This window comes from Halobacillus hunanensis (assembly GCF_900166655.1).
Lineage (GTDB): Bacteria > Bacillota > Bacilli > Bacillales > Halobacillaceae > Halobacillus_A > Halobacillus_A hunanensis.
The window spans coordinates 228770-459455 of record NZ_FVZB01000006.1 but is presented as its reverse complement, the minus strand read 5'-3'; the positions used below and the strand labels follow the sequence as shown (position 1 = coordinate 459455).

The following is a 230686-nucleotide window of genomic DNA, read 5'->3' as shown; positions in this document are numbered from 1 at the left end:
TGTTCACTTGCCGACATTGATTTTATTGTAAGTTCGATTCCTATTCCAGATCTGCTGCCTATTCCAGCCATTGAGGTGAACACCATCTTAGCGGAAAAAGACCTTGAGAAGATTGAAACGATGGTGTTTAAAAACTCCACAAGATTGTTTGATTACGTGAAAGAAAATCTTATATTTCTTGAGCAGTCTTTTTCAACTAAAGAAGAAGTTCTAACCTTTACATGTAAGGAGTTGGAGCATAAGGGTCTGGTGGGTCACCGCTTTCTGGAATCAGTAGAGGAAAGAGAGGCTGTTGCACCTACATCATTTGGAAATTTAGTTGCGATTCCACATCCGATCACACCTCAATCGAATCAAACTTTTCTAAGCTTTTGTACACTTAAGAAACCTATTCAATGGGGAGATAAGCGTGTACAATTCATTTGCTTGCTGTCTGTAAAAAAAGGGAGTACAGAAGATCTTCAATCCATGTACGAAATGCTGGGGGAAATTATTGATGATGTATCGTTAGTACAAGAGTTAATCAAAAGCAAATCTCGATATGATTTTGCCCAATTACTCGTTTCAAAATCATGATGAGTGTGACCTATTCGCTTTTAGTGTTACTGCCAGACTTGGTTAGACATCCCATTCCTTTTCCCATAAAATAGTTGTAGAGATGAAAATGATGGAGGATCAAGTATGACTACAATAAATGACATCGCAAAAATGGCTAACGTATCACGCACGACAGTTTCCCGAGTGCTGAATAATAGCGGATACGCAAGTGAAGACGTGAGAAAGAGAATACTTAGAATTGTGGAAGAAACAGGATATGTGCCAAGTGTTTCAGCGAAGTCGTTGCGGACGAAAAAGTCCGGGGTCATCGGAGTGATTCTTCCTAAAATCAGTACAGAAACGGCAAGTCGTGTTGTAGGTGGAATAAATGAAGTATTATCCAGGGAAAACTTTCAAATTCTACTGACGGATACAGAGCTCGATAAGGAAAAAGAAATTGAATACGTACGCTTGTTAAAGAGCAGGCAGGTAGACGGGATAATATTGCTTTCGACGAATGTGAATGATCGCTTAATTCAAGCTATCAGTGAAACCAATTTGCCGTTTATTTCGCTTGGACAGGAACTGCCCGGTTTTCCTTCCGTCGTCTATGATGACTACAATGCTGCCGTAGATATGACTAATATGATAATTCAAAAGGGCTACCAGCGTATTGCCTTCATCGGGGTCGGTGAAGATGATCCGGCTGTCGGCGGATTGAGGAAACAAGCTTATGTCGATGCACTTGAGGAGAACGGGTTTTCTGTGGAGGAGCGTTTGATGGCGGTTGGTGACTTTAGTATTGAATCAGGTTATGAAGGCATGAAAGCCATCCTTAAGGAGTGCGGGAGGGATGTGCCTGATGCTGTATTTGTCGTAACGGACAGGATGGCAATTGGGGCGATGGAATATTTAAAAGAACAGGGGTACAGCATTCCAGGAGACGTTGCTGTTGCTGGGATTGGAGCTTCTGCTTTATCAAAGTATGTGACGCCATCGTTAACTACGGTCGAATATCATAACAAAGAGGCGGGAAGAAAAGCTGCGGGGAGTCTGCTGGCGCAAATGAAAAACCAACAAATAGAAGATAAAATTGTGCAAAACTATAGACTGATTCGCAGAGATAGTGTATAGTACTAGATAAAGTTCATGTGTAATCGATTACACATGAATTATTTTAAATCAGATGTAAACGCTTCAGTTTATTTTTTGCCTAATGTGTAATCGATTCCCTATTTTATCAACTTCATACAAGAATTTTTTATTTTATTCAATATGTAATCGATTACACATATAATAAAAAAGGAGGATCTATCATGGCTAGTAATTCAGAAATTGCTAAGCAGGTTATTGAGTCAGTCGGTGGAGAGGACAACATTCAATCGATTGCCCACTGTGCTACACGGCTGCGGATCATGGTGCATGACCGCGAACAAGTTAACGTGGAAGCTGTTGAGGAGATCGATAAAGTGAAGGGCGCCTTTTACAACTCTGGACAGTATCAAATTATTTTTGGCACAGGGACAGTAAATCGGATTTATGAAGAAGTCACAAACCAAGGAGTCACTGGGACATCAAAATCGGAGATGAAAGAGGAAACGGCGAAGCAGGGAAACGCTTTTCAACGAGCCATTCGTACGTTTGGGGATGTGTTTGTCCCGATTATTCCAGTACTCGTAGCCACGGGTTTATTCATGGGGCTTCGCGGTCTGCTCACGCAAGAAGCGGTATTATCTTTGTTTGGTTTGGCGCCTGAAGACATTTCGGAAAACTTCCTTCTGTTTACACAGGTATTAACAGATACAGCCTTTGTTTTCTTGCCAGCTCTCGTGGCTTGGTCCACATTCAGAGTGTTCGGTGGGACACCAATTATAGGACTGGTTCTTGGGCTTATGCTTGTATCCCCGTCATTACCGAATGCCTGGGCAGTAGCAGGCGGAACAGCTGAACCGATTTATTTTCTAGGATTTATTCCTGTCATTGGTTATCAAGGATCAGTTTTACCAGCGTTTTTTGCCGGAATTGTAGGGTCTAAATTTGAAAGATGGTGTCGGAAGCGGGTGCCAGAAGCTCTTGATCTGATCGTAACGCCATTTCTCGTGCTGCTTGTGATGATTGTGCTGTCCCTTATGGTTCTTGGCCCAATCTTACACTTAGTAGAGAATTGGATTTTCTCAGGAACACTTGCCCTGTTAGGTCTTCCATTTGGATTAAGCGGCCTCATTATTGGGTTCTTTAACCAAGTGATTGTAATTACGGGTGTTCATCATATTTTCAACTTTCTGGAAATACAACTGCTTGAGAATTTAGGATACAACCCGTTTAATCCTATTGTTACAGGGGCTATTGCAGCCCAAGGTGGAGCAGCCTTAGCTGTCGGTGTGAAAACGCAGTCTAACAAGCTAAAGGCTTTAGCTTTCCCTTCATCCATCTCTGCCTTTCTTGGTATTACAGAGCCAGCGATCTTTGGTGTTAACTTACGTTATGGAAAGCCATTTATAATGGGGCTGATCGGTGGAGGTATCAGCGGGTTCTTAGCTGCTATTCTAGAATTGAAGGCAACAGGGATGGCGATTACCGTTATTCCGGGAACACTGCTTTACTTGAACGAGCAAATATTCTACTACGTGCTTGTTAATATTGTAGCAATTGCCGTTTCCTTTGTCTTAACGTACCTGTTCGGGTTTAGTGATAAAGAACATAAGATCAGCGAGAAGTAGTGTGATTATAGTGAAAAAGGACCTGGTAGCGTCTACTGGGTCTTCTTTTTCCATGAAGGTGGAGGAATTGTATGAGCAATGATCGAAGGTTAAGAGAACAAGCAGATACAGCTATCGAAACATATCAGGAAATTGTAAGGCAAGATCCTTACAGGCAGGCGTTTCACATGTCTCCTCCAGTCGGACTGCTCAACGATCCGAACGGCTGGATCCAGTGGCAGGGCACTTACCATCTATACTTTCAATGGATGCCATTTCACACGGGGCACGGTGCAAAGTTCTGGGGCCATTTCAGCTCTGTTAATCTCATCGATTGGAAATTAGAACCAACCGCCCTGACGCCAAGTGATTGGTTTGATAGAAGCGGCTGCTATTCAGGCAGTGCAATTGATTATGACGGAAAAATGAAAATCTATTATACTGGGAATGTGAAAGATGATAATGGTCAGCGGCAAACCTATCAATGCTCGGCTGAATCGATTGATGGCATTCATTTTGTTAAAAATGGTGTCGAAATTGAACTGCCGCAAGGATACACGCCGCATTTCCGTGATCCAAAAGTGTGGAAGCATGACGGGCAGTGGTACATGGTAGTTGGAGCCCAAACGGAGGATCACTATGGATGTGTTGTTCTGTTTGAATCAAAAGATGCGAAAGAATGGGAGTTTAGAGGTGAATTATCGCATTCGACCAGGGAAGAATGCGGTTATTTGGGCTACATGTGGGAGTGTCCTGATCTGTTTACTTTAAACGGAAAAGAGGTGCTTCTCTTTTCCCCGCAAGGCGTCGAAGCTGATGGGATTGATTATAACAATCTTTATCAAACAGGCTATGTGGTAGGAAAATTAGATTACCAGCAAGCGCAATTTCAGCATAACCGTTTTGAAGAACTTGACCGCGGCTTTGATTTTTATGCTCCGCAGACGACGTGTGATGAAAAAGGCAGACGCCTGTTAGTTGGCTGGATGGGGTGTCCTGATCCGGAGGAAAAAACCCAGCCGACGCATCAGTACCATTGGGTTCACTGTATGACGGTTCCGAGGGAGTTGAGTCTTGAACAAGGCAAGTTAATCCAGCGTCCTGTTGAAGAATTAACGGATCTGCGCAAGGTGCAACGCTATGATGAACAAATAACGGAACAAGCTGATTTTACTATTGACAGGGTGTCCGAAGTACAAATAGATGGACCGATTGAAAAGGTCAATCTGTTCAACTGCACACATTTGGTTTACGAACGAGATAATGGTCTGCTGATCCTCTCACGCCCTGGTCAAGATGGGACGGTTGAATCACGCAGCTGCCGACTGCCACAAGGAGTGCAACAGCTGCAGTTTTACATCGATCGTTCTTCAGTAGAAATTTTCGTAAATGACGGAGAGGAAGTGTTCACCTCACGACTGTTTGCTGATCCGGACGTGAGGACGTTTGAAGTAAAGCCGAGGGAGTCTGCTGCTGCGAATGTGAAGGTTTGGAGTTTGAGAGACGATGTGATTCATTTTTAAGGGAAAGGAACTGACGTAATGAGAATAGGAGCGATTGAAGCGGGCGGCACCAAATTTGTGTGTGCCATTGGTAATGAAGCAGGGGATGTTTTTGAGAAAACAGTCATCCCTACTCAACATCCGGACATTACGATGCCGGCAGTCTACGAATTTTTTAAAGGTCAAGAGATTGAACAATTAGGGATCGGAAGTTTCGGACCGATTGATGTGAATGAACAGAGCGACAGTTACGGAACCATCCAGCAAACACCTAAAATCGACTGGGTAGACTTCCCGCTCGTTCAGAGTCTGGCTGATGAATTGGCTGTACCTGTGAAGGTCGATACCGACGTGAATGTGGCCGCTTTATCAGAGGCGGCGTGGGGAAATGCAAAGGATGTAGAATCCTGTCTCTATATTACGGTCGGTACAGGCATCGGCGCCGGGGCGATCGTGAATGGGGCTACATTAAAGGGATTGTCCCATCCAGAAATGGGTCATATTGCAATCAAACGCCATGAGGATGATTCATTTGGCGGTGCCTGCCCTTACCACCAGGACTGTTTAGAAGGGATGGCAGCTGGGCCTGCGATTGAGAAACGCTGGGGAAAAGCAGGTAAGGAATTGGCTGATGATGAAAAAGTGTGGGAAATCGAAGCGTATTATTTAGCTCAGGCTCTCGTGAATTACATTTACATTCTATCCCCAGCGCGGATTATTATGGGTGGAGGTGTCATGCAGCAAGCGCATCTCTTTGGCCTGATTCGTAACCAAGTAGTGGACATGCTTGCGGGCTATGTCAGCTCACCGCTATTGTCCCCGGAGCATATTGATGATTATATTGTTCCGCCGGGATTGACGGACGAAGCCGGGATTAAGGGAGCGCTTTTGCTAGCGGCAAACTCATAAAGGTAGAAAAGAAGCCAGCTTCCAGGAGCGCCTTGGAAGCTGGCTTCTAGTTTATTTATTTGAAACAGATGTAATGAAGGAGGCTGTGCCTTCAAGCGTATAAGATTCAACGGTTGCAGGGATGATGAAATGATCTCCTTTTGCAAAAGAAAAAATCCCTATTTCGGTCGTTAGCGTTCCTTCACCGTCTATTACGCTGAACAGTTGATAGGTCTCAGGCGTAATACCGTGGCTCTTTTCTTCTAAACTCCAGTGATGAACTGTGAAATAAGCTTCCTCGACTAGTTTCTCCTTCTTTATCCCGTCCTCAGTCCATTGTGAGCGTTCGAGGGTTGGATTCTCGTGTGGCACATTCGTGACGTCAAGCGAGCGGTCTAAATGCAGTACACGTTTTTTACCATTATTATCTGTACGATCGTAGTCATATACACGATACGTAATATCCGAACTTTGCTGCGTTTCTAATATTTGAATGCCTTCCCCAATCGCATGAATGGTTCCGCTTGGTACATAATAGAAGTCCCCCGGTTTGACGGGGATACGGTGAAGCAACTCATCCCATTCACCTTGTTCCACCATGGATGCCAATTGTTCTTGGCTTTTCGCATGATGACCGAAAATAATTTCGGCACCTTCTTCACAATCTATCACATACCAGCACTCTGTTTTACCGTAGTTCTCCTTTTCGATTTCACGAGCATAGGTGTCATCCGGATGCACTTGAACAGATAAGTCTCTTTTCGAATCGAGAATTTTCACGAGCAATGGAAATTCCGCTCCCTCTTCATTGCCGAAAAGCTCGCGATGCTGGCTCCAGGCTTCGGCTAACGTGCTACCTTGCAGCGGGCCATTTTTTATTCGATTGGCTCCGTTGGCATGGCCGGAAATCCCCCAGCACTCTCCTGTATTTTCAAAGGGGATATCATAATTGAAGATCTCGTTCAATTTCGTGCCACCCCAGATTCGTTCTTTAAATTCTGGTTGTAGAAAAATTGGTTCGTTATACATTGCAGCTTACACCTCTTTTGCATAGTTCATTTCATTAAAGGTCATTGTACCATAATCATAAAGAGTCTCGTGTCATGATTGTAGTACTATTAATAAGATGGGCAAGAGGGGAGGAAAAATTGAACTGCACCCCCGATAGTGAGACTCAACTAACAAATTGGAGCAAAAGTTCATGCCATAGCGGGTGCCTGAGAAGTTTGCTAATCTAAACGTTCCCTAACTTAAATTTTCTTGATTGGACATCTCTGCTGTTGGGACCGACAAATACCTCAAACTCACCACTGTCACTCTTATAATCAAGATCCGTGTGATAGTAACGTAACTGACTTTCATCTATCGTAAACTCTACGGTTGTTGTTTCACCAGGCTGGAGGGTGACTTTTGTAAAATCCTTTAATTCTTTAAGCGGTCTGACCACTTCTCCTACTAAATCACGAATATAAAGCTGAACGATTTCTTCTCCAGCCATTGAGCCGGTATTCTTGATATCCACATGAACCGTTAACTTCTCGGTTGGTGTGATTTGTTCAGTTGAAAGAGACATTTCACTATAGTGATAGGTACTGTAACTTAAACCGTAACCAAATGGAAACAATGCTTCATTTGGGATATCTAAATATTGAGAAACGAAACGGATTTGAGCGTCTGGGGCATCTTTAGGGCGCCCGGTATTAAATTGGTTGTAATAGACTGGCACTTGTCCTACGGAGTAGGGGAAAGACATGGAGAGCTTCCCTGATGGGTTCACGTCACCAAATAAAATATCAGCAACAGCATTCCCGCCTTCTGTGCCGGGATACCAGGCTTCCAACACAGCATCTGCATGCTCAATTATCTCTCTTACATCTAATGGGCGCCCGTTGAATAACACGGCTATAACTGGTTTTCCGAGTGACTTTAGTTGTTTCAGCAATTCTAATTGAATTTCAGGAATTCGGATATCTGCACGCGAACCAGCTTCCCCGCTCATATCAGAGTGCTCTCCAAGCGCTGCTACGATGACTTCACCTTTTGAAGCTATTTGCATTGCTTCCTGCAGCTGCTGCTCAGTGCCGGTCTCAATACCGGAACCTTCAGAAACTAGTAAATAGTCTGCGTTCAAATACTGCTTCATACCGGCATCTAGTGTGATCGTATCTTCTGCGGAGCCTCCCCAGGACCACGGCCCGAGGATATCTGTATTGTGGGCAAAGGGACCAATCAGTGCGACCTTCTTCTTATTACTTAATGGCAGTGCTTGTTCATTCTTAAGCAATACAACAGACTTGCCTGCAAGTTCACGTGCCGCTTGTCGATGCTCAGGAGTAAGGATAAAGTTTTTTTCATCTGCTTCGTCTGCTTCACGATATGGATTTTCAAAGAGGCCTAGCTTGTTTTTTAAGCGGAGGATTCTCAGAACAGCTTCATCAATCGTACTTTCCTCTAATAGTCCTTCCTCAACAAGCTGGCTGGCATGTTTAAAGTAGCAGGACATCATCATTTCAATATCGACTCCAGCACGGAGGGTCTGAAGGGCTGCTTCCTTTTCATCCTGCGCTACTCCGTGGGGGATTAATTCCTTAACGGCACCCCAGTCAGAGATTAATGCCCCGTCAAAATTCCACTCATCCCTTAACAGCTCCCTCATTAACCATTTATTCCCTGTGGAAGGGACTCCATTTAAGATGTTGAAGGCCGTCATAACCATCTCACAACCTTCATCGAGGGCGGCTTTGTAAGCGGGTAAATAGGATTCGCGCAGCATCCATTCAGACATATCGACCGTATTGTAATCACGCCCTCCCTCGGGAGCGCCATAAGCAGCAAAGTGCTTTACACAGGAAGCAACTTTGTAAGCATCCTGTTGTAAATCACCTTGGAAACCTCTGACGAAAGATCGGGCAAATTCACTGTTCAAGTATGTATCTTCACCCGTGCTTTCCATCACACGGCCCCATCGTGGTTCTCTTGATAAATCGACCATCGGAGCAAAGGTAACATGAACACCAGAAACCGCCGCTTCTTTTGCTGCCAAAGCTGCACTTTTTTCTGCTAAATCTAAATCCCATGAACACCCGATCGCGAGTGGTACAGGAAAGATCGTTCTAAAGCCGTGCACAATATCAGACATAAATAGCAAAGGAATCCCTAATCGGTTGTCTTCCAAATGCTTTCTTTGAATAGCTATGGTTTCTTTGGCGCCGGAAGCTCCTAACACGGAACCCGTATTTTCAATGTCTTCGTGACTGAGTCCCATTTCTTGCATAGGGCCAGTAATTTGTCCTTGGTCAGATGCTCCTTTGAAGAAAGGAGTGGCTAGTTGGACGAGCTGTCCTACTTTTTCGTGTAATGTCATTTCTTTCAATAATGATGTAAGCTGGCTATCGTTCATCATAGATTCCCTCCTGATCGAGTTATATTGAAACGTTTCGAAATATTTTATAGTAAGAAGTATAAGCCGGTGTTTCGGTAAAGTCAATGGATCAGTTGCTATATTAAGTGAATTTTATACTAAAAAACAAAAATTTCAAAAAAGTTATTGAAAGCGGATTCAATATTGAGTAGAATAAATTTATCGAAACGTTTCAACAATTTAACAAAGGGGTGGATGTTGTCGTGAAAAAGAAGCTGTTCGGTTTAGTAGCTATTATTGTTTTATCCTTTGCATTAGCTGCTTGTTCTGAAGAGAGTAATTCTTCTGGTGGCGGTGAAAACACAATCTCAGTTTGGGCTATGGGGGAGGAAGGCAAGAAGCTTAAAGAGTTTAGTAAGAAGTTTGAAAAAGAAAATCCAGATCTGAAAGTTGATGTTCAAGCTATTCCGTGGGACAGAGCCCACGATAAGCTGCTTACTGCAGTCGCTTCAGGTAACGGACCCGATGTTGTGCAGTTAGGTACAACCTGGGTGGCTGAATTTGCGGAAGCAGGTGCATTAATGGACTTGTCGGAATATGTGGAGGATTACCCTTCATTTGCAAAAGAAAACTACTTTAATGGATCTGTTTCCACGATGAAATACGATGATCAAATTGTTGGGATCCCATGGTACGTAGATACTCGTGTTCTATACTATCGCACGGATCTGCTGAAAGAAGCAGGCTATGAAGAACCTCCTAAGACGTGGGAAGAATTAAAAGCGGCAGCAAGTAAGCTGGCAGATCGCGGAGAAGAGTATTATGGACTGGATATTGACCGCAACGATCAGATAACGCCATTCATTTTTGCCTGGCAAAATGGGTATGAAGCAAACTTAGAAGAAAATGATTTGAACTTCGACTCGCCAGAATTTAAAGAAGCGATTAAATATTATACCAGTTACTTTGAAGAAGGAATTGCTCAAGCTCAACAAGGACTAGACATTGTCCAGGCGTTTAAAAAAGGGACAAAGCCAATGTTTTTCAGTGGTCCATGGATGATTAATATCATTAATGATCAAGCGCCAGATCTTGAAGGAAAATGGGCAACAGCCGTTATGCCAAAGAAAGAGACGAACACGTCGAGTATGGGTGGAGCAAATCTATCAGTCTTTCATAATTCCGATAATGTAGACGGAGCGCTGAAATTCATCTCCTATATGACAGAAGTAGATACTCAAATTGAATGGTTGAAAGCATCGAATACGTTACCTTCTAGAACAGAAGCTTGGGACAAACCTATCATGAAGGAAGATCCAATGTATGCAACTTTCGGAAAACAACTAGAACATACGAAACCAGGGTTGCCAACACCACAATTTGAACGTATCGCTCAAGAGCTGTTAAGCACAATCGAACGAATCGTAGTTGGCGGTGCGGATTTAGAGGAGGAACTGAAGAAATTCAACCAGACCGCACAAAACTTACTCAAAGAATAGCGCACGTTCTTTATGGATGATGGGGTGAAAAGGAAGTCTGCTTTCATTCCATCATCATTTTTTATCAAAAACTGAAGGATTTTAGTAAGGTGGGTTTCCATGAACAAGAATCAGTTTAAGAGCAAACACCCCTATATGTTCATAGCTCCGGCAGTTATATTGTTGACAGTATTCAGCCTTATTCCAATCTTTATCGCCTTTGTGATCAGTTTTACTGATTTGAATTTGAAGGGGCTTGCTGATTGGTCAACGATCACATTTATTGGGTTGGAGAATTATAAAGAACTTCTCTCAGATGAGACGTTTCTAAAATCGGTTTATAATACGGTGTTTTATGTAGTTATCGGGGTACCATTGGTGATTATATCTTCTTTATCAATTGCCTTAATGCTGAATTATGGAAGTAACTGGCTGTTTAGTACCTTTCGAGCCGTTTTCTATATGCCTTCGATCACCAATATCATCGCTGTTGCTGTGATCTGGGGATATCTTTATAACACCGAATATGGTTTATTTAATTACTTATTATCATTACTGAGTGTGGAGAATATTCCATGGCTTCAAGAGCCGACCATCGCCAAACTATCCTTGATTATTTTGGCTGTATGGAAAGGGATTGGCATTAATATGATCATTTTCTTAGCTGCTCTGCAAGGGATTCCCAAATCCTATTATGAAGCTGCGAGAATGGATGGGGCCAATAGACTGCAAGTACTGTTTCATGTGACGCTGCCTCTGCTGAGATATGCTACATTCTTTGTCACGATCACTACATTAATTGGCTGGATGCAATTTTTCGAAGAGCCATTTGTTATGACCGATGGCGGTCCGTTGAACGGCACACTTTCGATTGCGCTGTTTATATATAAGGAAGGTTTCCAATTTAGCGAGTTCGGCTATGCGGCGGCAGGATCATTTGTGCTGTTCATCTTAATCATTATCGTCACATTAATTCAATTCAAGTTTAGAAAATCAGAAACAGAGTATTAGAAGAGAGGAGTTAACGCTTATGGCTACAGCTACTAAAAAGGGTAAAGTTGAAAGGTCTCTCATCATCACTCTTATGGTGATAGGCGGGGTCGTGGTATCCATTCCTTTCATTTGGATGATCTCAAGTTCCTTCAAACCAGAAAGTGAGGTACTAGCCATTCCACCTACGTTATTTCCTGAGAATCCGACCCTCGAAAACTATATAAAACTATTTACAACGATGAATTTTGCAGTTTATTTAAAGAATACGATCATTGTTGTCCTTTGCTCGTTTATCGGGTTATTGTTTAATGCTATGGCGGGTTATGGTTTTGCTAAATATCAATTCAAAGGGCGCGAGAAGATCTTTTATTTAGTGTTAGCAACAATGATGATTCCAGGTCAAGTGACGATGATTCCCGTCTACTTGCTGTTAAATGAGATGGGGCTGACGAATACGATGACAGGAATTGTACTGCCAGGTTTGGCGGTCGCCTTCAGCATCTTTTTATTCCGGCAGTTTATGACCACTATCCCTAATGATTTGCTAGAGGCGGCTAGATTAGATGGCGCGGGAGAGTTTTATATTTTTTTCAGATTGGTTATACCAATAGCCAAACCTATTTTTGCAGTGCAAGGGATATTAACCTTCATAGCTGGCTGGAACAGCTTCCTATGGCCGTTGATCATTGCAAACGATGAGAGTCTTTACACGTTATCTGTGGGCCTTTCTTTATTACAGGGCCAGTATGCCAACAATTTCGCTCTGCAAATGGCCGGAGCAGCGTTCATGGTTGTGCCGATTATCATTATTTTTTCTTTTTTTCAAAAGTATATTGTGGAAGGCTTTACGATGTCAGGAATCAAATAACTCTATAATCTATTTGTCTATAAGTTACAATAGATGTAATGAATTGGTTAATATGGGGGAGTACGATGGCGACGATTAAGGATGTTGCGAAAAGAGCAGGAGTAGCTGTATCCACTGCCTCCTACGCTCTTAACGGAATTGAAAAAGTAAGTGCCGCGACGATTGACAAAGTACTGCGAGCGGCAGAGGAGTTAAATTATCAAAAGAACGGGTTTGCTTCGGATTTAAAACGAACGAAAACGAATACGATTGCCTTACTATTAAGTGATCTATCAGGCCCTTACTTTTCCGAGTTAATAAAAGGGGTGCAAGAAGTAACAGCCTCAAATGGGTTCGACCTCATTGCCTGCAGCTCAGTGGGCGGGGAAAAATCAACAGCCTCTAAATTTTTAAAGGAAAAAAGAGTAGATGGGGCGATCGTGCTTGCTCAGAACATAAGCACCGAAGTGATCAGATCTTCCGCGCGGAAAGACTTTCCTATTGTAGTGCTGGACAGGAAAGTCGACAATCCGTTCGTTATTCACGTAGAAGTGAACAATCGCCAGGGCGGATATGAAGCAACAGAATATTTAATCAAAAAAGCTCACCGTTCCATCGCATATGTCAGCGGACCGTTAAATTCCCATGATAATGAGGAAAGATTTCAAGGGTATCAGCAGGCTCTCGAGGACCATAAGATCCCCTTTCAATCACGTTTGAAAATTAATGGCGATTTCACACGTGAAGGAGGTTATCGTTCAACGAAAATGTTAATTGCTCAGCAAAAATTGCCTGACGCTATATTTTTCGCGAATGATGAAATGGCCATAGGCGGATTACAAGCCTTTTCGGAAAAGAACATAAAAGTTCCTGATGACATTTCCATTATTGGATTTGATGATATTCAGCTGTCAGAGTACGTGACACCGCCGTTATCTACGGTAAGGCAGCCTAAATATGAAGCGGGGGCCTTGTCTGTTCACATGATTTTTCAAATGCTGGCAGGGGAGGAAGTTGAAAAATCATTTACCCTGCCAACTGATTTGGTTGAGCGGAGTTCGGTTGAAAAACATGGGAATTTGGAAAAGGATTAAATAGCTTGTGTTGTTAGAAGGCGCCCTATCTTGAATGGGCGCCTTTTGCATGAGGTGTTAAGTGGAATATTCAATTGCCTATGGTTACTCTATTGAAAACTCTTCCTTAATCAAGAGGTCTTCAGGGCTTTTGCCGATTTTGCCCTGGTGAAAATAGTCTCTTATTACACCGTCTTGTAAATAGTTTACGATTGATACCATTGTCATGCCCTGATCTAAGGCCAAGTAAGCATTGGTGACTTCACCTGTTTCTACATTAACTGAATCAAGAAATCCATATTTTCCGTAGGCGTCAAAACTTCTCAATGTTTGAATGTTTTCAAACGCTTCCATCGGTGCGTACTCTAATGCTAAGAACGTAGCGTGAGGGGTGACGGTTCCATCGGACTTGTATCCTTCCATTCCCAATGGAGTTGCACCAAATTCAGAGTACCCTTCTGGAGTGGCAGATGGTGACATGCCCCAGGCCGCATAGCCTTGATCTTCAGCATATTCGATTTGAATGTCAGTATGACGCTGATTGTTTAGACCAAGGGCATCTTTTCCTAATTCCTTTTCTTTAAGAACTAGTGATGGCATCAAGGCTTCGAACATGCTTCCTCCCCAACTCGGCACAAATTCTGTACCTTTATAGGTGTAATGTCCTTCGAAAACTTCTACACCATCATAGATTTCGGTATAGCCTTCTGGTGTTTGTGACTGCCAGTCCCAGCTCTCAGGCATGGTTCGGTACATTTTCCACCAATGTTCTTTGGGGACATCACCTTTGCCGATAGCGATATAGCTTGCCAATCTAGGTTCCGTATAGAAAGCGCCGTAATGGTGAGCTGTGTGACTCCCGGTTTCAACATCGAATCCGCCCCGCATTTGACCTACTTCTGGGTCATACAGAGTGGAATAATCCATTGCCTTTACGATCTTATTTACCCGGGGATATAGCTCAGGGTATGCTTGTCCAGTAACGATAAGCCCCGCAGAAAGCCATCCATTGTCTACAGTTGAAATAAACTGTCCCCAATCTGTCATCAATGATCCATCATCTGTGTAGTACCAGTTATAGTACAGTCCATTCCAAGTTTTCATTTCCTCCAAGGTATGAACGGTGGTAGTTATTTTATTAATAGCTTCTTCTTTGGTAATAAGACCCATTTCTTCCGCTGAAATCGTACTCATCAAATACATTCCAATGTTAGTAGGAGAGGTGTGTTTTTGAGCGGCAACTTCACCATTGTTAAGTCTTACTGCATCATAAGTCAGCCCAGTATCTTCATCTGTAAAGTCTTCAAAGTAACGGTAGGTTTGTTTCGATATGGCTTCTAGTTGTTTAGATAAAGCTATTTTCTTTCCAGGAGGAGAAGACGCCGCAGTAATCGAAGAAGGAAGAGTTACATGTGCCATTAAAACGAATCCGAACAACAATATACATAGTTTCTTCAAAGTATTAACCATCCTTTCATACATTTAGTGAAACGTTTCGATTTCAGTATACAAAGGAAAAGGAACAGAGTAAACAATATAATCAAGATAATTTATCTGAATATTAAAAACGTTTAGGAAGTAGTATGGAATTTGACTCATAAATTGTATTTTTTACAGTTTCAAAAGGATGTGAATTATGTAATTGTTTTATTATAATGAGGTAAAGTCCAAGTTCAACATTTTTTAATAATGGTGAGAGGAGAAGTTTCTAATGAACCCAAAACAGCAGCGCGAAACATTCCGCATCAATAAGTACACGGGTACTACTTCCGGCATGTGTGATAACTATTTACAAGCAAACATGATCATTTTGCCGAAAGAATATGCATTCGAATTTCTACTGTTTTGTCAGCGTAATCCACGGTCTTGTCCGATTGTCGATGTCCTTGAAGAAGGTGTCACACAGCCGCGAATCGCTGATGCAGACATTCGAACGGATCTGCCTAAATATCGAATCTACCGTAACGGTCAACTTGATAGAGAAGTTGCGGATATTAAAGAGGAATGGAGAGAGGATTTTGTAACATTTCTTATTGGGTGCAGTTTTACGTTTGAAAAAGCGCTGCGAGAAGAAGGCATCGGACTACTTCATCAGGAGCAGCAACGGGTAGTGCCAATGTACAAGACAAACATTCCATGTGAAAGAGCTGGACGCTTTGAGGGAAATATGGTTGTGAGCATGCGGGCTTTGAAATCAGAGGAGATTGATAAGGCTGTAAGGGTTACGGAAAGGTTTGAGACTTCTCATGGTGGTCCTGTTCATATCGGAAACCCAGCGGAAATTGGCATCTCTGATATTAATCATCCCGATTATGGAGAAAGTGTTTCTTTTGACGAAAACGAAAGGACCCCTGTGTTTTGGGCGTGTGGCGTGACCCCGCAGAATGTTGGGTTGAATGTTAAGCCATCGATCATGATTGCCCATGCTCCGGGACATATGCTTATTACCGATCAACTAGAAGAACAATAAATCAAAAAGGAAGTCTGCAATGAAGATCATCACTGCAGACTTCCTTTTTGTAAGTTAACTAAATAATTGTGGAATCCCGGTCAATAGCGTTCGGATGCCCATATACGTCATAGCGATGACGATGATGATTCCAAACACTGTCATCCAGACAGGGTGTTTGTAGTCACCGACAATCTTTTTCTTATGTGCCGCAAGCAGCATGACTCCTAAAGCAATAGGTAAGATTAACCCGTTGACGGAACCAACTAAGACTAATATGCTTACAGGCTGCCCGACAAATACGAACACAAGCGTGGAAATCGCAATGAAACTGATCGTCAGCCATCTGTGGTTTTTCTCTAATGCCGGACTGAATGAGCGTAAAAATGAGACCGAAGTATAAGCAGCTCCTACAACCGAGGTAACGGCAGCTGACCACATGACGACACCGAAAATCTTATATCCTATTGTTCCGGCAGCATGCTGAAACACAGAAGCAGGCGGATTGCTTTCATCTAAAACTAAGCCCTGAGATACGACGCCGAGTACTGCCAGGAAGAGGAAAATCCTCATAATTGATGCAACACCAATCGCGTACACGGAACTTCGGGTAACCTCTGGAATAGCTTCTCTTCCCTTAAGGCCGGCATCAATCAGTCGATGCCCCCCGGCGAAGGTTATGTAACCGCCCACTGTTCCGCCTACCAACGTGACAATGGCTAGAAAGTCTATAGTATCGGGAACGAATGTTTTTACGACAGCTTCTCCAACAGGCGGCTGAGCCGTGAACATCACATAAACCGTAAGCCCGATCATGACAAAACCGAGTATCTGGGTGAAGCGGTCCATGACTCGTCCGGCTTCTTTTACTGTAAAAATACCAATCGCAAGCACCCCGCTGAGGATGGCCCCCAGTTTAGGGGAAATGCCAAACAGCACATTCGTTCCTAAACCAGCACCTGCGATATTTCCAATGTTAAAAGCAAGCCCGCCAGCTACGACTAGGGCTGCTAAGAAATAGCCAAGCCCTGGGAGCACATCATTGGCGATATCCTGGGCACGTTTTTCACTAACAGCGATGATCCGCCAAATGTTCATCTGTGCGCCAATATCGATAATAATAGAAATAAGAATAACAAAGCCAAAGCTTGCCGCAAGAGCTTCCGTAAAGACCGTCGTTTGGGTTAGGAAGCCTGGGCCAATGGCGGAAGTAGCCATCAGGAAGGCGGCACCAATCAATATACTGCGGTTGGTGTTTTTCATAAAATACGACTCCTATCTATAAGGTTATAGTGTGGATTTAATAGGTTTAATTTGAATATCGGATTCTTTCAGCGTGGCCGAAATGTTTTGAGCAAATTCCAGCGCTGTAACTCCATCCCCATGAATACAGATCGTATCGGCTTCAATAGCAATATCCGATCCTTGCACGCAACATACTTGCTGTTCCTTGACCATGCGGATCACCTGTTTGATAGCCTCGTCAGCGTCTGTAATGAGAGCATTTGGCTCGGTTCTTGAAGTGAGTGATCCATCTTCTTGATAGGTTCGGTCAGAGAATACTTCACTCGCTGTTTTCAATCCTGCGTTTCTTCCTGCTTTGACGAGTTCGCTTCCCGATAATCCGAATAGTATCAATTCAGGGTCGACGTCATAAACACCTTCGGCAATCGCTTTAGCGAGCACTGCGTCTTTGGCCGCCATATTAAATAAAGCGCCGTGTGGCTTCACGTGCTGCATCGTACCTCCTTCAGCTTTGATAAAACCTGAGAGGGCGCCAATTTGGTAAACGACCAGATCATAAGCCTCTTTTGCGGAAATATTCATGTTCCTTCGGCCAAAGCCAGCTAAATCCTGAAGACCAGGGTGCGCTCCGAGTCCGACATTTTTATCAAGGGCAAGCTTCACGGTCTTTCTCATCGTGGAAGGATCCCCCGCATGAAACCCACAGGCTATATTGGCTGAGGTTACATAATCTAGAATCTCCTCATCACGGCCCACCGTATAGGCGCCAAAACTTTCACCCATATCACAGTTGATATCTACTACATAACTCATTTATAATTCCTCCTTGCTTTTTAACGTAATGGAGCGCTTCAAAATTTGGATAGACTTCTCTTGATCGATGAGAGCCCGCTGTGCTTCTTCGAGTGTAACTTCCCGGAAGGATATCTGGTCACCTGGTTTCAACTGACTGACGAGCGGCAAGTCAACCGAAGCAATTTGTCCGATCTTCGGGTAGCCGCCTGTCGTCTGGCGATCCGCCATAAGTATAATCGGGTTTCCATCGGATGGAACCTGGATTGACCCGAAGGCTACTGCTTCAGAAATAAGCTCCTTTGACTCCGTTAGGGAGAGAGGGGAACCTTCCAAGCGATAACCCATTCGATCGGATTGTGACGATACAGAGTAAGGTTCTTCATAAATGATCCGCTGGCTCTGCTCATTGAATAACGCATATTGTGGTCCTCTCAACATTTGGATGACTGGTTGAGAGGAGTATTCAGGGATCATATCAGCAGCTGGCATCCAATCTGTTTCATAGACATAATTACTGCCCATTCTCTGGCGTATAGAATCCATTAACTTTCTCTGCATGTCATTTGGATGGACCATGGGAAGTTGATCTCCGGATTTAAGGGCCCGCCCCTGATAGCCGCCTAACTTCGCTCGAAGGTATGTCGATTGGCTGTCCATAACTTCTTGGATATCTAACCCACCAGTTACAGCGATATAAGCTCTGCACCCCGTGCGGCTTTTTCCAAACTTAAGCACTGACCCTTCCTTAACAAAAATCGACCGCCAAGTATTTACTTTCTGACCATTAATGGTTGGGGAGAGGTCTCCTCCGCAAATTGCTATCATGGAATCTTGTTTGAATTCGATCTCAGGACCTAAAAGAGTAGCTTCCAAAGCAGCTGCATTTTCCTCGTTTCCGACTAGAAGATTAGCGATTCGATGAGCATAAGAGTCCATGCTTCCGCTTACAATCACGCCATACTTCTGATAGCCTGTCCGACCTAGATCTTGCACACTTGTCAGCATTCCTTCTTTAATAATCTTCAGCATGGCTAGCGTCCTCCCAGCTGTGATACTCATCCTCACTGATTTCTTTAAAATGAATCTTATCCCCCGCGCGCAGCAGACTCGGAATGTCTTGCTCAGGAGTAAATAGTTTCATAGGTGTTCGCCCGATTAATTGCCAGCCACCGGGCGTTTCAATGGGATATACTCCCGTTTGCATCCCGGCAATTCCCACCGTGCGTTCAGGAATCTTTAAACGGGGAGATTCCCTTCTTGGCGCGGCAATTTTTTCTGACATTCCCCCTATAAAAGGAAATCCAGGGGCAAATCCAATCATGTAAACGGTGTACTCTCCGCCACTATGGATTTGAATTACTTCTTCGCGGGTGAGATTATTGTGCTCAGCCACGAAGTCTAAGTCAGGCCCGTACTCTCCGCCATAACAAACAGGGATTTCAATTGTTCTAGCTTCTTCTGTTTCACCGGTTCTTACGGTTGACATCAGAGCATCAACTTTCCTGCTGACTATTTCGTAAGGCAATTCATCAGCATGGCTAAACTGAGTAGCGCTATAAAACAAGGTAATAGTGGTGAAAGCAGGTATGTATTCAATCATCCATTCAGGGTTTTCCTGATCTAATAAGTGAGAGAGGATGCGCACTTTATGTTGGGTATCTTCATTAATCTCCTCACCTAAAGAGATAACAATAGCCTGATCGCCCAGGGGAGATAAAGAATAATTCATTGTTTCACCTCCATATGTGTAATTATTCAGAAATATATTTCAATTATAGATTATCGGACAAAATGTGACAAACTGGTAGTTTCAAAGTGAGTCAAAATGAGTGTTTTTATTAGAAAAGCCCACGAGTGCATTTCTTTATTCACCAATTTTTTATATACTAAATGTTAATAATATGGAAAAAAGTTGATACTTAAGAAAGCATTTAAAGGATAATGGTGTCAATTTGCTTACGATCGGAATATGAAGGATGAGATAAAAGTATATTCTCAATATGTAGAAAATAGTGTGCATCGAAGTCATGGCCATCAATACCATAGTAAAATTCTTTAAAGTCATGAGGCGTTAAGAAGAAGAGGTGAACGATTGAATGGATAATGAAATAATGATAACTAACTTGTATAATGATATTTCCATGCTTCGTAATCAATGGAATAATAATCAAGAAAAAATACAACGTTTGCGTTTGGCAAAAATAGAAATAGCAAATGAACAGGGGACACTTTCAGCCCAAAAAAGGTTTTTATCTGAACCTGATTTATCACCATCCCATTGGGCGGGGAAACATGCGAGTGAATTTTTAAATATACGTGAGAATATAGAACAATCCTACATAAACATGACTACACAACAGGTCGAGGCGATCCTAGAAGAGATTGAAGGGGAAATCGCACGGTTAGAGTCTGCCAACCATGGGATTTCAAGTAGCATAAACTCCAAAAACGACCGTATTAATCAATTAAAAACTACATAGCGGAGGGGATAATATGGCAGAGATAAAGGTTGATCAAAGCATAGCCGAACCGGCCTTCAACGATTTGAAATCAAAAATCAATAATGTGGATACAACAAAACCAAGCTTGGAACTCAACCAATCTACATTAGATTTTATTCAAAAAATAGAAGAAATCGAAAATACATACTATCAAACGATTCAACATTATAAAGACACGCTGGTAAAAGCAGAAAATGATTCATGGTCGAGTATTGAATCATTCATTCAAGTAGAAGAATCCATAGGCAGCAACATTAGTAAGGGGTCAGGACGATGAAAGTTTTAAAAGTGTCGGAAACTCTAACAGGTATTGAACAATCGATTAAGAAGAAGGAAAAAGAACAAGAACAACTCCTTTCTCTTCGCGAGGCGATGCATAAGGTGATAGACTTAGAAGATGCATTAAAAGGAGAAGGCGGGACCGCAATCAAAGAGTATTTCAAAGTTTTACATATCCCAGTCCTGCTGCTTCTCAACCAATTCTTAGATCAATATATTCAAAGTTTAAAAGACATACAAATGAATGTTAGAAATTACGAGACAGAAGATGGAATGGTACGAGAGGATTTTATTACGACAGAAATAAAAAATGGCCTCAACAAAGCTGTTCAAATGACTCAAGAATCAATCGGTACTATCAATAATCGGTTTATGGAAGTCAGTGACTTTATTGGTGGTTCATTAGTATCTACATCTCTATTTGATTCACAGATTGATAGTGCGAGAAACCACAATCAACAGACCATGGAAGACCTGAGAACTGTAGATGCACAAAGCACTTCTAAACTCCGTGAAGCTTCAAGTAGTTTACAAGGTGTTCAGCAGCTGATCAGTAAGATTCAAGGGTGGTCCAAAAGCGGTGTTTTCTTAAATAGCAAAGAAATTAATGAAGTGACAGACTATTACCTGAGAACGGGTACCATAAGGGATATGATTGAACAAGGGGTACTATTATCAACACCCTTTAATTCGACAATAGGTGGTAATCATCGTAGCATAGATATTTCAGGAGTAGATTCAGCTAAATTCGAAACTCTTGCTACTATGCAAAGAGTAACAAACAATTTATCGGTAGCTAATCCTCAAGCATGCGTACCAGAAGAATATAGAAGTAGTACTGAACAGACGTTTGGTAATGGATTAGAAACTTTAGGGCTAGTTGCCGGGAGGCCGATCAAATCTGGTAGTACTTTAATGCAAAATATTTACGGTGCTTCTCAAGCAGCTAAACATGCGAAATTAAAGGCTATGGGTGCTAGTGTTAGAGAAGAGGGATACTTTACCGCGCAAGGTAAGCCACGGTCTAAAATGATATTTACAAAACCTGAATTATTTGGAGTTAAAAAGAAATCCTACACAGATTATAATTCGAATCATGGTAAAGTAGCTGAAGTCCGTGGTTTAGTTGACGGAAAAGTTAGTTTGAAGAATAGCTTTAAGGGGACTGCTGGAAAAGTTGGTTTTCTAGGGATAGGGCTTTCCGCAATTTCTGATGTTACCTATGGTTTAGATCATAATCAATCGGGGAGTAAAATAGCTGGTAATGTGGTTAGTAGTACAACAGTCGGTGTTGCTTCAATATTATCATCAGCATACATAGGTGGGCAGGTAGGGGCTTACGTTGGAGCGTGGGCAGGTCCTGTTGGAATGGCTGCAGGCTTTGCCGCAGGTTTGTTTGTTTCTTACTTCTTGAGTGAAGTGAATTTGTTTGATGTGGATGGAGATGGAACATCAGACTCTGTAGGTGATGTTATTCAAAAAGGAACCACTGGGATTATTGTTGGAGTACAGAATTTTTTTGGTGAATTATTTTAATTAACAAAGGTGAGAATACTTTTATATGGATAAAAAAAAGTTTGAAGAATACACAGCTATAAAGACATCCCCTGGAGACATACGATTTCATGCACTTATACACGTACTTCTATTTACTGATTTGCTAGGGTTTGGGTCATTATTAGGTGATCCAAAAATTCCCTTTTTTATTTATCTTGCTATTATACCTGTAATAATTTTGAACTTATGGTTAATTCTTTATTTGGTGGCCCCCTATAAATTTGAATTATCTTTTGTTTTATTTTACGGAGTATGGGGAGTTTTAACGTCATTTTTATATTTTTTAGTAACCCAGAAGTTTCTATATACCATTGTCCAATTTGAATCGCTTCTATTTTTTTATTTAGGATTAGCTTTTTATCTTATAACTATTGTTAGTGTATTAGTGACTCATTACTTGTCTTTATATGACAAAGTTAAAATCCCTGATGGTCCTGGAGCCTGGCCAAGGTGGTTAGCCATTGTTCCGGGGGTTGGTTATTTATTTGCTCAGTTAATTTTATCAGCAATAAATAGTGACGACATAAAAGCTTTACTATTTGTCGGATGTGTTATTTTAACCATGCTTTATCCAATTCTTATGACAAGACTTACCCATCAGTATTTTTTCCTTAGAAAGCATAAAAAAGAAGTTATGAAAATATATTCAGGTTTAGGAAAGCCAAAAAAGGATAGAAAATTCGATAAGAAAAATTCAAATAAACATAAGCGAAAAACAAAGAGGAAAAAGAATGCAGTAAATTAAATATAAGACAGGGGTAGTGACTATGAGCGTTCATCCAAAATTTCAACATAGAATTATGATTTTAGATCTAAATGATGACCTTTCAGATGAAGAAATTGAAGATGTAGTAGACGAAATCGGAGAGGGAGCCGAGCCGGACGATCTTAATATCTCTGTTATGAAAAGCGAATATATTACCAAAGAGCAAGACCGAGTGTTAAAAGAAAAAATAATGCCTAATCAGTATCCATATTTTTTAATTATTAGAGGTGAGATTGAGGAAATAGATAGAATAAAAAGTGAATACAAAAAAAAACATAGGATCCGTAATTTTTTCAAGATGATACATCCAGACGAACTATTCTATTCTACCCAAGATTATATGCTGGATTTTGATCGTACTGTTTTCCATGCGGATAACACAAACGATATTATAGAATACCTGATAGAATATAGCGATGATTAGGCATCGTACGGTGTCAGAGTGAACTATAAGCTAAAGAATACATAAGGTTACCAGTGAGATATCATATATGAGTTATTTAAAAAAAGGCATTTATGTACCTTCGGTACATAAATGCCTGATAAACCTTTCATTTTAAAATAAGAAAATCTTTATCCTTAAGTGTACGTTCCAACACTGCACCATACTCCTTTGTGAGACCAAGTAAATCAACTTGTTTAGCTTGAAGATACTCCTTACCGTCTTTTTCAATCATTCTAAGTGTCCAATTGTTTGAAGGGGAAAACACCGCAAAAACGCCTTCAACTTTCCAATTATTATCGGTAAAATAATACATCACCATGCGGCTAATTCGCTCACTTCGGTTTAAGGATTTTTTTAGATCTTTCCATAAACTTAGACTCTGAGTACTATCATTGAGGTTTCTAACATCTTCATCCTCTACATTGAGATAGCTTTTGTTGTCGATGAATTCGTTTATAAATGTTCCAGGTAACGTGAGAATTCCTGATTTAGATGGATTCTTATGATCAAGGCCTACTCTTGGAAGGATCACGTTTTTTATAGAAACATTTGGTTCATCCAGTTGTTGCAATCTAAATATTTTGTTATTCAGTTTCTCACATTCTATCACAAACTCTTCCGCGACATAGAAGGTAGAGTGAGATGTCATTTTATAAAGAGAGTCAACCTGTATAACCACATTTGAATAGGCCATTACGGACAAAGAGGTGATCATATCTTCATCGATCCAGAATTCGCCGTCTTCGTCCTTCCCTAAGAGGTTTCTATCCCTTAGGCTTATTATGACTCCCTCCCATTCTTTCTTCACCTCTTCACTTGATAAAGCAAGGAAAGGGTCATCTATCCCAAAAGCAATTGGTGCTTTTATTAAACCTAGTAATACATATATTTCCTTGTGCGTTAAATATAAAGATTCTTTGTTTTCCATATAAGCATGTCTCCTTTGACTTCTAAACTATTATATTTAATGATTCAACTGTCAATCTTTATATGTTTCAACTGATTACTATAGTAGCATAACTGGAAATGGGAAAATGAGTTCGATAAAATGTTGTTTTAGCTATGCTTTATCCAATTCTTATGGCGAGACTTACCCACTTATTAGGAACCCTTGGTAGAACATGTACTTTAGGTATCTCAAGAAATAGTAGAAGGGGAAAAGATTGTAAAACATGAACAAAAAAATGTTTGAAAAATATCTAAAACTAGAAGATCATGGAGAAATTCGGTCGAAGGGTATTTTACATGTTTTAATTTTAACTGATTTGATGGGACTTTATGCTTTATTAGGTCCTTCTGAGTTGCCTTTTGCTTTACCGATCGCAACCGTTCTGGGAATGATTTTAAACGTGTAGGCTTTGTTATATTTGATTGCTCCTTACAGATTTGAAAGTTCTTTTCATTTATTCTTTGGGATCTGGGGATTGTTCACCTCATTCATAATGTTTTTAGTTATTCAGAAGTTTCTTTATAACCTTTTTCCGTTTCAATCACTCCAATTTTTTTTCATTTCGTTGAGGCTTTATATTCTGAGTATTATTGCTGTACAAGTGCTTCATCTATTATTTCTATATGGAAAGCTGAGTCCACTAAAAGGTCCAAGGCGAAATTGGGCTCCCCTTGTGGCAATAACACCTGCCTTAAGTTACGTAATAGGGCAATTTATTTTTTCTATTATATTAAGTGATGATTTAAAAGCATTAATCTTTGTAGCATGTGAATCTATGATTATTCTTTATCCTGTTTTTTGTATTAAATTTATTCACCAATATTATTTTTCAAGAAAAAACAAACATGCTTTGAATGAGAAATACCCCAAATTGAATGCACCTAAGAAACAGAGGAAATTAAGCTAACAGATAAAAATGGAAAGCATCTTTTAAAATCATAATCACTAGATTAATTGGGAGTAGAAATAACTATGAATCAAAACAAGTTTACGGAATACTTAACAATTAGATATTTAGCAGCGGAAATTAGATCCATGACTATTATTCATGTTCTGCTCTTTACTGATTTTATGGGGTTATATATGCTATTCGGACATTCTGAATTAGGCTTTATATTCAACCTAGGGTTAGTTCCGGTTATAATTTTAAATGTGTGGTCTGTTTTATACATAATTGCTCCATATCGATATGAATTATCCTTTGTATTATTTTATGGAGTATGGGGCTTATTAACATCATTTGTACATTTTCTAGTTATACAAAAGTTTCTATACAATATTGTTCAATTTGAATCTCTTGGATTTTTCTATGTTGGGTTAATATTTTATCTTTTAAGTGTTTCTAGTGTTTTAGTCATGCAACATCTAACATTACTCGACAACTTTAAAATACAAGAGGGTCCGGGTACATGGCCAAAATGGGTAGCTGTTATACCAGGTTTCAGTTATTTGTTTGCACAATTTGTCTTTACAGCAATTCAAAGTGGGGACATTAAGTCACTTATTTTTGTTGGCGCGCTAACTTTGGTAACTATTTATCCAATATTAGCTGTAAAATTAATTCACCAGTACTTTTTCCTAATAAAATATAAAGAAGAGCTAATGGTTAAATACCCAGTCCTTGGAAGACCAAAAAAATCTAGGAACTTAGAAAATAGTTGGTAATAGGGTGAGAAAACAGAGGTGCTTCGATGGATTACGTTATATTTGCAATTATTTTTTTCCTGGTGACAAACTTATTGTATGGTGCCTTCTTCCTTATAGCTTATAGAGGAATCAGTAATCTATATGAATGGATCTCTGAAGAACAAATTGGTATAATTTTCAATATTGGAATGGTAGTCTTTTTTCCATTATTGGGGTTAAGTTACCATACAGCGACTTTTCTGTATGAAAAGTTCAACTGGTTTTTTGCAAGATTATTGGTACTGTTTTATCTTATTATTCATATTGCCCTAATACTAGTTATGATTAATGTTTTTGGATCTTTATAAAAAAGAAACAGTAACATGGTTAAGTCCGTGGGGGGAGTACATGCACTATATTACATACAACCGAAAAACAGTTGCCATAAAAGCATCTGTAGCATTTATATTCATAGCTGTGATATCGCTTGTCCTTTTCAGTGATTTTATAGTCAATGAAAGTTCATTGTCAAAGGTTTTCATTTACTTATCGGTTTCGATTATTCTACTATTTTTCCTAACGGCATTTCTATCCTGTACCTATTTTCTTTTTAAGCCTCAAAAATTATCTTATTAATGTTCGATGAATCCGGTTTTTACTATAAAGATGAGAAAATACCTTTTGAAACAGTATCTTCGTTTGCCTATGGTTTAAATAGAAAAAAGTTTTGGACGGTGATTTTTGAAGGGTTTATCATTGAAACCTCTACAAAGGAGATTGTGATACCAACTTATCAATTGCTGTTTAATAAGGAATTGGCTAAATGGGTGTTTGAGCCTTTGGAACAATATGCACCTGAGTTATTTGAAGAAGGAGAGGGATGGGAGGAAGAAGAATAATTTTATTGAAAGGAGGAGCAAGTAAATAAAGGTAAAATATCGGATTAAGTAGCGTGCTCATCTCTAAAAGCTCAATTGATACGAATGTTGACCATAGTCAAAATAAAGAAGTACATAAAAGATTGATATCTCTGGGTGAAAACGTTTCTCATACGGAGTTAAAGGATGTTTGCAACCATGAATCTTATGTTTGAGCCATTTAAGAATTCATTCCAAGAAATTAAAACTAATTGGCAATTGTGCAAGAACGAAGCTTTGAAAAGAGGGGATAAAGCGAAGGTGTTAAGTTTAGTTTACTTCAATGTATTATTCCTCTTTATATATAGCATTCTTATTTTGTTTACAATTTATATTATTTTGGTTGGTGCAATTATTCAACCTCTTGGTTTTTTAGCTTTAATTTCAACCATTCCAGGTATTGCCTTTGCAATCTTTATCTCTAAGAGAGCGTACCCAAAGTTAAAGATGAATTATTTGAAAGGTATTAAACAAATAAAATGACATTTTTGCGATATTCTTGTCCATACGGATGTCCTGTATTTTGGGCAGGCCCTAAGTTTAGACATTCAGATATTCATGCAACACTCGTGACATTTGATTCGGCACTAGAGGTGGTTAAGTGGATTTAGGAGTTCTTATTGTTGCTTTACAGGGTCTTTTAGTTTTAAACCTATTATATGGATTATTATTTTTAATTGCCTATAAAGGGATTAGTAACTTTTATCCTTGCCTTACTAGGGAATTTGATGGAGTGTTTCTTTTTATCTCTTCGATCATTTCATTTTATTTTTGTGGTCTCAGCTACTATGCAGCAACGTTCTTTTACAATAAAACAAATTGGTTTTTTGCACGAATTTTAGTTTTATTATATTCTGGTGTACTCATTGTATTAATCTCCGTATTCGGCGATTTATTGATGGAGGTAATCTAAAGATGTTATTACATATGAAGACTTATATGTTTAGGAATTCGTTAAATTAATTATTTTAGTAAAGAATAGAATGGCTTCACTACTCTTTTCAAGTTATCAAGACTACATAGTAGATGTTTTTTGTGGTAAACAAAATAAAATCTCAATTGTAATTAAATGGTAATAAAATAGCTGTAATTATGTGTCATTGTATAAAACTACTAGGTAATTATTACTGATTGTATATATTCAATTGACTGGTAAAATTATCAAGGGTAACATAAAATCAAACTGGAAAAGGAGTGACTTTTATGTCGAATAATATTCGTTTAACACCAGATGAACTTAGAGAGTTTGCTAGACAGTATAATACCGAGAGTTCTAATGTACAAGAATTGATCTCACGTTTGGATGGCATGAGCGGCCAGTTGCAAGAAATCTGGGAAGGTGCTTCCAGTGAAGCGTTTGCTTCTCAGTATCAGGAGCTGCGTCCTTCATTTGAAAGAATGAGCACATTGCTAGCTGAGGTTTCTCAACAGCTGAACAGCACAGCTACTACATTAGAAGATACAGATCAGCAAATCGCTGGACAAATTCGCGGCTAATGACTTTACAGGAGAAAGCACCCTTTTTGCGGTGCTTTTTCCTTGTACTTTCTTTTTGTATTAATTCAGTATGTAAAGAAAGTATAAGGAACTGTATTAGACTTTAGGAGGCGTTACTTAAATGCTAATTGATCTATTAAGCTATTACAATCGTTTGCAGGCTCAAAAACAAGAAGAATTGCAAAGACTAAGAGAAGCTGAGAGAACATTAGATGGTTATAGGGAAGAGTTCGCCAGTCAACAAAAGAATTGCCTTCGTCCGGAATTAGCTCCTGGAACATGGGCTGGCCAACTTACCGACGAGTTTGAAAATATAAGAATAAACGGCATATTAACCCAGTATAGGTCTATAGATTATAAACAGTTTTCAAATGTATTGAATATCATTAACAACAAAATAAATACTCTACAACTAGACCTATCTTTTTATGAGCAAAGGATTAATTCCGTAAGGTATGAAATAGCGAATCCTGATCGACAGTAATAATAAAAGTGAAGGGTAGTGAATTCGTTGAGTAATGAAATAAAACTAAGAGTTAGCGATGTGGAACAAGCCTTGTCCAATCTTCAAACTGCAACTCAATCTCTTACGCCACCATCTATAAAGGATGTCTCAGGGCAGAACAGGCTAGATGTTGTTGATCAACTTAATGAGTTAAATTCTAGCCTTGCACAATTAATCAATAGTTATAAAACTCTTCTATTAAATAATGAGAGTGCTACTAAACAATCTATTGAAACACTGTTAGCTACCGATGAAACCGTTGCTGGTTCTATGATGAAATGAGGTCTGAAAATTGAAAACGTTGCATGTAAGCTCTTTTCATAATGGCATAAATGATTTGTTGGGAATTTTAGCAGATTTGAAAGCTTCTTTTTCTAAAATTGAGAGTGCTGTACAACAGTTAGTGCATTTGGAGTCATTTGGTGGTAGAGGTGGTTCATCTATTCGTTCTTTTTATGAAGAGTGTCATCAGCCATTCCTACAGTTTATGAATAATTTTCTATCTAAATATGAAATAGTGTTAAATCAAATGAACTCTTCATTAAATAGCTTAGAACCTCATGAACAAGGTTATATTGATCAGTCATTTATAGAAGGATCACTGCAACAGGGATTAAGCCAGCTTATAATTATGAGCTCAGGTATAATACAAGATGCGAACCGTACGATAGATGGTATTCAAGACATAGTAGCAGTTCCCGCAGTTGATGAAAACGTGATGGTTGAGCAAGTTAGGAAAGCAGAACAGTCAATCAATGTAACGGTTCAAAAGTTATATGAGTTTGACCAGCAGCAATCTGCTGCTCTCCGACCTATACAAACAGATATAGAATGGATGATTAACTTTGTAGAAATCATAAATTCTAAGTTTCAATTTGGTCAGTTATCAATCCCAAATTATGACTCTAACCAGTTGTCTGCCTTGCATCATTTTCACCCAGTTTTTTCAAAGGTTAATAGTGAAATACCAATAATGACAACATCTTTGCTTTTTTTAAAAAATTATGGATATACCGGCTTTAACAACTGGATTAGTCCGAACTCAAATTATAAATTTGATAGTTTCAATTACTTAAATACAGTAGTTTCTAAACATGTAGCTATAAGTAAAGAATCGGAAACCGACCTGTCTTCAAAGGATGACTTTCTTTTAGGGCAAAGCGAAGACGTCGGAGAAGGTTTTTTGGTCGGAACTGGATTCGGAAAAAGCAGCCATGATTGGGAGGGGTTAAATGGTCTTCAAACCGATGATCAAATTGGAGGATCCAGTACCTTTACCGGTCTTTATGCTGGAAGTGAGTGGAATACTAACATTATGGATGGGACCCTAAGACAGGATATTCTTAAATTAGATGGCCAAGCCAGCATAGGTGGGAAGTCAGTATTACCACTAGTTAAAGCCCAAGCTTCAGGCATTACTTGGCATGGGAGAACACAGCTAGTCAGTAATCTGGATTACGTCGGCAATCTTGTAGGGGGGTCAGGAATCGAAGTTAGAGGAACCATCGGAAATGCTAAAGCATATGCAGGAGTAGATAATTCCTCAATTGGGGTAGCTGCTAAAGTAGCAGTAGTAGAGGGAGAAGTGTCCCCAATAATTGGTATCCCTTTTACTGATATTAATACCAAATTCACTTTAGGAGCCTCTGCAGGAAGTATTGGGGGAGAAGCTAAAATCGGTAAAGAAACAGTTTTGGATTTGCGTTTTGTATTTGGTGTCAGGCTTGGCATAAGCTTCGAGAAAGAACCAGAGAATTAAGTAGAGTTTAAAATAGGGAGATTGTTATCTTATGGCTGAGAATTTTAATTCGCTAAACATTCCAAAAGGTGAAGAGTTATTGCCTATTGGAACCGTAGTAACCTTAGAATTTGTAGAACAGGCAGTTATGATTTATGGAAGAAAGCAAGAGCAAGCAAATAACGATAAAATATGGGATTATGTAGCGTGTCCATATCCACAAGGTCATATTTCAAATGATACGAATGTTTTTTTCGATCATAGTCAAATTAGTGAAGTAGTCCATCAAGGGCTTATAACGGATGGTGAAATCGCTTTTCGTAGAGAGTTAAAGAAACTTATTTAAAGGATGTTCACGACATGAATTTTATAATTGAACCTTTTAAGAATTCATTCCAAGAAGTTAAGAATAATTGGCAGTTGAGCAAGAACGAAACTTTAAAGGGGAATAAAGCGAAGATATTAAGTTTAGTTTACTTCAACATATTATTTCTCTTTATATATAGTTTTCTTTTTTTGTTTACAATTTATTTTATTCTGGTTGGCGTTATTGTTCATCCTAATGGTTTCTTAGCTTTAATTTCAACCGTCCCTGGTATTGCGGTTGCTATTCTTATCTACAAGAAAATATACCCAAGATTTAAGAAAAATTACTTGAAAGGTGTTCACCAAATAAAGTAATAAATTTTATAGATTAATAAAATTCAGAATTGAGAATATCTGAAAGGGTAATGAAAATGTGGAACCGAATTGTTTATGGATTATGCCTTATATTTTTTATCGCGGGTTGCTCTGAATCCGCGACACCTGTTCAAAATGATTTTCTCAACTATGTTAATGAAGAGCTTGAACCAATTGGAGAGTTAGAAGAGCAAACACTAACGAGCTTACATAGTGTTACAGGAAGTAATTACACGAATGACGAAACTTTAAAACAAGCATTGGAAGAAGAGATACTTCCTACATATAGGAAAGCAGTAGATAAACTTCAAACTATTCAACCTGAAACAAAGGAATTACAAGATTTACATCAACAGTATTTAGAGGGAGCGGAAAAACAACTTAATGGATTTGAGGACGCTGTCGAAGCACTTAAAAAAAAAGATCAAGCTCTTATGAATAGCTCGAATCGACAAATAGCCGACGCCCAAGCGACGATTAATGAGTATAAAAAGGGCATGGAAAAGCTGGCAGAAGAACATAACATTGATTATACCGTAGAAGGCCTTGAATAGAAGGGAGAGAGGCTTGTGTACATCCAAGTATCTATCAATTTACAAAACTATCATAAGAAAGAACTGGACTTACGATTATCCAGCCGTTCCACGGTAAAGAGATTAATCGATATCGTTTGGCAAGTTTCCCAATTAGACACACCTCCTCGCGACGGAGATTGGGTACGTGTGGTGAATAAGCAGATGGTTTGTGCTGGAAATGCCACTTTGGAAGAGAGTGGCATCACTTCTGGAGATAAATTAGAAATTTTGTAAGATTCAAAAGGAGCAGCGTGCAATGTCAGATGTAAAACAATCCTATTTTCATGAAAAAACGGAAGCCGTTCTGGAAAAGCAGGATGATTCTTACCTTATTACATTTCAAAAAGCTCGGCTTAGACTGCAGGATCAGCTTGAAATTGAATTAATTCGTGATGCTGATCATGAATTAACTAAGGAAGTTCAAATGGATGAAGATGAGTTAAACATAACAGTACATATTCCTTCTTCGTTTATCGATTTTAAGCACATACATAAAAAGCAGGAATATGCTAAATGGCTATTTGCTGATCAATTGGTCAAAAAAGTAGAGGATCACCAGTTGAATAGATTAAACTTACTGATTTGCCCAGAGAATATTGTCATTGATTCAAGCATGACACCCTATTTTCTACATTACGGTGTGACGGAGAGCCTTCCTCCTTATGAGAAGGAGGAAGAGCGGGTATTTGAAGAACTCAAAGCGGCAGTGGCAGCGGCTGTTGATGGGTCGCAAAGTTTTGAAAGGTATTTGAAATACAGGGATACATTGAAGTTGTCCGATGCGGTAAAAGAAATGTTGTATGCTGAGGATACCCATACTTTACGTGAATTGATTGGACGTCATATTCGCAGTCTTGAAAACAAAGAAAAAGAGCTGGTTAAGGAACCAAAGAAAAAGTGGAAGATTCGTAAGTATATGTTAATTGGAAGCATCGTTCTGCTCGTTCCTATTCTCGTATTTACGATTTATTCGATCTTTTTTATTCAGCCTAAACAAGAAGCGTACATAGAGACCAGTGAATTCTTTTTAAATAGTAATTATAGCGAAGTGGTGGAGACATTGGATGGTTATGATGCTGAAGATATGCCGTATGTTACGCAGTTTCAACTGGCTACTTCCTATATCGTAAATGAGTCGCTTACCGCTGAGCAGAAGAAGAACATTCAGAACACGATCACACTTCAATCAGATAATCGATATTTCCTATATTGGATTCATGTTGGACGCGGTATGAACGAAAAAGCGGTTGATTTGGCCAGATCGCTTGAGGATCGTGATCTCATTATGTTTGCGCTGTTGAACTTGCGAGAGGACGTCAAAGATAATGACAGCCTTTCAGGAGAAGAAAAACAACAGAAACTGGACAGTATCCAGACTGAGCTGGATGAGTATGTAAAGGAACAAGAACAACAGCAACAGGAGGAACAAAACCAACAATCTGACCAGAATTCTTCTAAAAGTGAAGAGCAGCAGAATAATGAGGAATAACTCGTTCAGGGAGAGAATGTAATGAGTCAACTATATATTTTTTATCAAAATCAATATCAATGTCATCCCCTCCATGACGACCAAGAAATTCAGATGAGCATAGGGAAAAGTGACCAGTGTGATATCTCTTTACGGGACTTGGAGTTAAATGAAGGTTCGATTACTGTACAAAAAGGCATGCAGGATGGTCATTTAAACGTTATCCAGGGCGAGAATCTGCATGGAAAGCTGGCAGTTGGGGAACAATTGACGATTTCAGCAGACTCTGATCCATTAACGATTGTTTTTACATCAAGCAGTACATCTGCTGATACTTATTATGTTGGCCAGCATAATGAGGTGACGGTAGGGTCTCTTGCTACCTCCATGATCAAAAAGGATCCTGTTCAAGATGAAGAAAGCCCTGTTGAATTCAGCTTTCTTCGGAGAAAACGTGGTTGGATATTAGAGGCAGCGTCAACTGAACATGTATATGTGAACGGCCATCAGGTAAAAGGGAAAACGAACATTACAGTAGGGGATGTTATATTCTTTCCTTACTTAACACTTACGTTTACGGATGACGATATGCTGCAGGTTGTTAGTGAAGAGAGGCATCAAAGCAGCTTGCCTTCTTCACAATTGCCTATATCGGAAATGAAAAAACAATATCCACAATACCGTAGAACCCCTCGGATGATTTTCGATCTTCCTGATGATAGAGTAACGTTTTCATTTCCAGGACAAGAAGGAGATGACAATCAACGCTCGTTATGGCTGATTATTTTACCGCCGCTCGTCATGTTGATTGTCATGGGGATTGTGGCATTGGTCATTCCTCGAGGGATTTTTATTATCATTTCAATCATGATGTTTACGACGACGTTAATCACATCGACGGTTCAATATTTTAAAGAACGTCGCAGAACAAAGGAACGAGAAGAAAAACGTCACCGTGTTTATAACAATTACTTGGAGCAAAAAAGGGAAGAACTGCAATCGCTGCGAGAAAAGCAGACAGAGGTGCTGTTCTATCACTTTCCTTCATTTGAGCGAATGAAGTATTTGACCTCTTATGTTAGTGATCGAATTTGGGAGCGGACCCTGGAAAGTGAAGACTTTTTAGAATTAAGAATTGGTAAAGCTACCGTACCTTCCAGTTATGAAGTATCGGTAGGATCAGGGGACTTTGCGAATCGTGAAATCGATGATCTTCTTGAGAAGTCTCAGCAAATGGTTCAAGCGTATAGTTATTTATCTAATGTTCCGCTATCCATCAGGCTTGCTGAAGGTCCTTTAGGAATGGTGGGTAAGAAAAGTATTGTTCGAAAAGAAATCCATCAGCTCATTGGCCAGCTGGCTTTTTTCCATAGTTATCATGATGTCCGGTTCATTACCATTTTTGACGAAGACGAGTATGAAGAATGGGAATGGGTGAAGTGGCTTCCTCATATTCAACTTCCTCAATCTTTCGCTAAAGGTATGATTTATAACGAAAAAACGAGAGATCAGCTGCTTTCGTCGATTTATGCCATGGTTAGAGATCGCGATCTGGATGAAGACAAAAGTAAGAAGATTTTTACACCACATTTAATTTTCATTGTGACAAACCAGCAGTTGATCTCAGAACATGTGATTATGGAGTACTTAGAGAGTGAAGCTGAAAACCTTGGGATTTCGATCATTTTCGCGACCGAAACAAAGGAAAGCTTATCCAATCATATTCACACCTTGGTCCGCTATGTAAATGATCGAGAAGGAGAAATATTAATTGAGGAAGGCAAGGCGGCTCACAAGCCTTTCGCTTTAGACGCGCACCATCATGAAGGAAATGATTCTTATGCAAGAATGCTGCACTCGCTCGACCATCAGACCGGAATTAATAATTCCATTCCAGAAGTCGTTTCCTTTTTAGATCTGCTGCGAGCAAAGGAAGCGAATCAATTGCCTATTCAGCAAAATTGGATAACTAACCAGTCTTCTAAATCTCTAGCCGTCCCAATTGGTTTAAAGGGTAAGGAAGATATAGTCGAATTGAATCTGCATGAGAAAGCCCATGGACCACATGGTCTACTTGCAGGTACAACGGGCTCTGGTAAAAGTGAATTGTTGCAAACGTACATCTTGTCGCTTGCCGTTCACTATCACCCGCATGAAGTAGCTTTTCTATTGATTGACTATAAAGGCGGCGGCATGGCTCAGCCTTTTGAAAATATTCCACACCTGCTAGGTACAATTACAAATATTAACGAAAGCAAAAACTTTAGTACACGTGCCTTAGCATCAATCAACAGTGAGCTTAAACGGCGACAGACTTTGTTTGATAAATATAAAGTCAATCACATAAATGACTATACGAACCTTTATAAAGAAGGCAAAGCTGCCGACCCATTGCCTCATTTGTTCTTAATCTCAGATGAATTTGCTGAATTGAAAAATGAAGAGCCCGAGTTTATCCGCGAGCTCGTGAGTACAGCAAGAATCGGGCGTAGTTTAGGAGTTCATTTAATTCTAGCTACCCAAAAACCTGGAGGAATTATCGATGATCAAATTTGGAGTAACTCCAGGTTTAGAATCGCCTTGCAGGTTCAGGACGCTAATGATAGTAAGGAAATCTTAAAAAATACTGATGCAGCTGACTTAAAAGTTACGGGACGCGGCTATCTCCAAGTAGGTAACAATGAAATCTATGAGCTATTTCAATCAGCATGGAGTGGCGCTCCTTATCAACTAGATACATATGAAGGAGAAGATGAAGTCTCAATTGTAACCGATTTAGGTCTCATTCGTGTGTCAGATGTTGAAGCACCAACTGATCAGAAACCAGCACACAAGCTTACTGAGATCGAAGCAACGGTCGAACAAATTTCAAACACCCAAGAAGTAATGGGCATTAGAAAATTAGCAAGTCCTTGGCTGCCTCCGCTCCCTGCAAGATTATTCAGGGAAAAAGAGACCAAACTTGCTGAGGGGCAATTTGCCATCGCCTATAAAGATGAGCCGGAGAAACAAAGTCAGAATCCTTATATCTATGAATTTATGGATGATGGAAACATCGGGATTTTTGGGTCTCCAGGCTTCGGAAAATCTACGACAGCGATGACTTTGTTACTTGATTTTGCAAAAACGTACAGTCCGGAACAACTTCATTACTACATTTTTGACTTTGGAAATGGTGCACTGTTACCACTGCGGCAACTGCCGCACACCGCTGATTATTTCCGCTATGACAGTCATAGAAAAATTGAAAAGTTCATGAACTTAATGAAGTCGGAAATCGAACGGCGTAAGCAACTATTTCTCGAAGCAGAAGTCAGTTCCATTCGATTGTATAACCAGCTGTCTGAAGAAAAACTGCCAACCATTTTTATTACGATTGATAATTTTGACTTGGTGAAGGAAGAATTGCAGGAATTGGAAAATCAGTTTATTCAGTTTGCCAGAGATGGGCAGACACTTGGCATCTTTATGCTGTTTACTGCTACCCGAATCAATTCGGTTCGTCAGCCGCTGATGAATAATTTGAAAACAAAAGTGATCCATTATTTGATGGATGCTTCAGAGAAGTATTCATTAGTAGGCCGTACGCCATATGAAGTGGAAGCTGTGCCTGGGAGGGCGATTATCAATAAAGAGAAATCGTATTTAACCCAAATATTCCTGCCCGCTCATGGTGAAGATGACCTTGCCGTTCTTAATCATGTGAAAGAGCAAGTTCAGGACATCAAACAAAGCTATCCTGCCAACAAGGGGCCGGAGCCTATTCCAATGCTTCCGACTCGTCTGGAATACGATACCTTTATTGAGTCCTATGTGACGGCACCTACGCGAGATCAAGTAGCGGTTGGACTGGATGAAGAATCTGTTAAACCGGTTGCGATTGACCTGACCTCACATTGTATTGTGACGGGACAGTCACGTAATGGGAAGACGAATGTTCTCCGCATCATCATCAGGCAGCTTCTAGATCAGTCAATAGATTCGATGGCCATTTTTGACGGAACAGACCGCGGTTTATCTACCTTTAATAAAGAAGAGAACGTGTCTTATCTTGAAACGAAAGAACACATCCAGGACTGGCTGGCGCAGGTGGAACAGCTTTTGTTACAAAAAGAACAAGAATTCCTCGATAAGATTGATGGTAAATTTAATAACGAGGAAAGTCGTGGACCGATTTATTTGCTGGTGGATAGCATGTCAAGATTCCATCAAACGATCGACAGCACGATTCAAAGTAAAATGGCTTCCTTGATGAAGCAGTACAGTCACTTAGGATTCAGGGTAATTGTCGCTGGTAATATCAATGAGTTTACGAAAGGATTTGATCCTTTATCCAATGAACTGAAACAGATTCGTCAGGCCGTTCTGCTTATGAAGAAATCAGAGCAAAGCTTGTTTACATTACCATTTTCACGAAAAGAAGCAGAAATCCAGCCAGGATATGGCTACTATATTTCAAATGGAAAAGAACGAAAAATCCAAATTCCTTCATGTGAGTCAGTAGGAGTGAACGTATGAAAAATAAAGCGAGCACAATAAAGTTAGTCATCGTCATGGTGTCGATCCTCATTTTACCCACTTTATACTTTAATTACATTGGTGAAAACCCACTGCAAGAAAGTGAGAAAGCAACAGGTAAAATTGCCTTCGTCAATGAGGATAATGGGACTGAGGTTGCAGGCGAGTCTGTAACTTTTGGGCAGGATCTAACAGCATTAGTCGCGGGAAAGTCTGATTATGAATGGGAAACAGTAAGTCGGAACACAGCTCAGGAAGGACTTGCTGATGGAGAATACGACGCTATTTTCCATGTGAAATCTAATTTCTCTGAGCATGTAATGTCCTACAAACAACAGCAGCCGACACACGCTTCAATCGATTACCGGATTCAACCGAATTTAGAAGTGAAGAACCAAGAAGAGGTAAAGAGTGCATTAGAATCAGCCGGTAAAATGATAAACTCGGAGATTTCCTCATTGTATTGGAGTAGTGTTTCACAGGAGATAGCAGATCTTCGTGAGAAGTTCGATACTATTGTGGAGCGAGAAATAGCTTTCCAGGAAACCATGTACAATTTTTACTCACCTAATTCTCAGGATATCGCCCAAGAAATTAACAAACAGCGAAGCATGCTTAAAGATTTATTTTCTACTGTAGAAACGGCAGAAAATACCTCTTCTAGTTCATTGGAGTCATTGCAAGCGACTGAGGATCAGGTGACGTCTTTCTTAAACAACGTGGAACGTTATCAAGAATATCAAGAACAGCAAAAACAACTATTCTTAGAAACAAACAATAAAAACATTCAACTAGTTCAGAACAAAGGAGATACTCTCAACGCAAGTTTGCAGGAAGGTGTTCAATCTGTAGGGCAGGAGATTCTTAGTGAACGGTTGACCACGAAGGAGACGGGATTGCAGGCGAATGTTTCTTCTGTTTCTTCTAATCTAGGTTCTCTTTTACAGAGGAACCAGGCCTTGCAGAGTAGTTTTGGCACTGTTCAAAGTAATGTGGACCAAATGCAGGAGTATATCGAGAAACAGGAGTCGTTGTTGAAAGAAAAAAAAGAATTAATCAAGGAACGGCAAAAATCTTTAAATGTTATTAGTGCTAATATTAAAGAACTCATTAAAAAGCCGACAACTTTAGAAGCTAATGTTATTGATTATAATGAAGAAGTTACAGGTGGAACAGGAGAAGTTCCTGGTACTTTCCCAGAAATTCCTGAGGATTCCACTCCTACCCCATCTCCTGGGAGTTTTGAGACAGAGGAGGGAGAATCTACAGATCCTTCCAATGCTCTCAAAAAAATGAAGATAAGTTTAACAAATCTTGAAAAGAACTTGGAAAGTTTGGTTCCTGAAGGAGAACAGCCAAAGGAAAATCAAGATACTTGGAGTACTGTACAAGCGAATATAGCGGCATTGCGTGATTTACAAAAAAAAGTGGATTCGTCTATTATTGATTCAAGTAAACAAGGAAACCTACAACTTAAGGAAGCATATAACAAACTTTATTACGAGTATAAGGAACTCGTGGAAAGTTTACAGGATGCTTCAAAGGATACAGTTAATCTGGATGACATCAAGTCAATGATTAACAGCAAAGAAGCAGAAATTCTTAAAGAGGATAAAACCCTTGAAAATTATTTTGTTCAAGAGATAATGAGTAGCAATATAACAGATCTTGGTGCTTATTACGGTGCTCTAACTAGATATAATGAAAGTCTTGTACAAGCGTCTGCACTAAAAGAAATTAATGGCGAAATTCAGTCATTGCTTGGTGATGAAGGTTCGAATGAAAATGATGTTAAGAATCCAAATGAAGAAGCTATAGACGAAAATTTAAACAGTGTAGAGCAAGGCTTAACAACAGTCCAAGACGGTTTAACAAGCTCAGAAGAAAATGCGGATAAAATTTTATCGCAAATGAAAGAGTACGATGCAGCTATAAAAGAACAGCAACAACAGATGAGCGCAGCCCTTTCGAATATTCAGGAAACGGGTCAGGAAATCACCGCTTCGATTCAAGAGGACATTGTCCAGGTCGAACAAGATCCTCCGCCAATTGAGCAATTGAGAGGGGAGATCGTTCTTGAGACACGGCAGTCAACAGTAGGTTCTGTTGATCAAATTGTTGAACTGGTAAATTCTTTGTCAGAAAGACAATCTACTGTCATTGAATATACAGGGAACCTGCAAGAACAGATTGGCTCGGTGCAAGAGCGTGCAGATACGTTGAACTCGAAGTGGGCCACAAACGTGAATGCTACGCAAATGGTCGAAGAAGATGTGAATGACATTTTGGATAATACGATGGTGGATGGCCAAGTTAATAGTTATGTGTACAATTACTTGTCTAGTCCTGTTAATGTAGTCGGATCTGCAACAGATGAAGCGGAGGAAACACCTGTTTCTCCAGTAGTGATGTTGATCATTGTATTGATCAGTGGGTTAATCATTGGTTTCTTCGTCAATTATTATTCCAATGTGCCTGCGCTGGTTAACTTGTCTTTGTTCCTGCTGCTTAACATAGCTGTAGGGTTAATTATCAGCATCTACGGTTTAAACATTTATTCCTTAGGAGAGACCCAATCGATCAAGTGGACAGTTTTCACAGTATTAGTACTATTCATGTGTTCCAGCTTAGTAAGGTTAGCTTTTTCGGTGGGACCATTCTTAGGTTGGTTTACCGGTATATTGTTAGTGGTCTTTTTCGTCACACCGCTGTTGAATGTGATCCTGCCTAACTTTAGTATTAATCATCCTGTTTCTGAAGTTTATATGTCCATTCAATATGGGGATCAATCAAGTTTTTACCCGGCTGTTATTGTGCTGGCTTTGATTACTGTATTGGCTGGAGCTATTCCTTATATCGTGAAATACCTCCAACGTAAAAAGGAAGAGACCGATGACATTCAAGAAGCTTAATCTTTATTTCCTAATGGCGGTCGCAGTGTTTTTTCTGCCTAGCGTTGTTAATGCTGACGAAGGGGAATTAAATATAGAGCCTCATTATTATGAAGAAAAAAGAATCATTTTAGAGATTGATCGTCATTCGGACGATCAATCTCAACGAATTGAATCATTGCCGGACGAGATCATGAATCTTACCTTTGAAAGTGGAGCCAAAGCTACTTATCAAGAAATAAAAAATATTCTTTTCTCCAGCAGTAATACGGAGGATGATTCGATAAAAGGGAAAGCTAGGAGACTGGATTTATTTGCAGTGTCTGAAGAAAATGAGAGCAGCAGTTTAACAGGAAAAGACGAGACTGATACAGCACAAGGGAATCAACTTGGTCTTTCCATTTTACTAGGTTTGATTGTTCTACTGCTTGTTCTTACCCTATTTGTTCTGTTGCTTCCGCGCATGAAAGAGCAAACGGAGTGAAAAGAAAACAGGGACTGTTCCATAAGTTTGGAACAGTCCCTGTTTTTTTACTGTCTATGAAATGGTGTACATTATGAGGTAGTCGCTTCCTGTGGTCCTGGTCCGTCCTTCTTATTGCGAGCGAATTGAATAACGGCCACTACACCGAAAATCGCCAGACCTATTACTGAGATTAAATAGGCAGGATAAACGAGCAGCAATCCGCCTGCAAATAAGAGGAGCCTCTCTAGCCAGTTGACTTTACTGACAAAGTGGCCAATCATCGCTGCACTGATACTGGCCATGCCGAGTAATGCAGTGACGACGGCAATCGACACGTTTAAGACGTTTGCATCTCCTTGTAAGAGTAAAATTGGCTGGGAAACAAACACGTATGGAATGATAAAGGCGGCAATAGCCAGTTTGACAGCTGTGACTCCGGCCTTCATTGGGTTCGCCCCTGCGATACCTGCTCCTGCGTACGCGGCTAGACAAACAGGTGGAGTGATATCCGCCACAATCCCAAAGTAGAATACAAACATATGAACAGCAATAACTGGGACGTCAAAGGCTAATAAAGCAGGTGCTGCCATAGTTGCTGTAACAACATAGTTTGCTGTTGTAGGAAGGCCCATGCCTAAAATAATACAGGCAATCATCGTAAAGAACATAACTAAGAAGAATTGTCCCTGAGCCAGGTCGATAATTCCACCTGCAATTTTAGGTCCAAGACCAGTTGTCGTTACAGTTCCTGCAATGATCCCCGCTGTCGCACAGGCTGCGATTACAGGTAATGCGGTTCGGGCGCCCTCTTCTAGCAACTTAATGATCCCTTTTAAGGACATACGAGTTTCTTTACGGAAAAAGCTAATGACAAACGCTGTACCTATCGCAAATAACGCTGCATAGGTTGGTGTGTACCCTACAAGTAAGAATCCGATAATAATGACAAGCGGTAAGAATAGATCGATTCGCTTGGCTAAATTTTTGGTTTTTGGAAGTTCTTCCTTTTTAAGTCCCATAATTCCTTGTTTACGAGCTTCGAAATGTGTACCTAAGAAAACACCGGCAAAGTAGAGCACGGCTGGAATAATGGCAATCACAATGATTTCATTATATGGAATACCTGTATAAGAGGCCATGATAAAGGCAGCAGCACCCATGATCGGAGGCATAATTTGTCCCCCAGTCGAGGCAGATGCCTCCGTTGCCGCTGCAAAATGTGGCTTGAATCCGGCATTTTTCATCATGGGAATGGTAAAGGAACCTGAGCCTACTGTATTGGCTACTGAACTACCGCTAACCATACCTTGCAAGCCACTGGCTGCTACAGCTGCTTTCGCTGTACCGCCTGTATAGCGTCCTGTTAATCGTAAAGCAATATCATTAAAGAACTGGCCTATATTTGTTTTGACTAAAATGACACCAAAGAAGAGGAATAAATAAATATAGGTCGATGAAATTTGAATCGGAATCCCAAATATGGAACTAGAGCTGTAAAACATTTCAGTTGCCAGCGTTGGCCAGTCATAGCCGGCATGTCCGATAACGGGAATATATTGACCTAACAAGCCGTAAAGCAGAGCAGCGATCGCAATGATAACGATTGGGAGTCCGACAACACGGCGGGTTGCTTCAAGTAATAGAATGATACCTGCTGTTGCAACAATTTGATCAAGATAAGTAAAACCAAAAATGATTGCTTCATTAATCAAACGTTCATAATTATAAATAATATAATAGTTAGTAAATAACGCAGCAATTGCTAAGAGTGCATCATACCAGGGAACACCGCGATTTTTGGTCATAGAGGACTTGATCGGGTATAAGAGATACACCAGACATAGGGCAGCCCCTAAGTGAATCGCACCCTGAATCATAGATACATAGGCGCCTCTAAATGCTGTGTAAAGCTGGAAAATTGTAAGAGCTCCACCGAGGATTAGCGTGATCCATCCCCATGCTCCTAAATTCGTACGAAATGCACTTTCTTTATCATATTTGGCCATCAATTCATGTTTGTCGATTTCTTTATTATCGTGTGCAGCCACTGTTCAACCTCCATTCACTGTAAAAAATAGCAGTGAGGTGAAAGAACCGGACATCTGTCCGGTTCTTACGCCAACTACTATTATTCGATAATTCCTGCCTCTTTAAAGTACTTCTCAGCACCTGGGTGAAGCGGAAGATCTTTAGCACCTGTTAACGCGCTGTCTTTAGTAATTAATTTAGCCTGAGCGATCGTCATGTCACCAGCTTTTTCATAAAGTGTCTTCGTTAACTTATAAGCTAAATCCTCACTGACCTGATCTTTAGAAGCTAATAGTAAAGCCATAGCTGTAACAGTTTGAACAGGTTCATCCTGCCACTCATAAGTTCCCGGTTCCACTGTATAAGCCTCGTATTGGCTGTTCTCTGTTACTGTTTTAAGAGCTTCTCCTTCAATATTCAGGAATTTAACTTCTCCAGTTGCCGCAGCCAGCTCGTCAGTAGTGGAGGAAGGAACCCCGACTACCGCGAAGGAAGCATCAATTGTACCATTTTGCAGTTTACTTTTTGCATCGCCAAATCCTTCTTCATAAGCTGTATAGTCGCCTTCTTCAATTCCATATGCGGAAAGAACGAGTTCAGCTGCTTCTCGAGTTGCTCCGCCTGGAGGGCCGATGGCAACACGCTTGCCTTTTAAGTCTTCAATGGACTCGATTCCAGTTGAATCTAGTGTAACAACTTGCAATGCTTCAGGATAAAGGGAACCAATAACTCCTACATTATCCATCTTCTTACCTTCAAATTCTCCCTTACCTTCTGTTGCATTGATCATAGTTGTATTTTGGGCAATTCCAAGCTGGAAATCACCTGATTGAATCTTGGCAATGTTTTCTACAGATGCACCGGATTCTACGGAACTAACGTCAAAACCTTCCACATCAATATTATCTGCCCAAAGGTTCGCCATTTCTCCACCTAATGGGTAATAGACGCCACCTACACTGCCTGTCCCCATGGTCAGGTTTGTCATGGCCTCCCCGCCATCGCCACTATCAGCGCTTTCAGAGCCGCCGCCATTTCCACTTTCGCCACAGGCACTTAAAATCATGCCGATAGCTAAGACTAGTACTAATGAAAATAAAGTTCTTTTCTTCAAAAGAATACCCCCTTAATTTATTTTTTTCATATTTAAATCATATTAGCTGCTCATCAGCCAATATGTTTAAAACAAAAGTACCACTTTTTTCGTTAAAAGAAAGCGTTTTATTTGTATTCTACCTTTAAACTAGAAAAACTACAAGATTATTAGCGGATTAGAGTTAGGGCTAGAAAAGTTTCTGTTATCTACAAGGAGAGTTTTATGAGGCTGGTAAAGCACAATTTGTCCCCTATTCATGCTTTACTATATTACGAATCTTTACGTTAAATTATAACGTGATTAGGAAAAAAGTCCACCCTAAACTGAGGGCAACGTAGGTAATGATAGGAATAACTAAAATACTCAGGATAGATACAGATTGCTAAATCAACAAAGACATATAAAAAAAATAAACCCAGGATTGATGAAAGCGTTTTATTGTGCTAATATAAACAAAGATTCACATATAGAAATTAAATTCACATATATGAATTATGGAAGGTGTAGAGAAATGACGGTTAAATCAGCTGATCGGGTTATTCATATTCTTGATTTATTGAAGGATTTCCCAGCAGGGTTAACTCTTAAGGAAATCGCTGACAGGCTGTCTTTGCCTCAAAGCAGTACATTTAACTTGCTTCAGACGATGGAATCAAGGCGTTTTTTGACTGTGACAGAACGAAAAACGTACAAGCTTGGTCCGAAATTAATTCAAATCGGCACGAGGGCGCTTGAAACGCTGGATGTAAATGCTGAAGCACAGCCTTATCTTCATGAATTAATGGAAAACGTGGAAGAGACTGTTTTTATGGCGGTTATGTTGGAGAAGGAGCTTGTTTATGTAGCCAAGGTCGATAATTATCGATCTGTCAGAACGAGTGCTCAAATAGGAATGAGGAAACCGATGTATTGTACGGGGCTCGGTAAGGCCATTCTTGCTTTTCTGCCGTATCAAGTTACGACTAACATCCTTTCAGAAATTGATATGCCTGCAATCACGAAAAATACGATTACTGATCGGGCGGAGTTGGAAAAACAGCTATCAGAATTTCGCAAACAGGGCTATGCCATTGATGACGAAGAAAATGAAGGCGGACTGTATTGTTTGGCAGCTCCCGTATTCAATGCGGCGGGAGAGATGGTGGCAGCTATTAGTGTTGCAGGCCCTAAAAATCGAGTATATTCACGTCAATCAGAAATTGCAGAAAAGTTGTTAGCGACAGCCGGGGCAATTTCTGAGCAGACGGGTTATTAGGAAGAAGGGATTAAATGGACGTTATTACGCTTGGGGAAACGATGGTATTATTCACCGCTAAAACTTCAGGATTGATGCGTTATGCTGGTGATTTTTCTTCAAAGATAGCCGGCGCTGAATCAAATGTTGCCATCGGACTAGCAAGGCTTGGTCATCAGGCTGGCTGGATCAGCCGACTTGGAAATGATGAGTTCGGAGAAAGAATTCAGTCGTTTATTCGAGGAGAAGGTGTCGACGTCAGTCAAGTAACGTTTGACGAAACAGCCGCGACAGGGTTGTATTTCAAGGAAAAATTAACGCCCAGTGAATTTAGATTGAAATATTATCGGCGTGATTCAGCAGCGAGCCGGATGTCGGCATCTGATCTGGATGAATCTTATATTTCAGGGGCTCAGTTCCTCCATGTAACGGGCATTACTCCAGCCCTAAGTGAACACTGTTATGAAACCGTTTTAGCAGCCATTGACTATGCAAAAAGAAATAACGTAAAGGTTGTTTTTGACCCAAATTTAAGACGTAAACTCTGGAGCGAGGACCGAGCAAGGTCGGTTTTGCGTGAATTGTCGGCGCAGGCAGACATTGTGCTGCCAGGAATAGATGAGGCCGAATTTATTTTCGGAAAGTCAACACCAGAGACCTTAGCTAAGTCATTTTACGATCTTGGACCAGCTACCGTAATTCTCAAGCTCGGTAAGGCAGGGGCCTATGTCTATTCCAACGATGGAAAAGGCTTTGTAGAAGGCTTCCCTGTGGAGCAAGTTGTTGATCCAGTTGGAGCGGGGGATGGCTTTGCGGCTGGCTGCTTGTCTGGACTGATTGATGGAATCGATGTCAGGGAAGCAGTCAGACGCGGTAATGCTGTCGGTGCTATGGTTACGATGGCTGATGGAGATGTCGAAGGGTTACCTGAGAGAGATAGACTAATAGGATTTATCAACCAAACGGATAAAGATGATGTAGAAAGGTAAGGAGGTTGGCCAATATGGCTGAAACATTACAGCGGATGATGGAACACAAGCTGGTAGCTGTGATACGCGGGGCTAAAGGCGAAGAGGTTCTGCCCATTGCAAAAGCTCTTAACGAGGGTGGCATTCACATTTTAGAAATTACAGCGGATACACCTCAGGTTGGCGAGTTGATTAGGCATGTGAAAGATGAATTAGGTGATGCAGTCATCGTAGGTGCTGGTACTGTGCTGGACCCTGAGACAGCAAGAGCCGCAATCATGGCAGGGGCTCGATTTATTTTCTCCCCAACTGTAAATCTTGACACCATTCAGATGACAAAACGTTATGGGGTTGTGAGTATCCCTGGGGCTATGACGCCGACCGAAATTTTGACAGCGTATGAACATGGAGCTGACCTGATTAAAGTATTTCCGGCTGGAACGATGGGACCTGGCTATATAAAAGATGTTCATGGACCACTCTCTCATATTCCATTGATGCCAACAGGCGGTGTTGATCTGTCAAACGTCCGTGAGTATTTTGAAAAGGGGGCTGTAGCAGCAGGACTTGGAAGTGCTCTCGTAAACCTCAAGCAGCCACTTAATGAGGAGACCCTGAAGGAGATTACAGCTAAGGCTCAACAATTCGTAAAAGCAATAAAGGATGTGTAATGGTCATGAAAATTACTGATTTTAAACTCTACCAAGTGCCGCCGCGCTGGTTGTTTTTGAAAATCGAGACAGATGAAGGAATTAGCGGCTGGGGAGAACCCGTAGTTGAGGGCCGTGCCCATACAGTAGCAGCTTGTGTAGAAGAGTTGATGGAGTACTTAGTGGGCCAGGACCCGCGTACCATAGAAGACCATTTCCAGGTACTATATCGTGGTGGCTTTTACCGTGGCGGCCCGATTCTGATGAGTGCGATTTCAGGTATTGAGCAAGCACTGTGGGATATAAAAGGGAAATTTTACAATATGCCTGTCCATGAAATGCTAGGAGGGGCTGTCAGGAATGAGATTCAAGTTTACTCCTGGATCGGTGGAGATCGCCCGCAAGATGTAGGTGCTGCAGCGAAAGAAAAAGCTGAAGCTGGATTTACGGCGATCAAGATGAATGGAACCGAAGAAATGAACTATATAGATAGTTACTCGAAGGTTGATGCAGCTGTGAACAGAGTTGCTGCAATTCGAGAGGCCGTTGGGAATGACTTTGGAATTGGGATCGATTTTCATGGCCGTGTTCACAAGGCAATGGCTAAGATTTTAGTGAAGGAACTTGAACCGTACCGCCCTATGTTTATTGAAGAGCCGGTACTCGTTGAAAACCTCGAGGCTTTTAAAGAAATTGCCAGTCATACAACCACTCCAATCGCAACGGGTGAGCGAAATTATACGCGCTGGGGATTTAAACAAATGCTGATGGATGGGGTCGTAGATATTATCCAGCCGGACTTGTCCCACGCCGGAGGAATTCTTGAATCGAAGAAAATTGCAGCCATGGCTGAGACGTTTGATGTGGCTGTTGCTCCACACGCGCCGCTTGGCCCGATTAATTTGGCGGCTTCACTTCAAGTTGATGCTTGCACACCGAACTGCATTATCCAGGAGCAGAGTCTCGGTATTCATTACAATAAAGGAAGCGATCTGCTGGATTACCTAGTTGATCCGACGGTATTTGAATATCAGGACGGAGCAGTGAAAATGCCAAAGGGAGCCGGTCTTGGCATCGAAATCAACGAGGAACGTGTGAAAGAAGCATCCGAAGAGGGACATCAATGGAAGAATCCAATTTGGCGTCATAAAGACGGTACTTTTGCAGAGTGGTAAATGGGAGGAATCCGGATTTCAATAACCGGATTCCTATAGAGAAAAAATAAGGTTACAAACCAACGGAGGAGGAGAAATCATATGTCTACAACTGGGTTGATTTTACTGGCAGCTTTTGGTGTCGCATTGTTATTATTCCTAGTTATCCGCGTGAAGTTACAGGCATTTATTGCTTTAATTGTTGTTAGTTATATTATTGGTCTTTTAGCTGGGATGAGCCCCACTGAAATATTTGAAGCTGTAGCAGCAGGTATGGGGGGAACCGTGGGTGAGATTGCGGTCATCATCGGTATCGGTGCCATGTTTGGTGAAATATTGAAAGTTTCTGGCGGTGCTGAACGATTAGCGTTGACGCTGATGAACAAATTCGGAGAAAAACGTGTGAACTGGGCACTTGTATTAACTGGTTTTATTATTTCTATTCCTGTGTTTCTAGATGTAGCATTTGTAATTTTAGTACCGATCTTATACAGTTTAGCCCAAAAAACTGGTAAATCATTGCTGTATTATGGTATTCCTTTGCTCGCTGGTTTAGCGGTTACACACAGCTTCGTGCCGCCTACTCCTGGACCAATCGCGGTAGCTTCTTTATTAGGAGCGAATATTGGCTGGGTTATTCTGTTTGGCCTGATTGCTGGTATTCCGGCTGCGATTATTGCCGGACCTATCTTCGGAACTTATATTTCTAAAAAGATCCATGTAGAAGTACCGAAAGTAATGCTTGAGAATATGGTAGAAGAAGCGAAGGGAAAGGAATACGATAAAGAGCTTCCTAGTTTCAGTATGATTGCTGTTCTAATTCTATTACCTTTAATTCTTATTCTATTAAACACTTTTGGAGGAGTAATGCTGGCAGAGGATAGTACATTACTGACCGTGCTTACGTTCATTGGTAACCCTGGTGTTGCATTGACAATCACTGCTTTACTGACTTTCTATCTGCTAGGAACGCGCCGTGGATATTCTAAAGAGGAAATTCAAGAAATAGCAACGAAATCATTGGAGCCTGCAGGTATTATTATTTTAATTACCGGGGCAGGTGGCGTATTCGGGCAAGTGCTCGTTGAAACGGGAATTGGTGATGTTTTGGCAAATTCGATGAATAACTTGAACATGCCGATTATTGTATTTGCCTTCCTAGTTGCCTCTGCTGTGCGGATTGCGCAAGGTTCAGCAACTGTGGCGATGGTTACAGCAGCGAGTTTAATCACTCCAGTGATCGATTCGCTTGGAATTGGCGGTCCGATGCTTGCCCTTCTAGTTATTACGATTGCCTCTGGAGCAACAATTGCTTCTCACGTGAACGACTCAGGCTTCTGGATGGTGAACCGCTTCTTCGGGATGTCTGAGAAAGATACGTTGAAATCCTGGACGGTTATGGAGACGATCATTGCCTTTGTTGGTTTTGGAGTGTCATTGATCATTAGCATGTTTATCTAAGCAAAGCTGATAAAGGCCTGGACACACACCGTGTTCAGGCTTTTTTCTGGGTTGTACCATTTTCTGGATGACCTAAGGTGGAACTATTTGGCACTTGTACCATGCAAATGTGTTAAATCGGTTTCGTGAGGGAAAAATAGTAGTAGAATAGAGGTTTAATTAGGAGGCGTTGTGATTGGATCAAAGTACAGTACTAGGAAAGTCGCTAAAAGAATGGAAAGACGAATTACCTTTATTAGAAAGCATTATGGAATTAGAACCGGTGATATGGAGTAATACAAGCTATAAAAAGATGGATCAGATTCCTCCATTTTCAATCACCAAGGCTGATATCTACGAAGCGGAGCAGCTTTGGAAACGCTTTGCTCCCTTTCTTAGGAAAGCCTTTCCTGAAACAGATTCTACTAAAGGTATCATCGAATCCCCTATTCGCAATATCGACAGCACGGGAAAAACAATGGAAGAAGTGTATGAGAAAAACTTTGAAGGGAAATTATACTTAAAATGTGACCATGAGCTGCCGATCTCAGGCTCCATTAAGGCTCGGGGAGGGGTTTTCGAGGTGCTGAGTTACGCAGAAGAGCTTGCCTTAGAGAACAGCTTCATTTCAAAAGATGATAACTACGAGGCGTTTCTCGAACCCGAAATGAAGCAATTCTTTAGCCAGTACACGATCGGAGTGGGTTCAACAGGTAACCTAGCCTTGAGCATTGGGACGATCAGTGCGAAACTTGGATTCACCGTCCACGTGCACATGTCTGCAGATGCGAAACAATGGAAGAAGGATCTTTTGCGTGAAAAAGGAGCACAGGTTTTTGAATACGAAGGAGACTTTAGTGAAGCAATCACGAATGGGCGTGATCGAACGATCGAGGATCCTAAAGGTTATTTCGTTGATGATGAAGATTCAAAAGCCCTGTTCTTAGGATATAGTGTCGCAGCATTAAGGCTAAATCAACAACTCGCTGAAAAAGGGGTGACCGTTGATGAAGACCATCCATTGTTTGTTTATTTGCCATGTGGTGTCGGCGGTTCACCTGGTGGAATTACATTTGGATTAAAGCATGTATTCGGGGATGCAGTTCACTGCTTCTTCGTGGAGCCTACCCATTCCCCATCCGTTTTACTTGGATTGATGACCGGCAAAAATGAACAAGTCAGTGTTCAGGATTTTGGCTTGGATAACCGAACGGAAGCAGATGGTTTAGCAGTTGGACGTCCTTCCCGTTTTGCTACGGAAATAAGTAGTTACCTTGTTAGCGGCTTGTACACTCTTGAAGATGACGAACTGTATAAATTATTGGCCTTACTGGCAGACAATGAAGGTATAAACGTTGAGCCCTCTGCCGCGGCAGGACTTCTCGGGCCATTGTTGCTAAAAAACTTAACCTATATTAAAGAGCACAATCTTCAGGACAAAGTGTCTCAAGCTACTCATATCTGCTGGTCTACGGGAGGATCTCTCGTCCCTGAGGCAGACAGAAAAAGATTTTATCAAAAAGGCAAATCTCTGTTGAAAGAAAATAATTGAGGATATCCAAATAGTCCCACCTCAGGTCATCCAAAATCTGGATGACCTGAGGTGGGATTCTAAGTGTTCCTCGATTATCCCATCAAGCCTGTTATTTCCAGAGTTTTTTCTATTGACGTATGGAATAATCGCTAATAAAATGTGGTCACGAATTTTAGAGAAACCCTCTTTAGTTCACACATTTTATGAGAGGGGAGGGTATCGTTTTGCTTTATCGGACAACGATTTACCTTCTTGGGATGGTTCTCAATTTCTTGGGAGTTACACTTATTATTAAAGCTGCATTAGGTGCAGGATTCTGGACGTCATTCTTTATCGGTGTTTCAGATCACCTCGGGTTTACCGTCGGGTTCTGGTATGGAGTGTTTCAGCTGATTATCATATTTATAAATGCAAAATTAATGAATCAGCTGCCGGAATTTCGGGCGATTATCCCAGTATTATTGGAAAGTGTTATCTTGGACTTTTGGCTGGAAATTGTTTTTGCAAACGTCGATTTAACGACAGCTCCATTTATACTACAAGTTGCTACGTTACTTGGAGGAGTTGCTGTTGTGGGAATGGGGGTTGCGATCTATATCCTTCCGCAATTCCCGCGTGCACCGGTGGATCAACTATTTCTGGCAGTCAGTCATCGTTTTAACCTGAGTCTGCAAGCAGGTCAGACGATTGTTGCAGCGGTAATGACGACATTAGCCTTCATAATTGGCGGACCGGTAGGAATTGGGACACTGACACCGATGATCTTCCTCGGCGCAGTGATTCAACTTTGCTATACACGCTTCTATCCACTGTATTACAAGTTACACCCTAACAGCGAACAAGAACTGCAGAAACAATTTATGTAACATATTTTGTAAATCATTACCACCTCAGGTCATCCAGTATTTGGATGGCCTTATTTATGTATGTTTAAATATGGTTGAAATCATATTGTGTTCTTCTTTTCCTAATAATATGGGTAGCGAATATTTGTTATGATTAAGTCCTTAAAGCAGTTGTCTCTAATCCTATTCCTGAAAGAAGATAAAGGAGGTGGCCTGATGGAAAGTGAAAAAAGGTTGATGAGCTTAATTCATTCCGTTCGTGTCTTGAATTCGACACGAGATCTTTCAGAAGTGCTTCATCAATTAATTAGAGAAGTACATAATGTCATAGGCGGCGCTAATGCCAGTGTCTTATTTCTATATGATAAGCAGTCAGAATTCCTCTACGCAAAAAGCGCGATTGGATTCGATATGGAATTTATGAAGCATGCCCGTTTACGTCCTGGAGAAGGAATGAGTGGTCGAACATTCTTGTTAAAAAAGGGAAATATATTTTATTCAGAAGAAGACACAGCATATGGGATGTCTAATATTCCAAAAGAAACAGAGAACTATTATGCACAAGCATTAGGCAAAATGGAGTACCCTGAAAGTGCAATTTGCGTCCCATTGCTTTCAAATAATGAGTGCATAGGTGTGCTGACCGTTGATATTTATGAAAAGGATATTCAATTTGACGAAGCAGATCTACAATTGCTAGAGACGTTTGCTGGACAAGCGGCTATAGCGATTGAGAATGCCACACTGTTCTCTCAAAATGAACGGACTAAACGAATACATGAGGAATTATCGAAAGTGTCGCTTTCGAAAGGGGGACTAAGTGATATTACTAGATCACTGGCAGGATTGATTGATCATCATGTATTGGTGTTCAATCAGTTCATGGAGTCATTGGCGATATCAAGTCAAGAAGCTGAACCTCTAGCCCGTGACTTGAAGGATAAATTTGGTTCATTATTGGAAGCAAGCCTTTCTAAATCGGGGTTCTCTTCACATCGCATTCGCCTTTTCAAACAGGGGCATTTCATCTATTTTTTCCCTATAAAAACGGAAAAGATGACACTTGGCTTGCTGACAATTATCATAGAGGATTATTCCAAATTGGACCCACTGGACAAGATTGCCATTGAACAAGCCATCCCGATTTTCGCGATGGAAATTGACCGCCAGGAACGCCTGCTGGCAGAGGATTTTAATAATTCTGGAACGATCTTAGAACAGTTGATTCATGCCCCATATGATGAGCTTTCTTCTAATCATTTGGCAAAACTCAATTTTCCTGAACATGACTCTCATCATTATGTTATTGTACAGTTCCTTATCAAAAACCCACTGCTAGCTTTTGAAAAAATAAGCAGTAAAAAGCAGCAGCTCATGAGGCTCATTTATCGCGAAGTTTCAAACCTTTCATATAAAACACTCGTTTATGATAAAAACATGGAAATTACGTTGATGTTCACCGTTTCTTCCTCATTGGATGAAGAACAAATATTCCAGCACCTGAAAAAACTTTTCAGCCAAATCATTAAGACTTCTTCGGAAAAATTAGCTTTAGCCAACTTAGCGGGTTTTGGTCAAGTCGTTAAAAAATTAAAGGATGTTCATCTTTCATACAGAGATGCAAAACGGTGTGTTCAATATTTACAAACGGCTTATAAGGGAGAATCTTTGCTGACGTATAAACAACTCGGACCCTATCGGCTCTTTCTAAAATTTGACCGAAAAGAACTAAAGGAGTATGCCGAAGCTATTCTTGGTGAAATTATTAACTATGATCACAACAACGGTACGGAACTGTTAAAGACGTTACAGGTTTACTTAGAATCCAATCAGAATATGGAGAAGAGTTCTAAACAGTTGTTTGTTCATGTAAATACAGTGAAGTACCGGTTAAAAACCATCTATACAATCTTACGAGTCGAGGAGTTATCAGGCAGGGAAGCGTTTGAATTGCAGCTTGGACTCCGAATTTTAGAATATTTGGATATGAAAGCTTAACAATTATGGATAACCGACAAAACACTTTTTTATTTTTTGTCGGTTATCCATATATTTTATTCGATTTAATTATCATATAATTTTGACTATTAACCTTTTTAAACAAACAAGAAAGGATGTGTAGGAATGGCGCCAATATTTATTGTTTTAATTCTCGTTTCTATTATTGCATTAGGGGAAGTGCTTTCCCTGTCATCCAGGGCGAAGATTCCTACATTACTAGTCGTTGTAGCGGTAACTTTTATGCTGCTTCAAACCGGGATACTGCCACAGTCCTATATTGAGGCCTCAACCTTCGTGGCTGCCGGTGGAGTGCTAGTCCCCGTATTAATTGTGCATCTTGGGACAATGATTCCTTTATCTGTTATCAAAAAGCAATACAAAGCCGTAGTGATCACCCTAATAGGACTGATTGCTTCAGTCACATCTATGCTCATCATCATATCGCTTGTTTTCGATTATCAGACGGCAGTAGCTGGTGCGGGGCCGCTTACTGGAGGCATTATCGCCTATATCGTGACACAAGAAGGCCTGACGGAAGCTGGTTTTGTCTCACTTGCGGCTATTCCCGTTGTTGTGTTTGCCCTTCAAAATCTGGTTGGCATGCCCCTTACCTCTACGCTGTTAAGTAAGTACGCTGTAACCATAAGGGATGATTTTTCAAATGACGAATTCACCAGTCAAAAAGGTGACGAATTAAAAGGGGACTTAGGAAGTAAGGAAAAGGGATTGCTGCTTCCAGAACGTTTTATGCAAAGTAACTTCTTTCTTTTGTTTTTATTATTCATTGGTGGTGCTCTTGCTACATGGTTGGGGGAAATAACCGGTATCAACTATAGTCTCTGGTCGCTCGCTATCGGGATAACAGGATTTGCTCTCCGAATTTACCCTGACAAGGCGCTGGATCGCTCGAATAGTACAGGACTCGCCATGGTGGCTTTGATCATAGTCGTAATCAATTCACTTGTTGGGATCACATGGGATCAAGTCGTATCTTCCCTTATACCTGTGCTATGCGTCATCGTAATAGGGACAAGCGGCCTGGTCATCGGTGGAATGATTGGAGCTAAACTCTTTAAGTGGAAACCAACAAAGGCTGTACCTGTTGTGTTGACTGCGCTTTATGGATTTCCAGGGGATTACTTGATTGTAGAAGAAGTGAGTCGAAGTATTGGACGTAATGAATCTGAACAGAACAGGATTATGAATGAATTGCTTGCTCCGATGCTGATCGGAGGTTTCACTTCTGTTACGGTAGGATCTATCGTCATTGCAAGTATTCTAATCGGTACACTTTAACTAAAAGGAGAGATTCTATATGTCATATACTTTAATTACAAATGGAACTTTAATCGATGGACGAGGGAATGAGCCGGTCACCGATGCATCCGTATTAATCAATGATAACTATATTGAAGAAGTCGGAAAATCAGGTGATATCCAGGCTCCAGAGGGCGCAGCTGTTATTGATGCAGAAGGCCAGTACATGTTGCCAGGATTGATTGATACCCATGTGCACATGGCGATGGAATTGAGAAACGTTCAAGATGCTATTCTTACGCCTTTTTCTTATCGATTTTATGAAAGTGTTCAATTCTTAAAGCGAACATTGGATGTTGGAATCACATCTGTTCGCGATGCAGGATTTTCAGATTTGGGCATGAAAAAGGCTGTAGAAGACGGGCTGATAGAAGGTCCGCGTATGCAAGTCAGTATCAACCCGTTAACGATTACCGGAGGGCACGGAGATAGTTGGAACCGTTCCGGAGTGGATACAACACTACAGACGTATCCCGGCATGCCTAACGCCATCTGTGACGGGAAAGAAGCTGTACGTAAAACTGTACGGGAAATGCTGCGGGCTGGAGCGGAAGTAATTAAGGTCCATGCAACCGGCGGAGTATCAAGCCCTACTGACCACCCGGAGTTTACCCAATTTTCTCAGGAAGAGCTTGAGGTCATGGTGGAGGAAGCTCACTTTCGTAAAGGGATAAAAGTGATGGCACATGCTCAAGGAGCGGAAGGCATAAAGAATGCGATTCGAGCGGGCATTTATTCGATTGAACACGGAATCTATATTGATGACGAGGCGATTGAATTAATGCTGAAGAACGGTACCTTTCTAGTTCCAACATTGCTCGCTCCCATTTCCGTTCTGGAGTCTAGTGAAAAAGACAATAAGATGGCTCCTTATGCTGTTGAAAAGTCAAAAGAAGTAGTAGAGGCCCATAAGGAAAGTATTGCAAAGGCATATCAGGCTGGAGTCAAAATTGCAATGGGCACCGATGCAGGAGTGATGGCGCACGGTACCAATCTGCGTGAACTTGGTCTAATGTGTGACATTGGCATGTCGCCAATGGAGTCCCTTGTAGCTACTACAAAAACAGCAGCAGAATGTCTGGGCTGGGAGGATCAAGTCGGAATAATTGAAGCCGGAAAGCTTGCTGATATTATTTTGACGGATGTGAACCCTCTCAGTAATATTAGGGGCCTGGAGGACAGCAAACATATCGTGATGGTTATGAAAGATGGAGCTATCTATAAAAATTTGATGCAAAGGAAGGGTACTCATGTCTAAAGAATGGGATTTATATGCGAGATTAATAGAAGGCTATGATTCTTCTCTATCCTTTAGTGGCATTAATGGAGATAGGATAGCGAAAAGGCTGCATGAAATCTCAAAGATCGGACTTACAGAAGACGGGGGGAGTCACAGGGTCGGCTTCTCCCAAGAAGAGAAACAGGCGAAATCATTGATTAAAAAATGGATGGAAGAATTAGACCTTTCCATCACAGAGGATGGTGCTGGAAATGTGTTCGGCCGAATGGAAGGCGAGAATCCTTCCTTACCGGCGATTGTCAGTGGATCCCATTTGGATAGTGTTCCAAATGGCGGTCATTTTGACGGACCTTTAGGCGTACTTTCTTCGTTAGAGCTGATTGAGGCTTGGAAGGAAACGGGTTATCAGCCAACCAGACCGTACGAAGTGGTGATTTTTTCTGATGAAGAAGGTTCGCGTTTTAACAGCGGCTTGACAGGAAGCAGGGCAATGACTGGTGACGTCGACATGGAACTGCAGCGTAGTTTAGTCGACTCAAATGGAAATTCATTTGAACAAGTAATGAATAAAATTGGATTATCAGAGAAGAGTTTCACCGATGCTGCACGAAATTTAGAAGAAATTGCTTCGTTTGTCGAAATTCACATTGAACAGGGCAAAAAGTTAGAGCAGCAGAATCTACCTGTAGGGATCGTGTCTGGTATTGCAGGTCCTAGCTGGCTCGAAGTTGAATTCCACGGTAACGCAGGACATGCAGGAAACACACCAATGACAGAACGAGAAGATGCCTTAGTTGCTGCGGGGGAATTTATTAGCAACATCCACGACCTGCCCGGCCAGGTAAGTGATTCTGCAGTCGCTACGGTAGGGAAGCTCCATGTTTACCCAAACGGCATCAATGTCATTCCGGGGAAAGTTGCTTTACATGTTGATATTCGCGATATTCATGAAGAAACGCGCACAGAACTAATTCAACTTATCATTTCAGAAGCTGAGAAAGCCTCTGATAAATTCGGTGTTCGTTGTACTCATCAACAAACACTACAAGTCACCCCAGTACCGATTCAATCTGAGATTAAACAACATTTGCGCCAGGCTATGGAACAGCATAGCATTCGAGCTACAGAACTTCCAAGCGGGGCGGGACATGATGCCCTGATCATCGGTCGCCACCTTCCGACCGCAATGTTATTTGTGAAAAGTAAAGAAGGGATAAGTCATAACCCGAAAGAATGGTCTTCTTTAAACGATTGCGTACAAGGTGTTCACGTTCTGAAATCATACGTAGAGTCGATTGACAAAGAATAAGATTTTTATCTTCGCAGTCAGCTAGCTCTAATTGTTTTATTAAGATGAATGACTAACTAGAAGGAGGTCCATGTATGTCTGAGGTTCCAAAAAATTTATGGAAAGACTGGCGTCTGCATGCCCTTGTACTTGGTATTGTGTTGTTGACAGAGTGGATTGGAACACATGAATTTTTGGTGGGCCCTGGTGTTATTTTGCTGCTGCCTATGCTTTATGCCATCATTATCGGTCTTGCTCTTTTTTTTACGCCAGCTGTAAAAGAGAAACAATCTAAGAATGCTGAACCATTAATCGTTCTTGGTGTAACACTGCTCATAGCAAAAATTGGTGTCATCATAGGTCCCTCGCTTCCGCAAATAATTGAAGCGGGACCTGCTTTACTACTACAGGAGTTTGGAAACCTCGGGACGATTTTTCTGGCCTTGCCCATTGCTGTTTTTCTAGGATTGAAAAGAGAAAGCATTGGTATGACTCACTCTGTAGCGCGGGAACCGAATGTTGGTCTCATCATGAATAACTATGGCTTTAATTCTCCAGAAGGCCGCGGGGTAATGGCGATCTATATATTCGGCACAGTATTCGGTGCCGTATTTATGGGACTTATATCAGGTTTCTTGGCGACGATCACTCCTCTTCACCCCTTATCTTTTGCTATGGCTTCAGGGATTGGCAGCGGAAGTATGATGGCTGCGGCCAGTGGCTCATTAGTAGCGGCTTTCCCAAGTATGGAGACGGAGATTCTTGCTTTTGCAGGAGCTAGTAACCTCTTATCCTTATCTACCGGTTTATATATGAGTATCTTTATTGGACTTCCGTTAACTGAAAAGTTATATAATGTGTTAACCGCACGTAGAGATAAAAAATCGCACATTAAGAAGGGGCGAGGTGCGTAGCGATGATGAAAAATTTGCAGGAATGGATATTACTATTATTAATCTTTGGTATTGTTTCACTGCTTGGAAACTGGATTGGATATGATACATTCCCGGTGGGGGCCATTCCAGGAATGGTCATTCTTATTCTAGTCAGCTTAGTCGGTATGATTCTGCAAAAGCTTATTCCAATTGATATCCCAAGCATAGCTTACGTTGCTATTGTAGGTGTGCTGATTTCAATGCCGTGGATGCCCGGATCTGAACAGATCGTAGCCATGACCAACAGCATAAATCTATTGGCATTAACTACACCGATTCTCGCGTATGCAGGTATTGCCATCGGCCGTTCATGGACTGATTTTGTTAAGCTCGGATGGAGAACGATTGTGGTCGCATCGTTCGTTATGCTAGGCACTTTCCTGGGTTCGGCTTTAATTGCGGAAGTAGTACTGAGGATGCAAGGGATTATTTAACTATAGGGAAAACAGCGCTGTTACTTTTGTTTTTTACATGAGTAACAGCGCTTTTATAATCATTAGAACATCCTATCTCATAAAATAATGAGCAATTGAATAGCTTATAGAAATAAAATAGATAACTCATTACGAATAAACAGAAGGGAGGCTAATTATTGAAGGATATCACAGCCATCCTTGTTAATTATTCCAATCAAGCCGCGCTGCAAAAGGGCGTAAACTCTCTAGAAGTGATCAGATCCCGGCTGAACTCCACGATTGTTTTGCAGGAACCAAACATGGCTTTTCATAAAGGAATGAACCAGGTTAAAGTTGTCGAGAGTGATGACCCGGGACAAACTCTAAATCAAATTCTTCCTACGATATCCAGCTCATACGTACTGTTTCTTCAAGACACAGATTATCTTTCCCCTGCAATCAGTGCGAGCACCCTCCATTTTCATCATTCGAAAACCGTACTAGGGACCTTTTACTATAATCGAAACCTTAAGATCCAGCGTCCATTGTTAGTTAGCACCGCATTTCTTAACCAGCACCGCTTTTTATTAACTCACCAGCTGCCCTTCAAGGAGGCGCTTTTTCCTGCCTGGCTTTCAACGATCGACCCAGCGCTTATATCTTTTAAAGATGACCTCGTGAGGCAATCCAGGAAGAATAGCTCCGCCCATATTATCGAAAAACAAAAGATTCTCCAGAAGTATCAACTGAATAAGGTCAAAACGGAACACCCGACTCTTTCCGTTATCCTTACTAATTACAACATGGAGAAGTATGTAGAAGCAGCCGTTGTTTCCTGTCTGCTGCAAAGTGAAGAAATCGAGCAGCTGCTGATCATGGATGATGGATCTACGGATAGCTCTTATACAAAACTTCAACAGTGGGAAGATGGAATTCGGGTAAGAGTTTTTCACAAAAAGAATGAGGGGAAAGCGAAAGCCATAAATGATTTATTACAGTATGTAACATCTGATTTTATATTGGAGCTTGATGCTGATGACTGGCTCGACCCTGACGCTGTTTCTGTTATTAAAAAACAATTAGCAGTTCTCCCTAAAGATGTCTCAGTGCTGTACGGTAATTTTAGAAAATGGAAGCAGTTAAAGGATGATGTACTTTATAAAAGGTTAGTGAAAGGTGTGGCTATTAAAGGAAGAAGTGATCTTCTGTCCTACCGTTTTCCTTTGGGTCCGAGAATTTACCGCACATCCACCTTACAGCAACAAGGTGGATTTCCAGTGGTGGAGTTTGAAAAGGGAAGGCTTTACGAGGATGTAAGTGTACTAAACCGATTAATTAAAACCTCACGATTTCGTTACCAGGATTTTACTGTGTATAATGTGCGGGAACATCCGGAGAGTATTACAAAGAGTCATTCTTCCAAGTGGAATGATTTCCTAAAAACGCTAGATTAAAAGAACAATGGACATTTTCCTATCCATTGTTCTTCATCAAGCTTTTTACTGTTGAAATAATATAATCTTGTTTTTGGAAAGAAAGCATAGGATATATAGGAAGCGCTAATATTTTTTTAGCTGACTTCTCTGCAATCGGAAAGTCCCCCTCCTTATAGGGGAGGTGCTGAAAAGCTTCCTGTAGATGCAATGGAATTGGATAATAAATAGCAGAAGCAATACCATTTGTGTTTAGAGCTTTAGCAAGCTCATCTCGATCGTCCAGTTCAATACAATATTGGTGAAAAGTATGTTCGCGGTTTTCCTGAACGGGTGGAGTTTTGAAGAGATGGTGAAGGTGCTCCGTGTACCTTCTGGCAATCTCTTTGCGCTTGTGCAAGAAGATATCTAAATAATATAGCTTAACTAGCAAAATAGCTGCCTGCACTTCATCGAGCCTGCTGTTCATCCCTATTGAGGAGTGGTGATATCTTTGTTCACTCCCGTGATTACGAAGTTTACTGACTTTTTCATATAAGTCTTTCTTGTTAGTTACGACGATACCAGCATCTCCAAAGGCTCCAAGATTTTTTGAAGGGAAAAATGAAAAACAGCCGATATCACCTAGTGCACCAACTCGTTCGCCTTCATATTCGGATCCAATAGCCTGGCAGGCATCTTCTATCACTTTCAGCTTGTTTGCTTTGGCAATCTTCATAATTTCTTTCATGTCAGCCACTTGCCCATACAGGTGCACAACAAGTATGGCTTTTGTAACAGGGGTGATGGCTGCTTCTATTTTAGCTGGGTCAATATTGTACGTCTCTTCTTCAATATCTACAAAAACAGGCTTTGCCCCTACTTGTTCAATGGCTTCTGCACTTGCAAAGAACGTGAATGGAGTGGTGATGACTTCATCACCAGGGCCAATGTCTAACGCCATAAGAGATAATTGTAAGGCGTCTGTTCCATTCGCTACCCCAATTCCGTAATCTGCCCCGACATATTGGGCTACTAACCTTTCTAGTTCCTCGCTCTTTTTCCCTAATATATATTCGCCACTATCTATGACTTCTGTTAATTCCGCTAAGATTGGCTCTCTTATCAATCGTAATTCTTCCTTCAAATCCACCATAGGGATGTGATCAAATTGGTTACTTGGCATTTGATACAACCTCCTTTCTATCTTTTTTAGCCGCCAATTCCTTCATATTTAATCCCGGACTCAATGATCTCTTCTTTATTCAACTGATTGCGGCCATCTAACACGAGCTTGCAATTTTTGAATTTCTTGAAGTCTAAATTAGTGTATTCCTGATGAAAGGCTTGCAAAATAACTCCATCCATTTCCGATACAAGTGGATCCTGTAACGATAATGGTGTTGCGCCATACTTCTCAATTTCCTTATTTGTAAACATGGGGTCATTAACGAATAGATTAGCATTTTTGCTCCGCAGTTGTTCCAACAGTAGTAAAGTTGTCGATTTCGTAGGCTCCTTGACATTTTCTCGATAGGACAATCCTAGAATAAAAATATTCTTGCCCTTTAAAGGGGTGATTTCTTTTTCCAATTTGGAAATGGCATACTCGGCCATACTGTCATTGATTTTCCTGGACAGCGGCGTCAGCCCCTCGTCTAATCCTTTATTGATAAAAAAATATGGATAGATTGGGATACAATGTCCGCCGACACCAATGCCTGGAGAATGCAGATGAGAATAGGGCTGACTATTACTTGCCCTGATCACCTCAGACATCTGGACCCCTTTTTCTTCAGCAAATTGTGCAAGTTCATTAGCCAGAGCAATATTTACATCGCGATACACACATTCCGCAACCTTAGAGAATTCTGCCGTTTCCAGAGAACTGACTTCAATCAATTCGCAATTCAATGCCTTTTTATAAAAGTCGGATGCCAATTCTAGACTTTTATGATTGATTCCCCCGACGACTTTTGGATAACGCTGAAGATCCTGAATGATTCGATTAGAGTAGACTCTCTCAGGACTATACGCAAGGTAGAAGTCTTCCCCTAAACGTAATCCGGACACTTCTGCTATTTTTTTTCCGAATCTATCTCTTGTATCTCCTGGGGGGAGCGTTGTTTCGAAAATGATTAAAGAGCCCTTCTTAACTCCTTTGGCAATATCCTCTACAGCCGCATCGATAAATTGATAGTCCACATTATTACTTTCGTCAACCAGTACGGGTACAATCACAACGGTGATATCTGATTGAGCCACTGCTTTGCTCGTAGACGCAGCAGCTGATAAAGTTTTATTTTCATGGGCATCTTGGACTAACTGGTCTAATCCTGGTTCATTTTTGATGTGGGAAATTCCTTTGTTTATGGAGGAAACGACATCATGGTTAATGTCAGCGCCGAAAACGTTATACCCATTATTGGCGAATACAGCTGCTAAAGTAAGACCTATTTTTCCAAGGCCAACTACGGCTACATTCGGCAATGACTGGTTCTGGTCCATCATCATGTTTCAACCTCATTTCTGTATTTCAATTAGAAGTTCTTTCATAATTTATGAGGTTGAAAAACAAAATGTTTGGACTTTTTCTAAGACTATTCTATTTTTCCATGCAGGAATGAAAGGTTTATAGGTGACAAAATGTGAGGGAAATTCCAGTCCCATCCCCCTTTGTGGGAGGGGCTATAGGTCATGAACAAGCCGATCATAAACCTTAGATAGTCTATGTTCCATATGACTCCAACTGAACTGGGATTCCATGATCGTTCTGGCCTGCTGACTCATTTCAAGAAGCTTATCTCGATTAGAATGGAGGTATAAAAGGGCTTGGGCATAGTCTTCAGCCGTTGCCTGCCGCTTCTTAACGGCATATCCACATTCATACGTTTGAATAAATTTTTCCATATCCGTGCATTGATTGGTTAAAACAGGAACGCCGTTGTTTAAGTAGCTAAAGAATTTATTTGGCATAGCGAAGCGGTTGTTAAGTGAATGTTCAGCGTCTAAATCTACCCAGCCAATATCAACTTTTTTCATTAACGAAGGGATCGAATCGTAGTTTACCCAGCCAGTAAACTCCACTTTGTCTTTCAAGGAGAGAGGAAGGGAGGGCTCCTGACTTGTGTCTTTCCAGCCGCCAATGATTTTCGCTCGGCACTCAAACCATTGATTGCACAATTCTAGAATTTCTAAGAACTTATGGAAATTACCTCTCTGGTTACTGATGACGCCTTCATAGGCAACAAGCAGTTGTGATTTTGCCTCTTGGCTGGATTGAAAAGAAGGTGCCAGCGGGGGTGAATTATAAATTACCTCGACAGGAAGGGAGGGAGTGAGGTCAAGGTACCATGACTGAATAGATTCCGATACGGTTAGAACGAAGTCTACGTCCATCAACATCAACTCAAGCATTTGGTGTTTATTATTTAATAGATTTCTCGGCTGAGCCACTAAGGGATCAGGTTCTAATTCGTGGCTGTCATAAATCAATTTGCAACGCTGACCATTTGCAGTTAGAGCTCGTTTAATTCCAACGCCTGAGTAGAGGGAGTAAAATTCATGTGCATGATAGATATCTGCTTGCTGGACGATACCCAGCTGTGTCAGGGGATCGTTAAATCGCTTAGAGTTTCCTGTGCGAAGGTTATAAAGAAGACTCTTAATCTTTTTCTCCGGCTGGATTTGCTCATACGTAATGATGTGAATCCCTTCATAATTAAAGGATTGTGTTTGAAATGTATCACGAAAAACACGGCCATCAATGTCAAACAGATAGCCGTTTTTCCTGGGGACGATCATGGTTACCTCATAACCTTGCTTCGTTAGACTTCTAGCTTCCTTTTTGAAAATACGGGCATCTAAAAAGGGATGTTCCGTTACTAAAAAACAAACTTTTTTTTTCATGATTAGCCTCCACTTTAGTACAAACCACATGGGATTCCTTTTAATAACGTATTAACACCCCACATGGATTATTCATACAATTAAAAGATCTGTTGTTTTCAATAAGAATTGCGGATGTCGTTAACCATGACAGGTTGGGAGAGACCAAAAATGGAGTTGAATTTAAAAGGGAAAAAAGTGCTGGTAACTGGTGGCTCAAGAGGAATCGGCAAAGCGATTGCTGCTGCCTTTATCGAGGAAGGGGCGCAGGTTGGAGTAACAGCTAGAAGTCACAATGAACTCCTTCAAGCCAAACAGGAACTAGGCGTCGAAACGTACCAGAAGGATTTGCAAAGTTATCAACAACGGGAGCAGCTTATTCATGAATTTATTGACGATTTTAATACCATCGATATTCTTGTTAATAACGCAGGGGCGAGTCATGGAGATAGCATAGTCAACACGCCGCCAGATGTATTTGGAAAAGCCATGGAATTGAATTTCATTTGTGCTGTCCATTTAAGTCAGTTAGCAAGTAAGCAAATGTTCGACAATGGGCAAGGAACGATCATTAATGTAGCTTCGATTTATGGAAAAGAAGCAGGGGGAGTTCCTTCCTATAATGCTTCTAAAGCAGCGCTTATTAGTTTTACAAAATCCTTCAGTTCTGAAGCTATAAAAAATAACGTTCGGGTTGTAGGAATTGCTCCAGGAGCGGTTTATCATCCCAATAAAGAGTGGCAGCGCAGATTAGAACATGATCCAGATTTCCTTAATAAATACGGCAGGGATAAGATCCCGGCAGGAAGACTGGGTAAGCCGGAGGAAATTGGTGATGTTGCAGCTTTTTTGTCCTCCGATAAGGCTTCATGGATTGTAGGAACTACTATTTCAGTGGATGGCGGGCAGTCCCGCTTAAATTATTGATGATAAAGAAGAGGAGTGACAGATCGTGAAGCGACCGTCATTGATAAATAGCAATATTTTAATTGTTGGAGGAGCTGGATTTATTGGGAGTCATTTGGTCGACAAGATGCAGGAAGAAGGAGCGGCGCAGGTGATTATCGTTGACAGCCTTTTCGTTGGAAGAAAGGAGAATATAGAAGAGGCCCTGAGTAAGGGCGCAGTGCTTCATATAGATGACGCTGAGAATCAAGACGCTCTCAGCTATATCATAGATGTTTATGATATTAATATTGTTTTTAACTGTGCTACCAAGGCTTTGAATTACTCGTTCATGAATCCAGCTAATGCTTATATGACCAATGTGCTCGTATTAAAAAACTTATTAGAACTTCAACGCAAGAAAGCCTTCCAAACGTTATGTCATTTTTCTTCTTCAGAAGCGTATGGTTCAGCGCAATATCAGCCTATGGATGAGAAACATCCACTCGTCCCTACAACGACTTATGCAGCAGGAAAAGCTTCAGCAGATTTAATGCTGCAATCCTATGTGAAAATGTTCGATTTAGATGCTTTTATTGTAAGACCTTTTAATAATTATGGACCAAGGCAAAATTTTGAAGGAGCACTTGCTGGCGTCATTCCACTTACGATTAAGAAAATCTTTGAAGGAGAATCCCCTGAAATACATGGCTCAGGAAAGCAAACAAGAGATTTTATCTATGTAGAAGACACGGTCGATATTGTGTCTGAGGTGTTTATGAAGCTTGCGCCTGGTGATCTTGTAAATATTTCAACTGATCAACAATTATCGATTGAGCAAGTGGTAGAAACAATAAGTGATGTTATGAAATATAAAGGGAAAATCTTGAGAAAGTCGAATCGAAAGGCTGACGTTAATAGTCATAGAGGGGATGTAAGCAAATTACAGTCTATTGTAGGACAGTATCCGAAAACACCTTTTAAAGATGGAATTGCCAGGACTGTGAAGTGGGTGGAAATAAGCCGTTGACCAGAAATCCTCAAAAATTAAGCTTGACGAGAAAAAGGTTTGAGAGGAGTATATTATGAAAATCTTAACCGTAGTGGGAGCAAGGCCGCAATTTATCAAGGCATGCATGTTGTCTAAAACGTTACAATCTCATTCGAAAATAGAAGAAATCATTGTACACACAGGCCAACATTATGATGATAACATGTCGACCATATTTTTTGAGCAGCTGAATCTTCCGAAACCGGATTACAATTTACAGGTCGGTTCTAGTTCTCATGGGAAACAAACAGCCGCCATGTTGTCTGATCTCGAAAAGATAATGACGACTGTTCAGCCGGATGTGGTACTCGTCTACGGAGATACCAATTCTACTCTTGCTGGCAGCTTAACTGCGGCAAAACTCCATATTCCAGTAGCTCATGTCGAGGCAGGCCTTCGCAGTTTTAACAAAAAGATGCCCGAAGAGATTAATAGATTGATTACAGATCATCTCTCGGACTACTTGTTCTGTCCCTCTGATATCGCCGTTGACAATTTAAGATGTGAGGGGATTACAAAAGGAGTCTATCAGGTAGGAGATATTATGTATGAATCTGTTTCACACTTTAAACCACATGCACTACAGCAGTCTTCTCTCCTGGAGGATTTATCGCTTTCAGAACACAACTATCATTTAGCCACGATTCATCGAGCCGAAAATACGGATGACCCTGTTCGTTTAACCTCCATCCTTGAAGCTTTACAACAACTGGAAATGGAGGTGGTTCTCCCTCTGCACCCTAGAACAAGAAATAAAATAAATCAATTCAATTTAACCAGATTGATTTCGGCTCCATCTATTAAATTGATCGAACCGTTAAATTATCTTGATATGTTAGCGATTGCTTCCAAGGCGAGGATGATTTTAACAGATTCAGGTGGTTTGCAGAAAGAGGCCTACATGCTTCGAGTTCCTTGTATTACGCTTAGAGATGAAACAGAGTGGGGAGAAACGGTGAAGCATGGCTGGAATCACTTAGTTGGTTCATCCAAACAGCAAATTTTAAAGACTGCAGACACGATCCGAACCCCGAAGGAACAGCCAGCCCTTTTTGGAGATGGGAAAACTTCACACGCCATTATCGAAATTTTAACTAAGGTGATGGACGGGAAGTAGGCTGTGTACCAACAACTCATTCTACCCAAAGAGAAAGACCCTGGGCACTTTATAACTTATTATAAATGTCTATATACTTTTCCACGACTTTTTCAGCCATATGGTTCTTGATAACGTACATTCTCCCCTCGTAACCTGTATTCCTTCTTAGCCTTGGATTTCTAATTAGATCTCCTAAAACGGAACGAATTGTATCAGGGTTTGCATTGACAATGGGCAAACCAGCAGGATATTTATCGACGAGGTCTTCTCTTATATAGCAAATAACCGGTTTTCCTAAAGCCATCGCCTCAGAACTAACATAGCCATAAGCGCCAATCAGCAGCTGGTCGATCACAATATCTGCTTGCGCAAATAAATCTTTAGCCTCGTCATTGGATAAACCCTCCACTAATTTAAAGCGAAACGATAACCCGGAATGCTGTAACTCTTCGATGGCTTTAAGTAGGAAGTCTGTTCCTTTAATGTGTCGTGAAGTAGGGGCATGAACGATAAGGGGAGAAGGTTGGTTGACTTCTGGATATTTTGGTTTGAATTGGTGTACATCAATGGTATGAGGGATCACATGGGTATGTTTATATAAATTTGAAATATATCCTTCCAATTCAGGGTCCTGGACAATTGCATGATCGATATAGTTGGATAATGCGGCTATATTTTGATAGATTTTTTCTTCTGTCCATTCGGGCTTTACTTGAACATAAGGGTTATTTTTTCGGGCAGCTGAAAGAAGGCGAACGTCTGAACCGTGATGGTGGACGACCATCTTCTTTCCAGCACGCCGTAAGATTTCCAAGTCTCTTTTATCAGGGAAAAATGTTTCACCAAAATGAAAATGGAAGATGTCATACTTTGGGAGTGACTCCCGTAAGAACTTCTCGATTTTAGTTTCTCTTTCCTGTTTAGGATGTTGATTAAGCTGTAAACTTAGATCAGGTTGAAATTTAAAAGGGTGTTCATCAAAGTGGCAAGAGGTGGCCTGAACTCCTTTTGACCGTAATGCTTTACACAATTCGATCATGGGGGAGCCATAAGAAATATGCAGTACTCTCATAGTGATCTTTCCTTTCTTTTTGCCGAGGAGGGATGTTCGGCAATTTATCTTGCAAGAAGCTGCTGATAAACGTTTCGTAACCGATCTTCCATCCTCTCCCATGAGTACAGGCTTTCCATTACCTTGCGTCCATTGCGGCTCATCTGTTTCAAGGTGGTTTTGTTTTTACTAAGCTCCAGTAAAACATCTGCATAATCTTGAGCAGTTACGTTCGTTTTATCTATCACATACCCACACTGATGTTTGTTTATAAAAGCCTCCATATCATGGCATTTATTGACTAGAACAGGAATGCCATTGTTCAAATAACTAAAGAATTTATTCGGCATGGCATAATTGAAATTAAGCGAGTTTTCTACATTTTCCAAATCAACCCAGCCAATATCAATATCTTTCATATGCTTTGGAATATCAAGGTAATCAACCCAGCCGGTTAACGATAGGTTTCTCTGAAGGTGTTTCGGGATATCAAAGGGATTATCGTGCCGGCTCCCTCCCATAATCTTAAATTGGAAGTTTATCTTTTTTGAACATATCTCTGTGATAGCAGTCATCTTTTCCTTCATCCCTTTTTTATCATCGATGTTTCCTTCATAGCCAACCGTTAATCTATTAGAATTATATTCTTTAGGCTGATAGTTTTTCGCGAGCGGGGGTGAGTTATAGATCACTTCCACAGGCAGACTAGGTTTGTGAGACAGATACCATGATTTAATGGAATCTGAAACGGTAATCAAATAATCCACCTCATCAAGCATAATAAGAAGCTTCTCTTTCAACTTGTTTCTATGTTGCTCTGTGTACTTGGGGCTCAGAGGATCGGGGGTTAATTCATGGCTGTCATAAATTAACTTCACCTCTCTGCCTTTTCTTTTCTTCATCAATCGTTTTATACCTACTCCAGCAAAAAGAGAAAGGTACTCATGTGTATGGTAAATGTCTGCATTTTGCTGAATAGCAAGCTGTGTTAATTGATTGGTAAACCCCTGTCTTTCCCAAGCATTTTCATCACTCAACACTTTACTTAATTGATTTCTGCAAGTCTCCCAATTGTAAGTGACGATTCTTATTCCCTCATGGGTAAATACTTTGTTTCTAAAGCGGTTTGTAAATGGGGTCCCATCAATATCGAATAGATATCCATTCTTTTTCGGAACAATCATCGTTACATGGTATCCCTTTTTCTGTAGACTCTTAGCTTCCTTCCTGAAAATTCTCGCATCTAGAAACGGATGATAGGCCACAACCATGCAGATCCTTTTTGACACCATTACCCACCCCTTCTTGAGCAGCTTGCACCCACATTAGGCAATCCCTTACTTTTCTTTGCTACTTGGTTATCCCATTTAAATAACCCTTCCATCTTGTTAATGCTTCATTCATTTTTGGATCTTTTTCGATCGAATTCAGAGCATCCAGTAAATGAATGTGGCCGACATGATATCCCCATGATTCTGCGCTTCAACCCATACTTTTTCTAAGTTGAATCCTTTTTCAAGAAATGACATAGGGACATATCATTCATTACCTATTTTCTTACCAATGGCCTCTAACTGATCCTGTTTTATCACTTTAATATTATCAATCGATTCAGATGACATCCACTTCACCTCATTTTGAGACTAAGATTTTATTTTTTTAGCTGGAACACCTGCTGCCACAATATTATCTTCCGCATCTTTCGTGACTACAGCTCCCGCACCGATAATAGTATTGCTGCCTACTGTCACTCCTGGTAAAAGGGAAGCGTTGTTTCCGATTTTAGCTCCTTTTTTAATATGCGGACCTTTCAGGGAATAATCTTGAGCCCCCATGTACTTATCATTGGACATGGATACGCAAGGGCCAAGAAACACATTATCTTCAAGCGTCGTATCACCTGTAACATAAGCCAGTGTTTGAATGGTACAGGACTTTCCGATAGTCGTATTTAGTTCAACAATCGCAGCTCTCCCCACCACCGATTCCTCACCAACTCTGACATTCTCCCTAATACTTGCATGATCTCCAATAAATACATTTTTTCCAATGTGAGTACCTGAGTAGATGGAAGCGACGTGACCGATTCGGGTCCCGGACTCGATGATAAGCTGTGTGTACATCTTTGCAATTTTACGCATTCGCTGGTTGATGCTAGGTTGAATGCCAAGCACACAGTTGCCGCCGATGGTGACATGATCACCAACTCGGGTTCCTTTTAACAGAATGGTATTATGACCAATCACCACATGTTCTCCTATGATTACGTCTTCCTCAATGACTACGTTGTTGCCAAGCTGTACACTGTTAGGAATGTTAGACATCGTAAAAAACCTCCTTCTTATTTACAAAGTATTTCTTCTAACCGGTCCACGAGCTGTTTAGTACGTACTGTAAGCGAATGCTTTTGACGGATGAAATCGTATCCCTGATCAGCAATGGTCTCCCGTTCTGTTTCATTCGCTAGATAATAGGCTGCTTGTTCCTCAAAGTTGGTTTCATCGATAGGTACAAAATGGACCCATGGAATAAAGCCGAGGTCCTCTAATTCCTTAAAGGTAGGCGCAAGGAGCAGGGTCCTGCAGGCTAGCACTTCGAAATATTTTATGACTGGGTAATTTAAAATAGAGGGAGTTGTTAAAAAAATTTTTGCTCGGTTGATTTCCCGGGCATACGAATCTCCAATTAAATGCTGGCGTTCATCTTGTTTGTTGAAATGTCGATAGCCCGGATGGTCATGATACACGAACTCCTCATTTCCTTTATACGCCTCCACAATATCTCTCCTTAAAGGATAAAAGTTGTCGTTGACTGCTCCCATCATTAACAAGTTGATCTCTTTCTCTAATCCATAGTCCTTACATATTTCTGTATTAACAAAATGAGGGAACCATTCCATTTTATTTTTGAATTCTGGATAGGTCTCTGTAAATTTGTCTCGCACGATCGTAAACAGATAATCAATCTTATTTTTTGTTATAAAGTTTCGTCTAAGATTAGTCAGACGGTGAACGTCATTTACAAATAGCCCTGTTGGAATGTTGGTGGTAGAAAGCCCTTTAATCGTTGGAGCCATTTTTCTGTCCACATCATGCAGCAGTAGAATAAAGTCCGGACGTTTAGTTATTTGTTTCAAAATGTAGTCGATATGACCAGGCTTTCTCCATACGGTTAAGTTGACTGATTTAGCAAGTTCCTGTTCTAAATAGTAAAAGTTCTTGTGTAACATGGCTGATGTATCTTCTGCGATAAACAAGACATGTATCACGTACGTTATCTCCTCTCTTGTAAATAATCTAGCAGTTGATCAGGAGGACAAACGCCAAATTTATGTGTAACCGTTATGTCAGTCTATTTCGCTCGATAGCTGGCACATAGAATACATTAGTATTTATAAGAGTGAGGAGATTTTTTATGAAGGTCGGTGTAATTGGAACAGGGAATATGGGAGAAAATCATGTGCGAACTTATCTGTCGATGCATGATCATTGCCAGCTTGTCGGGATATACGACAACGATCATGAACGATGTCATCAAATGGCTGAAAAATACCAGGTTAAACCATTTCAATCTATGAATGACCTATTAAACTCAGTGGATGCCGTCAGCATTGCTGTGCCGACTGAATTTCATTATGGTATTGGGTTAACTTGTATTCAACACAATGTGCACATGCTAATGGAAAAACCGATTACAAGTACGATTAATCAGGCGGAAGATTTAGTTAACAAAGCCAGAAAAACAGGGGTTAAACTTCAGGTAGGGCACATAGAGCTGTTTAACCCACTCATTCAAGTTCTTAAAAAAGAAGTAGAAAGTCAGAACATCATAGCGATCGATTTTCACAGAATGAGTCCATACAATCAAAGGGTCAAAGATGTGGATGTGGTAAAAGACTTAATGATTCACGATCTGTATATTCTAAAGGAGCTTCTAGACGATAAAATAGTAGAATTCCATGCGTTGGGCAAAGTCATGGAAGACACCCCAAAGCATGCTGTAGTGATCACCGAATTTTCACGAGGGGTGACAGCACAGCTTACGGCAAGTTTCAAATCCAAACGTAAAGCAAGAACGATTCAAATTCTTACCGAGGATGCACTAATTGAAGCAGATCTTCTGAATAGGGAAATCAAAATCACTCGAATGATGAAAGAGAATACGAGTGAATGTTCTGTAACGATTACTGAACTTATACAAGTTGACGATACGATTCAGCCGCTAAGTGTTGAATTAATGGATTTTATAACCTGTATCCAGTCTGATAAAGAGCCGACGGTATCAGGGGAGGATGGGATGAAAACCCTGAGAATCACCAATAAAATTAGTGATGCTGTCAGCAGGAAGAAACCTTAATGCTGTAGCAAGTTGGTTGATTTGCTGTGAATAAACACGAACAATTTCATGATCACAGGAGTGTCCCTCAAGTGATTTACATTTTTGGGACACTCCTTTTTTGTTCATTCATTTTACATCTATATGTTGGGAACTGGGGTATTATTTAAAAAATTGTTGCTTGAGAATATGGCTGTTGATATTTTGCAACCAGCACGAAAACACCCTGGTTTTTGAAACCAGGGTGTTTCTAACTTCATATATTCCTGTTGGACTGTGTTCTTTTATACTGTTGCAAGTAAACGAACGAAATTGATCGCATCAACAGAAATATATAGCTTATTATTATCACCGTATCCACTATCTACCTCAATAACTAAAATTAAATCTTCAGTAACTGTTGAGAGAAGACCTTCAATTAAATTGTTATCGGTAGCTACTTCAACCCTTGTGCCAACATGAGTGGCGAGTTCAGCAGTAAAGGTTGCTTCAAACATTTATATCCCTCCCTTATAATTCACTGACTAGTTCAATTTTATCTATACGGACAAGTACTTGAGCGCCAGAAGCTTCCACTACTACGACATAGTCGCTTTCCACGACCAGTAGTGTGCCGGTAACAGTACCAAATGGAGTGGTAATTTCCACTTGTTCGTTTCGTAATCTTAGCAATACTTCTGTTAGTGTGTCAGGCGTTGTTGCAGGAGGTGTTGGAGTATCTGGTGATGCGTCTTCTCCTATATCCAAATTAAAATCAAAATCTAATCCCGGTAGGTCAAGTGAAAAATCAGGATCTCTGTCACCAGTCATGAGGCTTTGGGACAATTGATTCGCTAATCTTAATAGGTTAGCCTGACTTTCTGTTAGATTTGCCATTGTATTCATCCTTTCTATGATAGTTTCTATTTACCATATGTCTTCTTATATTCAATCGTACGGGCGTACACATAACTTACTAGATAATTCCGCACATCACCTATAAGATTATTAGTTTTTTCAATTTTGATAAAAGAAACGGTGTAAATATCTATTCTCCTGCCACAGGTGTCTATTCATTTCTTCACAGTGTGAATAGACATAATGTAGTCATTTTATTTTATAGGAGTGAGCGTTATGCCGTTTCCAGATGATAATCAGTTTTCGGCTGTTTCTCTTAACGGACAGCCGTATTTTGATAATAGCGGGGATGAATCCCCTACAGGGACAGATCTGGTAGGAAATTCATCGTTTCCTTCCTTTTATTATGCGTACGATGGAGTCAATGTGTATTTTCGGTTAAGGGTGAACGGTGAACCGAGAAATGCGGCCAGAACGGCTTTTGCTAATTTTGTGTGGGGAATATTATTTAATACGGATGGCGTATCCGGAACCTATGAATGGGTATTAGCTGTTAATGGGAAAACAGGACGATTGGAATTAATTCAAAACACTAGTAAACAGTTTAATACTTGGAATGATCAAGCTGAAGGAACAAATGGTCGAGGGTCGCCTAATTTTAGTCAGCCAATTATAAACTTCGATATTGCCAGAGTGAGTCCAGCAGGATCCAATATTAGTGGGAATGCGGATTTTTTTATAGATTTCTTCATTCCAGCCAGCACGTTATTTTCCTTTCTAAACATTACAGAAAATACACCGCTTCAGTTGATCTCCTTCACCTCTACGAATGCTAATAATTTCAACAAGGATTCGCTTCAAACAAATGAAGGATTTCAATTTATCAATGCTTTTTCCGAACCTGAGCCTGTAGTCGAAGCAAACGTAAGAGCTGAATTGGAAATAACTAAAACGTTAGTTTCAGGTTCTGGCACGGTTACAGCGGGAGAATCAGCCTCCTACACAGCCAGAATTACAGTCGCCAATCCTGGAAGAAGTCAAGCAACCACTGTTTTTGTCAGGGACCTCATAGGATTGGATATCCTATCTGACTTTACCCTTCAAAATGTTAGTTCGGGAAGTGCTTCGTTTGACTCATCCTCAAATACATTAAGCTGGAACGTTGGGAATGTGGCTCCTGGTAATTCCGTAACGTTGACATTTAGTGTGACGGGGTACTTCACTAGGGAAGGTTCAAGAACGCTGGAAACAGCTACGGTAAATGGCATCGACAGTTTTACAGGGAAACAGATCCAGCCTGCCTCCGCAAGTACTGACATTGTAGTTCGGGCGACTGGAGGAATTGTAGGATCGGTACTGGATGGTTCGAACGGACTTCCTTTGGGCGGGGTATCAGTGCAGCTGAAACAGGACGGTGAGGTAGTAGCTGTCGGGACTACAAGTGAGAATGGAGATTACAGTTTTACAGAGGTCCCCCCGGGTGATTATACAGTTGCGTTTATGGAAGAAGACTATATGACCACCAATCAACTAGTAAGCGTCATTCCAGGAGATATTACGCGATTGATTACCATATTAACCCCGTTACCAGGAGAGATTTCCGGTGTTGTCACAGATGAAATAGGGACTCCTGTTTCAAATGCTGCGCTTTTTTTAAGTAATACAGCTGGAACTCTGGTTGAGCAAACCATAACGAATGGAAATGGGCAGTACACTTTTTCAGATTTAGTCCCCGGTTCTTATAATCTGACTGCATCTGCCGAAGGGTTACAATCCGTAACGACCGGTGTGAATATCGCCCCCAATGAAACAGAAACTACGAACTTTTCCCTTCCATTAAACCCAGCATCAGTACAGGGGATCGTAACAGATGAAAACGGAAATCCTCTATCTGGTGTTATGGTTGAAGTATTAAATGAAATTGGTAATGTTATCGTCAGTACGACAACGGCCGGTACAGGGTTGTACTTTATTACCCAATTGGCACCCGGAACCTATCGAATCAGATTCAGTACGCCGGGGTTTGCAATTCAAATTATAGGAAGTACACTAGCGGCAGGTGAATCTGTAACCATTGATGCCGCACTTGCCGAAAGCCCAGGTGTATTGACCGGAAACGTAACAGCCGCTGGTACAGATGCTATTAATGGAGCGGGAGTAAGTGTTTTAAACAGTGAAGGCATAACTGTAGCAGCCACCATCACTGATGAGGCTGGAACATACTTTGTTGATTCTCTTCCCCCAGGAAATTATTCCGTAAGATTTACCGCAGATGGATTTGGAACAAAAATCATCGGCGCCATGATTCAATCTGACTCAACGACTATAGTTGATGCAGAATTAGCAAGAATATCAGGGACAATTACGGGGACTGTGTCAGACACAAATGGCACAGTACTTGCCGGTGCATTTGTTAAGGTGTTTTCAAACAATACGCTCGTTAGCTCAACAGTAACTGATGAGAATGGAATTTATACCATTGCAAACCTTCTTCCAGGCTCTTATACGTTAGTAGTCAGTGCCGATACTTTTGCGACAAATTCGGTAGGAGCTCTAATCGTGGCTGATGAAGTAACGGTAGTGGATGCTCAATTACAGCTCAACCCTGGAGGGATCGCAGGCACCGTTACAAGTGAGGAAGGAGCGGCAATCTCCAGTGCTACGGTAGTGGTTCGGGATCAGGGATCTACTGTCGTTTCAAGAACAGTAACCGATAATGGTGGCATGTATAACGTGACAGGATTATCGCCAGATAACTATACCATTACTGTAACAGCTGATAATTTCCAAACTGAAGTAACGGGAGTTAATGTGGGGGCAGATCAAACGGCTGTCATCGATTTTTCTCTTTTGTTAAATCCTGCTGCCATTATGGGTGTCATCTTTAATAGTGTCACGGGCCAACCGATCGTCGGTGCTGGGATAGAGATAAGAATAACAGATATAAATGGTTCAATTATAGCCGTGACCTTTACTGATCCAGACGGGAACTATGTTGTAAATAATTTAGCACCAGGAACTTATATTGTAGTTGTCATGGCATCTGACTTCCAAACTAATTCAGCGACAGTCAGCTTAAATCCGGGAGAGGTGGAGAATGTTCGCCTCGATTTAAGCCCATCCCCGGGATCGATTTCCGGGTCTATTTTTAATGATGTAACAGGCGAAGGGGTACCAGGGGCGATTGTCCGAGTGACCAATGCTAGTGGCCTAGTAGTGGATACTGTTATCACTGGCTCACAGGGTAATTATAATGTTACGGGGCTGGCGCCTGGAAATTATACAGTTACAGCCAGTGCTCAAGGATTGCAACAGGGCGTTATTGGGGCAGTTGTACAGCCCAATCTCACCACTCCTATTATCCTTCGTTTAAGTGAAAATCCGGGAGCCATTAGTGGAATCGTTAATCCGGCGATATTCGGAGCAAGTGTTCAATTATATACTTCCAATAATATTTTTATTGCTTCTACAACAGCTGACCCAACTGGTCAATTTCGTTTTAATTCACTGGCACCTGGTCAGTATATATTGACGGCAGCTGCGCTGAACTATCAGACTTCAACAATTGGAGCCACCGTTTTAGCCGACCAGATAACTGATGTTGCTATTCAATTAAACCCGAACCCGTCAATAATTAATGGAACCGTAACAAATGAGGCTGGAAACCCGTTGTCTAATGCCACAATAAAAATTTTTGATGCCAATGAAACTATTATTGGTATAGGAACAACGGATAACAATGGGGATTATTCAATTGGAAACCTGCCACCGGGTACGTACAGTGTAATTGTCACGGCCCCTAATTTTTCCTCGGTAACAAGCGGTGTTTCCCTGGAGGCAGGCCAAACGGTGAATGATCTAAACTTTCAACTTCTGCCCAACCCTGGTGGAATTAGCGGTCAGGTGTCGGATACAAATGGTCGCCCTATCTCAGGAAGCGTTGTGTTAATAAGAACTAGTGACGGGGCCTTTATTACATCTGTCGTGACGAGTCCGTTCGGAAATTACCTCGTTCGTGACTTAGCTCCAGGAAGTTACACAGTCGTTGCCAGTGCTGATAACTTCTCGACTGCGTCAGTTGGTGTTATTGTGGCCAGCGATGAAACCTCTGCAGCGGATCTTACCCTTTCCAGAACGGTAGGGGATATCGCGGGCAGCATAGTGGATGAAGACGGCAATTCGGTGACAGGAAATCATATTGAAGTTAAATTATTTAACGGTACAGGTATATTGCTTCAAACTTTTCTAGCGGAATCGGGCGGGACATTTTCGGTGTCAGATTTGGCACCGGGAAGGTATTTACTAAACGTGACTGCCCCAGGATTTACAGCGAATACAGTCCCGGTAGATGTTGTGGCTGCTGAGACGGTGAGCGTAACTATAAGATTAAGCCCAGCCCAAGCAACTCTTACAGGAAGTGTGCTTAGCGAAACAAACGGAGAAGGAATTAAAGGGGCATTTGTAACAGTCACGACCCCGGAAGGCATTTTCATTTCAAGGGAAGTGACTGGGGAGAATGGGCAATTTACAGTCGAGGGACTACCACCTAGGGTGTTGGTTGTCAGTACGTCTGCGGAGAATTTTGGATCTGATACAGCAACGGTTATGCTGGACCCTGAAGAAACCTCGATTGTAACATTGCGTCTATCTCCGAATCCAGGCTCTTTGACTGGGCTGGTTACAGACCTGCAGACAGGAAATGCAGTTTCTGGAAGTGTTGTGCTTATTTCGACTGAAACAGGGTCACAAGTCACGAATACGGTCTCAGACGGGTTCGGTCAATTTTTAGTGGAAGGTCTTAACCCTGGGAGTTATCGCGCGATAGTAAGTGCTGATGGATTTTCCACTCAAACAGCAAGTTTTACAATTAGGTCAGGAATCCAAACGGTATTAAGTTTTGCTCTCACCCCACAGCCTGGAACGATCCAGGGCACGATTATAAATCAACAAACTGGCCAACCAATTGGCGGCGCCACGATAGTGGCTCGTTTCTTATCTCCTTCTGGTCCGATCATTGCTACGACGTTATCAGATGCGCAAGGGATTTATGTCATCCCTAATTTGGCACCTAATGTCTACACCGTAATTGCGACCGCTGACTCTTTTGGGGCCGGTGAAGCTTCGGTAAATGTACCTGCTAATCAGACGGTTTCTACAGACCTGTTACTTTCAGAAAATCCTGCTGAGGTCGAAGGAACAGTGAGGTCAGCCTCCACGGGCTCCCCATTGCCTGATACCTTAGTTCGTCTATACAACGATGCTGGTGTTTTGCTTCAATCCGTTGAGACGGATGCAAATGGTTTCTATAGGATAACAGGAATTCGTTCAGGGCAATATCGTTTAGTCGCCGTTAACCCTGTGTTCCAACGGGGAGAATTATCGTTTACAGCTACACCAGATGAAGTAGTAGTCATGGATTTTACTTTGAACTCAGAACCTGGAAGGATAACTGGGAAAGTTACCGATGTTACTACAAATTCACCGTTAGTCGGAGCGCTCGTTCTTGTATTTGGAGCTTCTGAAATTGATCCGATTGCTCGAGCGGTTACAGATCACCTTGGCAACTTCCTAATAAGTGGATTGGCGCCGGGGACGTACACAGTGGCTGCATCGGCAACAGATTATGCACGCAATTCCCAGGGAAGCACAGTAGAATCCAACCAGGTTTCAACGACAAATATAGCTTTAGTTCCGAACCCGGCATTGATCAGTGGAAGAGTAACAGACTTTGATGGAAACCCTGTTACAACTGCTAATGTAAAAGTCATAAACACGAATAATGTAGTACTTGGAAGCGCGGCAACAGATGTGAATGGAATCTACCAAATTTCAAACTTGACGGCGGGAACTTTTTCTATACTCGTCACAGCCACTGGGTACGCTAATGTGATAGGCGGGATTACACTTACACGCGGGGAAGCAGTGAATGATGTGAACTTCATGCTAACACCAAATCCAGGGAGCATTAGCGGTCTGATTACTAGCCTGCAAGATAACGACCCGTTAGAAGGTGTCACCGTGAATGTGCTTAATGCAATTGGTACTACATTAAGGACTGTAGTGACTGATTCGGATGGTCAGTATGTGGTGACGGGGTTGTCAGAGGGTTCCTATACTGTAATAGCAGGAAAAGCAGGGTTTTCATCTAGTTCGGTCGGAGCGATAATCACCAGTGGCGAAGTTACCATAGCTAATTTAGGATTGAGTGCTTTGTTTGGAACAATTAGTGGAACTGTTGTGGATGAAGAAGGTAATTTGATAATCGGACAGAATATAGCCATCCGTCTAGTCGATGAAAATGGAGCTGTTTTACAAACCATTCTGGCAGATTCAAACGGGGCTTTCACTTTATCCTTCCTTCAGTCAGGACGATATGTACTCAATGTAACAGCGCAAGGCTTTCAGGCAGCTGTTGTTCCGGCTCTTGTAACAGCAGGTGAAGTGACCAATGCTACGGTTCAGCTTCAACGAGGTGTGGGAAGTGTTTCGGGCACTGTAGTCAACACCTCCACTAACATGGGGATCGAGGGTGCACTTGTTACGGCAAAGGACCTCAATGGAAACACTTTAGCTACTGAAACAACTGATCAAAGCGGAAATTTTGTGATCTCCAATCTTCCCCCGGGTACTTTGAATATTACAGCTTCTAGAATAGGTTTTGGTGGTGATTCCAAAGCAGTTATTATTGAAGCTGGAGAAGTATCTTTGACAACATTGTCGCCTACCGTAAATCCTGGAACGTTACAAGGGATGGTTGTGAACCAAAGAACCGGAAACCCGATTGCGGGGGCCACAGTTACAGTTACTGATTTCACCAGTGCTGTTGTCGCCACCGTGTTGACGGAATCAAGCGGGAACTACGCGTTGTTCACTTTATCCCCTGGATTGTATCAAGTGACAGCAGCGGCACCTAATTTTTCAACACAAATAGCTAGTGCGGATCTGGATCCTAACGAAATTGTTGTTGACGATTTCTTCCTGGAACCTGACCCAGGAAGGTTGTCCGGAGTTGTTTCGAATGGGATTACAGGAGAAGCTGTTGTCAACGCTCTGATCGAAGTTCGTACACTGGGCCCAGCAGGACCAGTCATTGCTACGGCGATTACAGATCAATCAGGAAATTATGTTGTAAACAGTCTTCCCCCAGGAATTTATACGGTTGTGGCAACCCGTGAAGGTTTTGGTACGGCGGAAGCAAGCGATGAGGTAAACAGTAATCAGACAACGCTTCAAGAATTAATCTTGTTTCCTGGTTCCTCAAATGTTCAGGGAAGAGTTACTTCTAGTGAAGGGGATCCTCTATCAGATACGTTGATTCGCTTAGTTAATGGTGTCGGCGCACCTGTTAAAGAAGTACAAACGGATATTGATGGATCTTACCTGATCAGTCAGTTTGATGCAGGCTCATATAGCATCATTGCCTTAAATCCAAATTATGAAAGTCAACTAAGAGAATTTACCGTTGATCCTGGTGAAACAGCTGTTGTTAATTTTGTTCTTGAAGGGAATCCTGGCACAATCGTTGGCAGGGTAACTAATGCTATCACAGGTGAAGCGCTTACTGGATCCGTAGTGATTGCATCAGAACATGAGGATCGACCGATTGCTACTGTGATCACTAATGAAACTGGGGATTATACCATTTTTGGTCTTGAACCAGGGACATATACAGTTCGCGCCTCCGCTCTTCGGTATGCAACTAGTGCTCAGCAAGTCATTGTTTTAGCTGGCAGCACAAGTGAGGCCAACTTCGCCCTGGAGAGGAACCCAGCGCAAATCTTTGGTACCGTTACAAATGAACAAGGTATCCCTTTAATAGATGCAGGTATTTCCGTGTTCGATGCTGATGGAAATATCGTCGGGAGAGGTTTAACAGGGCCAAATGGGAATTATGTCATTGGAAATTTACCATCTGGACCCAGAACTATTACAGTTACAGCTGCTGAACCAGGGTATATATCGGAAAGTATTACGACAACATTATCTCCTGGAGAAGAACAAAGGATCGATTTTGTATTAAGACGAAGTTTAGGAAACCTGGCCGGACTAGTGACGAACGGTTTAACGGGTGACCCTGTTCCAAATGCGACTATTGAAGTCAGGCAGTTTGGTCCAGCGGGTACTATCGTTTTTGAAACTACCACAGACGAAAATGGCCGCTATACGGTATCTGGATTAACTCCGAGTGTTTATACGGTTGTAGTTAGCAAAGAAGGATTTGGTGCAGCAGATGCAAGTCAACAAGTCGCAGGAGGAGAAACCACAATTCAGGATTTCATACTGTTCCCTACCCGGGCAGGTATTGAAGGTTCTGTAACCAGTGTTAATACAGGTGACCCTATTCCAAATACTGTGATCCAAGTTATTAATGCAGGCGGGACAGTAGTAGATACAGTCCAAACAGATGAAAGTGGTTTATACACTGTAGATAGTCTTGATCCCGGGACTTACCAAGTGGTTGCCTTTAATCCTGAATTCCAAAGTGAGTCAAGGGAGGTTACACTAAGTCCTGGTCTTATTCAGACAGTAGATTTTGTACTGGAAGGAAATCCAGGAACCCTTACCGGTACAGTGCTGGATGAAATAAGTGGAGATCCGATAGCTCAAGCGGATGTCGTGATTTATGATCTGTCCAATGAACCACTGTTATCCACAACTACAGACGTAAATGGAATATATGAAGTGAGTGGCCTGGCTCCTGGCTCATATACAGTTAAAGCAGCAGCTTTTGGATTTGCCGCAAGTACTCAAACCGCTTCGATTCGTTCGAATTTAACAACCACTGCGAATTTTCAGCTTGCTAGGAACCCAGCTCAAATCACTGGAATAGTGAGGACAGAAGAGGGAACGCCGATTAGAAATGCATCCATCACGGTTGTTTCCCAGGACGGACAGATTGCCTCGTTGGTTACGTCTATGGCGAGCGGTGATATTGTCGGAAGAGGTGTCACTGATCTCAACGGTGAGTATTTTATTGGGAATTTACCGGCTGGAACTTTCATAGTTGTAGCTTCAGCCCCTGGGTTTACAACCGAAACGAAGACGATCTCATTAGTCCCAGGTGAAAGGGAGACAATTGATTTTACCGTTGCATTTTTGCTTGGAAGTTTTGCAGGAACAGTAACGAATGCACAAACAGGAGAGCTGGTACCAAACGCACTTGTTCAAGTGAGGCAATTAAGTCCATCTGGGCCGATTGTTGCTTCTGTTGAAACGGATGCAGATGGGAGATACCTTGTTAGTGGTCTGCGCCCAGGGGTTTATACCATTATAGTGAGTGCGCCAGGGTTCGGATCGGAAGCGGCCAGTGCTCAGGCTGTAAGTAATGAAACAACTGAACAAAATTTTGCTTTGTTCCCTAATCCTGCTACAGCTCTCGGGCGAGTAGTGGCAAATGAAGACAGTGTACCAGTTCCAGATACTCTGATCCGAGTTATTGATGCAAATGGTGCCGTGATTGCCAGAACTACAACAGATGCGGAAGGGCGATATCGCATCCAAGGCTTGCGAGCTGGTTCGTACAGCATCACTGCCTTCAACCCTTCATTTGCGAATGAAGTGGAATCTTTTTCAGTTGAAGCAGGAGAAACTGTCACCATTAATTTCACCTTAACGGCTAACCCAGGCAGTATAAATGGTACAGTGACAGAGGAGGTAAATGGAAACCCGATTGCAGGAGCTGTTGTCGTCTTATTTGACCAGCAGACACGTCCTGTAGTCACGACAGTTACAGAAGTTGATGGAACCTATAATATTAGAGGAATCATCCCAGGAGATTATACAGTAAGGGCATCTGCTTTCGGCTTTGCGTCAGGATCACAAACTGTTACTATTGCAGCGAATTCAGAAGTGACCGTTGATTTTCAGCTGCCTCGTAATCCTGCTCGTCTTAACGGGCAAATTCTTAGTAATGAGGGGATTCCAATTTCAAATGGCTCTGTAACCGTATTTGATGAGCCTGGTAATATCATTGGTCGGGGAGTAACGGATGAAAATGGTTTCTATATAATAGGGAATCTGCCTTCAGGGACCTTTATGGCCACGGCTTCTGCCACGGGTTATTTACCCGAAACCAGCACTATTCTGTTAATACCTGGCGAAGAAGAAACGGCAAACTTTACTTTAGCAGTGATTAGCCAACCAGGTACGATTATTGGCAGGGTCATAAATGAAATTACTATGGAGCCTGTTTTTGAGGGAACCGTTACGTTGAAAACTACTCGGGGTCGTGTTATCGAAATCGTTACCACATCCAAACAAGGTGAATTTGTTTTTACCAATTTAGCTCCTGGGGAATTTATTTTGATAGCTTCTGCCTCTAATTACGTATCGAAAGCGACATCTGTTAATTTAGAAAGTGATGAGACAGTCAGGGTTACCATTCCGTTAGAACAAACACGGCAGCCTGAACCTTCACCCACGTTCCCTATCCTGTTAGATGAATTGCTGACAGAATTACAGAGTCTTTTTGATTGGATGGTGCGACCTTCTGGAAATGGAGGTACTAGTGAAACCCAGGGAAATCTGAATTTGTCAGGAATCATTAGCGTGAACCGGACGATAAACCGAGATATTCGGATTGAGAATTCAGAGGAAGTACGGATTAATGAGAGAAGAGAATGATACCTGTCCTGAAGTGAGCCGAAGAGTTCAAGGCTCACTTCAGGACACATTATAATGAGAAATTTTTCGAAAAGTAGTACTAAATGGATCTTCAATGACTGAAGATTCTATCACTTGGATGTATAATATAACTGTGGAAAGTTGCTATACATGAAATCTATTAGGGAAGGGATGGATGGGCTTGGATCTTAACTTAGAGGGGAAATCAGTTGTCATTACCGCGGCAAGTAAAGGGCTGGGGAAAGCCACTGCCTTAGAGTTTGCAAAGGAAGGAGCAAGTGTCTTACTCTCAAGCAGAAGTGAGGACGAGCTGCAAAAGGCGCAAACAGAGATTAAGGAAATTAGCGGAAACCCGCACGTTGATTACATAGTATGTGATGTAACGAATCCTGATCAAATTAAACGTTTAGCACAAACAGCTGTTGAATACAATGGAACAATTGATGTGTTAATTAATAATGCGGGAGGTCCGCCAGCCGGAACTTTCAATGACTTTGAGGATCAAGACTGGAGTCGTGCATTTGAATTAAACTTATTAAGTTTTATCCGAACGATTCGAGAAGTACTTCCTTCTATGAAAAAGCAACAAAGCGGCAGAATCATCAATATTGCTTCTTCTTCTATTAAACAGACACTGGATAATCTGATCCTATCGAATACATTCCGAGCGGGGGTTGTCGGGTTATCGAAAAGTTTGTCCCAGGAGCTGGCAGCAGATAATATTTTGATTAATACAGTAGGGCCGGGCAGGATTGCCACGGACCGGGTAGCTTCACTTGATGAGAAGAATGCCGAGAAATTGGGTGTAAAGCCCGAGGAGATCAGAGGAAAAGCAGAGCAGTCGATACCGATGGGACGTTATGGGGAACCTGAGGAGTTTGCGAAAGCGGTTGTTTTTCTAGCCTCCGGCGGGAACACATATTTGACTGGACAATCTCTTGTGATCGATGGCGGCTTAGTAAAAGCACTTTAGTTGTAAGTCTCTAACTAAGAACTTTATTGTTCATAGTTAGAGACTTTTTAATAAGTTGACAAACAGCCAGAATAGGGATATGATCACAATTGATAATGATAATCCTTATCAATTGTGATCGAAATTATACATAATGTTTTTAGATCCGATTGAAATAAGTTAATGGAGTGGATGATAAATGATGAAAAAACTTGGTCTGCTTATTGTAATACTTATACTAGCTATACTGGCAGCTTGTAATAAAAGCGATCAAGAAGCGAAAGACAGCTCAGCGGAAAGTGAGTCTGAGCGTTCTGTTACGGTTGATACAGGGATGGGAGAGAAATCAATACAAGGTGTTCCGCAAAGGGTTGTAGTTCTGGAATGGACTTATGTAGAGCATATGCTGCCATTAGGGATTGAACCTGTCGGTGTATCAGATGTTGAAGGTTATAATAAATGGATCAATGTAGGTGAACCGCTCTCTGAATCTACAGAGGATGTGGGGACACGTGCAGAACCGAATTTAGAGGCGATTGCTCGATTAAAGCCTGACCTTATCATTGGAGCTAAATACCGCCATGAAACCATTATAGAAGAACTTGAATCGATAGCTCCAACTGTATTGTTTGCTCCTTATTCAGAAGAAGGAGTGGACGACCAGTATCAGCATATGTTGAATGAATTTGATGCTGTGGCCAAAATATTTGATAAACAGGAAAAGGCTGAGGAAGTGAAGCAGGAGTTGGAGCAAACATTTAAAGATCAGGGGAAACGGATAGAAGAAGCTGGATTATCTGACATCGAAGCCGTAGTCACCCAGGCCTTCACTTCACAGAACTCCCCGATTATGAGGTTGTTTACAGATAATTCTGTTGTAGCTGGTGTGCTGGAACAAATGGGAGTGGCGAATGCGGTCGAAACTAAACAGCCGGAGATTTATGGATTCATTTCGACTTCTGTTGAAGCACTGCAAAATTATCAAAACAGCCATTTCTTCTATCTTGTACAACAAGATGATAATATCTTTACAAACCAATTTGCTGATAACCCGGCATGGACGAACCTCGAATTTGTACAAGATGATCGCACGTATAAACTTCCCGGTGATATGGGAACATTCGCCGGTCCTTTATCCGCTGAGCGGCTGGCGATCGAAGTTGCCGACGCATTAGTGGAGAAGCAATAGTATGGATTTTTTTACCACCTCAGGTCATCCAAATTTTGGATGACCTGAGGTGGTACTTTATGGGTTACATATTTAGTACGAATAGTTTGTCTCGTGTCATGGATTCGATGCTGCGGCGGATCCCTTGTGAGCCGAGGCCGGAGTTTTTCGCACCGATGAAGGGGAAATGATCGGGCCCCCGTTCCGTTTTTGCATTATATTGGATGGAACCAACGTTAAGTTTTGTTCCGATGTCCATGGCCTTCTGAACATCAGCTGTAAAAACACTGGCTTGAAGACCATAATCTGATTCATTGGCGATAGAAACAAGATCAACCTCATCCTGTACACGAATAATTGGGAGAACGGGACCAAAAGGTTCTTCCAAAGCAACTTTCATGTGTGGGTGTACGTGATCGAGCAATGTAGGATAAATTAAATTGTCTGCTCGTTTATTGCCTGTAACAAGTTCTGCTCCATTTTGTAAGGCATCATCGATTAAGTCTTGTACAAAATCAGCCGCATGATTATCAATTAATGGTGTAACGGCAGCGTCGTCTTCCGGATTTCCAACTGTTAATCCTTCAACTTTTTGTTTGATTTTTTCTGTAAGTTTATCGGCTGCTTTCTCACCGACTAATACTCGCTTGATAGCAGTACATCGCTGTCCCGAGTAGGAAAAGGCCCCGCTGACAATTTGATCTGCAGCCAAGTCAAGATCGGCATCATCGAGAACAATGGCTGGGTCTTTACCTCCTAATTCGAGAACCACAGGAATCATTTTTGCTTTTTTAGAAATGGATTGGCCTGTAGCAGTACTTCCGGTGAACGTAATCATACTGACCTGTGGGTGAGTAACAAGGAAATCGCCAATCTCAGAGCCTTTTCCTGTGATACATTGGACGAGGTCATGGTGTATTTCTGTTTCAAGTAAAGCTTCAATCATTAGTTGGCCACTTAAAGTACCTTGTGAAGCAGGCTTGAAAATGACGCCATTTCCGGCCATCAAAGCTGGGGCAATTTTTGAGGCTGCTAAGTTTACAGGATAGTTAAATGGAGAAATTGCCAATACGATACCAAGAGGTTCGCGTTCAACTATAGCCATTTTTTTAGAGCTTCCGCCACGGAAGGAATCCCCTCGCAGCATGTCCCCATGGATTCTACAGCCTTCTTCAGCTGTGTAACGGATTAGATCTGCTGTTCGGACGACCTCTTTTACTGCGGAAGAACGGTTTTTTCCTACTTCTTTAGAGATCATTTCACCGATTTGTTCCTTTCTATTGGCTAAACGGTCTGCCCAATCATGCAGAATATCTGCTCGTTTATAAACTTCCGTTTCCGCCCAGTTGTTTTGAGCCTGATCTGCTTTGTGAATCGCATGATCTACCTCCTTTTGGGACAACAATGGATGTGAGCCTAGCACTTCATTTCCAGTTACTGAATATACTTCCTTTTCATTTGTGACTGTAACACTAATAGTCATCACTCCTAACAATATAAAGATTATTCTGATTATTAAATAAATAAAATAGAACATCAAATCTTATAAAAGCGATAACATTTTGCGTTTAAGCGTTTTCATCCAGCACATGATTTGAAATGCTAGCAGATTCTTAATTTTACGCATTAATGTGAAAAAGTCGTCCATTAAAATTACTGAAAATTCAATTAAGTACATTGCGAAAACTACTGGTTTTGCACTCACTTACACTTCTCATTTTTCTAAGAAATAGAAAGCATAAAAGTTCATTTCCATTTCCAATTTTCTGATTATAAGATAAGATGAATAGACTTTACATTTGAAAGAGGCGAAGTTTATGAGGTTAAAATTACTTTTCTTTGCACTGGGCCTTATTTTATTTAGTTACGGAATTTCGGTAGCGATTCAAGTGCAGTACCTCGGTATTCACCCTTGGGATGTGTTGAATATAGCGTTTTTTGAAAAGTTTGGCTTAACTATAGGCATGTGGAATCTACTAGTTGGTTTATCACTAGTACTTGTATCATTAATAGTTGACCGACAATATATTAGGGTTGGAACATTAATTAATGCCATTGCAGTGGGGCCGATGATTGATCTGTTTCTTTTTATTGATATCTTCCCTGTTTCCTCTTCTGGTGTAATGGATGTGGTCGTTTTACTTACAGGGATCATATTAATGGGGATTGGCGGAGGAATGTATTCTGCTGCCGGCTTTGGCGCGGGCCCACGAGACGGATTTATGCTTTCGTTATCTGATAAACTCGGTTATTCCATTAGTAAAACGAGAATAGCAGTAGAGAGTATGGTATTAATTGTGGGACTTTTATTAGGGGGCCCTGTTTTCGTTTTTACGTTTATCTATACATTCATTCAAAGCCCGATTTTCCAGCTCTCCTTCCAAAAAGTAACCAGGTTTTTGTATAGGAGTTCAGAGACTGGTCATGCAAACAAAAAGGTTAAATCGATTTAACATCTATCAGTGCTTGTATAAATGAAGTGGAATGCTTATCTTTCAATAAGTATTTCACTTTTTTTATGTGCTTGAACGTAGTGGGGATTAATTACTACATGGTTTTAAAAGGGATATGTCATACCTCCTGTTTTTACCAATTGAGAAGGAATTTTGAAAATGGGTATCTAAACGATAATATAGCAGGGAAACTATTAGGCTTACATATAATAATTCTATCAAGGAGTGATATTGTTGAGGAAAAATAAGAGTGCAGCCGTTGTTTTGTCTGCGGTGCTGCTTGCCAGCAGTTTTGCATATTCACCGACTTTCGGAACATCTACAGTACAGGCCGAGGCCACTGAGTACAAACACGCCTTTGATCAAAAGGTGATTAAAAGATTCAAGGCAGAACGCTCGATGCGGCATATTCAATTCTTAAGCGAACAGCTTGGACCACGTGTAGCAGGTACGGAAGAGGAGGAAAAGGCGGCCTCATATATTAAAAATCTATTAACCTCCTATGGCTTTGATATAGAGGTTCAAGAGTTTTCTATTCCTGACCGCCTAATGGGAACACTTGAAGCTAATGGAAATGAGGTGCGTGTCAATATTCCCGCCGGATCTGCTTCAACTGATGAAGCAGGGTTATCGGGGAGTTTGTATGATGCGGAACTAGGGTTTCCAGAAGATTTCACATCGGAAGTGGAAGGTAAAATCGCTCTCATTTCACGCGGGGAACTGACTTTTGCAAATAAGATTAAAAATGCAACGGAGGCTGGGGCTGTTGGTGTGATTATTTATAATAATCAGAAAGGATCTGCTCCGCTTAACATGTCACTCGGAGATTATGAAGCATCTGTACCTGTTGCAGGGATTACAAAAGTAAGTGGTGAAGCCCTGCTTAATGACGTTTTACCATCCAATTCAGAGGTTACTTTGACGATTGAACGATTTGAAAACAGTACATCCCAAAATATTATCGCAACACGTACGCCGAAACATGTAGAAGATCCGGATATCCTTCATGTTACCGCCCATTATGATAGTGTTCAGTATGCACCGGGGGCTAATGACAATGCATCTGGGACAAGCGTTGTTCTTGAACTTGCGCGGATTTTAAAAAGTTACCCATTGGATAAAGAGCTTCGTTTTGTGTTTTTTGGTGCCGAGGAGATCGGACTTGTAGGGTCTAAGCATTATGTGAGCGAACTGTCGGAGGACGAAGTGAAGAGGAGCACTGGTAACTTTAACCTCGATATGGTAGGCACTGATTGGGATCAGGCCACTTCTATCTATATGAACACGCTTGACGGTCAATCCAATATTGTATCGGAAACCGCTGTTGCCGCTGCTCAGCGACTAGATACTCCTTCACCTTTAACCCTTTACAAGCGCGGTGCTTCAGATCATGTATCCTTCTATGAAGGAGGAATCCCATCTGTAAACTTTATCCGGCGTGAACCAGGGACTGCAGATCTTGAACCATACTATCATACTCCTCAAGATGTCCTGGAACATGTTAGTGAAGAACGTCTTCAGGAAATTGGGGAATTAATTGGAGCCTCGGTCTATCAGATTGTAGGGAACAAGTGATTGATTCGATTGAACTTGAAGAGGGCCCTCCTTTTTTGGGGAGGGCTCTTTTTTTAATAGTTCTTTTGAAGAAGCTGGTGCAATTTATTCCCACAACTTTCACTACAAGTGGTATAGTGGAGGAATATACTCTTTAACGTTATAGAATTTTGGTGATAAATTTGAGAAAAATCTACTTTTTGCTCATGCTCGTCATGATGTTATGGGGATTCAACGTCTCTGCTATCAAAGTACTTGTATCAGCTGTTGACCCCATTCTTCTAACCGCGTTCAGAATTTTCACGGCAGGGATTGCTGTGTTAATCGTTCTGGCATTCATGGGAATTCTTCGGCTGCCAACAAAAAAGGAAGCTTGGATCATTTTTTATATTTCGATCTTTAATGTGATTGCCCACCACAGTTTCATGGCCCTTGGACTTCTGTACACCTCTGGGGTTAATGCAGGATTGATTGTTGGAATGGGACCATTGCTCACGATGGTTTTGTCGACATTGTTGTTGAGTAAAAAAGTGACGTATTTCAAGAGTTTTGGTTTCGCACTTGGTTTTGTTGGAGTGATGGTCACCACTTTGACTGGCGCTGGCGGGATGACGGCTGTGTCGATCGGTGATGTTATGGTGTTTATTTCTATAGCCGTCCAGGCATTCAGTTTTATTTTGATTAGTAAATTGAACCCGGATCTTGATCCTCGTTTGCTAACAGGATATATGATGGTGATCGGGTCGGTTTTTATTTTTATCACGAGTATGTTTGTGGAATCGAATCCAGCACAAATTTTTAAGCTTGTGGATGGCAAGTTAATCTTAATTTTCTTGTTTAGCGCCCTTATTTGTACAGCATTTGGTCACATGGTATATAACTTTGCTATCAAACAAGTCGGGCCATCTGAATCAGCTATATTTATCAACTTTAATACATTTTTTGCATTGGTTGGAGCGGCACTGTTCCTAAATGAATCGATTAGGATCAGTCATATTATTGGTCTCGTATTGATTGTATGTGGGGTATTGATCGGGACAGGTGCTTTCGAATTTCTGATTAATCGAAGAAGAAGAAGAAGACGTGCTCGATCTGCTTAACGATAATGCTCGTTTTCCTACGTATAAATACGTGGGAGACGAGCATTTTTTTGGCGACCGCGTGATTGTATTGTGATCATGGGTAGTTGACTTCTGCTGCGGTTCTGCCTTTCAACTAATTCCTCCCCCTCTTTCTTATAAAAAGAAGTGAGTTGATTCTTACCATTTGAACAAATTTTAAAGATCATTTTACATTGATTTTCCCAATGAAGCTGATCAAAAGTTTCACAGATCTCTTCAAGTATATCTTTAGCAATCATCCAAGTTTGGTAAGTAATAGGGCGTGGCAAATCGGCTTTTCCCAGCACCAACTGTAAAAGGTACAATTCTGCATTCCCTTTAAAATAGTGCCTTCTTTTAAGAAACGTCACGGCATCGTCCATACAGGTCTTAACCCTTCTTCGCCGAGCTAATTCAAGATAAGGTTTATATTTGTCTTCGCGGTAGTTAAATTTGAGTAATTCACTGACAGGGATTTGGATGTGTTTAGAGATTTCGGAGAGGGTGTAGTGGTTCAACAGGAGCTTATCAACAATGTGGTATTTATCATTAAATAAGGAATTCGCTTTGCTATCCACTAAATGTTTTAAAACTTCCAAGTAACGTTCATTATCGTTAGAGAAAGTTTTACATATGCATAGGAATGGCTCTTCAATGTCATGTTCTCGGTAAAAGTCGAAATTCTCTTTACAGGTAATGAGACGATATTGACTGTCAGCTATTTCTTCGACCAACGGACATCCTTCAACATAACCAAAATAATCATAAAACCTTCTTATCCTCAAAGTCTCTCGGTTCGTGTATCCGTAATCATAAAAGGACTCCACAATTTGTTTTGCCTCCACTTGAACATAAACCAGATCGATCCCCTCCCTTAGTTAATGGCTATGCCGCAACCAGATCGTCCTATGAACCCGAAGATATGCTCAAGTTTAAACAAAAGGCTGATTAATATGAGTCGATTGCCTAGACGTGAGATGTGCTTCCTTTTTACTTGCCAAGCCCCTTGCCGTGCAAAAGTTGAGAATGATGAAATTCATTTATATGAATAAAATTGGCTAATCAAACAAAATTAAAGAGTAGACAGGAGGGATCACTATGGACATGAATCATCTGACTAATCAATTGAATAATGCACAGCGTGCAGTTGAACGAGCGCAGGAAGACCGTGCCGGGTTCGTTGAAGCTCAAGAGCATGTGAAATTAGCGGAAGAAGAACTTGCCAAAGCAAACCGCGATCCATCAATGAACACGCAGGAACATGCACAACAAATTCAAAAGGCTAAAGATCTATTGAGACTGATAGAAGAAACGAACCAGGCGAATAACCGATAAGGATGAGAACACATTGTGGTGGCACAATGTGTTTTTTGCTGTGTTTTAAACCCTTCACTCCATAGTAATACAATGACTGATTGCCGAATACATTTGGTACAAGCTAGTCACATTTTAGAGGAGTGAAAGGATTGGTAGTATTCCTTAGTTATATTTTTCTAGGATTATCCCTGGCAGCGCCAATTGGTCCGATCAATGCAGCGCAAATAGATCAGGGCATTAAGAATGGTTTTTTCCACTCATGGGTAATCGGGTTAGGATCAATTGTTGGCGAATTGCTGTATATCTTAGCCGTTTTCTTTGGGGTCATTCACTTTCTGGACATGCCGTTTATGAAAACATTTCTATGGTCTTTTGGTGCCTTCGTCCTCATCTACACAGGGGTTGAAAGTATTACTAGCTCACAGAAACTTGAAGTACGTCAAAAAGGGAATAAGGATCCTTTAAAGAGAACATTTGCAACCGGATTTCTCATCTCGGTTACTAATCCGCTGTCCATATTGTTTTGGCTTGGGATCTATGGATCTGTATTAGCCAATACGATTACCCAATATGATCAGCTTCATCTAATTTTGTACGGGGCAGCTATTATCATTGGTTTGATGTTGTGGGATATTACCATGGCCTTTGTTTCCAGCGGGTTTAGAAAGTTTCTTACCACCCGTGCTTTAAAAGGTATATCTATCTTGTCAGGCTTCTGCATGTTTGGCTTTGCTGGTTACTTTGGCTATCAGGCGGTTAAATTGCTGCTCCAATTCTAGTACAAGCTACTGCTGATGACGCCATTTTTTCCTCATCATAAACGTAATCGTACTTATGACTACTAAAAACATCAGGCTGATGAAAAATCCTATACGACTGACGGAATCGAAAAATGTTCCACTGACTGCAGCTGCGATTAAAAGGATTCCCGCACCACGCGTTACACGCTCCACCTTAGTTAAATTCATCAACTTTTTATAGGAAAATAAGATGAACAGCCAGTTGTAGAGAAGCATTAAACCGGCAGCTGTCGTCAAATATTCAAAAACCTTCTCAGGCAGGAGCAGGGCAACCAGGATTGAGGCACCAAGTCCGGATATCGTGAGAAACAAGGCATGAATAGGAACGTCACGTTTACCTTTGACAGCAAAATAAGCTGGAGCATCACCGTCTTCAGACAAAGTGGCAAGGATCGATGTGATTGCATATAAAGAAGCCACCATCGTAGAAAATCCTGCAATAATCAGGGCTCCATTGAATACGTGAGGAGCAAACGATAAATGAAAAGGAATTAAGGCGGTAATAAAAGGACTCTCATCCGGATTGAACTGCTCCCATGGAATTAGAAATAAAGCTAGTCCTAAAGAAACGACGTAAATGATCCCGAGAAGAAAGAGCATTATTCTGCCTGACTTTGAAGCATCTTTAGGGTCCTTCAATTCGTTTGCCATAATCCCCATTACTTCAATACCACCAAACGCGTAAAAGGCAAAAAGTAAAGCCGTCCAAACTCCGGTTAAACCTTCTGGAAATAACTCTGTATATCCTAAATGGAGCGACTGTTCCGGACGGCTTTCGGATAGGAGCCCGGTCAGTGGCAGAATTGCAATGATGATGAACATGAAAATGGCAGCTGTCTTTATGACGGCAAAAATGTTTTCAACACGTTCGAATCCAGCTACACCTGTACATATTACCCCTATCCCTAGTACTCCAAATATGGTTGACAACAGCCAGAGAGGCAGGTTCGGAAACCAGTATTGAGAAAATATAGCGAGAGCTGTTAACTGACTGCCCATTATCAATAATTCTGACGACCAGTACACCCAGCCATTACTAAAACCAGCCCACCTGCCAAAGGCTTTTTTTGCATAAGACCGGAACGAACCTTTTTCTGGGTGTGCGGCTGTAAGTTTTGCGAGTGCTTGAAAGACGATATACGTACCGATGGCAGCTAGAATGAATGCAACCAGGACAGCTGGACCGGCATTTCGAATCGCTAAAGATGAACCAAGGAAAAACCCAGTGCCGATGATGCAGCCTACTCCAATAAGAGAGAGCTGCCACCATTGAAGTTTCTTAGTACTTTCCGAACCATTAGTCTTAGTCATGGATATGCCTCCGGAACATGGGACCTGAATACATATTTTGAACCGTTCCTATCCAGTTTATACGATCCATTAATACCAAAAACCCCCACCTCAGGTCATCCAATATTTGGATGACCTGAGGTGGGGGTTTTTGGTAATTCTTAATGGTTCAGGTTTAGTGACAGTGAGCCAGGTTGCCACCTGCCAATTTTGGTAGGTCTGGTACGAGTACGATAACCCCCAGGCTGATGATTTTTACTCGTTCATGCAGAAAGCTTTTTTTACCGAAAAATATGTACATAATCAGTGACCCCATGACCAAATGTAAGGCTGTAGAAGGGATATGATTGATCAAAACGTTTGCCATGCTGTTTCCTTCTTTCAAAATGGATATGCCTATGTTTTATTCACGTTTAGTAAACAACTTAAACAGCGGAACATGTGTAATAAGATTATTGATTAAGAACAAAATAAGCAAAGTAAAGGAGGGTTAGCGATGGCAGATAAATTGATTCCCGTAACGTCGATAGCAAGCGGAATTGAACAGACCGTAGCAAACGATATCCATTGCCTGCCCATTCAGGTCGTAAACGTATGTTTCCTGGGCAACCCGGAACGGCCGGGCGATTGGGTGTTGATTGATGCTGGAATGCCGAAATCAGCTGATAAAATTATTGAAACAGCGGGAGAGCTTTTTGGAACACGTTATAACCCTAAAGCTATCATCCTTACTCATGGTCATTTCGATCATGTCGGTGCTGCTAAGGAACTAGCGGAATATTGGGATGTTACGGTGTACGCCCATGAACGAGAAATGCCCTACTTAAACGGCAGAAAAGATTATCCGGAACCTGACACAACTGTAGAAGGCGGTCTTGTTGCAAAAATGTCGCGGATGTTCCCAAATGAGGGTATTAACTTGGGAGATCGTATTGCACCATTGCCTGAAGATGGCACCATCCCCCACTTGCCAGAATGGCGATGGATTCATACGCCTGGACATACAGAAGGTCATGTTTCATTATTTCGGGAAAACGATCGAATTTTAATTGCAGGTGATGCTTTTGTGACAGTTAAACAGGAGTACTTATTCAAAGTATTCACACAAGAACAAGAAATCAGCGGTCCACCTCGATACTTAACGACAAATTGGGAAGCCGCCTGGGATTCAGTAGAAAAACTTGAATCGTTAAAACCTAACGTAGCTATAACGGGACACGGGTTCCCGATGGCCGGCAAAGAATTGAAGGAGGATCTAGGGAAACTTACTAGAGAATTCGATCACATAGCTATCCCAAAACACGGGAAATTTGTTGAAAATGGGGAAAACAGTAAATAGCATTAACAAACACCCTAACTAATAATACTAGTTAGGGTATTAGTCATTTTCTATTTTTTTAAAAGATAAATAACGCGGCAAGGGTTGAAATTATTAATCCTAACATAACGGGGATGAAGTTTTTTCTAACTAAATCCATAACTGAAACCCCACAGAAACCTGCGATTGCAATCATAGAGGACCAGGCAATGATCGTCCCTCCACCCGTCCAAATCGATCCCATTTGGCCAATAGCTGCTAAGGTGGCTGGGTCGATATGAGCGTTAGCCAGAGAGGCTGACAAAGCACCGGTCAGCGGGAGTCCAGAGAAACCAGATCCATCCAGCCCCGTAATGATTCCAATAATTAATATACTAAAGGCTGCTAAGAATGCACTTTGCGGAAGAAACCCCTGAGTAGACTCCACTAAATCGAATAACAAGGCCGGAGCGTTGTCAGCGGAAACGGAAAGGATTTCCCCGGCAAAATCAGGACTTCCAAGAAAAAAGAATCCTGCAATGGGGATAACAGGACCCATTGCTTTAAAAGCAAATACAAATCCTTCTGTAATATGATCACTAATATAATCGAGAGCACGGTGTTTTCCGAATGCTACTGTTGAAAGCAGAAGCAGAACTACGGCAACTCCTCCAATAAATGCCGCGCCGTTCCCTCCTTCAAATCCCCCCACTCTTCCTGAACTAAGCTTCGTCGATACCATATAAATCATTACAGCAAGCATAGACAACGGCACAAGAACAGCAAACACTTTGCTCCAACTAGTCATATCATTGTTCGTCGATTGATGGGTTTCCTGCAATCCCTGCATCGCTCTAATTTCAATTTCATTTTGTGGATCACTTTTCGAGCGAAAATGTTTTTTGTTCCACAAGTAAGCAAGACCGATGGCGATAAACCCAGTGATAAGCGATAGAACCAATGCTTGATCCATTACCGTTGCTGTACTAACTCCAGCAGCTTTGGCTGACAAGCCTGGTGCGACTTGCACAACGTAATCGGAAGACAGAGCCATGCCCTGACCGGCAAGTGCTACAGCAATAGCTGCTACCATTGCTGGAAGACCCGACCTGATGGCTGCTGGAACGAGTAAAGCACATATAAGCGGAACAGCAGGCGTCGGCCAAAAGAAAAGTGAAATCACATAGGTTACCCCAACTAATACAAAAAAAGATACATGACTATTAATCATGATTTTCTGGACAGGCATAATCATCCTTCTGTCTGCCCCGAGGTCCTTAAGTGAATGTAAAAGGGCAACCATAAAGGTAATAATGAGGAATATGTTGAAAAGCTCTTTGGCGGCGACTAGATTCGCGTTAAATATTCCCATAAAGCCGCTGATTAAGCTGCCATTGAAAACCCACGCCACCAAGAATGTACCTAGTAAAGTAGGCAGCACAACGCCTTTACGACATATCATAGTAATAATAATTAATAACGTAAATCAACCATATAACCAATGGGAAAGTGTTAATTCCACGGTACAGAGCCCCCTCGCTTCGCCTCATACATACCGGCGTTCTACACTCTAGACTATGCACCTCGCAGGAAAAGGGTGTATTTCCTCTCTTGATAAGTAAGAATGTTTTAACGATATAGATGTGATATACCTAACTTCCTTGATGGATTCGTTCTTGCATTAAGAGTTTTATAAGTTATATGAACCATTTAATAAAGTAGGGTACTTAAACTACAAGAATAAATTCTGGCACGAGGAGCTGAGGAAGGTTTGGAGGAGTTACGGAAACAGATTGGTATCGAATGCCGTCAAACAAAAGAAAAAGGTAGTATCAGAATGATAATTTCCCGGGAAATAAAGCAGGTAGTGTCGAGTATCAGAATAGTGTTTTGCAAGCTATAGTTAAACTGATGCCTCCTGTTATTACTTAACCATGGATAAGAGTTAAATGAAAACAAAGGCTTCGAATCAAATTTAATCCAGAAGCCTTTGGATTTTACAAAAATAATAATCCAATAGATATAGGAATAAAGCTCCATAGTAGAATGATTACACAAAAACTCATAATATCTTTAACCTTCAATCCAGCGATTGCTAGAAGCGGTAATGCCCAGAACGGCTGAATCATATTCGTCCACGCGTCTCCCCAGGCTACGGCCATAGCTGTTTTTGCGGTATCTACGCCAAGTTCAAGGGCTGCGGGAATCATGATAGGAGCTTGGACAACCCATTGTCCTCCTCCAGAAGGCACAAAGATATTAACGATTCCGGCACTGATAAAGGTAAGGAGCGGCAAGGTAAAGTCGTTTGAGATACTGACAAACCATAAAGACATTTGTTCAGATAGGCCAGAAGCAACCATCATGCCCATGATCCCAGCGTAGAACGGAAATTGAATGATGATTCCTCCGGCATTTTTTACAGCATCAGACACACTATCAAGGAATTGCCTTGGGGATTTATGGAAAATAATTCCGAGAAATAAGAAGGTAAAATTTACAATGTTTATATTTAAGTCCAGACCATTTTTAGCAAAATGATAGATGACAAAGGAAAGACCTAGTAAGCCGATTACAAGGGAAATAAGTGTACTATTTTCTAATCGCTCTGCTGGTGTTGGTTTCTTTGGTATAGCGGCAGGTTCTGAATTCTGCGTATAAGTTTCTCTATTTATTAAATCAGAATTGTTTTGAGCGGCTAAATCATTTGCGGAATTCATCAATAGGCGGTTCAAGAGAGGGAGGGTAATGAGTAAAGTGAGGACAATAAATAGATTCATACCGCTAAAGAGTGTTCTGGTTATAGGGATAATTCCCATTGAGTTTTCCATAAAGTGACCTTCAGTGGCGATCGTGAGAGGAATGGACCCAGACAATCCACCATGCCAAAGTAAAAAGCCGCTGTAGGCACTAGCCATTAATAGACGGTAATCGACAGAGGGTACACGCTTGGCCACATGTATAGCGAGCAATGCCCCGACTACTAATCCGAAACCATAATTGATCAAGCAAGCAACAGCCGATATGAAAGTTACTAATAGAATGGCCTGTCCTGGTGTCGTCGCGAATTTGCTAATTCTTGTTAATAAGGATTTAATCATCGGACTGTTAGCCAGGATATATCCTGTCACAACAATCAATGACATCTGCATAGCAAATGCAAGGAGGTCCCAGAATCCATTACCCCAATACTTCACCATTTCCGCTGGTGAACTTCCGGTAAATCCTATTCCTAATACAAAAACCACAAAGGTTAAAATAATAGCGAATAAAAAAGCATCTGGTAGATATCGTTGAACTAAACGATTGAAAAACAAGGTCATCGATCGTAACATGGACTACCTATTCCCCCTTTATAAACTCAAAGAAGTTGTCCTCTTACGAAATATATACTAAATAGGAAGCAGGATTATTCTAAAGAGGCTTAGATAAGGAGAATAATGAAATTTTATCCAAGTGGAAATAATTGTGAAAAAACTGCCCCTCTAGTAGAGTGGACAGTAGTTGGTAGGATGGATTTCATGATTTGTACAGCATTTTCAAACGGCCTTTTTCCGTTCTCTGATCACTTCGTTTAGACATTCCGCTAACCCCTGCACGTCCTCTAATGACTGATCCACACCAAACGAAATGCGAATGAAGGTTTTCGCTTCTTCTTCAGATATCCCCATCGACAGCAACATTTTCGGCGGACCTCCGCTTCCTACTTGACATGCGCTCCCCGTTGAAAAAAAGTAGCCGCGGCGATTTCCTTCGAGCATCACGTGCTGACCGTCAATTTTGTGGATGCAAAGTCCAATTGAGGGTACACAGGATTCAAATTCTGATCCGACAGCCTTTTCACCTGCTTCCTTTAATGAGGCAAGAAATTCTCTCTTTAACCTTTTTATGTGGGCTTGATGTTTTTCAAGTTTATTCAAACACATTTCAGCAGCTGTTGTGAAAGCGGCAATGCCTGGAGTGTTCAAGGTGCCCTGGCGAACGCCGTTCTCATGCGAGACATTTGGAAGGAAAGGTGTAAAGGAGAGAGATGGTTTAACATACAATGCCCCTACACCTTTTGGTCCGTAAATTTTATGGCTTGATATGGAAAAGCTGTCGACTAGGGAAGTGACTTTATCCATCTTTACTTTTCCAAAAGATTGTACACAATCGCTATGCAAGAACACGCGTTTTTCTTGGCAGATCTCAGAAATGGTTTCAAGCGGCTGGATCGTCCCAATATCAGCATTTACATGTTGAATCGAAACGAAAGAGGTATCTTCACGGATAACATGTTTCAACTTCTCTAAGTTAACTACTCCGTCTTTTGTCATTGGAACAATACTCAATTCATATCCTTCTTCTTCTACAAGCTTAGTTGTTACGTTATGGATCGATGAGTGTTCACCTGCTGAGATCACGATATGCTTACCCTTCCCGGCACGGGCAAGAGCGTATAATGCGAGCAAGTTACTTTCCGTACCGCCGCTCGTAAAAGTGATTCCCTGAGCTGCAACTTGCAGTAGTTCTGCCATTCTTTCACGGCAATGTTCTATTAATCTATCAGCTTTTGATCCTGCATCATGAACACTGCGTGTATTGGCAAAGAATTCCCTAGATGCTTTTATGTAGGCTTGTAAAGCTTCCTCGCTTATTGGACAAGTGGCTGCATAGTCAAAATATTTCATAAGTGATGATCCCCCTTAACAAATCCCTTGTAATCCATTAAAATATATGTAAAGATATGTGTCAATACACATGTAAAAAATAGGGGTGAGATGTTTTGCGGAAAGCGGATGTCATCATTGTAGGAAGCGGGATCGCCGCATTGCAGCTTGCCGTGCATATTTCCAGGCGCTTGCATGTGATTGTTCTCACAAAGTCAAAAATGCAGCAAAGCAATTCCTTCCTGGCTCAAGGAGGGGTTGCAGCTGCAATAGGAGAGAACGATCATCCTGCTTCACATTTTCAAGATACGATTGAAGCGGGGAGAAATGTGAATGATCACGAGGCTGTCTGGAAACTTACTGCAGAGGCGCCGGGTATCATTCAAGATTTAGCCTTTAATAACTGTCAGTTTGATTATGACAGAGAAGGCAGCCTTCACTTGGGAAAAGAAGGAGCACATAGCCATGCCCGAATTATTCACGGGGGTGGTGATCAGACAGGGCGCAGGATTGTTGATGGTCTGTTGGAAAAATTGGGATCAAATATTCAAATATATGAAGATGAATCGGTGTATGAACTGCTGGTTCAAGAAGATGGAACCTGTTATGGCGTAAGCAGCAAGTCAAAGAATGGAAACATGCACAATATCGTGGCACCTCATGTGGTGTTGGCAACGGGCGGTTGTGGTCAACTTTTTTCATTTACGTCAAATGCTCAGGAAGTGACGGGAGATGGGGTTGCATTAGCCTATTGGGCCGGAGCCCGGATTAAGGACATGGAGTTTGTTCAATTTCATCCCACGCTGCTATTTCATAATGGAAAAACACGTGGTCTAGTTTCTGAAGCCGTCCGCGGAGCGGGGGCGCGGCTGGTGGATGAATGTGGAAACCATCTAATGGAAGGTATACATCCATTTCTTGATTTAGCTCCAAGACATGTAGTTGCTCAAACGATTTTCAACTCGATACAGAAGGGCTGTCAAATTTATTTAGATGTTACATCGATTACTAACTTTGAACAAAGGTTTCCAACGGCAGCCGGGTTATGTGCGCAAAATGATGTACAAGGGAGAATACCAGTTGCACCGGGATGTCATTTTCTTATGGGTGGTGTAGAAACAGATCATGTCGGCAGGACGAATGTTTCTGGTCTTTATGCCATTGGGGAAGTGGCTTGCACGGGAGTTCATGGAGCTAATCGCCTCGCCAGCAATTCTTTACTGGAGGGGTTAGTGTATGGGCGCCGGTTAGCCCGGTATTTATCAGAACAGGATCCGTCACTGTTTTTTCCAAAGACACCATCGCTCCCGACTCCTCAAAGTCCGGTGTGTTTGAAACTGCCTTCGAAGGAAGAAATTCAGAGAACAATGATGAGCAGGGTGGGCATCGTGCGTAATCGAGACTCTCTCAAGGAGCAACTCAGTTGGATAGAATCGTTTGAGCTTAATAAGTGGATGACAGCGGATTTCAGGCAACTTACCAAAACCCAATGGGAGACCGTCGCCATGCTGCAAACTTCCTGGCTGATTACGACCGCTGCTTTAGAACGTACAGAGAGTCGTGGGGGACATTACAGAAGTGATTTTCCAAATGAGAATAAGGAATGGGAGAAAAAACATTTATCAAAGACATTAGAAAAGAGGACAGCACATGAATCAGTTCAAGCTTAAACAGGACTTAGAGCAGTTTTTCATGGAAGACATAGGAGATCAAGATGTGACGAGTGATTATTTATTTGAAGAAAGCCATGAAGGAACAGTTGTTTTTGATGCCAAACAAGCAGGCGTGTTGTGTGGAGTTTCAATCTTTTTTGCAGGCTATCAATTACTAGACCCAACGGTTCAAGTAAATCTATTAAAAGCAGATGGAGACCCTATCACTAAAGGTGAAACAATCGCCGTAGCTCAAGGGAGATGGGCAAGTCTATTAAAAGGCGAGCGCGTCATTTTAAACCTGATCCAGCGAATGAGCGGAATTGCAACATTGACACGTGAAGCCGTAACTAGACTCAATAGTAATCATACGAGGATTTGCGATACACGAAAAACAACTCCCGGGCTCCGGATGTTCGAAAAATATGCTGTGCGGGCTGGCGGGGGCTTTAACCATAGGAACGGATTATACGATGCGGTGATGATTAAAGATAATCACATTAGTTTTGCGGGAGCGATTACAAGCGCAGTGGAAAGAATTCGCCAAAGGACTGGTCATATGATCAAAATTGAAGTTGAAACGGAGACAGAGGCTCAAGTGCTTGAAGCTGTTGAGGCAGGTGCGGATTGTATTATGTTTGATAATCGAAGTGTGGAAGAGATTTATAGATTTGCAGAGCTTGTTCCAGCCCATATTACGACAGAGGCTTCTGGAGGGATTACGATAGAGGAGCTTACCAAATATAGCGACTGTGGAGTTGATTATATTTCGTTAGGATGCTTAACTCACTCCGTTTCCGCACTGGATATAAGCGCTAATGTGAAACTATCTAACGGGAGGGTTGAATAATGAACATTTTTGAGACATTGGAAAGTTCATCGCCAACAATACCAGAGGAATACTTACAATTAGACAACGAAGAATTGAAAAAGCGTGTTCGTCGTGTGAAAGAGCAAATGGGGACGCGTCTGTTTTTACCGGGTCATCATTATCAGAAGGATGAAGTGCTGCAATTTGCTGATGCCCGCGGGGACTCCTTAAAACTCGCTCAAATTTCGGCCTCCCAGCATGAAGCAGAAGCCATCGTGTTTTGCGGCGTGCATTTTATGGCGGAAACAGCTGATATTTTAACAAGAGATGACCAGAAGGTGTACCTGCCAGATATGCGTGCTGGCTGTACGATGGCTGATATGGCGAATTTCACTCAGACCGAGAAGGCCTGGGAACAGCTTATGAAAGATTTCGGCGACACTATTCTTCCATTAACGTATGTCAACTCAACTGCAGCAATAAAAGCATTTGTTGGAAAACATGGCGGTGCCACAGTTACTTCATCGAATGCGAAGCAAATGATTCAATGGGCGTTCACTCAGAAGCAGCGGATTATGTTTTTGCCGGACCAGCACCTTGGTCGCAACACCGCTTACGACCTTGGCATCTCTCTTGATGATATGGCTGTTTGGGATCCGATAAAAGAAGAGCTCGTTTATGAAGGTTGTATCGATGATGTTAAAGTGATCTTATGGAAGGGTCATTGCTCTGTTCATGAAAATTTCACGGTCGCTAACGTACATCAAGTTCGAGATCATTATCCTGATATGAAGATAATTGTTCATCCAGAGTGTCGCCGGGAAGTCGTTGCTTTATCTGATGAGGCTGGTTCTACGAATTATATCATCAAAATGATTGAGCAATCTCCCCCTGGCAGTTCATGGGCAATCGGAACAGAAATGAATCTTGTTAACCGAATTATCAAGGAGCATCCAGATCAGCACATCATTTCCTTAAATCCTAACATGTGTCCGTGTCTAACGATGAACCGAATTGATTTGCCTCATTTGGCGTGGTCGCTTGAATCTATCGCACAAGGGAAGCCAACTAATGTAATAGAAGTAGATAAGGAGATCGCGGTGGATGCCGAAAAGGCACTCTATCGCATGCTTGAAAGGGTATAACTTGAGGCCAGGTGCGAAACCTGGTCTTTTTTTATAGTAGGAGGATAGAAGTTGTTCACAAATTATGAATGGTCATAGGTAAAATCTCATAATATATGATAAAATAATTAAATATTAAGAAAATTAGGAAGGAGGACACATGTGACTTCGATTCCAATCATTGAGACACAGCTTATGCCTCCAACAATTAAAGATCAATATATTAGAAGGGCACGATTGCATAGAAAGCTTTCGGCTATCCCTGAGTTCCCCCTCACTTTTGTCCACTCTGGAGCAGGATATGGAAAAAGCACTGCACTGGCTTTATTTACGCATGAACAGAAAACAAATTATGCCTGGTACTCAACGGCTGTAAATGACGATGACTTTTTACCTTTTTTAACAAAATGGGTACACGCGATTCGGCGTCCCTTTCCCGAATTTGGTGAAAAGACTCTCAGTCAGCTTTATGATATGAATCATTATATAGGTGAAGAAGAAGTCTTCAGTTTCGTAACAACTTTTGTTCACGAAGTTATGGAACTACGGGAAGAGGTATGTTTTATTTTAGATGATTATCACCTTGTCCAAGACTCGCTTGCTATTAAACGTTGGATGCAAACTTTTCTGCAGCATATTCCGGCGAACTTCCATCTTGTCATAGCAAGCAGGGTGCTGCCGGAATGGCAGGAGCTCTCAACGATGAAGGTGAAAGGGCAGGCGCTTGAAATCAATCAACATGATCTAACCTTTTCTGAAGGAGAAATCAGCCATTTGCTGCATGATATTTATCAGGTGAGTTTAAGTGAAGAGGACTTGGCCCAGATCGTAAAGCTCACGGAAGGATGGGCGATCGCTTTTACGATGCTCGTACAGCATTTGCAATTTAATACTACGATGGAAGACATTATGAAAAATAAACAGGATTCATTGCAGGAGCTTTTTAACTATTTAGCGCATGAAGTATTAGCTGAGCAGTCGATGATGGCTCAGCAATTTCTTGAGCAGACGAGTATTCTGGAGTCGATGGATCCTAAAAGCTGTGATGCAATCCTCGATATGAGCGGGTCGGCCCCGATGCTGGAAAAATTAGCTTCAAAACATTTGTTTATCCAACGGCTGGATCATTCTCATTATCGTTATCATGCTTTATTTAAAGAATTTCTGGAGAATCGCTTGGCGGCTAAGGATCAGCAGGAATTGATTGAACTCCACTTAAGAGCTGCTAAATATTACAAACAGCGTCAGCAAATTGAACAAGCTATGAATCATTTGAAAGAAGTGAAGGCATATAATCAACTTGCCGATGACCTCGTTTTCTTTGGTGATGACCTTTTGAAAAATGGCAGGCTGCAAGCATTAAAAGATTACTTATTTGTCCTTCCTAACCGATATAAAGATCGAAATCCAAAGCTTTGGTATTACCAGGGTGAAATTTGCCGGTATCGAAATAATTATGAAAATGCGGAAAAAAGCTATAATCGAACGAGCGAACTGGCCGGTCATAAAGATAATGGATATTTAATTAGTTTGGCATTAGAAGGCAAGGCATGTATTTATCTGGATACTATTCAACCTGACTTAGCCGAACGAATACTTCAGCAAGCCATCCAATTGCGGGAAGGTGCTCATGCATCAAAAGAAGATATGGGGCGTCTATATCATCTTTTGGCGGAGAATCTGTTAAATGCCGGGCAAGCTGTTAAGGCAGAAGCCTGGTTGAATCGCGCTAAGTCACTGGATTTGCCGTTGCGTGATGGAAATCTTGAAGCACGTATCTTGTTAAGAACAGGTCGTTTAGAAAAAGCAAAAAGGCTCCTTCTATCCAAGAAAATGAAGGAAAACGATGATTCGCAGCTTCCTCAATCTCATCGGGAAACGGATGTGCTGCTATCGATTATCGAATCGTTCCTTGGCAATGCAGAAGAGGCCAAAGGCTATGCGCAGGAAGGAATTAACTTAGGGGTTGAAGTTCAATCTCCCTTTGTTGAGGCTTGTGGATGGATTCGCATGGGACACGCTGTTCATTTAATTCCACGCTATGAAGATGAGCTGGCAGTTGAATGCTATCAAACAGCTTTGGATATAATGGAGAAATTAAATGTTTCACGAGGGAAAGCAGAACCGTTAATGGGGCTGTCTATCTTGTATGGTTGGCAGAAAAGGTTTGAAAAATCTTTTGAAATCGGGGAAATGGGTCTTGAAGAGACAAAAAAGGTAAAGGATGTCTGGCTATCTTCTCTGATCCAGTTGAGTCTAGGTTTATCATCAATTTATTGTGAGCAATTGGAGAAAGCAAGCACGTTAATCCGACAAGTGGAGCTACAGTTCGAACAGTGCGGGGACAGTTACGGATTTATGCTTACTTCGTTTTGGCAGGCATATATAGCGTTGAAAACAGAAGATGAGGATGGCTTTTCTAAACATATTAAAGTTTTTCTGGAGCATGTCCACACCAATGATTATGAGTTCTTTTTGAAAAAACGCACCACTTTTGGACCGGCAGATTTGAGTAACTTTGCTCCGATGTTAATGAAAGCTCGTTATCTTAATATTTGTCAGCAGTATGTTAATAAGTTGATGGATGACCTGGATCTTACTGATTTTCAACACCACCCAGGATACACTCTTTCCATTACAACCCTCGGCGGTTTACAGTTGAAATTAGGTCAGGAGCCTGTAAAAGAAAAGGATTGGCAGCGTAGTAAGGCGAGGGAGCTATTTGAATTATTGGTAACGAAACGTCATCGTATGGTTATGAAGGATGAAATCTATCAAGAGCTCTGGCCGGGTCAATCTGAAGAGAGTTCCAACCGTAATTTCAAAGTTACGATGAACGCCTTATTAAAAACATTGGAACCAAATCGAAAAGCACGCGGGGAACCTTTTTTTATCAAGAGAAATGGCAGCGCTTATGGTCTGAATAAATATGCTGGCTATACGCTGGATAGTGCACAAATGGAAGAGTCAGTTACGAGCGGGTTAGATGAAAAAGACCCTCTAAAAGCTGAACGGCTTCTGAAACAAGGATTGCAGTTTTATAAAGGAGATTATTTACCGGAGCGGCATTTCGAGCACTGGTGTTTAAATGAAAGAGAACGCTTGCAAGTGCTTTTTCTGCGTGGTGCTGAAAGGATCGCTCAGATTTATACTCGCCTTGAGCAGTACGATCCGTGCATTCATTGGAGCCAGAAAATCATTCAAAATGATCAAACATGGGAAGAAGCTTATCGATTATTAATGTATTGTTACTACCAAAAAGGTAACCGTCCTCAAGCGATGAAATGGTATCAACGGTGTGAAGAGGTTCTGGAATCAGAGTTGGGGGTTGATCCAATGCCGCCAACAAAAGATATGTATTTGATAATTAAAAGTTCAGGAGATATTCAAGTATTTGCATAAACGCGCTTTTGGCGCGTTTTTTTATGTGTTCTTCTGACTGTGTAAATCAATAATTCTATGGGGTTGTCAAAGACTGGATAGAACTAATAAACCATGGTCATGTAACTCGCTTGTAACAGCTGATCTTTATTATAAAGTTATCTAATTTTAAAGGGGGACGTTTTTGATGAGGTGGAAGAAATGGATAGTGAGCAGCTTGCTTATACTCGGGCTGGTCGCCTTAACAGCCTGTGGTGAAGAAAGTTCAGGTGAGGCCGGTAGCACTAAGGACGAAACGATAAAAATTGGGGTGCTAGCCTCTTTAACAGGTGCCTTAGAATCCTATGGTCAACAAACGAAACGAGGATTTGAACTGGGAATTGATTATGCTACCGACGGGTCAGGTGAGGTGGCTGGCAAGAAAATCGAAGTCATCTATGAGGATACTGAAACAGATCCTAAGGTTGCCCGCCAAAAGGCAATCGGACTGCTTGAAGAAGAAAATGTGGATTTTCTCGTCGGGGCTTCGAGTTCTGGTGACACACTGGCTGTCACTCCACTTGCTGAGGAATATGAAAAAATTATGGTTGTAGAGCCTGCTGTAGCAGACAGCATTACAGGTTCAGAATTTAATGAATATATTTTTCGAACAGCGCGCAATTCTTCGCAAGATGCGATCGCAGGAGCTGCAGCCATTGCTGATGAAGGTGTAAAAATCGCCACGCTGGCACCTGATTATGCTTTTGGCCGCGATGGGGTAGCGGCTTTTAAAGAAGCAGCAGTAGACTTAGGTGCAGAAATTGTTCACGAGGAATATGCAGATCCAAATGCAACGGACTTTACAGCAAATATTCAAAAGATCATCGAATCTGATCCTGATTATTTATTTGTTATATGGTCTGGTGCGAACTCTCCTTGGAATCAAATTGCCGATATGAAACTGCAGGAGCAAGGGATAAAAATTTCTACAGGAGCTCCTGACATTGCAGCACTATCAACGATGAAACCATTAGTTGGCATGGAAGGGTTCACAGTTTATTACCATACCTTGCCAGATAATGAAGTTAATGATTGGTTAGTGGAAGAACACAAGAAACGCTACGATGGTGAAGTTCCAGATTTATTTACACCAGGCGGCATGAGTGCAGCCATCTCGATTGTGGAAGCCGTTAAGAAAACAGAGGGCAAGACTGATGCTCAGACGCTAATCAAGACGATGGAGGGAATGAGTTTTGACACACCTAAAGGAGAAATGACGTTTAGAGAAGAAGATCACCAGGCTTTACAATCTATGTACTCGATCACCTTAGAAGAGAAGGAAGGATTTGATTATCCTGTACCTGTTCTTAATCGGGTGCTGACACCAGAGGAAACAGCACCGCCAATTCGAAATTAAAAGACGATGAGTAAAGGATGAAGACTTTTGTGTAGATTCATCCTTTCAATTCTTTACACGAGGTGAAATTAATGTCCGCTATAATATCAACCCAACAATTGTCAATTGCCTTCGGGGGTCACTTGGCTGTTAACCAAGTCAGCACCGAGATTCACGAGAAATCATTTACATCGGTAATTGGTCCTAATGGAGCAGGGAAGACGACTTTTTTTAATTTGCTTAGCGGCCAGCTCAACCCAACTGAGGGGCGTGTGTTTTTTCGAGGAAAAGATATCACTGCACATTCCCCTACAAATCGATCTCGCATAGGGATAGGACGATCTTTTCAAATTACGAATGTTTTTCCTAATCTAACCGTATTGGAAAATGTGCGATTAGCTGTTCAGTCCCAAGCTAAGGTACGTTATCAACTTTTTGCTCATTTTTCTTTTTACCATAAATTTGAGAATAAGGCACGTGAGTTATTGAAAACCGTATTGCTTCATGAAAAGGAAGCGTCGTTAGCTGTTAACCTAGCTCACGGGGAAAAGCGAAAACTGGAAATCGCCATGCTGCTTGCGCTTGAAACTGAAGTGTTATTGCTTGATGAACCGACTGCTGGTATGTCACTTGAAGAGGTGCCTGCGATATTAGAGGTGATTAAGGCGATTAAGGAAAAAGGAGATCGGACCATCGTTTTGATCGAACACAAGATGGATATGATCCTCGATCTCTCAGACGAGGTAATGGTTTTGTTTAACGGCGAATTGTTAGCGAAAGGTTCGCCCGAAGAGATGATGGAGAATGAAACAGTCCAGTCTGCATATTTAGGAGGACTTCATAGTGAAAACCTTGCTTGAGTTAACAGCTATTCAAACTTACATTGATCAGTACCATATTTTGCAAAATGTATCCTTTGAAGTTCCACGTGGAGAAGTCACAGTATTATTAGGTCGAAATGGGGCAGGAAAGACAACGACGCTTCGGACAATTATGGGTCTTAACCCTGCTGCGAAAGGAAACGTTTTATTTAAAGATCAAGAGATTACAACGCTTAAGCCCTACGAAATTGCTAAGCGGGGAATTGGCTATGTTCCGGAGGACCAGGGGATTTTCGGAGATCTGACAGTTGGAGAAAATATGCGTGTGGCTATGCAGAAAGAGGATGAGGCTACTCAAGAAAGGCTGGAATGGATTCTCGACCTTTTTCCTGATTTGAAGAAGTTCTGGAAGCGGCCCGGTGGTCAGTTAAGCGGCGGCCAAAAACAGATGCTGGCAATTGCGAGAGCGTATATGAATGAAACGGAGCTGCTGCTTATTGATGAACCTAGCAAAGGTTTGGCTCCTATCATTGTAGAAAAAGTGATGGAATCAATCGAACAGATGAAGGAAAAAACGACCATAATTCTTGTAGAACAAAACTTTATGATGGCCAGTCAAATTGGGGATCGTTTTTACATTCTCGATGATGGACGAACAGTTCATCGGGGAGAAATGGAAGAATTACGCGTAAATGAACAATTAAGAAAGAAATATTTAGGAATAGCTTAGGAGGAGGTGGACTCATGGATTTACTGCTTAACTTAGCTGTCAATGGATTAGCGACAGGGATGCTTATCTTTTTACTGGCTGCAGGATTGACGTTGATTTTTGGCTTGATGGATGTATTGAACTTTGCTCATGGAGGACTGTTTGCATGGGGTGCCTTCAGCGGTGTCTGGGTCTATGATCTCTCAGGCAGCTTTTGGCTTGCTATTATCGGGGCTATTTTGACCGGTTTATTACTTGGGTTAATTACAGAGTACTTAATTATTCGACCGGTGTATGGCAACCATGTACAGCAGATTTTAATTACACTTGGACTTATGATGGTACTTTCGGAGCTCATCAAGGTTGTTTTTGGTCCAGATCAAAAGGCAGCAACACCTCCTGCGTGGTTAGATGGCAGTTTAATAGTAGGTGACGTTATTTTGATTAAATATCGTTTATTTATCATTCTGGTAGGCTTTCTTATCTATGGCGTAACCTATTACATTTTAAAAAATACCCGAATCGGCCTGATCGTGCGCGCCGGAGTTATGAATAAAGAAATGGTTCAGTCGCTGGGGATCAACATCCGCATGGTGTTTATGCTCGTTTTTATGGCTGGTTCAGCGATGGCTGCCCTTGGCGGGGTATTAATGGCTCCGTACTCAGGGGTGATCTATGCAGAAATGGGACTTGAATATGCAATTCTGGCCTTTATTGTCGTAGTTATTGGCGGAATGGGCAACTTTACGGGATCTTTATTTGCAGCAATTCTGGTCGGTCTTTCTCAAGCCTTCATGGCGTATTACTTCCCGGCACTGTCATTAGCCGTAAATATGTTATTGATGGCGATTGTTCTTATATTCAGACCACAAGGCTTATTTGGATTGAAGGTGAGTAAAAATTGAAAAAGCAAAAGTGGCAAAATAGTACGTTCATTTATATAGGGTTTATAGTTGTTCTGGCCATGATTCCTTTTATTAACGACAGCCGGAGTTTACTTTTTCTCATAATGCAGATTTTTATATTTGGAATTTTTGCGATGAGTTATGATTTACTGCTCGGCTTTACTGGAATTGTTTCATTTGGGCATGCTATGTATTTTGGGGTTGGAGCTTATTCCGTTGCCGTCATGATGGATAGTAATGAAGCAACTGTTATGTATTTAATTTTAGGATTGTCCGCGGCTGTAGTCATAGCCAGTGTGGTCAGTTTTGTCGCCGGCATTTTGACATTACGTTTGAAAAGTCACTTCTACGCTATGCTTACCTTGGCCCTGGCTGGATTATTCTTAGTGGCAGCCGAGAAATGGCGTTCCGTAACCGCTGGCAGTGATGGATTTATCATCATGATCCCAGATATACTCAGAGATCATTCCACTATGTATTTACTATGTCTCTCCGTACTCGCTTTACTCTTCTTTGGATTGAGAAGACTTACCCAATCCCCTCTTGGAAAAGTACTGATTGCTATTCGCGAAAATGAACAACGCACTGAGTCATTGGGCTATAAAGTGGTTCACTACAAAGTGATTGCCAGTGTGATATCAGGAATAGTAGCTAGTATTGCAGGGGGATTGTACGTTTTAACACTGCGTTTCGTCGATACAAGTGTATTTGCAACAGATGTTACACTGGATGCTTTATTAATGACGATTATTGGCGGAGTGGGGACACTAGTGGGGCCGATTATTGGTGCGGCCTTAATAGAAATCGCTCACCATTGGTTGTCTGACCTGTCAGATGTGCATTGGATTTTTGAAAGGTGGATCATTCTGTTTGGAACGATATATATTCTCGCGGTTATTTTCTTCCCTAAAGGAATCGTTGGGACATTAGCTGAAAAGCTGGGAAAACGGAGAAAGCAACGTAAGAAAGAAGCAGAACAATCTAAAAAAATAGCTAGCTAAGGAGAGTATTCATGAGCCAATCTATTCAATCATTTGTCGTCAGGTGTCATCCAAATCATGCTAAAGAGGATGAAGGGGCTCCTTATCGGATAAAGGTTACTCATGTTCAGGCAGAACAGGAGGAGAGTTTTAACAGTTTCGAAGATGTTCTTCGTTATATGAAATCAAGTATCGAACGTACAAATCGTGTTCATTGAAGGAGGAAGAAAGGATGGGGACAGGGATCATTGGACTTGGGACCTATATACCTGAGAGTTTCATAACAGGGGAAGAAATTGCGCAGCAGGCAGGAATCCCTGTTGAAGTTGTCGAACAGAAAATGGGAATTATAAAAAAACCACTTCCCGGCCCACAAGATCATACATGTGAAATGGGAATTAGAGCCACAGAGGCAGCCTTGAAAAGAGCTGACTTACCACCAGAGTCTATTGATCTTGTTATCTATATTGGGGAAGAACATAAAGAATATCCTTTATGGACAGCAGGAATAAAGCTGCAGCAAGAGGTGGGCGCCGTTAACGCCTGGGCATTTGACGTGGCACTTCGCTGCGGAACAACGATCATGGCTTTAAAGATGGCGAAGAATATGATGATGGCAGATCCCGATATTTCAACGGTGCTGCTCGCTGGGGGGTACCGTAATAGTGACTTTATCCGTTACGATAATCCGAGAACACGATTTATGTATAATCTCGGAGCAGGCGGCGGCGCCCTGTTGTTGCAAAAAGGGTCGGATGGCCATCAGGTTTTATCGAGCCACATTATTACGGATGGATCGTTTTCCGAGGATGTGGTTGTCGTTACAGGCGGAACAAAATATCCAATTAATGAAGATCGATTAAGGCAAGGACTTTATCAGCTGGATGTTCTGGATCCACAGGGTATGAAGCAAAGACTTGAAGAAAAATCGATGAGCAACTTTTTGTATTGTGTTCGTGAGGCTTTAAGGAAAAGTGGTTATACTGAATCAGATATTGATTATGCAGCGATGATACACATGAAGCGGTCGGCCCATAATTACGTATTAGCGGAGCTGGGTGTCTCTCCAGAACGCTCTATTTATCTAGAAAACTATGGTCATATTGGTCAAATGGATCAGATCATCTCACTAGTTGAGGCTGAGAAAAAAGGGATGCTTCATAAAGGAGATGTGGTTGTACTGGTTAGTGCAGGGATTGGATATGCCTGGGGAGCCACTGTCGTTCAATGGTGAAAAGGAGAGATAATCTTGAGATCTGTGCAATTAACGAATGGAGAAAAAATAAGCTATCGGGTTCGCCGCGGGGGGAAGGAAGTTGTCCTGCTCCTGCATGGTAATATGACATCCTCAAAGCACTGGGATCTCGTTTTAGAAAGCTTTGATGAAAACTATACGTTATACGCAGTTGATTTAAGAGGATTTGGTAAGTCGACTTATATGAGTCCGATTGAATCTATCCGTGATTTTTCCGATGATGTAAAAGATTTCGTCGATACATTAGAGCTAGACTCCTTTTCGATGATCGGCTGGTCAATGGGAGGTGCTGTAGCCCAGCAGTTCTGTGCCGATTATCCGGGCTATTGCCAGCGGCTTGTTTTGCTCGCTTCAGCTTCAACGCGGGGCTACCCTTTTTATGGAACAGGTGCCGATGGGCTGCCAGATGTGAATCACCGCTTAACCACATACGAAGAAGTTAAGCAAGATGCAGGGAAAACAATCGCTGTTCAGGGAGCATACGACCGGCAGGATAAGGAATTTTTACGGTTGTTATGGAACTCATTGATTTATACTCAAAAACAACCACCAAAACAAAGATACGATGCCTACCTTGAGGATATGTTGACACAGCGTAATCTTGCTGAAGTGTATCAGGCTTTGAATCGATTCAATATCAGTTCAACTTATAATGGTCTCGTGGAAGGTACGAACCAGGTGAAAGATATAGATATTCCAATTTTAGTGCTTCGTGGAGATCAGGATCTAGTGGTAACGGAACAAATGATAAAAGAGATTCTAGGCGACTACGGAGATCAGGCGGTTTATAAAGAGTTGTCAGGGGCAGGTCATTCACCTCTGGTAGACAATTTAGCTGGCCTATTGCAAACGATTGAATTATTTATTGCAGATAAGGAGAGAAATTATTCATGAGATTAAAAGATAAAGTGGCGATTATAACTGGATCCGCCAATGGAATTGGACTTGAAGCAGCTAGGCGGTTTGCCGGGGAAGGTGCAAGCGTCGTGATGGCTGATTTCGATAAGGAAAAGGGAAAAGAACGGGAGCGTGAACTGCAGAAGGATGGGTATGATGTAATATTTATACAAGTGAATGTGGCAGATCGATCCAGTGTGGATTCCTTGATGGATCGTGTGAAAGAAGAATTTGGCCGTATTGACATTCTAGTTAATAATGCAGGAATTACTAGAGATGCCATGCTGTCAAAGATGACCGTCGAACAGTTTCAACAAGTTATTGACGTCAATTTGACCGGCGTCTTTCATTGCGCACAAGCTGTGCTTCCAGCCATGAAGGAACAAGCGAAAGGAAAAATCATCAATACATCCTCTGTTACTGGTACATATGGAAACGTTGGACAAACAAATTATGCAGCAGCAAAAGCCGGATTAATAGGAATGACCAAAACATGGGCGAAGGAACTTGGAAGAAAAGGAATAAACGTTAATGCGGTGGCGCCAGGGTTTACGGAAACAGGAATGGTTGCGGAAGTTCCGGAGAAAGTGATTGATCAGATGGTCGGGCAAGTTCCGATGCAAAGATTAGGGCGGCCAGAAGATATCGCCAATGCTTATCTATACTTGGCCTCGGATGAATCAGACTACGTAAACGGTCATGTTCTTCATGTTGATGGCGGGATTATGATGTAAAGATAGGAATCAGCTGTCTCCAAGCAGACAGCTGATTTTTTTGCGAAAAACAGTTAACTAGGTCATTAAGTGAATGGATTTCATTATTCTCAGACTTTGAGCAGCAAGGGCAGTTTTTTCATCATCTGGATGGGGAGAAGGTGTGAGGGGAAAAACTCGATTTCCATCAGGTTGGGGAAAAAGTGTTTTTATCAAATGAAAATTCGAACAGAGTAGAAACTATGATTGGTTCCAACTCCTAACTTTCTAGCAAAGACTGTAACTTTAGAGTAACTGCTTTTCCCTATACTTCAAGTTAGCACAGTAGAGGGAGAGGTTGTCGTGATGTATGCATTGGATTGGCTTAATGATCGAGCTAGATTGTTTCCGGATGATGAAGCTATCGTCGAAGCAAAAACGGGGCAATCATGGACCTTTAGACAAATCAACAAGCGGGCAGAACACCTGGCCGCTTTTCTCCAGGCGCAACATATTACAAAAGGTGATCGTGTAGCTTTGCTGTCACCAAATCACATTAGTTATTTTGACTTTTTATTTGCTTGTACAAAAATTGGGGCTGTGTTTGTACCTATGAACTGGCGGTTGTCAGAACAAGAACTTCAATATATTTTGAGGGATGCTAGTCCAAAAGTGGTCGCAGTTCATGAACAGTTTAGTGAAATGAGTGTACACATGGCTAAAGAATACTCTGTTTTACTTTTAAGTGGAAATGACTACTTGTCTAAAATGACAGAGTATCCACAGGAGTTACGTGTGCCAACAAGAGAAGAGCACGAACCATTAGCAATGATTTACACAGGTGGTACTACAGGAAAACCGAAGGGGGCTGTTCTCTCACATCGATCTATTTTGTGGAATGCAATCAATACGATTATTAGCTGGAATATCGTAAAGGAAGACCGAACGTTAACGTGTTTGCCTATGTTCCATACTGGAGGACTGAATGCCTTATCTCTCCCTGTTTTATTAATGGGAGGTACTGTTATCATTTCTGAAAAGTTCGATCCTGACCAAGCTGCGCGTGATTTGCAGCGTTACCGGTGTACAATTGTTTTATTCGTACCGACGATGCACCATCTATTAGTACAAACACCTTTCTTTCAGCAAGCAGAATATCCTGACATGAAAGTATTTTTATCGGGCGGTGCACCTTGTCCATTAGCTATTTATAAGCACTATGTTCAAAAGGGATTAAAGTTTAAGGAAGGCTATGGCTTGACAGAAGCAGGACCGAACAACTTTTACATCTCCCCGGAAGATGCTCAAACACATATTGGGTCCGTCGGGAAACCCATGATGTTTAACCAAGTTCGAATTGTCGATCCAAACAATGGTGATCAACCGCCGGGGGAAGTGGGAGAACTGCTGCTTTATGGTGATCACACTTTTGAATATTATTGGAATAACCCTGAAGAAACGAGGCTGTCTTTTCAAAATGAATGGCTGCACACAGGGGATTTGGCTAGACAAGATGAGGATGGCTTTATTTATATCGTCGGACGAAAAAAAGAAATGATCATTAGCGGCGGTGAGAATATTTACCCGTTGGAAATCGAGCATTGGCTGTTGTCACAACCTAATGTAAATGAAGCGGCAATTGTCGGTATTCCTGATGACAAATGGGGAGAGCGTGTGGTTGCCTATATTTCGCTTAAAGATTCTACGAATTGTATTGAGCCATTGAAAGAGGGATGTCGAGAAAATTTTGCTGGATACAAAGTCCCTAAACAATTTCATGTGTTAGATGAGTTACCGAAAACGGATGTTGGAAAAATTGATAAGCAGTCTCTGGTGAAACAATTTTCGATAACTGATTAAACAAGAACATCAGGTAAATAATCCGAACGTGTGAACTTCCCCTATGTCAGGTCAAATTCACACGTTCTTTTTGTATGCTGATCCACCCAAAAATGATCTGTGCTTGATTTTTACTAAACGGTACGATAATCTATGCTCAATCTTGAAAAGTACAATCATACATTGGGATTTGGAAGGAGAACGAGATGCGAGAGATAAATGTGACACCGTTACAAACTGTCGAAAGAGCGATAAAAATCTTAGACTGCTTTAGTTTTGACACGTATTTATTAACCATTGATGAGCTGGTTAAGAAGACCGGTTTAGCGAAAGCTACCACGTATCGTTTACTTTGGACGCTCGAAAAAAACGGATTAATTACTTACGATTCCAGAGAGAATGCCTATAAACTAGGTTATAAAATGCTTAGTTATGGGGGCATTGTTATGGAAAAGCTTGATATTAGGCAGGAAGCAGAACCTTATTTAAAGGAATTACATAGAGAAACAGGTTTTCAGGTTATGCTAGCAGAGAAGCACAGAAATCATATTCAATATATTTTAAGTTACAACAGTGAAGATGACTTTGAGCCAGGCTCTTATGTAGGGAAGCAAAGATTGTTACATTTTGGTGCCCTCGGCATTTTATTTATGGCTTACTCTTCAGAAAACGAAGTGAATGAATTTTTAAGTGAATATCCGATTGTTGAGCACACGCCCTATACAGTGACAGACAAAGGTAAATTCTTAAAGCGGTTAAATCAAATTAGCCATCAGGGATATCATGTTGATCATGAGGAGACTTATTTTGGCATAACTTCGATTGCGGTTCCTGTATATGATTCAAGTTCAAATATTGTAGCTGCGATGGCGATTGCTGCCCCAAGTTTTAAATTAACTGGAGATATGCTGGATCAGTCTATCGAAAGGACAAAAGTAATCGCAGGGAATATATCAAGGAAACTAGGATATCGTTCATAAAAATTGTCTCCAACCGAAATACGATCCTGAAAGGGAACCTTACTTATGTAAAGTTCCCTTTTTATCGTTATGCGGCGGATTTTTGTGCGTTTGAGTCTCTTGATAAAATTTTATCGATTGCCCATAAATTATTCCCATTTAATAGAAGATAAATAGACATAGCCAATAAGGCGAGGTCAAATTCAAAGCCATCTGCTTGTTCAGTACCAAGTAATCCATTTGCCAGCTTCACTTTCATAATAGCGACGACCATAATGACGGCAAGCAAAGTGGATACAATTTTTGTTCCTAAACCAATGATTAACGCAACTCCTCCAATAAGTTCTGTGAATGCGACAACATAAGCGAGGAAACCTGGTAATCCTAGACCAGCAAACATGCTCACCGTATTTTCAATACCACTTTGAAACTTTGCTAAGCCGTGAAAAAAGAAGATAACACCTAACGTCAGTCTTAGAACTAGTCCGCCAATCTCATGTTTCATTGATTTGATTCCCTCCTGATTGATTAATTGGATAATTAAAATTATTCTAATGCAAGCTTTTGCGAATGGTCAATGGTACAATGGTAACCAATAAATTCACTATTAGAGGTGTTTGTTTTCTATAGAGAGACAAAGGGCTGGAGATAATAAATAGAAAAAAGTTTATAAATAGGCCATTTAAATGGGTATTAATGGCATGCTGCCTTGAAAATCGAAAAAGAATTTGTATAAAACCAGCAGCCAATTTTAAAATGGAGAGTCCAAGCGACTCTCCATTTTATTAGTAATTTCACTTGGCTACACGCTGTTCCTCATGAAGTTCTTTATTCGGACGTTGATTGTAATAAGCCACTTTTTCCGGTATTAAAAATAAAGCAATTGCTGCGATTGCACCAGGTATCGCAAAGGCTACAAAATTTAGTTGAATAGGTAAAGCTGCTGATAAAAGCACACCGCCTAAAATAGGACCTAACAACCCTCCAAATCTTCCTACACCTGAAGCCACTCCCAGTGCAGTAGACCTTGTATAAGGAGGATAATATTGTGATACATACGCCTGTACAATATTTTGCGCTCCGATTGTACAAGCGCCCGCAAAGCCTACTAATAGGTAGGTAACGAAAGCATTTCCGCCAAACCCGAGAAGAATTAAGCTTACAGCACCAACAGCATATAACGGTATCAGCATCTTTCTGGAGCCATATTTATCACAAAGTCGAGCGATAATAAGTGTTCCTACAATGGCTCCTCCTTGAAGGGAAATTAAGAAACCGAGGCTTGAATTTAAGGCATAGCCCGCTTCGATCATAAGGTTTGGCAGCCAAGTGTTTAATCCGTAAATCATTAACAAACACATGAAAAAGGCAATCCAGAACATAAAAGTACTCAGAGCACGTGAGTCTTTAAATAAATCGACAACTGGAACCTTTGAATTGGAGGATTCTAATTTTTCAATCTCGTCGTTTTTTGAAAACGTTGCTTGCGGACTTACTTTAGAAAGCGTCTGAAATAACTCATCTTTTTTACCCTTTCGAATTAATTGACTTGGCGTCTCAGGTAAATATTTCAGCATAAAAGGAAGGAATAACATAGGAATTCCAGCAACCCAGAAAACAGATTCCCAGCCTAAAGTTGGGAAGAGGACGATCCCTAGAATTGGGGCAAGCATACCACCTACAGAGTAGCCGCATAGAACAATGGAAACTACCATGCTTCTCATATTTTTCGGAGCATAATCCGTTAATAGAGCAATAACATTAGGCATGATCCCACCTAGACCTAGTCCCGCTAAAAATCGGAATGATGAAAAAAGAGCAGGTGTAGTGGCAAAACCACATAGGAATGTAAATAAGCTAAAAATAGCGAGTGTAATCATAATGACATTTTTTCTCCCAATTCTGTCCGCAATCATTCCAAAGAACGGTGCTCCAAAAACCATACCAAATAATCCATAGCTCCCAATTGCCCCTGCTTCAACTGAAGTGAGATTCCATTCTTCAATTAATAGAGGCACAACCGTTCCGAAAACGACAAGATCATATCCGTCGACAGCGATGATGAAAAAACACCATGCCAGCAGGCCTAAATGGAAACGGTTGAATTTACTGTTACTAATAACTTCTGGTACCTTAACTTTTGACATCAACTCTCTCCTTTTTATATGTAGTTATTCATGAAAGCGTTTACTATACATTCCAAATAGAAGCTGAAAATTGAGCTAAATGCAGCCCATTAGTCAAATAAGAAATAGAAGATAAACCATCATCCTCTCTTAGTGCTGGATTCAATGGTTATGAAGACAGATTTTATAAACGGAAGCGTTTTCAATCAATTATATAAATAGTGAACAACGAACACTAATAATGTAAAATAATTATGTTGAAAAGTCAAACTATTTTTTATAATATAATGGGTCAATTTTTGACGAAAAAACGTGCAAGAACCATAGTGGCTCTTGCACGTTTTCGATTTCTAATAAGAATGTTTAAACCTCGTGACCAAACGACGACGATATCTGTTTTCCGATTCTGATTATTTCTAAGCTTGTTGGTTGATCTAACTGTGTTGGAACATAATCTTTAAATCCAACGATGGTTAACACACCAATCAAGTCCTTTTTATAGTTAAATAGAGGCACAGCTGCTGAGGAAACACTTGGCACGAGAGGTTCCTCAGCAAAAGCAATTTCATGATCCAAAATAAATTGTTTCTCTTGATGTAGTAAGTTTTTTTCCTCTGTAGTCAAATCTTCTAAATTGGTTTCAGCCCAGTCTTTTGTAATGTCTGGATGCAGGAAGGTATAAAAAACCTTGCCAGAAGATGAACTTAAAGGTAATGAAGTGCCGATTTGGGCGCCAATATTCAAGCCTTTACGTTCAGATGAGATTTTAGCTACGATGGGCCCGTCCTGTGTCCAGGAAGCAAAAAGAGTTGTACACTGGCATTTTTGATTTAACTCACGAAGGTACGGACTGATCCGTGCAATAAGATCTTCCTGACCAATGGCTGCCATCCCATATTCAATTAATTTACTTCCCAAGGTGTATGCTCCATCCGTTTTATTGCGATAAAGCATTTTGAGGTCTGTTAATGTGTGCAGGTACTTGTAAAGGTTACTTTTTGTAATGCCGGTTAACTCTTGTATTTCTGAAAACTTTAAAGGTCTTCCTTCTTCTTTTATCACTTCTATTATATTTATGCCTGTATTCAGGGATTGTATCCCGTTATTTTTACTAGTAGACAATGTTTGTACCTCCGTCATTAAATTAATCGAGAATATACCGTTGTTTCTTTGCACTTTCTATCTTATTATGTCCAGTTTGTATATTCAATGGAATGAAGATTAGAACTGGTGTTGCAAGCTTCGCAGTGTATGAATAGAAACCTGTGAAACCGAATTCAATAAGTTAAATTTTGAAAATTTTCTTGACAATTCATAGCGCAATCTGTAAACATTATATACATAGTGAACTTAATTCGCTATTTTGATAAAATGTTGATTGAATGCTCTTCTAATTCATTCTAGCCGATATAGAAAGCGCTTTTATCAATTGAAATCTAGAGGGTATATTCAATTGATTATGGAGGAAGCGTCCAATTTCTTTAAAGCTGTCATCAAAAATTAAACAGGAAGGTGATTATATGATTGAAACTACAAAAATTCCTTTCACCGTAATCGGTGGAGGTATTGGAGGGCTTGCCGCCGCTCTTGGTGCTGCAGAATCAGGGCGACAAGTATATGTACTGGAACAAGCACCTGAATTTGGTGAAATTGGAGCTGGGATTCAGTTAGGACCAAATGCCATGGCCGTTCTCGATCGTTTCGGATTGCTGGGTGAGATTGATAAATATGCGGTCTATCCTAAACGACTTGTATTAAAAGATGCGTTGACTGGGGAAGAATTAACAGATCTTGATCTTGGCGATTCCATCAAAGAGCAATACGGTTATACCTATACGGTTATGCATCGATCAGATCTTCACAAAGTTTTGCTGGAGGCCTGTGAAAAAAATCCGTCGATTACTTTATTAACGAACCAACAAGTAAGCAAAGTGGAAAATCATGATGACTTTGTAACGATTGAGTGTACGAGTGGGGAAGTTTATGAAGCTGAATCACTTGTTGGGGCAGACGGAATTTGGTCCAAGACTCGTGAACTCTTTTCTCAGGATGAAGGAGTGACAGAAGGGTATGTAGCCTATAGAGGAGCCATACCGATGCATGAAATCAGTGAACACGCTGACTTTGACGATGTCATCATGTGGATTGCCCCCAACTTGCATCTTGTACAATATCCGGTAAGGAGAAAAGAGCTTTATAATCAAGTGGCAGTATTCAAGAGTTTTAATTATAAGAAAGGCAAGAGCGACTGGGGAACACCAGAAGAGTTAGATGAACATTTCGGTAAATGCTGCCCTAAAGTCCAAAAGGCTGTTACGTTTATGTCCAGGGAACGACGCTGGGAAATGTATGACAAAGAGCCGATTAACAATTGGACTGAGAATCGACTTACACTGTTAGGCGATTCCGCTCATCCGATGTATCAGTATTTAGCACAAGGGGCGTGTCAAGCATTAGAAGATGCTTCGTATTTAACGGATAAATTGAACGAATACGGTGATGAAGATATTAATAAAGCATTCAATGCGTATCAAGAAGAAAGAATGCCTAGAACGGCACAAGTTCAGAAAAGAGCAAGGGTGTGGGGCGATATTATCCATGCTGATGATCCAGTAGCGAGATTAATGCGCGACTCGTATTTCAAAACACGTCAATCAACTTCTTTCGAGGACGTGGAATGGATGTATGGATACTTTAAAAAATCATCTTTAAGTTATAGTTAAAAAACATGTTGATGATTTTTGAAAACGGTCTCAATTATCTGTGGTTATTATTTGACAATTATGACTAGTCTAGATAAGATTTAATCAATAAATTCATAATATGAAATAATAATTCACTATATGAATTAAGGAGTGTTGGAAGTGAAAGTTGTAAATTATTTAGCAGAACATAAAGAGAAACGTACAGGAAGTTATGAAAACGGTTTTGTAGTGGACTTAAATCAGGCTTATGTAAGTTATCTTCAAAACAAGGGAAGCCAGATCGCACAAAAAGTAGCTGATGTAATAGTCCCATCTGATATGTCTTCTTTGTTAGAAGGTGGAGAGGAATCATTAGTAGAAGCTAAAAAAGCTGTCGATTTTGTATTGAACTCTCGCAGTGAAGCGGATGGACAAGTTGTATTCAATAAAGAGGACGTAAAACTGGAGGCACCAGTCGGAAAACCAAGCAAGATCATTTGTGTCGGTCACAACTACAAAGAGCACATTTTAGAAATGAAAAGAGAACTGCCGGAGACTCCGGTTGTGTTTGCAAAATTCAACAACACAATTTCAGGACCTGAGGCACCAATTTATTTGAAAGATGTATCTAAACAGTTTGATTATGAAGCTGAATTTGCATTCGTTATAGGAAAGAAAGCTCAACAGATTAAGAAGGAAGATGCGCTTGATTATGTAGCAGGATATACCATTGCAAATGATGTCAGTGCGAGAGATCTTCAAAAAAGAACTTTGCAGTGGCTCCAAGGTAAGAGCATTGATGGAAGTCTGCCGCTAGGTCCATGGCTTGTAACGAAAGAGGAAGTTCCAGATCCACATTCATTAAATATCGAATTAAAAGTGAACGGTGAGACGAAGCAAAAGTCTAATACTGGCAATCTAGTATTCGATGTAAACTTTTTAGTAGAGTTTTTATCAGAAATCATCACGCTTGAGCCAGGCGACGTCGTTCTGACTGGAACTCCTGGCGGTGTAGGAGCTGCAAGGGATCCACAAGAATTCCTTAAGGATGGAGATACGGTAACCATCAGTGTTGATGAAGTTGGCGTGCTGGAAAATGTGGTGGAAGAGGAAGCTGCTAAGAAGATGGGAGTTAAATCATGAGTCGTTTGCAAGAATATCAACAACAAGTAGAGCAAAGAGTCAGTCAGTACTTAAATGTTTCAGACGTTTCGGAGGATATTGTTAAATGGAAGCCTTCTGAAGATGAGTGGTCGATTTTGCAAGTTCATTGCCATGTAAATGAATCTTTAAACTTCTGGACCGAGGATTTGCTTGGCGCAGTGAACGGAAATGAAAAGTGGGGACGTACTTTAAAACATGAAGGTCGACTAGCTGCTGTAGAAAATGTGGAGGGAACCAATATTCAAGAAATTCGTTCTCAAATCGAAGCGAGTAGAGATCGGGTAGTGAACGAACTAGGCAAGCTTGACCCGTCTGTTTTAGATATGGAAAAAGAACATGTGAATCCTAAGTTTGGTGTCAAACCACTATCGTTTTTAGTTGAGCACTTTATTGTAGAACACGTTGATAAACATGTTAGTCAGGCGGAAAGAAACGTGAATAATTATAAACAACAAGTGAAGCAATAATAAGGGAGTGACAGGTAATGGAACAAAACGACTTTATGAAAAGTAAACAGGTCCGGGACTTTGATGAAGATATTAAGCAGCATCATTTAGGGCCACTGTGGCATGCTATTCCAATCCTTGCTTCTAAAGAACCAAACAAAACGGTTAAACCTTATCTATGGAAATGGGATTTAATTAAAGAGAAATTAGAAGACGCAACTGAAATTTTCACGCCTGAAAGAGGCGGCGAAAGAAGAGCGATTTACTTGCAAAACCCTGGGTTAGAAAATCGTGAGCCATATGGATGGGGCTCTACAACCTCTACAATGTATGTAGCTGTACAGCTCATTCTTCCAGGAGAAACGGCACCTTCCCATAAACATACGCAAAGTGCTCTTCGCTTTATCAAAGAAGGCGACGGAGCTTATTCAATTGTAGATGGAGAACGATTGTTTATGGAAGAAGGGGATTTCTTATCTACCCCTAAAGGACGTTGGCATGGTCATTCTCAGCCAGGCGATAAGCCTATGTTCTGGATTGATGTGTTAGATATTCCGACAATTTACTTCTTAAATGGGTCTTTCTTTGATGGACACCCAGATGGGATTGAACAACCTTCATTACCAGACAACTATTCTGCTAGAAAATACGCAGGCGGCGGTCAGTTAAGGCCCCCGGAAGATCGCAATAGTGAGCACACACCACTTGGTGCTTATAAGTGGGATCAGACAGAAAAAGCGCTTGATAGTTTGTCTGATTTTGAACCGGATCCTTACGATGGATATACGGTTGAGTATCTCAGCCCAGCTAATGGTGAAACAGCTCATCCAAACATTTCATCCCGTGTTCAAAAGCTGACACCAGGGTTCCATTCAAAAGCTCATCGTCATACTAGTTCAACAGTGGTACACGTCTATCAAGGCGAAGGGTATACTGTCATTGACAATGTTCGTTATGATTGGGGAGAAGGAGACATTTTAGTTATCCCTAACTGGACATGGCACGAACATGTTTCCACATCTAGCGAGGATACTTATTTATTTACGGTCAGTGATTTGCCTATCATGAATAAGTTCGGGCTTCAAAGAGAAGAGGTTTATACAGAGAATGAAGGTCATCAAGAAGTAAAAGATGTATTTTCACCAGTTTTACAAGAGAGTTAAGATAAAAGAAAGTGGTGCCGTGTTGATGGCACCACTTTCTTTGGTTATTTGAGAGTATTCAGCTCTTTCTCGGTCTTTTTATTTATCGATTCAAAAATACGATCCGTTTCGGAAGAATCAACGGCGTCTTGATAAACAGACGCAAGTTCTTCATCGTGCTGCTTTGCTTCCTTCAAGAACCTGCCCCCTTCTTTCATATATGATTTGTAGCCGCGTGTAAGATTGCTAATCTCATCTGCATATTTTTCATCGGTCCCTGGAGTTACGGCTTCAGCGTAGACATCAACAATGATGTCGCCCTCACGTTCTGGGAAATATTCATGTGGATCGGTACTGTCAAAAACACAAAATCCTAATTCTCGAACAATCACCATGTCTAGGCTGCCCGGGTCAAATCCACAGTGGTAAATTTCGACGTCATAACCAAGGTTTTCGCCGGCAGCAGCTACCTTTTTAAGAATAGTAGATTTTCCTGTTCCTGCACGGCCTTTAATGAAATATCGCGTGTTTAAATCATCAGTTAAGTTTGGAATATAGTCCGTTACCCCTTCTGGAGTGGAAGCACCAAAGAAGCGTCGTTTTACTACAGGAGTGGTATCAGAAGTACTTTTAGTGGTAAAGAGATGGGATATTAAGTCATTAGTTAATTGGTCTGCTTTTGCGAAATTCATTTCATCAATGTAGATTTCCTCTAACTCGTCATGTATATCAAGCCCTTTTCTAAATGATTGAAGCGCTTCAAGACGAGCTTTCTTTATTTTATTTTTTAAAAAGAAAATTTGAGCTTTCTGGTCCTGTAATTGATCAAAGTTAATGGCAGCATTCATATTGATGTACTCAAGGTGGTCTAAATCGAAGTCCATCAAAGGAGATTCTCCACCATAAATACCGATTTTTAATTGAGGAAATATAATCCCGTCCAATCCTTGGTTGTCAGTCGAATCGTGAATGATTTCTATATTGAGATTCTCATCTTTCCATTGCTCTAACAATTTTTTCATCACGTCAACTTTTCCTGTATAAGGTAACCCCTGCAGTATAAAAACGTGATCTAGTCCTTGGTAATTAAAATCATAGAGAGTGTAAAACCCTTTAGCCGTATAATCACCGGCAAAATAATGCAAAACCTTTCCAGCCATCCTAACACTCCTTCGAACCCATTTTTCAATCCGGATCTCTTTATAATGTAAGGTATGCATTCATTTTATATAGGTGAATAACCCGATGACGGTCTTGAGTTATAATGGCAGGGAATTTGTAGAATAAACAGTTTCCTTGTTGAGGGGGGAGACAAATCTGGTACACTAAGAGAAACATACAGGTATGGAGGATGAGACATGTCCGGAAAGAATAAAGACTATCGTTTTACCATAGCAAATCGCGAAGCTTTAATTGGTATTACGCTAGCAGTGATTAACTTTGTTTGGTGGTATGGTTTTGCTTACGGATTAGGCAGCAAACCTCCAGAAAACTATCATTTTGTATTAGGGCTGCCAGCATGGTTTTTTTATAGTTGTGTAGTTGGATTCATACTTATCGTGGCTCTCGTTATTGTTGTTGTAAAATTCTTTTTCGTGGACGTCCCATTTGAAGAAGAGGAAGGCAGAGGAAATGGATCATGAATGTAGCTGTAATTGTGCCATTACTTATTTTCTTAGTACTTATTTTCCTAGTTGGGTTCATAGCTAGTGGATCTTTAAGAAAGTCCAATAACGACTTTTTAGAAGAATACTTTTTAGGGGGACGTGAGCTGGGCGGATTCATTTTGGCTATGACGATGACAGCTACATATGGGAGTGCAAGTAGTTTTATAGGAGGACCTGGGGTAGCTTATACAGAAGGGCTAGGCTGGGTTTTGCTTGCTATGTCACAAGTAGTTACTGGTTACTTTGTACTGATGATTTTAGGGAAAAAATTTGCCATCATGTCTCGAAGGTATAACGCGGTAACCTTGACCGATTATTTAAAGGGACGTTATCAAAGCAAATGGGTCGTATTGACCGCGGCAGTCAGTATCATTATTTTTCTATTTTCGGCGATGGCTGCTCAATGGGTAGGCGGTGCTCGATTAATCGAATCGTTAACAGGGTTGTCTTACCATACGGCACTATTCTTATTCGCTTTATCCGTTCTCGTTTATGTGGTGATCGGCGGTTTTAGGGCGGTGGCATTAACGGATGCGGTTCAAGGTGTTGTGATGTTTGGAGGAACACTGATTCTTCTCGTAGCTATTATTATTGCGGGTGGAGGCATTCCAGCTATTATACAAGAATTATCTGCCGAGAACCCGAATTTAATTACACCTTTTGGAGCAGAAGGGAGCTTGACCCCCACTTATGTTTCTTCTTTCTGGATACTTGTAGGAGTAGCCGTAGTCGGGCTGCCTCAAGTTACCGTACGGGCGATGTCTTATAAAAGTTCGCAAGCCATGCATCGTGCGTTAATTATTGGAACTGTTGTCGTTGGATTTATCATGTTGAATATGCATTTAATCGGAGTATTTGCCAGACCAATTCTGCCAGGGATTGAAGTAGGAGATAAAGTAATGCCGCTGATTGCTTTAGAAGTGTTACCTTCATGGCTGGCAGGTGTAGTCTTAGCTGCACCAATGGCAGCTATTATGTCAACAGTTGATTCACTGCTGCTTTTGGTTAGTTCATCTGTCGTTAAAGATGTTTATGTCAACTACATCAAGCCGGATGCCTCTCCTCAACGAGTAAAAACATTAAGTTTCGGGGTGACATCGCTTCTTGGTGTTCTTGTGTTCTTAATGGCTCTTAATCCGCCGGATCTTCTGATATGGCTTAACCTGTTTGCCTTTGGCGGGTTAGAAGCAACGTTTATTTGGCCGATTGTGATGGGATTATATTGGAAAAAGGGAAATAAATATGGTGCACTATCCTCAATGGCCGTTGGAGTTATCACGTACATTGTGATCCAGCAATTCTTTCCAACACCTTTTGGGATGCACAGTGTCGTTCTGCCGATTATCTTGTCATTTGCTGCCTATGTAATCGTCAGCTTGGCAACACAAAACATGACCCTGGAGGAATATGCAGCCCAACAGCAAATCGAAGGGAACATATAAAATAACAAAAGAGGGTGGGACAAAACCCAGTCTCCTAAACGAAGAGTAGCCCGCCGAACAAAGTTTTTGTTCGGCGGGCTACTCTTTTATTTTAATCTAAATAAATTCTATTTTGAAAACAAAATAAGGACACACTCTGATAAAATTATAGTTACCACACAATAACCATCGGAGGTGTCCTTATGTTTAAACAGTATAACATGAATCAAGTGATTTTGCCCCTGGATTTAGAAATGAAACTCCAAGAAAATGATATCGCCTATGCCGTCCACGATCTAGTCGAACAGATTCCAAACGAAGCCTTCGCTGCTTTCTTACGGAAGACGGGCTGTCCGGCTTACCATCCCCGAATGATGATGAAAATCATTGTATGCGCCTACACGCAATCGGTTTTCTCCGGAAGGAAAATCGAAGCGCTTCTCCAAGATAGTGTCCGCATGATGTGGTTAGCTCAAGGTTATGAACCGAGCTATCGAACCATTAATCGATTCCGTGTCCACCCCGACGTGCAAGCCCTCCTCCGTGAGTGCTTTGTCCAGTTCCGTTGCCAACTTGTTCAGGAAGAGTTGATTGATGACGAAGCGATTTTCATCGATGGAACCAAGATTGAAGCCAATGCCAATAAGTTTACATTTGTCTGGCGTAAGGCTGTGGAAAATTACAACGCCAATCTGATCGAAAAGTCCAACCGCATGTATGATGAATTGGTTGAAAAGGAAATCATCCCAGAAATCGTACGGGAAAATCCGGAAGAATTATCGGTCAAAGAGCTTACAGATATAGCTGAAAGGTTGGAAGAAAAGGTCGAAGAATGGAGCCAGAAAATCGAAGAGAGCGAAGAAGTGAGCGAACGGAAACAACTTCGTTCCGAGCGCAAAGAGCCAAAGCAATCCCATAAACAGTTTCAGGATTTTGCGGCGCGCAAGCAGAAATACGAAAGCGACACGGAAATCTTTGGAGAACGAAACAGTTATTCCAAGACCGACCATGACGCCACGTTTATGCGAATGAAAGATGATTATATGAAGAACGGGCAACTGAAAGCCGGTTATAATATACAGGTGGCGACCGAAGGCCAATATGCGCTCGCTTATGATGTTTTTCCGAACCCAACGGATACGCGCACGTTCCTTCCTTTCCTGGATCACATCGAACAACACTTCTTTGAACTACCCGATCATCTTGTCGCCGATAGTGGGTATGGAAGCGAAGAAAATTATGAAGAAGTCCAGGAGAATCGCAAGCGCACGCCATTGATCACGTACAATACGTACCGCAAAGAGAAGAAGAAAAGTTTTAAAAAGAAGGCATTTCATTCAGCCAATTGGGAGTACAGCGAAGAAGATGATGCATTCATTTGTCCGAACGGAAAACAACTGACGTTCCGGTATTTTTCCCACAAGACTGATCGTTATGGCTTTGTCCGGAAGTTTAAGGTGTACGAGTGTGAAGACTGTTCCGGTTGCCCTCTCCGTAGTCAATGTACCAAGGCTAAAGAAGGCAACAATCGCAAGATCTATTACAATGAAAAATGGGAAGAACAAAAACATATGGTCAGAGAACTGCTTTCAGAAGAGAAAATGGGCGAACTTTATGGTAAACGTAAAGTCGATGTAGAACCATTTTTTGGATTTCTGAAGGCTAATTTGCGTTTCACTCGAATGTCCGTAAGGGGTCAGGAGAGTGTGAAGAATGAATTAGGATTTGCCTTCATGGCGGTGAACTTGAGAAAGTACACCGCTCAAAGGCAGCAGAGTAAGGCCAATAACTTTCCTCATTCAATAAAAAAAGGTTCCGATCATCAAAAACCGATGATCGGAACCTTTTTTATTATTTCAGGCTAGTTATGTCCCAGCCCCTATATCCATTCCTTTATTGCGCTAATTTGTCAGTTTGGTAATATGCTAAAATTTACCAAATAACTATTGACAGATAATTTAGAAAGCGTTTACAATTTAAATAGCTAATAGTTAGTAGTTGATTCTCACGTTGAATTAGGTGAAGTGAATGACACAGAAGATTCCGATTGGAAAGTTAGCGATGCTGGTTGTTTCCTTAACACCAGCAGAGTTAGAGCCATTTACTTCACAACTGAAAGATGTGGAGTATTGTCAAGGCAGAGCAGGATCGATGAATATGCAAAAGGTGATCGCAGCTGTGGAAACAGCTGCGAAACGTAGTCAGATTATTTCCAATGAATTATACAGAGAGACTCATGCTTTGTATCACGCGATTCTAGAAGCTCTTGAAGGAGTTATGCGCGGTCAAATTGGTGCGGGTGATATGATGAGGACGGTAGGATTGCGTTTTGCAATTGTGCGAGGTTCTCCGTATGAGCAATTGGATGAAGGAGAATGGTTGGCGGTCGCTTTTTACGGAACAATTGGCGCGCCAGTAAAAGGTCTTGAGCATGAAACGTTCGGACTAGGGATTAATCATATAGGATAACAGCTGCCTATAGTCATGAGTTATGAGGAGGCGGCAATGGTATTTCGTATGCCATTGTCGTCTCTTTTTTTATTATGGAAAGGAGTAAATTACTATGATTCAATTAAATGGTTCAGATTTAACACTACAGCAAATGAAGGACATGATATACGACGATGAGTTCGTAGCCATCAACCCGGATAGCATGGAGAAAGTACGTAAAAGCAGAGAGGCTGTAGAAAGAATTGTTGAAAGCGGCGAAACTGTTTATGGAATTAACACGGGCTTTGGGAAGTTTAGTGATGTTCGTATAAAGGATAAGGATGTTGATGACCTGCAGCTGCATTTGATTCGCTCACACGCCTGCGGGGTGGGAGAAGCGTTTCCCAATGTGGTGAGTAAAGCGATGATTGTGTTAAGGCTGAATGCTTTACTGAAAGGGTTTTCTGGTGTTCGTCCTTGTGTGGTGGAACGTCTCCGTGACCTCGCTAACGAAAATATATTACCGGTCATTCCTAGTCAGGGGTCTCTGGGAGCTTCAGGAGATCTTGCACCCTTATCACATCTTGCACTGGTGCTCGTTGGAGAGGGGGAAGTTCATTATCGTGGCAAAGTTAAGACAACGAAAGAAGTTTATGATGAATTGGGATATGAACCTTTGACCCTAAAAGCAAAAGAAGGGCTTGCGCTTATTAACGGCACACAGGCTATGACGGCGATGGGAGTGATCAATTATATTACAGCCGAACGATTAATCAACCAAAGTGATTGGATTGCAGCCATGACGTTAGAGTCTCTTGAAGGGATTATGGATGCATTTCATCCGGCCATTCATGAAGCGCGTGGATATCCTGAACAAATGGAAGTGGCTGAAAGGATCCGTACCATTACCAGTGACAGTCAACTCACTACACGTCAAGGCGAAAAGCGCGTGCAAGATGCTTATTCGTTGCGTTGCATTCCCCAAGTGCATGGGGCTTCGAGGCAAAGCCTTGCTTATGTAAAAGAAAAACTGGAAATTGAAATGAATGCAGCAACTGATAACCCGCTCATTTTTGATGATGGGAAAACAATCGTGTCTGGCGGTAATTTTCACGGACAACCGATTGCTCTTGCGATGGATTTCTTGAAAATTGCCGTAGCTGAGATTGCCAATATTTCTGAACGTCGCGTAGAGCGACTCGTTAATCCGCAGCTCAATGATCTGCCTGGTTTCTTAAGTCCGGACCCTGGTCTTCAATCCGGAGCCATGATTATGCAGTATGTTGCTGCATCGCTAGTCTCGGAAAATAAAACATTGGCTCATCCGGCAAGTGTAGACTCAATCCCATCTTCTGCGAATCAGGAAGACCATGTTAGCATGGGCACGATTGGAGCAAGGCACGCGCATCAAATCATTATCAATGCGCAAAAAGTGGCTGCCATTGAAATGATTTGTGCGATGCAAGCCCTTGAATATAAGGGAACTTCTTTAGCTTCTGCTTCTGTTCAAAACCTTTTTGGCAAAGGGAGAAAAGTGGTTCCGACTATAACTGAAGATCGGGCGTTTTCAAAAGATATAGAAGCCCTTGCGACATGGCTGAGCCGAGATCAATATGATTGGTCGGTCGAACACACGACGATATCCAGTTAATAATGAATCAAAATGCAGAGGAGGGGGAATTAGATGTTAACAAATGCAGTAATTATAAGTGTTATCGTTATGGTAGTTTTAAGCTTAGTGCGGGTTAATGTAATTTTTGCCATCTTAATCGCAGCTATAACAGCAGGTTTGGTCTCAGGAATGAGCGTATCAGAGTCTGTAGATGTAGTAGTTTCAGGTATGGGCAATCAAGCGAATACAGCACTTAGTTACATTTTACTAGGGATATTCGCTGTGATGATCGGGCTGTCAGGCATCACGAACATTCTTGTTAACAAGATGCTCAAGGTGATTGGTCACCGAAAACTAGTGCTCGTCTTTACGATAGCGGGACTGGCTTGTCTCTCTCAGAACGCCATTCCCGTCCATATCGCCTTTATCCCGATCTTAATTCCGCCTTTACTCTCTTTATTTGATCGAATTAAATTGGACAGACGAGCAGTAGCCACCGCATTGACCTTTGGTTTGAAAGCTCCTTATATTATGATTCCTGCAGGTTTTGGTTTGATTTTTCAGGGGATCATTCAAGATGAAATGGCTGCCAATGGAATGGAAATTGCATTAAACAAAGTGACCATGGCGATGCTGCTTCCAGGTGCAGGGATGATTGTTGGTTTATTAATTGCCTTACTTATTACATATCGAAAGGACCGAGTCAGTCAAGGCGATAAGGGTGATCCGAAGATTGCTGATGATGAAAATATTCCAGAAGATGTGTTTCATCGAAAAGAGGTTTCGTGGAGCATGCAGCATTGGATGACAGTTCTGGCTATTCTAGCAGCTTTGGGACTCCAGCTTTATACGGATTCCCTTGTAATTGGAGCCCTTGCAGGAATAATTGTTATGTTTGTAACAAGGGTGGTTAAATTTTATCAAGGCGAGCAAGTGGTACAGGACGGAATTGGGATGATGGGCATGATTGCCTTTGTCATGCTGATCGCATCAGGGTATGCCACTATTTTAAAAGAAACAGGTGCGGTACAGTCACTTGTTGATCAAACGGAAGGACTCCTGGATGAATCACATTTGCTAATTGCGATCGTTATGCTTCTTGTAGGGTTATTAATTACAATGGGCATTGGTTCCTCCTTTGGTACGGTGCCAGTCATCGCTGCCTTATATGTACCTATTTGTATAGCAGCAGGTTTCTCACCGATGGCCACGGCCGCTTTAATCGGCACAGCCGGAGCTTTAGGTGATGCTGGATCCCCTGCTTCGGACAGTACACTTGGACCAACATCAGGTCTGAATGCGGACGGCAAGCACCATCATATATGGGAGACGTGTGTACCAACTTTTCTGCATTACAATATTCCACTATTCATCTTTGGAATCATTGCGGCAGTGATATTATAATAATCTATGTAAAAAACAATCATTAAGGACATCATAAGCTTGTAGAGAAATTCTATGTCTTTCTCTACAAGCTTTTTGTACGCACATACGAGGAAAGTTCAGGACCCGAACACGGATAAGAGATTTGTCGAATTTTATGTTAGAATAGTGGAGTTCGTGGAAGAAAGGATGAGGTTAGGATGACACAGCGTTCACCACAATTAAAGCTATTCATTGAATATTGTTATATCATTATCGGATCTGCATTCGTTGGTTTATCGTATAATATGTTCTTGCTGCCAGCGAAGCTTGCGTCAGGCGGCGTATCAGGTATCAGTACTATCTTATATGAATTGTACAAGTTTAATCCCGCGTACGTTCAATGGGCCATCAACATTCCGTTGTTTATTTTGGGAATTATTCTGCTTGGAAAGGATTTCAGCTTAAAGACATTAGTGGGAACATTGTTTGTACCCTTTATCATATGGCTTAGTGCCGACATTCCTTTCAAGATTGACAATCCTCTGCTGGCCGCAATTTATGGAGGGATTCTGTTAGGTGTTGGGTTAGGAACGGTTTATCGGGGAAAAGGATCAACCGGCGGGACCGCCATGATTGCTCAGGCATTGAAAAAGTACACCGGATTTTCTAGTGGGTTTTCCCAATTAATTGTGGATGGTTTCGTTGTGATCACTTCCGCTATTGTCTTTAATCTGGAGCTCGCCCTTTTCGCGATGATGTCGATTTATGTTACGAGTAAAGTGATCGATTTTGTTCAATTGCAAACATCACCTTCGAAACTTGTTCTCATTATATCCGAAAAAGAAGAGTTAATTCAGTCGATTATTAAAAATGAAATCGATCGCGGATTAACGAAAATAAGGACGGTTGGAGGTCATTCCAATACAGAGAAAACGATGATTTTGTGTGTGGTTGAGCAGGAGGAAGCTATCTATTTGAAGAAAGCTCTTCAAGAGAAAGAACCCACTTCGTTCATTGTTTTCCTCAATGCTTCGGAAATTCTCGGCCGTGGTTTCTCGCTATCAAAGCTTTATGAAACTGGAAAATAACCCTACCCCTGATAGATACTCATCTATCAGGGGTTTTTCAATTCTGTTTCAGTTTCGTTACGCCGCTCAATAGTAATGGATTGGGAACGAATAGATATCTCACTAGCAGCGTTTTTAAAAGTGAGGTATTTGTTATGAAAAGAGTTTCAACCATTGATTTTGTGAAATTTATTGCTATGTTTTTTATTGTTTATATTCATTCCCATTCATTTAAGGAAGTAGATTTCCTTGGGATTAGTGGGGAGAGAATCGACTTCTTTATCGATACGTTTGCCCGATTTGGAGTTCCTTTTTTCTTTATGGTCGCAGGGTACTTAGTGGTAAACCAGGTGGAGCGAAAGGGTGGACAGTATTTCCCTAAATATATATCAACTTTAATCAATTTGTATGCAGCTTGGTTCCTGTTTTTCTTTATGTACGATTTAGTCATGCTGATTCTTGAAAAAGGATTTACGAGTGAACCAATTATTGAATATATTAGCACCTTTTTAACGCTAGATATTTTTTATTACGGTGCAGGACACACGCAATACCATCTCTGGTATTTACCGGCGGCGATTTGGGCCATGATTATTTTTGCTTTGTTTTACTATTTTGATAAAATCAAATGGTTACTTGTGATCAGTTTCCTATTGTATGTCATTGGTCTGTTTGATCAATCTTATTCAGGAATTTATAATCTAAGCTTCGAATCTCGTGATGGAACATTCTTTGGAATTTTTTATGTAACACTTGGTGGTACCATTGCTAAGTATCAACCCCAATTTATTAAGCTTTCTCATCAATGGAAGGCATGGGTGTGGGGATTGGTGTTCATCGGCTTCTCCGTTTTACAGTTCCTTGAGAGACATATAACAGCACATGAGCTCGGTGGAAGCGGCGGAAATTATTTCATTTCAACCATATTCGTTTCGCTTTCGCTATTCATGTTCATCCTGAGACTGCCGCATGTAGGGAAAGAGTCAACCATTAATAAAGTTGGCAAGAATACAGTAGGAATTTACGTGATTCATACCGCGGTTATGGATGCAACAAACCGGCTGGTTGATTATGCCGGCATTAGTGTGATCAGGGAAAGTTTGCTTTGGGGGCTGCTTTTTACTCCTTATTTGTTTTTAGTATCTTATTTACTGTATATCAGCATTCAACGCCTAAAACCAAAATATATATAAAGCGAAGCGGTCCTCCTGCTGCAGACTATTAATAGTTCTACGGCAGGGGGATTTTTTTAACACCGTTTAAACAGCAGGGTTTATCAGGATTCTGAAAATTCATGTTGCCATATCGGAAAACCCGTGATATGATTTGTTTAATGAATTTGTGCAAACGTATTCACTGGAAGTATTTGATCTTATTAATGTTCTACTATTACTTTCCAATCTACATATGGAAACGCTTTACAATTATAAGTGCAAACGTGTGCGCTTTGAAGCGAATTGAAACAACTTTTTTTTTAGTGGATATGGAAGCGCATTCATTCATTTGTTAAAAAATAATCTAGGGAGTGGGTTACATGAAGGGGAAAAAGTTTTACACGGGAATTGCTTCCGCGTTGCTGGCATCGAGTATTGCATTAACAGGATGCTCATTCTCATCAGGAGATGAAAGTGCAAGTGAATCTTCTGGAGATGCAGTAACTGTAGATGTGTTCCAGTTTAAAGTGGAGTTTAAAGAGCAATTTGAAGAGCTTGTCTCTATGTATGAAGAAGAAAACCCTGATGTAAACATTAATGTTAAAACAGTAGGGGGAGGTAACGACTACGGTGCTGCCTTGAAAACATCCTTCTCTTCTGGTGAAGAGCCTGACATTTTCAATATTGGTGGACCAACAGATGTGCAGCAATATGAAAAGTATCTAGCTGACCTATCTGATACAAAAGCTGCTGAAGCTGCTCTTGATGGCACGCTTACAAGTGTTAAAAAAGATGGTCAAATTCTAGGTCTTCCGTATAACCAGGAAGGTTATGGACTGCTTTATAATAAGAAGGTTTTTGAAGAAGCAGGCATCAATCCAGATGAAATTAAGACAATGGACGATCTTGAGTCAGCTGTCAAAAAACTGGATAGTAATAAAAAAGAGCTTGGTATAAAAGCGCCATTCGCCTTCCCGGCTAAAGAAAAATGGGTCATTGGGAACCACCTTGCTAATGCTTACATCGCTGAAGAATTTAATCACAGTGTGATGGATGCTTATGAAGCAGATACGATTAAATTTGAAATGGCGGACCAAATGAAACGGTTCTTAGATTTGCAAAATGATTACTCGATTCAGCCTACATTGAGTCTTGACTACTCTCAACAAGTAGAAGAATACTTCTCACTTGGCAAGGTAGCCATGATTCAACAAGGAAACTGGGTATATAACACGATCGCTTCAATGGATGAAGAATTCGCACAGAACAATGTAGGCCTTCTTCCGATTCCTGTAGAAGGTTATGAAGGAATTCCGGTAGGCGTACCCAACTACTGGGTGGTCAATAAAGAATCAGAAGATGAAGTAGTACAAGCTAGTAAGGAATTTCTTGATTGGATGTACACTTCTGAAACAGGTAAGAAGTTTGTAACGGAAAAATTCAAGTTCATCCCTGCCTACGAAGGGTATGAAGACCTTGAAATTGCAGATCCAATTTCACAAGAAATCTATGAATATGTAAAAGCAGAAAAAACGTTAGGCTGGGTATTCCTAGGAGCACCTATTGGCTGGACTGAAGACGCGTTTGGTGTTGCTGTCCAGGAATATATTGCCGGCAAAATTACTTGGGAAGAGGTCCTAGAGCAATCGAGAAAAGCCTGGGAACAATCCCGTAAGTAGAACTGTAACAGCTGACAAATGCATCGTTTGATGTGTTTGTCAGCACAATAAAGTATCTCCTCTATTAGAACAAAATAAGAGTCTAATAGGTGAGATGTTTTATTTTTATAAGCTGCTGAAATCGATATCATATCCATATGCATCAACTTCAGTAACAAGAGTATAAGCATTGGAGGGCGTGACATGCACAATCGCAATATATGGTTCTGGCTCTTTCTCACCCCGGTTATTTTAGGGTTGGGACTGGTTGTCGTCGTTCCATTCATTTATGGATTTATTTTTTCCTTCACAGACTGGAACGGGATTACCGCTACGAAATTTGTCGGACTACAACACTATATCAATCTATTTCAAGAAGACGAATTCATGGCATCGATTTGGTTTACCGTGAAGTTTGCGATCATAACCGTAATCCTGCTCAATATTATGGGGCTCGGATTAGCGCTGCTTGTAACACGTAATATCAAAACGAACAACTTACTGCGCACGGTCTTTTTTATGCCAAACTTAATCGGCGGCCTGATTCTCGGGTTCATCTGGCAGTTTATTTTTGTCAGTGTATTCGAGGACATTGGAATGCTGCTCGGCGTCGAGTCTTTAACGGGCTGGCTGTCGACTACAAGCACCGGTTTTTGGGGACTCGTCATTTTGACAGCCTGGCAGATGGCCGGTTACATTATGATTATTTACATTGCTTACTTAGAAAACATTCCGAAAGACTTGATCGAGGCGGCCAAAATCGATGGCGCCAACGGGTTTCAGCGATTTAAAAACATTACCTTTCCCCTGGTGGCCCCGGCGTTTACGGTCAGCATGTTCCTGACGTTGTCGATGGCGTTTAAAATCTATGATCAGAACTTATCGCTGACAAACGGGGGACCGTTCAACTCCACCCAAATGGTCGCGATGGAAATTGTTCGGACAGCCTTCTCGGACCAGCAAATGGCTTTTGCCCAGGCGAAAGCGGTTATTTTCTTCTTCATCGTGGCGGTCATTGCGCTGACGCAAGTGTATTACAACAAGAAGCGGGAGGTTGAGATGTAATGAAAAAGAATACCGAAAAACGAAATTTACTCTCAATCGAAGTCCTTGGTATTATTCTCGGACTGATCTGGATTGCCCCGTTCTACCTGATGATTGTCAACGCGTTTAAAACGAAGCGCGAGATTTTCAGCGGCGTTCTTGGGCTGCCAGAAACGCTGAACTTAGATAACTTTGTCCAAGCTTTTATTGATTTGGAATTTCTGAAATCGTTATTCAACTCCGTCCTGATTACGGGGGTAAGTATTGTCATCATCATCCTGTTTTCGTCGATGGCCGGCTATGCTTTAGCTCGAAACAAAAGTAAATTGAGCGGCGTGTTATTCTTGATTTTCGTAGCCGCCATGCTGATTCCGTTCCAATCGGTGATGATTCCGCTCGTCTCGATTTTCGGCCAAGCAAACATGTTGAATGCCGCCGGCTTAATCTTCATGTACCTTGGATTTGGCTGCAGTCTATCGATCTTCCTTTATCATGGAGCGATGACGGGTGTATCGAAAACAATGGATGAAGCAGCGATCATTGATGGCGCCAACCGCTTTCAACTGTTCTGGTATATTATTTTTCCATTGTTAAAGCCGATTTCGGTGACAGTCGGGATATTAAATACCATCTGGATCTGGAATGACTACTTGTTGCCATCCTTGGTCTTAAGTGAAGCGAATGCCACGATTCCGCTGAAAATGTTCTTTTTCTTCGGGCAATATACGAAGCAGTGGCACCTGGCACTGGCAGGACTGACGATCGCGATTATTCCTGTGATCATTGGGTACTTTTTTGCCCAAAAACAAATTATTAAAGGGGTTTCGGAAGGTGCTGTTAAATAGGGCTTTCGAAACCAATTAGAGGGGTAGATGAAGGTGTCGGTCACCATAAAAGATGTTGCGAAACAAGCAAATGTAGCTCCTTCCACGGTCTCACGTGTCATATCTAACAGCCCAAGAATTAGTGAAAAAACGAAACGCAAAGTCCGTAAAGTGATGGATGAGATGGGCTACCATCTGAATTTGAATGCACGCGTTCTCGTTAGACAATCTACGCAGACCATCGGGATCGTGATGAAAAATTCTGCAAGCCACTCATTTGAAAATCCTTTTTTCTCGGAATTGCTCCGGGGGATCAGCCAGGCTTGTCATGAACACGATTATAGTATCAATCTGACAACAGGTGAATCAGAGGAAGAAATTTTTAACGATGTTGTTAAAATGGTTCAAGGAAAGCGGGTTGACGGAGTAATTGTTCTTTATTCCAAAAAGGATGATCAAGTTGTTCCTTACTTAATGGAACATGACTTCCCGTTTGTTATGGTTGGAAAACCGGTTATGGACTCATCCAATGTGATGTATGTGGATAACGATAATGTTCAGGCTTGTCGAGATGCAACCAATTATTTAATCAACATTGGACATGACAAAGTTGCTCTCCTCGGTGGTGGTTCCCACTTTGAAGTAGACAAAGCGCGCCTGGAAGGTTTCAAATATGCCGTGAATGAAAATAAATTGGAACTGCCAAATGGTTATATAACAAATATTGAAACTGGAAATAGCAAGAGGATGCAAGCAATCCATGAATTAATGGACCTGCCGGAACCGCCTACTGCCTTAGTAGTCACAGACGATATTAATGCATTGAAAGTAATGGCTGTATTACAAGAACGAAACATGAAGATGCCTGAGGATGTGAGTATCGTAAGCTTTAACAATACAATGCTTTCTAAATTGTCCAATCCTCCGTTGACAACGGTGGATACCAATTCTTATCAGCTTGGATATGAATCCAGTAATAGTTTGATTCACCTACTGGATGAGCCAGATATGTTAAAGCGCAGTGTTATTGTTCCTACCACAATTGTGGAAAGGCAATCGTGCAGCAGGAAAATGACACCCAATATGGATTGAGAGATTTTTGCTAACTCCAAAAAAAATAACATCAGTACTATATGATTTGATAAAAAGGAGCCAATACAATGAACATTACAGTGTGGAATGAGTTTCGTCATGAAAAAGAAAACCAAGTTGTAACAGACATTTATCCAGAAGGAATTCACTCTGCAATTGCTGAATTTCTTAAAGGGGATGGTCACGATATAAAAACAGCTACCCTTGATGAAGAAGAGCACGGTTTAACAGATGAAGTACTTGAAAATACGGATGTACTTGTATGGTGGGGGCATAAAGCACATGATGAAGTGCAGGATGAAATTGCTGAGAAAGTGAAACAGCGCGTTTTAGACGGAATGGGATTAGTTGTTTTACATTCTGCTCACTTTTCCAAAGTCTTCAAGAAATTGATGGGGACTTCGTGTGATTTGAAATGGCGTGAGGCGGACGACCGTGAACGTATGTGGGTAGTAGATCCGACACATCCGATCACAGAAGGTCTTGGGGAATATATCGAAATTGAAAAAGAGGAAATGTACGGGGAACATTTTGATATTCCGACACCTGAAGAACTTATATTTGTCAGCTGGTTTGAAGGCGGAGAAGTATTCCGAAGCGGAGCTACCTTTAAACGCGGCCGGGGTAAAATATTCTACTTTCGCCCTGGACATGAGACGTACCCAACTTACTACAATAAAGAAGTTCAGCAAGTGATTCGTAATGGAGTGAAGTGGGCTGATAATGGGGGAACACCGAAGAACGTATATGGAAACTCACAGCCTTTAGAAAATATTTCTGAAAAGTAGGGGGAGATTGAGTTGGCTAAATTGAAAGTAGCGATTATCGGGTGTGGAAGTATTGCACAAAACCGTCATTTGATGGAGTATGAAGCGAATGAACAAGTAGATATCATGGCCGTTTGTGACATTGTAGAAGAGCGTGCTATGGTTACAGCTGAAGCTTTCGGGGCTCGCTCCTATACAGATTATGAAGATCTTTTAGCAAAAGAAAACGTAGATGCTGTAAGTGTTTGCCTGCCAAACTATTTGCATGCCCCTGTTTCCATTGCCTCGTTAAATGCAGGAGCTCATGTTTTATGCGAAAAACCAATGGCAACGTCGTCTGAAGAAGCAGAAGAAATGATTAACACAGCAGCGCGTACCGGCAAAAAATTGATGATTGCCCATAATCAAAGGTTCGTAGCTTCCCATCAAAAGGCCCGCCAGCTGATTGAAGCTGGAGAGATTGGAAAAGTGTACAGTTTCCGTACGACATTTGGCCATGGAGGACCTGAAGGATGGAGCGCCGATGGAACAGACAGCTGGTTCTTTAAAAAAGACCAGGCGTTTATTGGAGCTATGGGGGATCTTGGTGTACATAAAGCGGATTTATTACGCTATTTACTAGGGGAAGAATTCATTGATGTAGCAGGATTTATTGAAAATAACGCCAAAGAGGGAATTTCGGTGGATGATAACGCGGTCTGTATTTTGCGTTCTGAATCTGGAGTTGTCGGTACCTTAACAGCAAGCTGGGCTTATAGACCTGAAGAAGACAACTCTACTATTATATATGGTGAGAAAGCTACATTACGTTTAGAAGATGACCCTCAGTACTCGCTTATTTCTCAGTACGCGACCGGAGAAATTGTAAAGTATGAGCTCGGCCAAATTCAATCAAATGAGGATGGCGGGCAAACGAACACACATGTGATAGATCACTTTGTTGAAAGTATTATCGAGGACACAACCCCTCTGATCGATGGCTATGAAGGAAAACGTTCGCTTGAAATTATTTTAGGAGCACTGCAATCAGGGGAGACACGTAAAATTTCAAAGTTAGAGAAGTGATTTAGAATGAATAAATTGAAGATGGGAATTATCGGTGTCGGCGGCATCGCCCAACAGCGACATATTCCGGCATTTGCGGGGATGAAAGAGAAAGTAGAGCTGACAGCTGTCCAGGATGTAAACAACGAACGTGCTAAATCCGTGGCGGAAATGTTTGACATTCCTCATGTTTTTGAACATTACCAGCAACTATTTGAAGTGGTTGATGCAGTGACAATTTGTACTCCAAATAAATTTCATTCCGAAATTACTGTAGCTGCATTAAACGCTGGAGTTCACGTTCTGTGTGAAAAACCAATGGCAATTACTACAAAAGAGTGTGAAGCTATGGTTGAGGCAGCGCGCCAAAATGATCGACTGCTTTCGATTGCTTATCACTATCGTTATATGCCTGAAGCTAAGTTAGCGAAGGAAGCCATTTTTAATGGGGAAATAGGAGATCCACTTGTCACTCGTGTGCAGGCAATGCGTCGTCGTAAAGTGCCAGGCTGGGGTGTATTTACCAATAAAGATTTACAAGGAGGCGGCAGCTTGATTGACTTTGGCTGCCACTTGCTTGACCTGGCTTTATGGCTGCTCGACGATCCGAAGCCTGTTGAAGTCATTGGGAAAACTTATAATCGGTTGAGCAAAACGCCAGGTCAGGTTAATGACTGGGGCGCTTTTGACCATAAGACATTTAATGTGGATGATCATGTTTCGAGTTACATCATGTTTGAAGATGGGATGTCTATGCAATTTGAATGCTCGTGGGCCGCAAACATCAAAGAGGACCAAACCTCTTTGAGCATTTCAGGGGCAGATGGCGGAATGGATGTGTACCCATTTGAACTCTATCAAACGAAATATGGAACAGTATGGAATACCCAGGCTAAATTACCCGAAGAAAGTCTTAGTCCAGGATTTTTACAAGCAGATAATTTTGTCGATAGCTGTCTCGGGAATTCCGAACTGATCGTCAAACCAGAACAGGCATTACGGGTGACGCAGTTAATAGAAGCCATCTATGAAAGTAGTGAAACAGGGACGAGTATTAAACTAGTTTAAAATTCGATGGGAGGAGATTGATATGAAACTGGGCGTATTCACAGTCCTTTTTTCTGATAAATCCTTTGAGGATATGCTCGATCATGTAAAAAATGCTGGTTTAAAAGCAGTCGAAATCGGAACAGGCGGTTATCCAGGTACAGCACACTGTAACGTGGATGAACTGCTCGAAAGTGAGCAGAAACGTGTCGAATTCCTGGACAAAGTTAACTCACGTGGATTGACGATCAGTGCATTTAGCTGTCACGGCAATCCAATTTCTCCGGATAAACAATTTGCACAAGAGTCTCATGATTCCTTTGTGAAAACGGTGAAGTTAGCAAGTTTACTTGATGTTCCTGTTGTTAATACGTTTTCAGGCACACCAGGTGGAACGGAAACAGACAAATCCCCGAATTGGCCTGTCACTCCATGGCCCGCGGAGTATTCAGACGTATGGGAATGGCAATGGAATGAGAAGCTGATTCCGTATTGGAAGGAACAAGGAAAATTCGCCGAAGAACATGGTATCAAGGTAGGACTGGAACTGCATGCTGGGTTTCTTGTTCATACACCGTACACGATGTTAAAGCTGCGTGAAGCTACAAGCGATGCCATAGGGGCAAACCTTGATCCGAGTCATCTGTGGTGGCAAGGAATCGATCCTGTTGCAGCTATTAAAATTCTAGGAAATGCCGGAGCTATCCACCATTTTCATGCGAAGGATACGTACATTGATCAGGACAATGTGAACATGTACGGCTTAACGGACATGCAGCCATATTCTGAAGTGAAAACACGTGCCTGGAGTTTCCGTTCAGTTGGCTATGGACACGGAATCCAGGAATGGTCTAATATTGTTAGTGCACTTCGCACTTATGGATATGATCATGTGATCAGTATTGAGCATGAAGATCCGATTATGTCAATTAGTGAAGGCTTTAATCAAGCCGTGAAGAATTTAAAAGCAGTAAATATTGAAGAGCCTCCAGCTGATATGTGGTGGGCCTAATTTAGATATGTTCTAAGGAAAAGGAAGGAGGAGTCGAAAGTGAAGAATAGTTCAGGATTAGCAGGAGGATTTTTCGCTATAAGTGAGTGGATTATGCGATTCTCCTTATCTAATTTATTATGGGCTCTGTTTAATCTACCTATCGGGCTCCTCCTTCTCAGCCTGTTATACTTAGAAAACGGTTCAGGGGCACTGTATCTTGCTGTCCCGCTCGTTGTTCTGCTTCCGATTTTATTTTTCCCAGCGACGACCGCTTTGTTTGCGAAAGCACGCGAATGGGTTAGAAATGAAGAAGATGTGGGAACAACTCAATCATTCTTTAGTCACTATAAAAATAATTACAAGATGAGTTTATTGAGTGGATTGATCTTCGTGATTTTGTGGGGAGTCTTAGCCGCTGATATTTATTATTTTTCCAGCCGAAACAGCATGCTGATGAATCTGTTCTTGGTTTTGGGCATTCTATTATTTGTATGGACTTTAAACTTTTTCTCTGTTGCGGTTCATTATCATATGAAACTAGGAGCATTATTAAAGCATTCTTTCTTTATTACAATTGGAAGCCCGCTTTTGTTTATAGCTGTAGCTATTAGTGCAGGAATCATTCTTTATATCAGCCTTTATATGTTTCAGGTTATCATCCCGCTCTTTACAGGTTCGCTCGTTTCCTTTTTAGCATTTTCCGCATATTATCGATTACATTTGAAACTATCAAATAAAACATCGTAAGCAAAACCCTGTCAGCCCTGAGCCTCACTCAGCTGACAGGTTTTTTTGTGTCAAAAACTACCACCTCAGGTCATCCAGTTTCTGGATGACCTGAGGTGGTAGTTTATACCTATTAATCCCTTTAAAGCTTTAAATAGGTAGGTGGGTAATTTTAATTATTTGTAAATTTTTTCTACTAAAACGATTGATTATTCTGAATAAATTGCCTATATTTGTAGATAGGAATTTATTATCATATATTTCTGGAAAGGAGAAATAATTTTGAAGAAGAATAGTAGAATTGTTACCTCAGCCTTGGCTCTTACTCTAGCATTAGCCCCATTCAGTTCTAGTGTATTAGCTAATCCAGGCACAGTTCAGTCCGATGTACATAAGACACACGCTCATGAAAAAGGGGGAGCACCTTTTGATGTAGCGATCGCGAACGATGAACGATTAATCGAGATGTTAAAGGAAAGCGGGAAGATCTCGAAAAATGCCACGCCAGAAGAGGCAAAGCAAGTTCTGAATAAATACTTAGAAGCAAAATCAGAAGCTGCGTCTAACAAAGCCAAAGCAGAAGATAAGGGAAAAATGGCTAAAGAGAAGGCAGAAAAACAAGCCAAGTTAACAGATGATGCTAAAAACAACAGTATGACAAACGGAAAAGGAAACAAATTAGGACAAGCTAAGAAAAACAAATTACAGTCTGTTGAAAAGGAAGCCTGGAATGGCGAAACACGTACAGATAATGTCCTAGTATTGCTAATTGAATATCCGGACAAGCAGCATAATTCTATGTCAGAAAGTGAAACAGATATGTATTATGAAGGTGAAAATGCCTATTCAAAAGCACATTATGAAGATATGCTGTTTGGTGATGGCGGCTGGATCGGCCCAGACGGCAAAACCTATGTATCTATGAAACAATACTATGAAAAACAATCTGGCGGCAGTTATTCCGTTGAAGGAACAGTAGCAGGATGGTACCAGGCTGAGCACCCAGCAGCTTATTACGGTGCAAACGATCCAGCTCCTGATGGAAGTGATGTCAATGCACGTGGTCTAGTTAAAGAAGCATTGAATGCTGCTGCAGAGGATCCTAATGTTAATTTAAGCAATTTTGATGAATGGGATCGCTATGATCTGGATGGAGATGGAAACTTTTTAGAGCCGGATGGTTTAGTCGACCACCTTATGGTAATTCATTCTGGTGTAGGTGAGGAAGCTGGCGGCGGTTCATTAGGGGCAGATGCAATTTGGTCACACCGTTGGAATCTTGCACAACCTACTGCGATTAAAGGAACAGAAGCGACAGTTGATTACTGGGACGGACAAATGGCCGCTTACGATTATACTATTGAGCCGGAAGATGGAGCCGTCGGTGTTATGGCGCACGAATTCGGACATGATCTAGGTCTTCCAGATGAGTACGATACCCAGTACTCTGGAGCCGGTGAACCCGTAGCCTACTGGTCTATTATGGCAAGTGGAAGCTGGGCAGGAGATATTCCTGGAACGATGCCAACAGGTTTCAGTCCATATGCGAAAGAAATGCTTCAAGGAACTGCCGGTGGAAACTGGCTGACCGGTTCCGAGATCAGTATGAGCGAAGTGACAGAACAAGGTTTTGAAGTACTTTTGGATGAAGGTGTTACAAAAGGTACCAATAATGATGCTGTAAAAGTCACGTTGCCAGATAAGAAGACAGTTATTAATGAACCTGTCAGCGGTCAATATGAGTACTTCAGCGGCAGTGACAATAGTCTCACAAATACAATGACGAGAACGGTTGACCTTACAAATGCTGCTAGTGCCGAGTTGACCTTCCAGGCATGGTATGACATTGAAACGAATTGGGACTATGCTTATGTAACCGTCAATGGTGAACCTATTGAAGGTGCGATTACTACAGATGAGAATCCGCACGGGAATAACTTAGGCAATGGGATTACAGGTAGTTCAGATGGCTGGAAAGAAGTAACCTTTGATCTTTCTGCATTTGCAGGGGAAAAAGTAGAAGTCGGATTTAAGTATAAAACCGATGCGGCTGCTATTCTACCAGGTTTTTATGCTGACGATATTAGTATCGCAGCTGACGGAGAAGAAATTGTTTTTGACGATGCAGAAGGTGAAAGCAGTTTCGAGCTAAGCGGATTTACTAAGGAAGATGGAATCAAGATGTCCGAGCATTATTATTTACTAGAATGGCGCAGTCATAACGGTGTCGACCGCGGACTTGCTAACCTACGCCGTGGAGACAGTCTAATGGAATATGATCCAGGCTTAGTTGTATGGTATGTAGATAACAAGTACACGGAAAACTGGACAGGTTTCCACCCAGGCGAAGGCTTCCTTGGTGTCGTCGATTCGGATCAGAAAGCAATTTATTGGAGTGATGGTACGGTAGCTTCTACTCGTTACCAGGTGCACGATGCTGCGTTCACCATAGACAAGAAAGATAAAATGTTCATTGATTACAGCGAGCTTCTCGGAAGAACTATGAAAGATAACCATACGAAGCGCATCCCATTATTTGATGATAGTGAAAACTACCTGAACGAAGGGCTAGTTGATGCGGGACGTAATGTTCCTGAGTATGGGTTGAAATTCCGCGTTGCAGGTCAAAGTAAAGATGGTACTGTAGGAAAAGTGCTTATTTATAAATAGGCAGAAGAAGAAATTAACTTGTTAATCATAAACAGGCTGATCACTATTTAACAATAGGTGGTCAGCCTGTTTTTGTTATATTTCACTGGTCAATCTAGCCAAAGAAGAGAATGGAAAAGAGATTCTACAAGAGATCAGAATGAGATTTGTTGAGGCATTGGAACATGCAGGAGTGTTTAAGCGGACTAAGTAAGGGAAAGCGGCTTTTAAAGCCTTTATTAATAGTCTGTAAAAAGGGAATGAAAAAGGAGCAGCCAAGTGATGGCTGCTCCTTTTTGGTTAGCTGAGTTCTACAGTAGAACCAGGGATCACTCCTCTATGAGCTTCCTCGACTGTTTGAGTGTTTGCAAATCCACTTAGTACACTAACTACTAAAGCAGCTGCAAATGCCGTGACTACCAACTTTTTCTTCATTTTAACACCTCCCATAACGTGTGTGCTTTGCTTTTATAGAAATATTGAAATATTTGCTGGCTAGCTTGTATTCATCCCTATCATAATAATAGGAACCAATTTCGTCTGAGAAATCTTCTAATGTGATCCACTTATCATTTTTTTGTAAAAATGATATGGCGTAATTTAAAGATCTTTCTTCTGCATCCTTTGAAAGATAGAGCTCTTTAAGTATGGTATATAAATGGAAGTGGATTAAATCATTGGCTTTTTTACTATGTGCTAAACCCCTTTCACACAATTCCTTGCCTTTTTTTCGGTTATTAATTTTAAGGTATTCCTTTGTTAATAAAAAATAAGCCATTGATAAATCAGGGTGTGAATCTTCTCTTTCTAACGATTTTTCTATATATCTGAGGGAAGTCTTAGGTAAGTTTTTCTTAGAATACAAATGGGCCAAATTATGATAAATGGAGGTTTCAAATTCTGTATCATTTCCCTTATGACTCAAAGCTAAGTGAAAAAATTCTTCTGCAAGATCATAGTTTTTTAAATCAATATAATTTAAACCTTGGATTAATTCACAATGAGCGATCTTAGACCTATGAAAGATGGAATCATCTTTATAAATCCTTATTGCCTGCTCTAAGCAAAACATAGACTCAATGGCACTTTCCATAAAATAATGCAAAGTTGCTTTTTTGTAATAAAAATCAGCTGTTTCTAGGGGGTCCTTATTGTGATAAAGATATTTCTCTGCTTGGGTGTACCAATTTAAAGCTTTAGTATAATTTTTCTTATTAACCTCATACAATGCAGAAACATATGCGTACATATAGTTGAGATTTTCATTAAATTTAAAGTTTTGGTTTTTCGCTAACAATAGTTTTGTGTAGGCGGCTTGAATATTCCCATATTGTATATGGTATCTGGCTGTTAATATATATTTTGCACACAAAGCTTCACTATCTTCAGGGAGAGATGAATCTGGAAATTCTTTTTCTAAATCAGCTAACAATTGAGCACTTTCTTCCTGATTATAGTTTCTTAACGCATTTGTAAGTTCACTAAACAAATCAACCGTATGTACTTGAGCAACCATGCAAATCTCCTTCTATTATTTTCCTATAGTATATCGTACTCCCTTATATTTTCCATGGGAAATTATTACTATTTTCTAAAAATTCATATTACGCGTAATAATGTGTAAATTTTAAAACCCCTGTATTAGGAAGCTGTAAAAAGTAATAATTAAGCAGTAGGTTCTTTAAAAAGTTATTACAGAGAAGGTATGAATATGTGAAAATCCCTATTCGACACCCAAATCGACAAAATGTATAGTTTTTAATAAATAGTAAGGAGGGAAAGTTAGTCAATATGAATCATTTTGAAAGTTTGAATCGAAATGTCAGGAATCTCCTGGATTCACATCTGGTAATGTGTTGGAAGTGTAAAGAGTTGGTCGAGGAACAAGACATCGTAGCTGTAACAGATGGGCGTACTTCATGGGTTGAGTATTGTCAGGATTGTTTAGCTTTTCATAAGGAGCACAAGAAAGACTATGCAAAAACATGACGTGTAGGAAAAAAGAGGCCAATCTGTTTTTAGAATGACCTCATGTTTAATACTGATTAGTTTTGTTTATTTTTACGTGTAAATGGCCACCATACTCCATTCCCAAAGGAAACGGTAATCGCCGGAATGAGTAATGGCAGGATTATTAAGCCATATAGGAGAAGACCAGTAATGACGATTGTAGCAATTTGAATTAAGCTTAGCACCCCAGATGGCATCATGGCACCGAATGTCCCCGCCAGGATAATGGCTGCGGTAATGACAACAGTTCCCATTTTGGCCATTGAGGTCATCATGGCTTCTTTCACATCCATTTTAGCCTCTTCATTGAAACGATCAAGCAAGAAGATGGAGTAGTCCACCCCAAGTGCGACAAGCATAACAAAACCGAAAAATGGAACGGCCCAGCTGATCCCGTCATAGTTTAATAGATTGACGAAAATCAATTCTGCGATAGAAACAGATGTGTAGTAAGTCAGCAAAAGAGATCCAATCATATAAAGCGGCATGATCATAGAACGGAATAAGATTGTAAGGACAATAAATAATCCGCTTAAAATAATGATCATTGTTCTTGTAAAATCATTTTTGGAGATCTCTGAAAGATCATCATTCGTAGCTGGAATGCCACTGTACGCAATGGTCATATCTTCTAAAGGCGTTCCTTTAACTTGATCTTGCACGGTTTGTTTAATGGCCTCAGTCGTATCAATTGCTTCTTTAGAATAAGGGTCATTCTTTAGAATGACTTCCATTTTAATTCCTTTTTCATTAGCAAAAGAATAACGATCAATTGCTGGCTGGAACTCTTCGTTATCAAGGGTGCCATCTGGAATGAATACACCTGTTTCGGCAAGCGAATTTGATTCTCCCATCGCTCTAGTGATTTCTTCAGCATCTTTTAGACCTGACTCGATATCTTCGAGTCCATCGATTGAGGCACCAACTCCACTAGCTAATTCTGCAAGTCCGTCTTTGAGCCTGCTGACTTGACTCGTTTTTGCTTGTAAACTGGAGGATGCACCAGCGAGTGACTGCCGAATTTGGCCAAGTTGTTGCTGTACTTGGGCTAATTGTTTAGAAGCTTGAGCCACATTTCCTGACTGACTAAGTCCTTGATTTATGGAGGTAAGCTGCTGATTTATTTGCTTAAGTGCATTAGCAGCCTCACCTAGACCATTTGCGTTGGTTCTCGTGCCCGATGGGAGCTGGTTTGATAGGTTATTTAATCCAGCTTCAATCTCGGTTAACCCGGATTTTGTTTTATTGATCCCTTCACGAGCTTGATTCAAACCGTCGGACACTTGTCGAAGTTGATAGTCAATATATAATTCTTCAAGAATTTCTCCAGTAGGTCTTGAGATCGTTCGAATGGAATCGACTTCTTCATTTTTAGCTATTTCCGAACTCAATTCTTCAACATAAGGGATAGCCTCTCTCGTAACCGTATCATTCTCAGCTTTAATGACGATATTTAGAGGGAGTGATTCACCCTTGCCAAAGCCCTCTTCAATTGCTTTTAGTCCTTTAACTGAACCATAATCATCACCGATTTCATCCACTGTATTAAACGATAATTGTCCATTATATGTTAGAAGAAATGGAACAGTAATGATGGCAACAAACACTAGGGACCAAATAGGTCTATGAACTGAGAATCGTCCGAGCAGCGTCCACAATTTACTATCTTTGTGGGAAGCCGATTTTTTAGATGGCCAAAATAGCTTATCCTTTAAGACAGCCATGAAAAAAGGAATAATTGTGAATAGCACAACCATTAATACAGCGATCCCCACAGCAACACCGACTGCTGACTTGAAAATAGTAAATTCAGCAAAACCGATGGCAACAAAGCCGATAAAAACAGCAATGCCGCTAATTAAAAGAGTTCGACCGGCGGTTTTATACGTATTCACTATGGCAGTTTCAGTAGAGTGTCCATTTGTAAGTTCTTCTTTATAGCGGCTCAACAGTAATATACAATAATCTGTTCCGATTCCAAATAGGACGGCAACTAGAAATATTTGTGTATAGTTTGAAACCGGGAAGCTAAACCACTCGATAAAAAAGGACACAAGTGACTGGCTAAGTAAATAGGTAATCCCAACTGCAACTAGTGGAATAAAAGGTGTGATAATAGAACGGAAGACGGCAAGCAGGAGGACAAAGATCAGAACTACTGTTATGATTTCAGTCCGCTCCAGCCCCTCTTGACTGCTTTCGTTTACATCCTGGTTAATGATCGCTTCCCCAGTAATATAAACTGTGTGATCACCCGACAGTATATTAGATTTAATGTGGTCTGCAAGCTCATTAATTTCTTCGTCTGTACCATCCACTGTGATGGGAATAAGGATCGTTTTCTCATCTTGTGAAACAAGCTGGTCAGTTGTCTCCTTACTTTCAAAAGGTGCAACCACATTAGTAATGGAGCCTTCCAAATTCTTCAACTCGTCGACTGTGGAAGTAATGGTTTGTTTGACATGCTGATCAACTGGTTCATCAAGCGTGAATACAAGGGATATGGTGTCAGCATCCGCCCCGGCCTTTTCTAAGATCGCTGCAGCCTTCTGAGAATCTGTACCTTCGGGAAGTTGTAAATTTCCAGCTTCTTCAGCTTGTTGAGTTAAATTAGGTGACACTATAAATAAGCCTGCCGTTAATAAGATCATGAGTGTCACAATGATCCATTTATACTTTAATATGATTTTCATTATTAATCTTCCTCTACTCTTAGAATTGCTTTTACTTTATCGAATATCCGAATGAATTCATCGATTTCAGAATCTTTAAGTTCTCCAGCAAGTAGTTCTTCTATATGGCTGGAAATAAGCTCGTTAGACTGATGGATGATAGATTTTCCTTTGTCGGTCAAAGTAAGTGTTTTTCCTCGGTGGTCCTTTTCAGAGCCCACAACATCTATTAAGCCGTTTTGGCTCAATTTTTTCAGTCTGTTAGAAACGGCACTCTTATGGACCCCTTGTAATTCAGCAAGTCTCCCCGGTGATACTTTTTCTAACTTGAACAGAATTTGAAGCATATGAATTTGTTCTGGAGAATAAAGATCATAAATTTCGTGGTCAATCGATTTTATTATTCTCTCGGTACCAAAGATCATGACTTCTTTAAAAAGATCTACAGCTTTATCTAAACGATCATTCACTATTAAAACCCCCAGGCAAAAAAGTAGTTTATTCCCTAAACCAAAATATAGTTTACACCCTAAACTATATTTATGCAACATATTGTATCTGCGGTCAGTAATTGTAGTGGGATTAACAGGAATTTGTACTAGTACACCCTGATTCAAATTTGTGTTAGACTTGTTGAAAAGTGAATAGTATCCTAGTCTTACTAGGAATGAGAAAACTATAATGTCATTAGGGGTTGAATAGAATGAAGAGCACTGGCGTTGTTCGAAAAGTAGATGAGCTTGGAAGAATTGTTATTCCTAAAGAGCTGCGTCGCACGTTACAAGTAGAGGAGAAAACTCCGCTTGAAATATTTGTTGAAGATGACAAAATTGTTTTGAAGAAATATAAAGCCAATAAAGAGTGTGTGATAACTGGAGAAGTTAGCGAGGATAACCGTGAATTCTTTAACGGCCTTGTTCTGAGCCAGAGAGGTTTAGAATTACTAAAAGAAGAGTTAGAAAAGGTCACTAAATAATATAGTAGAATGCTATAGAAAACCGTTCTTTTTACAGGAACGGTTTTTTGTATGGAATTTTGCTCAATTAATGAAAAACTTCAAGCTGCATTTTACGGAGACTTTCGTCTTATAAATGATGGTTTAACGACTAGTGCAATCTTATTTAATATAAGAGTATAGTCCTCAAATGAAAAATAATTCTCTTTTGTGTGAATATAATACCTATTTGGAATTTATTACAATCGATTGATTTTTACCTCTAAATAGGACTATAATTTGACAGTGTTAGAGGATTTTCGACAATTATTTTTCTGAAAATTCCTTTAAGTGGTAATGTTTTATTACATATGCATTACCTGCTTAAATATCAAGGAGGTTAGAAATCGTGGCGCAATACAGTAAGGAAGATATTGTAAACAGCGTTCCTCAAAAAGGGTTCTTTGGACATCCAAAGGGATTGTTTACACTATTCTTCACCGAATTCTGGGAGCGTTTTTCTTATTATGGAATGCGCGCAATTCTATTATTTTATATGTATTATGAGGTGTCGAAGGGCGGCCTTGGTTTAGACGAGGGAACCGCAGCTTCTATTATGGCCATTTATGGGGCACTCGTATATATGTCCGGAATAATTGGAGGTTGGATCGCAGATAGATTGCTAGGTGGTACATCCACTGTGTTTTATGGCGGTGTCCTCATTATGTTTGGACACATTGCTTTATCTTTACCAGGAAGTTTAACAGCCTTTTTCATTTCGATGGCTCTGATTATTATCGGTACCGGTTTATTAAAACCAAACGTATCCAATGTAGTGGGAGATCTTTATGCTCCAGAGGATTATCGCAGAGATTCAGGCTTTAGTATTTTTTATATGGGAATTAACCTCGGTGCCTTCTTATCTCCTTTAATCGTAGGAACAGTTGGACAGGAAATTAACTTCCATGCAGGATTTGCCATCGCTGCTGTAGGTATGTTCTTCGGGTTAATTACCTTTATGGTGACAAAGAAAAAGTACTTAGGTTTAGCAGGTAAGAATGTTCCGAATCCATTAACGAAAGTGGAACGGAGCAAAACTTACAAACGTGCAGGTATTGGTGCAGTCATTGTCATTGCCTTTTTTGCTATAACTATTCCGACCGGGATCATGACGATCAATCGCTTAACCTATCTTGTCAGTTTTCTAGGTCTTTCGATTCCAACGGCCTATTTTATTGTTATGTATCGAAATAAAAAGACAACGAAAGATGAAAAATCAAGACTGCTTGCTTATATTCCGTTGTTTGTTGCGTCAATGATATTCTGGTCAATCCAGGAGCAAGGATCCATTATTCTAGCTCAGTATGCTGACCAGCGTGTAGACTTAAGCCTTAGCGGGTTTGCTATTCAATCTTCATGGTTCCAATCCTTAAATCCATTATTTATTATCTTCCTGGCTCCTGTATTTGCCTGGTTATGGATTAGATTAAAAAGAAAGCAGCCAAGCACACCACAGAAGTTTGCATTCGGTTTAATGTTTGCCGGAGTTTCTTTTCTAATACTGGTTATTCCTGCTTTAACCAATGGGGATAATTTGGTAAATCCATTATGGCTTGTGGTCAGCTTCTTTATCGTTGTCATTGGGGAATTGCTATTATCCCCTGTCGGCTTGTCAGCCACAACAAAACTGGCACCTGCAGCCTTTGCCTCACAAACGATGAGCCTATGGTTTCTCTCTAATGCAGCAGGACAAGCGATGAATGCTCAGCTTGTGAAACTTTACAATATCAATACTGAAATTGCTTATTTTGGTGTTCTTGGAGGAGTTTCTGTCTTATTAGGAGTTATTCTATTTTTGTTCTCACCTAAGATTTCTAAATTAATGAAGGGTGTTTTATAACACCTATTTCACTAAAAAGCTGCACTTTGTGAGGTTAGATCACAAAGTGCAGCTTTTTTATTTCAAATTACTTTTTATCTAAATTTTGCAAAATGGAAGGAAACGTGTAAAATAAAAAGTCAGATTATGAGATAATAGGTATTATTATGAGGTTAATGAAAGATACAGGGAATAGGGATGAAAGGGTGTAGAAATGGCAACGAGAAAAGATCGACGAAAAAAGAAAAGAAAATGGCTCTGGGTTTCACTGGCTGTAGTAATACTTGCAGCCGGTGGCAGTGCAGCTTACTTATATTCCATTTACCATAATGTGAAAACAACAGTTGATAGTGAAATCCATAAAAAAGTTTCGGGCATTGATCATCAGGCTACTAAAAAGAAAGTAGAAGATGAAGAGCCGATCAATGTTTTGCTGCTTGGTGTAGATGAACGTGAACATGATACCGGACGTTCCGACACGATGATTGTGATGACACTTGATCCGGCAAATGACAGGATGCAGATGGTCAGTATTCCGAGGGATACTAGAACAAAAATTATCGGGAAAGGTATTATGGATAAAATTAATCATGCCTACGCGTTTGGCGGAAGCGATATGTCTGTCAACACAGTAGAAAATTTTCTAGATATAAATTTGGATTATTATGTGCGCATGAATATGGAAGGCTTATCTCAGATGGTTGATTTAGTAGGCGGGATTACTGTCCAAAATGATTTTGCCTTTACACAGGGAGGTTACAATTTCCCTAAGGGGCAAATTGAGCTTGAAGGAAATGAAGCTCTTGCATGGGTTCGGATGCGTTATGATGATCCTCAAGGGGATGCCGGGCGTAATGAACGTCAGCGGCAGGTTATTCAAGGTGTTATTAATAAAGGCTCATCGATTAATGTAGTGAATAATATCGGTTCAATTATGGATGTTTTTGGTGAAAACGTGGCAACCAATATGAAGTTTGAAGATATGAGAAATCTGGCTATGAATTATCGGAGTGCCAGGGAGAACTTAACGACATACCAGATGACTGGGCAGGGCACAAGGATCAATGATATTTACTATCTGCAGGTACCGCAGTCAGAAGTGAAGAAAACGCATGAGATGATTAAAGAGTATAGTTCTTAGAGGGGTATCAGAAGTTTTAACTAACAAATGGACAGGCAGGGCTCAAAAAGGGAGTCTTGCCTTTTTATTACATAAAGGCAAAGGGAGGACTTGAAATGGCTGAATTGAAGAATGCTAGAATCGGTTGGATTGGTACGGGAGTAATGGGGAAAAGCATGGTGGAGCGTTTGCTGATGGAAGGCTATGAGGTAAATGTTTTTACTCGTACTCCGTCAAAGGCGGATGAATTGATTGAAAAAGGCGCCCGCTGGCAGGACAATGTGAGGAATCTAGCAAAGGAATCTGATATTATTTTTACAATGGTCGGCTATCCGTCTGACGTGGAAGAGATTTATTTTGGTGAGAACGGTATTCTGGAACATTCAGGTGAAGGTACCTATATGATTGATTTAACGACATCTTCTCCGGACCTTGCGAAGAAAATTACTAAAAAGGCTGAAGAACGCCGTTCGTATGCATTGGATGCTCCGGTATCTGGTGGTGACGTCGGTGCGAAGCAGGGGACACTTTCGATTATGGTCGGTGGTGAAGAAAAGCCAGTGGAGTATATCTGGCCAATACTGGATGTACTAGGGAATCAGATTGTATGGCAGGGGCCAGCCGGTGCTGGGCAATTTACAAAAATGAGCAACCAAATTGCTATTGCATCCAATATGATGGGAGTTTCCGAAGCATTAATCTATGCGGAGGCTGCGGGTCTTGACCCATCCACCGTTCTTGAAAGTATAAGCGGTGGTGCTGCAGGAAGCTGGTCACTTAGTAACCTTACTCCTCGCGTCATCAAAGGAGATTTAGAACCCGGATTTTATGTGAAGCATTTTATTAAAGATATGAAAATCGCTATCGAATCCGCAGAAAAAATGGAACTCGACCTGCCAGGACTAAAACTTGCCAAGCAATTGTACGATCAAATTTCAGCGGATGGCTATGCCAACAGCGGCACCCAGGCCCTTTATCAATATTACAAAGGATAGTATAGGGATGGATTAAACTTCCACCTCAGGTCATCCAGTATTTGGATGACCTAAGGTGGGATTATTTGTAAATGTATGGATTTTATTGTTTTTCTTTAGTTCTGAAAAACCTTTATAATAGATGGGAGAGTATAGTAGGAAAGGAGAGTTGATATGGAGAAGGTTGGTAGAAATGATCCGTGCCCTTGCGGAAGTGGAAAGAAATATAAAAAATGCCACGGTAAGACGAATGTAATCGAATTCCCTTCAAAAAAAGTTGAAGAGGAATTGGACCGGTATTTGCTTCAATTTCAGGATTACATGTACGACCATTACCCTCATTTATTCCCCTCCACAAAGGCTTCGTCTCAAGAAGAAGAGATAGAACATTTTGTTCGTCTTCTTTATAAAGGTCTATTTGTACCACAGACTGATGGAGAAACTGTCTTTCAACACTTTTTTAAACAAAAGCAGAAATCAATGATCCGGCCTGCCACAACAAAGGCTCTTAAGACTTGGGGTTCTTCACATACGAGTATCTTTCGTCTTTTAGAAGAAGATTCCGATGAGTTTGTATATGTTGAAGATGTACTAAAAGATGGTCAATTTAAGGTAGGAAGAGATCGGATCCCATTGGATAATGAAGACCTACCGCACTTCCCTTATTACATGGGTATTTTAATGAATTGGGGGAACTTTTATAATTTTATTCCTCTTGCACTGCCAAATACTAAAGCAGGCTGTGACTATTTCATTTCTGAATTACAAGCGGAATTCAATAATCAATCAAGGGCTGGTGAGCTCAGTGATTACCTGCATCACAATTTTCTAAGGTCCTTCCCTAAGTGGCTTTACATGGAACCGGCAGATTCGTTTGAAGAAAGCTCTGAGTTATCCGAAAAGCAGCTTGAAGTATTCGAGGTTCTAGACGAACATGTAGACTATTCGGATCAACAGCTTGAAGCCTATGTCACATTAAAAGGGTTGTGGCTGAGGTATTGTGAGGAACAAGATCCGATAATCAGGAAGCCTGCTGTATTTGCTGCAGCACTTGAATATTTCTTCTATGAGGTCCCTTATTTTGGTGGAGATCAAATAGTTACTCAGAAACAAGTAGCCAAAAAATATAGAATCAGTTCAAACAGTCTGTCTAGACGGTATAAAGAGTTAATAGAAATTTTTTATAAACTAATCCGGAATTATGAGGACCATAGCGAGGATCCGGAAATGAATTTCTATGTAAAGCCAAGTGCTCAAATAAGTGTTGAGAGACATACGTACGAATTGAATAAAAAGATTGAACAAATGAGCTTCCATTCTATTGATGAGATTAATGAATATATGAACTACCATAGGAATGATCCGTTTGTTCCGGCAAATGACAGAGAACTTGCACAGGTAAAGGCGTACGAAGCCTATGAAACTAGGAATGATGAAGAGAAAAGAAGATTAGTAGATGAAGTGTTGTCACTTGATAAAAACAGTGTGGATGGACTTGTACTCAGGGCGCGCTTTACAAATGATGAGACAGAAAAACTCATATCTGTGATAGAGGCTGTTCATTCTGGTTATAATCGCCTTGATACTGATGAGGATGTTAGTCTGTGGCAAGTTATTGAGGCCCGTCCTCTGTTGAGGGCTATTGAGTTTTTAGCAGAATTGTATGAGGAAAAAGAAGAAATCGGTAAGGTGATTGAGTGGTATGAGGAACTTCTTGAGTTGAATCCACAGGACAATCAAGGAATTCGTTCGCGATTAATCCCTCTTTATGTAGGGGAGGAAAGGTATCTTGATGTTCAGAAATTGTTAGATTCTTATCCTGAGAATGATTCTTTAGAGCAGACGATGACCATTGCCCTGCTAATGATTATGTTGAAAATGGATGGAAAGGATATAAGATCTCAACTCCAACTAGCTCATGACAATAATGAGTTTATAGGGGGATTGCTTACTGGGAAGGAATCGATGCCAGAAGAACTTCCCGAATTATTTAGTCGCGGTTCATTTGAGGAAGCGGTCATTTATGTACATCGCAATGGACACTTATGGGAGCCGCACCTCGAACAACTGAACCCGATTTTGAAATGGAAATGAATGTAAGACCTGAGGTGGAAGAAATGTGGAAAAATCCCTCGCCAGATATGGGCGAGGGATTTTTTGGTTAGTTCTCTAGTGATCCGTGTGGGTCGAGGACAAATTTTCTAGGGACACCACTGTCGAATTCACTGTATCCTTTCGGAGCGTCTTCCAGTCCTATAACCGTTGCATTAACAGCTTTTGCAATGTCAGCTTTATCGTTAAGGATAGCTTGCATCAAACCTCTGTGATAACGCATGACAGGGGTTTGTCCGGTTACAAAGGATTGAGCTTTTGCCCACCCTAAGCCAAAATTGAGTTTTAAGGCACCTTGACGGGCATCCTCATCTGAAGCTCCCGGATCTTCTGTGACATAAAGACCGGGGATTCCAAGACCGCCGCCTGCTTTTGTCGCTTCCATAATGGAATTCAAGACTACGGCAGGTGCTTCCTCGTGACTATGTCCATGTGCTTCAAATCCAACACAGTCCACTGCAGCGTCGACTTCAGGCACGCCTAAGATTTGTTCTATTTGTTCAGAAATATTATCATGCTCACTAATATTGATGGTTTCACAGCCAAAACTGCGTGCCTGTTCAAGCCGTTCCTCAATTAAATCGCCAACGATCACGACTGATGCACCTAGCAGCTGGGCAGAGTGAGCAGCTGCTAATCCAACTGGGCCGGCACCCGCAATATATACTGTAGAGCCTATTTGAACACCTGCTGAATACACCCCATGAAATCCAGTTGGGAAAATATCAGAGAGCATGGTCAGGTCAAGCATTTTTTCCATCGCCTGGTCTTTGTCAGGAAATTTCAACACTTGGAAATCCGCATAGGGAACCATAACGTATTCGGCTTGCCCGCCGACCCAGCCTCCCATGTCGACATACCCGTAAGCGGAACCGGGACGATCCGGATTTACATTAAGACAGATATGTGTTTTTCCTTCAATACAGTTAACACAGCGTCCGCAGGCAATATTAAATGGGACGGAAACAAGATCACCTTTGTGTACAAATTCAACGTCTCGTCCCGTTTCAATAACTTCGCCGGTGATTTCATGACCAAGAACTAATCCTTCTGGTGCTGTAGTGCGTCCACGAACCATGTGCTGGTCGCTGCCGCAAATGTTTGTAGATACGACTTTCAAAATCACACCATGCTCACATTTGCGTCCAACATTAGCTGGATTGACCCCAGGACCATCTCTTAACACTAATTCTGGAAAATCAATATCCTTTACGACTACGCTTCCTTCACCGTTATAGGCTACTGCACGATTATTTGTGGCCATTATATATGCCTCCTCCTAAAATGTATGGCTTATGGACAGAACGACATTCTACTTCCCCTTTATGAGACAACTTCATCTTTATTTGCAGAGTGGTTAACGAGCATTAATATGGGATCGGAAACTGTATGTCTAAAAAGAAACGCTTTGTTAGATTTAACTTTTTCATACCCTATAAAAGGAGTACCTTAAACATAACTGAGAAAAATATCCACCTCAGGTCATCCAGATTCTGGATGACCTGAGGTGGGTTATTTTTACATGGAATCAAGTGCTTTATGATAGAATGGGGACGTAATGGAGAGGGTGTGAGTAGTGGTGTCTAGGAATAAAGGGATGTTATTTGTGTTGGCAGGGGCGGGAAGCTTCGGGTTCACTCCTGTCTTTGTGAAATTGGGGTTCAGTAATGGATATACACTTGGAGAAATAAATATTATTCAAATGATTATTGCTTTCATAACTCTTTGGGGGATAGCGTTTCTTTTACGAGTAAAGCTGAGCCGTTTAACTAGAAAGAGAGTCCTTAAAATAATGGCTACGGGCAGTTTCGTAGGGTTAACGAGTATTTTTTATTATGGAGCTATCCATTATCTGTCTGCATCCTTAGCTATTATTTTGTTATTTCAATTTGTATGGATGGGGTTCTTTTTTGAGTGGGTGTTTAATCGCAGAAAGCCGACTGTGCTGGCCATTTGTTCGATGGCAATCACTTTGATTGGTGTGTTTTTCGCTTCTAATATTCTAATCACGGGTATAGTAGAACTGCCTGCCATAGGCTTGATATTTGGTATGTTATCAGCATTTACTTATGCAGGATTCATATTTTTTAGCGGGCAAATCGCTGTGGATGTTGATCCCTGGGCTCGGAGTCCGATTATGGTGACTGGTTCGCTGATCTTAGTTACCCTTACCTTTGTAAAAGATATCCCTACCTTACCGGCTGGAGATGTGAGATTGTGGATTGTAGGGGGAGGAGTAGCCTTGTTTGGTGCTGTGATTCCACCATTGTTCTTTGCAATTGGAGCTCCGATGCTGTCAGATGGATTGGCTAACGTACTTAGTGCGATTGAACTTCCTGTAGCGCTCATCTCAGCAAGCTTAATACTCTCTGAATCCGTTACTGCCTTACAATGGGGCGGTGTAGTCCTAATCATTGCTGCAATTTTCTTAAATAACAGCAGGGGATTGAATAAAAGACTCAATTTGAAGAGGTCAACATAAAACAGCTCCTTGGATCGATTGGTGTTGGGGCTGTTCCATGACGGATTGTCTGATTATTCTGTTAAAATGGATGGTAATAACATGGAGAGGATGAAGGATATGGTTCAGAAGTTAGAGAAAGATTCTTTTGTGTACGCGATGAGTAAGGAGAACAAACCAGCTTTGAAGGTTCGTGCCGGTGAGCAAGTAGTTATGGATACGTATGATTGCTTTGAAAATCAAATTCAGTCGGAGGAAGAAACATTTTCGAGCATTGACTGGGAGCGCATTAACCCGGCTACGGGACCAGTATACGTGGAAGGTGCCCAGACAGGTGATATTTTGCAAGTAAGAATAGATGGGATTGAGCTTGGTGAACGAGGTGTGATGGCAACAGGTCCGAAACTTGGTGTCATGGGGCATCGAATAGATGAATTTAAAATAAAAATGATTGAAATAAAAGAAAACGAATTAGTGTTTGATAACAGAATTAAACTGTCTTTACAACCGATGATTGGCGTGATTGGAGTTGCTCCAGAGAACGAAGCTGTTTCATGTGGGACGCCGGGAGCTCATGGGGGAAATATGGATACTAAGCTTATAACAACCGGTGCAACGTTGTATTTCCCAATTTTTCAAGAAGGTGGACTTTTTTCATTAGGAGATGTACATGCGGCCATGGGGGATGGCGAGGTATGTGTGTCAGGAGTTGAGATTTCAGCGAAAGTGACGGTGACATTAGATGTGATTAAGGGATACTCAATTGATTATCCTTATATTGAGAATAAAGCGGGGGCAGCATCACTTGTTTCTAGAGAATCTTTAGATGAGGCTGCTGATCTTGCGGTGGAAAAAATGATTGATCTACTGCAGCCACAAACCGATCTAACCCTTGCTGAGTTTACGATGCTCATGAGTGCAGCTGGAGAAGTTCAAATAAGCCAAATCGTTGATCCATTAAAGACCGCACGTTTTTTTGTGCCAAGAAAGATATTGGATGGATATGGACTGAAGTTATTTAGGAAATAAAATAGCCTTCAGAGGATTTTAACCAATTTCGCCCACCTCAGGCCATCCAGATTCTGGATGACCTGAGGTGGGTGAAATTAACATATTCAGGCAAAAGAATAAACCGTCTTCCTGCAAGACGGTTTATTCTAAGAACCAAAATTAACAATCAAGTCATGCGTTTTTTGAATTTCTGATGGCGGCATCTCTATTAAATACATCCCAGAACTAGTTATAGGATTCCCGGACATTTGGTAAGTAGAGATGTTTTTACGCGCACTGCTATAATTCATGGCGAGCCGTCGCATATCCCCAAATTCCATATTTGTTTTCATATTGTTCCCTAATACTTCCATCACTTCATCAATTTGATTGATCATATTTAATCCGGCAGCTTTATCTATGACACCTTGAATCACTTGACGCTGACGTTGATTACGTCCAAGGTCCCCTTTAGGATCTTCTTTACGCATACGCACATAGGCAAGGGCTTCTTCGCCCGAGAGATGTAATTGACCTTTTGGAAAATGGAAGCCATCTTGGGTAAAGGCCATATCATTATTAACAGTGATTCCATCCACAGCATTGACCAACTGTGCCAGCCCTTCCATATTCATCGTTACATAATAATCAATATGAATATCAAGGAAGTTTTCAACGGTCTTAACAGACATATCACTTCCACCATAAGCATAAGCATGATTGATTCGGGTTACACGCCCATCACCTGCAATTTTCACTTTAGTATCGCGGGGAATACTGACCAGTTGCATTTGATTATTAGCTGGATCAAGGGTCATGACAATCATTGTATCTGAACGTCCCTGATCATTTTCACGCTCATCTACACCTAGCAAAAGGATATTGATAGGCTCTTTATTGTCAACTTTTTTATCCGTTAATTCTGTATCTATGGAAGGTACATTTTCGTGAAGTTGGCTGTTAACTGTTTGTTTGACGTTATTGAAAACCGTAAATGCATAAACGCCTCCTCCAATGAGCAGGAGCACTACAATGAGCAGGACGACTTTCCACCAGCGCCCCTTTTTCCTCTTCCTTTTCTTGATTTCTTTTCGTCCCATAACTCCACCTCAATTATGTAGAATAGCATCGAACTAATTATCTATTATACTTGTAATGGTGAATCTTGTAAAAGTAATGATGAATAATTTGGAAAAAAGCTCCACCTCAGGTCATCCAAATATTGGTTGACCTGAGGTGGGGCGGAGCGATTTGGTGTGCTACTATGAAATTGGACAGGAAGTAGGGGGAAGAAGATGAAAGAAGTGATTGTGTTTTTAGCTGAAATTGTTAATGTATTCCATGATCTGTTGTTAGAAGTCTCCCAATCATCTGGATGGAATCTGACTGATAAGGAGCTTCATTTCTGGATTATCGGAATACTGGGGATCATAGGATTGATTTTTGTAGATGTACTATTTCATATGATTGCTAGATGGAGTATTACGATTATTTCATTTTTGTTTACACTCTCTATGATTCTCGTTTTTGTGCTGGCTGTAGAAATTCAGCAGAAGATTACAGGTAGAGGAGCTATGGAATTTAATGATGCCGCCATAAGCGTACTTGGATTTTTAGCCTTTTGTGTTGTTTACTTTTTCATAAAAATAATAGCAAAATGGATTCGAACAAGGTAACATCCCCCTTCCTGCTTTAAAAGGAAGGGGAATGTTTCTCTTTATTTTATAACTCTTCCATTACTATCAATGTAGACGGAGGTCACAATGGTGCGGTTAAATGGAACGTTTGCTTTCGTTATTCCTTTAAGGTTAATAGTAAGATTGTAGGTGCCTTCTCCGAGTTTTGCTAACTTTTTAGAAGAGGAGCCGTTCAGGTCATTCCACTTTAGGCTTTTAGTCTTTTGTTTACCTTTCTTATAATAGTCTAAACGAATATCTGCTTTTACTTTGTTTTGATCGATCGTTTGTTGATGCTGTGCGAGTATAGATACTTCCATATTTTTATTTACTGTCAAGTCTAAGTCCTGATTAACAGGGCTCTGATAATGTACGGATAGAAGGTAGTGTTCCTCAGGTGAAGCTGCTTGAAGTGTCCATTCACCTTTAGCGGGTTGGTTTAGTTGAATAGAATGATGATAAGCACCTTGGAAAATTTTTGACGAAGCTGGTGTGACTTCGAAGGATGAATGTTTGTTACCATCTGGTCCTATGAGCGTTAATTCTGTGTTTTCTCTTTCGCTGATCCAGTTCACTGTAGCCTCAGTCACATGATTTTCAACTGCGAAGTTTTCAGAAGTTGATCCTTTATAGGTTCCGCCGCGATAGTAGCGGTCTGTAGGAGGGGAAGTCTGATGCTTTTGCCGATCCATTGGTTCTGCTAACGTTTTGTAAGCCGTTACGGTTTGGTTTTCATAAAGGTATTGGTCAAATAAACGAAACGTTGAACTGCCTAAGCGGATTTCTGAGTGATTCCAGTCAGCTACTTTAACTTCCTGGGCGTAAGGAAGTCGTGAGTTGGCTACAGTGACTGCGCCGTCATTCGCTCCGTAGCTGCTCAGATATAAACCGCCCCAATAGAGCGAAGTTCCAAAGGTTCCCCACCCTGTTCCGCCGAAAGTAAAAATGGGATCTTTATAGACATTAGCATGGCTGTCGGTTTGGCTGCGGAAATTGTTCATATAGCCGGTTTGGAGCGAATAGACGGCAGGGTTTTTACTTCCGAGTATATCTGCCAGCCACCCTGCCCAACTGCTATAGGCAAGATCGGCAAGCTGCGAACCATGATGAGGGGTAGAGAGGGTAATCAAACGGTCAACGTAAGGGGATGCCTGGTAATGTACAAGGGCGGACTGAGCATCGATGCCACCTTTACTATGGGCAACGACTACCAATTCCTCGCCAAAATACTCGTAAATTTGCTTTAGTTTTTCAGCTAATAACTTTCCGTTGTCCCACATGTTTTTAGTAGGATATAAATTTATAAATGCCGTTTCAAAACCATGGTTATAGGCGATTTGATACATATCATTGTCCTTCCACCAGGTGTGAGAGGAACTGTTTAACCCATGCACAAACACAACAGGAGACTTGGAAGAATCAACATCAGTGGGAGTGAGACCGACGTACCACTGCCCAGGCGTTCCAGAGGTATCTCCTTTGCCAAATGAACCTGCGTAAACTTGTAACGGCAATAGGAGAATAGCTACCAGCAGTAAGATTCCTGCTTTTTTTACCATTCACAGACTCCTTTCTGATAAATCAATGAAGTCAAAGTCAGCAATTTATTATATACGTCTGATTTTTTTGTAGAACAAAAAGTTAAAATAAATAGTTCAGTGACTCAAGTGTTTTAGTGTAAATATTTTAATGTTGATCCATTCTTATTGACAACTGACTGGTTCTCGACGATAGTGAAGAGGAGGACAATTATCCTCAAACAAAATTTAATAGGCTTTATGGTGGCTTCATGATTGAAGCTGAAAAGGGAAGATTGGTGCAATTCCAACGCGGTCCCGCCACTGTATAGAGGAGGCATTTCTGAATTCCACTGTTTCTTAACCGAGACGGGAAGGAGAAAAGGCTGTTGATTCTGAGCCAGGAGACCTGCCATAAAGAAGAACATGTTAATCCTACGGGAGATAGGAGGGTGTTACGTGATGAGGTATCTATTTTTTCTTGCTGATCCCTTATAACTGCTCATGATAAAACCGCATCTTCTCCAGGAAGATGTTTTTTATTGCGTTTTGAGTTGTCTTTTTGGAAGAAAACAGCGTAAGAGCTAACTTGAGAGGGTGGAAAGTAGTGAAAAGTGCTTTACCGGTAAATGCTTCGAAAATGACACAAACACGTTTAGTTCTGCCTCCAGATACCAATCATCTGGATACGATTTTTGGAGGGAAAGTGCTTGCTTATATCGATGAAATTGCAGCTTTAACGGCTATGAAACACTCTAATTGTGTTGTTGTTACGGCATCGATTGACTCCGTGGATTTCCTATCTTCGGCTAAGGTAGGCGATGCGCTGACTTTGGAAGCGTTTGTTACGTCAGCGGGAAGGTCATCAATGGAAGTGTATGTAAAGGTGTTTGCTGATGACTTATTAAAGGGGGAGAAGATGGTGACAACTGAATCGTTCTTAACGATGGTTGCTGTAGATTCAGAAGGAAAACCAACACCAGTTCCACAAGTCATCCCTGAAACGAGTGAAGAAATAAGGTTGCATCAAACAGCTCCTGCGAGAAAAGAGTATCGCCGCAGTCGTGCCAGTTTACGATAAAAAGAAAAAATTTCCACCTCAGGTCATCCAGATTCTGGATGACCTGAGGTGGAATTAATTGGGATTAGTTGTCGTTTTTCGGCGGGACGTCGCAGCTTTCATCTGTACAGGCTTCTCCCTGTTTGTCATCAGTTAAGTTTTGAAAGGCAGGCGATTGCTTTTCTTCCTCCATCACTTTCTGTAAGCTTTGTACAAAAACTTCGGTAGGCTGAGCTCCAGAAATAGCATACTTTCTGTTAATGACGAAAAAAGGCACGCCTTGAACGCCTATTTCTCTTGCTTCTGCTTCCTCCGCACGAACCAGCTCACCAAATTGTTCACTTGAAAGTACATCACTGACATCAGTCTTGTGAAGTCCTATGTCTTGTGCAAGTTTGATTAGTGTATCGTGATCACCAACATCCTCTGAATCGGTGAGAACAGCTTGGAAAAATCGTTCTGTTGCTTCCTTACCAAGCCCCCTACTCTCCGCGAATTTAGCTAAGCGGTGGGCGTCGAATGTATTAGTAGGAACTGCTGTGTCCAAGTTGTATTTCAACCCAACGCTGGTCGCTTGTTGTTCCATGTTTTTATTCATTTGCTTGGCCTCTTCCATGCTTTTCCCATACTTGGAAGCCAATTTTTCAGCATTAGACATTCCTGTGTTTTTCTCTGCTTGCGGGTCAAGCTCAAAGCTCTTATAGACGATCTCTGTCTGTTCACCTTCAGCTATCTGTGAAAGAGCCTCTTCAAGTCGACGCTTTCCAATATAACAAAACGGACAAACAAAGTCCGACCAAATTTCTATTTTCATGTTGATCACCTCATAGTTAATTCTTCACACATTTATTTTACGAGGCAATTAAGTGAAATGCCATTAATCTGATCGAGAAGTCGTGAAACACCTAGAAAAACAGGTAATACTTATTATTGGAATATAATTCCACCTCAGGTCATCCAGATAATGGATATAAATAGGCTGGATGGTTCTAGTGGTCAGACGTCTTGTGTTGTGTCTTTTGGCGCAATTTGTAATTTTTACAGAAAAAAGGTCAATATGGGGGAGGATTATCTTTTATACTTGGGAAAGATTGATAGATTTTTATAACTTATTTAGGAGGAATGAAATGAGTATTAAAAAGACGGTTGTCACTGGCCTGGCAGCTGTAATAGCATTAAGTCCATTTGCAGGTTCGGTTTCTCAAAGTCACGCTGCGGAAGCACCAAACGACTTATTTTTCTCAGAATACATAGAGGGAAGCAGTTATAATAAAGCGATAGAAATCTATAACGGAACGGGCAGTACAATAGATTTGTCTGCCTACACCATCGAAATGTATGCAAACGGCTCCCAGGAGCCGACGGGTACTTTCGAATTATCTGGTACACTTCCAAGCGGTGAAGTTTTCGTGGCAGCTAATAGTCGGGCGAATCAAGAGATTTTAGCAAGTGCGGATGCCACTAACAATTCTGCGGTTAATTTTAATGGAAATGATCCCCTTGTCCTAAAGAAAGAGGGCATGGTAGTTGATTCAATCGGTCAAATTGGCAGCGAAGAATCGTTTGCAGGTGATGTCACACTTGTTCGTAAGGAATCTGTAACGGCGGGGGACAAAAATTCAGGCGACACTTTTGAAACAGCAGAGGAATGGGACAGCTATGCCAAGGACACGGCGGAGTATCTAGGAAGCTATCAAATGCCGGAGGTTCCTGAAGTAGAGCTGCAATCAATTGAGGATGCGCGGACAAGTGAACCAGGAGCAACTGTTAAGGTAAAAGGAATTGCAACGGCTGCTTTTGAAACTGGCGGTCAAACAAATCTGTACATTCAGGATGAAACAGGAGGCATTATTGTTCGTGCTCCCGGTTTATCTGCTGAGGCAGGCGATGAAGTGACCGCCACAGGCGAGTTCTCTGATTATTATGGGATGCAGCAGATTCTTGCTTCGTCAGCGAATGTAGAAGTCGTCACGGAGGAGGCTGGTCTCCCTGCTCCCCAGAACGTAACTTCTCAACAATTTTCCCAAAATGAAGGTGAAACGATTGAGGGTGAGTTCGTTCAGGTGAGTGGGGTAGAGGTTCTATCCAAAAATAGTTACGGTGATTTCACCGTACAGGACGCAGCAGGAACATTTACGATTACACCTAACGACGAAAATGCATTAGAAGTTGGAAAAACATATGAGCAAATTGCTGGTGTCGTCAATTACAGTTTTAATGAATATCGACTGGTTCCTCGTAATGCACGGGATATTGTCAAAGAAGTGTTTGCTGTTCAGGCTAATCCATCGTCAGGTTCCCTTGTAGAGGGTGAGGCAGTGGAACTGTACACTGCCCAATCAAATGCGGCCATCCATTATACAAAAGATGGCTCAAAACCAACGCCAAGCAGTATTACGTATACTGAGCCAATTACAATTGAGCAGGATACAACCATTAAGGCAGTTGTTGTAAAAGAAACAGGGGAAGTAAGTCCAATTTCAACCTTTGAGTACGAGGTGCTGAAGCCACTGGATGATGTTGAGATCCATGACATTCAAGGTGCGAGTCATACGTCCCCATACGAAGGTAATGTCGTTGAGCATGTAGCAGGTGTTGTAACAAAACTTGATGGATCAAATGGTTTCTACATGCAAAGTCTTAACCCTGATGACAACGTGGCTACATCTGAAGGGATCTATGTGTATGACCGATCAGGTACAGCAGAGGTGGGCGATCATGTAGAGGTAGCTGGTGAAGTAACTGAATGGCGGGAAGAAGGCTACTCTGATGCAGAGGATTTATTAACAACTCAAATTAGTGCGTCAGAAGTAAGCGTAACAAAGGGTGGAACCGAACTTCCGGATCCAATCGTGTTAGGGGTGGACCGGAATCAGCCTACGGAAGTAATTGAAAATGATGGCATGGAGTCGTTCGATGCGAAAGAGGATGGCTTGGACTTTTACGAAAGTCTTGAAGGGATGTTAATTGGGATTAAGGATGCTACGGTTGCCGCTCCTGTAAAATATGAAGAGCTCGCGGTGTATGGGGAAACTAGTGAAGATCAGCGGCTTACTCGTGCTGAGGGTCTGCTCATTTCACCGAATGATTATAATCCTGAGCGTCTCTTGATAGATGTGGATGGGCTTGGGATTGACGCTGTTACTGGGGATTACTTTACGGAAATGATCACGGGTGTGGTCAGCTATGACTATAGTAATTTCAAGATTCGTCCGACAGGAGATTTTCCTGAATTGAAGGATGGCGGCACAGAGCGGGAAGTGACGGATCTTAAGAGTTCGAAACAAAAGCTGACTGTGGCAGGTTATAACGTTGAAAATTTCTCCGCCGCGGGTGATCCGGAGAAGGCCGCTCGATTGGGCGAGGCATTGGTGAAAAACTTGAACAGTCCTGATATTGTCGGGCTGACTGAAATTCAGGATAATAATGGACCGACAGATGATGGAACGGTTGCTGCAAATAAGAGTTATCAAGAATTGATTGAAGCCATTGAAGCTGCTGGCGGGCCAAGCTATAAGTTCGTGAATATTAATCCAGTTGATAAGATGGACGGCGGGCAGCCTGGTGGAAATATTCGTGTAGGTTTTCTTTATAATCCAGAGCGTGTATCGCTGACTGATAAGCCGAAGGGCGACGCGGTCACGGCTGTTGATGTCAACGAAAATGGGTTGACGCTAAACCCGGGCCGTATTGATCCACTGAATGACGCGTTTGATGATTCTCGTAAGCCGCTGGCTGCAGAATTCAATTTTAATGGTGAAAAAGTGATCGTTATCGCCAATCACTTTAATTCAAAAGGCGGTGATGGTGCGTTGTTTGGAGCTGAACATCCTGTTGTGCTGGGAAGTGAAGAGCAGCGTATTGAGCAGGCTGAGGTCGTAAATAATTTTGTTGAAGAGGTCGATGAGGAAGTGAAGCGTGAGAATGTAGTGGTGCTCGGGGATTTGAATGACTTTGTGTTCTCAAATCCATTGCAAACACTTGCAGGCGATGATCTAACCAATATGGTTAAGCAACTCCCGACTGAAGATCGCTACTCTTATATTTACCAGGGGAACTCGCAAGTACTCGATCACATTCTTGTCAGTGATCATTTAGCAAAAGATACAAAAATAGATGCTGTTCATATCAATGCTGATTTTTCTGAAGCAAGTGGGCGTGCCAGTGACCACGATCCAATGGTTGCCCAGATTCATGTGAAAAAAGGTAAAGGCACTCACCCCGACTTTCACAAGTAAATTACCTAAATTAACCACCTCAGGTCATCCAAATTTTGGATGACCTGAGGTGGTGTTTTTTTCCATGTTATTTTTGTTCGTCGATGGCTGCTCGGGAGCGGTCCAGATATTCAACGACTTCTTCATAGTAGTTGGACACATAACTCATAAATAAGATGTCCACTACGTGAAGCTGGGCGAGCCTGGAACTTGTCGCGGCACTGCGGATCATCGCCTCCTGGGTTGCGGATGTGTAGAGAGGGATATCAGCAAGTTGGGATATTGTTGAAGATCCATATTTGGTAATGCTAATTGTTTTCATGCCGTTTTTTTTGGCCAGCCGTAAGAATTGGATCACTTCATTCGTCTCACCTGAAAATGAAACGGCAATCGCGACATCCTTTTCTTTCGCATTTGAGAGTGTGGTATAGGCCATGTGTGGGTCCTGTAAACAAAAAACATATCGACCGGCACGCAGGAATTTCTGCTGGCCATCTGCTGCCACAAGACCTGATGCCCCAATTCCAAACAGGTGAATGGAACCCGCTTCATGAATGGTGGCAACCGCTTCCTCTACATCCTCAAGTCGCAGCATTTCTTCCGTTTCCTTTATGATTTCAATCCCATTCTGAGTCATTTGACCAATGATGTGGTGCACAGACTCTCCTTCGTTTATATCCCTGTATTCCGATGTGGATTGCTTCTGTACATCCCCGGCGATTCTCATCTTTAGTTCCTGAAATCCTTTTAAATCAAGTGATTTACATAAACGTATAACAGCAGCAGAGCTTGTCTTACTTTGTTCTGCTAATTGTTTTACGGTCATGGTTACGACAGTTTCTGGTGTAGATAAAATATAGTTGGCGATTTTTTGTTCGGAAGTGGGGAGGTCGCTTACCACACTTCTCAACATGGCGAGTCCGCCTGATATGTAGGCCATGACTATTCCTCCTCATACAATCTATTCTAATGTTGCCGTTACTGTAGTTCATCTTTCTGAAGATCTATAAACATAGTAGCAAATAAAAACGCTTACATCATAGAATAAGTATATGGTATAATGAAATTAAATTTCAATAATAATTTGTATAGTTTGAAATTATATGCTGTAGGAGGCGTTTTTCATGAGAAAAAGAGGACGAATAACTTTAATGAAACAAAAACGGCTTCAACTTTGCAAAGGGATACATTCATGATTATTGGGATAGATGCGGGCGGCACAGCAACGAAAGGCGCGCTGATCAGTAATGAAGAAGAGGTGCTTTTTACCTTTGAGTCAGGTTATGGGAATCCATTGATTAATGAACAAAAGGCATTTGAGCATATTGAAAATGTGATGGATGCGTGCAAGAAAGCGTCTAAGCAGCCAATTCAACACATCGTCATCGGTATGGCTGGCTATCGGACGATGAAAGACTCTCTCACGCTGCCGAAGTCGTGGCAGAATAATCCTAACATAGATGTAATTAGTGATGTGGAACTCGCTTATGAAGCAGGTTTGCCTGATCAAGAGGGAATTCTTACGATTGCAGGAACAGGCACGGTCCATGCAGGCAAAAAAAACAAAAGACTGTTTATCAGAGGGGGCTGGGGCCACTTACTTGGAGATGAAGGAGGAGGGTACACTCTTGGCAGGTCTGCTGTCAAACGTGTACTCTATACCCTTGAAATGGACCTGGATCAAACTCCTTTTTGTGAAAAAGTTATGTCCTTTATAGAGGCTTACGATGTAAATGAGATAAAGAGCTGGTTTTATGCCCAGGATAAAACAAGTGTGGCTGCTCTTGCTAAATTTATTGATCAATTAGCGATAGAAGGAGATCAGGAGGCATGGCAGCTGCTTCAGGAAGGTGCTTGTGAACTTTCCAGACAGGTTGAACAGCTTTACTGCAGGATGGAGCTTGATGAAGAAGCCGTACTTGTGGTGGCAGGAAACGTATTGCTAGGCAGTGAACAGTTTTTTTCTGCTTTTTCTAAGAAAATCACCTGCCCTTTTCGTGAGGTGAGACATCTTAAACGGCCCGCTTATATGGGAGCTTATTCGCTGGCTGGGAAAAAGAAAAACTGTAGTTCGCCTAGTTCACATAGCATTTTTGAATAAGAGAGGGATTTGTCTATGAATATAAAGGAAATTTCTACAGAGCAAAGAAACTCAAGTACGTTGAAGATTGACCAGGCTAGCAGTTTGGAAATCGTGAAATTGATGAACGAGGAAGATTATGCTGTACCGCAAGCAATCGGAAAGATTCTTCCTCAGCTTGCCACCGCTATCGACAGGATTACCGAACGTATGTCGCTAGGGGGGCGTTTGATATACGTTGGAGCTGGCACCAGCGGGCGGCTCGGTGTTCTTGATGCCTCGGAATGTCCTCCCACATTCAGTGCAGACCCTGAACATGTTCAAGCACTTATTGCTGGTGGACCGGCAGCCATTACAAGTGCTTTTGAAGGAGCCGAGGATGATGTGGAACAAGGTCGATTGGACATAAACGCCAAGAATGTGAATCAACAGGATGTGGTCATCGGGATTGCGGCAAGTGGCCGGACCCCATATACGATTGGAGCAATGAAAGAGGCCAAGAACCATGGAGCTCTTGTGCTGGCGGTCGTATGCTCACTGGGATCAGACATGGAGGAGGAAGCAGACCTTACGATGGTTGCGGATGTAGGTCCAGAGGTCCTTACAGGTTCCACCCGGTTAAAGGCTGGGACGGCTCAAAAGTTAATTTTAAATATGCTGTCGACAGGTACGATGATTAAACAAGGAAAAGTGTACAGCAATTTAATGGTTGATTTGCAGCCGACTAATCAAAAGTTGCAGATTCGCTCGAAGCATATCATTATGGAGGCAACAGGTGTTTCTGAGAAGAAGGCAGAGCAGGTGCTTCACGAATATGGCGCAGTTAAACCAGCTATTTTAGCACTATTAACCTCTCTTAAAGGGAAGCAAGTACACGCTTCTTTAGCCAAATATAACGGTCACATAGGGAAATCCATTCACGCCGAATCTAACTAAATAAATTTCCAAAAAGCCCCACCTCAGGTCACCCATATTTTGGGTGACCTGAGGTGGGGCTTTTTGGATAGTATGGGGCATTTTTCATGGTTGACTTTTATCGATATATGTCTAATAATAACAAACATAATATTCTGTAAATTTAAATAATTAGAAATAATGGGAAAGAGGAATCATAACCTCTTTTTCTTTTGCGTAAAATGATAACGTTTACAATTTTGGGGAGGGACTAGCCATGATGCCAGTCATCATTCTTTCACTTATTACAGTTATTTCCGTCATATTTGCATTGAGAAGAAAGAAATTAATCTTTATGCTCGTTCCATTACTTGGCTTGTTTAGCTTTGCTTTAGTGAAAATAATCATGGTTCCTATGCCCTTTTGGGATACCGTTCGCTTTATTTTTAATTTACGTGGCTGAAATTCTTTATTCGGTTGAAGGGAGGTGGGAGAGATGAAAAAAATGGATCCAGCTAAAGCAGAGGCTTATTTTAAATATCGGACAACTATGATTTGTATTTATTTAGCGATAGGCTTTTTAGCATCTTATGTTATTGTATTTTTTGCACGAGACCTATCATCCATAACGGTTCTAGGTATTCCTTTCCATTATTATATGGGATCGCAGGGGGCGGTCTTAACTTTCATCATTTTGCTTTTTGTTAATGCGGTTATGAGCGACAAGATCGATAAAAAATTTGGCTTTGATCCTGAGTTTGTGGATACAAACACACACACAGAAGATCATTAATGGAGGGGAAATATTGTGGATGGACAGTTTATTGTATCTCTCATCCTCATAATCGCGACCTTTTCTTTATACATCGGTATTGCGGTTTTTAACAAAGCACGCGCCACGTCGGACTTCTATGTTGCTGGTCGCGGCGTTCCACCTGTATTTAACGGGATGGCTATCGGCGCAGATTGGATGAGTGCGGCCTCATTTATTGGAATGGCCGGTACTGTAATGGCTCTCGGTTATGATGGACTTGCCTATATAATGGGCTGGACAGGCGGTTACTTACTCTTAACCTTCTTGTTGGCCCCTCAGCTTCGAAAATACGGGCGTTACACGGTCCCGGAGTTTATTGGGGATCGTTATCGTAGTAATACAGCACGAATCATTGCTGCGATCGCTACGATTATAATCAGTTTTACGTATTCTGTCGGCCAGTTATCTGGATCAGGGGTTGTTATTGGACGCTTGCTCGAAGTGAACACAGCTACAGGTACTTTAATTGGGGTCGTGCTGATTGCTTTTTATTCGGCTATGGGTGGTATGAAAGGGATCACCTGGACACAAGTAGCTCAATATCTTGTCTTAATCGTTGCCTATTTAATCCCGGTAATTTTCATGTCATTGCAATTGACTCAGAATCCGGCTCCCTGGTTATCTTACGGTCAAATTATCGAGGAACTGCAGATCCTTGATCAACAACTTGGGATTACTGAATATATTGTTCCTTTTACAGGGGCAACAAAATGGCAGTTTCTAGCGTTAATGTTTACTTTAATGGCCGGCACTGCAGGGCTGCCTCATGTTATTGTCCGGTTTTACACCGTTGCTACTATGAAAGCTGCACGTTGGAGCGGGGCCTGGGCGCTTCTCTTTATCGGCCTTCTTTATTTATCTGCACCAGCCTATGCTGCCTTTTCCCGATTCATCCTAATGACTGAAGTGGCGGGTTCCTCATTGAGCAATCTGCCAGCCTGGACTCAGCCATGGATTAATACGGGTGAGCTATCATTAGCTGATAACAATGGTGATGGAATTTTACAATGGACAGAGATCATGATCAGTAACGACATTGTGGTTATGGCTACACCTGAAATTGCAAACTTAGGTATATTTGTTGTAGGATTAATGGCTGCAGGTGCCATGGCTGCTGCATTATCGACCGCTGGCGGACTTATGATTGCGATATCAGCTGCGTTGTCCCACGATATCTATTTCAGATCCATTAATCCTAATGCCAGTGAAAAGAAACGCCTCGCAGTAGGAAGATGGTCCATTATTCTGGCGACCGTTTGTGCAGGCCTACTTGCGTTAAATCCACCAGGTGCGATTACACAAATTGTGGCCTGGGCATTTGCCTTAGCTTCGGGATCCTTTTTCCCGGCTTTATTCCTTGGAGTATGGTGGAAACGTGCGAATGGTCCGGGGGTTGTTGCTGGAATGATCGTTGGTTTAACCGTTACGCTAGGCTATATATTCGCTGCTAAGTACGGAGGGTTTACGATTTTGGGAATCATCGACACAGGCGCTGGAGTATTTGGAGCTACTGCAGCCATCATTACGAATATAGTCGTCTCACTGGCTACTAAACCGCCGTCACAGGAAACTCAAGATGAAGTCACAGACTTACGCTATCCAGAACAAGTACAATACAAAAATGGAGAAGTTTGGCTTAAAGAATAGAGATTTTTAGAAGAATTTTACCACCTCAGGTCATCCAATTTCTGGATGACCTGAGGTGGTTTTTAATGGTAATTTAACAAACCAGTCGTATTCTGCTGGATTCTTGAAGTAAGAAAGTAGTTTTGAGGTTGTCACAAGTGTGTTGGGTGAATTTGTTGACATGTAGTGTGGGTAACTGTTCCAACGATAGTCTTCAGGAGAGTGAGTAAGGTTGGCGCGGCAGGGGTTTAAATGAATATAGCGGCTGACTTGCACATCATCCTGGAGATCCGCCTTGTATGGTCCTTGAAAAAGGTGGCCCGCATAGTCATATTTCTTATTAAAATACATGGCATAATTGGAATGAAGTTCTTTCATGAAGATACCGGGAGGGTGGTCGACCGTTTCGATGAGCAAATGTACGTGGTTAGTCATGAGGCAATAGGCATGGAGGTGGAAGGGGTAGCTTTGTTTGTTCTGGGCAAGAAGTTCAAGATAATAATAGCGATCGTGATAATCATAGAAAATATCTGCTTTTCGATTTCCGCGCGCCGTAATGTGATAGCTGGCATGAGGAAACCATATTCGTTTCGGGTTAGCCATAACAACATCCTCTCTAAATTAGTACATAAACACTTAGTTACTATTCGACTTTTATCCTGAAAATCCTGCATAATTAGAAAAAGGATAAATATGCCACCTCAGGTCATCCAGTTTCTGGATGACCTGAGGTGGCATATTATGTATGATGACTTCATTTTTGATAAACTTATAAAGTTAAAATTATTATTGGAGGCTTAGCTCTATGACGATATTCTTCCAAGTCGTTCTTCCTGTCATCATTGTCTTTATAGCTGGGTTCGTTTTGCAGAAGTTCCTGCGCCTTGAAATTAAATCACTTTCTACGGTAACCCTGTACATAATGCTACCGTGTCTTGTCTTTGAAACGTTCTATCAGGCTGAATTTAATAGTGAATATTTAATGATGCTGTTCTTTTCGATTCTATTACTTTTTCTTATTCTATTGATCAATAAAGTTACAGCTAAAGTTATGAAACTTGATTCTTCGGTGGAAAGTGGCATGATCCTCTCTACAGCGTTTATGAATGCAGGTAATTATGGGGCGCCGATCGTGTTATTTGCATTTGGGGAAGCGGGATTTGTGTATTCCGTGTCCTTCATGGTACTGCAGCAGATTGTCATGAACTTCTTTGGCGTATATTACGCAGCAAAAGGCTCAGCAGGCGTACGATTGGCCATTTCAACAGTACTAAAAATGCCACCAACTTATGCGGTAGTTGCAGCACTAATTATGAAACTTTCCTCTGTTTCGATCCCGGAGAATTTGATGTCGAGTGTTTCTATAGTCGGGGACGCTACCATCCCAACAGTAATGATTCTTTTGGGAATGCAGCTTGCCAATATTACCGTGAAACATCTAGAGTGGGGCAGAATTTCTTATGCCGCTACCCTGAGATTGGTGGGATCACCTCTTATTGCCTGGGGGTTAACGGTTCTGTTGCCAATGAGTGATTTAATGGCTAATGTCTTAATTATTTCAGCAGCGATGCCATCTGCCGCAACAACGACAATGTATGCCGTTCAGTTTGACTCAAAGCCGGATCTCGTATCCAGTATCACCCTGGTTACTACGATTTTGAGTATCATTACGATTCCCATTGTATTAAATATCCTAACGTAGTGGCAGAAAATTTCCACCTCAGGTCATCCATTATTTGGATGACCTGAGGTGGGAATAAACTGGAAATTACTATTTGTTTTCTTTTTCTTCTTTGCGGCTTTTGAAAAACATATATAGATTTGAACAAATAAGCGCAACAGATAGTACAACTGTAAACGTAGAAAGCTCGAGTGGTGTAACATAACCTGCTATTAAGTAAATGACGAAAAAGGCAGCGAATAATAAATAAAACATGATGCGATCTTCCTTTCTTTTCACTATATAAAAATAACATAGAGGATCAGTGTTTTACTAGAAAAGCTATGCCCATCAAAAGCATGTATTATCCTATCTGCTGCTATATTTACAAAAAATCCCCACCTCAGGTCATCCATTATTTGGATGACCTGAGGTGGGGAAATATGGAAGACGGAGACAAAACAAAAAGCATCCCCTATTTTTTAGAAAAAATGGGGGATGCTCAGTTTAGGGGTATTGGTTATGTTTATTTCTCGATCGTTATGTTAATTTTGCTCAATCCGAGAGCTCTGGCCGCTTTAATCATCCTGGCTGCTTCTTGTTCAGCATCATGAATGGGAATATTGTTTCTCGAGATGTTTAAAGTAGTGCCATCGAATAACGGCATTGGCTCCTGGATCTTTTCTTCCGATGGAAAAAGTGTAGACTGTGGTAATTCAGTGATCATGTCATGTTTGCTTCGATTGACTCGGCCGCGAATTTTTCGACCATGATACACAACACTTGCGTAAGGACATCCGGTATCCTGAGAAATTTCCCGATAGTTTTTATCGGTCTCCTCAATTAGTCGTTTTACTTCTTTTAAGTCATAGTCATATTGCTTACTTTTTTTTGCCATCATCGTCTAACCCCTTTATGAATTCTCTAATTCTATTGTATCCAATTATTCACCATTTTTATAGTAGAATTTCTCGAATTTTTTTCATATGAGCAAATATTTTTCAGAAAAATCCATTCATTGGTATGAATTATAATTTAACTAATTATCAACTTTGAGAAAAAGAAGTTATTCTTTCAAAAAATAAGATCAGTGAAAAATCACTGATCCACATGTACGGCCGTTTCTAAACCTTTTGTATCTATTGTTAAAACCTCTACATGATGTTCGGGAAATTGATGAATTAATGCTTTGCGTTGATCTGGGGTTAACTTCGGAAACAAGCCTATCATTGTTGGCCCCGCCCCGCTAATATAACTGCCGTAGGATCCATTCTCTTCAAATGTCTTCGATACGAGTGGGAAGTCCGGAATAAGCTCCCTGCGATAAGGCTGGTGCCACTGATCACGTTTCATCATTTTACCCACTACAGTCCAGTCTTGCTCAGCTAAAGCAGCAACCAATACGTTTGCCGTTCCACTGGCCAACACTGCTGCCTTATAATTCAGCGCATCAGGCAGGACCAAACGAGCCTTCTCCGTTTCCACGTGGTAACTTGGAATAACCGTAACAAAAGAGAGATCCTTCAGACCTTTAGTAAAGCGAACGTAATCGAGGTCTTCACCCGTATAACTTGAAATGACCACACCGCCTAGTATTGCTGGAGCTACGTTATCGGGATGTCCTTCAATTTTGCAGGCGATTTTCAGCTTATCCTGCTTATTTAGCTCTAGATGAAGGAGGGCATTAGCAAGCTCGATCCCGGCAACAACCGCCGTTGAAGAACTGCCAAGTCCACGTGCAACAGGGACATCATTTACCATCGATACATGATAAGGAGGCAATTCCTCGATTCCATAGTGATAAGCTGTAAAAAGTGTTGTCTTATATATTAGGTTCTTTTCATCACTTGGAATATAAGGCTGATCTTTTTCTGCTACAGAAAAAGACCATTGTTCAGCTGGCTGACACTCCAGAGTGACATATTTTGAAAGGGCCATTCCTATCGAATCGAACCCAGGACCAAGGTTGGCCGAAGTGGCTGGGACTCGGATAGTGACGCTATTCATGAGTGAACACCTGAGATAGCATCAGAAAATTGCTTGATATCATTTTCGATAACGGTAGGTTTGATCAAACTTGTATCAATGGCTGTTGCAGGGTCTTTTAACCCGTTGCCTGTCAGGACATGAACTACACTTGAACCCTTAGGAATTGTGCCATCCTTTACTTTTTTAATCGTGCCAGCTAAAGAAGCGCAGGAGGCGGGTTCTGCGAATACTCCCTCAGTTTGGGCCAGCCATTGATAGGCCTCGATGATCTCATCATCACTCACTTCATTGATGCTGCCGTTTGATTCACTTGCTGCAGCAACAGCCGGCTGCCAGCTTGCCGGGTTTCCTATTCTGATTGCTGTAGCCAGTGTTTCGGGATGCTCAACAACTTGATTCCGAACAATCGCTGCTGATCCGCTTGCTTCAAATCCAATCATTTGCGGAAGCTGATAGCCGTGCTGCTCATGGTATTCCTTAAATCCGCGCCAGTAGGCAGTAATGTTCCCCGCATTGCCTACTGGGATGGATAAAAAGTCAGGAGCTTTGCCCAGCGTGTCACAGACTTCAAAAGCAGCCGTCTTCTGGCCTTCAATTCTGTATGGATTTACTGAGTTAACAAGAGTAACGGGTTCTTTTTCGGCAATCTCCCGGACCATTTTTAAAGCTTGGTCAAAGTTTCCTTTGATCGCAAAAATTTCAGCGCCGTACATAACTGCCTGCGCAAGCTTTCCTTCTGCAATTTTTCCATCAGGAATGACGACGATGCATCGCAGTCCAGCCCGGGCTGCAAAGGCAGCAGCAGATGCAGAGGTGTTGCCAGTTGACGCGCAAATGACAGCTTCTGACCCTTCTTCAATCGCTTTTGCCATGGCGAGCACCATCCCTCTGTCTTTAAACGATCCAGTCGGGTTAGCTCCTTCAATTTTCACATAAGCCTCGATCCCCAATTTTTCTGAAATCGTCGGGATCGGAAGAAGGGGGGTGTTTCCCTCGTGCAACGTCAAGCTTGGTGTTTGTTCATTAATAGGTAAAAGTTCATTATAGTGATGTAGTAATCCTTTCCACATTTTATTTCCCTCCATCTACTCGGAACACGCTGTCAATTGATCGAATGGTGTCCAGAGCTTCCAGTTCATTGTAAGCTTGATCAAAATCCTCTTCACTTACTTGGTGCGTGATCATCATTAATTCCCGTTCATCGTTCTGATCCGCCTGTCGCTGAATGATTTGATCAAAAGAGATGCCGTATTGGGCAAAAATCTTTGTCAGCTCCATCAGCATGCCTGGCTGATCCATGACATGAAGGCGGATGTATTTTTTAGTAAGCTGATCTTTTCGAGATTTCAATTGTTTCGGAAACTGTGGCTGTACGTAAGCCGAACCAGATACACCGAGACGGAAGTTTTTGATGACAGCTATTAAATCAGAAACAACTGCAGTCGCAGTAGGAAGCTTTCCTGCTCCAGGCCCGTAAAACATCGTTTCTCCGACTGCATCTCCATAGACATAGACCGCATTGTACTCATCATGAACAGAGGAAAGCGGATGTTCAACAGGGAGAAGCGTTGGTTCAACACTAACAGAAGCCCCGTCCTCATTATGATCAGCAATCCCTATAAGTTTAATAGAATAACCTAATTGCTTGGCGTATTTTATATCAGATAAAGATGTTCCGCGGATTCCTTTTACGGAAACATCTTCTAAATTAAAGGGCATGGAAAAACCTAAGATTGATAGAATCGCCATTTTCCGGGCAGCGTCAAGCCCATCCACATCAGCCGTCGGATCAGCTTCAGCGAAACCTAGATCCTGAGCTTCTTTCAATACGGAATCAAAATCAGCACCATCCCTAGTCATCTTATCTAAAATGAAATTTGTAGTTCCATTTACAATTCCCATCATTTTACTGATGCGATCGGAAGATAAACCATCGAGAATCGGACGAATAATGGGCGTTCCTCCAGCAACACTTGCTTCATAATATAAATCACAGCTATTTCGCTGACTTGTTTGAAAAAGCTGCGCACCATGCTGCGCAATCAAATCTTTATTGGCTGTTACAATGTGTTTTCCGTGTTCCATCGCTTCAAGCACGATTGATAAAGTGTGATCAATTCCTCCCATTACTTCGACAACGACATCAATTTCAGGGTCCTCCGTAATATCCTGATAGCGATCTGTCAATTGAGTCGCTTCAGCAGGTAATTGTCGCGGCTTGGATAAGTCATGGACGAGAACCTTTTTAATGGTGACGTCACACCCTGTTTTATGCTGAATACTTTCTTTATGATCATCAAGAATCTCAATAACCCCACTGCCGACTGTACCTAAACCTAATAATCCCACCGAAATGGTATTCTTCATTGTTCACACTCCTGTCCACCTGAAATAAACATATATTTTTGTATAATGGACATTGTAACGGAAAGTGAGAATCTTAACAAGGAAGAAACGTCTTAATTTCTAAAAAGAAAGCAGATATTTTAATTGTTGCGGAAATTGTAGAATAAAGGCGAACGATAATAGTTGTTAAAAATTAACTTATTATTATAATTAATTTATGAATATAATTACCTATTCATAAATACCTAAAATTTAATTTGATAAAGGAGAAAAGAACAATGACAAGCATGAAAGTCTTCGAAGCTGTTGTTCTGCAGGCGATTTCGGATATGGGGTTACTAGGTAAAAAGGATGATTTCATGGAGGAAGGGTTATTGGCTATACATAAATTTAAAGTAAAACATCCTGATGAACATCAATGTACACCATACCTTATTGGTTTAGCCGTTCGTAACCATTTACGTTCGTTAGTCGTCATTCATGATTAGAATTACTCGTTGTTAAAAAATTTGTACAAAACCGTTTCACAAAATTTCTAATGAGGAATAAACAAATTATAAACGCGTCACAAATACTTATGAATCCGTTTACACAAAATCCTTTCAATTTTTTAGAAAATGAGAGATAATAGAGTAAAATACTGAATATTCTGATACAAAGGGGTGGGTGATATGCTAAATGTAAAAATGTTAAAACCATATTACGTTAAAGAAGATAAGCGGTTTATACGAGTTGTTTTAGCCTACCAATATTTCTCCCTGTTTATTGATGACGAACTGTATCAATTTATTCCAAAAGAGTCGCGTGAAATTATTATCGATCGAAAACGTAAGCGTGTTCATAATGTGTTTGATATTTTTGTTTTTCAACGGGGCAAACGTATTGTTTATGTCTCTGTGGCGGATTTGATTGCGCTTCCTGACTTTTTAACTCATTTACATTCGATAACGGCACCTTATTATAAAGAAGATGTTGAGAATCTAATTGAAGAAAAAACAGACATAGCAGCGATCATCGGTGAACTTGAGAAAAATAATCTCCAACGTTTAATTGATCAGTCGCTGGATCTCCGTGATCAAGATGCGTTCACAACTTTAACGAAAACCTTGCATTCTGAATACGGCTGATAAATAACCTACGCTTGAGAAAGCGCTACACCATGTAGCGCTTTTTTTAATGGGAAAAATACCTAAAAGATTCCACCTCAGGTCATCCAAATATTGGATGACCTGAGGTGGCAGATTTTTCCTTATTTGTTCTTTATGATGGTTATTTGTTCATTAAAAAGAATGAAAAACTAAGAAATTATTAGATAACGTGAGCAAATCACATCATTTTGTTCTTTTTAGAGAAATTTTCGTCGATTTTAGGGTTTTCTATTTTGATTCGAACAACCTATACTCAAATTATAAATTCGTTATAAAGAACAAAGGTTGCATCGCGAAAGGAGTGGGGAGATGCGAAAGAAACGGACCAAGACTCATTTAAAATCTTATAAACACAAATGCAGTCTCCTATTAGTAACGGTCACTATTATGAGTGCTCCATTAACAGGTCAGTCGCTTCTGTCCGTTCCAACGAACGCAGCTTTTAACGATATTGAATCCGTGAATTTTTCCATACAAGCAGATATAGAACAAGATCAAGGGTGGGATAAGAGCTCCCTGGAATTTATTGAAGGCAAGGAAGGAGCAGACAAAAGCTTGCTGTACGCCATTGTGAAAAACGGTGGTGATTCTAAAGCCATGGAGCGTACCACGACTTATGAAGTGTATTTTGTTGAAAGAGGAAATCCCAAAAAGGGTGAGAAGGTTGCTGAGGGTATAATCCCGATTCTGGATCAGGGAGAAACGTTCCGCATCACATTTTCAGCTACAAAGCCTGGTAACTATATGTTTAAGGCTTACCAAAGTAAAGGTCATCCAGGTAAGGGCGAATTGTGGAGTGAATCTATTGAGTTCATTGTACCGAACTTGAGTGAGCAGGAAGTTGAAAAAGAACCTGTTCAAGAAGAAAAACAGAAGTCCACCATAGAAAACATGAAAGATCAAGAGTCAACACCGCCGAAGAAAAATGAACAAACCAACAAAGAACAAGAAGCCGATTCAGAACCCGCTCAAAAACAGAAAAAAGAAGAAGCTGAAGAGAAACAATCTCAACCAGAACCTGAATCAGAAAAAACTCAGAAGAAGAAAACTGAGTCTCCTCAATCTTCGCCATCCAATTCGAAGGTGAAGACCAAGGACGAGAATGATGAACCTCAACCAAAGTCAGCACAGACGGCTGATACGAAAGAAAAGGTAAAGAAAGAATCTCAATCACCTGAAAGTGAACAGAAAAAACAAGAAAAATCGGACCAAACGTCTACTGAAGAAAAATAAGAAAGGGAGAGAGTGCAGTGAAAGTAAAGAAAATACTTAGCATGTCTGTCAACGTAATCTTGTTTACCCTCCTAATCGCCATGGTGTTCCTTGTCATTATCTCGAGGGCATCAGGCGGAGAACCGACCCTGTTCGGCCATCAATTTAAAGTAGTCCTCTCAGGATCGATGGAACCAACCTTCCAAACAGGATCGGTCATTGCCGTAGACTCTGAAATCGATACAGCGAACCTTGAAAAAGGTGACGTTATTACATTTGCTGAGTCAGAAAATAAACTTGTCACCCACAGAATTATCGATGTCGTGCAACAGGGTGATGCATTAATGTTTCAAACCAAAGGGGATAACAACGAGAACCCAGATCAGCAGCTAGTCCTTGCTGATAATGTCGTTGCTGAATATACAGGCGTGACTGTTCCTTATATAGGATACTTCTTAGACTTTTCCAACTCACAAATGGGAACGGCTTTACTGCTTATTGTTCCAGGATTACTTCTCATAGGCTATGCCTTCTTCTCGATCTTAGGGGCACTGCGAGAGATTGATCCGAAAAGAAAAGAAGAATCAACACCTTCATGATTGAGCGTCTCTTGGATAGGGACTTCAATATATAAAAAAATTATTTTTAGGGAGGAAGTAAAATGAGTATTAAAAAGAAAATGGGTATGGGCATTGCAACCGGAGCACTTGGATTAGCACTTGTAGGTGGAGGTTCATTTGCGGCGTTTAATGATGTTGAAGCATTGGACAGTAATTTTAAGGCTGGGACGCTAGACCTCACTGTGAATGATGGTGCGGAGAGAGTATTTGACCTTAGTAACCTAAAACCAGGAGATCACTTTACAGAAAAAGTAGTTCTTAAAAATGATGGATCACTTACTTTTAAGGATATTATTGCTGAAGTAACCTTTGAGAATTTTAAGAATGGGAAAGATGCTCCTGAAGGTGGAGAAAATAGTGCAGAAGAGTTTTTAAGTCAATTTACGGTTGATATTAAACAGGATGGAACTCTTGTGGATAATAATATTCCTTTAACTGCTCTACAAACGCATAGCGCTAGTGGATACCCTATCGCAAGTGGATTATCATCAGGCCAAGAAACTAATTTTGAATTTACTATCACATTTGAGAATGACCCAGATAAAGAATCAGGAGAATATGTTCAAAATGTATATCAAGGGGATAGCGTAGATGTCGTTATGAACTTCGAAGCAACTCAGCAAGCTGGAGAAAACCTTACGCCCCAGAACGACCCTGTTGCTAAATAACAAATAAAGTGATTTGAAGAATACATTACTTAAAATATGAAGGGAGGGGATGCCATGGGTATTAAAAAGAAACTAACAAATGGTGCTCTAGCTGCAACAATGGGATTAGCTTTAGTGGGAGGCGGAACGTTTGCCGCCTTTAATGACGTAGAAGCATTAGATAACCATTTTGCTGCAGGAACTTTGGATTTGAGTTTAGCTGGATCTGAGAAATTCCAATTGTCAGACTTAAAACCGGGTGACTATGCAACCAGGACGATCAAAATGAAAAACGCGGGGTCTCTAGCAATCAAAGACGTATTGTTGTCCATAGATAGTGTGAAATTCATTGACGGGGAACCCGGAGATAGTGATATGGGAGATAATGAGAGTAAATACGATTATCTTGACCAATTCCTGGTTACTGTTCTAACAGTTGGTGCAGAAGGAGATGGCGATCTTCATCCACTTGATATCATTGAAGAAGATGATGGTATAACTCTAGCTGATATTTATAGAGCATCTGAAGGTAAGGATGAATCTATCAATAAAATTAGAAGTTATGTTGCTGCCAATCACGTAATGGAAGATGGAAGAATCAATATCGCAACCGTTAACCCTGATAGATGGACAGGGATACCCAAATCACCTAATGATCCGGATAACGTCATACTTGGCGTGAAGTTTAAAGATAATACAAATAAAGTTAAGAAAGATGGTTATTATAAGCAAAACAAATTTCAAGGCGACTCAGCCAATGTAACCTTCACTCTTGAAGCCCGTCAATGGGGTGGATTGGATGTACGTGATAGCGATTTGAATGATGATGGTTCCATTAAAACCAATAAAAAGTCTTATTCTGAGGAAGGTAATCCGAAGCGGCCAGAATAGCTTTAATAAAATTTAAATCGCACTTTTTTTACCAAGCAGACATAAGCACAACAGCTTGTGTCTGCTTTTTTAAACAAATAACCGAATATATCCGGGGAGGAAGCGGGGGTCAAGAAAGACGTGACAACCATTGGAGAAAGAATACGAGTCTTGCGTCTTGGACAAGGATATACCGTAAATCAATTCGCTAAAATGTCAGGCGTTTCAAAGTCATATATAAGCAATATCGAACGAGGAATTCAAAGGAATCCTTCCCTTATTGTTATGAAAAAATTTGCAGATACATTAAACGTTCCGCTCGAGGAATTATTATTAATAAATCAGACATATAACAATTATCAAGCAAAATAAATGAGAGAAGGGAATCATATGGCAGAATCGAATGTACAAGAACAACTAGATCAGGAATGGATCGAGCTAATAGAAGAAGCCAGACATATTGGACTCAGCATTGAAGAAATTAAACAATTCATTTCAGGAGAACGAGCCTAAACTGCGGCTTGATCCTGACTGCATTTTTTCTAATTAAAGTGCCTGCAGGAATGGGCCGCAGGAAGAGGTGAGAGGATGAAGGGGAAGTATAGGTTCACACGGTTAGCTGCCCACCCGAATAGATTGGGGTGGGCTGTTCCACCGCACCTGGAGGGGGATAATATAATTTGCGACTTAACTCCAGTTGTACAGCAATTTTCCCAACTTATAATGAGTTCGAACAGTTATATTTGGAGCCGTGCTGGACATTTGCATTCGTATAATCAAAAAGAGAAAGCACAGCAAAATCCGATGGCAGCGATAAAAGGAGATGAATCCCCGCTCTCTTATCTTCAGGCATCTGTCTGCTATCATGAATTACAGCAGTACAGTTACTACAAAAACATACAATGGGATTCTCAAAGGATTCTCGATGATCAGTACATTGAGAAGATGTCTCGCCTGGGTTTGTGGCCTTTTAAAAAAATGATTCGAAGTTTAGATCCGATTTTCTTTTATGATCCCCTTCATCATCCTGTTGTCATTTTCTATACGTATCAAAGTACTGATGGGGAGAGTATTATTAAACACCTTCACCGTTTTGATTACGAAGGCTATGAATTGAAAACACATAGTAGAATGATCGCTTTGAATGATGAATCATCGTTCATCTGGAATCGAATCGGATTCAATTAGAGAAACAGGCTCTTTAGGAAGCCTGTTTTTTTATGCGGAAAACCTATCATCACCCGCTATTTGGAGATGATTTTACAATCATGTAAAGAGTCTATTATTTTTTGTAAAAAACTCACAATCTATGAGGAAATATGCTAAAATAAGAACAAGTTTTACAAATTGTGAGGAAATCTATGAAAAAGTTTATATATTGGGTTCCAGCTCTCGTCTGGATGGGGATCATCTTTTATTCATCCTCGACTCCTTACGAGGAGCAGAATGTAAAGCCCTTATTAGGCAATTGGTTTGACCTCTCAGGGCTCATCCCCTTATTCGAAGGGTTCTCGTTTACTTATCACTATAGTGAGGTTAGTGTCGAAAGCCGCGGGATAGCGGGATTTATCGAGTTTTTTATTAGAAAAGGCGCTCATGTAACCGTATTTTTAGTGTTAACCGTATTGATTTACTATGCAATCCGTAAAACCACTCGAGAAACATTCCAATGGTCTATCATTATAGCGTGGTTTGCAACATTAGTTTATGCGATCAGTGATGAGCTGCACCAGGGGATTACACCAAACCGTACTCCATATTATGGGGATGTGGTCTTGGATGGAATTGGCGGTTTGATTGCCGTTATGTTAATCAGTCTCGTTTACTATTTTAGATATCGGAATCAACGCTAGGCGGACTTGTAATAGACCGACGAAAAAAGTAGTTTATTATCGAAATAATGAGGAATAGGGAACACTAACGAGCAATTTAGAAAAGGTGGGAATTATGAAAGCAGAAGACCTGAAAGAAATTCTCCAGTCGGTGATTAGTCAAACTGAAAAATCGGAACTAGCTTCTTCAGAAGACGTAATTAATCGATTGATCCAACAATTACAAAGCTAAGACACGCAGGACAGTTTATTCTGTCCTTTTTTTATGTCTATACCTTTATAAAATTATGATATAATTTATATCCAATACATAGTAAAAAATGTTCAGAGGAGTGATTGCTTGAACTGGAAACAGGAATTTGAACGCTGGCAGACATTTGCATCTCTTGAAGATAACCTTCGAACTCAATTGAATCAACTTCAAGATGATGAACAATCCCTCGAGGATGCCTATTACAAAAACCTTGAATTTGGTACAGGAGGCATGCGCGGCAAACTAGGACCGGGGACCAACCGTATGAATATTTATACGATTCGTCGAGCTGCAGAAGGACTGGCGTCTTACATAGAGGAAAGAGAAGGGCAAGAAAAAGGTGTCGCTATTGCCTATGATTCCAGATATATGTCAAAGGAATTTGCTGTTGAAACTGCGAAGGTACTAGGTAATCATGACATTCAATCCTATGTGTTTTCTTCCTTAAGACCGACTCCAGAACTTTCGTTTGCCGTTAGATACCTGGGGGCAGCAGGAGGAGTTGTCATCACAGCTAGTCATAATCCACCAGAATATAATGGATTCAAGGTTTATAACGGTGATGGGGGGCAGATGCCTCCTGATGAAGCAGGAACGGTCATCAATTATGTTAATCAAGTAGAGAATGAATTGACAGTTGAAGTGGCTCACCAAGCAGAACTTGAACAATCCTGCTTATTGAAGTGGATTGATGAAGATGTTGATCAAGCATATTTAGATGAATTAAAAACGGTCAATGTAAACCCTGAAGTAACGAAAACTGCCGAAGACTTTAGTGTCGTTTTCACTCCTCTTCACGGAACGGCAAAAATGTTAGTGGAAAAGGGTCTAAGCCAGATTGGTTTAACTAATGTCCATACAGTTGCCGCACAAGCCGAGCCAGACCCTGAATTTTCGACCGTTGCCTCACCTAACCCAGAGGAACACCAGGCTTTTGAGTTAGCTATTAATAAAGGGAAACAGACAAACGCTGATATCCTTATTGCAACTGATCCAGACGCTGACCGGCTTGGGATAGCGGTACCGGATGAAAATGAAGAATATCAAGTTTTAACTGGTAACCAAACGGGTGCTCTACTGCTGGATTACCTTCTTTCCCAGAATAAAGATTTGCCGAGTAATGGAATTATGATTAAGACGATTGTGACCTCAGAATTTGGGCGGGTCATTGCTAACCATTATGGAGTAACTTCATTAGATACGCTAACTGGCTTTAAGTTTATTGGTGAGAAAATAAAGGAATATGAGGAAACCGGTGAACATACATTCTTGTTTGGTTATGAAGAAAGCTATGGCTATCTCGTAAAAGACTTTGCCCGAGACAAGGATGCTGTCCAGGCAGCTATGCTCTCAGCAGAGGTTGCAGCTTATTGGAAATCTAAAGGAAAAACCTTACTCCAAGCATTAGAAGGCCTTTACAATAAGCATGGATATTTCCTTGAGGATCTTCAGTCATTGAAAATGGAAGGTATATCAGGATCACAGCAAATCCAAGCTATCATGGATGACTTTCGTGAAAGTCCTTTAAAGGAAGCTGGCGGATTAAAAGTGGAATCTGTTGAAGATTACACCTCATCTGAAAGAACAAATGCAAACGGAGAAGTGGAGACAATTCATTTACCGAAAGCAAATGTTCTTAAATTCAACCTGGAGAATGACTGCTGGTTCTGTCTTCGTCCATCCGGCACCGAGCCAAAAATTAAATTTTATTATGGTGTGAAGACGGATTCCAGAAGAAATAGTAGTGAATTGCTTGAAGCAATGAAGGAAACTGTAAATCATAAAGTTCAGCATCATCTTTAATATTAATGTCCCGATAGCAGTTTTGTTAACTGTATATCGGGCTTTTTTGTGGGAAACAAAGCTAATGATTACTTTCTTTGAAATATATCAGGGTATAACTTTACACAACTTAACAAAACTTAACAAAAATGATGTATAAATTATGTCGTTTCATGTTTTAAAGTGTTGGGAGAACGATAACTTAAATTGATTTGTAAAAGGAGTTCGTCGTTGTGAGAGTTGCTGTATTAATACCTTGCTATAATGAAGAACAAACAATAGGCAGCGTTATTCAAGATTTCAGAAAGGAACTCCCGCAAGCTGACATTTATGTCTATGATAATAACTCTAAAGATCAAACATCTAAAGTGGCCGAAGAAAACGGGGCTATCGTCAGCAGGGAGTACAAACAAGGCAAAGGGAACGTTGTACGTTCTATGTTTCGTGATATCGAAGCAGATTATTACGTGATGGTTGACGGAGACCGGACCTATCCTGCAAAATTTGTTCACCAATTGCTGGAACCCTTGATAAATCAAGAAGCCAATATTGTGATTGGAGATCGTTTATCAAACGGTACATATATAGAAGAAAATAAAAGAAAGTTTCATAATTTGGGGAACAACCTTGTCCGTAATCTGATTAACTTTTTGTATAAAAGTGATTTGAAGGACATTATGACAGGATATCGCGCTTTCGATCGATTATTTGTTAAGTCGATGCCTATTATGAGTCCAGGGTTTGAAATTGAGACAGAAATGACGCTTCATACTTTGGATAAACGTTTTACAATTAGAGAAATCCCGATTGAGTATAAGGATCGCCCAGATGGAAGTGAATCAAAATTAAACACATTTAGTGATGGCTATAAGGTGTTGAATAAGATTTTCAACTTATTTAAGGAATACAAACCCTTACTGTTTTTCTCCTTTTGGTCTGGGGTGTTCTTACTATTAGGCCTCTCAGCAGGTATACCGGTTATTGTTGAATTTATTAATATGGGGTATATCTCGAAAGTGCCCTCTGCTATATTGGCTGTAGGTCTTGTGATTTTATCCGTGTTATCACTTGTTTGTGGTCTGATTCTTGACACGGTGGCTGCTAATTTTAATAAACAATATGAACTCGAATTGAATAAGATCAAAACAGATATGAAGGACTTTCAAAAATGAAGAAAATAGTTATGCTCACAATGATCAGTATGATAGTTGGTTTTATAAGTACGATATCTTTTATTTCATTATGTCAGGAGCTTTCAGCTACCTCATGGAAAATAATCATTCTGAGTTACTTTGGATTCTTTGCTTTAAGTTTCATTATTTCACTTTCTTATAATAGAAGAAAAAATGAATTTCAGACATTCATCAAAAGACCTGTGGTACTCATCTTTGGAACTTTATTTACTTTCTTGTTAGTTTTTAGTTTAAAAAACACCAATCAATACTTGGCCTCTTACCCGTGGCTGTTCCAAGCAATGGTCTATAGTATGTCGTATATCTTACTTTTCATAGGCATAACTTGGCTGTTATATACACTAGTACATACTTCATTCCATCTTAAGATGAGAGAAGTATCACGTTGGAGAATATTGTTATATGCCGTTCCCTCAATCTTAATTTGGTCGCTCTATTTGGTTGCTTATTTTCCTGGAACCATGACGCCAGATTCATTTTCACATTGGGAACAAATCCATACCTATGATTTTAGTAATTGGCATCCGGTTGTTTATACGTGGTACATACTTGGGCTTACAAGTATATGGGAGACTCCAGCTATTGTGGCTTTTTCCCAAATTGTAGTCATTGCGATTATAAGTGGTTATATGGTGTACAGCTTGGAAAAAAGAGGATTTTCTAGAAGGTGGCTTTGGCCAGGTCTGATGCTGTTCGCCCTTTTCCCTTTAAACGGCATCTTCGCCATCGCTATGTGGAAGGATATCTTTTTCAGTGCATTCCTTTTCCTTTTTACCATTCTCGTGTTCAATATTGTTTCAACAAAAGGAAAATGGCTTGCTTCCAATGGTCATCTTTTTATTCTTGGTTTAACGGTGCTGGGCGTTAGCTTTATGCGTAACAATGGCCTGCCAATTTTCATTGTAATGGCTATACTTATGATGATTACTTTTCGGAAGTATTTGAAACGGTTAGTCTTAACTTTGGGTTTAGTAGTGGTGGTCTATTTCGTTGTATCCGGGCCATTTTATTCGTATATGGATGTGAGTTCAACAAGCCCAAACGAAGCCCTGGGGATTCCAACGCAGCAAATTGCAAAGGTAATCGTTGAAGATGGCGATCTTACAAAAGAGCAGCGCACTTACCTTAATAAAATTTTGCCGCTAGAAAAATGGGAAGAAAAATATAACCCTTATATAACCAACCCAATTAAGTTCGCGGGGAAATATAATCAGGAGGTTATTTTTAATGATTTCCCATACTATCTAAAAACTTGGGCGTCAATTGTATCGAACAATTTTGGATTGGCAGTAGAAGCTTATCTGGACCAAACTTCGCTTCTGTGGCAAATCAATCAGCCGGATGACGGTTATACGAGTACGTATGCCAGGAATGTGTATTTGTACAATGATTATGGGTTAAAAACAGATCCGCTCAGTAACACCTTACATCGTTATATCAATTATGGTCTTGGGTGGATTGACCAGAACTTTCGTGAATTTATTTTACGGCCAGCTACTTATACATTTTTTATCATTCTTGCGGGTGTGGCAGCAGCTATAAAGAACGGTCCGCGTTCTTTGCTGGTCATCTTACCAGTGCTGCTCAATACAGGAACCATGTTTTTGGCCATACCAGCACAGGACTTTCGTTATCAATTGGCTAACGTGTTTATAGCATTCCTGATGATGGCAGTTGTCTTCTTGAAATTTGATAGTGGGACGATAAAACATGAATGAATTTAAACAGTCATTTAAAAAGAATGGGTTAGGAATAGTATTAATGGTATTAGCTTCACTTCAGACAGCCCTGGGGCAAATGTTCTGGAAGATGGCCAATGGAGAGTTTAATGGAGCTTTAATTCTAGGCTTTTTTCTATATTTTCTCGGTGCTGTATTTATGATTATTGCCTTTCGTTTTGGGAGTTTATCAGTGCTTCATCCATTGTTAAGTATTGGATACGTGTTTGCTCTGTTTTTGGGAAGTTTGGTCCTGCAGGAAACAATAACCGAAAGCAATTTACTTGGAACACTATTTATTATGATAGGTGCGGCCCTGATAGGAGGTGGGGATCATGATTAAGTGGGTATGTCTCATCATGGTTTTCACCTTACTAGGAGCTATCGGAGGATATTTTTTCAAACGAGCAACCAGCGATGGTATTGCGATAAATGGTCATGTTATGAAAAATATTATCATAGGCGGGCTGTTTTATGGAACAGGGGCTATTTTGAACATTATCGCTTTGAAATACTTGCCTTATACGATTGTTTTTCCATTAACTTCAATCACCTATGTTTGGACAATGCTGATTTCTTATATTTTTTTAAATGAAATCATTTCGAGAAAGAAGTTGATCGGAGTTTTATTTATAATCATAGGATCTTGTTTACTCATGACCTAGTGAAAATATGTTCTGAGGCCGCCCGCTTAGGGAAACAAGGTTATGGTATAATAAAACGGAACTGTGCCAAATTCTACAGACTTTAACAAAAAATGAGGATTTTTTAATGAATGAATACATCCAAATTGGAATAGCACTCGCAATATCCATGCTTGTGAGTTATCTGCTTGTATTTCCAGTATTAAAACTAGCCGTAAAATGGCGAATGATGGACTATCCAGAAGAACGAAAAATCCATAAAATCATCACTCCGAGGATGGGCGGTATTGCCATCTTTGGGGGAGTTGTGGCAGGTATTCTTATAATAAGACCTGATATTGATTATTTAACACCAATCAGTGTGGGGGCTTTTATCATTGTACTTACCGGTTTGCTTGATGATCGGTACCAACTTCATCCACTAGTAAAACTAACAGGTCAAATTATTGCTGCCTTTGTGGTGATTATTCCTGGATTGAAGATTGATATTGTTACCATCCCTTTTATAGGGATGATCCCATTAAATGAACCAATTAGTGTGATTTTTACCTTCCTTTGGATTATCGGGATTACCAATGCCATTAATTTAATAGATGGACTTGACGGTTTAGCAACAGGTGTAACTACCATTTCTTTAATAAGTATTGCCATTATGGCCTTAGCTATAGAACCGCAAATATCCATCGTCTATTTATGCGTTGTGTTAATAGGAAGCAATTTAGGATTTCTGGTCCATAACTTCTACCCTGCAAAAATTTATATGGGGGATACAGGCTCGCTATTTCTCGGCTACTGTATGGCTATTATCTCCACGGTAGGATTGTTTAAGAATGTAACTTTATTCAGCTTTGTTATTCCCATCATTGTGCTAGCCGTACCAGTGTTCGATACGGTCTTCTCGATCATAAGACGAATTATCAATAAACAAAAGATCATGATGCCTGACAATAAACATATTCATTATCAAATTTTAGCGGAAGGGTTTAGCCATCGAGCAACTGTATTAATTGTTTATGCTTTTAGTGCTGTGTTTGGCTTTCTGGCAATTATATTCTCGCTAACTTCGTTTGGAATATCTCTAATCATTACGCTGATATTCATTTTTCTGTTACATTTATTCGCAGAATTAACGGGGGTTGTGTATAAAGGAAAACGACCTTTGTTAGACACAATTAGGAAGCAAGGATCTAAAAAAAACAAGAAGCAGAAAAATAGTAATACTGAATAATTTAGCAACAAAATATTTGGATTTTACCGTGGATAAGGAGGATCGTATGACACACAACGTTTTATGGACTGGTGGATGGGATTCTACATTTAGGGTGTTGAGCCTGGTCATAGATAAAAATGAAAAAGTACAACCTTATTATGTACTTGATCCAGTAAGACCTTCAACGGAAATGGAACTTCGGACGATGACAGCTATTAAAAAACAGTTAGAAAGAGATTTTCCAGAAGCTCGGAAAAATATTTATCCAACTGTTGAAATTAAAAAAGAGCATATTCCTCTGAGTGATGATTTTACGAGAGAATACAATAAGCTCGCTTCATCAGACCGGCTCGGTGACCAATATGATTGGTTAGGGAGATATGCAATTTCACGGAGCCTTGATCATCTTGAATTATCTGTACATCTGCATGATAAGGTGCAAGGGCTGATTCAGGATGATGCTTATAAAGTAGAAGAAGGTGATGATGATTATTATCGGGTGAAAGAACAACCTTCCAGACCCGAGTATAATATCTTTCATCCATACCGTTTTCCATTGCTGGAGTATTCAAAGTTAGATATGGAAAAGATAGCAAAGAAAAATGGTTATCACTACTTAATGGAGATGACCTGGTTTTGCCATACACCAAAGAAGAACGGTACTCCATGCGGATTGTGTAACCCGTGTAAATACACAAGAAATGAAGGTTTACAAAGAAGGGTGCCTGATCCAAGTAAGGCAGAAGAATTTAGCTATTTTTTATTTAAAGTTAAAAGAAGACTGAAAAAGATTATATAAAAGAGCCTTAGGCGGGCTCTTTTTTCATTCTCAGTTATAATAAGTAGTGGTAGTATGGGAAATAGTGTTTATATAGTATAGAAAAAAATGAGGTATACGTATATGTCCAAACTAAAAAAGGCTGCGTTGTGGATCACCATTTTGGCTTTAGTCCTAAAATTTGTTGGCTTCGTAAGAGAAAGTCTTATCGCAAAAGAGTTTGGAGCTAACGCTTATACGGATGGGTTTTTGCTAGCTTTCACGTTTGTTACGTTAATGAAAACACTGATTAAAAATGGTTTTAACTCCGTTTTTTTACCGCAGTATGTAAAAGGGATGCGCGAAGATAATATCTTGGCCCAACGCAATGCAAACAGTCTGTTGAATTATTCGATTCTGCTATTGATCATTCTGACGGTAATCACCTATTTCTCAACACCATTTATCGTAACGACGATCTTTGGTGATATGCCGGAAATCACTGAAACCGTAGCAATCAAAATGACTAAGATCTTCTTTCTATTCATGCTCGTTATTGGTCTGACTAGTATTTTGGAATCCTACTTACAAGCCGTACGCAGCTTTGTACCGAACCAGATCGTAAATTTATTAGGTGCGATTATGGCTCCTTTATTTATTTTGTTATTTGCTGATAGATGGGGAATATACAGTATTGCTTATGGATTTCTATTTGGGCTTTCGTTAGGGCTGCTTATCCAACTGTGGTACTTATATAAATACGATTACAAGTGGCGGCCTACACTTGTTCTTGATAAAAAGTTCGCGAAAACATTTTGTATTTTGTTAATCCCTGCTATTTTGCACTCCTCAGTGGGGCATATCAACGTATTCGTAGATAAAATGTTTGCTGCCGGAACAGTAAAGGGGGCCGTTACGTATTTAAATAACTCTTCTTTATTAATGAGTATTCCAAGTGCCATCTTTCAAACAACTATTGTGGCGATCATTTTCACTTTACTGTCTGAGCAAAGTGATGACAAAAACAAATTTAAAGACACATTATATATGGGATATCAAGTAGGCTTAATGGCATTAGTCCCGATAGCGGTGGGAGTTCTGTTGGTCGCCGAAGCGGCTATTTCATTTATATATGAACGAGGTGCTTTTACGCCGGAGGATACTAGGAACACACTTGATGCCCTGTACATGTACATTCCTCTCATCGTTACACAAGGTATGCTTATGGTACCGGTTAAAGCCATGTACGCACAGGGAGCTACAAAAAGCCTGCTTAAGATCAGTTCAACAACAGTGCTTCTGAATATAGTGTTGAACTACGTACTCTTGATTCTGTTAGGCTATCCGGGGTTAGCGTTGGCCAGTACAATTGTTTCTTTCTATTATTTAGTATTTATCACGCTGGTTGTTTATAAAGGGTATCCACGCAGTGAGTTATATAGACTGCTTACATTAGTAGTCAAAGTCTGTATTCCGACAGCTGCCATGGCGCTTCCCATCCTGCTGATTCAATGGTTGACTCCCATACAACATATTTACTCATTATATCAATTACTAATCTTAGTTCCTATTGGTGTGATTTTTTATATTGCTGGATTATATCTTTTTTATCGGGAAGGGTTTCAGCAGATGCTGTCTGTCATTAAACGAAGTAATCAAAAGAGTAGTGGATAAAAGAAGCAGAGCGCAATCCCGCGCTCTGCTTTTACTAATTCCTATTGTTTAAAAAGGCATCATATACTTGTTCAAGGTTTTCGTTTAGTCTGCTAAAGTCATACTGCTTGGCATGCTCTTTATTATGCCTTGAAATCTTCTGCATTGTTTCCTTGTCCAGTGCCAATATTTTATCCACGAAAGCTTGAATATCACCGGGTTCAAATAAATACCCCTCTTGATCATCGCGGACAATGTCTGGAATCGCACCAACGTTAGTAGAAAGCACCACATGTCCTGCCGCCATCCCCTCTAGGTTAGATAGTCCGAGTGCTTCAAAGTAAGAAGGAAGAAGAAAGAGATTAGCGCGTTCGAATTGTTCGATCTTTTGTTCTCCCGAAAGTGTTCCCAACATGTTCATATGTAAGCCATGGGTGTCAATTGCCTTCTCTAACACATGTTTCAAAGGTCCGTCTCCCATGATTAGAAACTTGATTTCGGAGTTGTCTTTCAGCCGTTTGGCTAACTCAATTATATCAAGTACTCCTTTAATTTTAATCAGTTTACCAACAAAAAGGATCGTTTTTCCTTCCTCAGGTGGTAACGGCTCTACTTCCTTAAATTCCTCTATAAAAATAGCATTTGGCAATACAGCATAGTTCTCCTCCTCCACAGAAAACGTATGCATAAATAAATCCTTCCAGGTCTCAGACAAACAAATAATTTGATCACACTGCTGTAAGGTATGATTTATCCTTTGTTGTCGTTTGCTACTGCTTTTGTTATAAAACTCAACAAACATACCACTATGAATATGTAGAATGACCTTCTTCTTATTCCACTTTGCCAACTTCACGAAAAACGTACTTTTCGTAAAAGCCCGGTAAGCCGCGGTATGAATATGAATGATTTCAGGCTGATCCTTCTTAATTGTCCATAAAAACTTGATTAATATAAAGACATTAAAGAGAACCTTATTAAGTTTTCTGTCTTTCTTAGGGAAAATATTAAAAAAGTTTAATTCATAGCGATTACTTTTAAACTTTTTTAGATTGTTGAGAAATACAGACATCCCGCCAATGGGAGGGGGGAGAGGTCCTACTTGTAAAATTTTGATTTTTGACATCTAGTTGATCTCCTAACATGTAGTGAAGCTTAAGCAAATGCGGCTTAAGCTTCAGAACGGTCTTTATTCATTTTCATCATGTTGATCATCAATAACACCATGGAAATTGCTAAGTAAATATTAACGGCTGGAGCATACAATACATGCCCTGCCAAGAAGGCGATGCCTGTGCCTAATCCTATGGAAAGAAGGATGAGCATATTTTCGGGATGCAATAAGCGTCCAGGCACTTGAAACAGTAATTTTATAAATAAGCCTACTATAAAGATAAAAGGGACTAAGATGAAAAGAAATCCGATAATCCCATAGGAAAAGAATAAATCAAAGAAATCCATTTCAATTAACTTTGGGCTTTCCCGGTAATTGCCTGCATAGCCCATCCCAAACATTTTCTGCATTGGGGAAGCATCCATATAATCATTATAAATTTCAGTAAAGTAGACATTTCTAGAGCTTAGGATGATTTTTAAAATAGGTGATTTCATTAATTGTTGCTGGCCTTGATCCTGATTCTTGTCAGAGTTATCCTCACCGGAATCATCGGATGATTGATTTTTATTTTGTTCCTCACTAGTTTGTTCAGACTGTTCATTTATGGCATCAACATCCCCTGATACATTGGAAAAGCTCGGTGAAAAGGGGGTGACCAGTAAAAATAACAGCAAAAATATAAAGGAACAGGTAAGATGCATAGCCGTGAGCGGTTTTATTGCCTTACGAATCTTCTGGATAATCCAGTAGGTTAGATAGGTTAGGAAAACCATGATACCCGCACCCAAAACAGCGAAGTAACCTACCTTTGTCCCAATTAAAATAGAGACCGCTGCCAGCATCACAACAGGTATGAAATAGTAAATTTTTTTCAATTGATCATATTTAATTAATGCATATAAGTAAACTAAAGGAAAGCTGATCGCAACGATAGAACCTAGCTCATTACCGGAAAAAAACCAACCTTTAAACCCGAACTTATTCCACTCATAAGTACTCGATGAGGTACCCGTTAATATTGCAATGAACATGGTTACAGACACAATCAACATAGCAGCCGATATAGCTTTGAGAATACGGTGACTCACTTCATTTTTGTGATCGATGTTTGTGAATAGCAGTAAGTAAGAACAAAGCATGATGGAGAAATAAACGGTTTTAGCAAGAAACTGAAGTTCTGCGAAAGGATCAAAGATGGGTTTTGCAAAGAAATTATAGACAAGACCTATACCGAAAACAACGAACATAGCCATTAGATAAAAAATGACGTATTTCTTCAGTCGGCTTGAATTGCCAAAAAAGATAAACCATAAAGACACAAGCATAAACAAAACCCTGAAAATGATCCCAATGGTCACACTAGTCTCTAATGCTTGTATTGAAAAGTATGTAAGTATATCCAGGACAGGCTGGATAATAATGAAGAGTAACAGAAGCTTTGTATAAAATTCTTTATTGATCATTGTCAGCATCTAATAGCACCTCAATAATAATATTGTTTCAATCGGACACCTGAAGTATAAACCATTATTTTCATAGTGTCTATTAACCGTATGTAAAGTCATTTTACATTCGTAAACAAATCTTTACAAAAACCATGTTGTATCTATAAAGTAGCTAAACTTAAAATTATCCATATCAACCAAATAAATTAAGCTGAACTATGAAAAGTGGTATAAACCTTTGCGAAAGAAACAGAAAACCGCTTAAGGAGAGAGACATGTGGATGTGATCAAAAGGTTGAAGATTTTTCTAATGGAAAAGATAAGAAAAACAAATGGGATTCATTATTATAAAAAGCATAAACAAAGCCAGTGGAACAGCCAACAGCAATTGGTATCTTCTCAATTCACTCAATTAATGGGTTTATTAAATCACGTTTATGACCATGTTCCATATTATAGCCGATATATGAGAAGAAAAGGCTTTAAACCCAATGATTTTACCTCTTTAGAAGATTTAAGTAAATTACCAATTGTAGATAAAGGAGAAATCAAACTTCATAAAAAAGAGATGGTAACAAATAATATAGAGACCTATGACGCGTCGGAAAAGCGGACAGGCGGTTCTACAGGAGAACCGTTAACATACTTTGTCCCCAAATTATCTCACTCCTTAATGTGGGCGAACCTTTGGCGGGGGTGGAGCGTTACAGGTTACCAACCAGGTGACAAAATCGCTGTATTAGCTGGAGGGTCATTATTATCAGGATTTGATGTGAAGCGGAAACTGTATTATTTCCTAAATAACTGGATTCCATTCTCATCCTATAACATGTCTGAGAATACGATGAATTCTTACATGAGGAAACTGAAAAAGGGGAAAGTGAAGTTTCTTTATGGCTATTCATCATCAACTTATGAACTGGCAAACTTCATGATTAAAAAAGGAGAAACCATTCAACTGAATGGTGTGATCACAACATCAGAAGTGCTACTGCCTCATTATCGAACTGCAATAGAGAAGGCTTTCCAATGTAAGGTCTTTGATCAGTATGGGGCAAATGATGGCGGAGTGACAGCCTTTGAATGTGAGCAGCATCAAGGATTACACATTGGAATGGAACGCTGCTATGTAGAAATCGTCGATGAAGAAGGAAATCCTGTTCCAGAAGGTGTGGAAGGTAGAATCCTGCTCACAGATCTTTCTAATTATGCGATGCCATTTATACGATATGAAGTAGGAGACTATGGCGCTATCATTACAAAACCATGCTCTTGTGGAAGAGGTTTAATACGATTTACACATATTAAAGGCAGGCAGCAGGAATTTATCTACGCAGCAGGAAACCGAAAAGTACACGGAGGATTTTTTTCAACGACTTTCAGACAATATGAGGCCGTTGAGCAATTCCAAGTGATCCAAGATAAAGCTGGAGAAGTGCTGATTAAGCTGAAATTATCAGACCTTGACTTTAAACAAAGGATCGAACGGGTCAGACAAAATCTTGTGGAACAAGCTGAATTAAATAAAGTATATATAGAAATCACAGATAATTTTGAAAAAACCAAGGGTGGAAAGCATAAATTTGTAATAAACAACGTGTCTGAACTGGAAGGGGAGTATCTGAAATGAAGAAATCGTTATGCGTTATAGGATTAGGGTATATAGGTTTGCCAACATCAGTCATGTTTGCCTTGAATGGACACGAGGTTCATGGTGTTGATGTAAATCCTAGGGTAGTGGAGATGATCAATAATAGACAGCTTCATATTGAAGAATGCGGATTGTCAGGAAGATTGACAGAAGCAGTTGATTCCAAGGCATTTAAAGCATCTTTAGAGCCAACCGAAGCTGATGTATTTATCATTGCTGTACCTTCTCCAATCAAGGCAGATAAAACTGCCGATCTAGATTATATACGTAACGCTACAGAGTCAATAATTCCTTTTCTAAAACCAGGAAACCTTGTCATTCTGGAATCAACTGTGCCACCTCGAACAGTTGAGGATGTAATGCTTCCTATTTTACACAAGTCTGGATTGAGGTTAGGGGAGGACTTGTTCGTTTCTCATTCACCCGAACGTGTTATTCCGGGAAAAGTTTTTCAAGAACTGGTTGTTAATGACCGAATAGTTGGCGGGATTGATCAGAAGTCATCACAAATGACAAAAGAATTGTATCAATCATTTGTACGGGGAAATATCCATCTGACTGATGCCACAACAGCTGAAATGGCAAAAGTAATTGAAAATACTTATCGTGATGTCAATATTGCATTCGCTAATGAGCTTGCTTTAATAAGTGAAAAAATTGGCGTCAGTTCGTGGGAAGCGATTCGATTGGCCAACTACCACCCTCGTGTAAACATTCATACGCCGGGACCAGGTGTAGGCGGACACTGTATAGCCGTTGACCCATGGTTTTTAGCTGAAATCGAACCTGAGCTGTCAAATATTATCCAGCTTTCAAGAAATACAAATGATCATATGCCTGTATTTACAGCTAATAAAATCGAAGAACTGTTGCAAGAAAACTTCATAGGAAATCCGAAAATAGCGCTGTTTGGGATATCGTTCAAAGCCAATATTGATGATCAACGGGAGAGCCCGTCCCTGAAAGTCATTGAAAAAATGGTGGAAAGAGGTATGGACTTTACAGCCTATGATCCCCATATCAAACACAATGTAGTTATGAATCAAACTCAGGATATGGAAGAAGCCTTGAATCAAGCAGACCTTGTAGTCTTTTTAACAGATCATGATGAATTTAAAACACTAGACCCTGAACTGGTAAAGGATACGATGAGGAATAAGCTTGTCTTTGATACGAAAAATGTCCTTGACTTAGGCAAATGGAAAAATACAGGGTTCCTTGTGAAAAGGCTGGGAGATTCAAAAAATGACAGAGTTCAGGTGAAATTATGAAGGAGAGGTTTCTAGGGGTTAACGTAAGCAGTCATTCGTATGAACAGCTTAAGGAGAAAGTAATGTCGGACATTGAGCAAAAGAGACAATCTTATATTGTAGCGATTAATCCTGAAAAGATTCTAAAGGCCCAGCAAGATGTAGAATTGCGTCATTTGTTAAACCAAGCAACATACCAGATACCTGACGGTGTAGGTGTGCTGCTAGCTTCAAAAATAAAGGGCGGAAACATTTCGCAGCGTGTTACAGGAATCGATATGTTCCTTACACTGTGTGAACAGGCATCACTCCATGATAAATCTGTATTTCTTTATGGAGCTAAGCCGGGAGTTGCTGAAAAAGCGAAAGAAGGTCTATTGAGAAGATATCCTAACTTAAAAATAGCCGGGGTCCTGGATGGCTACGTAAAGGATCAGGATTTCATTAAGCAGGAAATTAATGCAGCTAACCCAGACATTTTATTTGTGGCCTTAGGAAGTCCACGCCAGGAACACTGGATTGTTGAAAACATGAAGCATCTTAATGTTCGAATTTTTCAAGGGGTTGGAGGTTCCTTTGATGTATTATCTGGTAAAGTGAAGCGAGCGCCCGCGATTTTTCAACGGTTTGGAGTAGAGTGGTTGTACCGATTGATTCTTGAACCGTGGAGAATTAAAAGACAGATTAAGCTGCCAATGTTTTTATTCAAAGTTTGGGAAGGCAGGAGATAACAGATGTATATCATAGGCTTGAGGAAAAACATAACTGTTAAAAATAGAACAAAGATAGACGTCGAGTAATCCACTTAACGACTATCTTTGTTCAAGTAATACTTTTTCTTTCTCTGCAGCATCACCATAAATAGCCTGGATTAGCTGCTGACTGGATTGACCTTTAGAATATTGATTCCAATCTTGAGCAAATTGACTGACAACATTCATATCGTACGGCTCATTGAGAATAATTTCGATGATTTCTTCGCTTGTATAAGCAACTGGGCCAGGAACCATTGAATGATAATCTTCCCAGAAACCTCTTGCTCTCGAATAATCCTCAAGATCATACGAATAGAAGATCATTGGTTTATTTAATAAAGAAAATTCATAAGGAATTGAAGAATAATCGGTTATTAATAAATCCGTAATCATTAACAGTTCATTAATTTTCTCGCCTGTAGAAACATCAATGATAAAGTTAGGATAAGAGTTCATGAATTTTGTCCTAATTGCCGGATGAAGCCGCATAAGAAGTACATAGTCTTCCTGTAGATTCTCATACATTAACTTTAAATTTAATTGAATATCTGGATCGGTTAATTTATTGTCCCGAAAAGTCGGGGCATATAAAATAACCTTCTTACCTTTAATTCTAGGGTGTTTTTTCTCCATCCTAGCTTTGATATCTCCGTTATCCTCGTCTTTAAAAAAGTAATCGGTTCGTGGCACACCAGTTCTCAAGATTTGAGTGTCAGAAAGTCCGAAACTTTCTTTAAATATATCCGCCATTTTTTCAGATCCCACTACAACATGATCAAATTTACTATACACCTTGCGAAAACGCTCATTCGCATGTTTGGTTCTCGTAAGGATGGACGGGTCTTTGAGACCGAATCGTTTTACGGCACCTGAGGCATGCCATAGTTGGATGCACTCTACATTTTCGCGAAAATCAGTAGCCGCTAAGAACCCAAAATAATTATCGACAAATACTTTTTCGCAAGTAGCTAAATGATAGATAGAGAGTATAAAAGCATAAGGTTTTTTCATGTCAAAGGAAAGAACGGAGGTTTGGGAGTCTTCTCTGTAACTATAATGACAGCCTCCGTCCTTTAAAATGACTATATTTCCACTGTACTGTTTCCTTAAGGCTTCAACAGTATGCAAAATATTGTCCCCAAAAGAAGAAACAAACACCGTTTTCCTCTGTTGGGGACTCATTTTAAACACTTCAAATAAAATTCTTACTGTAAGCAAGTACATGCTTACAAGAAGGTCTCTAACCATTTTCCACATCAAGCAAGTCGTCTTTTATTTTAGACGTTGAAATCCCTACAGTACGTGGAAGATAAACAACCTCACAGTATTCCTTCAAATGATCGAATTTACCTTTCCAATCATCTCCCATGACAAAAACATCGATGTCATGGTCCTGAACGTCATTAACTTTTTGCTCCCAATTATCTTCAGGGATGACTTTATCAACATAACGAATGGCTTCTAAGATCATTTTGCGGTTTTCAAAACTGTGATAAGCTTCTTTATTTTTAATAGCATTAAATTCGTCTGAAGAGATGGCTACAATTAAATAGTCTCCTAGATCTGCAGCGCGTTTCAGTAGATTTATATGTCCCCAATGCAACAAATCAAATGTCCCATAAGTGATTACTTTCTTCATTACATTATTCCTCCTAAAATTTATAAACACATGTACTCTAATAGAAAGATATGCTTACAACTTACTATTATAATAACCTATTTTTACATGAAGTTAACATCAACTTAACAATTTATTTAAAAATAATCCTAAAAATCCCTAAAATTCGACCGATACAATAAAAAGGTACATCGGTAACATTTTAACTGTTTCATCTTTGGAACACAACCCTTACCTATATGTACCAAATGATTAACATCGTTAATTGTGGAATATTTGGAAAAACTTAAAAATATAGTCGAAAATAGTCTTATATTTTATAAGAATATCTTGTATAATTATCGATGTTTCAAATAATTGATATTGGAGGTGCTAATGATAGTTTCAAAGTTAAAATTGAATATGAAGGTATCCTTGTTTTTGGCTCTTATAATTATCCTCATTCCACTAATGGGGAAGCCAGTTCAGGCAGCAGAAAGTAATTGGTCAGGGGCTTTTTACAATAACCGATCCCTAACTGGTACTCCTATACCTGCGAGCTATGAGAGCTTGTACTTTAATTGGGGCTATAATTCTCCGAAAAAGGGAGTTAATGCTAATAACTTCAGCGCTAAGTTTCAAAAGCAAGTAACAACGGATGGAAAGACCGGTTATTTCCTCCATACATATGCAGATGATGGTATTCGTTTGTCTGTGGATGGTCAGGAGAAAATTGATAGGTGGGAACCATCTTCTGGCGAAATGGACAAAGTACTTCTTCCAAGTTTAAACTCAGGAAGTCACACCATAACTTCAGAATACTTCGAAGCAAGTGGGACAGCTAACTATTTCTCATTTATGCGCCCTTTTGGTGAATGGGTAGCGTACCATTATAATAATGCTTCTTTGAGTGGAAAGCCGATAGCGGCGGAATCTATTAAACCCAAAAAAACATCCACCTTATCTTTTGATCATGGATATGGTTCACCGCATAGCCAAATAGATAATAATAATTTTTCATCTCGGTATGTTTCTGCAGTTTATTTACCGGAGGGTGAGTATGTTATTAGAATGAAAGCTGATGATGGTGCAAGGGTATATATTGATGACAAAGAAATTATAGATAAATGGTATCCTAGTTCCTATGGGGAGAAAGCTATAAAGGTAACAATTACTGATCATAATAAAAACCCTGATAATATTCATTGGCTGAGAGTAGATTATTTTGAGGAAACTGGTATTAGTAAAATGGACTTTACCATTGAACCTGTTAAAGAAGCAGCTTCTCTTGAATCTTGGATGGCGTTTTATTATAAAAATGAGTCTTTCAAGGGTACTTCAGATGTTTACGGTGGAAGTAATTCTTTAGTATCGATACCGTCATTAGACTTGGACTGGCGTTATAAGAGTCCCGATAGTTCTATACCTAACAATGGTTTTTCTGCATCTTTCCTTAAACTTATTGAAGGAAAACAGGATTATTTCTTACAAACCTATGCTGACGATAATGTTCGGGCAACTATTAACAACGAACTGATAATTAATCGTTGGGACAATTCATGGGCGACTACAAAATCAGGTATTATAACGGGTCTTCAAGAAGGCACCCACTTATTACAGGTTGATTATCTCGAGAAGAGAGGACGTGCCGAGATAATGGCTGACATAGCACCTTTTGGTGAATGGATAGCTTATTATTACAATAATTCCTCGCTAAAAGGTAAGCCAGCTGATAAAGAAGTTATCGATGGTGATGGGAAGAGACTCAACTTAAACTATAAAATGGGAAGCCCAAGTAGTAACGTGCCAAAAGATAATTTTTCTGCAGTCTTTACTACTGTTAAGAGGATGAAACCAGGTAAGTATATTATCGATAGAGATGCAGATGATGGCCTTCGGGTCTATATTGACGGTGAATTAGTTGTGAATGATTGGCGTGCCAGTAACTTTGGTAATACTAAGTCAAATGTAATTACAATAAATAACCGTAAAAATGTTAAGTCTAGTGAAAAAGATGTTCACACAATTAGAATTGAGTATTTTGAGAAAACAGGTGCCAGTAAGATAGACTTTAATATTCTATCTATTAAGGAAGCTTCATCAAGTAACAAATGGTTAACAACTTTATACAACAATCAAAATCTATCTGGCCCTGGTAAAGTATCACGGAGTAAGGAAATAAATTTTAACTGGGGATACGGTGGTCCGAAAAGTATTTCTAAAGATTCTTTTTCAGCTTCTTTTTACAAACTTATAGATGGAAGAGAGGACTATTTTCTACAGACCTACGCAGATGATTCCTTAAGAGCAACCGTGGGTGGAAAAAAAGTGATCGATAGATGGGACGATTCTTGGGGTGAAATCAACCATGAAATTATTACTGGAACTAGCAGTAACAATCAGTTATTACAAATTGATTATGCCGAAAAAAGTGGAAGGGCTGAGGTTGTTGCAGATATAGCTCCACTAGGGGATTGGATTGCTTTTCATTATAACAATACTAATCTAGAAGGAATGCCTACAGCCAGAGAAAAGTTGTCTAATCTAAATCGCAAACTCTCTTTTGATTTCGACAAAGGCAGCCCAGTTGATGATATTCAGAATGATAATTTTAGTTCCCTTTATACTTCTAGTCAGAGAATAGAAGCCGGTCCTTATCTTTTAAGGCTTAAGGCTGACGATGGTGTAAGAGTTTACATTGATGACAAATTAGTTGTTGACCGTTGGGGACCTGGGAATTTTAACAGTCAAATAGCCAAAGATTTAATGATCAAGGATAAGGATAATGTATCTAGTAACCAGAAAGACATTCATACTATTCGGGTTGAGTATATGGAATCTGAGGGTGCAAGCAGTTTAGATTTCAAATTGTTAAAACCAATTGAGGATGTTCCTTATGATAGTTGGTTAGGGTTGTACTATCCGAATAAAAACTTATCTGGGATGCCTCTAGTCGTTGGGGGGAAATCTTCTCAGGAAGAAATGCTGAATAGAGTTTCATTTGACTGGGGAACAGCGAGCCCGCTTTCACAACTACCTAGAGATGAGTTTTCGGTAGAATATATTAAAAATTTATCTGGTAATAGAGAGTACTTTGTGAATGCATTCGCTGATGACGGGCTGAAAGTATCAGTTAATGACAATATGATAATTGATGAATGGCATGATTCATCAGGTGAATCCTATAAAGCATTATTAACTGAACTTAGTGCAGGTCAAAATACTGTTAAAGTTCAATATTATGAAAATACTGGAGCTGCTTTCATTCATAGTAATGTCGTTCCTTTTGGGGAATGGTCAGTAAGCTACTACCCAAATACAAATCTTAAGGGAAAACCAGCAGCAACGAAAGTATTGCAGTCAGCAAATGGTATAGGTTTTTCAGAAAAACTTGGTTTGGGCTCACCAACCTTAGGTGTACCGAGTAATAATTATTCAGCCAACTATATTACAGCAAAGAGGCTTGAACCAGGTGAATATTTAATAGACACAAAAGCTGACGATGATATTCAAGTTTTAATTGATGGAAAAGTAGTCGTTGATTCCAAAACAGCAAAACAAGAAAACAAAGTAAAAGTAAACATCAAGAATAGTGATAATGGCAATATACATTGGATTGAAGTTCGACATAAAGAATATTATGGAGAATCAAATATTGAATTTTCCATGAGTAAATTTAATAAGAGTGAATTTGTCACGAATGATGACTGGTTAGCTGAATATTATCCAAATATTATTAACCCGAATTCACCAAAGTCTGCTACTGGGTTAACACAATTAGCTCGAGAAGAGTCGTTGGAACTAAATTGGAATGAAGGTTCACCCCATAAAAAAATTCCTGTTAATGAATTCTCAGCAGTCTATCAAAAACTAGAGTACTTTTCTGAAAGTGGACAATATGATTTTCAGGTTAGTGCGGATGATGGAGTCATTGTAAAAGTTGACGGTGAGATAATTATAAATTCTTGGGTAACGAGTAATAGCGGTATTAGGAAAAAAGAAAATTATCCTATATCAAAAGGCTCTCATTTAATAGAAGTCATCTATTTCGAAAAAAGTGGACGGGCTGATATTAAATTCAATTATAAAGCTAGTGAAACCAAAGAAATAACTGAAAAATATAAAGAATACTCTTTAACACTTGATCAAATGGTGAACGCTCAGATGAGTGTGAATCCTCAGACTGACAAGCGATACGAAGTTTATATAAGAGAAGACGCTTTAAATTTCACGAGTGATAGCCAAGCTGTTATCAAAGGTTCTGGCTGGAGGGTTAGAGGAGGTCCTGGGACGAATTACTGGATAGTTGGGACAGTTAGTTCAGGGCAAAAAGTAACTATCTACTCAAAAGCACCAGCGAAAGATGGGACGAATTACGATTGGTATGAAATTAGCTATGGAGCAGGGGGGTGGGTAGATGCAAGCCCTGCTGATACAAGGTACTATCTTAACCCAGATAATTTCGATGATAGTTTTCAATCTAAACTTCAATTTCTAGACTTATCTGAGAGTGCTAATGTTAATGTAGATGAAGTAAATAATAAAATTCTCGAGGGTAAAGGAATTCTAGAAGGCAAAGCTCAAAGTTTTGTAACTGCTGGTAAGGTTTACGGCGTAAATGAAGTATATTTAATCGCACATGCATTATTAGAAACAGGTAATGGGTACTCAGGGTTAGCAACAGGAATGGAATATAATGGTAAAACAGTTTATAATATGTACGGTATTGGGGCATATGATAATTGTGCACTAGAATGTGGAGCCAAATATGCATATGAAGCCGGTTGGTTTACACCTGAAGAGGCTATTATTGGTGGAGCTGACTTTATAGGCAATGGTTATGTTGACCGTGGGCAGGATACGCTGTACAAAATGCGTTGGAATCCCGATGCTGTAGAGAAATACGGATATCCTTCTCACCAATATGCTACAGATGTTGGTTGGGCTGCAAAGCAAGTTTATCGTATGAATAACGTTTATAGTATGTTGGAGTCGTATAGTATAAAATTAGAGATCCCTAGATATAAATAAGTTGTAATTTGAGTAAGTAGTCCTCCAAACTGGAGGACTACTTATTTTGTCAATCTTTAATGCTTAATTATTGAAATATGTAGGTCATATAACATTTATGAACAACTGTTTGTGTGAACCACTTGAGATATAATAAAATGATAAGGTATTCTCAAAATAAAGGACTAGATGAATCATACTTAAGATGAATACTTCTTTGAGAACAATAGTTCGATACAACTTCCCGTCTTACCTGTTATTTATCTAAATTAATTCCATGAAGGGGGGCAGCGTGAGAAGGGAGGTGCTTTGTTACACATGAGTCTCCTATCAAAATAAAATTCACACAAGCTTACAGAGATACTCGTTTCATTCTTTATAGGAGGATAATTATGAACAGACTAATCAATAAAATTAATTCAAAGATTCTAAGCACCAGAAAGTTTACGGAAAGAATTCGTTATAACAAAAACGGGTATTATTTAGTAAATCAAAGTAATCGAAGTAATTATAAGGTATCAGTAATTGTACCAGTGTATAATGCGGAAAAAACAATAAAGAAGACGGTGGATTCAGTAATTGCACAATCAATCGGCTTTGAAAATATTGAATTACTTATAGTGGATGATCTCTCAACCGATGACTCCCGGGTTATAATATATGAGTATGCTAAAGCTTATAAGAATATCAAACCAGTCTTTATGGAAGGAAACTCTGGAGGCCCATCAATACCCAGAAACATAGGTATTAGTTTAGCGAGGGGTAAATATTTGACGTTTATTGACTCTGATGATTGGTTTGAAGAAACTGGGTTGGAGGCACTTTATAATTTAATCGAAAAAACTGGTGATAAATATGCTGTTGGAAGAACAGTTAAAACAGATGATAAAGGCCTTCACTTCATAGGAGAGTACAATACTTGTATAAATAGAGAATCAATAGATCCATTTTCTATAAAACAAACCTTCCATCATTTAGGTCCACCTGGAAAAATAATGAGTACTTCCTTTATTCAGGAGAATAAGATAGTTTTTCCTGACATGAAATTTGCAGAAGACAAACAATTTTTTATAGATGTTTTAACCAACTGTGAAAGTATCTCTACTACTACTGAAGTAATTTATTATGCTAATAGATATAAAGAAAATGAAAGTTTCACGACTACCACTTCAATATTTGAAAAAACAGACACTAATATTTCCCTGATAAATTATGTTATAAACAAGGGACTACCTATAGATAAAGAAAAGATAATATTAAATAGGTTGTATGAGTTTGATTGTATTACAAGGTTATTCGATAGATATCATTTTTTACGTGCTACGAATGAGAACAAGAAGAAGTACTTTGATAAATTTTCTGAAGTTCTTGAAACCACTGAAAGAATAAAATACGACTTTACTGATAACTTTAACCATCCTTGGCATAAAATACTTGTGGAATTATATATGCAAGAGGATTACGATGGCCTAGTTGAACTAATTAACTGGAGTAGAAGAGAATCAATTAAAGAAGTGAAAGTAGAAAATAAATTGCCTTATTATTTGTTACCATTGTCAAAACCATATGATAGTGCACGTGTGCATATGTATGCACACTTTGAAAAAATGGTTAAACATAAGGAGGCCCTCAGTGTATATTTTAAAGTGTATGGTGAGCTAATTGAAAAACTACAATCATTTGTGTTACGTCAAAGAAATTATGACCTTAAAGAAGTGGACTTTCCGCTTGTTAAGGTAGAAGGAAATCTCTATAAAGTCGATATACCGTTTGAGGAACTATATAAAATATCTTCTGCAAGCTATGCGGTATTTATAAGGTATAACGATTATGAGAAGCTTAGAATAAGCATGTTGTCAAAAAATATTGTTCAATATCAAAAGCGCACTTTCGATTTTTACACAACAGCTTCCGATAACTTTGGAATTAAGATTAAGTAAAGGAGTACGGATATTTATAGACGATAAAGTCACTTAGATCCCAAATTCACAATGTTACGAAGGTAAAGTCTGTCCACAACTTGAGATAAAAGCTTCGAGTGAAGTCATGTTCAATTAATAAATGATAAGCATAAACAATCCTCTCCTTCTTAGGTGGGGATTGTTTTACATTTAAAATATTTTAACAAATAATTAATTCTTCAAAATACAGAACTTTTAATTCAGTAATTATGATTTGATCGGTGATTAGGAGTTGCAACTGCGATCTTGGGCCAGAAGTAATCTTAAAATTCTTATAAATGGCTCCTAGAGAAGTGGTATGTGGGAGGTTTAAAGTATTTCAAAAGTGTTAAAGGTATTTTTCATTTATTATATTTCTATTAAATAAAGAGGTGAATCCTCATTGATGACCTTCTTTCTATTATACTATTTTGATGAGAAGAACAACTATAAGGAAGGAAGTCCAAAAATGTTCACTGAACGAAACGAAACTTTAGATTCGATAAAATTCCTTGCAATTTTTGGAGTAGTTGCCATTCATACAGGGACCTTCAAACATTTACCAAAAGGAGAATATCTAGACTTTGCAATAGATGCATTGGCCAGGTTTGGAGTAGCTTATTTCTTCGCAGTATCAGGATTTTTATTGATGAATAAAGTTACTCAGTCAAAAAAACCAAACGACTACTTTAAACACTATATTATGAAATTATTTAAAATTTTATTAGCATGGAGTGCGTTTTACTTTGTATATGACTTAGTCAGACTTTATATACTAGCAGAAGAAAAAAGTATCTCAATTATTACCACTGAATGGGCGAGCTATATAACGGATATCATTGCGTTAAGAACACTATACTATGGAACAGATTATACACATTATCATTTATGGTATCTATTTGCGCTAATATGGAGCATTGTTATTCTTTGCTTTTTTATACGTTTTAGATTAACTAAATTTTTATTAATAGTAAGTTTTACTTTTTATTTGATAGGTCTATTTGGTCAATCTTATTCACATATCTATACATTTGAAATGGATACTAGAGATGCGCTGTTTTTTGGATTGTTTTTCGTTACTTTAGGTGCTTTTGTTTCCAAGTATAAGTGGAAATTTGGGATGCTCTCCAATAGAGTCAATTCGTTTTCATTAGTTATCTTGATCTTAATTGTAGCTATGTTACAGCTAATTGAAGCTTATATAAATGTTTATGTTTATGGTGGAAACGTAGGAAATTACTATTTAAGTACGGTTTTATTAACATTTTTGTTACTACTATTATCGATTAAACACAAAAAATTAGGAGAAGGGACTTGGGTTAACAGTACGGGTAAAAATACCCTCGGTATATATGTCACACATCCATTTTATATAAGCCTTTTTAACGTGATAATTGACCTTTGTGGTTTAGGAGCAATAAAGGAAAGTGTTTGGTGGGGGCTCGGGTTTACACCAATAGTATTCATACTTTCTCATTATTCCTATTTAGGAATACAAACTATAAAGGCTAAATTTGATAAAAAGAGGAAGGATTACTACCATATCCCCTCCCCTAAAAAACGAACACTTTAAAAGTAAACGGTAAGTGACCCCCGCCTAAACTAGGTGGGGGTTATTTAATCCACATATAATAATGAGGGCACATTGAGATTACTCTAGATCAATACAAAAGTCACTTTCATAGTGCAAAGCATTCATCTGTTTTTTTGTAACAAGGTGATAGTTCTCAATAGTGAATTTTGCTTTTTATTAACTGTTATTTTTCAAAGATAGGTTATTATATTTAGTTTTATAAAAGCTAAAATTTTGGTTTGCATTGCCTATAGTAGCATTATCTGGCAAGACAAGTCTTTTTGTTTTACTATGACCATCAATTTTAATTTGTAAAGTGAAATCTAATTTTGTATGCCTTTGACTAATATTTAACTCTTCTAGATTTATCTTGGCATTGAATTTGCAAAATTTTCTTGAAATGTCGTTCTTGTTAAGTTCTGAACTTTCAGAGACCATAGTATCAAAAGTAATCTCTTCTTTAGTATTTCGATCTTTAACTATTAGGTGTATAGATATTTGATCTCTATTTGTAACATTTACATAATTGATGTAACCATAGCCTTGTATTAATAATTTGTCATCTGTAACTGCAGCTTTATCAGTAATAGCATAGGCTTTAGAAAGAGTTCCTGGTACACCAATCTGGGTTTTGAAGAGTTTGTGGTTTTTGTACTGATTTAAATATGAAAAATCGAAGTGAATTTTCCCATTATCAATTTTAGATGGAAGGTATCCATATTTATCAGTAGAACTAGCTACTAATTCATAATGCAACCCTTCGTATAAGAAAAACAAACGCTGTAAGTAATAATTCTTTGCATATGGCGGTAGGATATTATACGCTTTTGGATCAATTGTTTCTAAATAAGATTTGATTTCTTTAAAAAATTCCTTTTGATCTTTTTGGGTGAATTCATAGAGCTGGTTTGCATGTCTAGTAAAGTCTAAAATTGCACGCATATCTTTAATATAGCGAAAATCTATTAGACCGTTCTCAGTTAAGAAAAGATCAATTTCCTTGTGAACAAATAATCGGTCTAAAACTGATTTATATTGATTCTTTTGTTGTGTAATTGACTTATTTTTTTCGCTTTCCCTTCTTCTCCAATAATAAGTAGTATTATTATTAATAGTAATTGCTTCTGCTAAATACATACAACAACTTGTAAAGTGAACATCTTCATAGGAGTAACCTTCTAAAAATTTAATGTTATGTTTTTTTATAAAAGATGTCCTATATAATTTGTTTGAAGGTCCAAGGTTATGAATAAGGTTGGTTTCTTTAAATAGGGTAGTAGTTCTATTATCTTTAAACAAATTCAATTTATCAAATGTAGGGGGCATCCAGGTCCTTTTGGTATTGAATTTTAGTATCTTTGAAATCGCTATATCAGGGTGATCCCTTTCAATATCCTTAACTAATGTTTCATAATATTCATTCTCAATGTAGTCATCAGGATCAATAAAACTTAAGTAATCACCAGAAGCATAACTTATTCCTTTATTCCTCGGATTTCCTGGGGCTCCACTATTGGGCTGATGTATGACCTTTATTTTATCAAATTTTTGTTCCCAATGTTGTAAGATTTGGCCACTTTTATCAGTTGAACCATCATTTATAAGCAGTACCTCAAATACTGGGTATGATTGACCCATTATACTCTCTAAACAACTATCCAAATAATCTTCTACATTAAAAACTGGAATTATTACACTTATTTTAGTCACTATCGACACGTCCTTATTATATCTTTTTTATTGAACTACTGGTGTTGTTGAACAAAAGTCATTTGAAAATATTTTAATTACATTCTATAATATTTGTTAGATTTTTGCTAATTGGAAAGGAACTTCTCTGTTGGATGTGTATTTAAAAAGAAGGCCATTAAATTCATAAATATTGAAGAAGCCATACCCTTATACTAGTTATTCATTTACATACAGTATAGTTGGCTGAACCATAGGAATTAATCATTAAGCTCATTGGAAGTATCAAGATACATTTTTAACAAAAAGATTAAAGCCTAGTTCAGTTGTTCTCCTAGGTGAACTTTTTTCTTAAGCATTATTAAGATTTGAAAATCACCTATTTAATTATGATATAGTGTGGATACTATTTAGAAAATAATTTAAAAATAAATGTTACAAACATTTAGAAGGAGTAATATATGAAGCGGAAAGAAGAACAATATCCATCTGTTGCAGATATTAGAATACATGACAATCAACAGTTATCGATTTTTATACCAATGTCCCAAGAGGAAGATCGCAACAACCGTTTAATCCTAGTTAATAGAACAAATCAAGAAGAAGTCAACATTCCTCTGAAAATTAGAGGTGTGAATAATAATATATGGTTGCTTTACGGAATGTTGGACTATTCCCAATGGTCAAATATATTACTTGATGGTAAGTATTGGGATCTTTATATACAAAATAGTAAAGGTACTCAGCGTGTAAATGCCTCAAATAATTCTATAGAATATGCAAGAATTAATAATAACGGTGTTACATTTCATCCTTATATTACGAAAAAAGGAAATGTTTCGTTCAAACATAGTGAGGTTGAACTATTCGCAGGTGTGAATAAGGTAGAATTTCGAAATGACGAAATTTTACGGTTAGAAGGTTTAATAGAAAAGATAGATCTTAATAAAGTGCACGAGAAATATTTGACTATTACGGATGTTTCTAATGGCGAACATCGTTTCCCTATCGAAATTATTGAGAGGCCGAATCAGCAACTTGATAACTTTCAAGCGCAAGTGGAACTTAATGAGGAATACACCGAATTGTTGCCAAACTCTTTAAAGTTTTCCCTTGGAGTAGAGTTAACAGGTGAGGATACAGTCCTAATAAAAGAAAGTCCAAGACTTAAATACCATGGAATGGCTAATTTTGAAGATACTTACAGATTTAATAATGGGGATACAAAACTAAAATTAACTATTAAACCAACTAAGAAAAAAAGATATTTATCAGTTAAAATATTGGAGGATAACCCTCTCAAGGAAACTGCTGAAAAGCTCGAATTAAAAGTAGTGAAAATGAGAAGAGGTAAGAGAGCATTAAAGCTTTATAAACGGATATTTAATATTGCAAGTTTACTTCCTAAGAAAAAGAATTTAGTCGTTTTTGAAAGCTTTCACGGTAAACAGTATAGTGATAGCCCACGAGCGGTTTACGAATATATGAAGGTGAACGAGCTTGAATATCAGTTGATTTGGAGTGCAGATAGAAGATATTATAGCGAGCTTAAATCCAAAGGTCTTCCTGTTGTAAGACGATTTTCAGTAAAATGGCTAATGGTAATGACTAGAGCTAAATACTGGGTTACAAATACCCGACTTCCGACTTGGATCCCAAAACCAAAAGGGACCAAGTATCTACAAACATGGCATGGCACCCCTTTGAAACGCTTAGCAGTTGATATGGAAGAGGTCCATATGCCTGGAACTAATACGTTTAAATATAAAAGTAACTTTATAAAGGAAACGGCTAAATGGGATTATTTAGTGGCACCGAATCAATATTCCAGTGAGATATTTGAACGAGCATTTTTGTTTAATGGAAAAATGATCGAGTCGGGTTATCCAAGAAATGATTATTTAATTCAAGAAGATAATCAGGAAACAATTGATTCCTTGAAAAAATCTTTAAACATTCCGTCCGATAAAAAAGTTATCTTATACGCTCCAACTTGGAGAGATAACCAATTTTATCAAAAAGGAAAATACAAGTTCGATTTGAGTCTGAATTTAGATCGTATGAAGGAAGAACTAGGTGAAGATTATGTAGTCGTTCTTCGGATGCATTATTTAATTGCTGAAAACTTCGATCTTGGGCCGTATGAAGGTTTTGTCTACGATCTTTCTAAGCACGAAGATATAAGGGACTTGTATTTAATTTCTGATCTATTAATCACAGATTACTCATCTGTTTTCTTTGATTACGCGAACTTAAGAAGACCGATTATTTTTTATGTGTACGATCTTGATGAATACCGTGACAGCTTGAGAGGCTTTTACCTGGATTTAGAAACAGAAGCTCCAGGCCCTTTGACAAAGTCAACGTCTGAAGTTATTCAATCAATTAAAGAATTTGAAAACAAAAACTATCGACTAGGTAATGAATTTGAGGAATTCTATAATCGCTTTTGCTCGTGGGAAGACGGCGGTTCTTCTAGACGGGTGGTAGAACAAGTTTTTAAAAAATAATTGGATTAATCGGCGCCTCTGATTATGGGGCGCCGATTGTTCGTAACTTCCAAAGCTGATATTGTTTTTTATGTCGGATATTAGTATAATTTGATGAGTGTTTTGAGATTTGTTTTCTTAAGGAAGGACAAAATATGAAGTCATCTATTACAGTATTACAGGAGCAATTTAAATATTTTTATTTGGTTCGAAGGCTTTCTTTATATGAGGTGAAAAGTTCAAATAGTAATAACTACTTGGGAATGATCTGGGAATTATTAAACCCAGCCATTCAAATTTCAATTTACTGGTTCGTATTCGGATTTGGTATTCGAAATAATACAGTGGGTGATGGAAGCATGGACTTCTTCCCCTGGATGCTATCTGGTATTGTAGTATGGTTTATGATAAACCAAGGATTGTTACAATCATCAAAGTCAATATATACTAAGATTAAGATGTTATCGAAAATGAACTTTCCGATGAGTGTCATCCCAAACTACGTGATTTTTTCAAAATTATATTCTCACTTATTATTATTAGTTCTAGTGATGGTTATTTTATGGATACTAGGATTTCCAATCAGCATATATTATTTACAATTACCTTTGTATATGTTTGGGGTATTAGCTTTACTATATTCTATATCCCTGATTACCTCTACACTGGCTACAATTGTTCGTGATGTCCAAATGTTTCTTCAAGCGACATTAAGAATGCTGTTGTATCTATCTCCCATACTGTGGGATGTAAGTCAATTTGATTCAGATTTGAATTGGTTGAAAACATTAATGAAAATTAACCCTTTTTATTATGTTGTAGAATCATACCGAACATCATTATTAGGTCAAGGGTGGTATTTCATTGACGAGTGGCAGTATACTTTATATTTCATTGGAGTAATAGTAGGGTTGTTTATTATTGGTTCAGCTTTACACGTGAAATTCAGAAGACACTTTATTGATTTTCTATAAAACGGAAGTGATAACATGGCTAAATCAGTCATTGTAAAAGATGTTACAAAAATTTATAAGCTTTTCGAGAATCCAAAGGAACGTTTGTTAGACCTGATTGTACCTCGAAAATCCTATGGGGAAGACTTTTATGCTCTTCAGAATGTCAGTTTTGATGTGGACGAGGGTGACATTATAGGTTTTGTTGGAGTGAATGGCTCCGGTAAATCAACTTTGTCTAATATTATTGCTGGCGTTGTCCCTGAATCTTCTGGTTCGGTAGAGGTGAAAGGGCAAGCTGCCATCATTGCGGTTAATTCTGGACTGGACAATAAGTTGACAGGTCGTGAAAACATCGAGCTAAAGCTCCTTATGCTGGGCTTCAATCAACAGCAAATCAAAGAACTTGAAGACGACATTATTGATTTTGCCGAAGTTGAAAAGTTTATTGACCAGCCGGTAAAGTCGTATTCCAGCGGGATGAAGTCACGACTTGGTTTTGCGATCTCAGTTAACGTGGATCCTGATATTTTGCTTATTGATGAAGCCTTATCTGTAGGTGATAAAGCTTTCGCAGAAAAAAGTTTAGCGAAAATGTACGAGTTTAAAGAGAGTGGAAAGACGATGTTCTTTGTTAGTCACTCGATCGGACAGATGAAAAAGTTTTGTGAGAAAGTAGTATGGCTGGAGTACGGATCAGTTAAAGAATATGGTCCCGCCAAAGAAGTTCTTAATCACTACGAAGAGTTTTTAGAGAAGTATAAGAAAATGTCTAAAAAAGAGAAGCAGCAATATAAAGAAGAGGTTACTCGTAAGCAAAACGGCATAAAGGCAGCAACTTAACAAAAGCACCCAAGTCCTTAACAGGAAATGGGTGCTTTCTAATTATATTTGAATGAAAAATTAGTTTCTGCAGCATTCTCATTATCTTAGAGATACCTGTGTGAATTTGTTAAAGGTGTCGTGTGGTTTAAGGTATTAATTGTCGTTTTGAGACCAACCCTTTATAATATACCTGATACAACATACAAGGCAATAAATCAACTGTATATTTTTGTTAACTTTGTATTAATTTTTGTAAAAGCATGGAAAGGTGTCTTGTCATGGAAAAAAATCAGGCGTATGTTGAAATTAAAGGAATTCCTTTTGCGAAAATAAATAATCAACAGCTGTTGAATGATCATTTATTTCCTGCCATTGCCTCACGAGAAAAGAAGTTTGTTGTAACAGCAAATCCAGAAATTGTGATGGCAGCGGAAGAGGATCAAGACTATAAACAAATTCTTCTGAAAGCTGATTATGTCATTGCAGATGGTATTGGGGTCGTCATGGGTTCCAAGTTACTGCGACAGCCGCTTCCCGAGCGGATTGCTGGCTATGATTTGATGCATCAGCTGTTGGAGAAAGCGAATCATGACGGGCTTAGATGCTATTTTCTGGGGGCGAAACAGGATGTCCTGAACAAGGCTATAGCCAATGTGAAAATTAAATTCCCTAATTTGGTTATTGCGGGGTCTCATCATGGTTATTTTGATATTAATGATGCTTCTGTCGTTCAAGAGGTTAAGGATAGTAATCCTGACTTGATTTTTGTAGGTTTAGGGTTTCCAAATCAGGAGAAGTGGATACACCAACATTACAATCAGTTTAGTCGAGGACTTTTTATGGGAGTTGGAGGAAGTTTTGATGGAGTCGCTGGTTATGTGAAGCGGGCACCGAAGATCTGGCAAAAGTTGAATATTGAGTGGCTTCACAGATTAATTAAACAACCGTCACGCTGGAAACGGATGTTACAGTTGCCGCGATTCATTTGGCATATCTTACGGAAAAAGTGACATTCTAATAACAGAGTGCGATGGAAATTGGGGGATAAGGCTATGAAAGTTCTACATTTAAATGCGGGAAACGAAACAGGCGGTGGCATGAATCACATCTTATCCTTATTAAACGAATTGAATCATGAGGAAGTGATTTTAGGTGTTTTAGAGGATGGAGAAATGGTGCATCGGGCCTCTGAGTTAGGAATCCCGACGGTGCATTTTAAGCAGGCTTTTCCCTTTGATCTGTCTGTTCTTTTTCAAATAAAAAGGTACATTCAGCAAGAAAATATTGATATTATTCATACACATGGACCGCGAGCGAACGTACTTCTGAGGATGCTTAAATCTAAAATTTCGATCCCCTGGGTTCTTACGCTTCATAGCGACCCTAACGATGATTTTATTGGACATGGGGTAAAGGGTGAGCTGTTCATGCATCTTCATAAGCGTGCTATTCGTTCTGCAGATCATTGTCTTGCCATTTCTGAGCGTTTTCACAAGAAGCTTTTGCAAATGAACATCCCAGACCATAAAATTACTACCATTTATAACGGGATTGATTTTTCAGTGAGACCTGAAGTAAACTTACAGAGGGAAGATCTTGGTTTTAAGGAAGAAGATTTTTTAGTGGCCATGGTAGCTCGCTTTGAAGCGGTGAAACAGCATGAGCTGGCGCTTAATTCTTTTGCATCTTTTCTTGAAGAAAATAAGCAGGCTCATTTATTGCTTTTAGGTGATGGAACACTAGAAGACCAATTAAAAAGACAATGCAAAGCATTGAAGGTAGAAGATCATGTACATTTCTTAGGATTTAGATCTGATGTCGAAGCTGTATTACCAATGGTTGATTTGACTCTTCTCACTTCCAAAAGTGAAAGTTTTCCGCTTGTGTTATTAGAATCAGCCAGGGCAAGGGTTCCTGCTATAACTACTGATGTAGGCGGTGTCGATAAACTTATTCCTTCGAGAAAGTACGGTTGGATCATGGAACAGCCTGAGGTTGAAGCAATTGCAGTGGCACTAAATCAAGCTTATTCCTTAAAGGGTACTGAGCTTGAATCGATAGGGGAAAGCTTCCGTGAATTTGCATCCAGTCGATTTTCCTTACACCATTTTGCAGCTCAAGTAAATCAGGTTTATCATTTATTTCCCGAAGTACCGACAAAAATAGAGTGCAATGGTTGAAGGTTATTAATCACGGATGACAAAGGAAGGGAGGTTCCTCTATGGAGTTCAGGGCCTTTTTATTTTGTTTGATAGCTGTTGTTATATTAACACCTCTTGTGAAAAAATTAGCGATTTATATTGGGGCGACAGATTCTCCTGATTCCCGGAAAGTTCATAAACGTCTGATGCCACGGTTAGGCGGACTGGCGATTTTCCTTAGTGTACTCATTGGAGTAAGTATATTTATGCCGGAAAATATTTATACATGGCCGATTATGGTCGGAGCAACGATCATTGTGGCTACCGGAATAATGGATGATATTTACGGAATTGCTCCATGGTACAAGTTAAGTGGACAAACTTTAGCAGCTGTTATTGTAATTGTAAATGGGGTAGAGGTTGAATTCATTAATCTTCCATATGGGGGTCAATTAGAATTCGGCATGCTAAGCTTCCCTATTACACTGCTTTGGATTGTTGGCATTACGAACGCCATAAATTTGGTGGACGGATTGGACGGACTAGCAGCAGGCATCTCTGCTATTGCTTTATTGACGGTTTCAGGGATGGCCATAACAATGGGGAATTCTTTTGTTATGTTGATGGGCTTAATGATGTTCGGGGCCACTTTAGGATTTCTTGTGTTTAACTTTTATCCAGCAAAAATTTTCATGGGTGATACAGGGGCTATGTTCTTAGGGTTTATGATCGGAGTTCTTTCGTTACTTGGATTCAAGAACGTTACCCTCTTTTCTTTAGTTATCCCAATCCTTATCTTAGGTGTACCAATATCAGACACAATATTTGCGATTCTTCGTCGAGCCATGACAGGACGTCCCATCATGAAGCCTGATTCTGCTCATTTACACCATTGCTTGTTAAAGCTTGGGTATAGCCATCCTGAAACCGTAATTATGATTTATACGATGAGCGCTTTATTTAGTTTATCAGCGGTGTTTTTCTCACAAGCGACATTAATAAGTTCTCTGCTCATGGGAACGATTATCCTGATTACAGTAGAATTAATGATTGAAATTACTGGGGCTGCTGGTGAAAGATATCGTCCCATTTTAAACAGAATAGAAGCAGCTAGAAGTAAAGAGTGAAGAAGGTCTCCTAAAACGAGATCTTTTTTGCGTTACTAGGTGATTAGACATAGAAGAAACAACTTATTTAGCTAGTCTCTATGAAAATTATATTACCATTTAGTTAAATTTTGCTATAGTTCCTTCAAATCCAGACACATTGTGATATAATGTGAATATATTTTTGAATATTTTACATAAGTGGAGGTACATCTATGGAGGAAACGATTTCTCTGAAAGAAATTTTTGAAGTATTGAGAAAGAGAATTTGGATGATTATTGCAGTAACCGGGGGAGCTGCTGTCATAAGCGCAATTGTTACATTTTTTGTTTTGACGCCTACCTACCAGGCTTCAACTCAATTTATCGTGAATCAATCTGCAAGTCAGCAAGAGGAATCCCCCTATGATATTAACGATATACGTACGAATGTTGAACTTATAAATACTTATAACGTTATTATTAAAAGCCCGGCTATTCTTGATCAAGTGATTCAATCATTGAACCTGGATATTTCATCTGATGTGTTAAGTAACAAAATTCAAGTGGCGAGTGCTGAACAATCTCAGGTAGTTACAGTGACTGTGACGGATGAAAGTCGTTCTATGGCTGTTGAATTAGCCAATAGTACGGTGGAAACATTTCAGGAGACGATCCCAGATTTAATGAGCGTTAATAATGTTAATATCTTATCTCCAGCTGAAGAAGTGGAAAATCCTCAACCAGTTAGTCCAAAGCCAATGCTTAATATTGCTATTGCCTTAGTAGTTGGTCTAATGGTAGGTGTCGGATTAGCCTTCCTACTTGAATACTTGGATAACACAGTTAAGACCGAGCAGGATATTGAGAAGACATTAGGTCTTCCATTAATGGGTGTTATTTCAACCGTATCTGAGGAAGATTTAGGCCCGGAAACAATGAATAGACAGCCAAGTCGAGCTTCAAAGGTAAGAGGTGAGTCCGTTGGTACGTAAGTCCAGAAAAAAGCAAGTCGCAATGAAAGCAAGAAAAATTATTGCTAATGATAATCCAAAATCTCCAATTGCTGAGCAGTATCGCACAATTCGGGCCAATTTGCAGTTTGCTTCTGTGGATAAGGAACTTCAATCCCTATTGATCACTTCCGCAGGGCCTTCTGAAGGTAAATCGATGACCTCCGCAAATATGGCTGCCGTTTTCGCCCAACAGGGTAAGCGTGTATTGCTAGTTGATGCTGACTTAAGAAAACCTACTGTCCACCATTCATTTCGCTTAAACAACACAAAGGGCTTGAGCAACTTCTTAGTGGGACGTCAGACATTGAAAGAAACAACTCAAATTACAGCGGTTGATAACTTAGATGTATTGCCCAGTGGTCCGATCCCGCCGAATCCATCTGAACTTTTGGGTTCTAAAGCCATGCACAAGTTAATGATGGAGGCACGTCAAACTTATGATTTAGTTATCCTTGATACCCCTCCAGTTCTTGCAGTGTCTGATTCACAAGTATTAGCAAGAGAAGTTGATGGAGTTATGCTGGTCGTCCGCAGCGGACAAACAGAGTTCCAGGCTGCCGAACGAGCTAAAGAATTGTTAGAGCAGTCTAAAGCTAATCTCCTAGGTGTTGTATTAAATGATCGGGAGAAAAAGAATAGTAACTACTACTATTACTACGGTAATTCATAAGGGAAGCGGAGCAGCATGCTCCGTTTCCTTTTTTATTACAATTTTTTTACAATTCATTTGAAAAGGTTGTTGAATTCAGAAATTTGAATTAAGCTTACATTTATATTGTTTTTGTTGAAAGGGGTTTTGAACGTGTTTAAAGCAGATACGAAAAAAGCCAATCCTGGAAATATTGTAGAGTTTGAGAGAAACAATATAAGATTTAAAGGAGAGGTTATTCCAAGTCAGTGCCAACGATCAGTAATTGTCGACCTGACGATTATGGAAAACTTTGAAGAAGTTGAGTTTGACTATGAACGAACGGTAGTGGCTCACGAAAACTATCGGATCTTATCTTGAAAAAACGATTGCTTTTTAACAATCCTGGATTATAATTAGGATAACAAACAACTTCTCCTTGCAAAAAGGCAAACTTATTGAAAAATAAGGACGCAAAGCTACGGGTCTAATGCCATCCCCGTGTTTATTACATACTCCTAGAATGGTTATGGCGGCCGGGTTGCCTGAGGGTGAATGATGGAGGGAGAATCATTCATTGAAAAAGGTAAAGAGTAAGAGGAGTTTGGACGCTGACTGGGTAGCTTTGATGAAGCAGGCTAGGGAAATCGGCTTAACTAAACAAGAAATAAGACAATTTTTTATGAAACGGTAAATTTGAATAAAAGGAGGCTTCTTATTATAGAGAGAAGCCTCCTTTCTATGTGCAGTAAAATGGATTTGAGCACACGCCTGTTACTTAAGATGGTCCTTATTAAACTTAAAATAAAAGAAAATTACCCTGCTGTAATTTTTACGATATGGTAAAATAGAATTAGTTTGTAAGGAAAGGGGGAATTTTGTGGGGGAGTGTCGAAAATGCGGAAGAGAAATATCTCCTTCGCAACAGGAGTGTGAAGATTGCAGTTCAGCAGGAAAGGCAAAACAGCCGGCGGAATTTGCGGAAAATCACGAGTGGTTAAATGCCAGTCATTATTATAGTGATCATATAGAGGAACAGCGCTCCTATCGAAAGAAAAATTGGAGAAAGATATTTATAACTTTTATTACAACGTCTCTTCTAATCGGCTTCGCTGTTACGTTCTGGTTGTATTTAAGTAAAGTAACGTCTGCCCAGCACGTTGTTCAAGAGTTTGAAGAAGCCATTAATGAGGAAGATGCGCATCGGCTTGTTGATTTAGTCGCTTTTAACCATGAAAATCAGTCATTTAATGTTAAACAAGCTGAATTGATGGTTGACTATTATAACCAACACTCTGATGAGTTTGTGTCAACATTGAGTTATTTACGCTCTGTTTCGGATGGAAAAGCAAATGGAGGTGAGTCGGATTCTGTCATTCATTTGCAAAATCAGGGATCACAATGGTTATTCTTTGATCAGTTCACTCTGACCTTGGATCCAGTTAGTGTAGATGTTTCATCGAATGCAGAAAATGTAACCTTATTTCTTGATGGGAATAAGATTGGAACCGTAACAGGAAGCTCCGTATATGAGTTGGCAGGTCTAACACCTGGTTCCCATATATTAAAAGGAGTTGTTGAGGTTAATGAGAAAAAGCATGATGAAATTATATCGATTAATACATACGAAACATCACAACCGATCTCTTTAGAGTTTAATAACGTCACCCTTGAAGCAACAGCTGAAAGTCTTTCTGAATCTCTTGAAGAGGACTTAAAGAAGACGATTACCGATCATGTAAAAGAATATATTGCTGCTTACGAAGCAAAAGATATTTCTAAATTCAAACGAATGCAAAGTGAGGAATATTTAGAAGCGGCTGAAGATGAAATGGAAGAACTTGAAGCAATAGGGGCAGACTTTGAGGGAGAGGTAACAAAGATAGTATTTGACTTAGGCAGTATGGAAATTACCAGTGAAGAAGGTGAGCGTCCTTTTACGTCCACGCTTTATGCGTCGATCACGTTTCAATCAGGTAATTTTGGTGAAAACGTAGACAGTTCAGAGAGGTTGAAGGAAGAGAACACGTATATATGGAATTATGATCTCATTTATGATGAGCAGGAAGACATGTGGTTGATCAGTTCAGGAACGATCGTATCATCTCTGAAAACCGAAGAAACTGAAGAAGTGGAATTTTAAATGAAGAAGACTCGCCGGTTAAAGGCGAGTCTTCTTCATTATAGTTTCTCTTTACCAAGAATGAGGTAGTTCATTTCTTGTTCACTAATTTTGTTATAGCGTGGTGCATTGAAAAGGTAAAATACAACTCCAAGCAAAATCCATACCGCAAGCGCAATGTAAGATTCAGTTCCTAATGAAGCAGGCGATTGTGGCACGAGCAGGAGAATAAGAAAGCCAATCGAACTGATCATTCCAATTAGTGATAGCAGCTTTCTTCCAGGCGCCACGGTACTTGCAGCGTGTGTACCCTTTTGTTTGTCTGACCACTTAAAAATCTTAAATGCAGTGGCCGTACAGAAAAAGTAGGCTATTGCTACACCCGTCGATGACATATCCACTACCCATAATAAGGCCTGTCTGCCGAACCAAGGAGCAATTAAACAGACGATTAATGTGAACAAGATCCCGACATAAGGGGTATGGTACTTTTTATGAAGCTTTCGAAACGAATTAGGCAAGATACGTGCCCGGCCCATAGCAAATGTCAGCCGGCTTGCAGAAATAAAGAAGCCGTTCAGCCCGGTGAAAATACCCATGATGACAGCAATGGCAATAATGAATACACCAATTCGGCCCATATAACTTTCAATAGCGTCACCAGTTCCCCATACGGAATTCTGCGATTCAATTTGGATAAGGAGCTCCTGCCACGGCATAACACTGGCTGTAACGAAAATCATCACAGCATAAGCGAGCCCGGCGGCTAATAGGGACCAGATAATAAGTCCGAATGCTTTGTTGGCTTCAAACTTAAATTCCTCTGCAGCCTGAGGGATGTTATCAAATCCTACATAAGCAAATGGAGCGATCGCTAATATCGTTAATATAGAGGCGATTGCTGTTTGGTCAGGCAGAAAAGCAGGTGAGAGATTGGATATGCTTGGACCTTCAGCAAAAATCGCGCCCCCAGCCAGAAGTACAATTCCAAAAATAAGAATCATACTGAAAATAAATTGGGTGCGTCCTGAAAAGCTAGTGCCTCTAATATTTAATAAGGCAAAAATAATTAAAGCTGTGCTTGCTATCAATACTTGAATAATGGAAACATCATATCCTGCAACCGTATAAAGGTTACCCAATCGCACAAAGTCAGGAAACAGGAATTTTGCTAATAGTGCAAGAGCAGAAGCATTTAAAGCAACGATACAAATGTATCCAAGGGTTAAGAACCAACCTGCTAAAAAGGCCACCCCTCTGCCAAAGCCTATGTAAGCATAGGAAAATTCTCCTCCAGTAACAGGAAATTTTTCAATTAAAAATCCGTAGCTCACTCCGATGACCATCATTAGAACTGCACCTAGCAAAATACCGATGATAACTCCTGCTGGTCCAGCCTGGCTAATCCAGTCCGGCGGAAGAACAAAAGCTCCCCAGCCAATGGCAGATCCAAAGGCAATCGCCCAGACCCAATGTGGTTTAAGTGAACGTTTTAATTTCTGTCTTTCTTTGTCAGCCATGAAAAAATAAAGCCCCCTATGATTTAGTTAACTTCTTTGGTTCTTAAGTTATTCTGTGCAATTTAGCATTTATCACTCTTCTCTGCATAATTGTAGTCACTTCTCTTCTATTCACGAAAAAGCAACAAAATAAACTTACAAATAACAAAACCTACTTCATGGACATTGAGCATGAAGTAGGTTTTACGTTGCTTTTTGTTACATTGACATTCATTTTGACGATATTTCCCGGGGAATATTTAACTTATTGTAGGGAGTCGTAGGAATCTTCCTGATTGTCCCCAGCAAATGAGTTATTATTTGATGAGTGATTTATTCCTAAGTGAGCTTGAAGGGAGTTCTGAACATTTAGCAGGCTCGTCTGATTTACTTTGTAGTACCAAACTCCATCAATGTAAGTTCCTTGACCATTAAGCTGCATTTCTTCAAAGTCCAATCCATTCTGTTGAAGGACATAGTCTTTATACGCTGTCATTTCTGAGAAGGTAAGGTTCGTTTTCAGGTTATTTCCGATTGATTCAATTACTTTACTGTAATTAGTAATGGAACCAACTTGGGAAGCTTTGTCTATGATAGCTTCTATCATTTTCATTTGGCGTTCACCACGTGCTAAATCACTGTCATATTGACGGGAACGTACTAATGCCAGAGCTTC

199 protein-coding genes and 2 riboswitches (2 of these 201 cut by a window edge) are annotated in these 230686 nt (G+C 40.3%); of the genes, 147 read left to right on the top strand and 52 right to left on the bottom strand.

Features of this window, described 5'->3' with window-relative positions; all coding sequences use genetic code 11:
* The 5 genes from B5354_RS07925 to B5354_RS07905 form a co-directional block, all read left to right on the top strand.
* Positions 1-576 carry the 3' end of a BglG family transcription antiterminator gene (locus B5354_RS07925; protein WP_079527585.1) on the top strand. The gene continues 1365 nt to the left of window position 1, outside the view, so only the last 576 of its 1941 coding nucleotides appear in the window; its start codon lies off the left edge, out of view; it ends in the stop codon at positions 574-576.
* A gap of 105 nt (positions 577-681) precedes the next feature.
* A complete protein-coding gene (locus B5354_RS07920; protein WP_079527583.1) occupies positions 682-1671 on the top strand; it encodes a LacI family DNA-binding transcriptional regulator in 990 nt (329 codons plus the stop codon).
* Between the two features lie 182 nt (positions 1672-1853).
* Positions 1854-3257, top strand: coding sequence for a sucrose-specific PTS transporter subunit IIBC (locus B5354_RS07915; protein WP_079527581.1), 1404 nt, complete (start codon positions 1854-1856; stop codon positions 3255-3257).
* Positions 3258-3328: 71 nt separating this feature from the next.
* The gene (locus B5354_RS07910; RefSeq protein ID WP_079527579.1) at positions 3329-4759 is read left to right on the top strand and encodes a sucrose-6-phosphate hydrolase; all 1431 of its coding nucleotides are present in this window, start codon (positions 3329-3331) and stop codon (positions 4757-4759) included.
* A gap of 18 nt (positions 4760-4777) precedes the next feature.
* Complete coding sequence (locus B5354_RS07905; RefSeq protein ID WP_079527577.1) at positions 4778-5647, top strand: ROK family protein; 870 nt, start codon at positions 4778-4780, stop codon at positions 5645-5647.
* 51 nt (positions 5648-5698) lie between these two features.
* Here B5354_RS07905 and manA read toward each other — a convergent pair whose 3' ends face one another.
* Positions 5699-6655 carry a mannose-6-phosphate isomerase, class I gene (gene manA / locus B5354_RS07900; protein ID WP_079527575.1) on the bottom strand — a complete coding sequence of 319 codons (957 nt, stop codon included), beginning with the start codon at positions 6653-6655 and terminating at the stop codon, positions 5699-5701.
* A gap of 205 nt (positions 6656-6860) precedes the next feature.
* Positions 6861-9026: a glycoside hydrolase family 3 N-terminal domain-containing protein gene (locus B5354_RS07895; RefSeq protein ID WP_079529119.1), complete on the bottom strand. Its 2166-nt coding sequence runs from the start codon at positions 9024-9026 to the stop codon at positions 6861-6863.
* Between the two features lie 224 nt (positions 9027-9250).
* On the opposite strand from B5354_RS07895, the gene B5354_RS07890 reads away from it, so the two are divergent.
* The 4 genes from B5354_RS07890 to B5354_RS07875 all read left to right on the top strand — a co-directional run bounded on the left by B5354_RS07890 (position 9251) and on the right by B5354_RS07875 (position 13399).
* Positions 9251-10486, top strand: coding sequence for a sugar ABC transporter substrate-binding protein (locus tag B5354_RS07890; RefSeq protein ID WP_079527573.1), 1236 nt, complete (start codon positions 9251-9253; stop codon positions 10484-10486).
* A gap of 99 nt (positions 10487-10585) precedes the next feature.
* Positions 10586-11476, top strand: coding sequence for a carbohydrate ABC transporter permease (locus B5354_RS07885; protein WP_079527571.1), 891 nt, complete (start codon positions 10586-10588; stop codon positions 11474-11476).
* A gap of 73 nt (positions 11477-11549) precedes the next feature.
* Positions 11550-12326: a carbohydrate ABC transporter permease gene (locus tag B5354_RS07880; protein ID WP_425432123.1), complete on the top strand. Its 777-nt coding sequence runs from the start codon at positions 11550-11552 to the stop codon at positions 12324-12326.
* 65 nt (positions 12327-12391) lie between these two features.
* The gene (locus B5354_RS07875) at positions 12392-13399 is read left to right on the top strand and encodes a LacI family DNA-binding transcriptional regulator (RefSeq protein ID WP_079527567.1); all 1008 of its coding nucleotides are present in this window, start codon (positions 12392-12394) and stop codon (positions 13397-13399) included.
* A gap of 84 nt (positions 13400-13483) precedes the next feature.
* Here B5354_RS07875 and B5354_RS07870 read toward each other — a convergent pair whose 3' ends face one another.
* The gene (locus tag B5354_RS07870; protein WP_245804740.1) at positions 13484-14836 is read right to left on the bottom strand and encodes a glucoamylase family protein; all 1353 of its coding nucleotides are present in this window, start codon (positions 14834-14836) and stop codon (positions 13484-13486) included.
* Positions 14837-15089: 253 nt separating this feature from the next.
* Here B5354_RS07870 and B5354_RS07865 point away from each other — a divergent pair, with 253 nt between their 5' ends.
* A complete protein-coding gene (locus tag B5354_RS07865; protein ID WP_079527563.1) occupies positions 15090-15848 on the top strand; it encodes a putative hydro-lyase in 759 nt (252 codons plus the stop codon).
* Between the two features lie 54 nt (positions 15849-15902).
* On the opposite strand, the gene B5354_RS07860 is transcribed toward B5354_RS07865, so the two are convergent.
* The 4 genes from B5354_RS07860 to pxpB are packed head-to-tail and all read right to left on the bottom strand — an operon-like array spanning position 15903 to position 19596.
* Positions 15903-17090 (bottom strand): NRAMP family divalent metal transporter, encoded by a 1188-nt coding sequence (locus tag B5354_RS07860; protein ID WP_079527561.1) that lies wholly within the window; start codon positions 17088-17090, stop codon positions 15903-15905.
* Positions 17091-17114: 24 nt separating this feature from the next.
* Positions 17115-17885 carry a LamB/YcsF family protein gene (locus B5354_RS07855; protein WP_079527559.1) on the bottom strand — a complete coding sequence of 257 codons (771 nt, stop codon included), beginning with the start codon at positions 17883-17885 and terminating at the stop codon, positions 17115-17117.
* Positions 17886-18896 carry a 5-oxoprolinase subunit C family protein gene (locus tag B5354_RS07850; RefSeq protein WP_079527557.1) on the bottom strand — a complete coding sequence of 337 codons (1011 nt, stop codon included), beginning with the start codon at positions 18894-18896 and terminating at the stop codon, positions 17886-17888. It abuts the gene before it with no gap.
* Positions 18880-19596 carry a 5-oxoprolinase subunit PxpB gene (pxpB, locus tag B5354_RS07845; protein WP_079527555.1) on the bottom strand — a complete coding sequence of 239 codons (717 nt, stop codon included), beginning with the start codon at positions 19594-19596 and terminating at the stop codon, positions 18880-18882. Before pxpB ends, B5354_RS07850 begins: the two co-directional genes overlap by 17 nt.
* A gap of 367 nt (positions 19597-19963) precedes the next feature.
* Here pxpB and B5354_RS07840 point away from each other — a divergent pair, with 367 nt between their 5' ends.
* The 5 genes from B5354_RS07840 to B5354_RS07820 are packed head-to-tail and all read left to right on the top strand — an operon-like array spanning position 19964 to position 23394.
* A complete protein-coding gene (locus tag B5354_RS07840) occupies positions 19964-20347 on the top strand; it encodes a YwqH-like family protein (protein WP_079527554.1) in 384 nt (127 codons plus the stop codon).
* Between the two features lie 13 nt (positions 20348-20360).
* The gene (locus tag B5354_RS07835; RefSeq protein ID WP_079527552.1) at positions 20361-20645 is read left to right on the top strand and encodes a DUF5344 family protein; all 285 of its coding nucleotides are present in this window, start codon (positions 20361-20363) and stop codon (positions 20643-20645) included.
* Positions 20642-22183, top strand: a complete 1542-nt coding sequence (locus B5354_RS07830) for an LXG domain-containing protein (protein ID WP_079527550.1) — start codon at positions 20642-20644, stop codon at positions 22181-22183. The genes B5354_RS07835 and B5354_RS07830 overlap by 4 nt, the downstream gene beginning before the upstream one ends.
* A gap of 25 nt (positions 22184-22208) precedes the next feature.
* On the top strand, positions 22209-22949 hold the full coding sequence (locus tag B5354_RS07825) for a hypothetical protein (RefSeq protein ID WP_079527548.1): 741 nt from the start codon (positions 22209-22211) through the stop codon (positions 22947-22949).
* Positions 22950-22971: 22 nt separating this feature from the next.
* Positions 22972-23394, top strand: a complete 423-nt coding sequence (locus B5354_RS07820; RefSeq protein WP_079527546.1) for a hypothetical protein — start codon at positions 22972-22974, stop codon at positions 23392-23394.
* Between the two features lie 127 nt (positions 23395-23521).
* On the opposite strand, the gene B5354_RS07815 is transcribed toward B5354_RS07820, so the two are convergent.
* On the bottom strand, positions 23522-24343 hold the full coding sequence (locus tag B5354_RS07815; RefSeq protein ID WP_079527545.1) for a hypothetical protein: 822 nt from the start codon (positions 24341-24343) through the stop codon (positions 23522-23524).
* A gap of 244 nt (positions 24344-24587) precedes the next feature.
* Between B5354_RS07815 and B5354_RS07810 the strand changes: the two genes are divergently transcribed.
* The 16 genes from B5354_RS07810 (at position 24588) to essA (ending at position 41264) form a co-directional block, all read left to right on the top strand.
* Positions 24588-24770, top strand: a complete 183-nt coding sequence (locus B5354_RS07810; protein WP_079527543.1) for a hypothetical protein — start codon at positions 24588-24590, stop codon at positions 24768-24770.
* Positions 24771-25336: 566 nt separating this feature from the next.
* Positions 25337-26029 (top strand): hypothetical protein, encoded by a 693-nt coding sequence (locus B5354_RS07800; protein ID WP_079527539.1) that lies wholly within the window; start codon positions 25337-25339, stop codon positions 26027-26029.
* 596 nt (positions 26030-26625) lie between these two features.
* Positions 26626-26889, top strand: coding sequence for a hypothetical protein (locus B5354_RS07785; protein ID WP_079527533.1), 264 nt, complete (start codon positions 26626-26628; stop codon positions 26887-26889).
* 165 nt (positions 26890-27054) lie between these two features.
* Positions 27055-27390, top strand: coding sequence for a hypothetical protein (locus tag B5354_RS07780; protein WP_139377089.1), 336 nt, complete (start codon positions 27055-27057; stop codon positions 27388-27390).
* A gap of 720 nt (positions 27391-28110) precedes the next feature.
* Positions 28111-28404, top strand: coding sequence for a WXG100 family type VII secretion target (locus B5354_RS07770; RefSeq protein ID WP_079527526.1), 294 nt, complete (start codon positions 28111-28113; stop codon positions 28402-28404).
* 121 nt (positions 28405-28525) lie between these two features.
* Positions 28526-28888: a YwqH-like family protein gene (locus B5354_RS07765; protein ID WP_079527524.1), complete on the top strand. Its 363-nt coding sequence runs from the start codon at positions 28526-28528 to the stop codon at positions 28886-28888.
* A gap of 27 nt (positions 28889-28915) precedes the next feature.
* The gene (locus B5354_RS07760) at positions 28916-29191 is read left to right on the top strand and encodes a YwqI/YxiC family protein (RefSeq protein WP_139377088.1); all 276 of its coding nucleotides are present in this window, start codon (positions 28916-28918) and stop codon (positions 29189-29191) included.
* 10 nt (positions 29192-29201) lie between these two features.
* Positions 29202-30668, top strand: a complete 1467-nt coding sequence (locus B5354_RS07755) for an LXG domain-containing protein (RefSeq protein ID WP_079527522.1) — start codon at positions 29202-29204, stop codon at positions 30666-30668.
* A gap of 31 nt (positions 30669-30699) precedes the next feature.
* The gene (locus B5354_RS07750; protein WP_079527520.1) at positions 30700-30993 is read left to right on the top strand and encodes a DUF4176 domain-containing protein; all 294 of its coding nucleotides are present in this window, start codon (positions 30700-30702) and stop codon (positions 30991-30993) included.
* Between the two features lie 14 nt (positions 30994-31007).
* Complete coding sequence (locus B5354_RS07745) at positions 31008-31328, top strand: hypothetical protein (RefSeq protein ID WP_079527518.1); 321 nt, start codon at positions 31008-31010, stop codon at positions 31326-31328.
* 56 nt (positions 31329-31384) lie between these two features.
* Complete coding sequence (locus B5354_RS07740; protein WP_079527516.1) at positions 31385-31882, top strand: hypothetical protein; 498 nt, start codon at positions 31385-31387, stop codon at positions 31880-31882.
* Positions 31883-31897: 15 nt separating this feature from the next.
* Positions 31898-32137, top strand: a complete 240-nt coding sequence (yukD, locus tag B5354_RS07735; protein WP_079527514.1) for an ESX secretion system protein YukD — start codon at positions 31898-31900, stop codon at positions 32135-32137.
* Between the two features lie 22 nt (positions 32138-32159).
* Positions 32160-33392 carry a type VII secretion protein EssB gene (essB, locus tag B5354_RS07730; RefSeq protein ID WP_079527512.1) on the top strand — a complete coding sequence of 411 codons (1233 nt, stop codon included), beginning with the start codon at positions 32160-32162 and terminating at the stop codon, positions 33390-33392.
* A gap of 21 nt (positions 33393-33413) precedes the next feature.
* Entirely contained in the window at positions 33414-37889 is a 4476-nt protein-coding gene (gene essC, locus B5354_RS07725) for a type VII secretion protein EssC (RefSeq protein WP_079527510.1), read from the top strand.
* On the top strand, positions 37886-40801 hold the full coding sequence (gene esaA, locus B5354_RS07720; RefSeq protein WP_079527508.1) for a type VII secretion protein EsaA: 2916 nt from the start codon (positions 37886-37888) through the stop codon (positions 40799-40801). The genes essC and esaA overlap by 4 nt, the downstream gene beginning before the upstream one ends.
* Positions 40782-41264 (top strand): type VII secretion protein EssA, encoded by a 483-nt coding sequence (essA, locus tag B5354_RS07715; protein ID WP_079527506.1) that lies wholly within the window; start codon positions 40782-40784, stop codon positions 41262-41264. Before esaA ends, essA begins: the two co-directional genes overlap by 20 nt.
* A 71-nt stretch (positions 41265-41335) precedes the next feature.
* Here essA and B5354_RS07710 read toward each other — a convergent pair whose 3' ends face one another.
* Together B5354_RS07710 and B5354_RS07705 are read right to left on the bottom strand one after the other, a co-directional pair.
* Complete coding sequence (locus B5354_RS07710) at positions 41336-43252, bottom strand: TRAP transporter permease (RefSeq protein WP_079529118.1); 1917 nt, start codon at positions 43250-43252, stop codon at positions 41336-41338.
* Positions 43253-43374: 122 nt separating this feature from the next.
* A complete protein-coding gene (locus B5354_RS07705; RefSeq protein ID WP_079527504.1) occupies positions 43375-44388 on the bottom strand; it encodes a TAXI family TRAP transporter solute-binding subunit in 1014 nt (337 codons plus the stop codon).
* A gap of 493 nt (positions 44389-44881) precedes the next feature.
* On the opposite strand from B5354_RS07705, the gene B5354_RS07700 reads away from it, so the two are divergent.
* The 14 genes from B5354_RS07700 to B5354_RS07635 all read left to right on the top strand — a co-directional run bounded on the left by B5354_RS07700 (position 44882) and on the right by B5354_RS07635 (position 60825).
* The gene (locus B5354_RS07700) at positions 44882-45625 is read left to right on the top strand and encodes an IclR family transcriptional regulator (protein ID WP_079527502.1); all 744 of its coding nucleotides are present in this window, start codon (positions 44882-44884) and stop codon (positions 45623-45625) included.
* 14 nt (positions 45626-45639) lie between these two features.
* Positions 45640-46593: a sugar kinase gene (locus B5354_RS07695; protein WP_079527500.1), complete on the top strand. Its 954-nt coding sequence runs from the start codon at positions 45640-45642 to the stop codon at positions 46591-46593.
* A gap of 14 nt (positions 46594-46607) precedes the next feature.
* Positions 46608-47243, top strand: coding sequence for a bifunctional 4-hydroxy-2-oxoglutarate aldolase/2-dehydro-3-deoxy-phosphogluconate aldolase (locus tag B5354_RS07690; RefSeq protein WP_079527498.1), 636 nt, complete (start codon positions 46608-46610; stop codon positions 47241-47243).
* 5 nt (positions 47244-47248) lie between these two features.
* The gene (gene dgoD, locus B5354_RS07685; RefSeq protein ID WP_079529117.1) at positions 47249-48397 is read left to right on the top strand and encodes a galactonate dehydratase; all 1149 of its coding nucleotides are present in this window, start codon (positions 47249-47251) and stop codon (positions 48395-48397) included.
* A gap of 81 nt (positions 48398-48478) precedes the next feature.
* Entirely contained in the window at positions 48479-49837 is a 1359-nt protein-coding gene (locus tag B5354_RS07680; RefSeq protein WP_079527496.1) for a GntP family permease, read from the top strand.
* A 175-nt stretch (positions 49838-50012) separates the two neighbouring features.
* A complete protein-coding gene (locus B5354_RS07675) occupies positions 50013-51368 on the top strand; it encodes a D-serine ammonia-lyase (protein ID WP_079527494.1) in 1356 nt (451 codons plus the stop codon).
* Positions 51369-51574: 206 nt separating this feature from the next.
* Positions 51575-52216 (top strand): YczE/YyaS/YitT family protein, encoded by a 642-nt coding sequence (locus B5354_RS07670; RefSeq protein ID WP_079527492.1) that lies wholly within the window; start codon positions 51575-51577, stop codon positions 52214-52216.
* A gap of 195 nt (positions 52217-52411) precedes the next feature.
* A complete protein-coding gene (locus tag B5354_RS07665; RefSeq protein WP_176142434.1) occupies positions 52412-54193 on the top strand; it encodes a helix-turn-helix domain-containing protein in 1782 nt (593 codons plus the stop codon).
* 126 nt (positions 54194-54319) lie between these two features.
* Positions 54320-55492: a hypothetical protein gene (locus B5354_RS07660; RefSeq protein ID WP_079527488.1), complete on the top strand. Its 1173-nt coding sequence runs from the start codon at positions 54320-54322 to the stop codon at positions 55490-55492.
* Positions 55493-55511: 19 nt separating this feature from the next.
* On the top strand, positions 55512-56771 hold the full coding sequence (locus tag B5354_RS07655) for a metal-dependent hydrolase family protein (protein WP_079527486.1): 1260 nt from the start codon (positions 55512-55514) through the stop codon (positions 56769-56771).
* A complete protein-coding gene (locus tag B5354_RS07650; RefSeq protein WP_079527484.1) occupies positions 56764-58062 on the top strand; it encodes a M20 family metallo-hydrolase in 1299 nt (432 codons plus the stop codon). The genes B5354_RS07655 and B5354_RS07650 overlap by 8 nt, the downstream gene beginning before the upstream one ends.
* A 74-nt stretch (positions 58063-58136) precedes the next feature.
* A complete protein-coding gene (locus B5354_RS07645; RefSeq protein ID WP_079527482.1) occupies positions 58137-58955 on the top strand; it encodes a DUF3100 domain-containing protein in 819 nt (272 codons plus the stop codon).
* A 2-nt stretch (positions 58956-58957) separates the two neighbouring features.
* Positions 58958-59410: a hypothetical protein gene (locus B5354_RS07640; RefSeq protein WP_079527480.1), complete on the top strand. Its 453-nt coding sequence runs from the start codon at positions 58958-58960 to the stop codon at positions 59408-59410.
* Positions 59411-59568: 158 nt separating this feature from the next.
* Positions 59569-60825 carry a glycosyltransferase family 2 protein gene (locus tag B5354_RS07635; RefSeq protein ID WP_079527478.1) on the top strand — a complete coding sequence of 419 codons (1257 nt, stop codon included), beginning with the start codon at positions 59569-59571 and terminating at the stop codon, positions 60823-60825.
* 19 nt (positions 60826-60844) lie between these two features.
* Here B5354_RS07635 and B5354_RS07630 read toward each other — a convergent pair whose 3' ends face one another.
* The 3 genes from B5354_RS07630 to B5354_RS07620 form a co-directional block, all read right to left on the bottom strand.
* Positions 60845-61969 (bottom strand): DegT/DnrJ/EryC1/StrS family aminotransferase, encoded by a 1125-nt coding sequence (locus B5354_RS07630; RefSeq protein ID WP_079527476.1) that lies wholly within the window; start codon positions 61967-61969, stop codon positions 60845-60847.
* 26 nt (positions 61970-61995) lie between these two features.
* Positions 61996-63297 carry a nucleotide sugar dehydrogenase gene (locus B5354_RS07625; RefSeq protein WP_079527474.1) on the bottom strand — a complete coding sequence of 434 codons (1302 nt, stop codon included), beginning with the start codon at positions 63295-63297 and terminating at the stop codon, positions 61996-61998.
* Between the two features lie 174 nt (positions 63298-63471).
* Complete coding sequence (locus B5354_RS07620) at positions 63472-64692, bottom strand: glycosyltransferase (protein WP_079527472.1); 1221 nt, start codon at positions 64690-64692, stop codon at positions 63472-63474.
* A gap of 150 nt (positions 64693-64842) precedes the next feature.
* Here B5354_RS07620 and B5354_RS07615 point away from each other — a divergent pair, with 150 nt between their 5' ends.
* The 3 genes from B5354_RS07615 to wecB are packed head-to-tail and all read left to right on the top strand — an operon-like array spanning position 64843 to position 67724.
* A complete protein-coding gene (locus B5354_RS07615; RefSeq protein WP_079527470.1) occupies positions 64843-65598 on the top strand; it encodes an SDR family NAD(P)-dependent oxidoreductase in 756 nt (251 codons plus the stop codon).
* A 25-nt stretch (positions 65599-65623) separates the two neighbouring features.
* A complete protein-coding gene (locus B5354_RS07610) occupies positions 65624-66586 on the top strand; it encodes a dTDP-glucose 4,6-dehydratase (protein ID WP_079527468.1) in 963 nt (320 codons plus the stop codon).
* A 55-nt stretch (positions 66587-66641) separates the two neighbouring features.
* Positions 66642-67724, top strand: coding sequence for a non-hydrolyzing UDP-N-acetylglucosamine 2-epimerase (gene wecB / locus B5354_RS07605; protein ID WP_079527466.1), 1083 nt, complete (start codon positions 66642-66644; stop codon positions 67722-67724).
* A gap of 49 nt (positions 67725-67773) precedes the next feature.
* On the opposite strand, the gene B5354_RS07600 is transcribed toward wecB, so the two are convergent.
* The 4 genes from B5354_RS07600 to B5354_RS07585 all read right to left on the bottom strand — a co-directional run bounded on the left by B5354_RS07600 (position 67774) and on the right by B5354_RS07585 (position 72025).
* On the bottom strand, positions 67774-68778 hold the full coding sequence (locus B5354_RS07600) for a glycosyltransferase family 4 protein (protein ID WP_079527464.1): 1005 nt from the start codon (positions 68776-68778) through the stop codon (positions 67774-67776).
* 44 nt (positions 68779-68822) lie between these two features.
* Complete coding sequence (locus B5354_RS07595; protein ID WP_245804739.1) at positions 68823-70046, bottom strand: glycosyltransferase; 1224 nt, start codon at positions 70044-70046, stop codon at positions 68823-68825.
* 354 nt (positions 70047-70400) lie between these two features.
* Positions 70401-71081, bottom strand: coding sequence for an N-acetyltransferase (locus B5354_RS07590; protein WP_079527460.1), 681 nt, complete (start codon positions 71079-71081; stop codon positions 70401-70403).
* A 17-nt stretch (positions 71082-71098) separates the two neighbouring features.
* A complete protein-coding gene (locus B5354_RS07585) occupies positions 71099-72025 on the bottom strand; it encodes a glycosyltransferase (RefSeq protein WP_079527458.1) in 927 nt (308 codons plus the stop codon).
* A gap of 146 nt (positions 72026-72171) precedes the next feature.
* On the opposite strand from B5354_RS07585, the gene B5354_RS07580 reads away from it, so the two are divergent.
* On the top strand, positions 72172-73113 hold the full coding sequence (locus B5354_RS07580; RefSeq protein WP_079527456.1) for a Gfo/Idh/MocA family protein: 942 nt from the start codon (positions 72172-72174) through the stop codon (positions 73111-73113).
* A gap of 263 nt (positions 73114-73376) precedes the next feature.
* Here the strand turns inward: B5354_RS07580 and B5354_RS07575 are convergent, their stop codons facing one another.
* Both B5354_RS07575 and B5354_RS07570 read right to left on the bottom strand, forming a co-directional pair.
* Positions 73377-73589: a hypothetical protein gene (locus B5354_RS07575; RefSeq protein WP_079527454.1), complete on the bottom strand. Its 213-nt coding sequence runs from the start codon at positions 73587-73589 to the stop codon at positions 73377-73379.
* Between the two features lie 13 nt (positions 73590-73602).
* Positions 73603-73968: a DUF2642 domain-containing protein gene (locus B5354_RS07570; protein ID WP_176142433.1), complete on the bottom strand. Its 366-nt coding sequence runs from the start codon at positions 73966-73968 to the stop codon at positions 73603-73605.
* Between the two features lie 237 nt (positions 73969-74205).
* Here B5354_RS07570 and B5354_RS20210 point away from each other — a divergent pair, with 237 nt between their 5' ends.
* From B5354_RS20210 to B5354_RS07475, 3 genes are all read left to right on the top strand, one after another.
* Positions 74206-84552: a carboxypeptidase regulatory-like domain-containing protein gene (locus B5354_RS20210; RefSeq protein ID WP_139377087.1), complete on the top strand. Its 10347-nt coding sequence runs from the start codon at positions 74206-74208 to the stop codon at positions 84550-84552.
* Between the two features lie 181 nt (positions 84553-84733).
* Positions 84734-85525, top strand: coding sequence for an SDR family oxidoreductase (locus B5354_RS07480; protein ID WP_079529115.1), 792 nt, complete (start codon positions 84734-84736; stop codon positions 85523-85525).
* A gap of 178 nt (positions 85526-85703) precedes the next feature.
* Entirely contained in the window at positions 85704-86693 is a 990-nt protein-coding gene (locus B5354_RS07475; protein ID WP_245804738.1) for an ABC transporter substrate-binding protein, read from the top strand.
* Between the two features lie 64 nt (positions 86694-86757).
* Here B5354_RS07475 and B5354_RS07470 read toward each other — a convergent pair whose 3' ends face one another.
* Positions 86758-88155 carry an aldehyde dehydrogenase family protein gene (locus tag B5354_RS07470; RefSeq protein ID WP_079527449.1) on the bottom strand — a complete coding sequence of 466 codons (1398 nt, stop codon included), beginning with the start codon at positions 88153-88155 and terminating at the stop codon, positions 86758-86760.
* Between the two features lie 334 nt (positions 88156-88489).
* On the opposite strand from B5354_RS07470, the gene B5354_RS07465 reads away from it, so the two are divergent.
* The 3 genes from B5354_RS07465 to B5354_RS07455 all read left to right on the top strand — a co-directional run bounded on the left by B5354_RS07465 (position 88490) and on the right by B5354_RS07455 (position 91779).
* A complete protein-coding gene (locus tag B5354_RS07465; RefSeq protein ID WP_079527446.1) occupies positions 88490-89125 on the top strand; it encodes a YczE/YyaS/YitT family protein in 636 nt (211 codons plus the stop codon).
* A 234-nt stretch (positions 89126-89359) separates the two neighbouring features.
* The gene (locus B5354_RS20890; protein WP_079527444.1) at positions 89360-90700 is read left to right on the top strand and encodes a M20/M25/M40 family metallo-hydrolase; all 1341 of its coding nucleotides are present in this window, start codon (positions 89360-89362) and stop codon (positions 90698-90700) included.
* Positions 90701-90861: 161 nt separating this feature from the next.
* Positions 90862-91779 carry a DMT family transporter gene (locus tag B5354_RS07455; protein WP_079529113.1) on the top strand — a complete coding sequence of 306 codons (918 nt, stop codon included), beginning with the start codon at positions 90862-90864 and terminating at the stop codon, positions 91777-91779.
* A gap of 17 nt (positions 91780-91796) precedes the next feature.
* On the opposite strand, the gene B5354_RS07450 is transcribed toward B5354_RS07455, so the two are convergent.
* Complete coding sequence (locus B5354_RS07450) at positions 91797-92624, bottom strand: hypothetical protein (RefSeq protein WP_079527442.1); 828 nt, start codon at positions 92622-92624, stop codon at positions 91797-91799.
* Between the two features lie 253 nt (positions 92625-92877).
* On the opposite strand from B5354_RS07450, the gene B5354_RS07445 reads away from it, so the two are divergent.
* Entirely contained in the window at positions 92878-93114 is a 237-nt protein-coding gene (locus B5354_RS07445) for a hypothetical protein (RefSeq protein WP_079527440.1), read from the top strand.
* Between the two features lie 131 nt (positions 93115-93245).
* Positions 93246-93875, top strand: a complete 630-nt coding sequence (locus tag B5354_RS07440; protein ID WP_079527438.1) for a LysE family transporter — start codon at positions 93246-93248, stop codon at positions 93873-93875.
* 6 nt (positions 93876-93881) lie between these two features.
* Here B5354_RS07440 and B5354_RS07435 read toward each other — a convergent pair whose 3' ends face one another.
* Together B5354_RS07435 and B5354_RS07430 are read right to left on the bottom strand one after the other, a co-directional pair.
* The gene (locus tag B5354_RS07435; RefSeq protein WP_079527436.1) at positions 93882-95207 is read right to left on the bottom strand and encodes an amino acid permease; all 1326 of its coding nucleotides are present in this window, start codon (positions 95205-95207) and stop codon (positions 93882-93884) included.
* A gap of 154 nt (positions 95208-95361) precedes the next feature.
* Positions 95362-95553 (bottom strand): hypothetical protein, encoded by a 192-nt coding sequence (locus B5354_RS07430; RefSeq protein WP_079527434.1) that lies wholly within the window; start codon positions 95551-95553, stop codon positions 95362-95364.
* A 129-nt stretch (positions 95554-95682) separates the two neighbouring features.
* On the opposite strand from B5354_RS07430, the gene B5354_RS07425 reads away from it, so the two are divergent.
* Positions 95683-96525, top strand: coding sequence for an MBL fold metallo-hydrolase (locus tag B5354_RS07425; protein ID WP_079527432.1), 843 nt, complete (start codon positions 95683-95685; stop codon positions 96523-96525).
* A 58-nt stretch (positions 96526-96583) separates the two neighbouring features.
* Here B5354_RS07425 and B5354_RS07420 read toward each other — a convergent pair whose 3' ends face one another.
* From B5354_RS07420 to B5354_RS07410, 3 genes are all read right to left on the bottom strand, one after another.
* Entirely contained in the window at positions 96584-97945 is a 1362-nt protein-coding gene (locus B5354_RS07420; protein WP_245804737.1) for a hypothetical protein, read from the bottom strand.
* A 535-nt stretch (positions 97946-98480) separates the two neighbouring features.
* Positions 98481-99818, bottom strand: coding sequence for a short-chain fatty acid transporter (locus B5354_RS07415; protein WP_176142432.1), 1338 nt, complete (start codon positions 99816-99818; stop codon positions 98481-98483).
* Positions 99819-100022: 204 nt separating this feature from the next.
* Positions 100023-101153 (bottom strand): IscS subfamily cysteine desulfurase, encoded by a 1131-nt coding sequence (locus tag B5354_RS07410; RefSeq protein ID WP_079527430.1) that lies wholly within the window; start codon positions 101151-101153, stop codon positions 100023-100025.
* Between the two features lie 95 nt (positions 101154-101248).
* On the opposite strand from B5354_RS07410, the gene nadB reads away from it, so the two are divergent.
* The 15 genes from nadB to B5354_RS07335 all read left to right on the top strand — a co-directional run bounded on the left by nadB (position 101249) and on the right by B5354_RS07335 (position 118553).
* A complete protein-coding gene (nadB, locus tag B5354_RS07405) occupies positions 101249-102802 on the top strand; it encodes an L-aspartate oxidase (protein WP_079527428.1) in 1554 nt (517 codons plus the stop codon).
* Complete coding sequence (nadC, locus tag B5354_RS07400) at positions 102783-103634, top strand: carboxylating nicotinate-nucleotide diphosphorylase (protein WP_079527426.1); 852 nt, start codon at positions 102783-102785, stop codon at positions 103632-103634. The genes nadB and nadC overlap by 20 nt, the downstream gene beginning before the upstream one ends.
* On the top strand, positions 103634-104740 hold the full coding sequence (gene nadA, locus B5354_RS07395) for a quinolinate synthase NadA (RefSeq protein WP_079527424.1): 1107 nt from the start codon (positions 103634-103636) through the stop codon (positions 104738-104740). Before nadC ends, nadA begins: the two co-directional genes overlap by 1 nt.
* Before the next feature lie 141 nt (positions 104741-104881).
* On the top strand, positions 104882-108121 hold the full coding sequence (locus B5354_RS07390) for an AfsR/SARP family transcriptional regulator (protein WP_245804736.1): 3240 nt from the start codon (positions 104882-104884) through the stop codon (positions 108119-108121).
* Between the two features lie 166 nt (positions 108122-108287).
* Positions 108288-109496 carry a substrate-binding domain-containing protein gene (locus B5354_RS07385; RefSeq protein ID WP_079527422.1) on the top strand — a complete coding sequence of 403 codons (1209 nt, stop codon included), beginning with the start codon at positions 108288-108290 and terminating at the stop codon, positions 109494-109496.
* 71 nt (positions 109497-109567) lie between these two features.
* The gene (locus tag B5354_RS07380) at positions 109568-110335 is read left to right on the top strand and encodes an ABC transporter ATP-binding protein (protein ID WP_079527420.1); all 768 of its coding nucleotides are present in this window, start codon (positions 109568-109570) and stop codon (positions 110333-110335) included.
* Complete coding sequence (locus B5354_RS07375; protein WP_079527418.1) at positions 110319-111026, top strand: ABC transporter ATP-binding protein; 708 nt, start codon at positions 110319-110321, stop codon at positions 111024-111026. The genes B5354_RS07380 and B5354_RS07375 overlap by 17 nt, the downstream gene beginning before the upstream one ends.
* A 14-nt stretch (positions 111027-111040) precedes the next feature.
* The gene (locus B5354_RS07370; RefSeq protein WP_079527416.1) at positions 111041-111910 is read left to right on the top strand and encodes a branched-chain amino acid ABC transporter permease; all 870 of its coding nucleotides are present in this window, start codon (positions 111041-111043) and stop codon (positions 111908-111910) included.
* Entirely contained in the window at positions 111907-112911 is a 1005-nt protein-coding gene (locus B5354_RS07365; RefSeq protein WP_425432102.1) for a branched-chain amino acid ABC transporter permease, read from the top strand. Before B5354_RS07370 ends, B5354_RS07365 begins: the two co-directional genes overlap by 4 nt.
* Before the next feature lie 11 nt (positions 112912-112922).
* A complete protein-coding gene (locus B5354_RS07360) occupies positions 112923-113108 on the top strand; it encodes a hypothetical protein (protein ID WP_079527414.1) in 186 nt (61 codons plus the stop codon).
* Positions 113109-113122: 14 nt separating this feature from the next.
* Positions 113123-114124 (top strand): 3-oxoacyl-ACP synthase, encoded by a 1002-nt coding sequence (locus tag B5354_RS07355; RefSeq protein WP_079527412.1) that lies wholly within the window; start codon positions 113123-113125, stop codon positions 114122-114124.
* Positions 114125-114133: 9 nt separating this feature from the next.
* Positions 114134-115039, top strand: coding sequence for an intracellular short-chain-length polyhydroxyalkanoate depolymerase (gene phaZ / locus B5354_RS07350; RefSeq protein ID WP_079527410.1), 906 nt, complete (start codon positions 114134-114136; stop codon positions 115037-115039).
* Positions 115036-115776 (top strand): 3-oxoacyl-ACP reductase FabG, encoded by a 741-nt coding sequence (gene fabG, locus B5354_RS07345; protein ID WP_079527408.1) that lies wholly within the window; start codon positions 115036-115038, stop codon positions 115774-115776. Before phaZ ends, fabG begins: the two co-directional genes overlap by 4 nt.
* A 324-nt stretch (positions 115777-116100) precedes the next feature.
* On the top strand, positions 116101-117594 hold the full coding sequence (locus B5354_RS07340) for an acyl-CoA synthetase (protein ID WP_245804772.1): 1494 nt from the start codon (positions 116101-116103) through the stop codon (positions 117592-117594).
* A gap of 185 nt (positions 117595-117779) precedes the next feature.
* Positions 117780-118553 (top strand): IclR family transcriptional regulator, encoded by a 774-nt coding sequence (locus B5354_RS07335; protein ID WP_079527404.1) that lies wholly within the window; start codon positions 117780-117782, stop codon positions 118551-118553.
* A 67-nt stretch (positions 118554-118620) separates the two neighbouring features.
* Here B5354_RS07335 and B5354_RS07330 read toward each other — a convergent pair whose 3' ends face one another.
* The 3 genes from B5354_RS07330 to B5354_RS07320 all read right to left on the bottom strand — a co-directional run bounded on the left by B5354_RS07330 (position 118621) and on the right by B5354_RS07320 (position 121780).
* Entirely contained in the window at positions 118621-119037 is a 417-nt protein-coding gene (locus tag B5354_RS07330) for a DoxX family protein (RefSeq protein ID WP_079527402.1), read from the bottom strand.
* A 289-nt stretch (positions 119038-119326) separates the two neighbouring features.
* The gene (locus B5354_RS07325; protein ID WP_079527400.1) at positions 119327-120679 is read right to left on the bottom strand and encodes an MFS transporter; all 1353 of its coding nucleotides are present in this window, start codon (positions 120677-120679) and stop codon (positions 119327-119329) included.
* Positions 120680-121021: 342 nt separating this feature from the next.
* Positions 121022-121780 carry an IclR family transcriptional regulator gene (locus B5354_RS07320; protein WP_245804735.1) on the bottom strand — a complete coding sequence of 253 codons (759 nt, stop codon included), beginning with the start codon at positions 121778-121780 and terminating at the stop codon, positions 121022-121024.
* Positions 121781-122178: 398 nt separating this feature from the next.
* Between B5354_RS07320 and B5354_RS07315 the strand changes: the two genes are divergently transcribed.
* The 4 genes from B5354_RS07315 to B5354_RS07300 all read left to right on the top strand — a co-directional run bounded on the left by B5354_RS07315 (position 122179) and on the right by B5354_RS07300 (position 126115).
* Complete coding sequence (locus tag B5354_RS07315; protein WP_079527397.1) at positions 122179-123381, top strand: FAD-dependent monooxygenase; 1203 nt, start codon at positions 122179-122181, stop codon at positions 123379-123381.
* Between the two features lie 141 nt (positions 123382-123522).
* Positions 123523-124485, top strand: a complete 963-nt coding sequence (locus B5354_RS07310) for a fumarylacetoacetate hydrolase family protein (protein ID WP_079527395.1) — start codon at positions 123523-123525, stop codon at positions 124483-124485.
* Positions 124482-124973, top strand: a complete 492-nt coding sequence (locus tag B5354_RS07305; RefSeq protein WP_079527393.1) for a DinB family protein — start codon at positions 124482-124484, stop codon at positions 124971-124973. The genes B5354_RS07310 and B5354_RS07305 overlap by 4 nt, the downstream gene beginning before the upstream one ends.
* A 17-nt stretch (positions 124974-124990) precedes the next feature.
* A complete protein-coding gene (locus tag B5354_RS07300) occupies positions 124991-126115 on the top strand; it encodes a cupin domain-containing protein (protein WP_079527391.1) in 1125 nt (374 codons plus the stop codon).
* A gap of 44 nt (positions 126116-126159) precedes the next feature.
* Here the strand turns inward: B5354_RS07300 and B5354_RS07295 are convergent, their stop codons facing one another.
* Entirely contained in the window at positions 126160-127254 is a 1095-nt protein-coding gene (locus B5354_RS07295) for a PRK06851 family protein (RefSeq protein WP_079527389.1), read from the bottom strand.
* Between the two features lie 198 nt (positions 127255-127452).
* Here B5354_RS07295 and B5354_RS07290 point away from each other — a divergent pair, with 198 nt between their 5' ends.
* From B5354_RS07290 to B5354_RS07205, 18 genes are all read left to right on the top strand, one after another.
* Positions 127453-127737: a YhdT family protein gene (locus B5354_RS07290; RefSeq protein WP_079527388.1), complete on the top strand. Its 285-nt coding sequence runs from the start codon at positions 127453-127455 to the stop codon at positions 127735-127737.
* Positions 127734-129203, top strand: a complete 1470-nt coding sequence (panF, locus tag B5354_RS07285) for a sodium/pantothenate symporter (protein ID WP_079527386.1) — start codon at positions 127734-127736, stop codon at positions 129201-129203. Before B5354_RS07290 ends, panF begins: the two co-directional genes overlap by 4 nt.
* 182 nt (positions 129204-129385) lie before the next feature.
* Positions 129386-131047: an IS1182 family transposase gene (locus B5354_RS07280; protein ID WP_245029576.1), complete on the top strand. Its 1662-nt coding sequence runs from the start codon at positions 129386-129388 to the stop codon at positions 131045-131047.
* Between the two features lie 163 nt (positions 131048-131210).
* Complete coding sequence (hutP, locus tag B5354_RS07275; RefSeq protein WP_079527384.1) at positions 131211-131651, top strand: histidine utilization transcription antiterminator HutP; 441 nt, start codon at positions 131211-131213, stop codon at positions 131649-131651.
* Positions 131652-131745: 94 nt separating this feature from the next.
* Entirely contained in the window at positions 131746-133263 is a 1518-nt protein-coding gene (gene hutH, locus B5354_RS07270) for a histidine ammonia-lyase (protein WP_079527382.1), read from the top strand.
* 33 nt (positions 133264-133296) lie between these two features.
* Positions 133297-134628, top strand: a complete 1332-nt coding sequence (locus B5354_RS07265; protein WP_079527380.1) for a Na+/H+ antiporter family protein — start codon at positions 133297-133299, stop codon at positions 134626-134628.
* A gap of 179 nt (positions 134629-134807) precedes the next feature.
* Positions 134808-135677 (top strand): YitT family protein, encoded by an 870-nt coding sequence (locus tag B5354_RS07260; RefSeq protein ID WP_079527379.1) that lies wholly within the window; start codon positions 134808-134810, stop codon positions 135675-135677.
* Positions 135678-135811: 134 nt separating this feature from the next.
* Positions 135812-136849: an acyltransferase gene (locus B5354_RS07255; protein ID WP_079527377.1), complete on the top strand. Its 1038-nt coding sequence runs from the start codon at positions 135812-135814 to the stop codon at positions 136847-136849.
* 341 nt (positions 136850-137190) lie between these two features.
* A complete protein-coding gene (locus B5354_RS07250) occupies positions 137191-138489 on the top strand; it encodes an ABC transporter substrate-binding protein (protein ID WP_079527375.1) in 1299 nt (432 codons plus the stop codon).
* 183 nt (positions 138490-138672) lie between these two features.
* Entirely contained in the window at positions 138673-139533 is an 861-nt protein-coding gene (locus B5354_RS07245) for a carbohydrate ABC transporter permease (RefSeq protein WP_079527373.1), read from the top strand.
* On the top strand, positions 139533-140357 hold the full coding sequence (locus B5354_RS07240) for a carbohydrate ABC transporter permease (RefSeq protein ID WP_079527371.1): 825 nt from the start codon (positions 139533-139535) through the stop codon (positions 140355-140357). The genes B5354_RS07245 and B5354_RS07240 overlap by 1 nt, the downstream gene beginning before the upstream one ends.
* 33 nt (positions 140358-140390) lie before the next feature.
* Positions 140391-141428, top strand: a complete 1038-nt coding sequence (locus B5354_RS07235) for a LacI family DNA-binding transcriptional regulator (protein ID WP_079527369.1) — start codon at positions 140391-140393, stop codon at positions 141426-141428.
* A 68-nt stretch (positions 141429-141496) separates the two neighbouring features.
* Positions 141497-142216: a ThuA domain-containing protein gene (locus B5354_RS07230; protein WP_079527367.1), complete on the top strand. Its 720-nt coding sequence runs from the start codon at positions 141497-141499 to the stop codon at positions 142214-142216.
* 12 nt (positions 142217-142228) lie between these two features.
* Positions 142229-143260 carry a Gfo/Idh/MocA family protein gene (locus B5354_RS07225; protein WP_079527365.1) on the top strand — a complete coding sequence of 344 codons (1032 nt, stop codon included), beginning with the start codon at positions 142229-142231 and terminating at the stop codon, positions 143258-143260.
* A gap of 6 nt (positions 143261-143266) precedes the next feature.
* Positions 143267-144307 carry a Gfo/Idh/MocA family protein gene (locus tag B5354_RS07220; protein ID WP_079527363.1) on the top strand — a complete coding sequence of 347 codons (1041 nt, stop codon included), beginning with the start codon at positions 143267-143269 and terminating at the stop codon, positions 144305-144307.
* Between the two features lie 22 nt (positions 144308-144329).
* Positions 144330-145298 carry a sugar phosphate isomerase/epimerase family protein gene (locus B5354_RS07215; RefSeq protein WP_079527362.1) on the top strand — a complete coding sequence of 323 codons (969 nt, stop codon included), beginning with the start codon at positions 144330-144332 and terminating at the stop codon, positions 145296-145298.
* Between the two features lie 39 nt (positions 145299-145337).
* Positions 145338-146027, top strand: a complete 690-nt coding sequence (locus B5354_RS07210; protein ID WP_176142431.1) for a YesL family protein — start codon at positions 145338-145340, stop codon at positions 146025-146027.
* 261 nt (positions 146028-146288) lie between these two features.
* Entirely contained in the window at positions 146289-148676 is a 2388-nt protein-coding gene (locus tag B5354_RS07205) for an immune inhibitor A domain-containing protein (protein WP_079527360.1), read from the top strand.
* Positions 148677-148955: 279 nt separating this feature from the next.
* Here the strand turns inward: B5354_RS07205 and B5354_RS20885 are convergent, their stop codons facing one another.
* Both B5354_RS20885 and B5354_RS07200 read right to left on the bottom strand, forming a co-directional pair.
* Entirely contained in the window at positions 148956-149090 is a 135-nt protein-coding gene (locus B5354_RS20885) for a hypothetical protein (protein WP_281252726.1), read from the bottom strand.
* Position 149091: 1 nt separating this feature from the next.
* Positions 149092-150171 (bottom strand): tetratricopeptide repeat protein, encoded by a 1080-nt coding sequence (locus tag B5354_RS07200; RefSeq protein WP_079527358.1) that lies wholly within the window; start codon positions 150169-150171, stop codon positions 149092-149094.
* Positions 150172-150446: 275 nt separating this feature from the next.
* Here B5354_RS07200 and B5354_RS07195 point away from each other — a divergent pair, with 275 nt between their 5' ends.
* A complete protein-coding gene (locus B5354_RS07195; protein WP_079527356.1) occupies positions 150447-150644 on the top strand; it encodes a hypothetical protein in 198 nt (65 codons plus the stop codon).
* 56 nt (positions 150645-150700) lie between these two features.
* Here the strand turns inward: B5354_RS07195 and B5354_RS07190 are convergent, their stop codons facing one another.
* Both B5354_RS07190 and B5354_RS07185 read right to left on the bottom strand, forming a co-directional pair.
* Positions 150701-153358 (bottom strand): MMPL family transporter, encoded by a 2658-nt coding sequence (locus B5354_RS07190; RefSeq protein ID WP_079527354.1) that lies wholly within the window; start codon positions 153356-153358, stop codon positions 150701-150703.
* 2 nt (positions 153359-153360) lie between these two features.
* The gene (locus B5354_RS07185) at positions 153361-153807 is read right to left on the bottom strand and encodes a MarR family winged helix-turn-helix transcriptional regulator (RefSeq protein ID WP_079527352.1); all 447 of its coding nucleotides are present in this window, start codon (positions 153805-153807) and stop codon (positions 153361-153363) included.
* A gap of 233 nt (positions 153808-154040) precedes the next feature.
* On the opposite strand from B5354_RS07185, the gene B5354_RS07180 reads away from it, so the two are divergent.
* The 5 genes from B5354_RS07180 to B5354_RS07160 all read left to right on the top strand — a co-directional run bounded on the left by B5354_RS07180 (position 154041) and on the right by B5354_RS07160 (position 160338).
* Positions 154041-154313, top strand: coding sequence for an AbrB/MazE/SpoVT family DNA-binding domain-containing protein (locus tag B5354_RS07180; protein ID WP_079527350.1), 273 nt, complete (start codon positions 154041-154043; stop codon positions 154311-154313).
* Positions 154314-154680: 367 nt separating this feature from the next.
* The gene (locus B5354_RS07175) at positions 154681-156171 is read left to right on the top strand and encodes a peptide MFS transporter (RefSeq protein WP_079527348.1); all 1491 of its coding nucleotides are present in this window, start codon (positions 154681-154683) and stop codon (positions 156169-156171) included.
* A 193-nt stretch (positions 156172-156364) separates the two neighbouring features.
* A complete protein-coding gene (locus tag B5354_RS07170; protein WP_079527346.1) occupies positions 156365-157291 on the top strand; it encodes an LCP family glycopolymer transferase in 927 nt (308 codons plus the stop codon).
* Positions 157292-157386: 95 nt separating this feature from the next.
* Complete coding sequence (locus B5354_RS07165) at positions 157387-158265, top strand: NAD(P)-dependent oxidoreductase (RefSeq protein ID WP_079527345.1); 879 nt, start codon at positions 157387-157389, stop codon at positions 158263-158265.
* 153 nt (positions 158266-158418) lie between these two features.
* Positions 158419-160338, top strand: a complete 1920-nt coding sequence (locus tag B5354_RS07160) for an SEC-C metal-binding domain-containing protein (RefSeq protein ID WP_079527343.1) — start codon at positions 158419-158421, stop codon at positions 160336-160338.
* A gap of 67 nt (positions 160339-160405) precedes the next feature.
* Here B5354_RS07160 and fdhA read toward each other — a convergent pair whose 3' ends face one another.
* Complete coding sequence (fdhA, locus tag B5354_RS07155) at positions 160406-161620, bottom strand: formaldehyde dehydrogenase, glutathione-independent (RefSeq protein ID WP_079527341.1); 1215 nt, start codon at positions 161618-161620, stop codon at positions 160406-160408.
* A gap of 315 nt (positions 161621-161935) precedes the next feature.
* On the opposite strand from fdhA, the gene B5354_RS07150 reads away from it, so the two are divergent.
* Positions 161936-162838 (top strand): EamA family transporter, encoded by a 903-nt coding sequence (locus B5354_RS07150; RefSeq protein ID WP_139377085.1) that lies wholly within the window; start codon positions 161936-161938, stop codon positions 162836-162838.
* Positions 162839-162937: 99 nt separating this feature from the next.
* Positions 162938-163846 (top strand): acetamidase/formamidase family protein, encoded by a 909-nt coding sequence (locus B5354_RS07145; RefSeq protein WP_079529108.1) that lies wholly within the window; start codon positions 162938-162940, stop codon positions 163844-163846.
* A 128-nt stretch (positions 163847-163974) separates the two neighbouring features.
* Here the strand turns inward: B5354_RS07145 and B5354_RS07140 are convergent, their stop codons facing one another.
* Positions 163975-164907: an LCP family glycopolymer transferase gene (locus B5354_RS07140; protein WP_079527338.1), complete on the bottom strand. Its 933-nt coding sequence runs from the start codon at positions 164905-164907 to the stop codon at positions 163975-163977.
* 195 nt (positions 164908-165102) lie between these two features.
* Between B5354_RS07140 and B5354_RS07135 the strand changes: the two genes are divergently transcribed.
* Complete coding sequence (locus B5354_RS07135; protein ID WP_079527336.1) at positions 165103-165483, top strand: hypothetical protein; 381 nt, start codon at positions 165103-165105, stop codon at positions 165481-165483.
* Positions 165484-165524: 41 nt separating this feature from the next.
* Here the strand turns inward: B5354_RS07135 and B5354_RS07130 are convergent, their stop codons facing one another.
* Positions 165525-167042: an esterase/lipase family protein gene (locus tag B5354_RS07130; protein ID WP_079527334.1), complete on the bottom strand. Its 1518-nt coding sequence runs from the start codon at positions 167040-167042 to the stop codon at positions 165525-165527.
* Between the two features lie 203 nt (positions 167043-167245).
* A riboswitch (cobalamin riboswitch) is annotated at positions 167246-167431 on the top strand.
* Between the two features lie 209 nt (positions 167432-167640).
* Here B5354_RS07130 and B5354_RS07125 point away from each other — a divergent pair.
* Positions 167641-168081 (top strand): acyl-CoA thioesterase, encoded by a 441-nt coding sequence (locus tag B5354_RS07125; protein ID WP_079529107.1) that lies wholly within the window; start codon positions 167641-167643, stop codon positions 168079-168081.
* 64 nt (positions 168082-168145) lie between these two features.
* On the opposite strand, the gene B5354_RS07120 is transcribed toward B5354_RS07125, so the two are convergent.
* A complete protein-coding gene (locus tag B5354_RS07120; protein ID WP_079527332.1) occupies positions 168146-168874 on the bottom strand; it encodes a DsbA family oxidoreductase in 729 nt (242 codons plus the stop codon).
* A 313-nt stretch (positions 168875-169187) separates the two neighbouring features.
* Between B5354_RS07120 and B5354_RS07115 the strand changes: the two genes are divergently transcribed.
* Positions 169188-172298, top strand: coding sequence for an FN3 associated domain-containing protein (locus B5354_RS07115; protein WP_139377084.1), 3111 nt, complete (start codon positions 169188-169190; stop codon positions 172296-172298).
* Positions 172299-172365: 67 nt separating this feature from the next.
* Here the strand turns inward: B5354_RS07115 and B5354_RS07110 are convergent, their stop codons facing one another.
* Positions 172366-173217 carry a MurR/RpiR family transcriptional regulator gene (locus B5354_RS07110; protein ID WP_245804734.1) on the bottom strand — a complete coding sequence of 284 codons (852 nt, stop codon included), beginning with the start codon at positions 173215-173217 and terminating at the stop codon, positions 172366-172368.
* 252 nt (positions 173218-173469) lie between these two features.
* Between B5354_RS07110 and B5354_RS07105 the strand changes: the two genes are divergently transcribed.
* The 5 genes from B5354_RS07105 to B5354_RS07085 all read left to right on the top strand — a co-directional run bounded on the left by B5354_RS07105 (position 173470) and on the right by B5354_RS07085 (position 177712).
* The gene (locus B5354_RS07105; protein WP_176142430.1) at positions 173470-174378 is read left to right on the top strand and encodes a BadF/BadG/BcrA/BcrD ATPase family protein; all 909 of its coding nucleotides are present in this window, start codon (positions 173470-173472) and stop codon (positions 174376-174378) included.
* Between the two features lie 15 nt (positions 174379-174393).
* A complete protein-coding gene (gene murQ, locus B5354_RS07100; protein ID WP_079527328.1) occupies positions 174394-175293 on the top strand; it encodes an N-acetylmuramic acid 6-phosphate etherase in 900 nt (299 codons plus the stop codon).
* A gap of 235 nt (positions 175294-175528) precedes the next feature.
* Complete coding sequence (locus tag B5354_RS07095; protein ID WP_079527326.1) at positions 175529-175714, top strand: hypothetical protein; 186 nt, start codon at positions 175529-175531, stop codon at positions 175712-175714.
* Positions 175715-175747: 33 nt separating this feature from the next.
* Positions 175748-176044, top strand: a complete 297-nt coding sequence (locus B5354_RS07090; protein WP_079527324.1) for a DUF4212 domain-containing protein — start codon at positions 175748-175750, stop codon at positions 176042-176044.
* 15 nt (positions 176045-176059) lie between these two features.
* Positions 176060-177712 carry a sodium:solute symporter family protein gene (locus B5354_RS07085; protein ID WP_079527322.1) on the top strand — a complete coding sequence of 551 codons (1653 nt, stop codon included), beginning with the start codon at positions 176060-176062 and terminating at the stop codon, positions 177710-177712.
* A gap of 30 nt (positions 177713-177742) precedes the next feature.
* On the opposite strand, the gene B5354_RS07080 is transcribed toward B5354_RS07085, so the two are convergent.
* Positions 177743-178294 (bottom strand): transposase, encoded by a 552-nt coding sequence (locus B5354_RS07080; RefSeq protein ID WP_079527320.1) that lies wholly within the window; start codon positions 178292-178294, stop codon positions 177743-177745.
* 202 nt (positions 178295-178496) lie between these two features.
* Here B5354_RS07080 and B5354_RS07075 point away from each other — a divergent pair, with 202 nt between their 5' ends.
* Positions 178497-179393 (top strand): AEC family transporter, encoded by an 897-nt coding sequence (locus tag B5354_RS07075; RefSeq protein ID WP_079527319.1) that lies wholly within the window; start codon positions 178497-178499, stop codon positions 179391-179393.
* Positions 179394-179462: 69 nt separating this feature from the next.
* On the opposite strand, the gene B5354_RS20445 is transcribed toward B5354_RS07075, so the two are convergent.
* From B5354_RS20445 to B5354_RS07055, 5 genes are all read right to left on the bottom strand, one after another.
* Entirely contained in the window at positions 179463-179627 is a 165-nt protein-coding gene (locus B5354_RS20445) for a hypothetical protein (protein WP_176142429.1), read from the bottom strand.
* 250 nt (positions 179628-179877) lie between these two features.
* Positions 179878-180252, bottom strand: coding sequence for a hypothetical protein (locus tag B5354_RS07070; RefSeq protein ID WP_245804733.1), 375 nt, complete (start codon positions 180250-180252; stop codon positions 179878-179880).
* Positions 180253-180449: 197 nt separating this feature from the next.
* Positions 180450-181358 carry a homoserine kinase gene (gene thrB, locus B5354_RS07065; protein ID WP_079527317.1) on the bottom strand — a complete coding sequence of 303 codons (909 nt, stop codon included), beginning with the start codon at positions 181356-181358 and terminating at the stop codon, positions 180450-180452.
* Positions 181355-182410: a threonine synthase gene (gene thrC / locus B5354_RS07060; protein WP_079527315.1), complete on the bottom strand. Its 1056-nt coding sequence runs from the start codon at positions 182408-182410 to the stop codon at positions 181355-181357. The genes thrB and thrC overlap by 4 nt, the downstream gene beginning before the upstream one ends.
* Before the next feature lies 1 nt (position 182411).
* Complete coding sequence (locus tag B5354_RS07055) at positions 182412-183707, bottom strand: homoserine dehydrogenase (protein ID WP_079527313.1); 1296 nt, start codon at positions 183705-183707, stop codon at positions 182412-182414.
* A gap of 257 nt (positions 183708-183964) precedes the next feature.
* On the opposite strand from B5354_RS07055, the gene B5354_RS07050 reads away from it, so the two are divergent.
* The 18 genes from B5354_RS07050 (at position 183965) to murJ (ending at position 199246) form a co-directional block, all read left to right on the top strand.
* Positions 183965-184174, top strand: coding sequence for a hypothetical protein (locus B5354_RS07050; protein ID WP_079527311.1), 210 nt, complete (start codon positions 183965-183967; stop codon positions 184172-184174).
* A gap of 183 nt (positions 184175-184357) precedes the next feature.
* Positions 184358-184813, top strand: coding sequence for an IDEAL domain-containing protein (locus tag B5354_RS07045; RefSeq protein ID WP_079527309.1), 456 nt, complete (start codon positions 184358-184360; stop codon positions 184811-184813).
* Positions 184814-185143: 330 nt separating this feature from the next.
* Positions 185144-186067, top strand: a complete 924-nt coding sequence (gene tapA / locus B5354_RS07040) for an amyloid fiber anchoring/assembly protein TapA (RefSeq protein WP_079527307.1) — start codon at positions 185144-185146, stop codon at positions 186065-186067.
* Between the two features lie 41 nt (positions 186068-186108).
* Positions 186109-186645 carry a signal peptidase I SipW gene (sipW, locus tag B5354_RS07035; protein WP_079529103.1) on the top strand — a complete coding sequence of 179 codons (537 nt, stop codon included), beginning with the start codon at positions 186109-186111 and terminating at the stop codon, positions 186643-186645.
* Between the two features lie 62 nt (positions 186646-186707).
* Positions 186708-187334: a TasA family protein gene (locus B5354_RS07030; RefSeq protein ID WP_079527305.1), complete on the top strand. Its 627-nt coding sequence runs from the start codon at positions 186708-186710 to the stop codon at positions 187332-187334.
* Positions 187335-187388: 54 nt separating this feature from the next.
* Positions 187389-188204 carry a TasA family protein gene (locus B5354_RS07025; RefSeq protein WP_176142428.1) on the top strand — a complete coding sequence of 272 codons (816 nt, stop codon included), beginning with the start codon at positions 187389-187391 and terminating at the stop codon, positions 188202-188204.
* Positions 188205-188324: 120 nt separating this feature from the next.
* Positions 188325-188555, top strand: a complete 231-nt coding sequence (locus B5354_RS07020; protein WP_079527301.1) for a helix-turn-helix domain-containing protein — start codon at positions 188325-188327, stop codon at positions 188553-188555.
* Between the two features lie 18 nt (positions 188556-188573).
* On the top strand, positions 188574-188696 hold the full coding sequence (locus tag B5354_RS07015; protein WP_139377083.1) for an anti-repressor SinI family protein: 123 nt from the start codon (positions 188574-188576) through the stop codon (positions 188694-188696).
* Positions 188697-188771: 75 nt separating this feature from the next.
* Positions 188772-189371: a hypothetical protein gene (locus B5354_RS07010; RefSeq protein WP_079527297.1), complete on the top strand. Its 600-nt coding sequence runs from the start codon at positions 188772-188774 to the stop codon at positions 189369-189371.
* A 173-nt stretch (positions 189372-189544) separates the two neighbouring features.
* A complete protein-coding gene (locus B5354_RS07005; RefSeq protein WP_079527295.1) occupies positions 189545-190036 on the top strand; it encodes a VanZ family protein in 492 nt (163 codons plus the stop codon).
* Positions 190037-190355: 319 nt separating this feature from the next.
* Positions 190356-192071 (top strand): phospho-sugar mutase, encoded by a 1716-nt coding sequence (locus tag B5354_RS07000; RefSeq protein WP_079527293.1) that lies wholly within the window; start codon positions 190356-190358, stop codon positions 192069-192071.
* Between the two features lie 212 nt (positions 192072-192283).
* On the top strand, positions 192284-193222 hold the full coding sequence (locus B5354_RS06995; RefSeq protein WP_079527291.1) for a DPM/DPG synthase family glycosyltransferase: 939 nt from the start codon (positions 192284-192286) through the stop codon (positions 193220-193222).
* On the top strand, positions 193219-194961 hold the full coding sequence (locus B5354_RS06990) for a DUF6020 family protein (RefSeq protein WP_079527289.1): 1743 nt from the start codon (positions 193219-193221) through the stop codon (positions 194959-194961). Before B5354_RS06995 ends, B5354_RS06990 begins: the two co-directional genes overlap by 4 nt.
* Positions 194954-195304: an EamA family transporter gene (locus tag B5354_RS06985; RefSeq protein ID WP_079527287.1), complete on the top strand. Its 351-nt coding sequence runs from the start codon at positions 194954-194956 to the stop codon at positions 195302-195304. The genes B5354_RS06990 and B5354_RS06985 overlap by 8 nt, the downstream gene beginning before the upstream one ends.
* Complete coding sequence (locus B5354_RS06980; protein WP_176142427.1) at positions 195297-195626, top strand: EamA family transporter; 330 nt, start codon at positions 195297-195299, stop codon at positions 195624-195626. The genes B5354_RS06985 and B5354_RS06980 overlap by 8 nt, the downstream gene beginning before the upstream one ends.
* Positions 195627-195732: 106 nt before the next feature.
* Positions 195733-196833, top strand: a complete 1101-nt coding sequence (locus B5354_RS06975) for a glycosyltransferase family 4 protein (protein WP_079527285.1) — start codon at positions 195733-195735, stop codon at positions 196831-196833.
* Positions 196834-196879: 46 nt separating this feature from the next.
* Positions 196880-197614, top strand: a complete 735-nt coding sequence (locus B5354_RS06970; RefSeq protein WP_079527283.1) for a 7-cyano-7-deazaguanine synthase — start codon at positions 196880-196882, stop codon at positions 197612-197614.
* 102 nt (positions 197615-197716) lie between these two features.
* A complete protein-coding gene (gene murJ / locus B5354_RS06965; protein ID WP_079527281.1) occupies positions 197717-199246 on the top strand; it encodes a murein biosynthesis integral membrane protein MurJ in 1530 nt (509 codons plus the stop codon).
* A 34-nt stretch (positions 199247-199280) separates the two neighbouring features.
* Here the strand turns inward: murJ and B5354_RS06960 are convergent, their stop codons facing one another.
* Both B5354_RS06960 and B5354_RS06955 read right to left on the bottom strand, forming a co-directional pair.
* Positions 199281-200351 (bottom strand): glycosyltransferase family 4 protein, encoded by a 1071-nt coding sequence (locus B5354_RS06960; RefSeq protein ID WP_079527279.1) that lies wholly within the window; start codon positions 200349-200351, stop codon positions 199281-199283.
* A gap of 44 nt (positions 200352-200395) precedes the next feature.
* Complete coding sequence (locus tag B5354_RS06955; RefSeq protein WP_079527277.1) at positions 200396-201814, bottom strand: O-antigen ligase family protein; 1419 nt, start codon at positions 201812-201814, stop codon at positions 200396-200398.
* Between the two features lie 250 nt (positions 201815-202064).
* Between B5354_RS06955 and B5354_RS06950 the strand changes: the two genes are divergently transcribed.
* From B5354_RS06950 to B5354_RS06940, 3 genes are read left to right on the top strand one after another with little or no spacing between them, the layout of a single operon-like run.
* Entirely contained in the window at positions 202065-203417 is a 1353-nt protein-coding gene (locus tag B5354_RS06950) for a phenylacetate--CoA ligase family protein (protein ID WP_079527275.1), read from the top strand.
* Positions 203414-204709: a nucleotide sugar dehydrogenase gene (locus tag B5354_RS06945; protein ID WP_079527273.1), complete on the top strand. Its 1296-nt coding sequence runs from the start codon at positions 203414-203416 to the stop codon at positions 204707-204709. Before B5354_RS06950 ends, B5354_RS06945 begins: the two co-directional genes overlap by 4 nt.
* Entirely contained in the window at positions 204706-205419 is a 714-nt protein-coding gene (locus B5354_RS06940; protein WP_079527271.1) for a WecB/TagA/CpsF family glycosyltransferase, read from the top strand. Before B5354_RS06945 ends, B5354_RS06940 begins: the two co-directional genes overlap by 4 nt.
* Positions 205420-205500: 81 nt before the next feature.
* Here the strand turns inward: B5354_RS06940 and B5354_RS06935 are convergent, their stop codons facing one another.
* Together B5354_RS06935 and tagD are read right to left on the bottom strand one after the other, a co-directional pair.
* Positions 205501-206700, bottom strand: a complete 1200-nt coding sequence (locus B5354_RS06935) for a CDP-glycerol glycerophosphotransferase family protein (protein ID WP_245804771.1) — start codon at positions 206698-206700, stop codon at positions 205501-205503.
* Positions 206684-207082, bottom strand: coding sequence for a glycerol-3-phosphate cytidylyltransferase (gene tagD / locus B5354_RS06930; RefSeq protein ID WP_079527270.1), 399 nt, complete (start codon positions 207080-207082; stop codon positions 206684-206686). The genes B5354_RS06935 and tagD overlap by 17 nt, the downstream gene beginning before the upstream one ends.
* Positions 207083-207436: 354 nt before the next feature.
* Between tagD and B5354_RS06925 the strand changes: the two genes are divergently transcribed.
* The 3 genes from B5354_RS06925 (at position 207437) to B5354_RS06915 (ending at position 215563) form a co-directional block, all read left to right on the top strand.
* The gene (locus B5354_RS06925; RefSeq protein WP_079527268.1) at positions 207437-212071 is read left to right on the top strand and encodes a PA14 domain-containing protein; all 4635 of its coding nucleotides are present in this window, start codon (positions 207437-207439) and stop codon (positions 212069-212071) included.
* A gap of 371 nt (positions 212072-212442) precedes the next feature.
* Positions 212443-213990: a glycosyltransferase family 2 protein gene (locus tag B5354_RS06920; RefSeq protein WP_079527266.1), complete on the top strand. Its 1548-nt coding sequence runs from the start codon at positions 212443-212445 to the stop codon at positions 213988-213990.
* A gap of 469 nt (positions 213991-214459) precedes the next feature.
* The gene (locus B5354_RS06915; protein WP_176142426.1) at positions 214460-215563 is read left to right on the top strand and encodes an acyltransferase; all 1104 of its coding nucleotides are present in this window, start codon (positions 214460-214462) and stop codon (positions 215561-215563) included.
* 177 nt (positions 215564-215740) lie between these two features.
* Here the strand turns inward: B5354_RS06915 and B5354_RS06910 are convergent, their stop codons facing one another.
* Complete coding sequence (locus B5354_RS06910) at positions 215741-217273, bottom strand: glycosyltransferase family 2 protein (protein ID WP_176142425.1); 1533 nt, start codon at positions 217271-217273, stop codon at positions 215741-215743.
* 440 nt (positions 217274-217713) lie between these two features.
* Between B5354_RS06910 and B5354_RS20880 the strand changes: the two genes are divergently transcribed.
* From B5354_RS20880 to B5354_RS06855, 11 genes are all read left to right on the top strand, one after another.
* Entirely contained in the window at positions 217714-219762 is a 2049-nt protein-coding gene (locus B5354_RS20880; protein WP_079527260.1) for a CDP-glycerol glycerophosphotransferase family protein, read from the top strand.
* Between the two features lie 134 nt (positions 219763-219896).
* On the top strand, positions 219897-220715 hold the full coding sequence (locus tag B5354_RS06900) for an ABC transporter permease (protein WP_079527258.1): 819 nt from the start codon (positions 219897-219899) through the stop codon (positions 220713-220715).
* A 15-nt stretch (positions 220716-220730) separates the two neighbouring features.
* Positions 220731-221537, top strand: coding sequence for a teichoic acids export ABC transporter ATP-binding subunit TagH (gene tagH, locus B5354_RS06895; RefSeq protein WP_079527256.1), 807 nt, complete (start codon positions 220731-220733; stop codon positions 221535-221537).
* 260 nt (positions 221538-221797) lie between these two features.
* Positions 221798-222529 (top strand): WecB/TagA/CpsF family glycosyltransferase, encoded by a 732-nt coding sequence (locus tag B5354_RS06890; protein WP_079527254.1) that lies wholly within the window; start codon positions 221798-221800, stop codon positions 222527-222529.
* Between the two features lie 42 nt (positions 222530-222571).
* Complete coding sequence (locus tag B5354_RS06885) at positions 222572-223699, top strand: glycosyltransferase family 4 protein (RefSeq protein ID WP_079527252.1); 1128 nt, start codon at positions 222572-222574, stop codon at positions 223697-223699.
* Positions 223700-223740: 41 nt separating this feature from the next.
* Positions 223741-224787 (top strand): glycosyltransferase family 4 protein, encoded by a 1047-nt coding sequence (locus tag B5354_RS06880; RefSeq protein WP_079527250.1) that lies wholly within the window; start codon positions 223741-223743, stop codon positions 224785-224787.
* 194 nt (positions 224788-224981) lie between these two features.
* Positions 224982-225740 (top strand): YveK family protein, encoded by a 759-nt coding sequence (locus B5354_RS06875; RefSeq protein ID WP_079527249.1) that lies wholly within the window; start codon positions 224982-224984, stop codon positions 225738-225740.
* Positions 225730-226431, top strand: coding sequence for a CpsD/CapB family tyrosine-protein kinase (locus tag B5354_RS06870; protein WP_425432097.1), 702 nt, complete (start codon positions 225730-225732; stop codon positions 226429-226431). Before B5354_RS06875 ends, B5354_RS06870 begins: the two co-directional genes overlap by 11 nt.
* A gap of 132 nt (positions 226432-226563) precedes the next feature.
* Complete coding sequence (locus tag B5354_RS06865; protein ID WP_079527247.1) at positions 226564-226770, top strand: YkvS family protein; 207 nt, start codon at positions 226564-226566, stop codon at positions 226768-226770.
* A gap of 57 nt (positions 226771-226827) precedes the next feature.
* Positions 226828-226938, top strand: a riboswitch (cyclic di-GMP riboswitch).
* Positions 226939-226966: 28 nt separating this feature from the next.
* Complete coding sequence (locus B5354_RS06860) at positions 226967-227083, top strand: anti-repressor SinI family protein (protein ID WP_079527245.1); 117 nt, start codon at positions 226967-226969, stop codon at positions 227081-227083.
* A gap of 186 nt (positions 227084-227269) precedes the next feature.
* A complete protein-coding gene (locus tag B5354_RS06855) occupies positions 227270-228532 on the top strand; it encodes a TcaA second domain-containing protein (RefSeq protein WP_079527243.1) in 1263 nt (420 codons plus the stop codon).
* Positions 228533-228570: 38 nt separating this feature from the next.
* Here B5354_RS06855 and B5354_RS06850 read toward each other — a convergent pair whose 3' ends face one another.
* Together B5354_RS06850 and B5354_RS06845 are read right to left on the bottom strand one after the other, a co-directional pair.
* Positions 228571-230031: an APC family permease gene (locus B5354_RS06850; protein ID WP_079527241.1), complete on the bottom strand. Its 1461-nt coding sequence runs from the start codon at positions 230029-230031 to the stop codon at positions 228571-228573.
* Positions 230032-230275: 244 nt separating this feature from the next.
* A protein-coding gene (locus B5354_RS06845) for an LCP family protein (protein WP_079527239.1) crosses the window boundary here: on the bottom strand, positions 230276-230686 show its 3' end. Its footprint extends 615 nt past the window's final position; only the last 411 of its 1026 coding nucleotides appear in the window; its start codon lies off the right edge, out of view; the stop codon is at positions 230276-230278.

Excerpts from the sequence above, each read along its gene's own strand:
- B5354_RS07255 (WP_079527377.1), top strand. The coding sequence starts at position 135,812 with ATGAAAAGAGTTTCAACCATTGATTTTGTGAAATTTATTGCTATGTTT.
- tagD (WP_079527270.1), bottom strand. The coding sequence starts at position 207,082 with ATGAAGAAAGTAATCACTTATGGGACATTTGATTTGTTGCATTGGGGA.
- B5354_RS06960 (WP_079527279.1), bottom strand. The coding sequence starts at position 200,351 with ATGTCAAAAATCAAAATTTTACAAGTAGGACCTCTCCCCCCTCCCATT.
- B5354_RS07710 (WP_079529118.1), bottom strand. The coding sequence starts at position 43,252 with ATGGCCAAATATGATAAAGAAAGTGCATTTCGTACGAATTTAGGAGCA.
- B5354_RS07895 (WP_079529119.1), bottom strand. The coding sequence starts at position 9,026 with ATGAACGATAGCCAGCTTACATCATTATTGAAAGAAATGACATTACAC.
- B5354_RS07170 (WP_079527346.1), top strand. The coding sequence starts at position 156,365 with ATGGCAACGAGAAAAGATCGACGAAAAAAGAAAAGAAAATGGCTCTGG.
- B5354_RS07430 (WP_079527434.1), bottom strand. The coding sequence starts at position 95,553 with ATGGCAAACGTTTTGATCAATCATATCCCTTCTACAGCCTTACATTTG.
- B5354_RS07055 (WP_079527313.1), bottom strand. The coding sequence starts at position 183,707 with ATGAAGAATACCATTTCGGTGGGATTATTAGGTTTAGGTACAGTCGGC.
- B5354_RS06975 (WP_079527285.1), top strand. The coding sequence starts at position 195,733 with ATGAATGAATACATCCAAATTGGAATAGCACTCGCAATATCCATGCTT.
- B5354_RS07465 (WP_079527446.1), top strand. The coding sequence starts at position 88,490 with ATGAGGTTAAAATTACTTTTCTTTGCACTGGGCCTTATTTTATTTAGT.
- B5354_RS07330 (WP_079527402.1), bottom strand. The coding sequence starts at position 119,037 with ATGAAACATGAGATTGGCGGACTAGTTCTAAGACTGACGTTAGGTGTT.
- thrB (WP_079527317.1), bottom strand. The coding sequence starts at position 181,358 with ATGAATAGCGTCACTATCCGAGTCCCAGCCACTTCGGCCAACCTTGGT.
- B5354_RS07770 (WP_079527526.1), top strand. The coding sequence starts at position 28,111 with ATGTCGAATAATATTCGTTTAACACCAGATGAACTTAGAGAGTTTGCT.
- B5354_RS07420 (WP_245804737.1), bottom strand. The coding sequence starts at position 97,945 with ATGATATGTCGTAAAGGCGTTGTGCTGCCTACTTTACTAGGTACATTC.
- B5354_RS06945 (WP_079527273.1), top strand. The coding sequence starts at position 203,414 with ATGAAGAAATCGTTATGCGTTATAGGATTAGGGTATATAGGTTTGCCA.
- B5354_RS07630 (WP_079527476.1), bottom strand. The coding sequence starts at position 61,969 with ATGCCAAGTAACCAATTTGATCACATCCCTATGGTGGATTTGAAGGAA.
- fabG (WP_079527408.1), top strand. The coding sequence starts at position 115,036 with ATGAGATTAAAAGATAAAGTGGCGATTATAACTGGATCCGCCAATGGA.
- B5354_RS07865 (WP_079527563.1), top strand. The coding sequence starts at position 15,090 with ATGAACCCAAAACAGCAGCGCGAAACATTCCGCATCAATAAGTACACG.
- B5354_RS07355 (WP_079527412.1), top strand. The coding sequence starts at position 113,123 with ATGGGGACAGGGATCATTGGACTTGGGACCTATATACCTGAGAGTTTC.
- B5354_RS07665 (WP_176142434.1), top strand. The coding sequence starts at position 52,412 with ATGGAAAGTGAAAAAAGGTTGATGAGCTTAATTCATTCCGTTCGTGTC.
- B5354_RS07070 (WP_245804733.1), bottom strand. The coding sequence starts at position 180,252 with ATGATGGCAAAAAAAAGTAAGCAATATGACTATGACTTAAAAGAAGTA.
- B5354_RS07385 (WP_079527422.1), top strand. The coding sequence starts at position 108,288 with ATGAGGTGGAAGAAATGGATAGTGAGCAGCTTGCTTATACTCGGGCTG.
- B5354_RS07380 (WP_079527420.1), top strand. The coding sequence starts at position 109,568 with ATGTCCGCTATAATATCAACCCAACAATTGTCAATTGCCTTCGGGGGT.
- B5354_RS07435 (WP_079527436.1), bottom strand. The coding sequence starts at position 95,207 with ATGACTAAGACTAATGGTTCGGAAAGTACTAAGAAACTTCAATGGTGG.
- B5354_RS20210 (WP_139377087.1), top strand. The coding sequence starts at position 74,206 with ATGCCGTTTCCAGATGATAATCAGTTTTCGGCTGTTTCTCTTAACGGA.
- B5354_RS07240 (WP_079527371.1), top strand. The coding sequence starts at position 139,533 with ATGAAAAAGAATACCGAAAAACGAAATTTACTCTCAATCGAAGTCCTT.
- B5354_RS06880 (WP_079527250.1), top strand. The coding sequence starts at position 223,741 with ATGGAGTTCAGGGCCTTTTTATTTTGTTTGATAGCTGTTGTTATATTA.
- B5354_RS07010 (WP_079527297.1), top strand. The coding sequence starts at position 188,772 with ATGAAGGGGAAGTATAGGTTCACACGGTTAGCTGCCCACCCGAATAGA.
- B5354_RS07645 (WP_079527482.1), top strand. The coding sequence starts at position 58,137 with ATGTCTGAGGTTCCAAAAAATTTATGGAAAGACTGGCGTCTGCATGCC.
- B5354_RS07095 (WP_079527326.1), top strand. The coding sequence starts at position 175,529 with ATGATGCCAGTCATCATTCTTTCACTTATTACAGTTATTTCCGTCATA.
- B5354_RS07295 (WP_079527389.1), bottom strand. The coding sequence starts at position 127,254 with ATGGCTGGAAAGGTTTTGCATTATTTTGCCGGTGATTATACGGCTAAA.
- B5354_RS07125 (WP_079529107.1), top strand. The coding sequence starts at position 167,641 with ATGACACAAACACGTTTAGTTCTGCCTCCAGATACCAATCATCTGGAT.
- hutP (WP_079527384.1), top strand. The coding sequence starts at position 131,211 with ATGACACAGAAGATTCCGATTGGAAAGTTAGCGATGCTGGTTGTTTCC.
- B5354_RS07250 (WP_079527375.1), top strand. The coding sequence starts at position 137,191 with ATGAAGGGGAAAAAGTTTTACACGGGAATTGCTTCCGCGTTGCTGGCA.
- B5354_RS07335 (WP_079527404.1), top strand. The coding sequence starts at position 117,780 with ATGCGAGAGATAAATGTGACACCGTTACAAACTGTCGAAAGAGCGATA.
- B5354_RS07920 (WP_079527583.1), top strand. The coding sequence starts at position 682 with ATGACTACAATAAATGACATCGCAAAAATGGCTAACGTATCACGCACG.
- B5354_RS07570 (WP_176142433.1), bottom strand. The coding sequence starts at position 73,968 with ATGGCAAATCTAACAGAAAGTCAGGCTAACCTATTAAGATTAGCGAAT.
- B5354_RS07835 (WP_079527552.1), top strand. The coding sequence starts at position 20,361 with ATGGCAGAGATAAAGGTTGATCAAAGCATAGCCGAACCGGCCTTCAAC.
- B5354_RS07105 (WP_176142430.1), top strand. The coding sequence starts at position 173,470 with ATGATTATTGGGATAGATGCGGGCGGCACAGCAACGAAAGGCGCGCTG.
- B5354_RS07300 (WP_079527391.1), top strand. The coding sequence starts at position 124,991 with ATGGAACAAAACGACTTTATGAAAAGTAAACAGGTCCGGGACTTTGAT.
- hutH (WP_079527382.1), top strand. The coding sequence starts at position 131,746 with ATGATTCAATTAAATGGTTCAGATTTAACACTACAGCAAATGAAGGAC.
- B5354_RS07875 (WP_079527567.1), top strand. The coding sequence starts at position 12,392 with ATGGCGACGATTAAGGATGTTGCGAAAAGAGCAGGAGTAGCTGTATCC.
- B5354_RS07160 (WP_079527343.1), top strand. The coding sequence starts at position 158,419 with ATGGAGAAGGTTGGTAGAAATGATCCGTGCCCTTGCGGAAGTGGAAAG.
- B5354_RS07415 (WP_176142432.1), bottom strand. The coding sequence starts at position 99,818 with ATGTTACGATCGATGACCTTGTTTTTCAATCGTTTAGTTCAACGATAT.
- B5354_RS07410 (WP_079527430.1), bottom strand. The coding sequence starts at position 101,153 with ATGAAATATTTTGACTATGCAGCCACTTGTCCAATAAGCGAGGAAGCT.
- tapA (WP_079527307.1), top strand. The coding sequence starts at position 185,144 with ATGCGAAAGAAACGGACCAAGACTCATTTAAAATCTTATAAACACAAA.
- panF (WP_079527386.1), top strand. The coding sequence starts at position 127,734 with ATGAATGTAGCTGTAATTGTGCCATTACTTATTTTCTTAGTACTTATT.
- B5354_RS07080 (WP_079527320.1), bottom strand. The coding sequence starts at position 178,294 with ATGGCTAACCCGAAACGAATATGGTTTCCTCATGCCAGCTATCACATT.
- manA (WP_079527575.1), bottom strand. The coding sequence starts at position 6,655 with ATGTATAACGAACCAATTTTTCTACAACCAGAATTTAAAGAACGAATC.
- B5354_RS07785 (WP_079527533.1), top strand. The coding sequence starts at position 26,626 with ATGTTCGATGAATCCGGTTTTTACTATAAAGATGAGAAAATACCTTTT.
- B5354_RS07625 (WP_079527474.1), bottom strand. The coding sequence starts at position 63,297 with ATGATGATGGACCAGAACCAGTCATTGCCGAATGTAGCCGTAGTTGGC.
- B5354_RS07120 (WP_079527332.1), bottom strand. The coding sequence starts at position 168,874 with ATGAAAATAGAAATTTGGTCGGACTTTGTTTGTCCGTTTTGTTATATT.
- B5354_RS07800 (WP_079527539.1), top strand. The coding sequence starts at position 25,337 with ATGAATCAAAACAAGTTTACGGAATACTTAACAATTAGATATTTAGCA.
- B5354_RS07360 (WP_079527414.1), top strand. The coding sequence starts at position 112,923 with ATGAGCCAATCTATTCAATCATTTGTCGTCAGGTGTCATCCAAATCAT.
- B5354_RS07230 (WP_079527367.1), top strand. The coding sequence starts at position 141,497 with ATGAACATTACAGTGTGGAATGAGTTTCGTCATGAAAAAGAAAACCAA.
- B5354_RS07135 (WP_079527336.1), top strand. The coding sequence starts at position 165,103 with ATGAAAGAAGTGATTGTGTTTTTAGCTGAAATTGTTAATGTATTCCAT.
- B5354_RS06955 (WP_079527277.1), bottom strand. The coding sequence starts at position 201,814 with ATGCTGACAATGATCAATAAAGAATTTTATACAAAGCTTCTGTTACTC.
- B5354_RS07425 (WP_079527432.1), top strand. The coding sequence starts at position 95,683 with ATGGCAGATAAATTGATTCCCGTAACGTCGATAGCAAGCGGAATTGAA.
- B5354_RS06940 (WP_079527271.1), top strand. The coding sequence starts at position 204,706 with ATGAAGGAGAGGTTTCTAGGGGTTAACGTAAGCAGTCATTCGTATGAA.
- B5354_RS07305 (WP_079527393.1), top strand. The coding sequence starts at position 124,482 with ATGAGTCGTTTGCAAGAATATCAACAACAAGTAGAGCAAAGAGTCAGT.
- B5354_RS06915 (WP_176142426.1), top strand. The coding sequence starts at position 214,460 with ATGTTCACTGAACGAAACGAAACTTTAGATTCGATAAAATTCCTTGCA.
- B5354_RS07600 (WP_079527464.1), bottom strand. The coding sequence starts at position 68,778 with ATGAGAGTACTGCATATTTCTTATGGCTCCCCCATGATCGAATTGTGT.
- B5354_RS07615 (WP_079527470.1), top strand. The coding sequence starts at position 64,843 with ATGGAGTTGAATTTAAAAGGGAAAAAAGTGCTGGTAACTGGTGGCTCA.
- B5354_RS07910 (WP_079527579.1), top strand. The coding sequence starts at position 3,329 with ATGAGCAATGATCGAAGGTTAAGAGAACAAGCAGATACAGCTATCGAA.
- B5354_RS07090 (WP_079527324.1), top strand. The coding sequence starts at position 175,748 with ATGAAAAAAATGGATCCAGCTAAAGCAGAGGCTTATTTTAAATATCGG.
- B5354_RS07745 (WP_079527518.1), top strand. The coding sequence starts at position 31,008 with ATGAATTTTATAATTGAACCTTTTAAGAATTCATTCCAAGAAGTTAAG.
- B5354_RS07370 (WP_079527416.1), top strand. The coding sequence starts at position 111,041 with ATGGATTTACTGCTTAACTTAGCTGTCAATGGATTAGCGACAGGGATG.
- B5354_RS07005 (WP_079527295.1), top strand. The coding sequence starts at position 189,545 with ATGAAAAAGTTTATATATTGGGTTCCAGCTCTCGTCTGGATGGGGATC.
- pxpB (WP_079527555.1), bottom strand. The coding sequence starts at position 19,596 with ATGAATTATTCTTTATCTCCCCTGGGCGATCAGGCTATTGTTATCTCT.
- sipW (WP_079529103.1), top strand. The coding sequence starts at position 186,109 with ATGTCTGTCAACGTAATCTTGTTTACCCTCCTAATCGCCATGGTGTTC.
- essA (WP_079527506.1), top strand. The coding sequence starts at position 40,782 with ATGACATTCAAGAAGCTTAATCTTTATTTCCTAATGGCGGTCGCAGTG.
- B5354_RS20885 (WP_281252726.1), bottom strand. The coding sequence starts at position 149,090 with ATGAAGAAAAAGTTGGTAGTCACGGCATTTGCAGCTGCTTTAGTAGTT.
- essB (WP_079527512.1), top strand. The coding sequence starts at position 32,160 with ATGTCAGATGTAAAACAATCCTATTTTCATGAAAAAACGGAAGCCGTT.
- B5354_RS06990 (WP_079527289.1), top strand. The coding sequence starts at position 193,219 with ATGAAGAAAATAGTTATGCTCACAATGATCAGTATGATAGTTGGTTTT.
- B5354_RS06935 (WP_245804771.1), bottom strand. The coding sequence starts at position 206,700 with ATGTGGAAAATGGTTAGAGACCTTCTTGTAAGCATGTACTTGCTTACA.
- B5354_RS07830 (WP_079527550.1), top strand. The coding sequence starts at position 20,642 with ATGAAAGTTTTAAAAGTGTCGGAAACTCTAACAGGTATTGAACAATCG.
- B5354_RS07190 (WP_079527354.1), bottom strand. The coding sequence starts at position 153,358 with ATGAAAATCATATTAAAGTATAAATGGATCATTGTGACACTCATGATC.
- B5354_RS07110 (WP_245804734.1), bottom strand. The coding sequence starts at position 173,217 with ATGGCCTACATATCAGGCGGACTCGCCATGTTGAGAAGTGTGGTAAGC.
- B5354_RS07025 (WP_176142428.1), top strand. The coding sequence starts at position 187,389 with ATGGGTATTAAAAAGAAACTAACAAATGGTGCTCTAGCTGCAACAATG.
- B5354_RS07915 (WP_079527581.1), top strand. The coding sequence starts at position 1,854 with ATGGCTAGTAATTCAGAAATTGCTAAGCAGGTTATTGAGTCAGTCGGT.
- B5354_RS06980 (WP_176142427.1), top strand. The coding sequence starts at position 195,297 with ATGATTAAGTGGGTATGTCTCATCATGGTTTTCACCTTACTAGGAGCT.
- B5354_RS07140 (WP_079527338.1), bottom strand. The coding sequence starts at position 164,907 with ATGGGACGAAAAGAAATCAAGAAAAGGAAGAGGAAAAAGGGGCGCTGG.
- B5354_RS07195 (WP_079527356.1), top strand. The coding sequence starts at position 150,447 with ATGAATCATTTTGAAAGTTTGAATCGAAATGTCAGGAATCTCCTGGAT.
- B5354_RS07325 (WP_079527400.1), bottom strand. The coding sequence starts at position 120,679 with ATGTCAAAAGTTAAGGTACCAGAAGTTATTAGTAACAGTAAATTCAAC.
- B5354_RS20880 (WP_079527260.1), top strand. The coding sequence starts at position 217,714 with ATGAAGCGGAAAGAAGAACAATATCCATCTGTTGCAGATATTAGAATA.
- B5354_RS20445 (WP_176142429.1), bottom strand. The coding sequence starts at position 179,627 with ATGTTTTATTTATTATTCGCTGCCTTTTTCGTCATTTACTTAATAGCA.
- B5354_RS07145 (WP_079529108.1), top strand. The coding sequence starts at position 162,938 with ATGGTTCAGAAGTTAGAGAAAGATTCTTTTGTGTACGCGATGAGTAAG.
- B5354_RS06970 (WP_079527283.1), top strand. The coding sequence starts at position 196,880 with ATGACACACAACGTTTTATGGACTGGTGGATGGGATTCTACATTTAGG.
- B5354_RS06925 (WP_079527268.1), top strand. The coding sequence starts at position 207,437 with ATGATAGTTTCAAAGTTAAAATTGAATATGAAGGTATCCTTGTTTTTG.
- B5354_RS06900 (WP_079527258.1), top strand. The coding sequence starts at position 219,897 with ATGAAGTCATCTATTACAGTATTACAGGAGCAATTTAAATATTTTTAT.
- B5354_RS07655 (WP_079527486.1), top strand. The coding sequence starts at position 55,512 with ATGTCATATACTTTAATTACAAATGGAACTTTAATCGATGGACGAGGG.
- B5354_RS07130 (WP_079527334.1), bottom strand. The coding sequence starts at position 167,042 with ATGGTAAAAAAAGCAGGAATCTTACTGCTGGTAGCTATTCTCCTATTG.
- nadC (WP_079527426.1), top strand. The coding sequence starts at position 102,783 with ATGAATCAGTTCAAGCTTAAACAGGACTTAGAGCAGTTTTTCATGGAA.
- B5354_RS07290 (WP_079527388.1), top strand. The coding sequence starts at position 127,453 with ATGTCCGGAAAGAATAAAGACTATCGTTTTACCATAGCAAATCGCGAA.
- B5354_RS07680 (WP_079527496.1), top strand. The coding sequence starts at position 48,479 with ATGTCTACAACTGGGTTGATTTTACTGGCAGCTTTTGGTGTCGCATTG.
- B5354_RS07045 (WP_079527309.1), top strand. The coding sequence starts at position 184,358 with ATGCTAAATGTAAAAATGTTAAAACCATATTACGTTAAAGAAGATAAG.
- B5354_RS07740 (WP_079527516.1), top strand. The coding sequence starts at position 31,385 with ATGTGGAACCGAATTGTTTATGGATTATGCCTTATATTTTTTATCGCG.
- B5354_RS06875 (WP_079527249.1), top strand. The coding sequence starts at position 224,982 with ATGGAGGAAACGATTTCTCTGAAAGAAATTTTTGAAGTATTGAGAAAG.
- esaA (WP_079527508.1), top strand. The coding sequence starts at position 37,886 with ATGAAAAATAAAGCGAGCACAATAAAGTTAGTCATCGTCATGGTGTCG.
- B5354_RS07810 (WP_079527543.1), top strand. The coding sequence starts at position 24,588 with ATGAACAAAAAAATGTTTGAAAAATATCTAAAACTAGAAGATCATGGA.
- B5354_RS07165 (WP_079527345.1), top strand. The coding sequence starts at position 157,387 with ATGGCTGAATTGAAGAATGCTAGAATCGGTTGGATTGGTACGGGAGTA.
- B5354_RS07470 (WP_079527449.1), bottom strand. The coding sequence starts at position 88,155 with ATGACTATTAGTGTTACAGTCACAAATGAAAAGGAAGTATATTCAGTA.
- B5354_RS07850 (WP_079527557.1), bottom strand. The coding sequence starts at position 18,896 with ATGCTGAAGATTATTAAAGAAGGAATGCTGACAAGTGTGCAAGATCTA.
- B5354_RS07640 (WP_079527480.1), top strand. The coding sequence starts at position 58,958 with ATGATGAAAAATTTGCAGGAATGGATATTACTATTATTAATCTTTGGT.
- B5354_RS07475 (WP_245804738.1), top strand. The coding sequence starts at position 85,704 with ATGATGAAAAAACTTGGTCTGCTTATTGTAATACTTATACTAGCTATA.
- fdhA (WP_079527341.1), bottom strand. The coding sequence starts at position 161,620 with ATGGCCACAAATAATCGTGCAGTAGCCTATAACGGTGAAGGAAGCGTA.
- tagH (WP_079527256.1), top strand. The coding sequence starts at position 220,731 with ATGGCTAAATCAGTCATTGTAAAAGATGTTACAAAAATTTATAAGCTT.
- B5354_RS07690 (WP_079527498.1), top strand. The coding sequence starts at position 46,608 with ATGGCTGAAACATTACAGCGGATGATGGAACACAAGCTGGTAGCTGTG.
- B5354_RS07200 (WP_079527358.1), bottom strand. The coding sequence starts at position 150,171 with ATGGTTGCTCAAGTACATACGGTTGATTTGTTTAGTGAACTTACAAAT.
- B5354_RS07260 (WP_079527379.1), top strand. The coding sequence starts at position 134,808 with ATGACACAGCGTTCACCACAATTAAAGCTATTCATTGAATATTGTTAT.
- B5354_RS07905 (WP_079527577.1), top strand. The coding sequence starts at position 4,778 with ATGAGAATAGGAGCGATTGAAGCGGGCGGCACCAAATTTGTGTGTGCC.
- B5354_RS07880 (WP_425432123.1), top strand. The coding sequence starts at position 11,550 with ATGGTGATAGGCGGGGTCGTGGTATCCATTCCTTTCATTTGGATGATC.
- wecB (WP_079527466.1), top strand. The coding sequence starts at position 66,642 with ATGAAAATCTTAACCGTAGTGGGAGCAAGGCCGCAATTTATCAAGGCA.
- B5354_RS07180 (WP_079527350.1), top strand. The coding sequence starts at position 154,041 with ATGAAGAGCACTGGCGTTGTTCGAAAAGTAGATGAGCTTGGAAGAATT.
- B5354_RS07340 (WP_245804772.1), top strand. The coding sequence starts at position 116,101 with ATGTATGCATTGGATTGGCTTAATGATCGAGCTAGATTGTTTCCGGAT.
- B5354_RS07660 (WP_079527488.1), top strand. The coding sequence starts at position 54,320 with ATGGCGCCAATATTTATTGTTTTAATTCTCGTTTCTATTATTGCATTA.
- B5354_RS07860 (WP_079527561.1), bottom strand. The coding sequence starts at position 17,090 with ATGAAAAACACCAACCGCAGTATATTGATTGGTGCCGCCTTCCTGATG.
- B5354_RS07820 (WP_079527546.1), top strand. The coding sequence starts at position 22,972 with ATGAGCGTTCATCCAAAATTTCAACATAGAATTATGATTTTAGATCTA.
- B5354_RS07265 (WP_079527380.1), top strand. The coding sequence starts at position 133,297 with ATGTTAACAAATGCAGTAATTATAAGTGTTATCGTTATGGTAGTTTTA.
- B5354_RS06985 (WP_079527287.1), top strand. The coding sequence starts at position 194,954 with ATGAATGAATTTAAACAGTCATTTAAAAAGAATGGGTTAGGAATAGTA.
- thrC (WP_079527315.1), bottom strand. The coding sequence starts at position 182,410 with ATGTGGAAAGGATTACTACATCACTATAATGAACTTTTACCTATTAAT.
- B5354_RS07885 (WP_079527571.1), top strand. The coding sequence starts at position 10,586 with ATGAACAAGAATCAGTTTAAGAGCAAACACCCCTATATGTTCATAGCT.
- B5354_RS07245 (WP_079527373.1), top strand. The coding sequence starts at position 138,673 with ATGCACAATCGCAATATATGGTTCTGGCTCTTTCTCACCCCGGTTATT.
- B5354_RS07280 (WP_245029576.1), top strand. The coding sequence starts at position 129,386 with ATGTTTAAACAGTATAACATGAATCAAGTGATTTTGCCCCTGGATTTA.
- B5354_RS07780 (WP_139377089.1), top strand. The coding sequence starts at position 27,055 with ATGTTTGCAACCATGAATCTTATGTTTGAGCCATTTAAGAATTCATTC.
- B5354_RS07575 (WP_079527454.1), bottom strand. The coding sequence starts at position 73,589 with ATGTTTGAAGCAACCTTTACTGCTGAACTCGCCACTCATGTTGGCACA.
- B5354_RS07700 (WP_079527502.1), top strand. The coding sequence starts at position 44,882 with ATGACGGTTAAATCAGCTGATCGGGTTATTCATATTCTTGATTTATTG.
- B5354_RS07015 (WP_139377083.1), top strand. The coding sequence starts at position 188,574 with ATGGCAGAATCGAATGTACAAGAACAACTAGATCAGGAATGGATCGAG.
- B5354_RS07650 (WP_079527484.1), top strand. The coding sequence starts at position 56,764 with ATGTCTAAAGAATGGGATTTATATGCGAGATTAATAGAAGGCTATGAT.
- B5354_RS07115 (WP_139377084.1), top strand. The coding sequence starts at position 169,188 with ATGAGTATTAAAAAGACGGTTGTCACTGGCCTGGCAGCTGTAATAGCA.
- B5354_RS07750 (WP_079527520.1), top strand. The coding sequence starts at position 30,700 with ATGGCTGAGAATTTTAATTCGCTAAACATTCCAAAAGGTGAAGAGTTA.
- B5354_RS07315 (WP_079527397.1), top strand. The coding sequence starts at position 122,179 with ATGATTGAAACTACAAAAATTCCTTTCACCGTAATCGGTGGAGGTATT.
- murQ (WP_079527328.1), top strand. The coding sequence starts at position 174,394 with ATGAATATAAAGGAAATTTCTACAGAGCAAAGAAACTCAAGTACGTTG.
- B5354_RS07620 (WP_079527472.1), bottom strand. The coding sequence starts at position 64,692 with ATGAAAAAAAAAGTTTGTTTTTTAGTAACGGAACATCCCTTTTTAGAT.
- B5354_RS07220 (WP_079527363.1), top strand. The coding sequence starts at position 143,267 with ATGAATAAATTGAAGATGGGAATTATCGGTGTCGGCGGCATCGCCCAA.
- nadA (WP_079527424.1), top strand. The coding sequence starts at position 103,634 with ATGAACATTTTTGAGACATTGGAAAGTTCATCGCCAACAATACCAGAG.
- murJ (WP_079527281.1), top strand. The coding sequence starts at position 197,717 with ATGTCCAAACTAAAAAAGGCTGCGTTGTGGATCACCATTTTGGCTTTA.
- B5354_RS07075 (WP_079527319.1), top strand. The coding sequence starts at position 178,497 with ATGACGATATTCTTCCAAGTCGTTCTTCCTGTCATCATTGTCTTTATA.
- B5354_RS07445 (WP_079527440.1), top strand. The coding sequence starts at position 92,878 with ATGGACATGAATCATCTGACTAATCAATTGAATAATGCACAGCGTGCA.
- B5354_RS06920 (WP_079527266.1), top strand. The coding sequence starts at position 212,443 with ATGAACAGACTAATCAATAAAATTAATTCAAAGATTCTAAGCACCAGA.
- B5354_RS06890 (WP_079527254.1), top strand. The coding sequence starts at position 221,798 with ATGGAAAAAAATCAGGCGTATGTTGAAATTAAAGGAATTCCTTTTGCG.
- B5354_RS07590 (WP_079527460.1), bottom strand. The coding sequence starts at position 71,081 with ATGTCTAACATTCCTAACAGTGTACAGCTTGGCAACAACGTAGTCATT.
- essC (WP_079527510.1), top strand. The coding sequence starts at position 33,414 with ATGAGTCAACTATATATTTTTTATCAAAATCAATATCAATGTCATCCC.
- B5354_RS07765 (WP_079527524.1), top strand. The coding sequence starts at position 28,526 with ATGCTAATTGATCTATTAAGCTATTACAATCGTTTGCAGGCTCAAAAA.
- B5354_RS06850 (WP_079527241.1), bottom strand. The coding sequence starts at position 230,031 with ATGGCTGACAAAGAAAGACAGAAATTAAAACGTTCACTTAAACCACAT.
- dgoD (WP_079529117.1), top strand. The coding sequence starts at position 47,249 with ATGAAAATTACTGATTTTAAACTCTACCAAGTGCCGCCGCGCTGGTTG.
- B5354_RS07855 (WP_079527559.1), bottom strand. The coding sequence starts at position 17,885 with ATGAGTTATGTAGTAGATATCAACTGTGATATGGGTGAAAGTTTTGGC.
- B5354_RS07840 (WP_079527554.1), top strand. The coding sequence starts at position 19,964 with ATGGATAATGAAATAATGATAACTAACTTGTATAATGATATTTCCATG.
- B5354_RS07825 (WP_079527548.1), top strand. The coding sequence starts at position 22,209 with ATGGATAAAAAAAAGTTTGAAGAATACACAGCTATAAAGACATCCCCT.
- B5354_RS07580 (WP_079527456.1), top strand. The coding sequence starts at position 72,172 with ATGAAGGTCGGTGTAATTGGAACAGGGAATATGGGAGAAAATCATGTG.
- B5354_RS07695 (WP_079527500.1), top strand. The coding sequence starts at position 45,640 with ATGGACGTTATTACGCTTGGGGAAACGATGGTATTATTCACCGCTAAA.
- B5354_RS07050 (WP_079527311.1), top strand. The coding sequence starts at position 183,965 with ATGACAAGCATGAAAGTCTTCGAAGCTGTTGTTCTGCAGGCGATTTCG.
- B5354_RS07215 (WP_079527362.1), top strand. The coding sequence starts at position 144,330 with ATGAAACTGGGCGTATTCACAGTCCTTTTTTCTGATAAATCCTTTGAG.
- B5354_RS06885 (WP_079527252.1), top strand. The coding sequence starts at position 222,572 with ATGAAAGTTCTACATTTAAATGCGGGAAACGAAACAGGCGGTGGCATG.
- B5354_RS07030 (WP_079527305.1), top strand. The coding sequence starts at position 186,708 with ATGAGTATTAAAAAGAAAATGGGTATGGGCATTGCAACCGGAGCACTT.
- B5354_RS07815 (WP_079527545.1), bottom strand. The coding sequence starts at position 24,343 with ATGGAAAACAAAGAATCTTTATATTTAACGCACAAGGAAATATATGTA.